The organism is Luteolibacter arcticus, assembly GCF_025950235.1.
Classification (GTDB): Bacteria; Verrucomicrobiota; Verrucomicrobiia; order Verrucomicrobiales; family Akkermansiaceae; genus Haloferula; species Haloferula arctica.
The window spans coordinates 1-217,342 of record NZ_JAPDDT010000010.1 but is presented as its reverse complement, the minus strand read 5'-3'; the positions used below and the strand labels follow the sequence as shown (position 1 = coordinate 217,342).

The window sequence follows — 217,342 nt, the reverse complement described above, 5'->3', positions numbered from 1 at the left end:
GCAGAAATGGTCGAAATCCATCATCGGACGAGGTATGTGAAACAGCCCAAATCCGCCTTAAGTTAGCGCCATTCGGGACTATGCACTTTCCGGGATTTTTCCGAACCTGTCCTTAGCCACATCGGGCTGGAGAATTTCCGGAGATTAATGGGTTTGTTTCCGGACTCATGGGCCGTCGGTTGAAGAACCGGCGGCCCCCAACCTCCGGCGGCAGTGGACCGAACAGGAATCGCCAGCGAGTGAAATCATCCGTGAAACGAGGTTGAGGACAGATCGAGGAACGCGGGCCGCACTCGATCCCATCCGACCCGAGTTCCAGTCCCATCGAGCATCCCCCACCGAACGTCATCGTGCCCCATGACACCTCGGCCTTGCGGTTTTTCGTAAATCCGCAGTTCCTTTGCGTTCGATACAAGTTGGAGGGGTTGGATTCGGACTGGCGGCCACGGGCCGACGAGATGTTTTTCATCGTTCATGGCAGTGAAGGTGCCGCTCCCTTTCTGGAAGAACTTCTGGTTCTGGGCGGCCTTCGCGGCGGTTCTTGCGGTGCTCTCTACGATCTACGGCCGGCATCTGATCCGGAAGCGGATCAACCGCCACCTGCGGCACGCCCAACTGATCGCCGATGAGCGGCTCCGGATTGCCCGGGACCTTCATGACGACCTTGGGACACGTCTCTCCCACATTTCTCTCCTCGGTGCCTACGCCGAAGGCAACGTTGCGGATGCGGACGCGAGGGCTACCTTCGGCCAGATCACGACCATGTCCCGCGAACTCATCACGGCGCTCTCCGAGACGGTCTGGATGCTCAATCCGAAAAACAACCAGCTCGAAGCACTTGTGGATTTCCTCTGCCGGCTGGTCAGCGAGCCTTGCCGGCTTTCCGAAATCCGCTGCCGGATCGACGCGATGTCGGCAACTCCCAACGTGGCCATCAGCCATGAATTCCGCCACAACGTGAGCTTGGCGGTGAAGGAGATCGTCAACAACGCGTTGAAGCACTCCTTCGCCACCGAGATCAAAATGTCGATACAGCTTGAGAACACCCAGCTGAAGATCGCCATCACCGACAACGGCGTTGGAATCGCCCGGAAACCGAACAAGACCAGCCTGGGGTTGGTAAACATTACCGAAAGGATGTCTTCGATCTGGGGAAAATGTATGATCGACCAACACGAGAAGGAAGGCCTGAAAGTCACCTTGGAAGCGCCGATCTCCTGACCCACCTCCAATTTAACGCCAACAATGATTCCCAGCAAAAAGACCGTGGTCGTGGTGGAGGATGATCTCCGCCTGCAAGAGCACCTGATCAAGATCCTCGACAAGCCCGAGGACATCACGTGCCTGTGCGCGGTATCCTCTGCCGAGGAGGCCTTGGAGGAAGTTCCCGCCTACCGGCCGGATGTCGTCCTGATGGACATCAACTTGCCGGGGATCTCCGGCATCGACTGCATCCGTGATCTCAAGAAGAGAATCCCTCACCTGGAGGTGGTCATGCGAAGTCGGCATAGCCCGAGGGATCGAGCACGTCGGTGGTGACACAGTAGATTCCGACCTTGGCACCGATCCATCGGCCGGGCGTCGCTGGGAAGGAGGGGCCGATCTGATAGAAAGGAGTTTCCGACATCGCGAGCCCGAGCCGGCAGACGCCGCCTCCGCCGACCTTGAGCTTGAGGATCAGCGAGGGTGCCGCGAGTTCCAGTGCTCCCAGTGATTCGCCTGAAATCATCAGGGACAGTCGATACTTGCCGTCGATGTGCTGGGCATCGAGTGCCGCCATATTCTCTCCCGCCACGACGAGTCCGGAGTGAAGGGATGCATGATCGTGCGGAATCTCGATCCGCGTTTCGACCTCGAACTCGCTGGCTGGAAACTTTTGCAGAAGAAGATTCGGCGCCTTGGCGATGTTCCCATTGAGGGCAAAGTGCGGCCGCAGGCGGAGGTGTCCGCCACGTTCGGAGAACGAGTGCCAATCCGCCTCGTGGTTCCCATGCCACTGCCACTGGAAGCCGAGCGTTTCGCTTTCAAATTCGTCGCTATCCTGCGGCACGGCGGGGAAATCGCCGCCGGGCAAGAGCTTGCGATGGTGAAGAACCGGCCGACCCACGCCCGCTTCATCCTGCGCCTCGCCGATGAGCGGCCAATCGTCTTCCCAACGCACCGGCTGCAAGTGGACGATGCGACCGTAGAGATCCTTGTCCTGGAAATGGATGAACCACCAGTCGCCATCCGGAGTGTCCACCAGTGCGCCCTGATGCGGGCCATTGATCGCGGAGCCCCGTTGGGCGAGCACGGTCTTCTCCTCGTAGGGTCCCTGGATGCTCCGCGAGCGGAAGATGCACTGCCACCCGGTGGCCACGCCGCCGGCCGGAGCGGAGATGTAATACCAGCCGCTGCGCTTGTGGAGCTTGGGCCCCTCCAAGGCGGGCAGGGATGGATCGATCTCGATGACGACCTTTCCTTTCCCCAGCGTGCGGCTGCCATCGGGTGCCATCGGGCGGAGGTGGAGCTTGTTGCGGATGCCGGCGCGCGATCCGGCATAGGCGTGGATGAGGTAGGCTTTCCCATCGTCGTCCCAGAAAGGGCATGGATCGATGAGCCCCTTGCCAGCCAGCACGAGATGAGGCGCTGACCAATCCCCTGCGGGATCGGTAGCGGTTGTTAGATAAAGGCCTTCGTCTGGCGTGGGGAAGAAGATCCAGAACTTGCCGTCGTGGTGGCGGATCGAGGGCGCCCATACGCCGTGACCCGGCTGGACCTCGCTGTAGCGCGGATGCGACAGGTTCTTCAGCGCATGGTTGACGATGCGCCAGTTCACCAGATCGCGTGAATGCAGGATCGGTAGCCCGGGAGTGCAGTTGAAACTGGAAGACGTGAGGAAATAGTCGGAACCCACGCGGACCACGTCGGGGTCCGAGTAATCGGCGTGCAAGACCGGGTTGCGGTAGGTTCCGTCGCCCTGGTCGGGCACCCACGGGTAGGAGTGGGCGGCGGGATTCATGATTCGGTAAGGGGTTCTGGCATGGGCAGCGCGCGTGTTTCCCTTTCGATGCGGGGCACCAGCAGGTGCAGCAGCCCGAGCGAAAGGAGATACATCAGCGAGAAGTAGGCGAAGACGATGAGGTAGCCGCTGGTTTCCCCGAGGCCGAAGAGATTGATGTTCTTCTCTTGCGTCCACTTGAGGATCTCGCCGGTGAAGCCATTGACGAAGCCCCCGGTGAAGTAGGAGACGAATCCACCCAGGCCGACCACCGAGCTGATGGCTTGCTTCGGCATGGTGTCGGACACGACGCAGAAGAGATTTGCGGTCCAGCCCTGATGGGCGGAGCCCGCGATGCCGACGATCAGCACAGCGAGCCACACCGCTCCAGCGAATGGTGCCAGGAATACCGGCACTACGGCCAAGGCACAAATGAGCAAGGAGACCTTTCGCGCTGCATTGACCGACCAACCTTTGTCAAGCAGCCGGCCGGCAAGCCAGCCACCGACGACGCCGCCCACTGCAGCAATCGCGAAGAACGCCCCCGTCCACCAGCCGAGTTCCTGGGTTTCGATGCCGAAACGTTTGTCGAGGAAGTCCGGAACAAAGAACTGGTAGAATCCCCACGCGGGCCCGGCAAGAATGCTGGCGAAGACATAGGCCCAGACCGGCCGATGGCGGAAGAGTGTGAGCCAAGGCACTTTCACTTTCTTCTCCTCTGCGACCGGCTTGTCGCTCTGGATGTAGGCGAGTTCCGAGGAAGAGAGTCGCTTGTGGTCCTCCGGTGAGTCGTAGGTCCTCCACCAGATGACGACCCAAATGAAGCCGGTCGCACCGGTGATGTAGAAAGTCGATTCCCACCCGAGGTGCAGGTAGAGCCACGGCACTGCGATCGGGCAGAGGATCGCCCCGACGTTTGTGCCGGAATTGAAAAGACCGGTGGCCAAGGCGCGCTCCTTGACGGGATACCATTCGGCAACTGCCTTGATGGCACCCGGGAAGTTGCCTCCTTCCGTGAGTCCCAGCGCGATGCGCGCGAGCATGAAGCCCGCTGCGGTCATGGGCATGGAAAGCGTCATCCAGACAAGACTCTTCTCCGCCCAAGAGAACCACGGGTAATCCATCTGAAAGCGGGCCGACACGTCGATGAGTCCGCAAAGCCCGTGAGCCGTGGCGGAACAACTCCAGAGGATCACGAAGATCGGCAGGCCCTTCTTCACTCCCCAGCGATCCATCATCCCGCCGCCCAGAAGATATCCAAAGGCGTAAGCGAACGAAAACGCCGCGGTGATCCAACCGTAGTCGGAGTCCGACCAGCCGAGATCGCGGCAGAGATCCTTCTTGAGGATCGCCAGAACGAGGCGGTCGAGGTAGTTGACGGCGACAGAGAAGAACAGCAGGCCACAGATGACCCAACGGAATTTGCCAGGATTGCCTCCGGTGATTGGAGCTTGATCGTTCATTTGAATTTCACGGGCTTGTCGTCGCGGTTCTCGCTCTTGAGACCGTCGATTTCAGCATCGAAGTGACGGAGCGCCGGACCGGCGGCCGGCTGGATCAAAGTGTCGGCGAAGCCGATGTCCCTGCCGTGGAAGACGAAGGCAAATTTCGCCGTGGGGGAGTGGCCGGAGGCGGCTAACTCGTCAACGAGGGAAACTCTTGCCGCCTCCGGCTTCTTCCCTTCGCCGGAAACCACCCAATGGGGGCCGACGACAGCAGCAAGGAGCCCCTCGCCGCGGCGCGACGATCGAACTCCAAACCATCCGATGGAAAACTTCGTGAACAAGGGCTTTGGGTTTTTCGTGCCGGACCGGGATGGGCTCCCCGGCTCGCAGTTGGTTTCCGCCGGTCGCCAGCGGGCAGCGAAAGAAATACTAAGCGGGCGGTGGGTCGTAAACGGACCCGTTCTGCAAAAGGGGTTGAAAAAAAGGCACTGGCCAGCCGGACCCGACCCTGCCTGCGACCGCAACTTGGGGGGCATTGCCCGTGAGATTTGCAGGATTTTGGACTACTCCTTCAAAATTCCGCATTTACTTCCCCGCTCATGTTGGGAGAGCCTAGTAGACCCAAGTAAACCCATGAAGAGGCAAAAGAGCGTTTTGCTCGCCCTAGGCTGGCATGATCACCGGCTCCTAGCCGGCATCGCGGCCTATGCCGCCGAGCACCATTGGCACATCTCCGCGGCAAGCATTACGAAGGAACTCGCTATCCCGTGGGGATGGAGCGGGGACGGTGTGCTCGCATGGCTCGCCGGTAGCGATGAGCTGTGTGAATTCGTGCAGTCGCTCCATAAGCCAACGGTCGATTTCAGCCTCCGGAGGGCGAACCTGCCCTTCACACATGTCGTGCAGGATCACGCGGAGTGTGCCCGGCTTGCCGCCGATCATTTCATCCGGCGCGGCTTCAAGAATTACCTCTTCTACAGCGATTCCGGCAACTGGACCTTCGAGGAACGCGGCGATGGTTTTGTGCGTGCGGTCGCCAAGCACGGTCATGACTGCACGTGGGTCCGCTGGCATTCCCACAAGTCGTATCGCAAGGGCCGTGGGGAATGGACCGAGCGTCGTGCGTGGCTTGCCGCGAAGATCGGCCAGGCGAAGAAGCCGCTGGCGGTCTTTGCTGCGAACGGGACGCTCGCGGTGGAAGTGCAGGAGGTCTGCGATCTCGCCGACATCGCCGTGCCCCAGGAAGTGTCCATCATCGGCATCGAGGACGACCTGTTGCTGCCACAGTCGAGCCAGCGCCCGATTACCGCGGTGGATCCGGACTTTGAAAACCTGGGCTACCAAGGCGCGGCATGGCTGGACCGCATGATGAATGGTATCAAGGTGGAACCGACGCCGATCCGCATCCCGCCGACCCGGATCATCGCGCGCCGCAGCACCGACATCACCGCGGTGAATCACCCCGGAGTGGCGAAGGCGTTGCGCTTCATCGCCGAGCGCTTCAGCGAGAATATCGACATCGACACCGTGGCGCGCACCGCCGGGATCTCGCGACGGGGATTACACCAGGCCTTCATCGAGCACCTTGGGCTAACGCCCGGCGAGCACATCCGCTCGACCCGCATCGAGCACGCCAAGCGCCTGCTGGGCGAATCTAACAACAAGGTGGAATCGGTGGCGTTCCTCTGCGGCTACCAGAGCGTGAATAGCTTCTTCATCGCCTTCAAGCAGGCCTGCGGCGTACCACCGGGAGAGTTCCGCAAGCAGGTCTCGCTCGGCCGCTCTCCGAAGCCGGATGGCGACGTTGTAGTGGCTTGAATGCAGGTCAGCGGATGAAAAGCGGGCGGCGCGGGCAAACATCCGAAGGTCACCTCGGGATCTACGACGTTAATCGTAGTTGGACTGAACCAAAGGTCTTCGGCCGCCTGCGGGTTCCCTTGCCGTGATGTCGCGGGAGATGCGCTTTCCGCTTAGCTGAGTAATTTCCGCAGCGTGGCGGTGACGTCTTCCCGGCTCAGCAGGCCGGCGGCGACGGCGAGGGTGAGATTTTCCCAGTCCTCGCTATCAGGGGCAGGTTGGTATCCGTTGAGTTCTAGGAAAACTAGGCAGGAACCGAGAGCCACGCGCTTGTTCCCATCGACGAAGGGGTGGTTGCTGCAGAGGTAGTAGAGATAGGCGGCAGCCACTTCCACCGTGTCGGCGAAGGTTGAGTTCCCGCCGAATGTCGCCTGAGGTGCAGCGGCGGCAGATTGAAGCAAGGCCGAATCCCGAAGCCCTGGCGATCCTCCGAAGAGACGGATTGCCGCCGAGTGGATCTCGAGAATCTGCTCGGGCGTGAGGTGGATGCAGGTGTTCGGATCCGGATTCATGCCAGGCGCTTCATGGTCCGGGCATAGCGCTGCATGACGTCCTCGACCTTGGCACTGAATTCAGCCGGGGTGGGTACCGGTTTCATCGGCGTGATCGTGATCGTCCCTCCCGGATGCACTTCCACATTCACCTCGTCGCCTGCCTTGAGATGGGAAAGCTGCAGCAAGGTCGAGTCGAAGATGATGCCGTGCGAGTTGCCGATCTTGGTGATCGTCTTGATCATGGTATTACAATGTTTTACATGGGATCGGTTGTCAAGGGGCTCATCCCAATCACGGTGCCTTGATAAGCCCTTCCACCCGCACCTTCCACGTGCCGTCCGCGGGAAAACCGGGACAGGGCCGGTCCGGGGCTCCATCCCAGCCGGCGGCCATCATTGCGACGGCGTGGAGCAGGCCGCCGTTGCCAGGGAGATAGAGCGGCAGGCGCTGGTCGAGGTAGTTGTGGCCGTTGGCGAGGTAGCCATTGCGCGGCGTGTCGCGCAGCAGTTCATCGATCGCGGCCGACGGACGGTCGAGGCGTGCGGCGGCCATTGCCATCACCGGCGGATCCCAGCCCCAGGTGGTTGGGTAGTCCCACTTCTTCGCGATGTCGTCATAGGTGCGACCGAAGCGCGCCATGTCGAAGCCCTTCTCCGGCGGCAGCCAGCCGCAGATCATCAGCACGCACGGGTGATCGTGATAGAGCGTGAAGGGCGGCCCACTGACGGTGGCGTAGCGGTCTTCGGTGAAGGGCAGAGGAGCGAGGTCTTTCCACGCGCTGTCCCATGCCGGATCGGGAGCCTCGCCGAGTTCGGAGCGCCATTCCCGTGCCTTGCCGAGCGCCCAGCGAAAGTAGGCGAGCTCGTAGGCGGGATCCTTCGTTTCGGCCTGCTTGTAGCACTCTTGGGCTGGGATCAGCGGCGGCAGCAGGTGGAGCTTGCCATCGTCACCACGGCGGGGAAATGACGCCATGAAGTCGGCGGTGGCGAAGATGACCTCGCGGTGTTTTTCCAAGGTCTCCTTGCCGGGCTTGGCGCGGCGCACGAGGTCTAACAGATAGATCGGATGCGGCTGCTGCCAAGCGAGATAGACCCCGATGTCGCTGGGACTCTCACGGCCGGAGGGGTCGGTCATCTTCGGCCAGCGGGCACCTTTGCAACCCTGCGCCGAGGCGGTCGCGCGAGCCTTTGGAAGGATGCGGCGGTAGAACTCAAGCTGCCGGTCGGTGGTCTCCGGCATGCCCCACAGTGAGAAGTGGGCGCTGTGCCATGGCACCATCTCGAGGTGAAACTTGCCGAACCACGAATTGCGCGCGTTGCCGGTTTCCTGCGGCGGGTTCGGCCCCGCGCTGTGGATGGCCATCAGGTAGCGCGAGAGCACGATGCGGCGCTCGAGTTCCTTGGCCCGTGGGTCGGTGGAGCCAGCGAAGTCGATCGCGCCGCCGCGGTTCCAGTAGCCGTTCCACTGCCTCGCGCAGGCCGTCGCGTCGGCCTCGAAGGAGGGCTGGGTGTAAGGCGCTTTGTCCTGCGAGAATACAAGGCGGACATCGAGAGTTCGTGCACCTTTCGGTTTCAGCAAAAATCGATGCGCCCCGCTCTTCTCAAGCGCTGCCTCGCCGCTCCAGCCCAGCGCGGCGCTGTAGTGTGTCTGGTCCATGGTCCGGACGAAAGTCGCGCCCTGTTTTGCTTGGGCCAAGCCGGTCTGGTGGGCGGCGGGATTCGCGTCGTTCCCCGTTCCGCCCCATTCGCCGGACGGGCCGGGGAAACCCAGCTCCAAGGCGAGCCGTCCGTCTTCTAACAAATCGGCCTCGATCTTCGCGGCCACACCGTCAGGTCCGGCGACTGGCAGAGTGGTCACCTTCACTTCCGAGCCTTCGAGCATGAAGCGCGAGTGCAGCATGCCGGACCACAGGTCCATCTCCTGGCGGATGCCCGTGAGATCCGGGGGCTTGATCGCCGTGCCATCGGCCTTCACGAAGCCGAGCCGCCCGAGGCCGATCCGGTGGGGATTCGAGCGCAACCACGCGGATGCCTTCAGCCAGCGCTCCTTCTTTTCCGCGGGCAGGCCTTCGGGCGGATTCATCGGCATGTAGGGCCGTGTTTCCCCGTCGTGAGGATGCGGTGCGGTGCAATCGGCGAGAGTGAACTTTTCCGGATTCGGAAACTCATGCCACGCCCAGCCGGCCATGGTGTTGAGGTCCTGCCCGTCGCGGTGGAAGTCGGCGAGCGTTTGCAAGCCCGTGACATCCGCGGTGAAGACAAAGTCCGCGCCCGGAAGCCCGAGGCCGAAGGGCGTGAGCTTGTCCGCCTTCTCGATCACCGGATGGTTCCGTCGCACGATCGCCTCGCGGTCGAGCTTTTCCTCCGCGGCTAGTGGAGCGACGAGGCAGGTCGCGGCAATGATGGCTCCCTTCATGACACGGCATCCGACTCCCTCCGCGTCCAAGCGTCAACCTGACGGCGCGCCACCCTGCACAATACTCAACTGATTCTGCACAATGCTTGAGGCGCGACCTGAATGTCCGTCCGTTGGAACCCGGTAGAGTCACAAACCCTCGTCGCCATGAAACGCTACCTCATTCCCCTTGCCCTTGTTTTCTTCCCTGCGGTCATCCATGCCGCGCCGGTCACCGCCGAAGCGGTGGGGCGGCTTCCCGCGGCGGAGAAAGCGGCATGGACGGCCTACCTCGATCGCTCGAAGTCGCTCGCCGCGACCGATCAAGCAGCGCTTCAAGCCGAACTGGAAAAGAGCGCCATTGGCCAAGCCCTGAAGGCTCCCTCAGGTGGCGACTTCAAGCTCTCGGCGGATCCCGGCGACGCGTGGTTTTCCTCGGATGAAGCCAAGGCACTCGCCGATGTGATCCTTTCCTATCAGACGCCCGCCGGCGGATGGTCGAAGCACACCGGCTACGCCCGCGGGAAACGCCAGCCGGGCATGCTGTGGAGCTCCCAATACGAGCCGGGCAAAAGTCCCCACTACCTCGGCACCTTCGACAATCGCTCGACCACCGAGCAGATGAAGTTTCTGGCCCACACCTGGCAGGCCACCCAGCGGGAGGATTGCAAGGCGGGCTTTGTTAGAGGGCTGAACTACCTGCTCGCGGCCCAGTATCCAAACGGTGGCTGGCCGCAGGTCTATCCCCTTGAGGGCGGGTATCACGACAACATCACCTTCAACGACGACGCGATGACCCACGTGTTGGAAGTGCTGCAGATGGTATCGAACAACGATCCTGCCTGTGCTTTCCTCGACGACGCCATGCGGTCGAAAGCGACAGCAGCTTTCGACAAGGGAATCGCCTGCGTCCTCAAGATGCAGATCGTCCAGAGTGGCAAGAAGACCGCATGGTGCGCCCAGCATGATCCGCTCACCCTGGCACCGGCGGAAGCCCGGGCGATGGAGCCGGCGGCCTTGAGCGGCATGGAGAGTGCAACCCTGCTGAAGTTCCTGATGAGTCTGCCAAACCCGAACCCGGAACTGGTGGCGAGCATCGACAGCGGCCTGACGTGGCTCGATGCGGTAAAGGTCACCGGCCTGAAGCGCGCCAAGCTCGAAGGAAAGACCGCTTTCGTCGCCGACGCCGCGTCCACCGAGGTCTTCTGGGCTCGCTTCTACCGCCTCACCGACAACCAGCCGATTTTCCCCGGTCGCGATGGCGTCCTCTACACGTCCTTCAACGACATGGCCGCGCACAACAGCCTCGGCTACGACTACCTCTCGAGCCGCCCCGGCAGCGTCGCAACCAATGCCCAGAAGAAATGGCGCAAGGCCATGGCGAAGCGGACGGAAAACTAACCCGGCTCAGTTATCCCGTGGGCCTTCGCACACATGGACGAAGGCAGGGGGGACATTGAGCGTGACCAGCTTGGTGGTCACCCGCTCGAAGCGCTGCTCCAGCCGTGACTTCAGCCGCAGCGAATACTGGAAGGCGACGAACTTGCCGTCCGGCTTCAGGGCGGAGCGCACGTTGTCGAGGATCCGGTCACGCAGGCTCGGGGAGAAATTCGCGAACGGCAGGCCGGAAATGATCCCGTCTAACAAAGGATCCGAAGCCTCCCGCGGCAGCAGGTGGATGTCGCACGCGTCCGGGTGAAACGAGAAATCCGGAATCTCCACCTGCAAGCGGCGGCGAAGCGCTTCGTCGCGCTCGAAGATGTAAACGCTGCAGCGCGGGTCGCGGCGGCGGCGGATTTCCCGGGTGAAGACGCCGGTACCAGCCCCCAGCTCGGCGATGTGGCGTGAATTCTCCCAGTTGATCGGCTTCAACATTTCCCGCGTCAGGTGGCGGGAGCTCGGCACGATGCTACCGGTGCTCAGCGGGGCGGAGAGGAATTTCTGGAGGAAGAGCAGGCGTTCCTGGAGTGGTGTGCAGTCGTTCACCGGTGGTTTGTTTCTAACAGTTGGCGGCGGCCCCGAGTCGGACGATCGCCAGGGCGGCCTTGCCGACCTCCCCGCCCTTCACGATGAGGTGTTCGCGGAAGAAAGCGATACGCTCCGGACTTTCGTCGAAATGATGAGGGGTCAGCACGCACGAAAGTATGGGTACGCCGATATCCAACTGTACGCGCATCATGCCGGACAGCACGGCATCGGCGACGAATTCGTGACGATAGATGCCGCCGTCAACGATCAGCCCGAAGGCTACAATGGCGTCGTATTTCCCGGTGGCCGCAAGTTTCTTGGCGAAAAGCGGGATTTCCAGACAGCCGGGCACGGTGAATTCCTCGGTGGTGGCGTGTCCGGCGAGGGCCTCCTGACAGGCCGCACTGGCACCGCGGAGGAGTCCGGCGTGCCAGGTGGCGGAGATCAGGGCGACGTGCATGAGCGGAACTTCGTGAGCGGGCGCGGACTTGGCGAGTCTGGAAATCGGGCTTGAAGGAAGCGGGGGAGTGGAGTCGTTTCACTACCGTTCCCATGAGCACCGGCATGGCCTCGCCCTTTCCCGTCACCCAGTGGACGGCGGTGGTGGACGTGTGCCGCGGCGGCAGCCCCGCGGACCGGCAGGTGGCGCTGGAGCGGCTGTGCGCGGATTATTGGTATCCGCTCTACGTATTCGCCCGGCGGCAGGGCCACCCCCGGCCGGACGCGGAGGATCTGACCCAGGGATTTTTCCACTACCTGCTGGAGCGCGACCTGTTTTCCGCGGCCAGCCAGGAGCTTGGGAAGCTGCGGACCTTTTTGCTGACCATCTTCCAGCGCTACATCGGCGACGTGCGTGGCCGCGAGCTGGCCCAGAAACGGGGAGGCGGCAGGGAACTGCTCTCGCTCGACATCGGCTACGCCGAAATCCGCTACGAAGCGGAGCCGCGGGATGTGGCGACGCCGGAGGCTCACTTTGACCGGAGCTGGGCGATGTCGGTGCTTCACGCGGCGCTGCACGAGCTAGGGGAAAACGAGCGAGCGTCCGGCCGCGGCGAACAATTTGCGGCAGTGGAAGCTTTCCTCAGCCCGGCGGCGGTGGCCGAGGGCAACTACGAGGCGGCGGCGGCAATGCTCGGCATGAATGGCGAGGCGGTCCGCAAGCTGGTGAGCCGGCTGCGCGCGAAATTCCGCGACTGCCTGCGCCGGCAGATCGCCGCGACCCTTCACGAAGCCACCGTGGAACAGGTGGATGAGGAACTGATGGCGCTGAAGGCGGCGCTGCGGGGGTGAAACGAATCGCTTTCTTTGTGGGCGGGAAATGTGCTTCAAGGGAAAGCGATGCCTGAAGGGTCTGCCACGACACGAACGCCGGTGCCGCTTTCCAGCGAGTCGGCGGAGGCGTTGCTCGATCTCGGGTTCCATACGGAGGCAAACCGCCGCGATCGGGACGAGCAGCCGGGGGACGTGGTGGGCCGCTACCGGTTGATCGCGTTGCTCGGCGAGGGAGGATTCGGCGCGGTGTGGAGCGCAGAGCAAACCGAGCCGATCCACCGCGAGCTCGCACTGAAGCTGATCAAGCGCGGCATGGACAGCCGCGAGATCATCGCCCGATTCGCCGCCGAGAGCCAGGCGCTGGCGATGATGGACCATCCGAATATTGCCGCCGTCTTGGATGCCGCGACGTGCCCGGACGGCCTGCCGTATTTCGCGATGGAGCTGGTGAAGGGACCGCCGCTGACGACCTATTGCGATTTGCGGAGCTTGTCGGTGCAGGAGCGGCTGGAACTGTTCATCCCGGTTTGCCAAGCGGTCCAGCATGCTCACCAGAAGGCGATCCTGCACCGCGACCTGAAGCCCTCCAATATCCTCGTCGCGGAGGTGGACGGGAAGCCGGTGCCGAAGGTCATCGACTTCGGCATCGCCAAGGCGCTCGGCACCCCGAATGAGGCGGCCTTCCAAGAGTCCCTGCTTCTGACGCGGGCCGGGTTGGTGGTGGGAACCCTCCAGTACATGAGCCCGGAACAAGCGGGTAGCGTGGCGGACGTGGATACCCGCAGCGATATCTATTCGCTCGGAGCAATTCTTTACGAACTGCTGTGCGGACGAACGCCGGACGCCATCGATGAAACCGTAGCCTACGATGAGGTGCTAAGGCGTATCCGCACCAGCGAGGTCATCCGGCCCAGTCACCGCTTGCTTGATGAGGCCGTGGCGGCCCACCGTGGCGGCGATCTGCTTCGCGTACGGCGCGCGATTCGCGGCGATCTTGATTGGATCGTGCTCAAGGCCTTGGAAAAGGACCGCCGCCGTCGTTACGAAACGGCAAACGCACTCGCGCTCGACCTTCGCCGTTACCTCGACCAGCAGCCGGTGACAGCGGTCGCACCCACTTGGACCTATCAGTTTTCGAAATTCGCCCGTCGCAATCGCGCCGCTCTCGCGGCGGCGGGCATCGTGATACTAACCTTGGTGGGAGCGACGGTGGTGAGCTTGTCGCAGGCAGCAGAGGCGAAAAGAGCGCGAGTGGAAGCTGAGGCCAGCCGCATCGATGCCGAAGCCAATTTCGGCCGCGCCCGCCATGCGGTCGAGCGCTATCTGAATAGCGTCACCTCGGAGCCGCAGCTCCAGGGCGAGGAGTTCCGGAAGCTCCGCAAGGAGCTATTAAATACCGCGCTCCCGTACTACGAGGAACTGCTGAAAACCACCGACCGCGACCCTGTGGTGCGCAATGACAGGAGCTGGGCCTTCGGGAGGCTCGGCAGCCTTTACCGGGATATGGGGGACCAAGAGAAATCCTTCGAGGCGATGAGCCAGTCAGCCCGCACTGCGGAGGAATTGGTGGCCGAGTTTCCGGACAATGGCGGATACCGCGACATCCTTGGAGTACGATACAACAATCTTTCGGTGATCCTGAGGGAGATGGGCCGCACGAGCGAAGCGGTGGCTATGCAAAAGCGGTCGGTGGAGATCGCCGAGGCGCTGGTGAGAGACTTTCCAGATAACGAGGGTTTCCGGGACTCTGTGATCTCCACGCTGTTCAGCTATGGCCGGGCCTTGGCGAAAGATGGCCGGATTGACGAAGCGGAAGAGGTGATGCTGCGCTCGATCGCTGCCCGGGAGGAGAAGATGAAGCTCACCCCGCCAACGGAGGAGAGCCGTGCCGACCTCGCCAGGGACCGGAGGAGCCTCGGCAAGGTACTTGGAAACGCGGCTATCTATGATCGCTCGGAATCGCATTTACGTGCTGCGCTGGCAATTTCGGAAGAGCTTGCGAGAGCGGTCGATGCCCGGCCGGAATACCGCCTCGAACTCGCAGCCGGTTGTCACCATATCGGATTGTTCCTTACCTACGCTGGCAAGAAAGAGGAAGGGCTGGAGTTCTCGCGCCGCGCGGTCGAACTCTACCGCAAGCTTTCCACCGAGGTTACGCCGAATGCCGACTACCGCCATTGGCTTGCCTCGGCGGTGCATTCGCTCGGTCAAGTTCTCGTGGAACTGGGGCGTGATGAGGAGGCGGAGCGGACTTTCCACGAGTCGCTGGCAGTGCGTCAGGCGCTCGCCAAGGAATTCCCGGAGAATGCCGGCCATCATCAGTTGGAAGCTCTCACGCTTGAGTTGCTGGGAGACCGGCGTCGCGCCCGGAACGATCTCGGGGAGGCCCAGGCTTTCTATCGGCAGGCGGTATCCTGTCTCGAGCGCGCCTACCTTGCGATGCCTGGCCGCATGGACTACCGGTCGGCCCTCTCCCTGGCTCAGGACAAGCTTTGCCAGGCATGTCTCGACAATCGAGACCCGGCAGATGCCTTGGCAGCCGCCTCGCGGATCGCGGAGATCTTCCCCACTGCGTGGGCTGACCTCGACCGCGCCGCGGGATTCAGCGCGCAAGCAAGCGAACAAATGGCGAGAGGAGGAAAGGAGCAGGAATCTTCAGAACAGCAGACTTTGGGTTTGATGGAGCGCTCCATCGAGGCGGGCCATCCGGACATCGGCTCGCTTCTCCGGGACACGGTGTATAAGGGCCTGCACGATCAGCCGCGCTTCATCGCCCTCCAGGAGGCCGCCCCGGAGCCGGTGGACAACAGCCCGGCCAGCTTCACCTTCAATTACTCCTTTGACGATCCCGGCAAACGAGTCTGGAAACGGGATGGCGACCATTGGACGGAGACCCAGCCGTCCGGAAAGGTCAAACGTTTCAAGGTAGCCCGCCGCTTGCGCGTGAACAGCATCTCCGGGACGCAGATCGATCTTGTGGGCGGCGGGCTCTCGGTGTTCATCCCGGACAAGGGCACACCTACGCCGAGCGTGCTGATGATGCGGACCAAGCCCGGGCCATGGGGGCGCCTCGGCGAGATCGGCGACATCGAGTGATTTTTTCCGTCACGGTGGTGATGGCTTTCCCATGAAATGCGAGAACCACCATGAACTCCTATCACAAGCTCTTCACGGCCGAGGACAGCGCCGTCGTTTTCATCGACCACCAGCCGCAGATGACCTTCGGCGTCGCGAACATCGACCGCGCCACGCTCATCAACAATGTCACGCTCCTCGCCAAGGTCGCGAAGGAGTTCAATGTCCCCACGGTGCTCACCGCGGTGGAAACCGAGTCCTTCAGCGGCTACATCTGGCCGCAGTTGCTCGATGTCTTTCCAGGCCAGCCGATTGTCGAGCGGACCTCGATGAATTCTTGGGACGACGAAGGCTTCCGCGCCGCGATCCGCGCCACCGGCCGCAAGAACATCCTCATGACCGGTCTGTGGACGGAAGTCTGCGTGACCTGGCCGACGATCGAGATGCTGGGCGAAGGCTACAACATCTACGTCGTGGAAGACTGCTGCGGTGCGACCTCGCCTGCCGCCCACGAGGCTTCGCTTTCCCGCATGGTCCAGGCCGGAGCGGTGCGGGTGACCGCGCTCCCCGCCTTGCTCGAATGGCAGCGCGACTGGGCAAAGCGCGAGCACTACGACAAGCTGATGGGGCTGATCAAAGGACAGGGTGGCGCCTACGGCGTGGGCGTGGAATACGCCTACACCATGGTCCACAAGGCCCCTCAGTCGGCGATCAAGCCGCAGGTGGTGCCGCAAAAAGCAGGCCACTGATCTTTTCTCCGCTCGGGCCTCCCGCGGCATTCATGGCCCGCCGCGGGAGGCACGGTGCCACCCTGCTCCGGAGATGATCGCGATGCGAAACCTCGCGCTCCTTCCCGTGCTCGCCGGGCTGTGCCACGCCGAGCCGGACGAATCGCGATGGTCCATCGATGGCCATGCGCGGACAATGTACGAGAGCTACCATGGACTCGATCTCGGGCTGGGCCCGGTGGACGACGATGATTGGATTCACCAACGCGTGCAGGCGATGTTCTCATGGGAGAACGATCAGTCGTTGCGCTTGGCCGCCGAGCTGACGTGGGGCCGCATGTGGGGAAAGGAATCGCCGCTCGCCCCGCCGGATGAGGATGACGTGGATTTCCTCCAGCTCTTCGCGCAGGGCGATCTTACTTTCGGCAACGACACTCTCGAAATACGCGCGGGGCGTCAGACACTCTACTACGGGTCGGGTCGTTTGTTGGCAGCACGTGAGGGTGCCAATCAAAGGCTCGCCCATGATGCGCTTGTGCTATCGTGGCAGTGCGACGAGCACAGCCGGGTGGATGCGTTCATCGCCTCACCGGTCGCGGTGGAGCCCGGGGCTTTCGACAACGTGTCGCATGCCGGCGACATCCGGTTTTGGAGCCTCTACTCGGTGATGCCGCTGACACGCGGGAACTTCCTGGACCTCTACTACATCGGCCTGCGCGATGAGGATTCGATCTTCGCGGAGGACGGTGGTCATGAAACCCGGCACACGCTCGGTGCCCGCTGCTGGCGGGAGACCGAGCCGGTGATCCTCAATACCGAGCTAATCTTCCAGTTCGGCGAGGCTGCCGGCCGCGAAATCATCGCGGGAGCCGCGAGCCTCGGAATCGGCTACGTCTTCATGGACGCGCCGTGGCGTCCGTCTTTGCAACTCCGCGCCGATGCGATTTCCGGAGGTGATGACACTGGCACGCTGCACACGTTTCACCCGCTGTTTCAGGCGAACAACTATTTCAACGAGGGCGGCTTCCTCTCGCCCTCGAATCTCTACAACCTGAACCCACTCGTCGCACTGAAGCCGCGCGAGAATGTGGAGCTGACCTTCGGGGTGAACTTCCAGTGGCGCTTCAGTCCGGACGATGCCATCTATGGACCTCCGCTCCAACGGCTTGGCGGCCCGGCGGTCGATGGTGAACGCTACCTCGGCACCGCCTTCAATGCGTCGCTGGCTTGGGAGATCACCTCGGCCACGTCCATGTTCCTCGGCTACACGCACCACCAGGCCGGACCATCGCTGACCGGAGTCGGCGGGAGTAGCGTGGACTATCTCCAGGCCAGCTTCCGGCAGGAGTTTTGAAGAAAGCGCGTCACACCGGCGCGCCGCCACCCAACACCCCGAATAGAGCATGTCCCCGCCACCGGAAGATCCCTCCGTGACCGTCGTCGTCCGCCGCCGCACCAAGCCGGGCTGTGAGGCGGACTTCGAGGGCGCGATGCGTGAGTTCATCACCTTCGCACTCTCGTTCCCGGGCAATCGCGGAATTCACGTGCTGCGCTCGGAGCAGGGCCATCCACGCGACTACACGGTGGTCGATCGTTTTGCGGACATGGAGGCTCGGCGGGCATTCACGGCATCGGAGGCCTACAAGGAGTGGATGGTCCGCCTGCGCACGCTGACCGAGGAAGATCCGCACATTGAGGAGATGGGTGGGCTCTCCGGGTGGTTCACGCTGCCGGGCCAGCCGCATGCCCATCCACCGCCGAAGCCGAAGATGGCGCTCGTCACGTTCCTCGGCGTTTACCCGCTGACCTCGGTGCTGCCGCCGCTCTTCGGCAAGCTCCTGCCGGCGTGGCATCCGCTTGCGCGGAATGTCCTCGTCACCGGCCTCGTCGTTGCCCTGCTGACCTGGGTGGTGATGCCGAATCTCACCAAGCTCTTCCGCCGCTGGCTCTTTCCCACGATCTAACAAAGTTATGGAAACTCCCGATCTCATCCTCCGCAACGGCCGCGTCACGACCCTCGATCCCGCGAAGCCGGAAGCGAAACACGTCGCGATCAAGGACGGCCGCATCCTCGCCACCAGCGACGAGGAGATTCAACCGGGACCGCAGACGAAGGTCATCGACCTCCAAGGCCACCGCGTCATTCCCGGCCTGAACGATTCCCATCTCCACCTCATCCGCGGTGGGCTGAATTACAACCTCGAGCTGCGTTGGGACGGCATCCCTTCGCTATCAGAGGCGATGCGCATGCTGAAGCTTCAGGCGGCCGTCACGCCGACAGGCCAGTGGGTGCGCGTGGTCGGCTCATGGAGTGAGTTTCAATTCGTCGAACAGCGCATGCCGACGCTCGACGAACTCAATGAAGCCGCGCCCGACACCCCCGTCTTCATCCTTCATCTCTACTGCCGCGCCTTGCTCAATCACGCCGCACTGCGGGCGTGCGGCTACACCAAGGACACGCCCGATCCTCCCGGCGGGGAGATCCAGCGCGACAAGAATGGCAACCCCACCGGCCTGCTCATCGCCCGGCCGAACGCGATGATCCTCTACGCGACGCTGGCGAAGGGCCCGAAGCTGCCGCCCGAGCATCAGCTAAACTCGACGCGCCATTTCATGCGCGAGCTGAATCGCCTCGGGGTGACGAGCTGCATCGATGCTGGCGGCGGATTCCAGAACTACCCGGACGATTACGCGATCATCCGCCAGCTCCACGAGCGCGACGAACTTACGGTGCGCATCGCCTACAATCTCTTCACGCAAAAGCCGAAGCAGGAGAAGGAAGACTTTGCCCGGTGGATGAAGATGACCAAGCCGGGGGATGGCGATGCCTTCTTCCGCATGAATGGTGCGGGCGAAATGCTGGTCTTCTCGGCCGCGGACTTTGAGGACTTCCTGGAGCCGCGGCCCGACCTCGCCGCCTCGCTGGAGAGCGAGCTGGAAGACGTGGTGCTGGCACTCGCCTCGAATCGCTGGCCATTCCGCCTGCATGCGACCTACGATGAAAGCATCTCTCGTTTCCTCGATGTCTTCGAGCGCGTGGACCGGGAAGCTCCGTTGCAGGATCTCCGCTGGTTCCTCGATCACTGCGAGACCATCAGCGATCGCAACCTGGAGCGGGTGAAAGCCCTCGGCGGCGGGATCGCCATCCAGCATCGCATGGCCTTCCAAGGCGAATACTTCGTGGATCGCTATGGTGCGAAAGCCGCGGAGCGCACGCCACCTGTTAGAAAAATGCTGGAGATGGGAATTCCCGTTGGCGCGGGTACCGATGCCACGCGGGTGGCGAACTACAATCCCTTCAACTCGCTCTACTGGATGGTCAGCGGCCGCACCATCGGCGGGCTCGAACTCTACCCGGAAGCTAACCGGATGAGCCGCGTGGAAGCGCTGCGGCTCTACACCTCCGGCAGCGCGTGGTTCTCCGGCGAGGACGATGTGAAAGGCCGCATCATTCCCGGCCAGCTCGCCGATCTGGTCGTCACCAGCGAGGACTACCTCGCCGTGGCGGAGGAAAGGATCCGCGACCTGCAATCGGTGCTCACGATCGTCGGCGGCAAGCCGGTTTACGCCGCCGGTCCTTTCCGCGAGCACGATGCCCCGCCGATCCCGGTGCTGCCCGAGTGGTCGCCGGTCGCGAGGTTCGGCGGCTATGGCGCGCCGCATTGGGATGGCCGGACGACGTCGATGAAATCCGGGCCACGCTCGGCTCCTGCTCCGGGTCCGCTGTGGGGCGCGGGCTGCGATTGTTTTGCCTTCTGAAGATCGTTCGTCACGGGCGGCTGTGGATTTCCAATGGATGATGAACGTCCAACCTATTCCCGCCCCATGTCTGGAAAACTATCCGGCAAAACCGCCGTCGTCACCGGTGCCTCGAAAGGCATCGGCGCTGCCATCGCCAAGCATCTCGCCGCCGCCGGTGCCAAGGTGGTGGTGAACTACTCGTCCTCGCCCGCTGCCGCAGAAGAGGTCGTCGCCGGGATCGCCGCCAACGGTGGCAGCGCGATCGCCATCAAGGCCAACGTCGCAGATCCCGGTGAAGTGCAGCAGCTCTTTGCGGAAGCCGTGGCCGCATTCGGCCCCATCGACATCCTAGTGAACAATGCCGGTGTCTTTGACTTCAAGCCGATCGAAGCGATCGCGCCTGAGCATTTTCACCGCCTGTTCGAAATCAACGTGCTCGGCCCCATCCTCGCCACGCAGGAGGCGCTGAAGCATTTCAATCCCGCCGGCGGCAGCATCATCAACACCAGCTCCACCGTGAGCACGCATTCTCCGGCGGGGACCGGCGTTTACAATGCCACCAAGTCTGCGGTCGATGGGTTGACGCGAACCTTCTCGAAGGAGCTCGGGCCAAAGGGAATCCGGGTGAACTCGATCAATCCCGGGCCGACGGAAAGCGAGGGCGTCCACGCGCAGGGGCTCATCGACATCTTCAAGAAGCTCGGTGAACAGACTGCGCTCGGGCGGATCGGGCAGCCGGACGACATCGCTCCAGCCGTCGTTTACCTGGCCTCCGATGACGCGTCGTGGGTCACCGGGCAGATGCACTTCATCTCGGGCGGCGATCGCTGAAGCACCATGAACGCGAAACGCCCGATCGTATTGATCCACGGCCTGTGGGTCACGCCGCATTGCTGGGACAAGTTCCGCAGCTACTATGAATCTCGTGGTCACAAGGTGCTCGCGCCGGCATGGCCTGGCGTAAGTGACGACGCTGCGGGGATGCGCCGGGATCCTTCGAGCCTCAACGGGGTCGGTGCGGAGCAAGTGATCGCTCACTATGCGGAGATCATTCGTGGCCTGCCCGAGCCACCGATCCTGATGGGCCACTCCTATGGCGGCGTGCTCACCCAGGTCCTGATCGACCGCGGCTTCGGCGCAGCCGGTGTGGCGATCGACTCGGTGCCGCCGAAGGGCGTGCTGGTGCTACCTGTTTCGACCTACCTGTCCCTGCTGCCGGCCTTCCTGAAGCCATCGACGTTTCGAGGAACCTTTCTCTTTACCTTGGAGCAGTTCTGGAAGGTCTTCGCCAACACGCTGTCGGAAGCCGAAGTGCGCGAGGCCTATGAAAGCATTGCCATCCCCGCATCCGGGCGAGCGATCTTCCAGGCAGCGCTGGCCAACTTCATGGCGAAGGCTCCGACGTTCATCGATTTCCACAACGGCAAGCGCGCGCCGCTGCTACTGATCGGTGGCGAGAAGGACGTCATCATGCCGTCCGCGCTCAACCGGAAGAACTTCCGGAAATACCGCTCCAGCGCGATCACCGAGTTCAAGGAATTCCCCGGCCGCAGTCACTTCATCATCGCGGAGAACGGTTGGGAGGAAGTCGCCGATTACGCGCTGTCGTGGGCATGCGGCCAGGCTGATTCACGAGAATCCCCTTTATCGACGACACCCATGGCGGCAAATATTTCCTGATTTGATCCCAACCCCAGAACTGACATGAGCACCATCACCACCAAGGACGGAACGAGCATCTACTACAAGGATTGGGGCCCGAAGGACGGCCCGATCGTTACCTTCAGCCACGGTTGGCCGCTGACGGCTGACGCGTGGGAAGCGCAGATGTTCCACCTCGCCTCGCACGGCTTCCGCTGCATCGGCCACGACCGCCGCGGTCACGGTCGCTCCAGCCAGCCGTGGGACGGCAATCACATGGACCAGTATGCCGATGACCTCGCCGAGTTGTTCGAGCAGCTCGATGTGAAGGACGCCGTCATGATCGGTCACTCGACCGGCGGCGGCGAAGTGGCGCGCTACATCGGTCGCCATGGCACGAAGCGCGTGAAGAAGGCCGTGCTGATGGGCGCGGTGCCGCCGATCATGCTCAAGACTGATGCGAATCCCGGTGGCCTGCCGATGGAGGTGTTCGACGGCTTCCGTACGGCCTACCTAACAGATCGAGCGCAGTTCTTCCTCGATGTCGCCAGCGGTCCCTTCTTCGGATTCAACCGGCCGGGTGCAAAGGTCTCGCAGGGTCTTATCCAATCGTGGTGGCTGCAGGGCATGCTGTCCGGTCACAAGAACGCTTACGACTGCATCAAGGCCTTCTCCGAAACGGACTTCACCGAAGACCTGAAGAAGATCGACGTGCCCACGCTCATCATCCATGGCGATGACGACCAGATCGTGCCGATCGGCGCGGCGGCCATGCTTTCCTCGAAGCTAGTGCCTAATGCGGAGCTCAAGATCTACCCGGGCGGCAGCCACAGCCTCGGCGATACCGCGAAGGATCAGCTCAATGCCGATCTGCTCGCGTTCGCGCGTTCGTAGTCCTCCGACTTCTGGACCACACGTATGAAACTTCATTCAGGCAAAGTTATCATCGTCACCGGCGGGACCGCCGGTATCGGGCGTTCCACTGCCATCGCTTTCGCGGCGCAGGGAGCGAGCGTGGTGGTGGCGGGCCGTCGTGAAAGCGAGGGCGCGGAGTCGGTCGCGCTGATCGAGCAAGCGGGCGGCAAGGGCTTGTTCGTACGCACCGACATCGCGGAGGAAGCGGAAATCGCGAATCTGGTCGCGACTACAGTCGACACCTTCGGGCGGCTGGACTTCGCGTTCAACAACGCGGGCGTTCACCTCGAAAGCGGGCCGCTCACGCAGGTCACCGCCGACGTGATCCACCGGACCTTGGCCATCAACGTCGGAGGCGTGGCCCTGTGCCTCAAACACCAGATCCCCGCCATCCAGAAAACCGGCGGCGGATCGATCGTGAACAATGCCTCCGTGCTTGGAATCCGCCCGATCCCCAACTGCGCCATCTACAATGCCAGCAAGGCTGCGGTCATCGGCTTGACCAAGAGCGCGGCGCTGGAAAACGCGAAGTCCGGCGTGCGGATCAATGCCGTCTGCCCGGCGGTCATCGAGACGGACATGACCGCTGGCTTCCGCGATGACCCGCAGTTGCACGCCTACATGATCGGCATCCATCCGGTGGGGCGTTTCGGCCGGCCGGAGGAAGTCGCCGAAGCAGTGCTCTACCTGTGCTCGCCGAATTCCGGATACACCACCGGCATCGCGCTCGGTGTGGATGGCGGCTACGGCATCTGAGGAATGGGAGGGGGCTGGGCATGTTCCGGTATCATGCTCAGCCCTCGGATGTGGCATTTCCCGGATCACATCATCGGGCATAGTCTCATGCCGTGAACGCCACCCGAATCCACGCCGATGCCTCCGGGGTTACCCGCTTCGAGGACATCACGATCCCGTTGAACGACGCCGGAGAGATCGGCCGGCTTTCTGCCGACCTTCCTGCCGGAGCGGTGGTCTTCCGCGAAACGGATGCCAGCTACGATTACGACTGGCATCCCGCACCGCGGAGGCAATGGATTGTTTTGTTAGATGGACGGATTGCCATCGAAACCGGCGACGGCGAGGTTCGCGAGTTCGGCGGTGGCGATATCCTGCTGGTGGAAGACACGCAGGGCCCCGGCCATCGCACGAAGCAGCTCAGCGCGGGCGTGCGGCGTTCGCTCTTCATCCCCATTTCTTGAAAGGATCACGACTATGAAACCGGAAATCACAGGCATCCATCACGTCACCGCCATCGCGAGCGACCCGCAACGGAACATCGACTTCTACGCCGGCTTGCTCGGCCTGCGGATGGTGAAGAAGACGGTCAACTTCGACGATCCCTCCGCCTATCACCTCTACTACGGTGATGAAAGCGGCTCGCCTGGCAGCATCGTGACCTTCTTCTACTGGCCCGGGCACGACGCCCGCGGACGCCTCGGCAGCGGGCAGACTACCGCGCTAGTGTTCTCCGCGCCGGGAGGGTCGCTCGGTTATTGGCAAGAGCGCTTGGAGAAGCAGGCCGTGGCGGTCGAGCGGAAGAACCGCTTCGGCGAGGAGGTGCTGGCCTTCGTTGATCCGGACAAGATCCCCGTCGAAATTGTCGCGGTGCCGGATGATGCACGCCACGGCTGGACTGGCGCGGGCATTCCTGCGGAGCACGCCTTGCGCGGACTGCATACGGCCGAGTTGACGGTAGCCTTTGCCGCAGCCACGGAAGCCTTGCTTTCGATTGAGATGGGCTTCCGCCTCGTGAAGCGGGAGGGAAACCGCGCTCGCTTCGAAGCCGGTCCGGGCGGCTCGGGCCGCTATGCCGACGTGCTTGAAAGCCAGGGTCCGCGCGGCAGTGGCGGCTCGGGAACGATCCACCACATCGCGTGGAGTGTGCCGGACGATGAGACGGAACTCGCCAAGCAGGCCGAACTCCAGCGGTCGGGCTATCAAGTCTCGCCGGTGATGGATCGCGATTATTTCCACTCGATTTACTACCGCGAAAAGGGCGGCATCCTCTTCGAGATCGCGACGGAGAATCCCGGCTTTGCGGTCGATGAGATGCCGGAGTTGCTCGGCACCGGCCTCAAGCTGCCGAAGCAGCACGAGCACCTGCGCGCCCGCATCGAACAAATCCTTCCTCCGCTCCAACCCGCCGCTTCCCTGTCATGAGTATCCACGATGTTTCCCAAACCTTGCGCCGCGGCAAGCCGCTCGCGGAGGCCGCCGGTGCGCTGATCCTTCTCCATGGTCGCGGAGCCACGGCCGACGACATCATCGGGCTGGAGGACTACTTGCCCGCGGAGAATCTCGCGGTTGCGGCCCCGCAGGCGACGCAGTTCACGTGGTATCCTCAGCGCTTCTTCGTGCCGCTGGCAGAGAACGAGCCGTGGCTTTCCAGCGCGCTGGCGCTGGTTGACCGGCTGGTGAATGAAGCGCGCGAGGGCGGCATCCCGGACGACAGGATCGGCATCGCCGGTTTTTCGCAGGGCGGCTGTTTGGCGCTGGAGTATGCCCACCGCAACCCGAAGCGCTACGGCTTCGTCGCCGGACTGAGCAGCGCCTTGATCGGACCCGAGGGAGTTTCACGGAAACCCTCCGACCTGTTGCAGACGCCGGTGCTGATCGCCTGCGCGGATCACGACCCGCATATTCCGCTGCCCCTCGTGGAGGAAAGCGCGGGCATCCTCGCCGGTTCCAACACGGCGCTCACCAAGCAGATCTTCCGCGGCTACGACCACACCGTCTTTCCCGAAGAGATCGCATGGCTGACCGAGCGGATTTCCGGCTGGAACAAGGGCGCTTGATCGCGTCCCTTGGTGTCGCATGTCCGTCATCACCCGCATCTTCCTGATCCGCCACGGGGCGACGGTGCTCACGGCCGAAGACCGCTTCGCCGGATCGACCGATGTCGAGCTGTCCGAAGAGGGCAGGGCTCAGGTCCGTCGTCTCGCGGAACGCCTCAGCCTGATCCCGGTCGATGCCGTCTATGCCTCGCCGCTCGGGCGGACGATGGAGACGGCCCGCATCCTCGCCGCGCCGCATGGCACGGAGGTGACGGTGCGCGATGGCTTGAAGGAGATTTCGCACGGCCATTGGGAACAGATGACTCGCAAGGAGGTCGAGCACGCCTATCCGGATGAGGTCACCGCGTGGGATCGCGATCCCTTCACCTACGCGCCGCCGGGCGGCGAAAGTGGGCTCGCAGTGACGGCGCGGGCCTTGCCGGCATTGCTCGAGATCGTGCAACGGCATGAAGGAAAGCCGGTGATCGTCGTCTCCCACAAGGCGACCATCCGGCTGCTGCTGAGCTCGCTACTAGGCTTCGATCCGCGACGCTACCGTGACAACCTCGACCAAGATCCCGCCGCGCTGAACATCGTGGATTTCAAGGATCCGGTCCGGGCACGCTTGATGCTTTTCAACGACAGCTCGCACTACTCCGAATCGGGCCTCGCGATTCCGGATCTCGCGGGTGCTTGTCTCTCGAAATGGTGGTCCACGGAAACGTCGGCGGAGAAAGGCGCGCGGTGACTTTTCCCTCCAAGCCTTGGCAAGTAGTGGTGATCGGGAGCCTTGCGCTCCTGATCATCGGGGTGATCGATACGCGGATCGAGCCACAGCTCGGCAGCGCGTTCTTCTACATGTTGCCCGTGCTTCTGGTCACTCGTCACGCTGGCACACGCACGAGCATCATATTCTCCATTCTGGCCACGGGTGTCTCTTTGTATGCTGACTTGCAGACCTCGGGGCCGGCGGTTCCGACTTATGTGCCTTACTGGAATGCCGCTCTGCGATGTGGGGTGCTGATGGTGGCGGTGTTGCTGCTGATCTCGCTGAGAAAGCTCAATGGGACCTTGGAAGCGCGCGTCCATGACCGGACGGCGCGCCTGGAGGATGAAGTGAAGAACCGCCTGAAACTGGAGCGCCGCATTCTCGATGCCAAGGAGTCCGAGCAGGCGCGCATCGGCCAGGATTTGCACGACGGACTTTGCCAGCAGCTTGTGGCGACTGCATTTTCCGCCGCGCTGCTGCAGCGAAGCTTGGAAGAAAAGTCCGCACCGGAGGCGGCCGACGCGGAACGCATTGCGAAATCCATCGACGAGTCAATCGGCCAGGCGCGAGACATCGCGAAAGGTCTCCATCCGGTTCCCCTTGAGGAAGAGGGTCTTGAAACGGCGTTGCGCGATCTTGCGCGCAGCACCTCGAAGCACACCGGCATTCGCTGCACCGCGGAGGTTTCCGGAAAGCCGTCCCATCTCGACAAGGCGGCCTCCATTCACCTCTACCGCATCGCCCAGGAAGCACTGAACAATGCGGTCAAGCATTCCGCTGCTTCATCCATCGCGATCCGCTTCGCCACCTTTGGGGACGACTTCGAGCTGGCGGTCGAGGACAATGGCCATGGCATGATCCGCGGTACCCGCACAAACGGTGGAGGGGGGATGGGTCTTCATATCATGGATTATCGGGCCCGTGCGATCGGCGCGGAACTCGATATCTCGCCCGGAAAAGATGGCGGTACCCGGGTCCGTTGTGTTTCATCTCCCCAGTCCACGATCGGCCGATGACTGCCACCACAAATGACCATGCCCGCATCGTCCTGGTGGACGATCACCCGATGGTTCGCGAGCGCCTCGCGGAGGTCATCAACCGCGAGCCGGATCTCTCGGTCTGTGGCGAGGCGGAGGACCGGGGTGGTGCGCTAGAAGTGATCGAGCGGGAGAAGCCGCGGCTCGCCATCGTCGATCTCACCCTCAGGCGCTCGAACGGTCTCGATCTCATCAAGGACCTGCGCGTGATGCACCCGGAGCTGCTGATCCTGGTGCTGTCGATGCAGGATGAAAACCTTTACGCTGAGCGCGTTATCCGAGCTGGGGCACACGGCTACATCACCAAGCAGGAAGCCACGCGCAAGATTCTCGATGCGATTCGCCAGGTCATGGCGGGAAAGGTTTTTCTCAGCGAAGAAATCTCCGCCGACATTCTTTCCCGCATGCTCGGCAAGTCGAAGGGTGCGGTGCGTTCGCTCGACGTGCTTTCCGATCGCGAGCTTCAGGTCTTCGGTCTCGTCGGCGAGGGTTTTGGCACGCGCCAGATCGCCGAGCAGCTCGGACTCGATGTGAAAACGGTGGAAACCTACCGCACTCGGATCAAGGAGAAGCTGGAACTCAAGGATGCTTCGGAATTGCTGCGCCAGGCCATCGCGTGGCGGCGCGATCATCCGAACGAGTGATCTTGTAAGGTGCTGCCCTGACGGGCTTGTCCGGGCGCTCGGCGCAGTAAATCGGGCTCTCGTCCGATGGACGCGGGGAGCATGTTAGGCCATGGTTTCAACAGCGCCGACACCACCGTCTCATAACCTCTGGCCCGGGGGGGACATGTGATCTGACGGGGGTGCCGGTGCGGCCGTGTACGGATGTCGGCTTGGCAAGTCCGGCTCTGGCGTGCATTGTTAGGGATCGGGAGTCGCCGCCCGTGAGGGTGCGGCGTGTCCCGGCACTGCCGTCCACACCATGAAAATCGCCATCGGATCCGATCACGCCGGCTTCTCTTACAAGCGGGAAATCATTGCCCAACTCCGCGCCAAGGACATCACCGTGATCGATGTCGGCACGGACTCGGAAGTCCCGGTTTCCTACGTTCCCTTCATCCGGGAGGTCGCCGAGGGGGTCGCGGCGGGGACATTCGACCGCGGCATCGTGCTCGGTGGCTCTGGCAATGGCGAGGCGATGGCCGCCAACCGCATCAAGGGCGTCCGCTGCGCACTGTGCTGGAATGTGGAGACCGCCAAGCTCGGTCGCCAGCACAACGACGCCAACGTCCTCTCGCTCGGCGAGCGGGTGCTCGACCTGCGCACCGCACTTGCGATCGTCGATGCTTTCCTGACCACGCCCTTCGAAGGCGGCCGGCACTTGGAACGCATCCACGAACTCGACGCATGAGCCCTGCGGAGATCGAGGCCTTCCTGCACGAGAAGATCCCGCTCTCCCAAGCGATGGGCGTGCGGGTCGAGTCGTGCGATGCGGAAGGCCTCGTCCTCACCGCCCCGCTGGAGCCGAACCACAATCATCTTGGCACGGCCTTCGGCGGCAGCCTGGCGGCGCTCGCGACACTGACAGGCTACGCCTGTCTCTGGCATGCGCTCGACGACCGTGAAGCGCACGTCGTGATCCGCCGCAGCGAGCTTGATTACCGGCATCCGGTACGTGGGACGCTGCGGGCGATCTGTCCGCGGCCGGAAGAGAAAGAGCTGGAGGCTTTTCGCGCCACCTTCGCGAAGGCGGGAAAGGCGCGTATTTTCCTTGAGGTGACGGTCGAGGAAGAGATGGGCGTGTGCCTGCATTTCCGCGGTGACTTCGTGGCCATCAGATAGTCGGATTGACGTGCGAGGCGGATGATGGCAATTTGCCATCATGATCAAGACGCAGGTGCAAATTCCCGATCATCTCTACGACGAGGCGAAGCGCATTGCCGCTGAGTATGAGATGAGCCTCGCGGAGGTCTTTCGCCGCGGCTTGGAGAAGATGCTGCCCTATTATCCGCCGCGCGAACCCGCGCCGAAGACGAAAGGCTGGCAATTGCCCGCCCCGCAGCGGCGCGGTGCGGCCGACTTCGACGCGGCCCAGCTCCGCGATCTGGCGCGTGAGAATGAAGTCATTCCCAGCCGTGCCCGGAGGCGCTGAACCGTATGCTTTCCATCGATACCAACCTGCTGTTCTTCGGCTATGCCGCCGACCGGCCAGAGCACGAAACAGCGCGCGATTGGTTGGAAAGCCTTGTCTCTCGCAAGGACGTCGTCTTGTCGGAGTTCATTTTGGTGGAGTTCTACAACCTGCTGCGGAACCCGGCCGTACTGAAACGACCGCTCGGAGCCGGAGAAGCGACCGAGATGATCCAGATCTACCGCTCCCATCCTTATTGGAAAATTGTCGGCTTCCCGCGCGACAGCCGGCGCATGCACGATGAGCTGTGGACGCTGGCGGCGACACCGGGGCTGCCGCGCCGCCGGATCTTCGATGCACGGCAGGCCTACGCGCTGCTCCACCACGGCGTGAGATCTTTCGCCACGGCGAACGTGAAGGACTTCGAAGGCCTCGGCTTCGAACGGGTATGGAATCCGCTGCTGAAGAAAGCCTGAAATGTCCGCGGACACACTGACCCTCCTCCGCGCTGGCAAACTCGATGGCACCCGACGGCTCGACCTCTCCTGCGGGCTAACCGACTTCCCACGCGAGATTTTCGACCTCGCCGAGTCGTTGGAGATTCTCAATCTAACCGGCAATCGGCTTTCCGATCTCCCCGCCGATCTGCCGCGGCTGAAGAAACTGCGGATCTTGTTTTGCTCGGAGAACGACTTCCACCACCTGCCGCCGGTGCTCGCCGAGTGCGCCGGTCTCTCGATGCTCGGCTTCAAGTCGAACCGGATCGAGCGTGTCGAGGCCCTGCCGCCGTCGCTGCGCTGGCTGATCCTCACCGATAACCGGATCGCCGCTATACCCCCCTCCATCGGCAACTGCCAGCCGCTCCAGAAGCTGATGCTTTCCGGCAATCGGCTGGAAAGCTTGCCGGATGAAATGGCCGCCTGCACCAACCTCGAACTCGTCCGCCTCGCCGCGAACCGCTTCCGGTCTCTGCCGGATTGGCTATTCCGGATGCCGAAACTCGCTTGGCTCGCCTTTGCTGGGAATCCCTTCGTCGAAGAGCCGACGGCCGCCGCGGCGGAGATCGCGTGGGCCGACCTCGCCTTGGAGGAGAAGCTCGGCGAGGGGGCGTCGGGCGTCATTCACCGGGCAGTACAATTGTCCAGCGGACGCCCCGTGGCGGTGAAGATTTTCAAAGGAGCCATGACCAGCGATGGGCTTCCCGCCAGCGAGATGGCGGCTTATCTTGCGGCGGGGGGGCATTCCAATGCGATTCCTATACTCGGCAAGATTGGCGGGCATCCGGATCAGGCGCAGGGGCTGGTGATGGAATGGATCGACCTGGATTTCACGAGTCTTGCTGGCCCGCCCAGCCTCGAAAGCTGCACGCGCGATGTGTATCCCATGGAAGCAAGCTATCCGCTGCCCGTGGTTATTCGCATCGCCCGCGGCATGGCTTCGGTGGCGATGATGCTGCATTCAAAGGGAATCATGCACGGGGACTTCTATGCCCACAACGTGCTGCGGAATGCGGAAGGAAGCTGTCTGCTCGGCGACTTCGGGGCGGCGTCGTTTCACTCCGGACTGCCCGGCTTGGAGCAGATCGAAGTGCGGGCCTTTGGCTGCCTGCTGCAGGAGTTGCTGGATCGTTGCGAGTCCGATTGCGGCGGGTTGCGCGAGCTGCAGCAACGTTGCCTGTTAGAAGATGTCAGGGCCCGGCCTTCGTTTGTCACGATCCTCCGGGAGCTGGACGACTTCGCATAGCCTCACTCGCCTTCGGGGCAAGGCGTCGCGACAGGGACCGGTGACTTTGCCGACATCAGCACGAGGGCCGCGGCGATCGACAAGCCGATGACACCTGCTGCCGCCCAGCCGACGTGCGGGAGTCCGAAGCCGTCGATCACCCAGCCGCCGAGGATGGCGCCGAGCCCGATGCCCATGTTCGCCCCCGAGATGTTCAAGGAAGCGCCGAGCGCCGCGTTGGCGGAGGCGGATTTCATGACCCGGACGTGGGAGACCGTGAAAAGCGCAGCCTGTGCGATGCCCCAGATCGCGAGAACCACGGCGAGCATGACGAATGAATGCACGACAGGCACCAACACGATCATCGCGAGCGCGATCGGCGCGCTGAAGGCGATGGAAGCGCCGAGCGGACTGCGGTCCACGAGGCGGCCGCCGAGCCAGTTGCCGATCATGCCGACTCCGCCGAAGCCCATCAGGATCCAGCCAACCGTCGCGCCATCGAAGCCTCCGAGTCGCTCAAGGATGTCGGCGAGGTAGGTGTAGGCCGTGAACATGCCCGCGAAGACGAGCAGGGAGAGCAGGACGTGACCGGCAATGACCGGATCGCGGAGGATGCCCATTTGCGAGGCCACGGAAGCGGCGCCCTTCTTCCCCTGGATGGAGGGGAGGAAGAAGAACAGGAGTGCCGCCTTCACCAACGCCAACACAGCCAACGAGGCAAAAGCCACGCGCCAGCCGAAGGCATCGCCAACCAAGGTGCCGATCGGAATGCCGAAGATCGTGGCGGCGACAATGCCAAAGGAGACCATCGAAATCGCTTTCCCGGCACGCTCCGGACCGGTGATGGCAACCGCGGTTTCACTTGCGAGTGCCCAGAAGACCGGCAGCATCACCGCGGGGATGAAGCGGGCAAAGGCCATGATCCCAAAATTCGGGGCGACTGCGGCGAGGACATTGGAGAGGGCGAACAACAGCAGCGTGCTGACGAACAGCCGCTTGCGCTCGAAGCGCGAAAACGAGGCCGTGAGAGGCGGGCCGACCACCGCCACTGTGAAGGCGAACAAGGTGACCAGCAGCCCGGCGCGCGACACGCTGACGCCCAGATCGCGCGCCATCGCAGGCAGCAGTCCGACGATGACGAATTCCGTGGTCAGAACGGTGAAGCCCGCGGCGGAGAGAAGGACGATCGGCAGGATCGAGCGCCCGCCTTGGGATGAAGCCATGATTGAAGAATGAAAAGAGCGTGGCACCCAGTCTCGCGGACTGGTGGCCACGCTCCGATAGCAGTCAGGCGGCCAGGGCGGCGGTCAGAACGGCCTTGTCCTGCACGCCGCGGAAGACGCTCACCGGCTCGCCGTTCTTGAAAACGATCAGCGTCGGGATCGCCTTGATGCCGAAGCGGCGCGCGAGTTCCGGCGCGGCATCGACGTCGACCTTGGCGACGAGGGCCTTGCCGTCCTGTTCGACGGCGATTTCCTCGACCACGGGGCCGATCATTTTGCATGGGCCGCACCATTCGGCCCAGAAGTCCACAAGGACGGGCTGATCGGTGCCGGCGAGGGCGGCATCGAAGGTGTCATTGGTAAGTGCGATGCTTTTCATGATTCTATTAGGGAAGGAGGCCACACGGTTTTGACTCCGTTGAAGGTGGGGTCTTCGTTCGTGTGGCCTCTTATGTAACGAACGATACATATCTATCCGCTGGACAAGCCGGGGTCAAGCGAGTTTTTTACCGTCAGGTATGGAATCCTCGAAACCCGCTTCTGCCATCGGTCGCCCGCGCGCCTTCGACGCCGACCGGGCGCTCGACCGGGCGGTGCGCGTCTTTTGGGAGAAGGGCTACGAGGGGGCCTCGATGGCTGACCTCACCGAGGCGATGGGAATCAACCGTCCCAGTCTCTACGCGGCCTTCGGCAACAAGGAATCGCTGTTCCGCAAGGCACTCATTCGCTACTGCGAAGGCCCGGCATCCTACGTGACACTGGCGCTGGAAGCCCCGACGGCGCGAGAGGCGGCCGAAAAGCTATTGGCGGGAGCGGTGAACGTTTTGAGCGATCCGGAGAACCCTTGCGGATGCCTCTCGATCCAAAGCGCGCTCGTCTGCGGCGATGAAGCGACACCGGTGAAGCAGGAACTCGTGACGGTGCGTTGCGATACCTTGCGCTCGATCGAGGATCGGTTCGCGAAGGCGAAGGAGGAGGGTGAATTCAGTGCTGACGTGGACACGAAGCGGCTGGCCCGCTACCTTTCGACGGTGATCCAAGGGCTGGCGGTGCAGGCCGCCAGCCGTGCGACCGGGTGCGAGTTGAAGGGGGTCGCCGAGCAGGCGATGATGGCTTGGCCGGGCTGAAAGCGGACCTTTCCCGGTGATTCGCAAAATCCGCGCGGCAGGAACGTCACGTGCTTACCCCTTGCCAATCCGGGGAAAAGCGTCCATAGCCCCGCCCCGCCCGCCGCCCGGGCACGCGCCGCCATGTCCTTGAAGATCCGCAATCTCGCCATTATCGCCCACGTTGACCATGGGAAAACCACCCTCGTCGATCAGCTTCTCCAAGCTGGCGGCACCTACCGCGACAACCAGGCGCAGCAGGAGCGCGCGATGGACTCGATGGACCTCGAAAAGGAAAAGGGCATCACCATCAAGGCGAAGAACACGGCCATCCACTGGGAAGGCTACACCATCAATATCGTCGATACCCCGGGTCACGCCGACTTCGGCGCCGAGGTGGAACGCGTGATGAAGATGGTCGATGGCGTGCTGCTCGTCGTGGATGCCTCCGGCGGCCCGCAGGCCCAGACCCGCTTCGTGCTGCGCAAGGCGATGCAGGAAGGCCTCAAGCCGATCGTGGTGGTCAACAAGATCGACCGCCCGCTCGCCACCCCGATGAAGGTGCACGACCAGGTCCTCGAACTCCTCCTCGACCTGGATGCGGATGAAGATCAGTTCAATGCTCCCTTCTGCTACGGCTCCGCCCGCGACGGCTACTTCATGGATCACCCGGAAGACGAGCGGAAGGATTGCGTGCCTCTGCTCAAGAAGATCATCGAGCATATCCCCGAACCGAAGGCCGATCCGGATGCTCCCTTCCTGATGCTCGTTTCGAACATCGAGTGGGATGATTACGTCGGCCGTGTCGCCGTCGGCAAGGTCCTCGGCGGCAGCGTCAAGAAGGGCGACACCATTTTCCTCCTCCGCCAGGATGGCACCAAGGTGCAGTCCAAGGTGATGAAGACCTTCACCTACTCCGGCCTCGCCACCGCTGACTCGGAAGGCTGCGGCGCAGGCGGCATCGTCGGCATCGCCGCCGGTATCGAAAACGTGGACATCGGCGAGACTATCGCTGGCTCGGCCGATCAGGTGCCGCTTCCTTTCGTCGCCATTGACCCGCCGACGGTGTCGATGCAGTTCTCGATCAACGACGGCCCCCTCGCCGGCAAGGAAGGCAAGCACGTCACCTCCCGCGCCATCCGCGAGCGCCTGATGCGCGAGCTGAAGACCAACATCTCCATCACCGTGGAAGATACCGAGCTCTCCGGCGTCTTCAATGTCTCCGCCCGTGGCGCGATGCAGATCGCCGTGCTGGTCGAGCAGATGCGCCGCGAAGGCTTCGAAGTCCTCGTTTCCCGTCCGGTCGTGATCTACCGCCGCGACGATCACGGCAAGCTGCTCGAACCCTTCGAGACCCTCTACGTGGAGGCCCCCGGCGACTACACCCAGGGCATCCTCAAGATCCTCATGAACCGCAAGGGCATGATGGAGCACATGGACACCGAGGCCAGCGGCCGCGTCTTCATCCAGGCGCACATCCCGACCCGCGGTCTGATCGGTTTCGAAACCGAACTGGTCAACCTGACCTCAGGCCACGGCATCATGAGCCACCTTTTCAAGGAATACGGCCCGCACGCCGGCGATATCCAGAACCGCACGACCGGCACGCTGGTCTCGATGGATTCCGGCACTGCCACGCCTTACTCGCTGCAGATGCTCGAGGAGCGCGGCGTCCTTTTCGTTGCTCCCGGCGATGCCGTCTATGAAGGCATGCTGGTCGGTGAAAACCCGCGAGTCGGCGACCTGCCGGTGAACCCGGTCAAGGAGAAGCACCTGGATAACATGCGCTCCTCCGGCAAGGACAAGACCTCCAAGCTGACCCCGGCCATCCGCTTCTCGCTCGAGCGCGCGATCGAATACATCGACGCCGACGAACTGGTGGAAGCCACGCCGCAGAACATTCGACTGCGCAAGCGCATCCTCGACGCCAACGCCCGCAAGCGCGCGGCCAAGGGCCCGAATGTCGAAGACCGCAGCAACCGCGGTTGAGAGAAACGAAGTTTCCCTTCCCCAAGCCTTCCCTGCACGGGCCGTCCCTTTGAAAAGGACGGCCCGTTGTCGTTTGAGGGATGCCGGATTCCCGATTCCGACTCCAAACTTGCGGTGTGGAGCACGCCAAGAGCATCCTTACAAAATGATGACCTCGGGAATGAGGATTATGGGAGCGGTCTTGCTGATCCTGCTCATCGCCGTCCTGGCGAGTCCGGATGGGCTTCGGCGCCGAAAAGGAAAAAATTCTGCACGAGCGGAAGCCGTCAACAATGCAAAGCAGATCCTGCTCGCATTGTTAGATCATCAGGAACGCTACGGCTCGTTTCCGAACGAAAAAACGATGCAGAAGATTGCCAAGGAGAAGGGGATTGCTCCGTTTCCGCTGACCACTTCGAACGATTATTTCCGGCTGCTCCTCGCCGGGGGAGCCGCTTCCGAGAAGATGGGCTATTGCAGCTTCCCATCCTTGCCAACTCACCGGCCGGACGACGTGATTTCGCCTTTGGAACAAGCTTTCGCGAGGGGAGAGGTCGGCTTCGCTTATGTTGCCAATCTTCCGGCGGATTCCCACGGCGACACCCCGGTGCTGGTAGCTCCATTGATTCCCGGCACGTTCCAGTTTGATCCCAAGCCCTTCGATGGAAGAGCCGTCGTGTTAAAGATGGATGGATCGACGACCACCATGACGATCCGCGAAGACAACGGCCTGGTTTCCATACGAGGCGGTAAGACCCTTTTCGATCCGTCCGCTCCCTATTGGAACGGCAAGATGCCGGACGTGAAGTATCCCGCTCGTTGAGCGGCGTTTTGAGCGGTGGCAATTTTGCCAATAAGATTTGGGAAAGAGGAGCAACAGGGGCTCCGGTCATTTCGTAAGCTCCGAAGCCATGGTCACCCGCCGAAAACTCCTGAAGAATTCGTTGCTCGCCGCTCCCGCCTTTGTGCTTCCCCTCGGGGCCGCGGAAAAGGGCGCGAGCAAGCTCCGCATTGGCATCATCACGGACGTCCACAAGGACCTCGTGCCCGATGCGGATGAAAGGCTCCAGTCCTTCATCGACCTTATGAACAAGGAGTCGGTGGACGCGGTGATGCAGCTAGGCGATTTCTGCACTCCCAAGCCGGCGAACCAAGCGTTCCTCGACATCTTTAATGGCTTCCGCGGTCCGCGATACCACGTGATAGGAAACCACGACACCGACGGCGGCTTCAAGCGCGAACAAACCATGGCGTTCTGGGGAATGAAGCGCCGCTACGATTCCTTCGACCTCGGGGGCTATCACTTCATCGTGCTCGACGCCAATGACCGCCCCGCGGATTGGAAGGGCGGCTATCCGAGGACCATCGCCGCCGATCAGGTGGAGTGGCTGCGCAAGAATCTCGAGGCCACCCGTCTCAATACCTTCATCTTCTCGCATCAGAGTCTTGAACGTCCGGACTGCATCACGAACCAGGACGAGGTTCGCGCGGTACTCGAAGCTGCCAAAACCACTGACGGCAAGTGCAAGGTCGCGGGTTGCTTCAATGGCCACTGGCACATCGACCACAGCCGCGTGATCGGCGGCATCCCCTACGTGCACATCAACTCTGCGTCCTATTACTACATGGGTGGTGTTAGGAACGACTCGGTGGACCCGGCGCTCGCCAAGAAATTCCCGATCCTCGTGGCGAGCGCGAATTATGATGGTCCGCTATACACCGTGCTGGAGATCGATCCGGCCGCCGGAACCTTCGCCATCCGCGGCATGGAATCGAAGTGGCGCGGAAAGTCCCCGCAGGAGATTGCCCCGACGCGGACGAAAGAGGAGGACACATGGGCGCAGCCCACGATTACGGCCGGGCAGTGGAAGGTCATTTGAAGAGGGAGGCCTGCGATTTTCGCGGGATCGCCCGCAGCGAGGCTCATGAAAACCCGGGTGCCCTCGGCGAATTTCGGGTCGCTGGCTTGGATCCGCATCTAATCGGATTGGACGCGCGGCTTCTCGCGTTCATGCTCCCGCCGTGCTCCCCGCGTTGACCGGTTACGATCCCGCTGCCTTGGAGGCCTATCTGGCCGCCGAGGGGCAGCCTGCATTCCGGGCGGGGCAGATCCTTGACTGGATCTGGAAGAAGAAGGCCGCGTCAGTCGATGCGATGAGCAACCTGCCAGCCGCGCTGCGCGAAAAGCTCTCCTCGTCGTTTCGACTCCACGCACTGGACCACTCGCAGACGCAGGGGAGCGGTGACACGACCCGCAAGTTCCTCTTCAAGCTCCACGACGGCCGCTACGTCGAGAGCGTGCTGATCCCCGCGAACCCCGCGCTTTACGGCGAGAAGTCCGACCGGCGTACCCTGTGCGTGTCGTCGCAGGTCGGCTGCGCTTATGGCTGCAAATTCTGCGCCTCCGGCCTGGCGGGTTTCTCGCGGAATCTGGAAGCCGCGGAAATCGCCGGCCAGGTGTTGATGGCGGAGCGCCTTTCCGGCGAGCGTGTCGATAACCTCGTCTTCATGGGCATGGGCGAGCCTCTGGCGAACCTCGACAACCTGCTCGCCTCCATCTCGATCATCACCTCGCCCTGGGGCCTGCACCTCGGCGCGCGGCACCTGACGATTTCCACCTCTGGTCTCGTCCCGCAGATCCGGAAGCTCGCCGAGCACCCGCAGCAGATCCGCCTAGCCATCTCCTTGCACGGCGCGACAGACGACGTTCGCGGCCAGATCATGCCGGTGAACAAGAAGTGGGGCACCGCCGAGCTTTTCGACGCACTCGACTACTGGAACTCCCGCAAGAAGCAGCACCTGACGCTGGAATACATCCTAATCGAGGGCGTGAATGACGACCTCGAGCAAGCGCGCATCCTGGCGACCCACGCGCGGCGCTTGACGGCGAAGGTGAACCTGATCCCTTACAACACCGTCGAGGGCCTCGACTGGAAGCGCCCGTCGGAAGACCGGTGCCGAGCCTTCCGCGACATCCTGAAAAACGCCGGTGTCTCGGCCACCCTGCGCCTCGAAAAAGGCCACGACATCGACGCCGCCTGCGGCCAGCTCCGGCTGAAGCAGGAAACGGAAGAGGGCATCATCGAGGCTCCGATGAAGCGGAAATAGAGTTCACCCCTCCTCCGCCAGCACCTCCCGCACCTCCGCGATCAGCCCCTCCACTTCGCCGAGAATCTCGCCGGTCTCCTTCCGCACGAAAGCCCGCCATACCGGCGTCGCCAGGCTTTCATGATCGGCGGCGTCGATTCCATGCAGGGCATCGCGCAGCCACTCCCGGGCTTTCTTCAGGCGCACCAGCACGTCACCTGCAAACAACTTGTCCGGGGGCCACTCGTCGGCGGACTCCAGCGCGCCGCCCAGCTTGGCAGAGGCCGATTGCACGCCGTTGATCACCTCCAGCAGGGGATGCTCTTGCGGTGCATCTTTCGGCAGCCATTCCCCAACCTCGTGGTGCAGCCGCACGGCCAGCTCCACGCAGCGCTCGATCAAGGGATGGCGCTGGTCGTCCTTCCAATCGTCCGCATCCGCGTTCTCGACCGACTCGGCACAGATCGCGTTCATTTCCTCGATCCAGCGCTGGCGTTCGGCCTCCTGCTCGGGGGTAAGCTGCGGATCGGATTCGCCGCGCTCGCGCATCAGGCGGGTGCGTTCTTCGTCAAAGATCCGCTCGAAATCGTCGTGTCCCTCGCGCTCGATCCTTGCCTGCACGCGGTCCAGCAGCAGGTCCATGCGAGCCGCCTCGGCATCGGCCTCCGCCTCGGCCTTGCTCTTCGGGGCATCGTCGTCGTCATGGCCGCTTTGTTCCGCGACCGCCATCATCATGCGGTCCATGAAGCCGGTCATCGCCTCGCCATTGGCGCGGCGTTGCTCGATCTCCTCCTCATCGCTCATGGTCCAGACCGCGGTGTCGTCCAGATCGAGCTTGAAGTCGGCCGTTTCAATCACCACCCGGCCATTCTTCATGCTGAACCACTCGAGGTAGAGTGAGTTCCCCCAGTGCCAGGGAAAGGGCTGCTTCTTCTCGTAGCAGGCGATCACTTCCTCCATCGGAACGTCCGGCACCTTGACCTTGCGGGACGCGGTGATGTCGCCGACCACGCCGTCCTGCAATGGGGCGAAGCCCTCGCGGAGGCCGGGTTTCGGCGTCGGATTGGAGAAGCGCAGCAGATGGCCGGCGAGGTCGCGCCACGGGTTGCCTTCCAACTCCAGCACCACCGGCTCATCACTGCCGGTGAACCAGATTCGTCCGGTGACCTTGCCTCGAGTGCGGTTGTCGATCTCACCGCGGATCACGTGCTCGTCGATGCGCCATGCCATGGCCCGACGTTGAGGAGTCGCGCCGATTTTGTCACGCTGCTGTCGTTCCTTCCACCAGCCGCCGGCAAGCCGCGATCCGCGGGTTCCGCGCGGCCTCAATCTCGTAATAGGCCTGCAGCAGGCTTTCCTCGACGCAGACCCGCCGTCGCACCTCGCGCAGCGGGTAGTCCATCAGCGCGTGGAAATCGACTTGATCGAGCGGCTGGCAATCCGAGATGGCGGCGAGGTGCACCGCATCCTGGAAGACCCGCCGCGCCTTTGGCGGGAAGCGGTAGGCTTTCGGATAAAAGCGGCTGGCGACCCGGCCGAAGAACTCGGTGGCGGAGGTGCGCATGCGTTTCGTGGAGCCCATGGTGAAGCCGACGACGAAGGCCTCGTCCATCAGCGTCGTCCCGCGTCCCAGCAGCAGGTGAACGCAATCGTGTTGGTATAGCGTGACCCGCCCGCGAAACATCGAGAGCGGCGGCACGTTGAAGGCGGGGTTTTCCATGACCCGCACGATCCACGGCACCTCGGACTGAGGATTGCCGATGGACAGGAGCCTTTCCATTCCCTCGCGCAAGGTCACATGGCCCTCGCGGAGAGGCAGAAAGAACGTACGCAAACCAGGATGGTAGTCTGGCATGGAAGACTATCCCATTTTTCCGGAGAGAGGGCAAGGCGGCTTTCGATGGCCGCGGCGGAGCCGCCCTTGGACTGCGGCGATGTTTCGCCGCTTTCGAGCTCAGGGTGAGGCTGGCTGCTCACTGGGGTATAGGCGACCTTCCGGGATCGCTTCCCGGCTGTTAGAACGAACTGCGTAACCCTGCGTTCGGAGAGCTGGGAATGATCCCAGCAGTCCGAGGGCCTGCGGCTTCATCCCTCAGGCTTGAAAGGCTTCGCGGATCTCCACCAGCAGGGCATTCACTTGGTCGCGGTCCGGTTGGTCGGGCAAGGGGCTTTTCTCGAACGCTACCTGGACATTGGCGAGTTGCTCTTCCGCCTTGGCGACGAGGTCCTCGTAGGCAAACTCGCCGGAGCGGACGCGCAGCAGGTAGTCGCGGTTCGGGCGGCGGACGCGCAGTTCGCCCTCGGTCGCGATTTCGCCGACCATGTCGAGCAGGCGCAGCGTGTGCATCAGGTTCTTCGAGTCGTAGCCGCGGCCGTGGCTGGCATTGGTCGCGTAGCGCTCTTCGTTGCGCTGCCCGACCCATTCCCAATACTCGCGGTGGGCCTTGCAATGGGCTTGGAAGGCATCGCGGTTGAAGTGCATCCAGCCGATGGGGACGGCTTCCCTCGGCACGCTGCTGAAGATGAGCGTGTCGGGGTCCTTCGGCGAAACGAGGCCGCGCAACTCGCTGCTACTGCGGTCATGGTAGATCGCGAACATGCTTGCGGCGTGCTGCACGGCGGTGACGCCGCATTCCCGCGGGCTGATGCCGCGCGCGGCGAGCCACTCGATCACCTGTGTGCTGCCCTGGCCTTCCGGAACGTGGCAAAAATCCAGCATCGCACGCCGTTGCTCGGGCTCGGGATTCACGATCTTCTTGTTCAGTCCGCGGGCCTTGCGGATCTGACCCATGGCGTATTCGCCGAAGGTCTTCGCACAGAGCTTCGACAAGAAGATCTCCGGTTTCAGCCACTCGAATAGCGGGTGCCGGTGGCGGATGCAGTCGTCGGGCATCGCCAGCAGTTCGAGTGCGTTGGGATTGTTCTTCAACAGCAGCGCCACGAAATGGCCGAGCTCGTAGTAAACCTGATCGCTGCGTTCGTCGGCGACCTGCTCAATCGCATCGAGTCCGAACAAGAACGAACGCGGCGCGGCAAAGACGCCGCGGCGGTCCTCATCGGAGCCTGCGATGGCGGTGCCATAGGCTTGGCTTCCAGCGACGGTATCGAGTAGTAACAGGTCATGCTGGCGCACGCGATCCAGCGTGAAATCAGCGGGCTTCAGGATCTGCGATGGCCGGCGAATCTCCGCACGCAATAGCGCATCGAGAGGCTCCGGCTGGAGCGGGATCGCCGGGATCTCCACCTGCTCTGCCAGCGAGGCGGCGAGGAAATCATCGAGCGCCGGCACGCGCGGCATGCGCTCGCTTTCGGCGGTGCGTGCCTTGTGCTCAAGCAGGCCGGGGATCAGGGCTTGGATCTCCGGCGGTGCGCTTGGCACGAGTTCGGCGAAGGCCACCGGTGGAATTCCGTTTCCATCTGCGATCCAGCGCGCGCAGAGGATGGAACGGAGGGCATAGAGGTAGTCCTTCGCCCGCACCTGTTCGCCCTCCAGCTTCCCGAGCACCATTTGCTTGGCGAGGCCGTGATAATGGTCGCGCGAGGCGCGGGGCGAAAATACGGCGCGTGCCGTAGTTTGCCAGCGCTCGCGGAATCCGGGCTCGCAGAGATAGACCACCGGCGAGTGCAACCACTCGACCAGGGCTCCATTGCTTTTTCCTAACAAGCGTACCGCCTTGCGGACATCCCAGCCACCGGCATCGAGTTCGCCTTCCAGCGGCAGGTCGATGGACTCATTGCCGTCGAGCACGGACAGGTAGGACTTCTCCGGCCGCACGAAGATGAAGCGGATGTCGTAGTCGCTATCCGGCGACGCGAAGCCCCAGGCGCGGCTGCCGGATTCGCAGGCGTAGGGAATCGTCACGCCATGCTGGCGTTCGATGCGGTCGAGCAGTGCTTGGATGGCGGCTTCCATGCCGCCGGGATGAGGCACGAAGCTGCATCTCGCTGGAAAGCGAAAAGGAAACGGCCCGCCGAATGAAAGCCGCAGGCCCTTGGACTGCTGGGATCGTTCCCAGCTTTTGAATGAACCAAACGGTCCGCTTTTCACGGAGGATTGAAGCGATCCTGCAGGATCGCCTAGTCCCGCAAGAGCAGCCCGCTACACCCTTCACTAGAAGAGCTCCGAATGATCGGAGCAGTCCAAGGGCGGCTGCGCCGCGGTCATTGAGGCCTACAAAAGCAAAAAGACGGCAGCCCTTTCAGCCACCGCCTTTCTTCGTCCTTCAAACGAATGACCCCGGCGGGCGCGGGAGTAAACCCAAGAAATCCCGCACCCGCCGTGGTGCACCGCGATGGAGGTTAGTTAAACCCAAGAAACCTTCCTCCATCGTGGACCATCCGCTAACCAGGAAGAGCTATCACGGTGCCAACGCTGGCTCCATATTTGCGAAAATGTATGAGTCCGGGATCATGCCAATGTGGTCGACGATCAAATCCGGCTCATAGGCGAACTTCTTCAGGTCCTGCCGGCGGGTGCCGCCACTGAGGACGAGCACGCTACGGTAGCCCATTTGCACGGCGCCGAGAATGTCGGTTTCCATGGTGTCACCGACCATGATGACCTCGTCGGTGCGCAGGCCCATTTCCTTGCGGGCGGCGCGCATCATCACCGGGCTCGGCTTGCCGACGGAGAATGCGACCACGCCGGTGGCGCGCTCGATCATCGCAACGATCGCGCCGCAGCCGGGGCGGGTGCCTTGATCGGTGGGGCAATTCGGGTCGGGATTGGTGGCGATCAGGCGGGCGCCCTTTTCCACCAACCGCACGCCGCGCTCGATCATCTCGAAGGTCATGGTGCGGCCCTCGCCGACGACCACGAAATCCGGATCGTCATCGACGACAGTCAGGCCATTGCGATGCAGCGCCGCGGCGAGGCCGTGTTCGCCGATGACGTAGGCGGTGCCGTTCGGCTTCTGGGAAGCCAGGAAACGGGCGGTCGCCATCGCGCAGGTGAAGACCTCGTCTTCGCTCGCCTCGATGCCGAGGCGATGGAGTTTCAGCGCGACGTCCCGGCGGGCGCGCTGCGAATTGTTGGTGAGGAAGCGAAAGGGAATCCCATGATTCCGCAGGCGTGTGATGAAATCGGACGCGCCGGGAATCAGCCGGGAGCCCCGGTAGATGACGCCATCCATATCGAGTAAGAAGCCAACGGTTGCCATGCCGTTGAACCAGCGGCTGCCATGCCACGACCGCCCCTCCTCCGGCGAAGCGACTGAGGCCTTCTCATGCGGATACCCCATCCGGGTGATCCCCTTGAATGTTTGACTGAATTAGTCATCCCCGCCTTCCGAATCGGTCAGGCGTGTGGCGATCCCGTCACGGATGTTGCTTCAAGAGCTCCTCTGGCGTGTAGAAGTCGATCTTGTCCTTGGTCGCCTCACGGATCCTGGCAACGGTCTCGGGTTTCACCGCGGGCGCTTGGTTGCCGAAGCTGTTGCGGACGTAGGTGAGCACGCCGGCGAGCTCCTTGTCATTGAGCAGGGGGCCGAAGCCCATCATTGGCGGGACGCCGGTGGTCGGGTCAAACTTGGTGCCATTCACCGTGATCGGACCGTAGAGGCCTTTCAGAGTGAGCTTGATCAGGCGCTCTTCGTTGCCGGTGACCCACTCGCTGCCGGTGAGGGGGGGGTAGATCTTCTCCTGGCCCTTGCCGTCGGCCTGGTGGCAGGTGGCGCAGTGGGCTTCGCGGGAGAAGACTTCCTTGCCGATTCTCCACAGTTCGAGGTCGGCGGTGGGGAGCTTGGGCTCGGCGGGTGGCGGAGTGCTTTCTTCCGCCTCCGGCTTGAGCTTGCCGGCGAGCAGGTCCGCGGCGCGCGGGTTGCCGCTTAGATCGAGCTTCCCTTCTTTCTTCAGCATCTCGATGTCGTCGGCCAGCGTGAGAAAGGCGGTCTTCACGGCTTCCGGCATCCACTTGTCGATCGGCTGCTTGAGCACTTCGAGGGCGATGCGGGCACCGTCGGGGTTATCCAGCCACGAGGCAGCGGCGAGGGCTTCGAGGCGGACGATCGGCTCGGGATCACCGGCGGCCTTGAGAAGAATGTCCGCGTGATCGGGGATCTTGCGCCAGGCGTGGCGCACGACCTCGACTGCGGCGGCACGGGCTTGGTGGGCTTTCGCGGAAAGGCACAAGCCGAGGAGATCCCGATCCACGCGGTTCTGCGCCCAGGTTGCCCACAGCGCCTCGCAGAGGTGGTGCTCGTAGCGCGGGTCGGCTTTGTCGAGCGTGCCGATCCACGCCTTCGCTGCGGCGACCACGGTGTCAGCAGGATGCCCGCGGAGTTCGCGGCGGGCGCGGTAGCGGGTCCGGTATTCCGGCTCCTTGAGCATGCCGAAGAGACTCGCCACCGAGGCTCCGGTGATCATCGCCGGCTTCACCAGCGGACGCGACTTGTGGGTGATGCGATAGACGCGGCCGTGCTCGTGGTCGCGCTTCGGGTCGCGCGCCGAGTGCTGCATGTGGCCGATCAGCGCGTTGTGCCAATCAACGATATAAAGTGAGCCATCCGGCGCGAACTCGAGGTCGACCGGGCGGAAATTGGGATCGGACGAGGTCACCAGATCTCCGATGTGCTTGCCGGAGAAGCCGCCCTTGTCTTCCCACACCTGGTGGATGCTGGTGCCGAGGAAGCCGATCGAGTTGTTGGTCATGAAGCCGCCTTGCAGCTCATCCGGAAAGTGGCGGGAAGAGATGAACTCGGCACCGGCGGTGGGGCGGGCACGCTTTGGCGCGAACTCCCCGATCTTCTTCGTCTCGTAGCTGAACGGCGCTTTGATCGAAATCGGCAGCGCCCAGAAGTTCTCGCCGCCCGAGGCATCTGCGATGAAGCACTGCTGCCAGTCATCGAAGGCGATGCCCCATGGGTTGTTGAAATAGGTCTGCACGTAGCGGTCGAGCCGCCAGCTCTTTGGATCGAAGCGCCAGATGCCGCCGCCGGTGCAGCGCTGCGGGCCGTAAGGTGTTTCCACCTGCGAATGGAGGAAGACGCCTTCTCCCATGTAGATCGCGCCGGCGGAGTCCGAGCAGAAGGCGTGGATCGCGTGGTGCGTGTCGTGCGGGTCGAAGCCGTGCAGCAGGTACTCGCGCGTGTCCGCCTTGTCGTCGCCGTTAGTGTCGCGCAGCAGGATCAGGTTCGGCTCTTGGGAAACATAGACGCCTTCCGGCGCGAGTTCGATGCCGATGGGCAGATGAAGGCCATCGGCAAACACGGTCTGCTTGTCGGCGCGGTTGTCGCCGTCGGTGTCCTCGAGGATGAGGATCTTGTCGTTCGGCATCTCATCGCCCGGCCGGTAGTGCGGATAGCTCGGCATGGTGCAGATCCACAGGCGGCCCTTGTTGTCGAAGGTCATCTGCATCGGATTCGCGAGATCCGGGAAATCCTCCTCGGTCGCGAACACGCCGATCTCGAAGCCGTCCATCATCTTGAAGGACTCCAGCGCCTTCTTCTCCCGGAGGTACTGGATCGGCTGGTTGAAGTTGGTCTTCACTTCATCCAGCGGGCGGGTCTTGGCGTCCTCGGCCTTGAGGTCGGTGGTTTGTCCCTTCACCGCGCTCCAGATCGCGCGATCGCGGTTCGCGGTCATCTGGCGGATCTTTTCGATCTCCTGCGGGTAGTTGAAATCGCCGTAGGGCTTGAAGCGACGGCCGTAGGCATGGACGCCGTTGAGCATGCGGTGGTCGTTCTGCCAGAACCACGACTTCTGGTTCACCATCCGCACGACATCGCCGGGGTTGCCCTCGATCACGATTTCCTGCGCTTCGTAGAGGTCGTTGGCGATCAGGTTGCCCACTTGAACGTCGCCGGCTTCATTCAGCGAAAAACCATTGATCGTGAGTGGTTGCTTCGCCTCGGCGAACGCCTGCTTGGTGGGCGTGAAGAGATCGATGAAGCCGACTTGCTGCTCCTTGGCGACCTGCTCCATCACCTTGGTGTAGCGCTCGAGGTTGGCGTTCTCCTTGGTGCCGTCGGGGAGATCGAAGAAGCGCGTCAGGTTCTCGAAGGCGATCGGCGAGACGAGCACGAGCTTCGGCGCGGCGGTGCCGTTGTACTTCTGCGAGAGGGTGTGATTGACGAACGCGGTCAGCTCCTTGCGGTATTTCTCCACGCCGTCCGGGCCGTCGAAGGATTCGTTGAAGCCGAAGAACGCGAGGATGGTGTCCGCCTTGCAGATCGTCAGCCATTCGTCTTCGGAGGGGTAGTGGCCCTCGCCCTTGTGCTGGTTGAGTTCAGGCCGGAGCTTTTCGCCACCGGGAAATGCCCATGGCGTCTTGCGGCCGGCGCGCGGGCGGTAGGCGGGGGTGTCGCCGGGATAGCACAGGTTGCGGACGATCAGATGGTGATCCGGGAAGCGCAGGTGCAGTTGGCTCTCGAAGCCGCCGTAATACTGCATGCGCTCGCCCAAGCCATTGCCGAGCAGGACGATGCGTTCCTCTTTGAGCGGCTCCTTGAAGATCGGGGCCGCGGTCAGCGACGAGACGAGGGCGGCGGCAATGGCGAGAACTCTGGCTTTCATGGCGGGTGGAGTGGCGGGAAGTAGTAGCCGGTAAGCGGCGGAAATCTGCCTTTTCCTCCGGAAATGTCTGCTTGGTTTTGTTGGGCAAGCGGGCGCTTGCCCGCAGGCGCCACCCTGACGCAATCTGGAAACATGAAAACCATCGTGCAAGCGCTCGCCGCCTGTCTGCTGCTCTTGGGCGTGGCCTGCGGGGCCGAGTGGCAGGAGCTTTTCAACGGGCGCGATCTCGACGGCTGGGATCCGCAGACCAAGGTCGACTGGCAGGTGAAGGACGGGGCCATCGTCGCCACCAAGGGAGACCGGGGGCTGCTCACCACCCGCGGCACCTACCGTGACTATGAACTGGAAGTGGAGTTTCGCGCGCCCGACGGCACTAACAGCGGCGTCTTTCTCTCGACGCCGAAGACCGTGACCGATCCGGCGGACCAATGCTACGAGCTGAACATCGCCCCGGCCTCGAATCCTTACCCGACCGGCAGCCTGGTGGGCCGGGCCCGCCACGATGGCGGCGAGGCACCGGAGTGGCGGAAATTCCGCGTGAAGGTGGAAAGCGGCCGCGTGGAAGTCTGGCTGGAGGGCAAGCAGGTCGTTGACTACAAGGACCGCAGGCCGCTGGCGGGCGGGCACATCGGGCTGCAATTCAATGAGGGCCGGGTCGAGTTCCGCGGCATCCGGATCCGCAAGCTGGACCTGCCGTGACCCCGGATCTACGCGCCATCGCCACCGAGGTCCGGGCGATCTATCGCGAATGGGAGCAGCGTCCGCTCGAACGCGCCTGCACCGGTCGCGGCGATTGCTGCCGCTTTCGGGCTACCGGCCGGACGCCCTTTCTCACGAAGGGCGAGGCCGTGGTCGCGGCGATGGCGTGGCGTGCGGCGGGGCGCACCGAGGTGCCGGAAGCACCCGATGGAGCCTGCCCGTTTCTCAAGAATAACCGCTGTCAGATCTACGATGGGCGGCCCTTTGGCTGCCGCACGCATTTTTGCGAGGCCGCCGGTGGCCCGGCGTCGCGCAAGGAAGTCCGCGACCTGATCCAGCGGCTGGAGGACATCGACCTGCGGCTCGGAGGCAACGGTGGCGTCAATCTGCCGGGTGCCGTGGCGGCGGCCATGGGGTCGCTCGCTCGGCGAAGGTGAAGAGCATAGGACGTATAGGTCTCATAGGTCCTATTTTCCCGAGGCCAGCACTCCCTCCCATCCGGGCAAAAAAATTGCCGCCGGGGTCCCACCCCCGGCGGCTAAAATCGTCTTTCGTCGGGCCGGAGGCCGTTCGTCTGACAATATGCTGTTCACCCTTACATGAAAACTACGCAGAGCGCGGTCTTCATGGATTCAGACCCTTGGGTTCGATGAACGTTCAAAAATGCTGAAACTTTTTTCGTGCCTCATTTCCGCCGGTAGACTTCGGCGTCCGGAATGGTCCGGCGCAGCGTGCGAAGCACCGGTTTCATGCCTTCGTCCGCCAGGAATACCATTACGTAGGCTTCACCACTCCAGAGGTGCATGAGCTGGGTGTCCAAGGCGCGCCGGGCATTGGCGGAGAGGCTGTAGCTGAGTTCGAGCCCGATGACCACCAGCGGCCAGCGGGGGAAATGGCGGACTTCTTTGGCGGCCAGCCATGCTCGCGCCACGGACGGTTCGTCGTTCAGAAGTTCACGAAGAGCGTGGAGGTCGGTGTCACACAGGTCGTGAGGGAAAAAGGAGTCGCCGTTGCTGATCCGGCTTCGTTCGACTAGGGCGGCGCGCAGTTCGAGATCGTGCTGGAGCGCCCGTTCCTTGATGAGAGCCGCCTCCTTTTCCCGGCCATGGCTGGTGTGGAGCCGTTCCAAGGTCTCGAAGGCCCGGCTTGCGATCGTTGGATCGGAGGTGGCCCGCTCGAGGAATTCGCAGGCCTGCGGGTCGCATTTCTCCGCAAGATGGCTGCCCCGCAGGTAGAGGGCACCCGAATGGGCCGGTTGACGCTCAAGCAGGGCCATCACCTCCGGCTGGACCTTTTCCAGCCCGTCCAAGCGAACCAGCGCCGCGATGCGGTCCCACGCCTTGCGGATGCCGGCCGCGTGCTCCAAATCTTGCAGGCGAGCCTGCCGTGCCCGGCATTCCCGCACCTCCTCCAGCCACATCCGGCTGAAGTGTCGGCGCGCGTGCTCGAGAAAGGGCGGCGTGAGAAGATGATCGGCGGACGACATGTCTCCGGGGAGATCCAGCGGCAGTTCATCGTCCGGGACCGCGGGCAATACCAGGGCTGCCAGCCGCGGGGCAAGTCCGGGGTGGCTGTCGGTCGATCCCGTGCGGACGGCCATGGCTTCGGCCAGCCAAGCGGCCGCTTGGTCGGGATCCACCGGTCGCCGTACTGCCTCGGAAAGCCGGTCCATCACGTCTGCCGGCAAGTCGATGCCTTCGTCCACCGCACGATCGAGCGGCTCCCAGAATTCGTATTCCACCCGCTTCCCCAGGATCGCCAGGCGCCTCAATCCCGAGGCCAACGCTTGCGGCGAGACGGCCTGCGCGGCGAACTGGTCGGCCGCCAGTTCGCTGAACCGCGATAGTACCAGGGCTCGCGAATTGAAGCGTGGCCAGAACCACTGGAAGAAATCCCCGATGACGGGACAGAAGCCGTTTCGCGAAAACCGGTCGACCACCCGCTCCCAGGTTTCGCGGGTCCGGTGCAGCCATGCGCAGGTCTTCCCGTCGGCGCGGGTGAGATGGCCGATCTCGTGGGCCAGCACTGCCTTCAACTCGTCCAGCGAGAGTGCCTCCATCAATGGCAAGCCGATCACCAGATGGGCACGATACCATCCGAAGACTCCCAAGCGCGGGTTCTGCACCACGGAAGCATTCATCTCTGCATCCAGCATCACGCGGTGAAACCGCACGCCGCCAGCGAGGTCGCCGAGTTCGCACAGCAGCCGGTGGAGTTCGGGGTGGTCCCTCTCCTCCAGCACCAGTCCTTCCGGCGGCTCGAAGCGAACCCACAGGCAGCCGAGCACGAAGACCGCCAGCGCCAATCCGGCCAGCGAGATCAACCCCGCAAGCAGGGTCACCGCCAGGCTCTGATAGAGCACCGCGATCACCACGCCCGTGACCAAAAGCACGAATCCGGCGAGCACGGAGAACGCCAGCGCCAGATAGCCGAGAGTCACCCAAGCCACGGTCTGCCTCAACAATCCCTCCGGCCGGCCGCTCCATGCGGACTCGAGCCGATTCACCAGGGATTGGAAGCTGTCTTGAGACATGGGGAGGTCAACACCGGAGGGTCGATTAATCTAACGGACATGAATGAACAATCCAAAAAGATAGGTTCTTTCATGGGTCTATCATGCATGAATGTATTTTCATGAAATCAAGCTTCATCATGAAGCATCGGGCTGGATTTTATTCCCGTGGCCAGCGGTTTTTAGGGTTTTTCACGCTGGAAAGTGACAACCTGATGGTGGCTAATGGCATGTCTTCTTTCGCATCGGAGGGATGTCCGATTTTCCCCCTTCCGGAAGATGCGATTCCTACCTTGGAGAGTAGAACACTTTCCACAGCACGAGACCATGCGCCGGGGCATTCATGCCGGCAAACCGACGGTCCTTTCCTTCAAGCATCGACCTCACTTCGTCGGCCGGAAAGCGCCCGTATCCCACTTGCACCAAGGTCCCGACGATGCCGCGACACATCTTGTAGAGGAATCCTCCGCCTTCGATCACCACCGTCACTTCGCGGCCGTGGCGGAAGATGTCGCAACGGTTCAACGTGCGGACTGCGTCCTCCAGCACGTCGCCGCGGTTGGCGGTGAAGGCACGGAAGTCCTGGCGGCCGGGGAAGTGGGCGGCGGCTTCCCGCATCGCCGCCAAATCGAGCGGGCGGGGGACATGCCAGGCCTGCGTCCGCAACAGCGGGTTCATCACCGGATCGTTCCAGATACGGTAGCGATATTGCTTTCCGACCGCATCGAAGCGGGCATGGAACGATGCCGGCACCCGGACCGCCGACATGACCCGGATATCCTCGGGCAGCACCGCATTGATCGCCAGCACCAGATGCCGAGCTGGCATGCGGAACTGTTCCGCCGGGATTTCAAAATGAGCCACCATGCCGCGAGCGTGGACACCGGCATCGGTGCGGCTGGAGCTTTCCACCTGCGGCGCTGCGGGGAACAACCGGGCGAGCGCCGCTTCCACTTGGTCCTGCACGCCCCGCCCCGACCGCTGCGACTGCCAGCCCTGCCAGGCAGCGCCGTCGTAGGCGAGGGTCAGCTTGAACTTCAGCAGGCGCACCCGGCCTTGAAACACCACCGCGCCCACGAAAGCAACGGCGGCTTGGAAATGCGCCGGGCATCGCTAGGCTCGGTCCGCATGTCCGCCCTTTCCAAGCTCGGCGAAGCGCGCATCGATGAGGCCATCGCATCGGGCGAACTGGCCCCGCCGCCGGCGGGCACCGCGCTCGATCTGGAAGCCTACTTCCAGGCTCCGGACGGCTGGCGCTCGGCCTTTGCGATGCTCAAGGGGCAAGGCTTTGCGCCTCCCGAAATCGAACTCATGAAGCAGGCGGAAAAGCTGGAGGCTCGACTCGCTGACAGTGGCGATGCCAGCGAACGGATCCGCTTGCGGCGGGAGATCGACGAGCTGCGCGTGCGCTTCCGCATGGCCATCGAGCGGATGCGACGCGAGTGACCTTCAGCGGAACTGGTTTTGCGCCGGCAGATACTCGTAGCCGGCCTTGGCCATGCGATCTGTTAGCTTCCGGGCATCGAGCCCGTGGGTTTTCACGAGGTCGTCCAGCGAGTCGCAATGGTTTCGCAGCTCGGTATTGAGCAGGCCTAACAGAAGGTGGGGGTCCATGCGGAGATATTTCGAAAGGTCCACGGCGCGGAGGCTGGCGGGAGGGGCGGTGCCGGGCAAGTTCGGCCCGTGAATTGACTTGCCGGGCCTGTGGGCAACCGGTTTCGCTTCATCTCATGGAGCCGTCATCCGCCTACGAAACCGGCCAAGCCATCGGCCGCGCGATCTTCTATTCGGTGCTCGGCCTCGCTGCCTTTGGCGGCGGGATCTTCTTCATCATCGCCTTGATCAAGGCCATCAGCAAGAAGACGCGTGGCTGGATCATCGGTGCCGTCGTCTCCGGTGTGCTGGCATTTTCCGGCGTCGTCGGCCTGATCGGAGTGGCGGCCAGCTCCATCGCCAAGCTCGCCAAAACCGCGGGCGAAAAGAAGAAGACAGTGGCTTCCAAGGACGGCCGGTTCCGGGTCGAGGTGCCCTCGAACTGGCGGGAGATGCCGGAGCTTCATGAAGAGGCGCAGATCGAGGCGGGCAGTGCCGTGCAGGAGCAGTACGTGCTCGTGATCGAGAATCTCAAGACCGACTTCGACGGGTCGCTCGCTGAGTTCGATGAACTGGTGATCGGCCAGATGAAGGAAAGCGTGCCGAGCGCGGAGATCTCGGAGCCCGAGTCTCGCCCGGCGGGTGTCTATCCCGCGATCCATCGCCGCCTCGTGGGGACCGTCGACAAGGTCCGCATCGTCTATCACGTCGCGTCCATCGAGACCGGGGCAGGATTTTATCAGGTGCTCACCTGGACCTCGCCGTCGCGGGAAAGTTCGGCCCTGCCAGCTTTCCGCGAGGTCATCGACAGCTTCACCTCCAACGACGGTCCTCCGGCACCGAAGCCGCCGCCACCGGGGCCCAATGCCGGCATTCATGAGCGCGTCGTGTGGATCGTGACGGAGCAGTTGGGCGCCGATCCCAAGGCGGTGAAGGCGGAGTCGCGTTTCGTCGAGGACCTCGGGGCCGACAGCCTCGACACCGTCGAGTTGGTCATGGCGGTCGAGGAAGAATTCGAGGTGACCATTCCCGACGAGGCGGCGGAAAAGCTCCGCACGATCGGGGACTTGGTGGGGTGGCTCGAAAAGCCACCGGTCGAAGTGGAGTGACGAGCCTCAGCCTTCGTCGAAGCAGTCCACGAAATGCTGGCAAAATAGCATTTGGCTTGCATTCGGCTGGCCCTTGTGCTGTTTTTCCAGCATGAAAGGCGCGTTGGTGGTCCGGTCAATGGCTATGGTATTGATGGCGTCGCAGCTCTCGAGCTGCGCTTGGATAGCAGCTTGGAAATCGAGGTCCGACGTCAAGTCATCGGAACCCACGCCGAAACCGGCGCCAAAACCGCCGAAGCCCGCACCCCCAAAACTTCTTCCTCCAGGAAGCGGTGAAAATCAGCCCGAGCCGAAACCCGATCCGGAGCCGAAACCGGAGCCCACCCCGGCACCCCTCCCTCCCAAGCAATCGGTCCCGGTCGCGCGTGCCGTCCCCGGACGCCCGGGATTCGTGTTCAGCCCCTTCAACAACAAGCTGATCGACGTGGAAGGAATCCAGAGCGGCCGGATGGTTGCCGATCCGCACTATCCCGCCGACGAGAAGAAGTACTTCCGCGTGCCGTGAGCCGGCTTACGACTTACGGCTTCGGATCGCGGGGTTGATCCCGGTCGAGGCCGAAGTCCTCGGTGAGGTTGTCGTGGGTGTGATTGACGAAGACCGACTGGCCGAGTGGATGGGAGTCCCCCAACACCTTCCTGATGGCCCTCCTCCAGAGATCGACCATTTGGTTGGCGGCCTGCGCTGCGAGGATCACCGACGAGGGATTCGATTGGTGGAGAAAATGAGCCTCGTGCTCCACCGAGGCCTCCTCATCCTCGATGTGGCGAAGCAGGGTCTCGATCTTTTCGAGCCGTACCGCATCCGGTTCGCCGCGGGCGACTGATTCCTCGATGTTGCGCTTCAGCGCGTTGTCTTCCACCAGCAGCGCGTCGTAACGGCGTTTCAGGTCGTAGGCGGCGGGCATGCCGATTTCGGTGATTTCGCGGCCAAGCGCTTCCAGCTTGGCATCCACCTCGGCGATCTTTGTGGCTAGTGGGGAAAGGTTCTCGGTACTCATCGTTGGGAGAAAAAGTTCACTTTTCACCCTAACGCCTGTCGTGGCGATTCACCACGCCTTTTTCGCACTAGCCCTCGGCGGGCGGGAAAATCACCGCCACCCGGTCGATGCCGTGCTTGGCGAACTCGTCCCAATAGCGCTTCTCGATGTCCCGGGTCTGGGCGCGGCGGTCCTCTTCGCTCATCTTTTGCCACGCCTGCATGCCCACCACCCGCGCGAGGTCGCGGTCGGCCAGACGGATGACGATCTCTTCCCAGAACGACTCGTTGCGGAACTCATCGTAGCACTGCTGGAAGAACGAGCCTTCCTGGTATTCCGTCGTCAGGTGGTGGCGCTGCTTCTCCTCGTCGAAGTCGATGTGCTCTCCGAGGCCGGCGTGCTTGGCCTTTTCGAGCACCTTGTTTTCGAGCGCCTCGTAGGCCGAGATCCCTTCCTCTGCGCCGGGACGCTCGTTCCAGGACGCGACTTCGGCGGCCAGGCTGACCATTTCGACCAAGGTGCCGAGTTCTTCTTCCGTGAAGCGCAGATGCATGTCGGGGGCGGGAGAGAATCACCGCTTCCAGCGGGCCGCAAGCCCGCAGCCACTCCGCGCTTGCGCCGTCCGCGGCATCCGGGAAGACTGCGCCCGTCCGCACGGAAACGCACGAGTAGCTCAGCGGTAGAGCGGCCCGCTTACACCGGGTTGGTCGGCGGTTCGATCCCGTCCTCGTGTACGTGCTGGTTGGAAGTTCCAAGTGAGAAGTTCCGAGTGCCAAGAAAGGCAGGCGTAGATTAGAGGCGTCGCTCCAAGGCCTCCATCATCGCCTTTTCGACGAGCGCGGCGGCGAAGGCTTCGGTGGCCTTGTCGAGGCGTTGCACGGCGGCTTTGAGCGGGTTGGGCAGGCCGGCGGCGAGGGCTTCTTTCACGGCGACGGCGGCGGTTTCGATTTCGCTGCGTTCCTCGGCGGACACGAGATCGCCAGCTTCGGCCAAGGCCTGTTCGACGGCTGGCAGCAGTTCCTCCGCCTTAAGCTTCGCCTCAGTGAAAACCCGCTCGGCCATGTCCTCGAAGGCGTATTCGACGGACTCGCCCACCATCTTCTCCACGGCCTCGTCATCGACGTTCACCGCCGCGCTGCGGATCTCGACGACCGTGTCGCGGCCGGTGGTCACGTCGCGCGCGAGGACTTCGAGGATGCCGTTTTCGTCGATGCGGAATTGCACGCCGACGCGCGCCTGGCCTTTCGGAGCGGGCTCGAAGGGCACCTCGAAGCAACCGAGTTCCCAATTGTCGCGCGCCATTTCGCGCTCGCCCTGGAGTACGCGGACGCGCATGGAAGCCTGGCCGGCGGCGGCGTTGGTGAACATCTCGCCGGCCTTGCACGGGATGGTCGTGTTGCGCGGGATGAGGATGTTCATCAAGCCGCCGAAGGTCTCGATGCCGAGGCTGAGGGGGGTCACGTCGAGCAGCACCATTTTCCGCAGGGTGCCGCCGAGCACGCCGGCCTGGATGGTGGCTCCGAGCGCCACGGCCTCGTCAGGATGCTGGGAAAGGTCGGGCTCGCGACCGAACAGCTCTGCGACGGCATTGCGGACGGCGGGGATGCGGGTGCTGCCACCGACCAGCACCACCGCATGGAGGTCTGACGGGGTGGTGCCGGCATCCGCGAGCGCCTGCCGGCAGCAGGTGAGCGTGCGCGCGATCCAAGGTCGGGCGAGTTTCTCGAGGTCGTCGCGCGTGACTTCCTTCTCCAAGCTACGGGAGCCATCGTAAAAGGGTGCCCGGAAGGTCTCCGACTCGCGGTCGGACAGGGCGCACTTGACTCGCTCCGCTTCGGCAATGAGCCGGACCTTGGCGGTGGCATCGAGTTCCTCGAGGTCGGCCACGCAGTGGCGGGCCAGCGCCACGTCGAGGTCATCGCCACCCAGCCGGGTGTCGCCGCGGGTGGCGAGCACTTGGAAGACGCCATCCTGCATTTCCAGTACCGAGAGATCGAAGGTTCCGCCGCCGAGGTCATAGACGGCGACCCGCGAGTGCTCGTCGAGCTTGTCCAGCCCGTAGGCCAGCGCGGCCGCGGTCGGCTCGCTGACGATGCGGATGACCTCGAGTCCGGCGAGTTCACCGGCGCGTTTAGTGGCGGCACGCTGGCCATCATTGAAATAGGCCGGCACGGTGATGACTGCCTTCTCCGCAGGGCGGCCCAGCCGGAATTCGGCGATGCTTTTCAGCTCGCGCAGGATCTCCGCGCTCACTTCCTCCGGTGTCCGCCCGAGCACCCGGATCCCGCCATCGGCACCTCGCTCGATCGGCACGCAGAACTCCGCCTCTTCGCCGAAGCGCCTGCCCATCAGTCGTTTCACGCTCGTCACCACCCGGCCCGGCTCACTGGCGCGGCGGCGCAGGGCTTTTCGCCCCACTTCGACCGATCCGTCGGCTCCGAACCAGACGGCGCTGGGCGTGATGCGGCTACCCTCGGTATCAGCGAGCAGGATCGGAAAGCCGGATTCCACCGCTCCAACCGCGGAATTGGTTGTTCCCAAATCGATTCCCAAGATCAGCTCGCCTGTCACGCGGGGAGGCTGGGTCACCGCCGCGGGCGGGTCAATTTTTCCAGATTCCGGGTGCAAAGCCCCTTCCATCGTGCATCTTGCACTTTGCAACCCATCTGGTCAAGTGATGGCATCTTGCACGATCAATGCCCTTTCCCATCGGTCATACCCAGCCCTCAAGTCCATGAGGCTCAATACTGCCACGGCAGAACGCCCGGAAGGCATGCAGAGTGTTAGGATAAGGCTCCTCGCCCATGGATATTCTCATCGTAGACGACGAAAAGTCGATTCGCCTGACCACTTCCCTCGCACTGGAAGGAGAGGGTCATTACGTCGAAACCGCCGAAGACGGCGAGACGGCGATCAAGCGGATCAAGGAGGAGAATTTCGACCTCGTGTTTTTGGACCTGCGGCTCGGTGACGAAGACGGCCTCGATATCCTCCAGCAGATGCTGAAGGTGCGCCCCCGGCAGCTCATTACGATCTTCACGGCCCACGCGTCCGTGACCACGGCGGTGAAGGCGACCCAGCTCGGTGCCTTCGACTACTTGGAGAAGCCGTTCACGCCGGACCAATTGCGGGCGATCCTGGCCAAGGCGCACCGGGCGTTGCAGACGCGCCACGAGGTTGTGCGGCTGGAGGAGACCGTGCAGGAGCTGAAAAGCGAGGTCCGCCACGGCGCGCCGCCGCTGCGTTTCGCCTCGGAAGATCCCAAGACGAACGCCGAGCTCGAAACACTGTTCCGCGCTGCGGCGTCACCAGCCTCGGTGCTGATTCTGGGTGAAAGCGGTACCGGCAAGAGCGCCATCGCCCGCGAGGTTCACGAACGCAGCCACTTGCGCGACAAACCCTTCGTCACGGTGAGCTGCCCCAGCCTGTCCAAGGAGCTGCTGGAAAGCGTGCTCTTCGGCCACGTGAAGGGTTCCTTCACCGGTGCGATCAAGGACACTTGGGGCAAGGTTCACGCCGCCGAGGGGGGTACCCTTTTCCTCGACGAGATCGGCGAATTGCCGATGGAGATCCAGCCGAAGCTGCTGCGGCTGCTGCAGGAGCGCGAATACGAGCGGCTGGGCGAAAACAAAGTGCGCGAGTGCAACGTCCGCGTGATCGCCGCGACCAATCGCGACCTGAGCGCTTGCGTCGCCTCGGGCAGCTTCCGCGAGGATCTCTACTACCGTCTCAATGTGATCAGCGTCACGGTGTCGCCGTTGCGCGAAAGGCGCGGCGACCTGCAGAGGTTCGCCGAGGATTACCTCTCCTTTTTCTCCACCCAGATGGGCCGGAAGCTCGACGGCTTCTCGGAAAGCGGACGCCAGACCCTGATGCGCCACGCCTGGCCGGGCAACCTGCGTGAACTGCGAAATGCGATCGAGCGCGCCACCATCCTTTCGCACGGTCCACAGGTGGAGGCGGCCGACTTGCCGACCCCGGTCGGTGTCGTGGAAGGCGTGAACGGCAGTCCGGCGCTTCCGATCATCGGCGGTGAGCATAGCCTTGACGATCTGGAGCAGGCGCACATGCGCGAAGTGCTGCGCTGGGCGCCCACCCTTCAGGATGCCGCCGCCATTCTCGGCATCGACAAGGCCACCCTCTACCGCAAGCGGAAGCGCTTCGGCATGGACTGACGCTTCCGCCTCATGCTCCGCACCCGCCTGCTGTACGGCCTGATTACCCTGATCCTGCTTCTTTGGAGCGTGGGTGCAGCGGCGCTGTTGCTGGTGCAGGACGCCAACAAGCGCTTCGCGGTTCTGAGGGATGAGAATTTCCCGATCATCCGAATGGCGAGGGGGATTCGCACGGATACCTCCACGCTCAATACCTACTACCTGCCAGCTCTTGCCGCCGAGGCGGGGGCCGAACCTGTCAGCCAGAACTCTTATAATGAGAACCATGGCAGGCTTGAGGCGCGGATCCAGTTCCTCAAGGACCATGGCAGTGGCGATCCCCAGCGGAAGGAAGTAATCGGCAACCTCGACAGCGCGTTCCAAACCTACACCGAGGGGTACAAGCGTCTCTTCGAGAACAACCCGCGGGATCGAGAACAGCGAGCGGAGTTGCTTCGATACATCAGCGCCCAGAGCCAGCGGATTACCGATCTCACCGAAACCGTTCTGAATACCTCGGAAGCCCAGTTCGACCAAGGAGTCTCACAATTGAATAGTGAGAAGGCGAAGAACACGCTGTTCGTCGTCACGCTGGTCAGCCTGGGCACCGCGATCGCGGTGCTGATCTATTTCCAACTCGTCCGCCAACTGGTCGATCCGGTGGTCGCCTTGAAGCGGTCCATCGATGAAATCCGCCGCGGGAATTTCGAACTCACTTTGCCGGAGCCATCCGCCGACAGCGAGTTCCGCGGAGTGGCAACCGCGTTCAATGACATGGCGGCGGAGTTGCGCCAGCGCCGCGGCGAGACGGACGACCGGCTCATCCGCACGCACTTGGTGAACCGCGCGATCCTCGAGGCCATCCCGTCGCCGGTCTTCGTTCTCAGCGAGGATGGCAGGATTCTCCAGCTCAATCCGGCCGCGGAGCGGCTGACCGAGGGCTTGGGCGTGGCCGGTCGCCTGCCGGCGAAGATCCAGCGGATTCTCGATGAAACGGAAGCCGCCGGTGCCAACCACCTGCCGGAGGATCCGCGCGAGGCGCTGCTGTTCCGCGTGGACGAGCGGGAGTTCTACTACCTTCCTCGTATTTTCAAGTTCACGTCCGAGGATGGGGTGCACTCGGGCCGCGCGGTGTTGCTTCACAATGTGACCCGCATCCGTTGGCTGGACGACATGAAGACCAACCTTCTGTCCACGGTCAGCCATGAGATCAAGACCCCGCTCACCGGGATCCGCATGGTCCTGCACCTGATGCTGGAAGACCGCACGGGCAGTCTCTCCGACCGCCAGCGGACCATGATCACCTCGGCGAATGAAGATTGCGAGCGGCTGCTGGCGACGCTCAACACGCTGCTGGACCTGTCCCGCGCCGAAAGCGGCACGACGCACCTCGAGCTTGTTTCGACATCATTGCCGGAGGCCTTGGAACGCGCCGAGCGATTGTTTTTCCCGAAGGCTGCGGAGAAGGGAATCGCCTTCCGGCGTGAAATCCCAGTTGGCCAACCGGAAGTTGTCGCCGATCCATTGCGACTCGATGAAGTCGTGAACAATCTTGTGTCCAATGCCATCAAGCACAGCCCGGGCGGAGGGACGATCACGCTCAAGATCACGCGGCCGGATGGGGAGCACCTGCGGGCGTCGATCATCGACGAGGGGGCCGGCGTGCCGGCGGCTGCGCAAAACCGGATCTTCGAGCGCTTCTTCCGTGCTCCCGGCCAGGATGCGGATGGCGTCGGGCTCGGACTGTTCATTTCCCGCGAGATCATGAGGGCGCACGAGGGTCGGATCGGCCTGCTGGACCGGGCCGACAAGAAAACGGAATTCTACATCGATGTCCCCCTCGCCTGATATCACCGCTCGTCGCTTCAAGGTGCTCGTCGTGGATGACGAGCCGACCTTGCGGCTAGGATTTTCCTATGCCCTGGCCGATCATGACACCGAGACCGCGGCGGGCGGGCACGAGGCCTTGGTCAAGATCGGAGAGCAGCAATTCGATGTGGTGATCCTGGACCTGCGGATGCCGGACATCGACGGCCTGCAGGTCATCGAAATGCTCCGCCGCCAGGAGAACCCGTTGCCGGTGGTGCTGTGCAGCGCGGCACTGACGCCCAGCTCCGCGCTCCGTGCGATCACGGGCAACGTGGTGGATTTCCTGCTCAAGCCGGTGCGCCCGGCCGAGCTGCGCGGGGTGATCGAGCACGTCTTGTGTCCCGGCGAGGACCTGCTCTCGCAAGCGCTCGCCAAGGCGCGGGCGGGTCATCTGAACCAAGCGATCCACCATCTGGAAAGCGTGTCCGAGCCGTGCCCGCGGATCACGGTGTGGACCAGCGTGCTGCGGGCGATCCGGCTCGGCGGCCTGGAAGGGGAGGCGGCTGCCTTCGTCAAGCTGGAGCGGGAAGGGCTGGATCAACTGGCCTTCCGGGTGGCGGAGTGAGGGGTTTGCCGCGGGGATGTCTCGGGTGCTTCGGGCCTGTTTTACACAGAGGAAACAGAGGAAATGCAGGAGGTCACAGAGGAAAGGCCGTAGAAGGGACTGGAATGAATGGGATGGATGAGATAAGAGGCTTTGCCTCCCCAAGGCTGGTTATTAATCTTGGTATTAGACCCAATGAGATTTCGAAGCCGGCGCGAGAAGGTAGATGCCAATTTGAAAAAGGACGAGGCTGTCTTCGATCCTAGAGAAATGCCGACGGGTTTCATTCTTGAAATGGCGGCGAGGGGATTGCATCCGGTGTGTGATAAATGCGGAGCGAGGTTGGAATATGCTCTGACCGTCGAAGATGTTAGAAGTAAGAGAGTTCCTCCGGGTGTTCGGTGCCGAAACCACTTGAGTCACTGTCAAATCGCCGTTGAGCTCGCGGAAGAATAAGGTGCGGCGAACAGCCACAGGGGGCGTGGCGTGGCATGGAAACGCGGACATTGTCGATTCACGGGCACTTCCCCGCATGAGGCGTCCCGTTGGGACGCGATCGATTACCCTGCCCACCCGGCACTTTCGTGCCGGGCTTTTATGAATCGTCCCGTTGGGACGAAAGGCAGGCTGCGACTCCTGTCGCATATCTGGAAGGTGCGGCAGGTTGCCAGGGCAACGTACGCGAAAGCAGGGATCCGGCGTGGCCGGATCCCTGTCGGGAAGAACAGAATTTCAAGCACGGGTCACGCCCGTGTGCACGCAAGCCTTAAGACTTGTAGCGAAGCCGCTTCTTATGGCGGTTTTGCTTCATGCGCTTCTTGCGCTTGTGCTTGTTGATCTTCGTCTTACGGCGTTTCTTCAGCGAGCCCATGGTGGTGCTTGGTGGTTACGGTTGGATAGGAAAGGGATAGAGACGGAAAGGAATCAGGGGACGATCTTGTTGAGCGGATACTCGATGATGCCTTCAGCACCGAGTTCCTTGAGCGTCGGGATGATGTCGCGGACAACCTTCTCGTCGATGACCGTCTCGACAGCCACCCAGCCCTCTTCGGAGAGTTGGGAAACGGTCGGCCGGCGCATGGCGGGCAGCTTTTCGAGGAGGGCGGACAACTTGTCCGCGGGAAGATTCATTTTCAAGCCCACCTTGTCGCGGGCTTCGAGTGCGGCCTTCAGTAGCAGGGTCAGGCGGTCCATCTTCTGGCGCTTCCACGGGTCCGCCGCGGCGGCCTGGCTGGCGTAAAAGTGCGGGAAAGAGGTCAGCAGGGTATCGACGATGCGCAGCTTGTTGGCCTTGATCGACGAGCCGGTCTCGGTGACGTCAACGATCGCGTCGACCAGATCCGGCACCTTCACCTCGGTAGCGCCCCAGGAGAACTCGACCTCGGCTTGGATGCCCTTGGACTTGAGATAGCGCTCGGTGATGGCGACGCCTTCGGTGGCGATGCGCTTGCCCTGAAGGTCTTCCGGCTTGCGGATCGGCGAGTCTTCCGGGACCACCAGCACCCAATGCGTCGGACGCGGGGTGGCGCGGGAGTAGGGGAGTTCGGCGAGGTCCACCAAGCTGCCATCGTACTCGCTGGCCCAGTCGAGGCCCGTGATGCCGCAGTCGAGGAACCCTTGGTCGATGTAGCGGGCGACTTCCTGGGCGCGGATCAGGTAGAGATCGAGCTCCGGGTCGTTCGAGGACGGGCGAAGACCGCGCGACGAGACGTACACCTCGTACCCGGCTTTCGCCAGCAGGTCGAGGGTAGGGCCTTCCAAGGAACCCTTGGGAATGGCCAGTTTCAGCGTCTTTTCGGTGGTCTCCGGCATCGCGGCGGGCGGCGGGGATAGCGGGCGCGACGCCGGGAGGCAAGGGAAGTTTTTCGTGCAGGGAGATCGAATCCGGAGCCCGGTGCCATCGTCACAACGGGAGTTCTTGTGATGTCCGCCCGTCTTGTTAACTTCCGCATCCTCATGAAATCCCATCTCCCCTCGGTCTTTCTGGCGTCATGTCTGCTGGCGGCGCTTCCTGCCGGTGCCGCCTCCGGACCGGGAAACGGGGGCGCTGGGGATGATCTCGCGCCTGCTCCGGGCCTGCCGTTGGAGCCGCCAGCCAAGCCCGGGCTGATCCAGACGCTGACCCACAAGGACTTCAGCGGGGTCACCAGCATCACCTTGGCACCGGGCGGCAAGCATGCCTACGCCGCCTCCTTTCATCAGGGGCTGATCACCCTGCTGATCCGCAATCCCCAGTCCGGGCGACTGACCCATGTGAAGTCCGTCACCGGCGACCATTTCAAGGGCGCGGTCGCCTTCCGCCTTTCCAAGGATGGCTTGCTCGGGGCGGCCTCCGCATTTCGCTCCGAGTCGCTGATCCTTTTCAGTCGCAATCCCGCCACCGGCGAGCTGACCGAGACCGATCACGTCGGCGGGGCCGACAAGCCGATGGCCGGTCTCGGCTGGTGCATCGACAACGTGTTCTCGCCGGACGGGAAGTTCGTGTATGCGGTCAGTTCGGACTCCATCCTCTGTTTCAAGATCGCCGACGGAAAGCTAGCCCATGTGGAAACCGTCACCGAGCCCGTGAAGGCCGACGACGAGGGCAATCCCAAGAGGCCGCGAATGAGCGGCGCGCGCGGCGTGGCGATCACGCCAGACGGGAAGACCCTGCTCACCTCGTGGAATGGGTCCGGCACGCTGATGGTCCACTCCCGCGATCTCGAAACGGGCAAGCTCACCCTGCTCCAGTCGATTTCCAACGGCGCGGGCATCGACAAGGGTCTTGAGGGTGTCCTGCACGTCACCGTCAGTCCCGACGGCGGATTTGCCTACACGGCGGGTGGGCGTTTCGGGGGTGAGAATGCCGTCTGCGCCTTCTCCATCGAGCCCAAGACCGGCCGGCTGAACTTTATCCAGTGCCTGACGGGCAAGGACTTGCCGCCGGACTACGATGGCGGCAATGAGATCGTGGTTTCGCCCGACGGCTTTCAAGTCGCGGTCGCCTGCACCCTCTCCGACTGCCTGACCCGTTTCAGCCGCGACCCCGAGAACGGCAAGCTCACCGCCGGGAAAAGCTTCGCCTGCGGCCCGCCTGCCAACCCCGGGGCCTGCGGCGTCATCTACGACTCCACGGGCGGACACATCCTGGTCGCGGACGAGAATTCCAGCAGCATCGTGGTATTTCGGAATCTTACCCGTTGATTGACGTTCAAGGGAAATTTGGCAGTTTCCCCGTGCTGCATGAAACCCTTTCTCTTCGCCTTGATGGCGTTGGCGGTGCCCGCACGCGCGGTGACCCTGCTGAATCTGACTTACGACGGGGCGATCACCGGGGCCCAAAGGCAACAGTTCGACGACGCGGCTGCCTTTTGGAACTCGACGATCACCGGCTACGACCTGATCCACAATTCTGCGGGGCAGGTTCAGCCTCATTCCCTGACGATCAACGTGTCGGTGCCTGAGATCGACGGTGTGGGCGGCATTCTCGGCAGCGCGGGGCCGGAGACGGCGACTTACTACGATAATAATCCGGTCGGGGCGCCGACCCTGGCGCTTTTCTATACGGCGAGCGGCAGCATGGAGTTCGATGCCGCCGATGTGGACGACATGATCGGCAGCAACACCTTTTTCGGCGTGGTGCTGCATGAAATGGCCCACGTGCTCGGGATCGGGACACTGTGGACCTACAATACCAACCTCGCCGGGCCGGGAACCCACAACCTCTACACGGTCGGCAGCGGTCAATACTTCGGGGCGAACGCGCTCAGCGCGTGGCAAACGGAATTCGGCCAAGCGGGCGCTACCTTCGTGCCGGTGGAGCTGGGCGGAGGTCCCGGGACTGCAGAGGGCCACTGGAACGAGGTCAACGGCGGTGGCGGGGCGACTGGCTTCGTGAGCAATTTGACTGGCTCGGACTTCTCCAACGAACTGATGACCGGCTGGGCGGCGGGCGAGTTTTTCCTCTCCAAGGTCACCCTCGGGGGGCTCGATGACCTCGGCTACGTCGTGGACTACTCGAAGGCGGGTCTCATCACCTACGCGCCGGTGCCCGAGCCCGCCGTGGCGATGCTCGCGATTTCCGCTGCCGGGCTGGGCTTTCGCCGCCGCCGCGGTCGCTGAAAACCAGTTATTTTCGGCTTGCCATGCAGGGTCGCGGGCCTAGGTTCGCCGCCCCGTTTCACCTTTCAGATCACTGGCGAGCAGTTGGAGCCCCGTGGCTCGCCGGTTCTTCCATCGGGGCAAATGCCGGAAGGAAAGCGAAACCAACAACCTAACCTCAAACCAAACCACCATGAGCATTAGCGTGCTTGAATCCCCAACCAACCAGGAACTTGCCGATTTGATCGATTCCAAGTTCCGCGAGTTCCGCGAAGGAACCATCGTGAAGGGCACGATCATTGAGATCCGCCCACAAGTCGTCCTCGTTGATATCGGCTACAAGTCCGAGGGCGCCATCCCATCGAATGAGTTCGAGGATGAAGAAATCGAAGTCGGCGACGAAGTCGAAGTGCTTCTCGAAAAGCTTGAGAACGATGAGGGCATGGTTGTCCTCTCGAAGGAAAAGGCTGCTCACAAGCAGAACTGGGAAAAGATCGTCAAGGTGTTCCAAGACGGCGGCCTCGTTCGCGGCAAGGTCAAGTCGGTCGTCAAGGGCGGTCTCACCGTCAATGTCGGCGTCGAAGCCTTCCTGCCCGGTTCCCAGGTGGACATCATTCCGCCGAAGGATCTCAACGAATACGTCGGCAACATCTACGAATTCAAGATCGTCAAGGTCAACGACGAGCGGAAGAACATCGTTCTCTCCCGCCGCGAGGTCATCGAGGCCGAGCGTGCCGAGCTGCGCCAGCAGTTCCTGCGCACCGTCAAGGTCGGCGACAAGGTCACCGGCGCGGTCAAGAACATCACCGACTTCGGTGCGTTCGTGGACCTGCAGGGCATGGACGGCCTGCTCCACATCACCGACATGTCGTGGGGTCGCATCAACCACCCATCCGAAATGCTCGTCATCGGCCAGCCGGTCGATGTCGTCATCCTGGACGTGGATCGCGAGAAGGAGCGCGTCTCCCTCGGCCTCAAGCAGATGTCCGACAATCCTTGGGAAGACATCGAGCGCAAGTTCCCGATCGGCTCCCACGTCAAGGGCAAGGTCACCAAGCTCCTGCCATACGGCGCGTTCATCGAACTCGAGCGCGGTGTCGAAGGCCTCGTTCACGTTTCCGAACTCAGCTGGGTCAAGCGCATCACCCGCCCGAGCGACGTGCTCGAGCTCGGCCAGGAAATCCAGGCCGTGGTGCTCGGCATCAGCATCGAGGAGCAGAAGATCTCCCTCGGTGTCCGCCAGCTCGAGCCGAATCCATGGGACGAAATCGAAGTCCGCTACCCGATCGGCGCCACCATCAAGGGCCCGGTTCGCAACCTCACCGCTTACGGTGCGTTCGTGGAACTGGAAGAAGGCATCGACGGCATGGTCCACGTCTCCGACATGTCCTGGACCCGCAAGATCAATCACCCCTCCGAAGTTCTCAAGAAGAACGACGAAGTGGAAGCGATCGTGCTCTCCATCGACAAGGCCAACCAGCGTGTCTCGCTCGGTCTCAAGCAGCTTGAGGACGATCCATGGAGCCACATCGACGAGCGCTTCAAGGTGGGCGACCTCGTCAAGGGCACCGTGGCCAAGATCGCTTCCTTCGGCGCCTTCATCAGCCTCGATGGCGACATCGATGGCCTGATCCACATCTCGCAACTCAGCGAAGACCACGTGGAGAAGGTGAAGGATGTCATCAAGGTGGGCGACGAAGTCGAAGCCCGCGTGATCAAGGTCGACAAGGTCGAGCGCCGCATCGGTCTCTCGATCAAGGCGGTCAACTACAGCGAAGCCGACCTCAAGAAGGAAAGCGCCAGCTTCGAAAGCCTGCGCCCGTCCTCCGAAATGGTGGGCCTCGAACAGGCCTTCAACCTCGCCGCCTTCAAGGCCGAGGAGTGGAGCCCGTCCGAAGACTGATCCTAGCTGTCAGAACGATTCCAGAAGCCGGGAGGGAAACCTCCCGGCTTTTTCTTGGAGTGGAAGTAATAAAGGCGCGCATGATCTATTATGTAAAATCGTGTTATCGATGGGGCCTGCCCGGCGGTCAGATGAGAAAATCACAAATTTCTGGTAGACAGTGCGTTGGGTAGGGAATAATAAATTTAGGAGTCCAATTCCCCCTCTGAATGATTCGATTCTTGGCTGCTGTGTCGTTATTTTTAGGTTTCTCGAGACCCGGAAACGCAAGCGATCTTTCGATATCGGTTTCAGGAGGGGAAGTGAAGTTGTCATGGCCTCAAGCCGGTTTGCAGCGTCACTATCTTCAGAAAAATTCTACGGCCCAATTTGCTAACGAAAATTGGTTGAATATCGCGGATCCCGTTGCGGAAGCAGGCGAATGGAGGATATCGGAGGCCGCCGATTTACCCCGGTGCTTCTACCGGCTCGCAGAGTGGGAAATTTTGTTTGATGGTGCGTCTCTCGCTGCCTTTCGGGGCTATCATCGGGCGGGGCTGCCACCTGCTAGTGTTTGGACCATAACACCTGAAAAGGAGTTGATGTCCGTGGCGGTTTCGGGAGGTGCTGCGATCTCGAACAATGATCTCGTCACGCTTAACAGCTACCAAAACTTTGAACTTCGCTGGGAGTGGAAGACCAGCAATAATGGCAATAGTGGGATCGTGTTCCGCCTAACCGAGCCGACGTCCACCAATTATTCAACGCAGACAGGGCCGGAGTATCAGCTTCTGGATGACGCTCACTCGGCGTTGACTGGAAAGAGATTGATGGGGGCAGCCTATGGGCTCTTTGCGCCTGGTCCCAAAACTCTGGTCCCTACTGGCCAGTGGAATTCCTGCCGTCTCATCGTACGAGGAACGAATGTCCAACATTGGTTAAATGGAGGCAAAGTATTGGAGTATGAGATGGCCGGTGCCGCTTGGCAGTCTGCGGTTGCTACTTATTCGGACGGAGGTTTGCTGCCGGGGTTCGGACAAACGGCCAACGCACCTTTGGCGCTTCAGCATCACGGCGAGCAGACCTGGTTCCGGAATATTATGATTCGACGGCTTCACGTACCGTAGAGGTTGGTCTCGGCGCTGATAGGCCCGTCAAAATCACGCACGAACGTGAGGGAAACATCCCGGTTTTTTCGTGCTCTAACGATCGCCCATGCCTTCGGAATCCACTCCGGTATGGAAGAGGTTCCTGGAGTGTCTCCTGCGGCACCACGCGAGAAGACACGCCCAAGCTGAGAGGTAGATGGAAATCGAGACCCAGTAAGGAACCACTACCAGAGGTCGCCCCTGCTCGTCCCGGCCGATCTTCACTGCTGGCCAGCGGAGCGAAGAATCGAGCTCGTAAGTCCTTTCCTTGGTGTAGGCGAACTCTCGAGAGAAGCTCCAGCGGTCATTCACGAATGCGGATGGCGAACCGTGGGGAGCGCGGGTCAAGGAAATGGCCGAATCGGCATGATTGACCCTGAAGGAACCGAAACGTCCCGCTGTCCAACTGCGTGCCCGGTCCATCTTGGCGGAGTCCCACCAGCTCCAGACCAGGAAGAGCATGATAGGGATGCCGAGCCAGAATGACGGTGAACGGAGAAGAGGACGTTGCGAAGACATGGATGGTGGCGATGGACCATCTACCACAGGTCATGCTCATCCCGGAACTCCGCATCCGGCTTGCCGTTGAAGATGCCTGCGGCCGGCACGGTTTCGGAAAATGCGATGTTCAGCACCTTGCGGTAGTAGGCCCATTCGTTGTTGTGGCTGAAGCGACCATTGGCAGCGACGCGTCCCCATTGCCCCGCCCGGAGTGTGAAGACACTGCGAACGATGTGTGGTCGCTGCGGGGCACCGGCGCACCAGAAGCCACCCTTGTATTCAATCCTGAGATCGTCCGCTTCGAATTTCAGGGTCGCCAGCTCGGCGTCGAAGTCGTGGATGCCGGTGAGGTCTTTCACCTCAATGCCCTGGTGCGGCACGAATCCATCCTCTTCATACGCTCCCACCCAATGAAGCACGGCGCTCCGTGTGCCCTGTTTCGGAAGGCTCACCGGCTGCAGGGCGAAGGACATCGGAACCGCCGCGCGCTTTGCGGAGTTCGGTGCACCCCGCGAAAGTTTGGTCCAGCGGACGGTGATGCACTGGACGGTCGCGATCATGGCCGGATAAAACCACATCGCGGCTCTAACAGGCAAAGCCGAACGCCGGGGTCGCACCGCCCCTTAATCGGCAGCCAGCTTCGTGGCGAGTTGGTCGACGGTGACTTCCGCCTCGGCGACCATGCGCTTCCATTCCTCGTCCTTGTATTCCTCGCGGGCGACCTTTGCGTAGCTGATATCGCCCAGGCCGATGAAGCCGAGGACGGTGGCGAGGTGGGGTTCGAGGAAGTTCAGCGACTCCATGGGGCCGCCGGGTTCGTAGTCGCCGGAGCCCTTCGAGGTGATGGCGACGACGGGCTTGGACGGGATGAGGGGGAGGTAGGGATTCTCGTGCGACTCGCCGAAGTCGAAGGTGCGGCCGACCCGGACGATCTGATCGAGGTAAGCCTTGAGCGAAGCGGGCATGCCGAAGTTGTACATCGGTGCGCCGATCACGATCACATCGGCGCTTAGGATCTCGTCGATGAAGGTTTCGCTCTCCGCGAGGGCGGCGGGTGTTCCTTTGACGTCCTTGGCGAAGGCGGCGGCGATCCATGCATCATCGACAGGGCGTGGTGGATTCGCACCGAGATCGCGATGAATGACGGAGCTTTCCCCAAAGCGGGATTTCCAGGCGTCGGCGAAGCGGCTGGTCAGGGCGCGGGTGGTGGAGCGGTGGGAGCGGGCACTGGAGTCGATGACGAGTAGCGTTTTCATGCGAGCGCATGATGACGCGAGACCGGTGGCGCTGCTTCGTCCCAAGATTGTGACCTACTCACAAGTTTGTGAGTGGCCGGCGAAGCCGTGAGCCCTAACGGCAGATGCAGGCCTGCTTGCCCTCGCGCTCGAGGTGGCGGGCTCCCCAGCGTTCGAGCTCGTCCATGACCTGCGAAAGGGAGCGGCCGTGGTCGGTGAGGGAGTATTCCACGCGGGCAGGAATCTCGGCGTAGACGGTGCGGAGCACGATGCCGTCCGACTCGAGCTGACGGAGCTGGAGGGTGAGCGCTTGGGCACTGATGCCGGGAAGGGCGCCTTGGAGGTCCGAGTAGCGGCGGGCCTCTGCTTTCAGCTCCCAAAGGATCGAGGGTTTCCAGCGGCCGCTGAGGACATCGATGGCAGCGCGGACGGGGCAGTGGTCGCGCAGGGGGTCGATTTTCGGCGAGTAGTCGCGCGCGGCTTTCATCCGGTGACTATGAGGGGGCGGCGGCTGACTTCAACCGAAGAGGGGTAGGGGAGGCAGCGAGGCGGGCACTATCCGCCGGGAGGGGAGGAAATCTCCCCTGCATTTTTGTTTCTACGCGGCAAGTCCCCGCTTGTGACAGCTTCTTCATTTGTTCACATTCAGTGGATAGTGAAGCGATCCCGAATGCCTTTGGCGCTCCTGCTGGCCTTGCTGGCCGGGGTCTTCGTGGCAGTGGTGCGTCAGCCGGGATCACGGGAGAGGGTGGAGATGGGCGCAACCAAATCGGGGATCCGGGCGGGGGCCTCTTCCGGCGGGATTGCTCCCGACTCTGAACTTACGAACGAGGCATCGTCGCCCACGCCCGGTGGCCTCACGCCGCGTCCGTGGCAGTCGCTTCGGGAGGCCTTGGCCGCGCCGCAGTCCGCCTTGGACCTTTCACCCGCGGAGCTGGACGCCCGCAAGCAAGCGGCGCTCGATGAGGTGCTGGTGGCCATCGACGCGCTCCCCGGATTGTCGCGGGCGGAGGGCGACCGCCTCGCCCGCTACGCTGGCCAGCTTGCCACCTCCGCTACGCCGCGGGTCCAGTGCTGGTCGCAAGACACGCCGCCGGAAATCGTCCAAGCCTATCTGATGGCGGAGCAGAAGATCGCGGCGGCCAGCAGTTTCGGGGTTCAGGCGCTGCAGGGGACCCGGCGCTGGTCTCGCACCGCCACCGACGGCACCAGTCAGAGCGCCCAAGGCCTGCCGGTGACCTTGACCTGGAGCATCGTCCCCGATGGCACGCCGATCACCGCGAGCGATTCGGGCGACACGTCCGATCCCAGCAACCTGCGCGCGCGGATGGCGGCCATCTATGGCGGCAGCGCCGCGGGCGATCCCGCCACCCAGCCATGGTTCCCGGTGTTCCAAGCGGTTTTCGACAATCTGGCCGCGATCTCCGGCTTGCGCTTCATTTACGAGCCGAACGATGACGGCGTGACCATCGATGGTTCTTCCTCAAGCTCGGATTGGGGCAGTGCCGGCATCCGTGGCGACATCCGCATCAGCGGACACGCGATCGATGGCAACAGCAACACGCTCGCCTACGCCTACTACCCGGACAACGGCGACGTGGTGATCGATACCAACGACAACTACATCGCCACCATCAGCAACAACTCGATCCGGCTGCGAAACATCATGGAGCACGAGATCGGGCACTCGCTCGGTCTCGCCCACGTCTGCCCGGTCAACCAGACGAAGCTGATGGAGCCCTTCATCAACCTCGGCTTCCGCGGCTGTCAGTTCGACGACATCTACTCCACCCAGCGGAGGTATGGCGACCCGCTGGAGGTTCACGATGGCGTCCGTAACAACGATACCACTGCCAACGCCACGCCGCTCGCGCTGACCGGCGGGACGCAAGCGTCATGGCAATGGCTGAGCATCGACGACAACGGTGACACCGACTTCTACTCCTTTCCCGCCACGGACACCCAGCAGGTGACCGTCCGGATCATTCCCTCAGATCCGATTCTCCCTGCGGATCCGGTGACCGACACGTATCTGGACGGGGCCCAGAACTCCGACGGCACGTGCACCGCCGGCACCGCATTTGATCCGACCACCCAGCAGGACCTCATCCTCGATCTGTTGGCGGCCAATGGCACCACGGTGCTGGCGTCCGCTCCAGTGCAGGGAGCGGGATTGACCGAGCAGATCACCAACTTCCGCTTTGCGACGAACGGCACCCATCTCATCCGGGTCCGCGGCGGCTCCAATGACCGCGCACAACTCTACCGGATGGAAGTCCTGCTGGAGGTGGCCCCGCCGACGCCGGAGATGACCGTCACTTCCCTCCGCCTCGATGCCGAGTCAAACAGCGGCGCGAACGGGGTGCCCGATCCGGGCGAAACCCTCCGGCTCGGCATCACGCTCACCAATGGCGGCGATCTGGCGGCATCGGCTCTCACTGCCACGCTTTCCGCGCCGGCGGACTCGACGGTTTTCGACGCGACGGCGAGTTTCGGCACGCTGGCTCCGGGCGAGTCGGGTGAAGGTCTCTTCACCGTCGCGCTGGCGGGTGTCGCAGGGCAGGTGATCAATCTGCAGCTCACCGTGAATGCCACCGGCTACTCGGCGGTATTGCCGCTGTCGGTGACCTTGGGGGCAGGGATCTCCGGGGGGGCACTCGAGGAGCATTTCGATGCTTCATCCAGTCTGCCGGCTGGCTGGACCCAATCGGTTTCCGGAGCCGGCAGTCCCTGGGTTGTTTCATCCAATCGCTCTAACAGCGCTCCCAACTCGATGTTCTCACCCTCGGTTACAAGCAACGGTGAGGCGCTCCTGATGGCTCCCTCCGTGACGGTCGGCCCGGGTGGGGGCCTGCTGGAATTTTCCCACCGGTATCTGTTGGAGTTGTCGCGGGACGGGGGCGTTGTGGAGGCCTCGCGCAATGGCGGTGCCTTTTTCGACTTGCTCAACTCCGACGCCACGGTCCAGGCCGGCGACTACAGCGGCAGCATCGTCTCAAACTCTAGCTCGGCGATCCGCGGGCGCGAGGCGTGGACCGGCAGCGCCGCCAGCTTCATCACCACCCGCGTCAAGCTGCCCGCGGCTTGGGCCGGCGAAAGCATCGTCTTCCGCTGGCGACTCGTGCACAACAGCAGCACCATCGTGACCGGCTGGAATGTCGATGACGTGAAGTTCTGGTCGCTCGCGGTCTCGGATCCTTTCCGTCCGCATCTTTCTCTAACAGCATCCGGAGAGTCGCTGTCGGAGGCCTCGCCGTCATCGACCGTCATGCTTGTCCTCTCGACGCCTCTGCCGCTCGTGCAAGATGAGACCGTCACGCTGGAGGTCTCCGGCGCTGCGAGTTCCGGTGATGTCGGTGGTCCGATCTCGCTCACCTTGCCTGCGGGGGAGACTAGCGTCACGGCCGAGGTGGGTGCGGTGCTCGACTCCCTTGTGGAAGGCCCGGAGTCGCTGGTGCTGTCCCTGCCGCCTGCCGATCTGAATTTCGTCGCGATGGAGCCATCCTCCGTAGCGATCGAGATCGCCGATGCTGTTGTCGAAACGGCGATCCTCCAATTGTCCGGGCTGCTTGCCTACTATGACGGCACCGCGAAATCCGCCACTGTTGTTATCCAACCTGGCGGAGTCGAGTTTTCGGTTACCTATAACGGTTCGACGACCTTGCCGGTCAACGCCGGCAGCTATGCAGTCGTTGTTACCGTGACCCGGCCCGGCTACATCGGTAGTGCGAGCGGCACCCTGGTGATCGTCTCCGCCTACACCGCGTGGATCGAGACCTTCGTTGATCCGCAGGACCCCTTGGCCGCAGCTTCCGCTGACCTTGATGGAGACGGATGGGACAATGCCGGTGAATACACGTTCGGCGCGAATCCGAATGATCCGACTTCCCTGCCCCTGCTCCAGCCGGTGGTGACGCCGGGGACGATGCAACTGCTGATTCCTCCTGCGCCGCTTGGAATGTCGCGTTTCGTGGAAACCTCCACCGATCTTGAAACGTGGACCCAGGATGGCGTGACGGAGATTCCGGGTGGCTATGAGGTTCCGAGGAGCGAGATACCGCGCTTTCTCCGGGTGGTCTACGAGGTGGTGAACTGAGCTGAGTAGCCGCTTTCGCGGTTTCTTCATCTTTGCAACACCGGCATTTCACCGGCGCTTCGACAGTGCTTCATCGCGGCGCTCCAGCGTGATGGCATGAAGCACCTGCTCATCGCCGCCTGCCTGGTCGCGCCCCTTGTCGTTTCCGCCGAGCCGCTCGATAACGCGGAGGTCCGGCTGCCCTATGCCGAACTCCTGCGCTTGTTAGAGGCGCGGCAGGCGGCCCCTTCACCCACGCCTCCCGCGATGCTGCCTGCCCTGGCTGCGGCGCGCTTGAAGGTGAGTCCTGCCGGTGATCGCGTCGCGATCGATGCGTCGTTCCGGGTGACGCGTTTTTCGGATGGCATGTCGTTGGTCCCGCTTATCGGAGGACCGGTCGGCCTGGAACGCAGCGAGCCCGCCGAACTTACCTTGGTCGTCCAAGGCGGACAGATCTGCCACGCCGCATCCCATTTCGGGAACGCTGCGTTCAGCGCGCGCTTCATTGCCGATGCTTCGGACGTGCCGCTGGTGCTGCCGTCTTGTCCGTCGCTGATCCTCGAGGCGGAAGGGGCGACTTTCACCGTCGGGGTCGATGACCGCGAGTATCGCTTGCTTCCCGGCCAGCCGCTGCCCTTGCCCGCTTCCGGCGCGAACGTGACCTTGCGCTCGCTGACCACTGAGGAAGTGGAGGAAAGCGAGAAGCCACCCCTGCCATCGAGCTGGACGTGGCAGCATCAGGTCCTGGTGCGCGATGCGGAAGGGGAACTCGATCATCTCGTGCTCGCGCGCGCATCAGCCACCGGTGGCTCCGGCATTTCCGCCGAGCTGTTGCTTCCCGCGGATGCCCGCGATCTCAAGGCCGAAGGGGATGACCTCGCTCATTTCCGCGTGACCCGCGATGCCGAGGGGAACAACCGTCTACTGCTGGAGTGGAAGTCCCGTGACATGTTAGAGCGTGAGCTGGTCATCAGCTATCGCCGCCCGCTGCGGCCACTCGATGCCTCGTGGCAGCTCGCCGCGCCGCGAGGTCCGGAGGAGGCCTCGGCGCGTGCGCGCTTCCTGATCGCGGCAAATCCGCGCCGTGCCTTTGAAGGCAACGGCTTGGCCGGCCCCTTTGATCCCGCGGCACTTCCCGCGAAGCTCCGGGAGGCGCTGGGTGGAACGACGTATCTCACGCTGGAAAGTGCCGCCACGACCGCCGAGCTCGGAGCCCGTGAACTGCCGCTGGTGGCCACGGCCGATGCCGTGATTCTGGAAGCCACGTGGTCGCTGCGCCAGGAAAGCGACGGCTCATTGCTGGCCGAGGGCCTGCTCAAGATTGATCACCGCCAGCCGCTGCGCGTCGCCTTCGATAGCCCGAAAGGATACTCGCTGCTGAGTTGTGCGGTCGCCGGTCAAGATACGCGTCCGGTGGATCGCGGCGAGGGGCGGATCGAGATCCCGCTGCCGCCGCCGGGCAAGGAAACCACGCAGGTCCAGCTGTCCTTCACGGCCAGCGGCGAGGCGCTCGATGCCGTCTCCGGCACGCTCGCGCTCGAGTTGCCACGCACGCCGCTCTTCATTCGCACGCTGACCTGGCGCGTCGATCTGCCCACCGCCTATCGGGCGGAGATTCACGGGAACCTCACCCGCGAGAATCTCCTCAATACGGATCCGCCATCGGCCATCCGGCTTCGGAAGAACCTCTGCCGCGACGAGACGCCTGCCGTTTCCGTCTTCTACCAACGCGCCGACCTCTCCGCCCGTCCCTAACCGAACCGTCCCGTGAAATCGAACCGTCCCATGAAATCTTCCAATCTCTTGCTGTCCGCCGTCATCGTCGCCTGCACTTGCCTCGCATGGATTCTGCTCGGGACCGCGATCTCGAAGCGCACCTTCGTTTCCACTGCGGAGATGCAGCGCGAGGTCGCCGGGGTCTGGGGCCCGGCGCTGGTCCAGTCGCACCCGGATGCCTTCTACTTCACTCCGAATGCCCCGGCTGGTCGGGCTGCCGTGCTGCCATCCAGCACCAAGGTCGCGGTCCGGCTCGACTCCCAGCCGAAGCGCCGCGGGCTGCTGTGGCATCGCACCTATGAGGTCGATTTCAGTGCCGACTACGCCTTCACGAATCCGACCCGCATTCCGCAGACTCTCTACCTGCGCTTCCCGCTGCCGGCGGATAGCGCTGGCTTGCACGGGTTTGTTTTTCAGGCCGGGGATGAAACGGCATCCGCGACTGCGGCGGAGGACGGCATCGTCACCCGGGCCGTCGTGGTCCCGGCCGGGGAAACCGTGCCGCTGAAGGTCGCCTACCGCACCCGCGGGACGGATTCGTGGAACTACCGGTTTCCCGATGCCCGCCGTATCACCGGCTTCGATCTGCGGATGCGGGTGAATTTCGCCGACATTGACTTCCCCTTTGGCACCGGCTCGCCGGACGAGCGCGCGCAGGACGACGCCGGCTGGAATCTCGCCTGGGTCTATCCTGACGTGCTGTCCGCGCCGGCGATCGGCATGGACATGCCGAAGCTGCTGAATGCCGGGCCGGTCGCCCAGCGGATCGTGAACTTCGCGCCGGTCTCGCTGCTGTTTTTCGTGACCGTGCTGCTGATCGTGGCCGCGCTGAAGGGCATCCCGCTGCACCCGATGCATGTGTTTTTCGTCAGCGCGGGCTTCTTCTCCTTCCATCTGCTGTTCGCCTATCTGGTCGATCTGATGCCGCCCTTCGCTAGCTTCGGCGTCGCCACCGTGGTCTCGCTGCTGCTGGTGGCCGGCTACCTGCGGGCGGTCGGCGGCAAGCTCCTATTCGGCGTGGCGGTGCCGGCGCAAGTCGTTTACCTCGCGCTATTCAGCCTGTCGTTCTTCTTCGACGGGCTAACCGGGATCACCCTCGCGGTGGTCTCGGTGCTGACCTTGGCCCTGCTGATGATCCTGACCGCGCGGATTGACTGGCGGGAAGTGTTTGGCGGTGCGGGAAAGGCTGCCTGACCGCCTTGGCCGGGGATTCGGGGAGGGGAGGGCGTGGCGGAATTTCCGTCACGCCCTTGGATGTTTGCGACATTCGCGAAAGGAAGCGCCCGCCGAAAGCGTTGTCCGCTGCCATTCCGCATGCTTGCCATGCCTCGCCACGACCGTTAGACAGACCGCCACTTCCCAAGAAACCTATGAGCAATTCAGTTAGTGATCCATCCACGGCGCCCAACGCCAAACGGCTCCTGTGGGCCGGCTTCATGGCGATCCTCGCTGCCGGCGTCGGCTTTTCCGTACGCGGCGGCATCCTCGGCCAATGGGCCAATCAGTTCGGCTTCACGATGACCGAACTTGGAACGATCACGGGTGGTGGTTTGGCCGGTTTCGGCCTCATCATCATCATCTTCAGCTTGTTTGCCGACAAGGTCGGATACGGCAAGCTGATGTTCCTGGCGCTCATCCTACACTTCGTGTCGGCCGTTCTCACCTTGGCCGCGCCTGCCTTCTTCGCCTCCGGCGGAAAGGATGCCGCCTACTGGTGCCTATTCGCGGCTATGTTCATCTTCGCCATTGGCAACGGTGTTTGCGAAGCCGTCGTCAACCCGCTCACCGCGACGCTGTTCCCGAAACAGCAGACCCACTACCTGAACATCCTCCACGCCGGCTGGCCTGCGGGTCTTGTGCTCGGCAGTGTGGCGTCCGCATTCATGGCGGCTCGTACGGATGACGCGGGCACTGTGGTCTCGGCCGCAGTCGACTGGCGCATCCAGATGAGCCTGTTCCTCATCCCGGTTCTCATCTACGGGGCGATGATCATTGGCCAGAAGTTCCCGAAGTCCCATGCCGCCCAAGCCGGCGTTACCATCGGGGAGATGGTGAAGACCCTGTTCTTCCCGCTGATGATCCTGCTTCTGGTGATCCACGCCCTCGTCGGATACGTGGAACTCGGCACCGACTCGTGGATCAGCAAGATCACCGGCTCTATCATGGCCAGCCCAACGAAGGGCCTGATCCTCTTCTCTTACACATCATTGCTGATGTTCATCCTCCGGTTCTTTGCCGGTCCGATCGTTCATCGCATTTCTCCGATCGGCTTGTTGCTGGTCAGTGCCATCCTCGGCTTCGTCGGGCTCCAGTTGCTCGGCTCGGCCACCAGCGTCATGCTTTGCGTGGTCGCCGCCACGGTCTATGCCTGCGGCAAGACCTTCCTCTGGCCCACGATGCTGGCCGTGGTTTCCGAGCGCTTCCCGAAGGGTGGAGCCGTTGCCATCGGTATGATCGGTGGCGTGGGAATGCTTTCCGCCGGCTTGATCGGCGGTCCCGCGATCGGCTTCAAGCAGGACTACTACGCCTCCGAGAAGCTCCAGGAGACTTCGAAGGAGTCGTATGAGCGCTACAAGGCCGGCAAGGAAAACACTTTCATGGGCATCAAGACCGTCGGTCTGGATGGTGCGAAGGTTGGCGTGCTGGATGACGGCGGCAAGGAACTGGCACGAGCCGACGAACTCTTGACCCAGCAAGGCAAGAAGGACCCCAACCACGAGGCCTTGGTCAAGTGGTGGAATGAGGCCAAGCCGACTGCTGAAGCTGACAAGAAGGAAGTGACGGGAGCTGGTCTTCATGGCGGCCGCATGGCTCTCAAGCTGACCTCGTTCGTTCCCGCCTTGATGGCGGTGCTCTATCTCGGCATGCTGCTCTACTTCCGCTCGATCGGCGGTTATCAGGCGCTGCAGATCTCAGGCGAGCAGGCCTCAGGCGGCACCAAAGGCCCGGCCGAGTACTGATCTGGCGGAGACATCCAATTCAATCTCACGAGCGGCGTGGCTTTCCGGCCACGCCGCTTTTTCGTGTTCAGGGCATGCCTGTTTCATCGACGCCCGCACTGTCGGTGCCGAAATCCTCCTTCAACTGCGCGCGGCGCATCGCATTCTCCGCCTTGAGCTCTTCGATCTCGAGGGCCCAGCGGTTGATTTGCCACTGGCCGAGGAACCACAAGCCCGTGCCCATCATGGCGATGAGAACGAGGCAAGTCACCCATGCCACGGTCAGGGGTAGCCAACCGTTGATTTCTCCTGCCTGGCCAGCGACCGACACGAGAGCCTCGACGCCGGCGAGGATACCGCATGCCAAGGGCGTGTTCGTCTCATTTCGAACGAACCAGTAGATCGCCGCGCCGAGGAAGCAGACGTTCGGAATCAACCAGCTCGTCAGCAGCAGCACCGGGCTGCCTATCAAGAGACCGGCATCGAAACTCCATCCCTTGACGAGCCCGGCAGCGAGCAGGGCCGCAGCGCCCATCGAGCAGCCGAGCCAGATCGACGCCACGAACAAGAAAAGCTGCTTGAGCAGCCAGCCGATGCCGCTGGCAAAGACGTCGCCGAAGTCAATCTTCACGATCCCAGCTTGCCCGGACCTGACGATTCAGGGAAGCCGCAAGCCGCACTTCCTCACCATCCGCAGCATCGATTCTTCATTACTCAACGCCGCCACGTCATTGAGCGGCACCCAGCGCAGGTCGTGGGATTCATCACTGACGATGTAGTCGGTATTGCCCGTGGCGCGCAGCAGGTAGCGGACGTCGTAGTGGAGGTGTTCCGGGTCGCTCTTGCGGGCCGGAATGGGATGGATGTCCAGGTCGAAGATGCCTTCGCCGACCGGCTCGAAATCCTTCAGGCCGGATTCCTCGCAGGCTTCCTTCAATGCCACCGCGAGCACGTCGGAATCGCCATCGGCATGGCCGCCGAGTTGCAGCCAGCGATCGAGCTTGGCGTGATGGGTGAGCAGCACCTGCGTGCCGTCCGCACTCACGATCCACGCCGAGCCGGTGACATGGCCGGCGGCCAGCGAGCGCTCGAAGCAATCCGATTCCGACGCCACGAAATCGATGAACTGGCTCACCGTCTCCGCCTCCTCCGGATGCTTCGCGGCATAGGCGGTGAGCTGGTCGAGCAGGGACTGGCGGTGCATGGCGCGGACGCTGCCCGCTCGCCGCGGAAATGCAACGAAAGCTTCGCAAGGTTTTCACCCGTCCATCAAACGTTCTTCGCCTGCTGCTGCCGGGATGACGCCGCAACCCATTGCCGTCATGAATCTCGATTACTGGACCGAACATTTCCGCCGCAATGCCCTCGACCGGCCCGAGCCGGACTGGAACGCCCCGGTCAACCTGCGTGGGCCCGCCCTCTCCAAGCTGGGGAAGTCCCTTCAACAATTCCAGCTCGGCGATGGCGGCGGCCCGGCCTATCTGATCGCGTGGAATCACCAGCGCCTGCTCGCTTCCGATGCGGGTCTGAAAGCCTTGGTCGATCTCTGGTTCGCGGAGGAAAGGGAACACTCGCGGCTGTTAGGGAGCTCGCTGAAACGCTTCATGGTCGCGGAGATCAAGGGGCACTGGAGCTTCAGCCTGTTCTGCGGGGTGAGGAAGCTCGCTGGCGTGCAGTTCGAACTCTACGCGCTCCTGCTTACCGAGATCGTCAGCCACGTTTATTACAAGATGCTGCGCAAGTATACCCGCGACGAAGCGGTTCGCGGCATGTGTGCCCTGATCATTCGCGACGAGGCCGGACACATCGCCTTTCATCGTGCGCGGCTCGCCGCGGAGAACCGTCGCTTCGGGCGGCTTTGGGAGCTGGCGTTCCGCTTGCGCGGCTTGGCGGCCGGGACGGTGCTATGGGTGAACCATCGCGGTGCCCTGCGTGCCGGTGGTGCGACCGATGCGGAATTCTACCGCGGCATCTGGCTCGGCATGGATAGCTTCATCCGCGGGCTGCGCGGCGATCTCGAATGCGCCCGTGCCGGAGCGGCGATGAAACCGTGCGCCCAGATGGTGGCGGAGTGCGCGTGATTACTCGGGTACGGCCAAGCTGAAATGCTCGCGGAGACGATTGCGCTGCGCAACTTCTCCCTTGGTCGAGTCGAAGGAAACAATCTCTTTCCCTGCGAGCTTGTTCACCATCTGCGCGAAGTAGGCGACATTGAGCCGATCAAGGCGTTCAAAGCCCGGATGAGCGACCAACGCACGGATCGGCTTCTCCCAATCGGCGGGCATCCGGCGCTCATACTCATGAATGAATTTGCTCTGGTCGTATGCGGGACCAGAAATGCCGGAGGGAGCATGGAACCATTCCACCACGAATTCGGTCTCGGTTTCGCCGTGGTGATCCAGCAGGGCCGCCATGGCGATACCCACGTCAGAGTCTTTGAGTCTGATCTTGCGAATCAGGGTGGAAGCCTCCTTGGGATTCGCGTCGGCTGCAGCGATGAAATTGCCGGATTCAGCCAAGGGCTTCGAGTCTTCCTCGCGGAACAATTGCTTGGCATGCTGGAGGATAAAGCGCTTTCCGCGCTCGGGATTGTCGATGTGCGGTTCGCTCAGTCCTGCCCGGGTGCCGTCTTTCAAGAAGGCCAGCAAAGCCTGCGGGCCGAGCTGTCTAGCTGCTTCGATCATCTCTGCTTCTGTGGCGAGCGGGGTATCGAAGGCCGGCACCATCAGGCGATCGTCAGCAATGCCAAACCATAGCCATGCGCGGACTGCGGCAGGGCGGCTTTTCAGTTTTTCTTTGAGCGCGGCAATCCGTGGCGCCGCCTGCGGAGGAACCGGCGAGGAAGATTCGATCGCGATCCGGTAAAGGAAGTCGTACCAAGCGATCCAGTCCGGATTGCCTAGGCGTGGCTTGCTCCAAGTCTCAAAGTCACCATCCCGCTGGGAGGTATAGCCGATCATCCTGAGCATCTGCCCGGTAACCCGGCTGATGGTTGCTTTCTCGGTATGGACCACCTTTCCTATCACCGGCTCTGAGGAGGTCGCCACATCTCCTATCGCGCCGTCGTGGGTGGGTGCCAAATCTGGAAACGTTTCATTCGTGTCCCCTTGATGCTTTCCGATTACCCGGAATGCATCCGGCTCCATGAGTGCATAGAGTTTCATCAGCGCCAAGGTGCGGATCCGCGGATTGGCATGACCGGCGAGCCGCTCCAATTGTTCAAAGGACGCAGGTAGCTGCAGGGTATCCTTCAATGCGTTCCAAGCTTTTCCCTGGCGAGACTCGGGTAACCACATCGGGCCGCTGCGACCGATGGCAGCGTAGTCGTATGCGATGAATTCGATCCGGGTGGATGCCTCGGCGAGTTGGTCTTCAACTTCATCGGCACGACAAGGAAGTCCACTTGCCACTAAGCAGGAGATTGCGGCGGGAAGAAGACAGCTTTTCATGGGATAGGTCCGAGAGTGGCCACAATTATTGCTTCAGGCAAGTTAACAAGTTGAGACTCAAAGGGCAGGAAGCGTCTCGGATTCATGGGCGGGAAACTTCTCGTTTGCCATTGATCGCCGCGCGATCTTCCCGAGGCTTGGGGCATGCCGGCCAACGGCCCCAGGGAGTTTTTCCGAGATCTCCTCGACCGCGAGTCGTTGCGGCCGGACTTGAACCGCGCGATCCGCGGGACGGTGGCGTTCATGGTGCCGCTGCTCTTCGCGCTATTCAGTGGCGTGCCGGTGGATCTGGCGTTCCCTTGTATCGCTGCGCATACCATTGCGCTGGTCGATGTCCGCGGCGCCTACTCGTTGCGGCTGGGCCTCATGCTTGCGATGAGCCTAGTGCTCGCGGGGGCGACGGCACTCGGGGTGCTCGGCGTGGATAGCCTGCCGCTCGCGTTGTTAGGCTCGGTGATCGTCAGCCTCGCGGGCGGACTGTGGCGGCATCTCAGCAGCGAACACGGTCCGGGGCTGGCGATTGGCAGCGGCCTGATGTTCCTGATCGCGCTGTCGCCGCACACGACCCGGCCGGACGCGATTCACCCGGCGCTGGGGGCGTTGGCGCGCGGATTGTTCGGGGTGCTGTTGCAGGTGCTCGGCTGGCCCTTTCACCCGCAGCATCCGCTGCGGCGGACGGTGGCGGAAAGCTGGCTCGCACTGGCGGATTTGCTCGATGCGTTGGCGATCGAAGGCGAGGGCCGTCATGAAATGATCGTCCACCGCCAGGCCGACTTGCGGACTACGCTGAATCAGACGCAAGCGGTGCTGGCGGAGTCCAATGCGCTACCGGGAAACCTGCCGCGGCATCTGGAGCAGCTCAATCTCGTCGCCGCCCGCCTGACGCTGCGGGTGATTGTGCTCAGCACCTCGCTCGAAGCGGCGATGGCCCGATCGTGCTTCGCTCCGCTGGCTGCGGCTTTCGCGCCGGTGCTGGCGTCGCTATCGAACTCGGCGCGGACGGTGGCACTCGCGGTGGTTTCGCGTCAGCCAGCGCACCTTGCTGCCTTCGAGGTGCGGCTGACGCGCTTGGAGAACCTGCTCGCGGTGCTGCGCTCGCAGGTGAAGACCCGTCTCGATGATCCCGTTGTCGCCGGCCAGCTCGATGAAGTTCTCCGACAGATCGAAGAGTTGCTTCCCACGATCCGCGAGGCATTGAGGGCGACGCTTGATCGAACCGGCGACCGCGGCGCCTTTTCGCTGGAACTCTTCGACCTTCATACGCTCACGCTGCGCCCGTTGGCGGCGTCGCTGAACCTGAGCCGACGGGTTGATCCCGCGCTGGTCCGTCACACGGCCCGCATGCTGTTGCTAGTGGCCGCGGGCGTGGCCATTTTCAAAGAGCTCCAGATCCCGCACGGCTACTGGCTCCCGTTCTCGATGATCGTGGTTTTGCAGCCGGACTTCGGCTCCACGCGGAAGCGAGCAGCCGAACGTATGCTCGGCACCTTGGCCGGCGGATTCATCGCCAGCAGCTTGCTGTGGCTGCATCCGCCGATCGGCGTGTTGCTTGCGGCGGTGACCGTGACGATCGCCCTGTTCTCCTACTACGTGAAGCGTAGTTACGGGATCGCGGTCATCTTCATCACCCTGAATGTCGTGCTGCTGCTCGAAGCACACCAGCCGGTCACGCTCGCCGTTACCCTTGAGCGTCTGGGGTGCACGCTTGCCGGCGGATCGCTGGCGCTTGGCGCGGCGCTGATCTTCTGGCCGGTCTGGGAGAAGCAGCGTTTTCCCGAGATCATGGGCAAGGCGTTCGATGCGAATCTTTTCTATCTGAAGCAGGTCGTCTCCCGCCTGGAAGACGGCCTGCCGCACGATGAGGACCTGCTGCTCTTTCGCCGCAGCGCGGAGTCGGCGAACAGCGAGGTCTTTTCCTCGCTGCGCCGCATGACCGCGGATCCACGGAGCCGCCGCGAGGGACTCGATCAAGCCGCAGCGCTCGCCAATGGCAACCAGCGGGTGACCAACGCGCTCTCGGTGGTCACCGTCCATCTCAATGACCAGCGCAGTCGCCATCCGGAGACGCTTGCCCGATTCCGCGAGGTTTGCGCGGATGCCTTCCGTGAGTTGAAGTCAGGCGGTCCGGCGCTCGATGCCTCGTTCGAAGCACTGGAGTCCTTTGCCCTGCCGCAGATCGATGCCGACCATCTCGATGCCTCGCTTTTCCGCGAGCCGTGGGTCTATCCGCAGCTCGCCCGCATCGTCACCGAACTCGCTGCGATGGTGCTGGCTGCGAAATCCAAGGAGTAACGGCTCAATTGGACGGAGCGGTTAGCACACCTAATTCCGCCACGGCGGCATAGGGCTTGCCTGCTGCTCCTTTGACCGAGGCAAGCCGCACGAACCGGGCCTGGACGGCTTTCTTTAAGTCATGGGTTCGTTCGACGGGATCGTTGACCAGATTGCCGAAGTGGAAGGTTCCGGCGGTGGTCCATGTCTTTCCATCGATGCTGGTCTCGATGCGGCCCTCTTCGATCATGCCGTCCGGCACCGCCTTGTCCTGACGCGGCAGGTAGGTGACGGCGGTCAATGTCATGGGATTGCCAAGGTCCACAGTCAGCGTGTGCGGATGCTCCGGCGCGGGCGCGCTCCAGCGGCTGTGCCAGAAGGTCCCCGGGTCGCCATCGATCGCCTTGGCGGCATCGTAGGTCGCGTTCTCCTCGCTGGTGGCAGTCGCCTTCCATGAGGACTTGGAGGGGCCGAAGTGGAAGCGCTCGACCGCACCTTGCTGTTTCGCGGAGAAACTGCGGGCGGTGATTGATCCACCATCCGTCATCGGGACGGGCTTCTGATAGATTGGCGACTTGGGGCCGGGCTCGCTGCCGTCCGTGGTGTAGCGGATGGTCAGTCCGGAGGTCTTGAAGCCCGCGCCCTTGCCTTCGAAGGAGGGCTCTTTCAGCGCGAGCGTCACGTTTCCCGAAGCATCGCGCGTGGCGATCACTGGCAACGGCGGTTGATCGTAAAAGTGGACCAATACCTCCGCGACCGTCGGTTGCAGCCGGCTTTCCAGTACGCGCAAGCGTAGCTTGTCCGTGGTCACGGTCGGGAAGCGCAGGATCTTCTTGTAGCCGACGGTGGTGCCGGTGGCGACTTCGGTCCACTTGCCATCGATCCATGCGTCGAGTGCGTGCTTCTCGATCCGCTGGCCGCGCTTGGCGAGTGCTTCCTGGAAGACGAAGCGGTTGACGGGGGCGGGGGAGGGCAGGGTGATGACAAGCTCGCCGCTGCTGTCTTTGGGCTCCCACCAGGTGTCGAGGTCACCATCCTGGAGCTTGGGTGCGGAAACCTTGCCGCCCTTGGCGAGGTCGGTGCCGTAGGTCGCGCGGATGCGGCGGCCGGTTTCGCGCAGGCTCTCGACGTCGCGCTCGGAAAAGCGGCCCGACTTGTTAGGCGGAACGTTCAGCATGAAGACGGAGTTCCCACCGACGGCCCGTTCGTAGATGTCGAAGACATCATCGGCAGTGCGCACCGATTGTTGCGCGTCGTCCCGCCAGAACCACCCGTGGCGGATGGAGGTATTCGTCTCGCAGGGCTGGTAGTGGAGGAACTTCGCACCGGCGAGCTGGGCCTGCGAGCCGATGTCCTTGTCGGTCATGTCCGGCCAATCGAAGTCCTTGGGGTCACGCGGTAGCGGGATGACATTCCACTCGGTGGCGCGGGTTCCGCCGGCTTCGTTGCCGCACCAGCGAACATCGGGGCCCTTGCCGAAGATGACGGCATTCGGGGCCAGGGTGCGGATGACTTCATACCAGGCATCATAGACGTAGGTCTGGCCGCCCTTCTGTTTCGGATGCGCCCCGTCGAACCAAACCTCGTGCACCGGCCCGTACTCGGTGAGCATCTCGTAGAGCTGGTTCAGCATGTAGCGGTTGTAGTCGTCGCACTCGAAAGTGAAGAGTGGAGCACCCGCGGGACGATCGGCGCGGACCTTCTCCGGTGCCGTCTTGAACGAGGCGGGATCGGTGGGGATGGTGCTCTTGCGCGAAGTACTACCATTCCCGTAGAGACCGTCCTTCGACTCGATCTGATAGAGATCGGCCGGGGAGAGGTAGATGCCGAATTTGAGCCCATGCTTGGCGCACGACTTCGAAAGCTCGCGGGCGATGTCGCCTTCGCCGTTCTGAAAGGGCGAGTTCTTGATCGTCTGGTGCTTCTCGTAGCGCGACTGCCACAGCACGTAGCCGTCGTGATGCTTGAAGGTCATCACGACCATCGTCATGCCCGCGGCCTTGAGCGTCTCGCACCACTGGTCGGTATCGAGGCCGGTTGGCGCGAAGGTTTTCGGGTCCTCCATGCCATTGCCCCACTCGCGGCCAGTGAAGGTATTCGGACCGAAGTGGATGAAGCCGATGAACTCGTTCTTGTGATACGCGACCTGCCGCGGCGAAGGCACGACGTGCGCGGCTTTCGACACGATCGATGCCAGCGGTTCGCCCGGGTCGATCGCCTGGAGCGGAGCAAATTCGACCGCTCCTGCCACCGCGATGGGTAGCACGGAGGCCCAGATGAAGCCGAAGCGGTGGAGGAGGAGCGAGTTCAGGGAGAAGGTGGTCATTTGATCCTCAAAAGGCATCTTGTGCGTGGAAACCAGCGCCAATCTGTCATTTTCGGAGCAATCGACAAAGAAAAAGCCGCTCCGGCCCGATGCCGGAGCGGCCTGTGTGTTCGACCTCGAACCCAATGAAGTCGAAATTACTTCGTCACCTGGAGGCGGCCGAAGAGCTTGCCGCCGACGGCCAAGGTCCGCGGGATCTGGACGGTGATGTTGTCCGGAGCCGCATCATGCTCCACCACGGTCACGATGACCCCGCTGGGGGTCGTGGAATTTACGGCGCCGAGGACGACATCGGTCCAACTTGCCAGAGTGGAGCCGTACTGGATGGCTTGGCTGGTCATGCTGGCTTCGGCGTCATCGCGACGGCGGAAGGTGAGCGTGAGGTAGGTGACGTCGAGGCTGCCGGCCGGCAGGATCGAGCGGTCGCTGGCCAGCGGATTGCCGTCGAGGTAGAACTCGCTGAGGTTCGGGATGCCGTCCTTTTCCGGGTCATCGGTGAGGCCGTTCTCCTTGCCGGGCGTGCCGTCGAGTCCCTTGGAAGCGGCCCACGATTCAAAGGCCCCGCCGACCACCAGGCTGCCGCCGCCGGCGAAGTAGGCGCCATAGGTCTCGTGGCTGGAATTGTAGGTGCCAGGGCCGACGTCGTCGCCATCGAGGATGAGCGTGCCCACGATATCGGAAGCCGTGGCGGTGAGTTCCAATACCGCGCCGCTATTGATGGTGACCGTCGAGTTGTCGGCGAGCGCCGAGGTGGCGAGGGTCAGCTTGCCCTGCATCACAGTGGTGTTGCCGGTATAGGTGGGCAGAGTGCTCAGCGTGAGCGTTCCCGTGCCCGTCTTGGTCAAGGCGAGCGGAGCGGCGGCACCGTCGCGGAGAACGCCGGCGTAGCTGCTGCTGGAGTTATCCGAGCCCACGGTGAGGGTGGCCGGAGTGGTGGCGTGGTAGTTGCCAATGGCACCGCCCGCGCCGCTGAGGCTGGCGAAGCCGTGGTCGTGACCGTCCAGCTTGAGGATGGCATTGTCCACGACGAGCGGCCCGGTGCTGAAGGCCTGTGCACTGCCCGCGACGACGGACGCAGAGGGGCGGCCATTGATCTTGGTGGAGGCGTAGGTGTTCTGGCCCGGAACGGTGGGCGCAACGATCAGGTTGCCGTTTTCTGCCACGGGATCGCCGGAGTAGAACTCGCACTGGAAGGCGCCGGTGATCGGGCCGCTGATCGTGAAGTTGCTGCCGCGCTGCGCCATGATGCCTGAGTTGGCAGTCAAGGTGATGCTACCTGCCCAAGTGGCGGTGGCGTTGCCCGCAAGCCGGAGGCCGCCGGGATAGCCGCCGTTGGCACCGGGCTCACCCCAGCCGGCACCGGCGATTTCGATCGGCGTGGTGTAGGCATCGATGCTGCTGAAGGCGAGGAACTGCGAGCCCGGCAGGATCTGGACCTTGGACGCGCTTCCGAGCGCGAACTTGCCCAAGTTTGCGCCTACCCGGCCTTTCTCGACGCGGAGCTCGCCCGTGAAATCGACGTCGAGGTTCAAGGAGCCCCAATCGGCCAAGCCGGTGGCAGCCTGGGCGGAATTGAGGGCAACGTTGCCCGCACCCCGGATGCCCGCAGGCAAGGGGGCTGCCGTGGCCTGCTCGAAGCGCAGCGTGGCCCCGGCGTCGACCTGATAGATTGCGCTGCCAGCGGCACCATTGGTGGTGCCGTTGCCGAATTGCAGCGTGCCTTGGTTGACTTGAAAGGTGCCGGAGGCGGTGTTGGTCGTGCTGGTGATGACCTGGGTGCCGGGGCCGGTCTTCGTGAAGAGGCCGCTTCCGGTGCCGTCCAGTGCTCCGGCAAAGGTAGCAGTGGTGGCGGGGTTGAAGACGACCTGGTCGTTGTTGACCAGCGGACCTGAGATGCTGCCATTCACCGTGCCATTGCCGAGCTGCAGGGTCCCCAGGTCCACCGTGGTGGTGCCCGTGGAGGTAATCGAGGTAAGCAGGGTGACGGTGCCCGAATTGGTCTTGAGGATTGGGACGTTGCCTCCGATCGACCCGGTGCCGCTCAGCGTGTAGTCCTTGGTGTCGTTGTTGAAGGTGAGGCTTTTCGGTGTGACCGCGGTGTCGAGCGTCACGGTTAGATTCGGGCCGCCGGTTGCGCTGTCGTCGAAGACCACCACATCGCCATTGTGATAAGTCTCGGGCGTGGCACCCAAGACCCAGTTGGTGGTGGTCTCGATGTCCCAGACGGAAGTGGTGCCCTTCCAGCGGAGCGGATTGATGGCGCTGATCTGCAGGGTGACCGCGTCGTTGTCATCGATGATGTCGGCCACGACACCGCGGGGCAGGGAGGCGAGTTGGAAGGCGTCAATTCCGTCACCACCGATCGATCCACCGCTCGGGTAGCCGATCAGCGGGAAGTCGCCCACGGCAATGTTAGAGGGAACGGTCACCAGGACGGTGCCCGCGGGAGCAAGGCTGTTGGTCGCCTGGATGGCGGGAGTGAGCGTGTTCAGGGGGTCGAAATTGGCGATGGAAACGGTCGAGCCGTTGGACAGGTTCAGGTCCGGCACGGTCCAGACGCTCGCCGTGCTGCCGGCGGCTGCCAGCGTGGTGCCGCCCGTCACGTTCAAGGTTCCGCCGATCGAACCACCGGTGATGACTTCGAGGGTGCCGACGTTGACGTTGGTGGCTCCGGTGTAGTCGCTTGCCCCGGCAAGGGAAAGGGTGCCGGCACCGGTCTTGGTAAGGCCGCCGCCGCTGGTGTCTCCCGCGTGGAGGCCGGTCTGGATGCCGACGTTGTGGCCGTTGGTGTCGAAGATGAGGCCGCCACTTTCGATTTTCACATAGGGGCGCTGTGTGTTCAAGCTGGTGACGCCGTTCACTCCGATCCGGAGGAAGTCCGCCTCGCTCGCTAGCGCCTTGATGGTGCCGCCGTTGACGACGACGTTGTTGTTAGTGGCACTTGGGACACCCCCCCCGGAGCGGATGGACGAAGTGGAGAGCGTGCCGCCGTTGAGAGTAAGGTGGACGTCCGTGCCGCCGGCGATGTTGCTGTCCTTGCGACCGACGTTGATGAACTGGTTCACCGTGAGGTTGCCGGAGGTCACGGTCACGTTGCCGTTGGCTCCGCCGGAGCCGATGCTGAGGCCACCTCCAGAGATGATCAGTGTGCCTGTGCCGGAGACTTCGATGGCCCCGTGGTAGCCGGGGGTTGCGCCGATATCGAAGTAGGGGTTCGTACCGCCCATCGCGAAGGTGAGCGACCCTGTTCCGGAAACCGTCGCCTTGCTAACAGCGGCGTTGGCGGGGGTTCCGCTGGTGCCTGCGATGTTCGAATCATCGTAGCCGAGCCGGTGTTCCGCGAAGCCATTGAACGCGAGCGAACCGGAGGAGACGTTCACGGAGGCTCCGTTGGTCGCGGTGACGCGGCGTGTGGGGCTGTTCGGTGCCGAGATCGTGGCGGTGCCGCCGCCGACATTGAAGGAATCCGGCGTGGTGCCACCGGCGCGGCCCGCGAGGAATCCGCCGTAGATTTCAGGGATGGCGTCCGAGGTGAGGGAACCCGAAGCCGCGACCGTGGCGGCGAAGGTTCCGCCGTTGAGATTGAAGGTTCCGGTGCGTGTGGCACCGGAGGCACCATCGGAGAGCTGGATGCCGCGATTGACGGTCACATTCACGGTGCCGCCGTTCTGAGTGAAGGTGGACTGGCCCGAGCTGGAGCCGATGAAGTATTGGGAGGAGTTGGCGGCGGTGGAGGTGAAGGTCAGCGAGCCAGTAGTGCCGACCGTGAAGGTGGGGTTGCCTCCGTTGCCGATGTTGAAATGGGTATTATGGGAGATGGAGAGGGAACCGTCCAAGGTGGTGTTGGCCGCGCGATTTACGACGCTGGTGGAATTCGCGGTGGCTCCTGATCCGATGATGATGATGTCGTTGTTGGTAGGCACCGTGGGGCTGCCACCGTTATTCCAGTTGGCGCCGGTGTTGAAATTGTTGGCGGCGTTTTCGGTGCCGATCCAAGTGGAGGTGGCCGCCGATGCCGTGGAGCCCGGCGAGAAGATGGCGACTTGGGAGGCGATGAGCAGAGAACTGCGGAACTTCGGATTCATGGGTTGTGTCGAGGTCGGGGATGGCAAGGGCCGGGCAACGGGAGCCCAGTTCCCTGCGATTCAGGCGGGGATGCGGCACAGCCTCGCGGATGCGCCGATGCTCTCCGTGGATCCCAACGCCATGAACGACCTCACGCGGCAAATGACGCCACAGGAGGATGGGTTGGCCCTTGGGTATTCAGGAGGCACGACGTTCCATGCCCTCGATTTCCCCCGGGTTTAAGAAATCGCAATCGAACGGGGTGACGGAAGCGTCACTCCGCATGCACCGACGGCGCACGCAACAAAGCGGTGCCGATCCGCCGGAACGCCAGGTCGCCGCCGGTCCGGTTGCTTATCAACATGCTCTCCACGGGAGCTGGATCCTTGAGCCAAATGCTGGCGATGACAGGTGCCTGAGCAGTGCCGCCATCATGCAATGTCACACGTCCATCGAGGCCATAGCAAACCGTGAGCTGGTGGTCCCACAACGCGCAGACCGGTGTGAGTGGCGAAAGTTGTCCACCGCCCTTGAGTTGCCAACGGTGCGTGTTCACTGCCTCTGCCATGAGGCTGAAGAGTTCGTGGCCGGCCGGATCGAGGATGGCGATCGCTTCGATGCCGTCCATCCGCTGCACCTTGTCGTGCGACCATGAGGGTGGCGTCAGTGAGAACGAAAAGATGTAAACGGAACCCGTGCCGCCCGGATCATGCGGGGCAAGCCGCGCGAAGAGCCGGCGGCTACCGGATGATGTATCCAGCTTTTCCTTTATGATCACGGTGGGGTTCGTCTCATCCGTGGCCTCCCATTTCTGGCCGGTCTGCGGAACGTGATCCGAGAGCAACGTTCCGTCGGCGGCCTTGAAGTCATCCTGGAACAACGCGAGTTCTTCCGGGAGGCCGGAGCGGAATGGAATGAAGGGGCGCGCGGTGGGGGTGAGCGTGCCGTTTCCTTCGAGGCGGACCGCTTCTCCGGCGTTCACCTTCGAGGGTCCCCTTCCTGTGTGTGGCGCAAGCTCCAAGCTGCCGGTGTTCACTTCCACCAGTGCCGCCTGGTCCGGCAATATCTGGCATACGAATTGGGTTCCGGAACCGCGAACTGTTCCGCCGGGTGTCTCAATCGTGAAGGGCTGTCCGCCGGCTTCGGCCTGGAAAGAGCCGCGGCCTTCCAACAGGCGGATGTCTCCCAGGGCATTGACCAGCTCAATGGCTGCGGGGCCTTCGAAGTGCGCGAGCACTCCTTCCCTGAGTTGGATGGCTGCGGTGCCACGCTCCAGGCGCAAGAGTTCGCCGGGCGACCACTGGCCGCGGTCTTCGCGCTGGGCAATGGTGATCCGGCTGTCCGAACTCGCGGTGATCGGCGGACTGCTCGCGCGAGTGGCGTCGACTTCCGGGCGGGCTGTGATCCATAGTCCCGCGAAAATCAATGCGGCAAGCGAGGCCACGGCCGCGACTGCCGTACTTACCGAGGGGAGCTTGCGCGTTGGGAAAGGCAGCGTCGTTTCCTCCGGGAAAGCGGCCCGCGCTTCCTCCCGCTCGCCCAGCAATTGATCGAGGAGCATCATGTCGTAGCACGTCTCGCGAGCCGCAGGATCCTCGGCCAGCAATTCGCGCAGGGACTCGGCATCCTCGGGATCGAGGTCACCCTCGATCCACTTGTTCATGAGCTGGTCCAAATGCGATTTCATTCGTGTGCTTCCACAAGTCGTTGTCGCACGCACTGCCGCAGCAACGAGCGCAATTGAAAGAGTCTGGCCTTCAGCGTGCCAACGCTGCGGTTAATCGATTTCGCGTGGGTTTCCAGCGAGCCCTCGGACCAATAGCGGTGGCGGAGCAGCTCGAGATCGCGTGCGTTCAGCCGTTCCATGCAACGGGCGAGCGCGACCCGGCGCTCCGGCAATTCATCCACCGCGGCGGGAAGCTCGGTGGCGAAGCGCTCCAGCAATCCCTCGTCGAGCGGCAGGCATCGCCTCCGCCTCAGCTTGCGAAGCTGGGACTTCACCTCGTAATCCGCGACCCGATAAGCCCAGTTGCGGAAATTGGTGCCCGGAGTGAAGTCGTCGCGTTTCCGCCACAGCGTGACATTGACCGCCTGCCGGATGTCCGCAGCCAGGTGCGCGTCACCGCACAACATCCGGATGAAAGCGAACAGGTCCGCCTGGCATCCGGTCATTGCAGTGACGAAATCTTCGAGGTCTTGGGCTTCTCGGTGCTCTTCCACCTTACTTGCTACGACTTTCGGCTGCTGCAGGTTTAAACTGAATGGAAATAGTTTCCGATTTTTTCGTCACTTCGGGGGCAGCATGGGACGGGAATCTTGCCTAACTCGCGCTGAGCGCCTCCACCGCCAGCAGGCAGGCAGCGGTGCGAGTTTCCACGTTCAGGGCCGCAAATATCTCCAGCACGTGCTTCTTCACCGTGCTCTCGCTGATGCCGAGGATGGTGGCGATGTCGCCGTTGGTCTTGCCTTGGGAGAGCCACAGCAGGGTCTCCGCGACGCGCGGGGTCAGGCTGAAGGTGGCCTCGAGCGGTGCGGCGGAGCTGAAATCGGGGTCGAACGCCGTCACGACGCTCTGGCCCGCGCGGGTGAGGCGGGAGGAAATCGCATCGAGCAGGTCGGCCTTGGCGACCGGCTTGGTCAGGTAATCGTCGGCGCCGAGGTTCATGCCAGAGCGGATGTCCGGCTTCTCGCCCTTGGCGGTCAGGAAAATGAACGGCGTCGCGCGGGTGGCCGCGTCCGCGCGGAGTTCGCGGAGAACGCCGTAGCCATCCAGCTCCGGCATCATCACGTCGCAGAGGATGAGATCGGGCTTTTCCCGCAACGCCGCCTCGACCCCGATGCGACCGTTTTCGGCGACGACCGGGTGAAACTGCTCCAAGCGCAGGATGGTCGCCAGATTCCGGCGCATCTCGGGCTCGTCTTCGATGATGAGAATCGTCTTTTTCATAATCTATCAGGCTGGGGAAAACGGGATCTCGACGGTGAAGGTGGTGCCTCCACTTTCGCGGCTGTTGACGGTGATGGTGCCGCGGTGCAGTTCCACGCTCTGCTTCACGATCACCAGGCCAAGGCCGGTGCCGGGCGTCTGGCCGACATTCGAGCCACGGCGGAATGCTTCGAAGAGATCGGGCAAGTCCTGCTCCGGGATGCCGATGCCCTCGTCCCGCACCGCGAAGACCAGCGAGTCACCCTCGCAGACGGCGCGGAAGGTCACCGCAGCGCCATCGGGTGAATACTTCACGGCGTTGCTCAGCAGGTTGAGCAGGATGTGGCGCAGCAGGCTCTCATCGGTCAGGGCTTCGACGGGTAGATCGCGTGTCGAGAAGTCGATGGGGCAACGCGCGTCGGTGGTCGAGCGCACTTCATCCACCATGCGGCGGCACAGCCCGGCGAGATCGAGCGGACGCGGGACGAACTCCATGCGTCCGGAATCCAACCGGCCTAACAGGAGCACGTCTTCCATCAGTCCGGCCATGCGGCGGGAGTTCTTGATGATGGAGACGAGTTGATCGTGGCGCTCGGCGGGATCGAGCTGGTCGAGGTAGTCATCTAGGATCTCTGCCGATGACTGGATTATGCCGAGCGGCGTTCTGAATTCGTGGGAGACCATCGAGACGAAGTTGCTCTTGAGCTGGCTCAGCTCGCGCTCGCGTTCCAGGGCGCGCTTCAGTTCCTCCTCGGTGCGCTTGCGCTCGGTCATGTCGATGACGACTGCCTGCATGAAGTTTTTGTCGCCTTGCGGGATGCGGCTCAGCACGACCTCGATCGAGACGTCATGGCCATCGGCATGACGGTGGGTCCAATCGAAGCGCGCGGTGCCGGTGGCGAGGCATTTCTTGATCTCCCGCATGGCGACCGTCGCGGACAGTTCGCCATTCGGCTGATACTCAGGCGCGACCTCGGAAGGATGGCGGCCGATGAAATAGGACGGGTCGTGTCCAAACATCGCCGCGGCAGCGGGATTCACTTCCGAGAATAGCGTGTTCTCGTCGTGGAGCATCACGCCTTGGCGGGACTCCTCGAAGAGCGTGCGGAACTTCTTCTCCGAGGCCCGCAGCGCTTCTTCGGCGCGCTTCCGGATCGAGATGTCTTGGGTAATGCCCCACAGCTCGTAGAGCCCGCCTTCGCGTTCGATGAGCATGCCGCTGATGGTGATTTGCACGCGGTGGCCATCGCGATGGACGTACTCTTTCTCGAAGGGTCCGAAGTGGCCGTTGACCTTCACCGACTCGAGGATCTGGTCTTCATCCTCCTTGTACTCCGGCGGCGTGATTTCCCAGTAGCTCATCTGCTCCACCTCTTCCCTCGTATAGCCGACGACCTCGGCGAAGGATGAGTTGACCTGTAGGAAGTTGCCTTCCCAATCGACCCGCGCCATGCCGACGGGCGAGTGCTCGAAGAGTGCCTTGAAGCGCTTCTCGGATTCGCGCAGCTCGGTGGTTCGCTCGGCGAATTTCGATTCGAGCGATTGGTTCAGTTCCTGGATCGCGATCTCGGCTTGCTTGCGCGCGGTGTCGTCCTCGTGAACGCAGACGACTTCGACAAGCTGGCCGGTGTCGGGATCCACGACCGGGAACATGGTCGAGCCGATCCACCGCACCCCGCGCGAAGGCCGGCCCTCGCCGATGCGCATTTCGAAAGGAATCGAGGAAATGCTGACGACCTCTCCATTGAAGGCGCGTTCGATGTGTCCGCTGAGACCGGCGGCGGCGAGCTGCGGATCCCGGCGGATATTGAATTCGCTGAGGTCCGGCACGACCGGCTCGAAGAGCTTGCGGAAGGCGGCATTGACCCGCCGGCTGGCACCGTCGGGCGAGAAGATCTGGATGCTGATGGGCGCCTGCTCGAAGACCCGGCTCCAGCGCGACTCGGAGACGCGCAGGTCATCCTCGACGCGCTTGCTGTGCTCAACATTGCGCGTGGTGGTCAGGATCACCTTGCGGCCGTCCGCCTCTAACACCGTGGCCACGATGTCCACGCGGGTGACGATGCCATCGAGCCGCTTCATCAGCCAATCGAAGCGGTGGCTGCCTTTCTCCAAGGTGAGCCGCGTGTGCTCTGCCACGGCTTCCGTCGAGAGCCGCCCGTCCGACTGGAACTCCGGCGCGAGTGATGGAGGGGATAATCCTAACAACTCCACGCGGTTTTTTGCTCCGATGGCTTCGGCCGAGGCCTCGTTGCAATCGATGAAGCTGCCCGTTGCCGGATCGATCAAGGTCATCGCATCGGCGCTGCGCTCGAAGAGCACGCGGAACCAATCGCCGCCCAGGGCGGAGGGCGGGAGAGCTTGGCCGTGACGCGATTCCATGCCCTATTTATGCCGCGGATCGCGGTGCTTGGGAAGGCGCGGCCTTTGGTCCTTTCGACCCATTTACGGGAGGCGGCGGAGACCGGCATGGTCCCGGCCCCATGAAACTCCTCCAGGTTCTTTCCCTCGCGCTGGCCTTGTGTCTCGGCGCGAATGCGAACCCCGCCACCACCGGCACCTGCATCGATTCGCTGGGCCGTTTTCAGGTGAATGCGAGCATTCCGGCAGGCACCCGCCATGCGGTGCTGGAAGTGACCACCGATCTCTCGTCGCCCGCACCGTGGCGCAAGATGCTCGCCTGCTCCACCGATGGCCGCGCAGCGAACCTGATTTTCCGCCTGCCAGCCCAGCCCGGAGGACGATGCTTTGCCCGGGTCCGCACCGGCCCTGAAATCACGCCGCCCGCCGTGGAGCTCTCCAACCCGGACCTGATCACGCTCTCCTACGGACCGGCCGTCGCGGAGTCAGTGAAGGTCGGCCTGCTTTCCACGGCGGGAGCCAAGATGATCGAGTGGGATCATCTGCCCGGTGAGACCTTCCGCGCGAACCTGATCGCGTGGGCGAAGTCGCAGCCGAATGTCGAGGATGCGTGGGCCGAGTCCCTTGCGGGCAACATCTGCATCCGCTTCGCCGATGGCGATGTCTGCGTGCTCATGCAGAAGCCGCGCACCTCCGCCGATGGTGGCACGCCGATGCCCATCGCTGCCTCCGACGTCCCGGTGGAGACGCCCACCTTCGGCCCGACGGCCGCCCCCATTGGCGACCTGCCCGGAAAGAACCGCGCGGTGGCCGCCTTCTCGCTGGAGTCACATTTTCCGAACTCCGCGCCGACCATCGCTGGCCGGTTGAATGGCAAAGGCTACACGGCCACGAACTACCCCTCCACGACGGTCCCGCAGATCGTGTCGTGGGCGCCGGACGGCTCGCCGCTCGGCGTGCTTTTTTGGCACGCGCACGGCGTTCCCTATGAAGATGAGAAGGGCGTGAAGCAAGGGGTCATGATCGTGACCGGCGACTATGCCGAAGCCTACTATACCCGGCCGATCTACAGCGAGCTGCGCCAGTCCGGAGAGCTGGAGCTGGGCATCGTAAAGGGCGAGACGGTGCCGCAGTATGGGATCACGGCGAAGTTCATCCGCCAGCGCATGCACTTCGCGCCGCACTCCATCGTGGTGCTGGACGCCTGCTTCGGTGCGGACCCCGATCTGGGGAAAGCCTTCATCGATGCGAATGCGGGCTCGTTCGTGAGTTGGGACTGGCTTTCGGGCGACCAGAGCGGCACGCCGTGCCTCAAGATCTTCGACCGGCTGCTTGGCACCAACGAGGAGCCGCCGATCTCGATGCCGAAGGAGCGCTCATTCTCGCTCGATGCGATCCGCTGGTGGATGGCCCAGAACGGCTACGACTATGACCCGAGCCCGAAGTACTCAAACCAAGGCCGGCCGAACGCGAAGCTGGTGTGGTATCACCATAAGCAGACCCCGGGGCACATCCTACTGCCGTCGGTGATGCGGATGATCGCGGAAGCCCATGACGAAGCCGAGCCCTTCAGCAAATACCTGATCGAGGGCGACTTCGGCCCCGACCCCGGCCCGTCGGATCGCAGCGTCCTGTGGGGCGGACAGCCGGTGCACGTGGAGCGTTGGCATCACTACAACGGCATCGTCATCCGCACACCGCAGAGTCCGCCGCGCGGCGAGATCCAGGTCGTGAAGAGCAAAGACTACTACACGTATAGTAACAAGGTCCCGATCACCGAGTGGACGGTGCCATTCAAATACGAGGTCTCCAGTGAAGGGGCGCTCAGCGCGACCATGGATCTGAATGTGAAGTTCCGCGGCGATATCCATGGCTCCCGCGGCATGCCGGAAATGACCCCGCAGTACCTCGGCGTCGTCTTCTCGAACATGGCCGACTGCACCGGCACTGTCACCGCCAGCGGCGCGCATCATCCGGACGTGGCCACCACCGTCACGTGGTCGGGGGGATCCTCACTCACTTCGATCGATCCGGCCGAAGCCGGCCAGGGCGTGCTGACCCACCTCATTAGGAACAACTGCGTGCTTCAGGTATTCAACGGCAATGCCCTCTATTTCAACCTCACCGCGACCGGCACCTTTACCTCCACCGAGCGCGTCGTCCTTCCCGACGGCGGCGTTCGCACGACGGTCAGCGAGGATGGGATCGGGCTCGATGTCTTCGTGTTCCTGATGACGAAACCGCTCAGCTTCAACCCCGCGACCGGCCGCCTCGCCGCTGGCAGCCCATCCTTCCCCGGCGCAAAGCTCTCGTGGCCGGCCGTGACGCCGCAATTCGCGCCGACGGATGAGACGGTGAGGTGAGGCAAAGCAATCGCTAAAATGACCTGATCCGCATGATGCATTTTCCCGTTAATCCCTCGGCCATCTACGTGAGGCTGGCGGAGGGTTTACGGGGCGATCAACGGGATGACTTGACGCTTGTTCCGGCGGTAGATCCGGAAATCGGAATCAAGGGTGAAGACGGGAGTCTTGGGCCAGAGTTCGGACATCCGGACGAGGCATGCGTCGGCGAAGGACATGGGCACGCTTTCGTAACGGGCCATCAATGTGAAAACTTCGTCAGCGGAATTGTCAAAGCCACCCCAGCAGGCGAGCAGTCCGTTCCGGCGCCAAGCTTGGATCTGTTCGGTCGCACGGCGGGAATGCTGAAGAAGGAAAAGCGTTTCCGAGAGAACCGCTTCGCACGTCAGCAAGGGCGCGGTCAGGTGGCGGAGTTGGTCCGCCGCCCACGCATGGGTCGCCTGCCTCGCATCGAGCAGTGCTACCAGCGGCCCCGAATCAAGGAGCGCGGCGCACTTTTTTCCCGCCATAGCCTTCGAGGTGCTTCTTGTTGGTTGCGAGGTCGGAGACACCGCTGTCGATGCAGCCAAGGCCGTCTTTCATCTGCTCGAAAAGGCTGGCTGCAGCGGGCTTCTTAGCCGCGAGTGCCGCTTCCAACGCCTGCCGCACGATGGCAGATTTTGACACGCGGCGGATCCCGGCTGCTGCGGCAAGTTGCTCGTCGAGTTCCTTGGGGATCTTGCAGGTGATGATCGCCATGCCAGCAGGGTAATACCTGCTGTTGGCATTGCAATACCACGAAACGAAAAAGCCGCTCCGGTTTCCCGGAGCGGCTTTCGATATCGATCTAGCGGAAGCTAGCTAGCCTTGCGGCTTACTTCTTCTTCGCGGCCTTCTTGGCTGCCTTTTTCGCAACCTTTTTGGCGGCGGCTTTTTTGGCAGGAGCCTTCTTCGCAGCTTTCTTGGCGGCCTTTTTCGCCGGGGCGGCACCCTTGCCTTCCTCGATCGCGGCCTGGGCGGCGGCGAGGCGGGCGACGGGCACGCGGTATGGCGAGCAGGAGACGTAGTTCAGGCCGAGCTTGTGGCAGAACTTCACGGAGTCCGGATCACCACCGTGCTCACCGCAGATGCCGAGCTTGATGTTCGGACGGGTGCTGCGGCCTTTCGTGACGGCGGTTTCCATGAGCTGGCCGACGCCGGTCGCATCGAGGGTGGCGAAGGGGTTCTTGGAGAACACTTCGCTTTCGATGTACGGCATGAGGAACGCGCCCATGTCGTCACGGCTGATGCCGAGCGCGGTCTGGGTGAGGTCATTGGTGCCGAAGCTGAAGAACTCGGCGCCCTTGGCGATCTCGTCGGCGGTGAGGGCACCGCGTGGGACTTCGATCATGGTGCCGACCTGGTATTCGAAGGTGACCTTCTTCTCGGCCATGACTTCCTTCGCCACGGCGTGGACGATCTCGGCCTGGAGGTCGAATTCCTTGCTGAAGCCGACGAGCGGGATCATCACCTCGGGCTTCACGGCGATCTTCTTCTTCGCCACGTCAGCGGCGGCTTCGAAGATGGCGCGGGCCTGCATCTCGGTGATTTCCGGGTAGGCGATGCCGAGACGGCAGCCGCGGTGACCCAGCATCGGGTTGAACTCGTGCAGGTCGTGCACGCGCTGGATGATGGTTTCCACCGGCACGCCGATCTTCTTGGAGAGATCGAGCTGCTGTTCCTTCGAGTGAGGAAGGAATTCGTGGAGCGGCGGGTCCAGGAGGCGGATGGTGGCAGGCAGGCCCTTGAGCGCCTTGAAGATGCCGGTGAAGTCCTCACGCTGATACGGGAGGAGCTTGGCCAGCGCCTTCTTGCGGGCAGGCAGCGAGGTGGCGAGGATCATCTCGCGCATCGCGTCGATGCGGTCGCCTTCGAAAAACATGTGCTCCGTGCGGGTCAGGCCGATGCCGGTGGCACCGAAGGCAAGCGCGATGCGGGTCTGCTCCGGGGTGTCGGCATTGGTGCGGACGGCCATGCGGGTGGCTTGCTCGCACCATTCCATGAGCTTGAGGAAGCTCTTGAACTTCTCGGTCTTCTTCGAGGCCTTGTCGCCATCGACGATGCCGGTGATGATTTCCGAAGGAGCGGTCTTCAGCTCGCCACCGTAAACGGTGCCGCTGGTGCCGTCGATCGAGAGGTAGTCACCTTCCTTGAAGGTTTCACCGGCGACCTTCACGGTCTTCTTGTCATAGTCGATATCGATGGCGGAAGCGCCGCAGATACAGACCTTGCCCATCTGGCGGGCGACGAGAGCGGCGTGGGACGAAACACCACCCTTGGCGGTCAGGATGCCCTCGGCAGCGATCATGCCGCGAAGGTCTTCCGGAGAGGTTTCGTTACGGACGAGGAGGACGCGCTCACCCCTCTCGGCGGCCGCGGCAGCGCGGTCGGCGTTGAGGTAGATCTTGCCGGAGGCGGCACCCGGGCCGGCGGGGAGACCCTTGGCGAGTTCCTTGGCGTTCTTCGCTTCGGTGACGTCGAAGATCGGGGCGAGGAGCTGGTCGAGCTGATCGGCCGGGTTGCGGAGCACGGCGGTCTTCCAGTCGATGAGACCTTCCTTGACCATGTCCATGGAGAACTTCAGCGCGGCGGCGGCGGTGCGCTTGCCGTTGCGGGTCTGCAGCATGAACAGCTTGCCTTCCTGCACGGTGAACTCGACGTCCTGCACGTCCTTGAAGTGCTTCTCAAGGATCTGGCGGACCTTCATCAGTTCCGCGAAGGGCTTCGGCATCGCCTTCTTCATGAGGGCGACGGGATCCGGGGTGCGGACACCGGCGACGACGTCTTCGCCCTGCGCGTTCACGAGGAACTCGCCGTAGAATTCGTTGACGCCATTGGCCGGGTTACGGGTGAAGGCCACGCCGGAACCGGAGGTGTCACCGGTGTTGCCATAGACCATCGCCTGCACGTTCACGGCGGTGCCCCACTCGGCGGGGATGTTGTACTTGCGGCGATACACGATCGCGCGGTCGTTCATCCACGAGCTGAACACGGCACCGGCGGCACCGCGGAGCTGCTCCCAAGGATCGGAAGGGAAGCCCTTGCCGGTGCGGTCCTTCACGAGCGCCTTGAAGCGCTTCACGAGTTCCTTTTGGTCATCGGCCGTCAGGTCGGAGTCGATGATGTCCTTGTGATACTTCTCGTGCTTGAATTCTTCGATGACGACCTCGAAAGGCTCGTGGTCTTCGCCTTCGGTCTTCTGCACGCCGAGGACGACGTCGCCATACATCTGGACGAAGCGGCGATAGCAGTCCCAAGCGAAGCGCTCGTTCTTGGTTACTGCGGCGAGGGACTTCACGGTCTCGTCGTTGAGGCCGAGGTTCAGAATGGTGTCCATCATGCCCGGCATGGAATCGCGGGCGCCGGAGCGGACGGCCACGAGGAGGGGCAGGCCCTTCGCATCGCCGAACTTGCAGCCCATGATCTTCTCCATGTTCTTCACGCCGGCTTCCATTTGAGCCTGCAGCGAGGACGGGTAGGTCTTCTTGTTCGCGTAGAAGTAGGTGCAGACCTCCGTGGTGATGGTGAATCCTGGAGGCACCGGGAGACCGATGCGGGTCATTTCCGCGAGGTTCGCGCCTTTGCCGCCGAGGAGGGCCTTCATCGACCCGTTGCCATCGGCTTTGCCGTTGCCCCAGGTGTAAACGTACTTAGTGCCCTTGGCAGCGGGCGCTTTCTTGGCCGCCTTCTTGGCGGACTTCTTCACGGTAGCCATCTGTAATGCGTGGAGTAGGTTAACTAATGGAAAGGCGCGTCAGGACGACGAAAAGGTCGCCGATGTCCCGGGCGCGGACGCGCGAGGCTAGCGATGAGAAACACGGTGTCAATGAACCAGTTCCGTCAGTAAAACGCTCTTCATGGCGGACGGTCTCACGGCTCCCTAACCTCACGATGACATGGATCGGCGACGTCCGATTTCGACCATCGCGAGCTATTGGCCGCCGTGTCGAATCCGACACTTTTCATCACGATGAGCAGCGTCCTGACATCATCGCCGTCAGGAACGGTCCTTGACCAGCGACGCTTGCTTCGGGGAGGCTGGCCAAGCGTCCGCCATGATTTCCTTTCAGAAACGCTTCCTCTTCGTCCACATCCCGAAGACCGCGGGCAACTCGATCCAGAACATCCTGCGGGATTACTCCGAGGACCGGATCGTCGCCAGCGGGGGGCAAGACGGGGTCGAGCGCTTTGAAGTGCGCTCGGATGGGCGTGATTTGGTGAAGCACTCGACACTCGTCGAATACCACCGCGAGCTCGGCACGGAAGCGGTCGAGGGCCTCTTCAAGTTCGCCTGCGTCCGCAATCCCTGGGACCGCATGATCTCGTTCTGGTTCTCGCCGCACCGCCGCGAGACGGACTGGAACGCGAAGAAGTTCCGCAAGTTCGTCGAAAAGGAAGTCCGCCCGCTGCGCGAGTACTTCGCGCTGCCGACCGACGCGGGCAAGCCGCCGTTCGCGAATGTCGACTTCATCATCCGCTACGAGCATCTCAATGACGACTTCCGCAAGGTCTGCGAGCGGCTGGAAATTCCGCCGGTTGAGCTTCCGGTGCGCAATCGCTCCGAGCGGGGCGACGCGGCGCAGTACTATGATGACAAGCTGAGCGCCTTCATCGCGGAAACTTTCGCCGACGAGATCGACTACTTCGGCTACCAACGCCCATGACCCGCCCGGTCTTCCTGCTGTCTCTGCCGAGGGCTGGATCGACCCTGCTCCAGCGGCTGCTGCTGATGAGCGGGAGATGCGCGACGCTCGGCGAGCCGAGCCTGCTGCTGCGCTTTTTGGGCGAGGACACCGCGATGACCCGCAAGGCGACCTACTGGGAATCGCTGGTCGAGACCGCCACCGCCGACATGCGCAAGGCATGGGACGGCTATGACGAGGCCTACCGGAAAGGCGTCCGCGAGCTGATGCTCGGCATTTACGACGGCCTCGCCGGCGGCAAGGAGTGGTTCCTCGACAAGACCCCGCGCTACACGCTGATCGCGGAGGAGATCCTGGCGACCTTTCCCGATGCTAAGATCATCGTGCTGTGGCGGCATCCGCTCGCGGTCGCGTCGTCGGTGTCCTCGACCTTTCGCAAGGGCCGCTGGTGTCCGGAGGAATTCGGCATCGACCTGTACGAGGGCCAGCAGCGCTTGCAGGACTTCTGTGAGAAACACGGCGAGCGCGTGTTCCAGATCAAGTACGAGGACCTCGTTACCGATCCGGCTGTGGAATTGGCCCGGCTCGGTGCCTACCTTTGCTGGGAGAACCTGGCTGCGGTCTTGGACGAGGAGTTGGTCACTTCAACCGGCGGTAGCTTGGGCGATCCCACCGGGGTGAAGCGTTACAACAAGATCTCTCCGGATAGCCGCGATGCTTGGAAGAAGGAGATGTCGAACTGGTATCGCCGCGCCTGGGCACGGGGCTACGTTTTCGGTGAGCGGGGGCGGCGGATGAAGCTCCTCGGCTACGAGTTGCCGGATGGCATCGCCCGCGGTGGACCGCTCGGGCTTTGGGCCGGGCTGGCCGATTGGTTCACGGCGCGTCGGCGGATCGCACGGCGCTTAAGGAGGCCGACATGGCTGCCGCGGTTTCTGAAGAAGTTCCGCAAGGAGCGGGGGTATGATGTGTCGTTTCGTTGATTGAATCGTAGGCGCGCTGGTGACAGCGCGGAACGGTCCGTGGAAGTCGGCAATCCCAGTGCTTCCGCGTTGTCACAAACGCGCCTACGGAAGGTGGAGTTCCGATCACAAAGAAAAAAGGAGCGCGGACATCGCCCGCGCTCCCTTGAATCTCCGGGCGGAATGAATTCCGCGCTCCCAGTGGGCCTTACGGTTCGCTCGGGATCGAGTAGTAGATCTGCTCCAGCGACATCACGCTGTAGGCGGTGACGAGGATGGGGTTCGATTCCATCCAGCGGGCGTTTTCGTTCGACCACGAGCCGTCCGCTTTCTGCTTGCTGAGCAGGGCATTGGCGAGATCGGAGCGCCAGTCGGCTTTCTTGCCGTCGGCCAGCTCGAGCTTGTCGATGTTCGCGGCGGACAGGGCCTTCGACATCGTCTGGTAGTAGTAATACAGGCCTTGGGCACCCATGCCGGGGTTCTCGGTCAGGGTGTAGTTCTTGCCGAGCCACTCCTTGACCGCCTTCACGCGCGGATCATCCGGGCCGAGCTTGGCGTAGATCAGCGAAAGCAGGCCGGCATAGGTGATCGAGCCATGGGAGCGTAGGGCGGTGCGACCGTCGGGCAGCTTGTCTTCGCCGGCCTTGGATTCGGCCGGTGCATAGCGGAAGCCGCCCTTGTTCTGTGGGGACTCGGCGCTTTCCGGCAGCGAGGTTTTGCTATCGACGGCCTGGCAACGCGACAGGAAGACCAGCGCGGCGTCCCAATCGAGATCCGGCTGCTCGCCGTGCTTGCCGTCTTCCACCACCTTCTTCGAAAGCGCGATCGCCTCGATCGCCAGGTAGGTGTTCGACAGGTCGGTGTGGTCGTTCTTCGAGCCGTAGCCGATGCCGCCGTCGTTGAGGTTGTCGGTTTCCTTCTTCTGGCCGATGTCCCACTGCTGGTCGATCAGGTGCTTGCGGCCCTTCACGATGGCCGGTTCGAACTCTTCCAGCCCGCCCGCGGTCAGCGCGGTGACGGAGGTGGCGGTATTATAGACCGAGAGGCCCTTGTTATAGATGCCGCCGTCTTCCTTCTGTTGCTTGAGCAACCATTGGAAGCCCTTGGCGAGGTGAGGCGGCAGCTCGGTCTTCGACTCACGGCCGGGATCGCGGGCACCGGCGGTCAGCGCCAGCGCGGTGAATGCAGGCAGGTCGGCCTGATCCCAGTGGCCGTCTTCCTGCTGCTGCTTCGCGAGGAAGGCATTGCCGCGGGCGATGGCTTGCTTGATTTCGACCTGGAGGGAAAGGTAGCGGGTGTCCTTTTCCTGCGCCGGGGCGAGCGCGAGGGTGGAGGCAAAGGCGAGAAGAACGGCGGACTTCATTTTTCGGCGGCAGGTTTCTGGTGAGGCGTGATGGTGACGGTGACTTTCGTGCCTTCGGGCGGCACGCGCTTCGGGAAGGGCAACCACACCTCGTCGGAATTGTTGTCCTTGCCGGAGAAATTGATCAGCGCGGCGCTGCTGAGGAAAATCGCGATGTAATCGCCGGTGACGTCGGCCACGAACTTCCCTTCGTGAATGCCGGAGCCGCCATAGACCCACGGATCGGCGGCGGGCATCTGCTCACCGGTGGAGCCGTGCGAAATCCAGTCGTTGAGCGAGGCGGTGCGCGTCTTGCCGGCTTCCTGCCACTCGAGGCCGATCTTGATCCGGGCCGCGACCTTCACGTCATCCGCGACCTTTGGGAAGGCGTTCGACATGGTGCCGTCCTTCTCGACGATCGCATAGAACTCGGAGGAGGCGGGGTAGCGCAGCAGCTTGAAGGCGAGATTGACGTGCGTGGCGGAGACGTCTGTCACCAGCAGCGACTCGTGGACCTTGCCATTGGTGTGGACCAGCGCGAACTCGAGCAGTTCGCCGCCAGCCATGTTCACCGCGGCCGGAAATCGGATCTCGCGGGTCTTGCGGTTGAAAATCACCTCGCCGATCTGCAGGCGGTCGGCATCCAGCTCCTTCACAGCCGGCTCTGCTGGCGCGACCGGTTGGTCGGGGGCAGGCAAGGTGCGCGGCTCCACGGGCGTGACTGGCTGCGCGGGTTCGGTACGCAGCTCCGCTGGCGCCGGATCGGCGCAGAGCAACGGGCTCGCTGCGAGCATCAAGAGGAGGGGGCGCATCATCTGGCGAAGCTTCCCCTGAGAAACGGTCGCGTCCAGTAATCTCTTAGGGCCGATCCGCCGGTTGCAGCGATTTTCCGAACTCCGACCACGACAGCCGCGTGATCCGCGCCGACAGCGCCGGCACCGGCTCATCGGTCTCGGAAAGTCCATCCGGCGGGGTGAGCTCGGTGGTCGCTGCGATCTGCGAAGCGACCAGCCGGTAAACGCCGCGGAGGATCTCGCGGCGTAGCTCGCTCGCGTCCTCGGGCAGCGCCAGCTCGATCACCCCGGTCGAGGTCGAGCTTTCGCCATCGGCCAGGATTTGTAGCGAGAGAGGTGGCCGGACGGGCGGCGGTGGGGGAGGTGCGGGCGGCGGCTCCGGCACTTGGGGTTTCCCTTTGGCCTTCGGCTTGGGCTTGGGCTTCGGTTTGACCTTCTTCGGCGGCTGCGGCGGGTCGGGAAGATCCACGCGCGGGACGAATTTCACCAATCCCGCGGAAGAGTTCGCGGTGATCCGTGCGGCTTCTTCCAGCAGACCTTCCAATGAAGGATGGGGCACCGGTGTATTGATGGCGGCCTCCAGCACCAGTGGCTTGGCGAGCGGATCGACACTCCAGGGCGCGACTGCCGGGCGCAGCCGCTGAATGCCGGCGAGCGCTGCTGCGCGCTGCGAATCGTCCGGTTTGCTGGAATCGAGCACGCGCTCCCACGCCAGCAAGGCTCGGGCATTGCCGCTTTGTTCCTCCAGATGGACGGCCAAATCGATCAGGGCATTGGCACCTTTGCCGGCAGCCTCCTCCCGATAGGCATCGATCGCGGCCGGGGCATGTGGGTCGCCCGGGTCGATCTCCGGCGGCGGTTTGATCGGCGACTGCACCTCGCGTTGCAGGTCCTCCCGCGAGTTCGGGGCCTTGTCGCGTCGCGGCTTGGAAAGCGCGGCGGCGGTGTCGGCGCGGATCCGGCGGAGCTGGAAGTCGCTCGGCGGCGTCAGGAAATCCATGTCCTTCGTCCACGCCCACCACGGCAGCGCAATCACCCCGATGGCGAGGGGGATCACGGCGAGGAGGGGGACGCGCTGCACGGCCGGGAGCATGAGTGAATCCGCCAGCCACCGCCAAGGGGCAAGTTCTCCACGCGGTCTCCCGGAACGAAAAAACGCGCCCGCGGATGAACCGGGGCGCGTTTGGGAAAAGGACTTCCGGGAAGCGGATTACTTCTTGGGAGCAGCCTTGACGAGCATGGCCTTCTTACCGACGCGGCTGCGGAGGTAGTGCAGCTTGGCGCGACGGACCTTGCCCTTGCTGACCACTTCGATCTTGGAAATACGCGGGGTGTGGAGCGGGAACACGCGCTCGACGCCTTCGCCGTAGGAGATCTTACGGACGGTGAAGGAGGCATTCACGCTGGTGCCGCGGCGGGCGATCACGATGCCGGCGAAGATCTGGACGCGCTCCTTGCCGCCTTCCACGACCCGGGTGTGGACCTTCACGGTGTCGCCCACGTTGAAGTCGGCGATGTCGGTCTTAAGCTGCTCCTGCTCGATCTTTTTGATGATGTCCATGGCGGTCCTCCTTGCTTGAAAAATGGCTGATCCCGGCACCCAGAGGCGCGAGGGGCGGGAGAACTAGGGGAACGACCCGGCGATTGCAACCGCGAAATTTGCGAATTTCGGCCCCATTTCCCGGGTTTATTGCTCGTTTTTGAAGGCCAGCAGCGCCCCGCCCGCGGAGTCGCGGCCGGCGACCTTGCGGTAAAAGCAATCGTTCCGCCCGGTGTGGCAGCAGCCGCCGCCGAGCTGCTCGACGTAAACGACCAGCGCGTCCTGATCGCAATCGGTGCGGATTTCGACGACCCTCTGGACCTGCCCGGAGGTCTTGCCCTTGTGCCACAGCTCCTGGCGGCTGCGTGACCAGTAAACGGCCTCGCCCAGCTCCAAGGTGAGCGACAGCGACTCGGCATTCATGTAGGCGAGCATCAGCGGCTCCTTGGTCGTGGCGTCGATCGCCATCGCCGGGACCAGGCCATCGGCATCGAACTTCGGCGTGAACACCAGGCCTTCTTCAAGCGCCTTCTTGTCACCGGGCAGCGGGAACGAGTTCATGCGGGCGGCTGTAAACGCGACGGGGCAGGGGGGCAAGAGCGGGTTGAGGAAGGCCAGGCCGGGAGCTTGCCTCGACCCTCTCCCGCGAATAATATGATTTTGATGAATCCGACGACCTCTGGTTCCAGCTTTTCGTCGCGGCCTGATCCGGTCTTGGCGGAAGTCCGCCGCGCCAAGGTCATGCTTTTGGAGCGATTCGGCTTCGACCTGAAGGCGATGGCGGAGGACGCGAGGAAGCGCCAAGGCGAATCGGGGCATGTGGTGATTGATGCTTCCGCGGAGCGCTAAGTCGCGATTCGACCGTAGCTTGCGGGGATGATGACTTTTCGACAACCTGTAGTCGAAGATGACCCGGCGGAAGTCCAAGAAAGAGGCGGAAGCCGCCACTCGGTTTCGCGAGCAGCGGATCGAAAAGCTGATGCGGCTCGGGTGGATCAAGGATGCTTCCGAGATCCCTGCCAGCGCGATTCCGGTCGATCCCGATCTCGTGAGCTTCGGAAGCGAGTGGTCTCCGCATCCGGTGTTTTTCCGGGATCAGACCTTCCTCTGCCAGGACTGCGGCGCGGTCTGTGTGTGGGCTGCTGCAGACCAGTGCTGGTACTACGAGACGACCAAGGCACCGTCCTGCAAGGTCGCAGTGCGCTGCCGGGAGTGCCGCCGGATAGAGCGGGATCGGATTCGGGAAGCGAGACGTCGAGCCGGTCACGATCCGGAAGGCACGTGAGCCGAACGAGAAAACCAGGGGCGGACGGCTTTCTCAGGGAGTCACCCGCAGCCGCACGAAGAAGCGCTCGCCGAGTTGTGCGGCTGGCAGCTTGGTGCGGTAGGTCACGATCGCTTGTCCGCCGGTGGTGACGGTGGTGCTCACGTAGTCGAGTTCGGTGGTGGTCCAGCCGGTGAGCGTGGTGGAGGTCTCGGCGGTGAAATCGATGCCGTCCACTGCGAGGGAGCGGGGGAAGCGGAAGAACCCATACTCCGCGGCCACGGCGGAGGGGGGGATGTAGGTTTCATTGACGAGCGTCGGCTTCGGATTGGGACCGCAGGCGTATTCGAGGAGATTGCTCAAGCCGTCGCCGTCGTCATCGCCACTGGGATCGACCGGGAGCGGCGGGCTGCCGGAAGTGCCGGGGCTGCCGTGAAGTGTCGCGCTCGGACGCCAGCTCCGGGGAGCGGATTGGTCGGGATTGGAGCCGGGGTGATTGAGCACGAGCGTCCGGCCGTTTCCATCCGTCTCCAGTGGCCACGGCAGCTCGTCGCTGTAGGCGAAGGACTGGATGATGTTGTTCGAGGCGTCCCGCAGCACGATGGTTTCGCCGCCGTTGTCGAGGTTCGAGGAATAGGTCCCGGCAACCAGCGGTGTGGCGCCCGGAGCGAGGCGGGCATTGAAGGCGGCGAGATTTGAGACCACCACGACCCGCTGGCCGGGCGCGAGTACCCGTGCGGCCGCTGGGGCCGTGGTGAAGTCGAAGGTGATGGCGGTGGTGAGCCGCACGCCGGTCAGGTCGCGCGGGCTATCGGCGATGTTCATGAGCTCGATCCACTCGAACTGATTGCCGCTGGTGAATCCCTGGTTGCTCTCCGAGACGGTCGGGCCCGGGGCGTTGTAGTTGAACTCGGAAATGACCAGATCGCCGGGACCGGCCGGCGGGTGCTGGGTGAAGGTGCCGGTTTCCAGCGCGCTCCACACATTGCCGGTGCCGCGGAAGCGGGCCTTCACCGTGACCGGGGCATTGATGTTGATCGGGGCAGAGTATGCGGTGCCATCGAGGCTGCCTCCGATCGCGCGTGGGTCGGTGCCATCGGTGGTGTAGTAGATGGTGCCGGTCTGGCCTGGCAGCGAAGAGAGGGTGAGCGTGAACCCCGGTGCCACCACCCCGCCGCGCTGCGAGAAGACTGGGGCATCCACCGCCGGGAAGAGGTTCCGTTGGCGGAGCTGGGTTACCACCGTGGCGCTGCGCGTGGCGAAGAACTGCGAGCGCACTTGAGCGATCTTCGCGGCCCACGTCGCCTGATTATGGTTGGCGGCATTGCCCCAGCGGATCGACTCGCCGATCACCGCCTGATCGATTTGTGCGGCGCGCGCATCCCATAGTGCCTGGGCCTTTGCGGCGGTGAAGGTGCCATCGTTGAAGAGCAGCCGCTGCGCTTCATCGGCGAAGGCGATCCGGTATTCAGGACTGGCCAGCAGGTCCTCGTGCATCCACTCCGGATTGCTGTTAGAAAAGGTAGCGCGATTGGGACTGGTGAGGTTGACGGCGTTGGCGCGGTTGTTGACCCACTCCGGTGCCATCATTGAGGACTCGCCGTCGTGCACGAAGAAGTGGAAGGGATCCGCGATTCCCTGCCGGCGGAGCGCGCGGAAGTTGTTAGGCCGCTCGAAGTTGAAGGACACCGACAGCGGTTCGTCACTATGACCGCAGTAGTAATGCAGCAGCATGTAGGACGCGAGCGCGCGGGGATCGAGCAGCACCGGCAGTGCGGGGTTGGGAGTGCCGGTGCCGTTGCGACCCAGCAGGGCGAAATAGTTGGCGTTGGTCGGGTTCGCGGCCACGGCGCGGCAGCCATTCCACAGCGCGGTCCACGCCTCGTAATTGCCGGCGCTGTTCTCGATCGTGAGCTGCGGCAGGCCGGTCGCCTTGATCACGTCGTACTCCTCCTTGGTGCCGCCGAGGTAGGTTTCGCCGTAGTCGTCCTGCGAGCGTTCCTGGGTCTGATAGAGGCCCCAGTACTGGCCATTCAGAAGCAGATGGTAGTAGTCGGAGCGGGTGGTGGCCCGGCCGCTCGCACCGGAGAGATCGCGGCAGAAGACATCCCGCACCGCGGTGAACTCGGTGCCATAGGTGGTTCCCTGCGGGTCGGCATAGGCATAGCCGTGCTCGCAGCGCAGGTCGAAGGTGTCGAACTCGTTCGCGCCGTCATTGCCGAAGAGCCGGTAGTCCAGCTTGCCCGCCCCGTAGTCGCGGCGGAAGTTCACGTGGAACGAGTGCTTCGGAAAGGACGTGCTGCGGCTCTGCCCACCGCGGATCCGCAACCCGCAATTCTCCTGGAAGCCTGTTGTGCCATCAGGATGGATGAGTTCCAGTGAAACCGGCCGCTCCCACGTGAGGCCGTCGCCACCAGGGTTCACGTAGATGCCGGTCGAGGGATTTGTTAGATGCGCCTGATCGGTGACGACGCTCATCGTCGGGATCTGCTGCAGCGCGGCGAGCATCTGGGCATTGTCGTATTGCGAGACGAGCCCGGACTTCAGCCCGTGTCGGAATTCCTGGCCATTCACCGGGCCTGCCGGCCAACCGTAGGCTTGGGCGGTGGCCGGCGATTGCTGGAGCACGTCGCCGAGAAAGACATACGTGTTGGTGTCCACGTTCGTCGGCAGGTAGTCGGCGAGGAAGGCCCGCGCGCGCAGCGTGGTGGTCGCGGAAAGGGTCAGCGGGCCGGAATAGAGGGTGCCGGTCGTTTCCGTCGGCGTGCTGCCATCGAGCGTGTAGCGGATCTGCGCGCCGGGCGTGATGGTGCTGATGGCGACGGTCTGCGGCGTGTTGAAGAAGCCTCGCTTCACGCTGAAATTCGTGTCTCCCACGAAGCCGAGGAAGGAGAAGCCATTCGCCGCACCGGGACTGGGCGTGAGGAAAAACACCGCGTCGCCATTCGAGCGACGGCCATGAGAAATGTCGGCGCGCTGGGGCGGGTAGGCGGGGCCGAACTCCGCGATCACGGTGCCCGCCGCGTTCTTCAGCGCGAGATACTCGCCGCTGGAGTCGAGCTTGAAGCCGGTGTGCAAGTTTCCGGGCTGGGCCACGCGGTTTTTCTCCGAGGCATAGACCACGAGGAATTGCTGCGCGCCCAGCGTGACCGAGGGAAAGGTCCAACTCGCGGCGCTATCGACCAGCTTGTAGCCCGCGAGGTTCACCGGGGTGGCGGTGGGATTGTAGAGCTCAATCCAGTCGGAAAAGTCGCCGTCCTCGTCCTGAAGGCCGGACTCATTGCTGGCGACGAATTCGGTGATGCGCACCGGGCCGGTGGTCGGGGGGGCGCCGCCTCCGGCCACGAAGACGACGTCGCGCAGGTAGTTGCTGCTCTGGAAGCTTTGGGTCGGCCGCGCGCCGGGCGATGTCGAGAAGACGCCGGCCGCGGCGGGGTAGCTGAGGTTTATGGCGTTGCCGCCCGGGTTTTGCAGGTCGCCGTTGACGAAGGCGTAGTTCCTGCCGCCACTGCCAGTGGAAACCACGACCGTGTAGTCCGTGTCCGCGGCCAGCGCGACGTCCGGGATGTCCAGCGTGATCCAGCCGGTGGCACCGCCGAAGTTCCAGGTGTAAGGGCCGCCAATCACCGCGCCGACCCCGCCGCCGTCGCTGTTTCTCCACAGCCGCGCGCTGTGATCGCCCGTTTCTCCCGCCACGGCATAGACGCGGAGGTGGGTAACGGCCCCGGCGAGGTCGCTGCGGAAGACGGTGCCCAGTTCGTAGTGATTGCCCTCCGCGCCTGAGTTGTTGCCGGTTTTCCCCGGTGGGAAGATGCTCTGCGGGATGAAATCGAGGATCGCGCCGGTGCCTTCAATCACGAAGTCAAAGGCGCCCGAGCTGGCGGAATTCGCGATGGTCAGCGTGGCGCGACGCAGGCCCGCGGCGGAGGGATTGAAGGTGACGGTGAAGGTGGTGCTGTCGCCATTCGCCGTTAGAGTATTATCGCCCGGCACCGCAGTCACGGTGAAGTCGCTCGCCTGCGGGCCAGTGACGGCCACCTTCGGCGTGCCATTGAGCGTGAGCAGCGTGGTGCCGGGATTGTAGATCGTGAAGGTCTTCGCGCGGGTTGCCCCGGTCACATCCACCGTGCCGAAATCCGTGTCGTCCGCCGCTCGCGGGGTCGTGTCACCATCGGGAATTTCCACCTGGCTGCCGCGGACCGCGATCACCTCGTCCACAGCCGTTCTCGACTGGGCATAGAGGCAAAAGGTTTTCGCCGCCGGGCCGCTATCGAGGACCACCGGGTCCGGCCAAGCACCGTAGGCGTACTGTCCCCAGCGAAGCCCCGCGCCTTCGCTGGCGAAGACCCCCGCCTCCGCGCTGTCCGACCAGATGGCGAACCAGTAGTAGGTGCCTGCCGCCAGCGTCACCGGCTGGGCCAGGGTGAAGGCGCGCCAGCCCTCGGCCGGCTCCGCGACCTCGGCGGTTTCTCGTAGCAACGCGTTCGGAATCCCGCTGTCATCGGTGTAAATCGCTGCCTTGTAGGCGCCGGGGACCGCTTTCACCTTTGCGAACAGGCGGTCGACGGTGATCGCCGACGTCGCCTGCACCCGGTTGGCATGGATGAAGGGGCTGCCATTCCAGATCGCCTCGGAGCTGGTGCCCTCGGTGGTGTTTCCCAAGGTCGCGCCGTGCAATCCGCCGACGAGCGTGAGCAGCAGCGACAGGATCAGTCCCCGGCGGACGGCGGAAAGGAGCAGGCGATTCATCGTTCCAGACGTGTTGGCAATCCGGGGGGAAGAGCCGCTTCCCCGTCATAGCAGACCCGACGCCGATTGCCCGCGCATTTCTTTGTCACGGGCGGCATGGCACGGTGACTGCCACGCTTTGCGATGGCCTCCCGCGGGATTTGCGGCCATAGCGCGGCCCCGCATTTTTCCGCCATGGAATCCCTTACTGTCATCAAGGCCGGCACCGGCGTCCTGACCCGCGCAAGCGATGGAACGCTCGATGGTGCCTCGCTGGTCCGCCTCGTCACCGCCATCGCCGGGCTCGTTGAGAGCGGCCACCGCTGCCTGCTGGTCAGCTCCGGCGCGGTCGGTGCGGGCGTGTCCGCCTTCGGGTTGGCCGGGTATCCGAGTGACGACCTGACCACCAAGCAGGCCTGCGCCGCGGTCGGCCAGGCTCGGCTGATGCACACCTACGGGTCGCTCTTCCAGAACTTCAATCTGGCCGTCGCCCAGGTCCTGCTCACCGCTGCCGACCTCCAGACGCCGGAGCGCCGCACCTACGTTTCCAACACCCTGCAGCGCCTGCTCGCCGAGCCGAACATCGTCCCGATCATCAATGAGAATGATTCGGTGGCCGTGGAGGAACTCCGCGTGGGCGATAACGACATGCTGTCCTCGCAGGTCGCGACCCTGCTCGGCGCGAAGACGCTGATCCTGCTGACCTCAGTGGATGGCCTGCTTTCGCCGGAGACCAATGAGCTGGTCGAGGACGTGCCCGACGTGAATGCGGTGCTCGGCTTCGCGAAGGACGAGCGCGGCCGTTTTTCCATCGGCGGCATGGCATCGAAGCTGCAGGCGGTGAAGAATTCCGTCGATGCCGGCATCACCGTTCACATCGCCCACGGCCGCAAGCCCGAGCGCCTCGCCGGCATCCTGGCGGGGGAAAAGGGGCTCTCGACGCGCTTCGGGGCGCGGGTTTGACGCTGCCCTCAACCTGTGATTCACTCACACCGTGACGGTTGCATCTTCAAGCCATATTCGCCTCGACCATGAAGGCAGGGCGTGGATCGACGACACCAACGTGAAGGTGATCGAGGTGGTGTTGTCGTACTTCGCCGCGGACGGGTCGATCCCATCGCTGGTGGAGAATCATCCCCATCTCACTCCGGCCCGCATCCACGCCGCCATGGCATGGTACCACGATCACCGGGAGCAACTGGACCGTCAGATCGCGGCAGATTCGCAGTGGGCCGGTCAACTCGCGGCAGAACGACAAGAAACCGCGCTGATGGGGAAGTTGCGGGCGGCTCGTGACGCGAGGCGATGACCCTTGCCTACTACATGGACGTGCACGTTCCGAAGTCGGTCGCAGTCGCGCTGCGCAAACGCGGCATCGATGTGCTCACCGCGCAAGATGATGGCACCACGACGCTCGACGACGAAAGTTTGCTGCTGCGCGCCACCGGACTGGGGAGGGTCCTGGTGAGCCAGGACACCGACCTCCTGAGAATCGCGAATGACTTTCATGTCACCGGGCGTTCGTTTTCCGGCCTGGTGTTTGCTGCGCAAACAGCGGTTGCCATTGGGGCGATGGTGGGTGATCTCGAAGTCATCGCCGCCGCGGCAACCCCTGCCGACATGCGCGACACGATCTGCTTTCTGCCTCTTTGACCCATGACCGACGCCGAAGTCTTCTCCGCCGTGGAAACGCTGGCCCGCAATGCTCGCGCGGCCTCGTACAAGCTTTCCCAGCTCACCACGGAGCAGAAGAACGAGATTCTCAAGGCGATGGCCGCCGAACTGCGTGCCCGCACCTCTGAAGTCGTCGCGGCCAATGCCCTCGACTTGGCCGCCGGTGAGGCGAAGGGCCTGTCGAAGCCGATGCTCGATCGCCTGAAGCTCGACGCGGCGAAGGTGGAGGGGATTGCCCACGGCATCGACCAGGTCATCGAGCTGCCCGATCCCGTCGGCCAAGTGATGGACAAGTTCACCCGCCCGAATGGCATGCACCTCCAGCAGGTGCGCGTGCCGATCGGTACCATCGGCATCATTTACGAAAGCCGGCCGAACGTCACCAGCGATGCCGCCGTGCTGTGCTTCAAGACGGGCAATGCCACCATCCTGCGTGGCGGTTCGGAGGCCATCCACAGCAACCGCGCCATCGCCGAGGCGCTGCAAGCCGGTGGCGAGACTGCCGGCCTGCCCGAGCACTCGATCCAGCTCATCCCTTTCACGGACCGCTCCAGCGTCAGCGCGCTGTGCCAGATGGACAAGTGGCTGGACCTGATCATCCCGCGCGGTGGCAAGGGGCTGATCGAGACCGTGGTCTCGCAGGCCCGCATGCCCGTCATCAAGCACTACGACGGCATCTGCCACATCTACGTGGACAAGGCCGCCGACGCCGGCATGGCGGCGAGGCTCACCGTCAACTCGAAGGCCCAGAAGCCCGGCGTGTGCAATGCGCTTGAGACGCTGCTCGTCCACTCGGCCGTCGCGCACAGCCATTTGCCGGAGATCGCCGAGGAGCTGGTGGAAAAGGGTGTGGAGATCCGCGGTTGCGAGCGCACCCGCCAGATCATCGATGCCGTGCCCGCCACCGAGGAGGACTGGGACACCGAGTATCTCGACCTGATCCTGTCCGTGAAGATCGTCGATTCCGTGGAGGAAGCGATCCAGCACATCAATACCCACGGGTCGCATCATACCGAGTCCATCGTCACCAGCGATGAGGAGGCTGCGAATGTGTTCCTCTCCGGCTGCGACTCGGCCTGCGTCTTCCACAATGTCTCCACCCGCCTCGCCGATGGTGAGGAATTCGGCTTCGGTGCGGAGATCGGGATCTCCACCGACAAGCTCCACGCCCGCGGCCCGATGGGGCTGAGGGAGCTGACGAGCTATCAGTACCGGGTGCGGGGGAATGGGCAGCGGAAGTTTTGAGCGCCGGGCCTCCGCAGACAATGATCCGGACTTGGCTGGGGTGAGGGCGTGTTTCTTGGGGCTATTCGTATTCGCTCCAATCAATGGCGTGCTGCGGTGCTAGCTCATTGAGGTAACGCTCTCCGTCAAACCCGTAGGCTCGGGGGATGCTGTTCCTGGCGGCATCATCGGTTCCATCGGTCCAAGTCACTGTGACGCGCGAGCGAGCCACCTTGGGTGGACTGGAAAAAACAGCCTTGATGATCGCGTCCCGCAAGCGCTCGGGTGAGGCCGGTGGAACGGCATCTGCCTGGAGGCTGATGTGATCCGCGCTGGCAAGGAATGCCACGCTGCCAACCACCTTCCCATCGCTCTCGTGGCAGGTGAAACCCAGATAGAGGTCGTTCCCGTCTGACCCTTGGACTTGATCGTAGCTGTAGGGCATGTTGCCCCGGGTCATCGAACTGACTCTGGCAAGGAGCCACGATGCCAGAGGAGCTCCGGCCAAATCCGGCAGCCTCGTGTCTGACCGTGCCAATTCCAGGAAGTCCAGCGCAGGGCAAGAGACCGCATGAGGAATTTGAGCAATGGTGCGGTCCGTGAGAAACCAAATGCCACCATACTGGAACGCTCCCGGAACGGATTGAGGATCCTTGGTCATGATGGAAGCCTCCACCAGTCGGGCGAACGATCCAAGCTCAACGAGCTGGCACGCGGGAGGCAGCGACGGTCGTCCCCGTGCTATTCCTGTGTCGCGATGCGACACCGTTCCCATAGGATTCCGCGGGCTGAAGAGGCTGCTACCGTCCTTGACCGCTACGCGGTGGGCTTGGAAGAACCTGGGGCTGCCCCGTTACAAGGACTGCCATCGACTTGTGTGTTGCTTGTCCTTGGCTGCCCGTCTGTTAGCCTCGGCCCGTGAATCGCTTCCATCGCATGGCGGGGCCTGCATTCCTTGGCGTGGCCTTGGTGCTGTTCGGTGCCTTTCACTTCTATCCGGCTTTCAAATGGACGCATGGCTGGCGGTTTTGGGTCGAGTGTTTCGATAGGGTGGTAGATCGACAGCAGCCTCTCATGCTTCCCCTGGCACCGACGCTCGCGGTCTTCGCGACCTTCTCCGCAGGAGTGGTCTTTGCCCCTTTCGCTGCTCCGCTGATACGGAAGTCCCTGCTCACGCGGTGCTTCATCGCCTTCTTCTCCGGGTTGGCCGGTCTCGGTCTGTTCCTCGTTTTGCTCGCGATGGGACCATCCAGGATGCATTCGGGCGCGATCTGCCTGCTGCTCTCCGCAGTGTGTAATTTCGCCGGGATCGTGCTGATCCCCTACGACGGACGGCATCAGGAGGCCCTGCGGAAATTGTCCGGCATTTGAGCCGGGGTGTTCTTGCACCCCGGCAGCGGCCCGCTAGCGTCGCGCCGTGTCCTTGCCCATGCCCTCCCGCAGCGCCCTCGCGGTCCTCGGCGGCCTGTGGACGGTGTTCTTTTTCCTCGGCATGTCGCCGGGCTATTACACCCCGGCGCTGTCGAATATCCTGGCATCGCGCGGGCTGGGCAGCGAGTGGGTGGCCTACGCCTTCCTGGTGGGGCCGCTCGCCGCGTTGATCTCGCCATTGATCGTAGGGTCGATCGCTGACAACCGCTTCCCGGCGCAGAAGGTCTTCGCGGTGATCGGCATGGTCAGCGGGCTGCTGCTGGCCGCGGCCTTTGCCGCGCTCGAGCGGCTCGGCTCGCCCCATCTCTTCCTCGGGCTGTTCGCCGCCGCGTCGATTGTCGCGGCACCGATGTGGAGCATGCTGGCCAGCATCGCGATGGTTCACCTGCGGTCAGGCGAGCGGGAATTCCCGGTGGTGCGGCTGGGCGGCACACTGGGGTGGATGGCGGCCGGGGTGCTGACCAGCTTCGTGTTCCACTTCGAGGGTTCACCGGGTGCCGGCTACGCGGCGGCGATCACCCGTTTCATCGGGGCCGCCTTCGCCCTCTTTCTTCCGAACACCCCGCCGATGGGCAACTCGCGCTCGCTCCGCACGCTGCTGGGGCTCGATGCCTTCCGGCTGCTGAAGGAACGCGATCACCTGGTTTTCTTCTCCGTCACCACGCTGCTCAGCATTCCGCTGGCGGTGTTCTTCATGCACACGCCGATGCATCTCATAGCGCTCGGCAGCACGACGCCCTCCGCGACCATGACGATCGGCCAGATCAGCGAGATCGTTGCGATGCTGCTGATGTCGGTGGTGATGACCCGCTTCCGCGTGAAGACGGTGCTGATGATCGCGCTGGGGCTTTCCGCACTGCGCTATGCGCTCTTCTCCGTGGCCGGGAGCACGGGGAACTCCGGGTGGCTCATCGCCGGCATTTCGTTGCACGGGCTGTGCTACACGCTCTACTTCATCACCGGGCAGCTCTTCCTCGACCGGCGGGTGGATCCGTCGATGCGCACCCAGGCGCAGGGCCTCTTGACGCTGGCCAGCAATGGCGTGGGGTCGGTGATCGGGATCTTGTTCGGCAAGTTTCTCTACGACTACGCCGTGGTGCAGCAGCACGGCGGCTGGACGGCGTACTGGTGGGTGCAAGCGGCGCTCTCCGCGCTGTGCTTGCCGGTGATGGCGATCTTCTATCAGGGGGTGGCGGTGAAGAAGGAAGAGGGCGCGCAGGTCTGATAGGCCCTATTCACGGGAACTGCCACTTCGCCTTCTCTCTGTGGAGGTAGGCGCATTCGTGAGAATGCGGAGTGGTTTGGTGAAGTCGGCTTCTCCGGTGGCTTCCGTGGTGTCACCACCACGCCTACCTTTTGATCATCATGGAGCGAGCGCGTTCTGGAGGTAGGCGCATTCGTGAGAATGCGGAGTGGTCCGGCGAGGTCCGCCTCTCCGGTTGCTTCCGCGGTGTCACCACCGCGCCTACGTTCTAGAAGATCAAGGCAGCTTCCACTCCGCCTTCTTCGCTTGGTATTCGGCCTCGGGCAGTAGCACGTAAATGGGCTGCTTGTCGGGATCGATCCAGGCGATCAGCTCGCGGAGCTTCTTTTCCTCCATGGTGGTGCAGCCGGCGGTGGGCTTCGAGCCGCCGCCGCGCCAGATGTGGAAGAAGATCGCGCTGCCCTGGCCGGGCGAGATCTTCGGCGCGGCATTGTGGGCGATGAAGAGCTTCAGGGTGTGCGGGTAGTCGTTCTGCTTCATCTGCTGCTTCTTCTCCCACGCCGTGGCCGGTTCGTGGTCGAGCACCAGGTGCTTGTTGTAGTTCGGTGACTGCGGGTCCTCCACCCACAGGTCGCGGGTGGTGACCTGGCGGTAGAAAAGCTTCGGGTGCTTCTGGATGCTGGCAGGCACGCCCCACGCGCCACCGATGCGGAAGACGCCGGCCGGTGCGCGCATGTCGCCCTCGTTCTTCACCTTGGCACCCGCGGGCACCGGGCTGATCCCGAGCCCCCAGACGAGGCCGTTCTTGCCAAGCCGGCCGGTCCACGGGCCGCTGGCCTTTACCCACTGGCCGCCGCGCTTTTCGTAGGTGTTCAGCGTGACATTCGAGCTGTTCCAATCTTTCGCGGTGCCGACCACGCATTGGGATGATTTCGCCGGCAGCTCGAAGGCGGCCAGCGGCAGGATGAGAACGAACAGGGCGAAGAGGCTCCGGAGCATGCGCGGAAGATGCGCGCTTTTTTTCCCGGGGCAAGGCGAGTCCGGCGTTCGGTTCGGCAGGAAATCGGTTGTCCGGTGCAGATTCGGCGCGTCGCGGCTCCGGGGATTGTCCGCGGGGAAGAAGTCCGCCAGCTTCCGGACATGGGAAAATGCTCATCGCTCCTCGGTTTCGCCGGCTTGCTTTTCCTGCTTTCCGCCCGGGCCGAAGAATCCCTCCCGGACGGGCTCTATGCGGAAGTGACCACGCCGCGCGGGGTGGTGGTGGCGGAGCTCCACTTCAAGGAAGCGCCGATGACGGTGGCGAACTACGTCGGCCTTGCGGAGGGCACGCTCGGTCCCAAGAAGGGCACTCCGTTTTTCGATGGCCTCACCTTTCACCGGGTGGTCGCGGACTTCGTCGTCCAGGGCGGCGATCCGACCGCCACCGGCGATGGTGACGCGGGCTACCTGTTTCCGGACGAGATCACTCCCGCCCTCAGCCACGACCGCGCCGGGGTGGTGCAGATGGCGAACGATGGCCCCGACACGAATGGCTCCCAGTGGTGCTTCATGCTGCGGGAGGTGCATCGGCTGGACTACCTGCACAGCGTGTTCGGCCATGTGGTCCGCGGCTTGGAGGTGCTTCCGAAAATCGAGCAAGGCGACCGGATGAAGGTGAAGATCCTCCGGGTGGGCGCGGAGGCCGGCGCATTCGTCGTGAGCGAAAAATCGTTCGCCGGAATGACCGGCGCGGCGAAGGCCTACGGTGGACCCCGCGAGCCGGGCCCGGATGCTCCGTTTGACGATCCCGACAAGATCCTTCCCACCGATTGGGACCGGGCGAAGGCTTTCAATTTCAAGCTCGCCAACTTCGAGCGCTTCACCGGCCGCAGGCTCCGCGCACGGGTGCTGGAGAAGACACCGGCGGGCGGCATCGATGCTTATCTGAAGGAAACCGCCGCCCGTGTCGGTGTCGAGAAGGACGGGGTGCTCGCGGTCTATTGCAAGGACCTCGATCGCTGGCACCTCAAGGTGGGTGAACAGTGCCGGACGCTTCTCGCCAACGACGCTGCCGAAGTGGCTCTCCTCGCCGAAGCCGGGAAGCGCACGGAGGCGGCGGTCGACTATGCGACGCGTCACCTTCCCGAAGGTCAGCAGGCCCTCGCCGCGAATCAGAAGATCAAGCTGTCGGTGGACTCGGTGATCGATGGTTTGATCACGAAGCTCGAGGCGCCGGCTCGTTGACTGGTTTCGCTCGCTGCTCGAGCACCAGGAAGCTGCCGCCTGCGCCATCGGCATCGACGGCGTGAGCATCCGCGGGGTCGGCCGGGTTGGCATGCGGTAGCAGGAACTCGCGCTGGGTTGTGAGTTTCACGGTCTCCGCCTGCGGGGAGGACCACGCTTGGAGGTCGGTGAAATTCACATCCGTGGTGAGATCCTGTCGGCCGGGATTCTCGTAGATCGCGGGGCCTTCGAGGCGCTGCTGTAGGAGATAGGCTCGGACGGTGCCTCGCGGGCGGCGGTGATAGAGCGGTTCCACCAGCGCACCGTAGTCGATGGTCAGCATGCGTCCGGCTTTCCAATGAGGGAGCCAGCCGCGCAGCCAATCGTGATACGACTCCGCCACTTCCACGATCTGGCCGGGAGAAAAGGTCAGCGTGAATACCGTTGACTCCGGCAGCGACTCACATGGCTGCCAGCTCTCCTGCGGCGTGAGAAACAGCTCGCTCCAGCCATCGGTATCGCGGCGAAAACGTCGCACGGGAAATGCGTCTGCGAACTCATTCGAGTAGATGCACGCCTTGCCCCCGCACGCATCCAGCGCGGACTCGATGGTGTCGTGCCAGATCACGCGCTTGCCGAGGCGTGCGGCTTGCTTTTCCCGCAAGGGCACCGAGCGCTCGACAAGGTGCAGCCGTGGCTTCTTCCACCACGGGAAGGTTTTCATTACGGCTTCAGCGAGCACGCCTTCGCCGGGGCCGAGCTCGATCAGGTCGCGGCAGCCGCTGCCCTTCAGCGCCCCCTTCGACCATGACGAGACCGCCTTGCCGAGTGCCGGTGTCAGCATCGGCGTGGTGGTGAAGTCACCACCGCGGCCGACACCGCGAATACGACGTGCATAGTAGCCGCGCTCCGGATCGTGGAGCGCGAGCTCCATGAAGCGGTCGAAGCGCAGGGGTGTTGCGTCCCGCCACGGCCAGTCAGAAGGATTCATCTGCGGACAGCTTGACGGGTTGATAGCGACCTTTCATCTCTTGAAAGCATGAAACAACTCGGATTCGCGGGAATGGTGGCGTTGGCCTTGCTGTCTTGCGAGCGCAAGGAGGAGGCCACTGCCGAGAAGGGACCCGCGGCGCCGGCTTCGGCGAAGGAATCCGTGGCACCGGTCGCAAAGGAGCTTGAGGCTCCGGCACCTGTGCCGGAAAGCAAACCGACCAAGGCCAGCGAGCGTCCCGAGGTCGCCGAGAAGAAGCCGCCGATCGCCGAGCCGATCCCTGACAAGCCGGGCTACGTGAAGAGCCCCTTCAGCGGCGCGATCATCGATGTGAAGGGGATACCAGGAGGCACGCTCGTCGCGGATCCGATGTTTCCTTCGGACCAGAAGAAGCATTTCCGCATCCCCAAAATGGATCCGGAGCAGGAGGCGATTGCCAAGGAGGAGCTTGCCAAGGAGTTGGATGCGGCCCATGCCGCCACGCAGAGCTTGCCGGAGGCCAAGCCCGTGCCCGGCAAGCCGGGATTCTTCTTCAGCCCCTACGACAACAAGATCATCGACTCCAATGGCTCGGATCCCGGCGCGGTCCTCCAGGATCCCGGTGCGCCCGAGGGCACGCAGCGCCTTTTCAGGATCCCGGGCGGAAAGGCTCCGACCGAAGGTGAGTGATCTTCATCCTGCGTCCATCCATTCAGAGTTGATCGCTTGACCTGGAAGCAGAAGGTTCTGTTTCATGAAAGGGTGAAAAGGATCGGTGCCCCGGCCTTGTCGGCTCTCTTACTGGTGCTGGCTCTGCTCCTGCTTTTGCAGGTTCGTCAGAATGATGCAAAGGAGGGCGGCGAGAGATCATCCTCCACGCGGGAGGCGGATCATCGGAAAGGAATCACGGATCCGGCCGACAGCGGGCCGAGAAAGCCGTCCAAGGCAAGCCAACGGCCGCCGCACCAGAAAGCGGAAACGAAGATCCCATTGGCGGAGCCGGTGCGGGATCAGCCCGGTTTCGTTTATCACCCGGTGAGCAAAAAGATCGTGGACGTGAGGGGCATCCCTGCGGGGCTCATGGTGCAGGAGTCGGGCGCGATGTTCGTGATCCCGAAGATGGGATACGTCATCACGGCCGAGGCCTATAACAAGGCCGTGTGGAACAACTTCGGAGCCGGCTTGGGCGCGACCTTGTCCGGTGAGGGTGAAAGAGGGACGACCTTCTCATTCGAGAGTGCGACAGGTCCCTCCGTCGTCTCATGCCGCCCGGCGCATTGGGAGACGCGATGGGACGACGGGACTCCGTATGTGCCCCAGGGGGAAGCGAAAGAGGTACCGGAGAGTTCCCTGGAATGATCGCGCCCAGGATCTTGCCGGCTCCTTCGCTGAGAAGCCGATCTTGTGTCGTCGAATCGGGAGTTTCATGATGCGGCTTGTGGCCGCCAAAGTGCGACGGTCATAGACCCGCCGCTACAGCCATCATCGCCCCGCCATCAGTTCGGCGGTGATGCCTTTCAGATACTCCGTCTCCGGCAGCGCGAGCAGCACCGGGTGATCCGGGCGTTGGCCGTGGTTCATCACCAGCCGCAGCGACTTCTTCGCATCCACCGCGGCATCGACGAGGTTCTCTTGGAAGAGTTCGCGGCTCGCGTGGTGGGAGCAGCAGAAGGTGGAAAGGATGCCGCCCTTTTCCAGTAGCTTGAGCGAGCGCAGGTGGATCTCCTTGTAGCCGCGCATGGCGTCGACGAGCGTCTTCTTGTTTCGCGTGAAGCTCGGCGGATCGAGGATGATCAGGTCATACTCCGGCTGCGCGTGCTTGAGGAAGTCGAAGACGTTGTGGGCGATGACTTCCACCTCAAGCCCGTTCAGCTCGGCATTGCGGCGGGCGGCGGCGCAGGCACCTTCGGAGATGTCCACGGCGGTGACCTTCGCGGCACCGGCCTTGGCACAGGCGAGGGCGAAGCCGCCCTGGTTCGTGAAACAATCGAGCACGCGCTTGCCCTTCGCGAATTTCGCGACCTCGGCGTGGGACTGGAGCTGATCGAGATACAGGCCGGTCTTCTGCCCGTCGAAGAGATCGATCTCAAACTTCAGGCCGTTCGCCTCGACCACGTAGGCACCCGGAGTCGCGCCGTGAAGCATCGTGATTTCCTCCTCGATGCCCTCGGCCTTCAGCACCGGCGAATCATTGCGCAGGATGATGGAGTCCGGTGAAACCAACTCCTTCAACGCCGCCACGATCAACTCGACCCGCTGGCGCATCGCCAGCGTCAGCGTCTGCACGACCACGTGCGCGCCGTAGCGGTCGATGATCAGGCCGGGCAGCCCGTCCGACTCGCTCCACACCAGTCGCGCCAGTGTTTCATCGAGGCCGGCGTTCTTCCGGTGCTCGATCGCCTGGCCGATCCGGCGCAGGAAAAAGTCCGCATCGAGATCCTGCCGCCGCCGCGAGAAGCGCCGTGCGACGATCTGCGAGGCCGGGTTGTAGATGGCCGTGCCGAGTGGCCGGTCGTGGAAATCCTTCAGCGTGATCACGTCGCCGGGCTGGGGATCGCCGAAGGTTTTTTTCACCTCCGTGGCGTAGACCCATTCGTGGCCGTGGAAAATGCGGGCGCGTGGAGCGATGATCAGACCGGGCATGGCAAGGGCCAAGCCATGCGCCGGACCGCCCGCCGGAGCAAGCACGGAGCGACAACCGGCTGCGGAGGAAAGTCAGGGGGGACAACGAAAGGGACCAAATCTTGATTCGATTTTTAACCGCGAAATCACGCGAAAGGACGCGAAATCTTAAAGGCAGGAAATCGAAAGGCCTTTTGGCTGTTTCAAATTTCGCGTCCTTTCGCGTGATTTCGCGGTTGAATCCGAAGTTTCGAGAATCTTTCGATCTCCGTCTCATCCCCGCAACCGGAACTCCTCCACCGGCACCCCGCCGACGAGGTGCTCTGTGACGATTCGCGCAAGCACCTCCGGCGTGCACGAGTGGTACCAGGTGCCATCTGGATAGACCACGGCGACTGGCCCCCGCATGCAGACGCGCAGGCAATCGGCCTTCGTCCGCAGGATCAGCGGGCCGCTTTGTCCCAGCTCCGCCAGCCGCTTTTTGAGAAACTCCCACGACGCCAGTCCCTGTGCCGGGTCGCAGCACTTTGGCTTGCTCGCATCGGCGCAGAGGAAAATGTGCTTCTCCCCTCGGCCCACTCCTGCGGCTCTCGCTGCTGCTTCCAGTTCCGGATCCATCCGCGGCCGATCCATCCCGATGCCGGGGCCGGAGTCCAGCCTGCGGGAGTTTGGAATTGCTTTCGCCGGGTGGTTGGATAGTTCGGGGACGTCATGTTCATGGCATCGGTTCATTCCTGAGTTGGTCGTTGGCCGCGCTTCTTGAGCGCGCCCCGTAAGCCGTGCTGCCCGTTTCGGGCGGCGTGCTAGTCCGTTCCCAACTCTCCGTTGCCATGCCCTCTTTCCACTCCCGTTCGGGAGGGGACCTCGCCATCGTCACCGACATCATCGCCGGTCGTCCGTGGGTCGCCTCCCATATTCAGAATCCCTGCTTTCGTAAACACGGCCGCGCTCTTGGCCGGATGTTCCGCCCGCCTCGCAAGGTGACCGCGTCCCTGCGTGATCCCTGCCAGCGGCTCGCCGAAGCGCTTGCCATCCACAGCCACCTGCTCGACCGGCCGCACCCGCTGTCTGCCGAACTGGTGCCGATGCTGGCGCGGGTCGCCGCGTACTCCGGCCGGTGGCTGCGCTCGCCTGATTCGTGGCGTCCGCCGTCGCGACTATCGCCGGAGGAATGCTGGCAGGATCTGCTCCATCATCTCTTCGCCGCTTGGCCGGTGCCCGGCTTCTTTGAATCCGCGTGGCGCATCCGCGGCGCGCTGCATCTCATCGAGCGCGACTGGTACTGCCATCTCGCCCAAGGCGGCAGTTGGCGGCGGGCCGAGGGCTTTCCGCGCTCGATCACCGGGCGCGCGGTTCACCATGCCCTTCAGGCCCCGGCGACCGTGTCGATCCGGCAGGCCTTGCGCTGGGGGCAACTCGTCACCCTCGGGGCTTCGGACGCCTTGAGCGACGAGGTGCTGGCCCACAGACTTGTTGGGGATTTTTCCAACGACGAGCTGTGGTCGCGGCTGCTTGCCAAAGTGGCCGCGGCGCGGGAATTCGATCCGCGTGAATTCGGCGTGATCGCGGATGTGCTGGTGGAATTGCTCGACCACGACCATGTCAATCGCGCCCGGCTGCTGGTCGATCTTCCTCTGGGAGAACTCCGGCGGCATGCGTTCCGGCGCTGGCGCTCCCTGTTAGATGCGGCGATTGTGGAAGGGGTGCACTTTCGCGACACCGACCTCACCCGTGGCGGCCTGCGGGCCGAACTCCGCCATCTCAGCGACGCCAGTTGGGCGCCGATGCCCGACGTCACACCATTCGAGATCGTCTGTGCGGAAGGCTTCGCCGCGCCCTCGGTGTGGGTGTTCCGTGAGCGGCTGTGTCACGCCCAACTCCTCGCCGAAGGGCGTGAACTCCGGCACTGCGTGGCGGGCTACTGGCGTCGTTGCCGGAGCGGGAAGTCGGCGATTTTCTCGCTGCGCCAGCTTCATCCTGCTGTCGTGCCTGCCCGCATCGTGCCGCGGCTCACCATCGAGGTCGAGCGCGCCACGCGGCGCATCGTGCAAGTCCGCGGCAAGTGGAACCGCTGGCCGGGGGAATTCGAGTTCCGCGTGCTCAAGCGCTGGGCGGACGCGCAGGCACTGACGCTCGCGGTGTGATGCGCTGTCTGGTATCGCTCAGCTCCAGTATTTCACGGGCAGCACCACTGCGACGCCGTTGTCTGGATTCACGCACACGGGCAGGATCTTGCTCTGCAGGTGTCCGCCGGGCAGGTGCTTGCGGACGATGAAGACGGCGGTGATGCGGCACGACTCCGGACCCATCGTTTCCGGCACCGGCATGCCGAAGCCGTGGAGGCTCTCCGCGTTCAGGTAGTCCGCCAGTTGCTGCTCGCGCTCGGTGGTCGCTGTTCCTTCCTGCCTGAGATCGAAAATCCGGTGCGCCAACTGGATCAGTTGCTCCGGCTTCATCTCGCCCTCGAGATCCAGCACCAGTACCGCGGGACAATCGTTCGCGCCCGGTTGGAAGAGCTGGTTGTTCGCCTGGACAATGGCGGCCAGCACCAGCCTCCCGTGGCTCAGCGACCGGGGGTAGTTCTTGAAGAAGAGATTCATGTTGTTCCGCTTCGACCACTCCGGTTGCACGATCTTCAGATACGAGAACTGGTCGAGGAACGGGAACTTCCGCGGAGCCGGAGCCATGGCCGGCGGCAGCATGTAGTGCATGGCACGATGACGCCTTGGTCAGGCGATCCCGGTCAATTCCCAAGGGGTGCCTACTCCGCGCTCAAATACTTCGCCGGAAACACCACCGCCACTCCCGTCTCGGGATCGACGCACACCGGCAAGATTTTTCCCGCGAGCCGGCAGCCCCACAGGTGATGGCGCGGGAAATAGACCGAGGAAATCCGGCAGGTCTCCGGCCCCCAGCCCTCGGGAATCGGCCAGCCGAACACGCGCTCGGTGAACTTCGCGAGGTAGTCGCCGATCCGGGCCGCCCTCGGGTCGGCCGCGCCCCCGTCGCGCAGGGCTTTCAGTCGCAGCGCCAGCTCAAGCAGTTCCACCGGCCCCATCTCGCCGGCGAAGTCATAGACGATCTCGCCCGGAGCGTCCGGCCCTTGTGGATCGTAGAGGGTGCGGTTTGCTTGGATCACGGCCGCCAGAACCAGCCGGCCGTGGGTCAGCACCCGGCGGTGGTTCTCGAAGAAATAAGCGAGGTCATCCGACTCCATCCAGTCCGGCCGGACGACCCGCAGGAAGATGAGGCGATCGCGCAGCGGGAATTTCCGCGGCGTGGCAAGCCAGGCTTCGGGGAGCGAGGACACACCGCGACTCTTCGGGAAAGCCGCAGCGGGTCAATGCCTGGTTGTTTCCGGTCATGAACTCCGGCCCGGCTTTGCCCTTTGCCCGGAAGGGCGAAGTCGCTAGGGTAGGGCATGACCGCGCTGAAAAAGCCCGAGCTGGTGACGGTGGAGGATTACCTCGCCGGAGAGGAACATTCGGACCTCAGGCACGAGTATCTCGGCGGCGTGATTCATGCGATGTCCGGCGGGACGAATGACCATGCGGCGATCGCCGCGAATGGAATTCTGTCACTGGGATCCCAGCTTCGCGGCAAGCCCTGCCGGCCTTTCGGCAGCGACGCGAAGGTCCGGGTCGAATACCCCGATCATACGCGCTTCTACTACCCGGACCTGCAAGTAGTCTGCCAGCTGAACTCCGGTACCGACCACTATCAGGAGCGACCCGCGGTGGTGTTGGAAGTGCTCAGCGAATCGACGCGCCGCACCGACATGGGGGAGAAGAAGGATGCCTACCTCACCATCCCGTCGCTGAAGGTGCTGCTGCTTGTCGAGTCGGACCGGCCGCGGGTGGTGGTCTATCGGCGACGCTCCGGCGGTGGTTTCGAGGCGGAGGAATACAGTGGCTTGGCAGAGGTGATCTCGCTCGTGGAGATCGGTTGCGAGCTTCCTCTGGCGGAGCTTTACGAAGGGATCGCGTGGGGTTGAGAAGGGGCGGCGCGATGGAAAAGGGCACTCAGTTCCGCCTGTCCCGCTCGCGTGCCTTCTGGCTCGGCGTGCCGGGATTGGTGTTCTTTCTGTGGGCGTGGGTCGATTCGATGAAGGTCGAGACCGTCGCGCTGATTGAGTGGCGCAGTAGCTCCATGCCTGATGCCGTCATTCATGAGGCGGGATGCCTGAAGTATTGCCGTCTGGTATATTATGGCAGGATTTGGTGGCCGCAGGGGTTGTCGGTCAGGCGGGACAAATCGATGCTCACCAATGCGTCACTACTTCCGCAGCCGGGGTGGCAGGAGGCTCAGTGGTCAGGAGACGTAATAATCACCACGCCCGGGTGGCGGCTGCCCCATTGGTTGCTTGTGCTCGCGTATGGGGGGCTCTGGACGACGCTGATCTTGTGGCAGTGGACACTGTTCCGGCGGACGGTGAGGCAGGAGGCGCCTGCCGGATGACCTCGACGCAGTTGTCCTTGGACTGCGGCGATGATTTGGCGCTTTTGAGTCGAGGGTGAGGCCGGCTGCTCACTTGGGCATGGGCGACCTTCCGGGATCGCTTCCACCTGTTAGAACGGGCCGCCTCATCGTGCACTCGGAGAGCTGGGAATGATCCCAGCAGTCCGAGGGCCTGCGGCTTTTATCGGGTGGACCGCTTACTGGGCGACGAGCGCGAACTTCAGTTCGGCTTCCGATGCGACTTCGTTCCCGACCATGCAACGGCAGCGGGTCTGGCCGATCGAGCCGCGGATCTTGATGACCTCGGCCTCGATGTGCAGGGTATCGCCGGGGAGTACGGGGCGCCGCCACTTCACGTTGTCCGCGCTCATGAAGTAGCCGATCTTGCCTTGATTCTCCGGCTTGCGGAGCATGAGGACGGAGGAGACCTGCGCCATGGCTTCGAGCTGCAGCACGCCGGGCATGATGGGATGGCCGGGGAAGTGGCCGATGAAGTACGGCTCGTTGATGGTGACGTTCTTCACGCCGGTGCACTTCGAGTCGCCGACCATGTCGATGATGCGGTCCACCATCAGGAAGGGGTAGCGGTGGGGCAGGATCTTGAGGACGTCATTGATATCCAGGACGGTCTCGCCGCGTGGCAGGGAGAAGGGCGCGGCAAGGGAGCGCATGCGGCCGTATTCGCGCTTCAGGGTGGCGGCGAGCTTCGAGTTCGGGCCGTGGCCGGGTTTGATGGCGATGACGTGGCCGAGCATGCGCTTGCCGGAAAGGATCAGATCGCCAATCACATCGAGCGCCTTGTGGCGGGCGAATTCATTGGGAAAACGGAGCGCTTCCTTGCTCATGACCTCATTGCCACGGACGACCACGGCATTCTCGAGCGAGCCACCCTTGATCAGGCCTTTCTCTAACAGCGGCTTGACGTCCTCATAGTAAACGAAGGTGCGGGCAGGTGCGATTTCCTTCTCGTAGAGTTCCGGTGTGACCTCGCTGGAGAAGTACTGGGTGAAGCGACCATCGGGGCCCACATTGGTGACCGAGACGCGGAAGGTCTTGCTGGGGACGATGGTGATCAGCGAACCATCGCCGGTTTCCTGGTGGATGGGCTCGCGGATCTCCCAGATCTTGCGCGGTGCATCCTGGGCGGCGAGGCCGGCCTTCTTGATGAGCTCGACGAAAGGGCGAGATGAACCGTCACCGATCGGCGGCTCATTGGCGTCCATCTCGATGACGGCATTGTCCACGCCCATGCCGGTGAGTGCGGAGAGGACGTGCTCCACGGTGTGCACCTTGACCGAGCCCTCGGCAAGGGTGGTGGCGCGCTCGACGGTTTGCACCTTGTCGGCATCGGCATCGATGAACGGCTGGTCGGGCAGATCGACGCGGCGGAACTTGAAGCCGTGGTCAACGGGTGCAGGCTTGAGGGTCAGGGTAACCTTCGCCCCGGTGTGAAGGGAGGTGCCCTCAAGGGTGGCGGCGGAGGCGAGGGTGTGCTGCGCGTCGGCGGACATGGGCGGGAAGTAGCAGGTAGCGGGTAGTTTGTAGCAAGGGGAAACAGCCGTTTGCGCGTTCTTCAGAGCGTCTTTTTCCCTCGCTACAAGCTACTTGCTACCCGCTACTCGCCGCGTGCGGGCGGTGTGTGATTTCCGGGTGATCGACGAGTCGGACGACTGGATCGTCGTCGACAAGCCAGCTCCGCTGGCGGTGCACCCGGCGAATGGCAAGGTGGAGGCGACCTTGCTCGGCGGATTGGAGGAGTTGCTGCGCTACGAGATCGCGAACGGCGCGCGGCTTTCGATCCTGACGCGGCTGGACCGGGAGACGAGCGGGCTGGTGCTGGTGGCCAAGCACGCCGCGGCGGCGCGGCATTTCTCACGGCAATTCGAGCGGCGGGAAATCGGGAAGGAGTATCTGGCGATCGTCCACGGCTCGCCGGCGTTGGAGGAGATGCGCGTGGAGGCTGCTATTATAAGAGCAGGCGGTGAGATTTGGCTGCGGCAGGCGGTGGATCCGGCGGGCAGGGATTGCGTGACGGGCTTCCGGGTGGAGCGGCGCTTTTCCAATGCGCTCGGGGAGTTCACGGTGCTGCGATGTTTTCCGGAAACGGGGCGGATGCACCAGATCCGCGTGCACCTGGAACACCTCGGCCATCCGCTGGTGGGGGATAAGATCTACGGGACGGACGGGAAACCCTACCTGGAGCAGATGGCGGACGGGCTTTCCGACGAGTCGGTGGCGCGTCTGATCCTGCCGCGCCACGCCCTGCACGCCTGCAAGCTGACCGCGGAGTGGGAGGGGATGCGCGAATGGCGTTCCGAGCTACCGGCGGATTTGACTCGCTTCTGCGGGGAGTGAAGGCTGGCGGCATGGCGAGCCTTCAGGAAATCGTGGCCTTTCTCGATGCAGAGCTGAGGATTGCCGAGATCCCGGACTACTCGGGCGCAGTTAATGGTCTGCAGCTTGAGAACGGCGGGACCGTGACCAAGGTCGCGGCGGCCGTGGATGCCTCACTGCCGGTCGTCGAGGCTGCGGTGGCGGCGGGTGCGGACCTGCTGGTGGTCCACCACGGGATGTTCTGGCAGGGCGTGCAGCCGCTGACGCGGGCCTTCTACCGGAAGATCAAGGCGGCGATCGACGGCGGGCTGGCCATTTATTCGGCCCACCTGCCGCTCGACGTGCACCCGGAGTTGGGGAACAATGCGTTGATGATGAATGCCTTGGGATTCAAGGCGAGCGGAACCTTCCTGGATTGGAAGGGGACGCGGCTGGGGCTGACCGTGGAAGTAGAGATTTCCCGGGAATCGTTGATTTCAAAGGTCTCCGACGTAGTCGAGGGTCCACTGCATGTCTGTCCCGGCGGGCCCCGAGAAGTGAGAAAGATAGGACTGGTCACCGGCGGCGCGGGTTCGGAAGTTGCAATTTGCCCAGCCTCGGGGGTTGATACATTCATCACAGGGGAGGGCCCGCATTGGAGTTATCCTTTGGCGGAGGAACTGGATGTAAATATATTGTATGCCGGGCACTATGCCACGGAGACCTTCGGGGTGAAGGCGGTGGCTGCCCGGCTGGCCCGCGATTTCGCCCTGGAGTGGACCTTCATCGACCGCCCGACCGGGCTTTGAGGCGATGGAGCGGCTCACGGCAGAGTTTTTCGAGCGGAGTCCCTTGGTCTGCGCCCGCGAACTGATCGGCGCGAAGTTCCTCTGGCGCGGATGCGAGGGCCGTATCGTGGAAACCGAGGCCTACGCGGCGGAGGGAGATGAGGCCTGCCACACGTTCTTCCGGCCGGGCGCACGGGCCTTTGTCGCGTCCCACCCGCCTGGAACGGCCTACGTTTATCTCAACTATGGAGTCCACTGGCTCTTCAACGTGCTGGTCCATGGGCCGCAGGGATCGGGATTCGTGCTCTTCCGCGCCTTGGAACCGCTGGCGGGGATGGAGCGGATGATGGAGCGGCGGGGTAAAGCGAAGATGCGCGACTTGTGTTCCGGGCCCGGCAAATTGACCCGCGCACTGGGGATCGATGGGGGTGCTCACGGCTGTCAATTTCTTGACGGAGAGAGCACGGGAATCGTCACGGGAGCCCCCCAGACGGTGATAAGCAGCTTCCGCATCGGGATTTCGCGGGCTCAGGATCTCCCCTGGCGGTTTCACGAGGACGCAAACGTTTACGTCAGCCGGTGAATCCGGCGCTGCGAGGGGAATGGTGCGGGTGATGGGAATCGAACCCACGCCTCAAGCTTGGGAAGTTCGCGTTCTACCATTGAACTACACCCGCTGTCTGCGGCCCGGTCCGTATCTTGGCAGGGCCTCCGCTGCAACCCAAATCCTTGTGTCCAATGGCTTACGCGATCACGTGGGGAAGCCCGGAAATCCAAGAGATTTCCAGCAAAAAGAACTTGCCGCCCCTTCTGACGGGCTGTTAGCTTCCCCACGACTTCGCGGGTATAGCTTAGTGGTAAAGCTCTAGCCTTCCAAGCTAGCTATGTGGGTTCGATTCCCACTACCCGCTCGTTCTCACCCGGTCCCGACATCCCGATTCGATTTTTCCGACATGAAAACCACGTTCCGATTCGCGCTCGTTGCAGCGGCTTTGAGCATCGTTCCTGCCGTTGCGACGGCGGAAACCGATTGCCTGAACCTTGCTGCTTCCGTAAAAATTGCCGTCGCTGAAAAGCCGGCCGATGTGCTGCAAGTGGTCGAGAAGGAAGTTTCGGCAAATCCCGACTGTGCCTGCGAAGTCGTGAAGGCCGCCATCGAAGCATCTAAAGCCGATGCCAAGACGGTTGCCGCCATCGTTGAAACGGCCGCCTCCGTGGCTCCGGAGAAGATGCGCTTGATTTCCCAGTGCGCCGTGGCCGTTGCTCCGGAAGCGCTGGCCGATGTGCAAGCGGTTCTCAGCCGACTCGATCCGAATCGCGGCGAATCCGGCTACAGCTCCAAGAGTGCCAAGGGCGCGAAGGGTGCCGTTGCCGACGTGAAGCCGGCTTGGAATCCGTTGGACTTCCCGGGTCAAGGCCCTGTCGGTCCGACCCCTGGTGGTCCGCCGACTATCCCGCCGGGCACCCCGCCGAGTGTTCCGCCCATTCTTACTCCTCCTATCAGCACGGTGATCGACCGTCCGGCGGATGATTTGTTCTTTTCCGCTGCGAAGCGTAACTGAGTTCGTTTTGCACCCGTAAATTCTGCTGATACCAAGCTACATGAAACGCAGCTTTCTTTCCACCCTCGCCGTCGCCTCCACCATCGGAGCGGTTCAGGCCGATCTTTATTACATTCCTGACGAAGCTCAGGAAAGCCTACCGCTCAAGTGGCAGGCGGGCGTCAATTTCATCTGGGATGACAATGTCAACCCGACGGCGCCCGCTCTGGCCGACGTCAACGGTGACGGCGTGCTTGACCCTAATCCTGGCTTTGAAGACGAAGCCTTCAGCGTCAATCCATTCGTTGGCCTCTCCTTCGTTTCGATCACGCCCCAGACCACTTGGGATGTCTATGCTCGCCTTGGTGCGATCTATTACTTCGACGAGCCGGCTGCGACGGGATCTGACGACATCTACACGCAGTCCCGCGCCGGAGTGAACGTCACGCACCGCGTCAGCGAGCGGCTTCGCTTCTCCAGTCGGAACTTCATCTCGTACGAGCTTGAGCCGGATTATGCTTACGGCTTCTCGACGACCCGTCAGTTGGGTGAGTACTTCTATTGGTCGACCGACAATTCGGTGGGCTACCGGTGGACCGAGCGCCTCGCCACCTACACGGGCTTCTCGCTCACCGGCTTGGACTATGATGATGAAGTGAGCAACCAGGACCGCTTCACCTGGATGCTTTACAATCAGTTCCGCTACCAGCTCACGCCCCAGACGGTGCTGACCCTCGATTATCGTTACTCGCAGACCGATGGCGACCAGCTCGCGTCTGACTATACCGACCACCACCTGCTTCTTGGTGTCGAGCATCGCTTCAGCCCCAACACGATCTTGATCGCTCGCGCGGGTGCCCAGTTCCACGAAACGGACGGAATCGGATCCGAGAATACCGTCAGCCCGTATCTGGAAGCGACCGCCCGCAGCCAAGTCAACGAGCAATTCTCGATCCGCAGCTTCGTCCGCTACGGCATCGAGGGATACGACACCGTACGCTTCATCGGTCCCGGAACCTATGAGTTCAGTGATCGCCAGACCCTCCGCTTCGGAGTTTCCGGAGAATACACGGTCTCCCAGATGCTGAGCGTCTTCGGCGGAGTGGACTACATCCCAGCGACGTTTGACGACGGCCGCTTGGTTGCTGCTGCCGGTCCGGCCCCAGTGTCGGCTGGCGGTCTCGATGAGGACGTCTGGAACGCCTACGTTGGTCTCTCGGTGAAATTCACCGAGATGCTCTACGGCACCCTCTCCTACAACTACACGGATTCCGAATCCGATTTCGCCAATCAGAGCTACAGCCGCAACCGCGTCAGCGTGGGCGTGCGTGCCGAATTCTGATCCCGGCAGGTTCTCCAGGAAACACTCTCCAACAAGACAAGGACCCTTTCACGCTCAAAGACTCCCGCAATGGCCATCCATTGCGGGAGTTTTTCGTTTGAACGGGAAGCCATCAGCATCAATAAACCATTCAGCAATCGTTCGAAATGAACCAATCAACCAACCCATCGGAGGTTTCCCTCCATGCCATCGACTATTGGCAGGTCGTCAAGAACCGGTATGGGGTCATCCTATTGACCTTCCTCCTGGTGTTCATGACAGCACTCGTCATCACCTACGTGATGCCGAAGAAATATGAGAGCATCGCGGTCGTGCAGGTCCGCCCGAAAGGCACTGGTACCCAAGTGATTCCGGGAATGACCGATAACCGGGGTCAGGAGTCGTCTATGGCGACGTTCTTGCCCACCGAGTTCGCGGTGATCAAGGCCCAGAAGACCCTGGATGCCGCAATTGAGAACCTCGACCTCGTGAATCGTTGGAACACCGATCTCGAATCGGTGCGGCGAACCCTCAAGGGGATTGTTGATGCACAAGATATCCGGGGCACATCTCTCATCGAGATCCGGGTCCGCTACAATGACCCGAAGGATGCGCAGAAGATTGCCAAGGAAGTGGCAGAGGCCTATCGCGAGCGACGCAACAAGCTCCAGGCCGACAATGCCAACCAGGCTCTTGATGAACTCCGCAAGGCGGTGATCGTCCAGGAAGATGCAGTTGAGGACAAGCGGAAGCTCTTGTCGCAGATCATCCGGACCGAAGGAATCATCTACTCCGGCGATCAGAGCGTGTTCCAAGGATCGAGGGGCTTCGACCAGGCGGATGACGCTGAATCGGCCGCCCGCGCCTACGTGACACTGGAACAAGACAAGATCCAGTTGGAGAGCCAGATCGAAACCTTGCTGAAGTATGATGGCCCGCAGTTGATGAATTATGCCTCGGGCCTGAGTCTTCCTGATAACATTATCCCGGTGCTCTTGCCGCAGTTCCAAACCGCCAAGCGGGAGTATGAGGGGATGAAAAGCCAGGGACGAGGCGAGCGGCACCCCATGATGATTTCCTCAGCGAAGATGCTGGAGGAGATGGAGAAGGACCTGGTGGAGGCGGTTGCGAATCTCCGCGAAACTCTCAAGGCCAAGCTCGCACTCTCCCAAGAGCAATTGTCGCGGCTGAAGACCCGCATGGATTTGAAAGAGGAAGAGGCGATCAAGGGCGGCATCGCGGCGCAGAGCTTCGTGGATGCCAAGAACGACTTCGAAACCGCCCAGCGCTTGCTGGAGCAGCTCAAGGTGAAGCAGATCTCCGAAGAGATGCAGACGCGGATCACGGAAGAGCCGATCATCATGCATGAAGAGCCGATGATTTCCGGCGTTCCCGTGAGCCCGAATGTCACGCTGAACCTGGCGCTCGGAGCGGTTGTCGGAATGATCTTCGGGGTCGGCGTCGCCTTCTTCCTCGAGTATCTCGATACCTCCGTGAAGTCGCTGGAGGATGTGGAGCGCTACCTTCAAGTGCCGGTGCTGGCCGTCATCCCGAAGGATGTGGGCGTGCTTTACAAGCAGAGCGGCATGAGCCCGGACGCCGAAGCCTACCGGATCCTGCGCACGAACATCGAGTTCAACCGCAAGAACCCGGAGGACAATGCCATCACCGTCGTTTCCGGCGGTGCCGGCGAAGGCAAGTCGACCACCTTGGTCAACCTCGCTTACATCTGTGCGCAGGGTGGCTACACCACGCTGATGATCGACGCCGACCTGCGTCGCCCGCGTTTGCACACCTTCTTCGACATCAACAACTCCGTCGGCCTGACCAACTACCTGACCACGGAGCTGATGCTGGAGGACGTTATTCTTCAGACGCCGGTGGACAACCTCTACTTCATGCCCTCCGGCATCCTGCCTGCCGACGCGGCCGGTATCCTCAACAGCCGCCGCATGTCGGAGCTGATCCAAGACGTGAAGCAGCGGTTCGACTTGGTCCTGGTGGACTCGCCGCCGATCCTGGGCGTCAGCGATGCCTCGGTGCTCGCGAGCGAAGTGGACCTGACCATGATCGTGGTCCAGCACCGTAAGCTGCCTCGCAACATGCTGATGCGGGTGAAGCAAGCGGTGGAAAACGTGGGCGGCCACGTCATCGGCGTGGTCCTCAATAACGTGGACGTCCGCAGCGATAGCCAGTATCAGTACTACACCAGCTACTACACCTACTACGCTCCGGCCGAGTCGCAGCCGATGCCTACGTCGTCAGCGAGCCAAGGTGCGACGCAACCTCCGTCACCCCGTCAGTCGCCGCGCGGGAGTTCCTCCTCTTCCGACGATTCGAAGCAAGACCTGTATTGACACCATGAATCCTCAACCGAGAATTTGTTTCATGAAGCGATTGTTCCTGTTGCTTGCGCTCTTGTGCCTTTCGATGCCGGGGCTGGTCGCACAGACCACGATCAGTGCGGGCCGTGCAATCCAGATCCAGATCAAAGGCGTTCCAGCCGAGGATTCATCTTTGATCAGCGGGTCCTACACCGTTTCCGAGGCTGGGACGATCCGGATGCCGCTTCTGAGCGGCACGATTCGGGCTGCAGGGTTGAGCCCGACCTCGCTTGCCCAAAACATCGAGGCGTCCTATCGCGCCGAAAAGATTTTCACCACTCCGGCGGTGAACGTGATGGCAACCAGCCTTGAGAATCTCGAGGAAGTGCTCGTCACCGTAGGTGGGCAGGTTGTCAGCCCCGGCCCGGTGAAGTACTACCGCGGTCTGACCATCTGGGAAGCGGTGCAATCCGCCAAGGGTGCGACGCCGTTTGGCGCGATGAACCGCGTGCGCCTCACCCGCGGCAAAGAGGTGAAGGAATACAACCTCAGGAAGCCCGAGCACATGAACATCAAGCTCGAGCCGAAGGACACCATCGAGGTGCCTCAGAAGAACATCACGGGTAACTAAGTGTTTCAACGCCGTGCAATGCGCCCGGTAAATGCCATCCGTCTTTCCCTCGCCGGAAGTGTCCTTTGGATGCTTCCGGCGTCGGTTTTGGGCGAGGGCGAGTTTCCCGCCGCCGCCTTGGGATCCCTGGCGAGCGAGGAATACAAGGACCGCGTCCAAGCCCAGCGCGACCTGATCGCCTGGGCCCAGGAGAAGCCCGAGAATGCGGGAAACCGCCTTCTCCAGGAGCACGACGCCACGGGCGATCCCGAGGTCAGGCTGCGGCTGCGGGAAGCGCTCAAGGAAGTCGTCGTTTCCGAGTACCAGCGGAAGGAAGGGAAGGGCTACGTGGGGATCCAGATGGACGAGCGGAACGTGGCGCTGCCGGGGAACGACGAGCAACGCGGCGGCGTTTGGGTCACCTGGGTGCATCCTGACACGCCGGCAGCGAAAGCGGGCCTCCAGGTCAATGACGTGGTGGTGGCGCTGAATGACATCAAATGGCCCGCTGGAATGGGTGCCCGTGAGAGCTTCGCAACCGAGATCCGCCGTCACAAGCCTGGGGACAAGGTGAAGCTGGAAGTCCTCCGCGGTGCCGAAGTGATGAAGCTCGAAATGACCCTCGCGGCCCGCCCGATGGGCCTGGATCAGGCGATGCGTCTCTTCCTGCTGCCGGGCGCGGGGGGGGAGGATCCCGTGGAAGATCTCAAGGTGCTCGAAAAGCAAGCGAAGGACGACTATTTCGATCGCTGGCTGGCCGAAAAGCGGGCCGCGGCCAAGAAGCCCTGAGGATATGTGCAGTGCTTTTTAAAAAATCGACATTTCGGACCTTCGTGCGACGCTCTCCCACTTGTTCAGCCCAGAATTGGTTCTCTCCATGAGCATTTCCCGCATTCGCAGAGCCGCCTTGGCGGCCGTCGCCGCCGCCACCACGCTCACCGCCTGCGCACAGCAGGCCAATTTCGATGAAGTCGGACGGCAGATGGCGATCATGCTGCAAAACAGCCACTTCGCCCGGCTGCCGTTCAACAACCTGAGCCAGCGCTTTCTCGACGATTTCATCGCCGACCTCGACTCCGGGAAGGTTTACTTCATCCAAGCCGACATCGACCGCTTCAATCGCCAGTATGGCAAGGATCTGTCCGCCATGCTGCTGCAGGAGAACAGCATGGTCGCGGCCAAGGACATCTACGATACCTTCAAGCAGCGTGTGGAAGCCCGGGTGGCGGAAACCAAGCGCTTGCTGGCCGAAAACAACTTCGATTTCGCCAAGGACGAGAGCATCGAGCGCAGCCGCAAGGACGCCGCGTGGCCGAAGGATGAGGCCGAGGCGATGGAGAACTGGCGCAAGCAGACCAAGGAAGCGCTGCTTTCCGAAATCCTCCGCCGCGACATGATCGCCCAGCTCGCCGAGAAGCAGGGCAAGCCGAATCCGCTGAAGAACGACAAGGATCCGAAGGAGAAGATCTCGCTGCGCTACGAGCGCTTCCTTCACAGCGTGGTGAAGGATGTCGATGACGAGGACGTGGCCGCGATGTTCCTGAGCTCGGTGGCCCGCTCGTTCGACCCGCACACCGACTATATGAGCACCCGCGAGATGGACCGGTTCCGCGACGGGATGAAAAACGAGCTCGTGGGCATCGGAGCCTTGCTGCAGGGCGAGGAAGACGGCGCGACCAAGATCATGGGCATCGTGGTCGGTGGACCCGCCGACAAGCACGGCGCGCTCAAGCTGAATGACCGCGTGGTGGCCGTGGACCCGGATGGGGACGGACCCCGCGAAATGGTCGATATCATGTTCATGAAGATCGACAAGGTGGTCGATCTGATCCGCGGGCAGAAGGGTACGCCGGTGCAGATGAAGGCCGAGCCTGCCGGCGGCGCACCGGGCGAGACCACGCTTATCACCATTGTCCGCGACATGGTCGAGTTGAAGGACGAGCAAGCCAGCGCCGAGATCATCGACATGAAGTCCGCCGACGGCGAAAAGACGCGCATCGGTATGATCACCCTGCCCTCGTTCTATGCTGACTTTGACGAGGGCAAGACCCGTTGCTCGGTGGACGTGGAGCGGTTGCTCGAGCGTCTCAAGGACGAAGGCATCGACGGGCTCGTGCTCGACCTCCGCAACAACGGCGGCGGCGCGCTTGAGGAAGTCCGCCGCATGACCGGTTTCTTCACCCGGCGCGGTCCGGTGGTGCAGGTCAAGAATACCTTCGGCGAGATCCAGGTGAAGGAGTCGGACGCCAAGGAGCCAATCTACGACGGCCCGATGGTGATACTCACCGACAAGAGCAGTGCTTCCGCCAGTGAGATCCTTGCCGGCGCGCTCCAGGACAACAACCGCGCCGTGGTCGTCGGCGAGTCGTCCACCTTCGGCAAAGGCACCGTCCAGCAGCCGATGGATATCGGCCGCATGCTGCCGTTCTTCAAGGCCCGCAACAAGGCCGGCACCCTGAAGGTGACCATCCAGAAATTCTACCGCCCGTCCGGAAACTCGACTCAGAACAAGGGCGTGGTGCCGGACGTGGTCCTCCCGAGCCTTACCGATGCGTTGGATGTGGGCGAGGCGTTCCTCGATCACCCGCTGGAGTATGATCGCATCCGGGTCGCTCCCGACTTCGCACCGCTGAAGAAGGAAGACCTGTTCCGTCCGCGGCTGGCAGAACTCAGCACCGAGCGGATCAAGAATTCGAAGGACTTCTCCTACGTCATCGAGGACGTGACCAAGACCAAGGCGCGCATCCGCGATAACAAGGTCTCGCTCAAGCTCGCCGACCGGAAGAAGGAGCTCGAAGACATCGAGGCCCAGCAGCACGAGCGCAATGTCGAGCGCAAGGCCCGCTTCGGCGAGGCGGAGAAGAAGGACAAGGAGATCTTCACCTTCTTCAAGCTGACGCTGGACGACGTGGAGAAAGGCGGCGATTTGCGCCCCTTCGACCCGAGCAAGGAGAACGAGGAGTTCATGCGCCGGGCGAAGGACGCGACCGCCGAACTCGATGACACCCCGCGGTGGCCGACCGGCCTGGATCCCTACAAGCGTGAGGGTCTGTCGATCCTCGGCGACCTTGTGGAAATCACCCGCAACGCCCGGATGGCCGGGATGCTGGAGCGTCGTTGATGGGTGACTTGGCCGGACGCTTGGCCGCCTTGCGCGGACGCATCGATGACGCCTGTAGCCGCGCCGATCGCGAACCGGCCGGGGTAACCTTGCTGGCGGTGTCGAAAACCTTTCCTGCTGAGGCGGTGCAGGAGGCCTATGCCGCCGGCCAGCGCTGCTTCGGCGAGAGCCGCCAGCAGGAAGCCGCGCCGAAGATCGAGGCGCTGCCAGCCGATATCGAGTGGCACTTCATCGGTGGCCTCCAGCGCAACAAGGCGCGCAAGGTGGTGGCCGCCTTCCCGGTCATTCACAGCGTCGATTCGCTGCGGTTGGCCGAGTATCTCGATCGCGTCGCCAGTGAGGAGGGGAAGCGCCCGCAGATCTATCTAGAGGTGAACATTGCCAGCGAAGCGAGCAAAGGCGGCTTCTCGCCCGACGAACTGGTGGCCTCCGCGGCGGAATTGGCTGCGCTTCGGCAGGTGGAGATTGCCGGCCTGATGGCGATCCCGCCGGATGATGCCGCGGCAGCCCGCCGCTGGTTCGCCGCGACCCGGGAACTCCGGGACCGCTTGCGGAAGGAATCCGGCCTCGCGCTGCCGGGATTGAGCATGGGAATGAGCGCGGATTTCGAGGATGCTGTGCTTGAAGGCTCGACTGTCGTTCGGGTCGGCTCCGCACTTTTCGGTTATCGTCCCTACCCAGCATGAGCCGCCTGCAAAATGTCCTCGTGATCGGCAATGAACTCGCCCTCGCCTTTGAGGATGGCGAGGAGCTATACCTGCAGCTCGACCTGTTGCGCCGCGCCTGCCCGTGCGCGGCCTGTCAGGGCGAGCCGGACGCGCTCGGCCGGGTTCTCCGGCCGGTCCAGCAGATCGGCCCGCGCGGCTTCGAGCTGCAGAAGAGCGAGGTGGTCGGCGGTTACGCGATCCAGCTTTTCTGGGCGGATGGCCACTCGACCGGCCTCTACACCTTCGACTACCTGCGTCGCCTGGCGATCCTGCCATGAGCGAGAATCCCTACGCCCCGCCAAGTGCAGGTGCCGGACCGGAAGCGGACTACAACCAGCGGCCGGCGCTGCGGGAAATCGTGGTGGCTTGGGAAAAGCTGCGGCTGTGGTACAATGCCATTTTGGCAATTCCGGGAGTGGTGGCGATTGTCGGGTGGGTTGGCGAGCAGGGGATGCCTCTCTCCATCGCCTTGATCATGGCAGTGATGGTGGCTGTCGGGGCGAATTTCTGCTTCCTGCTCGGCCCGGTGGCGGAGCTCTACCTGCGCGGTTTGTTCCGCCAGGGTCAGCCGCTCGGGCGCGGGCGGTTGCTGATTTTCGGGGCCGGAGTGGTGGTCTCGCTCGGCGTTTTTGCCGTGGCAATGGCCGGCGGTTGGTTGGTCTGAGCGGTCCGCCGAAATTTTTTCGGGAAATTTCCAAGGAAGCCTGGGGGAGTCCGTCATGCATTCCGTCACCGATTCCCGCGCTTCCGTTTTTCTCCCCCAAGGCCCATATACTCCCGCCGCCGGTTTCTTTCGTCCGGCGGTGGGGGTTTTCCCTCTCTCGCAGTTTCCTTCCATGCCCGCACTGACCTCTGAGCCCTCCGACGCCTGGTTGTTGGAAACCCTGGAGCGCTATGAAAAGCCGCTCTTGAAGTATGCCTTTGGCCAGTGCGGCGACCGCGAGATGGCGCGGGATGCCGTGCAGGACACCTTTCTCAGCCTCGCCTCGGAAGTCACCAAGGCCCGCCCGCAGAATCTCTCCGCGTGGCTGTTCAGCGTTTGCCGGAACCGCCTGATCGACATCCGGCGCAAGCAGTTCCGCCTCGTCCCGCTGGAGGACGATCATCTGGAGCGCGACTTTGACGGCATTCCCGAGCCATCCGCCCGGATCGAGACGGAGGAGAAAAACTCCGCGCTGCTGCGCATGGTGGAGTCCCTGCCGGAGCGCGAGCGCGAGCTGGTGCGGTTGAAATTCCAAGCTGGCCTCAGCTACCGCGAGATCAGCGAGGTCACCGGCATCACCGAAGGGCACGTCGGCTATCTGCTCCACCATGCGGTGAAGGAGCTGCGCGACCAGTGGCTGAAGGAGGGTCACGGACGATGACGACGCCTGACGACGAATTCGAAAAGCTGCTCGCCGAGGCATTCGCCCCCGGCGAGGTGGAGCTGTCGTCTTCGCGCCCCGAGGCGGACGGAGAGTCGCAGGCGGTGAGCGCACCCGACGATGAATTTGAGAAGCTCCTCTGTGAGGCGCTCGACCCGGGCGAGATCGAGTTGTCGTCGGCTCAGCGGAGCAAGCTGCTGGCCGCCTTCGCTACCGTGGGCGCGGCACCCGATGCTTCGGAAGCGGCGGAATTGGAGGAATTCACCGCCCTGCTGGGGGAGGCGCTCGATCCCGGCGAGATCGCCTTTGAAGACGAGCAGCGCCGCGAGCTGATCCGCCAGATGACCGGTGCGGCCGCGGGCGATAATTTGACCGCTTGGGCGCTGGGCGAAATGCCGTCTGCAGAGCGCGAGCGCCTTGAGCGCCGCATGGAGGTGAATGCTTCCCTGCGCGAGGAGGCGCTGTCCTACGGCCGCATCTGCACCCGCTTGAGCGAGGCCATGCCGGCCATTGCCCGGCCGGGATGGTGGGAGCGCAACCGTCTGCGGCATGTCGTCTTCGGTGCACCGCGCCGCTCGGGGTGGGTGGCAGCAGCCGCGGCGGTGGCCTTGCTTCTGACGCTGCTGCCGAGAACGCAGCAGGGAGGTTCCAACGTGGTTCAGCAGGACAACAAGGCTGTTCCTCACATCGAGCCGACTCCGCGTCCCGTCGAGCCAGTGGCCCCGGTGGCGGTTCGGAAGGACGATCCTCAACCCGCGGAGAATCCGCAGCCGACGGTGGTTGCCCACGCAGTGCCCGCTCCAAGGCCGGTGGCTCCCGCGCCGCTGCCGGTTTCCCAAAGTCCGGATCTGCTCCCACTGGAGGTTCCTGCAGTGGGGGACGAGGCCGCGTATGCTTTCGCCGCGCCAGCGATTTCGCCCGTGATTCCTTCTCGGGTTGCGGAGGCGGTGCCGGCGGGCAGCCGTTTTGCCGAGATGCCGGAAGTCGGGGCCAATGCGGGGATCGGGTCTTCCGTGGCGGAGGTCGTCTCTTCTGACGCCGGATTGACCGCGCCTTTCATGGACAGCGGGATACCGGGCGAAATGATGTTGGCCGCGAACGACTCCGGCCAGCGCCTCATCGGCAGTGGCGACCCGGAGATATCACCCGGAGGTTCGATCCCGATCATCAAGCCGGAGGCTGGCAGCGTGTCGCTCGCCAATATCCAGCCGTATATTCTACCCGGGCTGCTCGGTGGGGCGGCCTCCGGTCGCCCGGAGATCAGCGAGGGGCAGGGGAACCGGACGATTTCCGCAGACTTCCGCCTGCTCGATCTCGGTCTGTCCGCCGGTAACAGCGTCGAGGCCGAATCGTGGAGCGCCAGTGCTGCCATGACCTGGCAGCTCACGCCGGAGTGGCAGGCGGAGCTTTCGTTCGGTGGGATCGACTCGCGGCTGGATGTGGATGGCTTCGGCGATGTGGATATAACGGGTGCGGCCTTCGGTGGTTCGCTCGATTGGAAGAAAGACGGCTACCATGCGGCGCTCGCCTACGAGATCGGTGTCTTCGACCAAGAGCTGCGGCGGTTTGGATCCGGCATGGTTTTCCCGGCCGATCAGGATGCCACGGTGCACCGGTTGTCGTTCTGGTTCACCCGCGAGTTCGAAGCCGGCGCGTGGAAGCATGGCCCGGTGCTAGGGATTGATGGTTCCTTCGGCAGCTTGGATGCCTATCAGGAAATCGGTGGCGTTGCGATGGGCGGCCGCGATTTCAGCTCGGTGACGACGCTGCTCGGCTGGCAGACGTGGGGGCGATTCGATACTGCGGCGGGGCCGGTGTTCCCGAACTTCGTCGCCGGTTGGCGCCACCGCCCGATCGTGCCGGACTCGGCGATTTTTCAGAGCTCGGCCGGTCAGGGCTTCGCCATCGAACCGCAAGTGCCGGGGCGGGATTCGCTGCTCTTAGAAGGCGGGATTCGCTGGTTGCCTGGCGACGGTGCCGTGTTCTTCGACCTGACCGGGAGCGGTGAATGGCGGGATGGTGGTGAGTCGGACAAGCGGCTGCTGCTGGAGGTGGGGATCAGTTTCTAGCTGGCGCCCGCCGCCCGCTGGCTCCGACGGGAGGTAACTGATTTCTTCTCAGTCGTGGAGAACGACACAATCGGCGGCAAGTTCGACAAAGTCCGACGTTTCAAGAGCCCGGGTAATCGATTCCGAATGACTCGAGAAGAGATTCAGCAGCGCGGGATTTGCGATGTTTCCCGTAGCGATCAACAGGAGCTTCGCTGGACTGTGAGCGAGCAAGTGGGAATCCACGAAGTCCGAATCCTTGGTGACCACGATGCGATGTTCGCGATCCGCGATCTCCCGAATCTCGTCGTCAGTGGTGCGATTGGCCGCGGGCAGGTCCAGAGTGTGGATCGCGTCGTGACCTTGATCCTTCAACCACTCGACCAACAAGCTTGGCAGTTGGGCATCGACCACGAAGTTCACGCCGCGGACAGGGGCTCGATCCGTTTGATCCGGCTGAGCCGGGCGGCGTAGGCGTGGACGGCGCGGAGGTCCGCAGGCTCAAGATCGGGATAGTCGGCGAGGATGTCGGCCTCGGTGCTGTCGCCGCTCAGGAGTTCGAGCAGGAACTCCACTGGATAGCGCAGCCCGCGGATGCACGGCTTGCCGTGGCAGATGTCCGCGGAGACGGTGATGCGCTTGAGGAGTTCTTCTTGCGACATGTGGTAAGACTAGGCCCGTTGCGGGGATGCTTCAAGCTCGACGCTTCCCGACTCCGAATTCCGACACGGAAGGGAATGCCAGCACTGTTTGAGCAGGAAAACATGCCAGAAAGTTCGATCATCGTCTGGCTTTCGAAGGCTGCTTATTTGCCAAGCGCCTTCTCATTTTCTGGAACCCGTGAATCGGTTTGATCCGTCGATGTCCAAGGGCTAGTTCCTAGCTTGATCGTCTCGCATCTACCATGAGAGCCCCCATCATCGTCGCCATCCTGTCCGGGTTCATTGGTTCGCCTGTGCTGGCCGATCCCACGGTCGAGGAACTCAGCCAGCGGATCGACAAGCTGGAAGAAACCGTAGGGACACTCGTCAAAGGGCTCGCGTTCCTGGGCGACAAGTCCGAGTTGAAAGTCGCCGTTCCAGCGGCGCCCGATGGCGCTGTGCCGGCCGAGGAGGAAGTCATCGTCAACATAAGCGCTGACGGCAGTGTCCACCTCGCTGGCAAGAAGCTCACGCTCGAAGAACTCAAGACGGAGCTGACGAAGCTCGCGGAGCAGAACAAGGACCAGCCGGTGCGAATCCGGGGGGATGCCGCCTTGGAGTACACGCGGGTCATCGAGGTGATCGATGCGTGCCAGAAGGCCGGGCTTTGGGAGCTCTCTTTCGCCACCCAACGTGTGGCCCAAGGTGCCGGGAAGGAGGAGTGCGAGGACAAGCTGGTAGCGATCGCCGAGGTCGTCCCGGATTTGGACAGCAAGTTCTTCGGGACCATGGAGACCGCCCGGCAGCCTTGGATCGTCGAGGATACGACCGACGGGAGTTTGGCGGACCCGATGGACGGGACCCTGGATCCCGACGACTTGCTCCTCATCGAGAAGACGGCGAACTGCATTTCCACCCATCAGGGCGAGCATGCCATGGAGTTCTGCGATGCCGTGAAGATGGGGGACGGAGTGGAACTCGAAGTATCGGGAGGCTTTCCCGCCTACATGAGTTCCCTGACGGTGGAGATCGATGCCAAGCGTCAGTTCGTTTGTCAATTCAAGGCCGTCTATCCTTCTCCTGATTCGCTAGTGCGGTGGGAGGTGACCAAGAAATCGCTCAAACTGAAGACCGCTCCCGGAGAGCCGGGAACGCGACTGCGCGGGTGGATCTCCGTCGACTTCAATGAGATCGACGCCACGGGGGCGGCGAAGAGCTACAAGATCGAAGGCTACTTCAAGCCGGTGATCCAGAGTGCACCTAATGCGATCGAAGAGGACAAGTGACCGGCCTCAGGCGGTCACCGCGCCGCGGTCGTCATTGAGTCCGCTCTTTTCGAGGAAGTAGTCGTAGCCGCCGGTGTAGCGGGTGAGCACGCTGCCGGTGTCCGCCGCATTGCGGGTGATGTGCAGCGTGGTTTCCGCGAGGTGGCGGATGAAGTGCACGTCGTGGGAGATGAAGACCAGCGTGCCTTCGTAGGCCTTGAGTGCATTGACTAGCGAGTCGATGGAGAGGATGTCGAGGTGGGTCGTGGGCTCGTCCATCAGCAGCAGGTTCGGCGGATCGACGAGGAACTTCACCAGGTTGAGGCGGGACTTCTCACCACCGGAGAGGACGGAGCAGCGCTTCTCGACATCGGTGCGGCGGAAGAGGAAGGAGCCGAGGATGGCGCGGGCGTCTTCCTCGCGCAGCGTGGTGCAGCTTGCCATCACTTCTTCGAGTACCGTGTTGTTCTCGTTGAGCGTCTCGGAGCGGTGCTGCGAGTAGTATCCGAGCTTGGTCGCATAGCCGACCTCGCGCTTGCCGCCATTGATGGGCAGGTGTCCTGAGAGGATTTTCAGCAGCGTGGACTTACCCGCGCCGTTCGGACCGACGAGCACGATCTTGTCGCCGCGCTCGATGGTGAGGTCGAGGTCCTTGTAGATCTGCTTTTCGCCGTAGGCTTGGCTGACCTTTTGCAGGTCGATGACCTTCTGGTTCGAGCGCGGTGGCTGCGGGAAGGCGAACTTGAAGGGCTTGCGCGGCGCGCGGGGCTTCTCGATGCGGTCGAGCTTTTCGAGGAACTTAATGCGGGACTGCACCTGCGCGGCCTTCGAGCCGACCTGGCGGAAGCGGTCGATGAATTCCTGGTGGCCTTCGATTTCCTTGTTCTGGTTCCGGTAGGCTTGGACCTTCTGCTCGTAGCGCGCCTCGCGCTGTTCGAGGTAGCTGGTGTAGTTGCCGGTGTAGGAGAGCAGCTCGGCGGCATCGGGATCGATCTCCACGACGCTCTCGATGATGGCGTCCATGAAGTCGCGATCGTGCGAAATCATGAGGATCGCGCCGGGGTAGTTCATCAGGTAGCGCTGGAACCAGAGGAGCGAAAGCAGGTCGAGGTGGTTGGTCGGCTCGTCCAGCATCAGCAGGTCGGGCTCCATGACCAGCAGGCGGGCGAGATAGGCGCGCATGATCCAGCCGCCGGAGAATTCGCGGGCGGTTTTGTGGAAATCGGCCTCCTTGTAGCCCAGGCCGTTGAGGACCTTCTTCGCCTTTGGCTCAAGCTGGTAGCCGTTGAGGTGGTTGAACTGGTCCTGGGCGTGGGCGTACTCGGGGTCGTCGGTCGTGCCCTTGGCCTCGTGCTCGCGCAGCGCGCGGAGGTAGCCGACCATCTCCGGAGTGATGCCCATGGCGATCTCGAGCACGGTTTCATCGCCCGGGTCGCCGGCTTCCTGCGCCAAATAGCCGGTGATCGCGTAGTCATCGCGCTCGATGGTGCCGCCGTCCAGCTCCTCTTGGCCGAGGATCATGCGGAAAAGCGTCGATTTGCCGGCACCGTTCGGTCCGACCAAGGCGATGCGTTCGCCCCAGTTGATCGAGAACTCGGCATCGCGGAAAAGCGTGCGGCCGCCGAGGGTCTTGGTGAGCTTGTGAATCGTGAGCACGGCGCGGGTGTAGGGGAGCCGGCCGCCGGGAGCAAGGCGGGATCACTCGAAGGCGTCGCTCAGCATGTAGTCCTTCCACGCCTTGTTCAGGGCTTCGGGCGAGTCAAATCCGAGGCCCTTGGCGAAGGTCTCCGGATCGGGCACTTTGTCATCCTTGCCGGCGGTTTCGAGAATCTTTGCGAAGCCGGCGATCCGGTCGGGAGCCGCGTGGATGAAATGCATCAGCCCGAGCCCGAATCCGAGGTCGCGGGGCTCGGCATCGGAGCCGCGGGCCTTCATGAAAGCAACGATATCCGGGGTCGCGCCGCCCTTGAGCAGCTTCTTGGTCGCTCCGGCCCAGTTGCGGCCGTTCTTGAAGCCCTCCACGTCGGTACCCCCGCCGAAGCTCACCTCGGACTCGATCTTGCCGCAGACGAGTTCTTCCCGGTGGTAGTTGAAGCTGAGCTTCACCAAGGCGAGCGAGTATTCGCCGTTGTTGTTGGCCCTGGAGAGCAGGTGCCAGATGATGTCGCCGGTCAGGAAGTGGATGCGCTGGGGCCAGGTTTTTCGCTGGTGTTCGGCTCCCTTGGCGTCGAGGCGGAAGAGCCTGCCGGTGATGGTGAGGCCGGCTTCCTTGGAAAAATCCGTGTCGAGCGCGAAACTGGCGATGGACGAGCGGGTGAGGCTGTAGCTGGAGGACACCGTCGAGCTGGCGTCGGCATGCTTCTCGTGCCAGTTGGCAAATATCTCGGCATCCTTGGCATCGTCCGCGAGAATGACCGGCAATTTCCTGCCCTCGAAAGCGGCTTTGACCGGTGGGATGTCCGCGGCGATGTCGGCCCACAGGCGTTCGCAGGCATCCGCGTAGGTCATCATCATGGCCGCGCGGACTTTCGGCCCGCCGGCGATGATGAAGTGCTCCGTCTCCAAGGTCATGGGGTAGAGCAAGGTGCCGATCTTGAATCCTTCCGGCCGCGGCTTCCAAGCCGAGGGATCGAGGCGGACGGTGTGGAAGCGTCCGCTGCTGGAGGCAGCGGTCGCGGCCCCGGGGGGCGGGGCGGGAGCGGTGGCAAGGTGCTTGCGGTCATCCTCGCTGAGCGAGGCTTTCGGGATCGCGATCTCCTTGCCGTCGCCCTTGCGGACCCAGACGGTGGAGTCGTCTTGCTTGACCAGGGCGCCTTCGAGCTTTCGGCCTTTGAGATCGGTCCACGTGCGTGCTTCCTGGGCGGAAAGACAACCGAAGGTGAGGGCCACGATGGGGGTCGCGAGGCGCAGGCAACGAATCATGTCACGAATCATGCAAATTCCGTCCTCAGGCACAACACGCGAGTTGTGGCTTTCCCGATGACGCCCGCGCGGCTATGAGCGGAGGATGACGATTTCCCGCCGCGGATTCCTTGGAACCATGGTTTCCGCCTGCGCCGGTTGTGCCTCCACCCCGGGCTCAAGCTCGGACTCAGGCCGCCCGGTCCCTTTGGACCGCGCCGACGCCATGGCGAAGCAACACGGCTGCCGCGGCTGGGCGGCGTGGCGTGGAGGTTCACGGGTGGAAGGTTGGGAGACCTCGTATGAAGGTCCGATCCTCAGCATCACCAAAGCCCTCGCCGCGCTCGGTGCGACCCGGGCCGCCGCGGAGGGGTGGCTGGATCCGGGCGAGCATGCTGCCGACACCATCCGCGAATGGCGTGGGGATGGTCGAAAGCAGCGCATCACCGTGCAGATGCTGCTCCAACAAACCGCTGGCCTCGAAGCGGGCGTCGCTGCGCTCTATCGCAATCCCACCGACAAGGGCCGCAATGCCGTCGCCCTACGCGCCATCGATGAGCCCGGGAGCTTTTTCCGCTATGGTCCGGCTTGCTCCGAAGTGTTGGCGGAGCTGATGCAGCGCAAGCTCTCCGCCCGCGGCGAGACCTTGGAGAAATTCCTCCACCGCGCCGTGATGGTGCCGGTTGGCCTGGGTAGCCCGGATTGGCGGTCGGACAAGAAGGGGCGCTTCTACCTCTCCACCGGGGCGGAGCTGAGTGTGGACGAACTCGGGAAGCTCGGGCGCACGATTGCCCGCCTGCTTTCCGGCGAGAACGAAGATGGCTTTGACGCGGCTCAGTTCGCGCGCATCACCCGCGCGTCGGCCGCGAATCCGATGTTCGGCGGCGGCCTGTGGCGGAATGCGGGCAGCCGGGAGATCGAGGTGGAAGACGCGCTGGATCCGCCGGCCTCGACTGGCTTTTGGCGAGGAGCGTGTTTGTCGCGCCGCCAGCCGCGGGACTTTTACGCGCTGATCGGCTCGTCCGGCCGGCGGGTATATATCTGGCCGCGCGAACAGATCGTCATCGCGCGTCACGGTGTCGCGAGGTCATGGCGGGACGGGCCGTTTTTGCGGGCCTTATGATGCTCCGACGGGGCCAGGGGTCACCCCGAAGCGAAGTAGGGACGCATCCCTCATCCCCGTCCTCGTTCCGACGTAGTGGTGATTGTTAGATACCGCGGTGTGCTTACGGCCCGGCTAGAATCCCCTCCGGGATTCCTCTCGCCGCCCTTGGTATCCGGTGGTCTTCGCCGCTTCGCGGCTGCGACCACCGGCTACTCGCTGAGATCCCTCCGGGATCGATGGAGGTGGCCGTCGAGGTATCGCAACAGCTTTTCGCGAACGCCCGATGAAAGCCGTGCGATGCGTCTCAGCGCTTCACCGCGATCAGCAAGTTCGCCTCGTAGTCGCGGATGTGGTAGCCGGAGCCGAAGGGGATAGCTGATCCGCCGCTGGCATCGTAGGCGGCCTTCAGGTCCGGCTGGGCGTGCTTGGCGAACAGGGCGATGGGCGCGTCGTAGTCGCCGAACAGGCGGAGGTCCCATTTACTGGAGTCGTAGTAGCGGTAGGGGATGCCGGAGTCGTCCTGAACCACGGCCTGGCAATTGCCGAGCACCCAGTCACGGATGCCGGAGAAGCCCGAGTCGTGCGTCAGATAGGAGGCGGCCTTGAAGTAGGCCACGCTGCCATCGTAGCTGGAGAGCCAGCTACGGTAGGATGAGTTGAAGCCGCCGTTGGAAAGATCGCCGGAGACGTAGATCGCGCGCCGGTTTCCTCCGCCGGGCAGGCGGAAGCGGATGTCCACACCGCTGCGGCCGCCGGCATTGAGCGGCTCCACGCTCTGGACCTGCGCATCCATCAGCGCGAGGCTGGCGAGCAGGATGGGCGTCACCCCGGGAATCGCGCCGCCGGCGAGGTCGCCCTTCATGTCCTTGGTGATGAAGTAGCCGTGCTTGAGCTGCGAATCCATCGCCACGCCGAGCCGGTCCAGTGCTGCCATCACCGAGCCCGGGTCCTGGTTGTCGAGATAGGGAAGGCCGCCCGCCGGTTCGAGGCCGAGCAGCACGTAATTCGAGGCCTGAGGGAAAAGCGCGATGGCGTGCAGGAGATCCGGACCGCCGAAGGGATAGAGCAAGGTGCGCGAGTCGCCCACCAGCGGCCGGATGTTCGCCGCCGACCAGTCGCGTTGTTTGCCGGTGCGCTTCGAGGCGAAGACGCGCCAGTTTTGTCCCATCAGGCGGACGTGGTCCTGATAGTTCCCGGTCTGCTGCATCTGCGAGAGCGCCGCGCCGTGCTCGACCGGGCGGCCAGCGAGGAAGCGCGCGACATCATCGGCCGTGGCTTCACCCTCCGCCGGGGAAAAGGTTTGCTGGTTCGGGTCATAGACCTGCTGGGTTTGCCCGCGCGGTGGCTTGGATGGACCACAGGAGGCGGCGAGGCAGGCCAATGGGAGCAGGAGGAGCAGTCTTTTCATCTCCTGAGCATTTTGAGCGGAAACCAAACAAGCGCAAAGAAAACTGCGAGCCCGGCCCCTCCCAGTGTCAGCAGCGGCTCCTTCACGGCGGAGAATGCCACGATGAACGCGGACATCGCCAGGAACACCAGCGGCGGCAGCGGATAGAGCGGCACTTTCACGGGACGGGGCAGATCCGGATGCCGGTAGCGCAGGACCATGCACCCCGCCACCACCAGCGAGGTGGAAATCGTCAGGCCGACCTGCGTGACATCCATGAGCTGCCGCAGCTTTCCGGAAAACAGGAAGACTAGTATCAGCGCGACCGCTATCTGGAATCCCAGCGCCAGCCGCGGCACCTCGCCCTTTGGGGCGAAAAACGACAGCGACTGCATGTGCCGCCCCATCGCAGCCAGGACCCGTGGTCCGGCCCACAGCAGCGCGCTGGCGGAGGCGAACAGGCCCATCGCAAACAATGCCGAGATCATTCGCGCCGCCTGCGCGCCGAACAGCGAGGTGGACGCGATGTGCCCCACCGCCTCCTGGCCCTTGAGCGCTGCAACCGGGGCGGCGTGCAGGAATGAGGCATTCAGTCCGACGTAGAGCACCGTGACCAGCACCGTGCCCCATAGCAGCGCGCGCTTCACGGTGCGCTGCGGGTCGTTCCATTCTTCCAGTCCGTAAACCGCGGCATTCCAGCCGGTGTAGGAATAGGTGACATAGAGCAGCGAGATCGCAAAGGCCGGGGTGATCACTGCCGCGGCATCCGTCTTCACGTCCACCGTCCAGCGGATATCGCCTTCGCCCGGCAGCATCCAGGCCGCGGCAATGAAGGTCAGGATCAAGAGCAGCTTGAGACCTGTCGCCACCACTTGCACCCGTGCGCTGGTCCGCGTGCTCACCGAGTGGGCCGCTGCTCCCGCCAGGATTACCAGTGCCGCGGCGTGATGCACCTCCAGTCCACCCCATGACTTGTGCAAATACTCACCGAACGCGAGCGCGGTGATCGCCGTGGGTGCGGCGAAGCCGGCGAAGGCCGACAGCATCCCCGCCATGAATCCGAGGCTGGGATGATAGATCGAGCGGAGGAAGTGATACTCCCCGCCCGACTTGGGCAGCAGCGCCGCGACTTCCGCGTAGCAAAAGGCCCCGCACAAGGCGATCAGACCGCCGAGCAGCCACAGCAGTAGGATCTGCGGAGCGGAATTCAGGTCCGCCAGTTGGAAGCCCAGCGAGGTGAAGACCCCCGTGCCGACCATGCTCGCCACCACCAGTGCGGTAGCGGCGAAGGAACCGGCATGCTTTCCCGAGGACACACCGGACAGAAATCACCAATCACCAATCCTTCAATCACCAATCTGGGAAAGGCAAATCATCAATCACCAATCGTTCAATGATCAATCGATCAGTTTGGAAAAATGGACGCCATCTGACCGCGGGGACACTTTCTTTCCCCGCTCCCGCGAAGCGGCCCTTCGATTGATGATTGGGATTTGATGATTGGTGATTGCGCTTGGCACCTTCAGATCATCCCGAGCTTCATCTTCCCTTCCTCGGAGATCATGTCCTGATTCCAAGCCGGGTCCCAAACGAGTTCCACCTTGGCATCGTCGATGCCCTCGATGGTCATGATCTTCGCCTGCGCATCGGCGGCGATGACCGGGCCCATGCCGCAGCCGGGAGCGGTGAGCGTCATCTTCACCGTGACGACTTTCTTGCCGTCGTGCTCTTCGATGCCGCAGTCGTACACGAGGCCGAGATTGACGATGTCGACCGGGATTTCCGGGTCATAGACGCCCTTCAACTGTCCCCACACTTGTTCTTCGAGCGGGGCGTCTTTCAGGCGCTCGGCTTCGGCGACTTTGACCTTCTCCTTTTCGAGATCCACCCCGAGGGCGTCGGCGTCCTTCGAGGAAATCCGTGCCAGTCCTGCGGAGGTGGCCACGGTGTAGGTGCCGCCGAGGCGCTGGGTGATGAAAACGGGCGTCCCGGCCGGCAGCGTGATCGCGTCGCCGCTGGGGATTTGGATGGCTTCAACTTCGCGGGCCAGGGAGATTTCCTCGTGCATGTGGGGGGAAGTGTAGGCGGGCCGCGGGGCGGTGCAAGCGGGGAGGGTGGGTGGGGAGATTGGGAGATTGAGGGATCGAGTTATTCCGCCCTCCGGCTTCCCAAATCCGCGGCCCTAAATCCTCTGGCCCCGGCGGGGGAAAGGGGGCAGCTTTTTCTCATGAGCCGAAGAGACAGGCGCAAGGCAGCCGTGGCGAAGGGAAAGACGGGCAACCGCTGGTTGGTGCGGGGCGGGGTGATCGCCTTTGGCGGGGCCGTGGTCCTGTTAGGTGGGGGCTATGTCGGGCTGCGGAGCTGGCTGCACGGCGACAGCTTTCGTCACATGCTGGCGACCGAGGCGGGCAAGGCGATTGGCGTGACCTGCGAGTTCAGCCCTTTCCGCTGGATCGGTACCAGCATGGATACCGACTCCTTCACGGCGACGGGCGAGGGCATCGTCCGGTCGATCGATTCCGAAGGCCTGCGCGTGGACGTCGGACTCGGCGGTTGGTGGGAAGGGAAGTGGCGGATCGACGAGGCGCGGGCGCGGAAGATCGAGGTGGAGATCGACGCGACTGCCGCCGACCGGGTGGAGAAGTCGCCCGAGGTCGTGGTGCCACCGCCACCGCCGAAGGGGAAGAAATGGTACGACAGCCTGGTGCCCCAGGAGGTGGAGGTGAAGCTGGTGGACGTGGGGAATTCGGCGCTGAAAGTGATCACCCGTAGCGGGCCGGTAAGCATCGCCGGCACCTCGTGGCGAATCACGCCGGACGCGTCGAAGGGCAGCTACCGTGCGGAGGGCAATGACGGCACGGTGAAGTTGCCGTGGAAGTGGGCGCCGCCGATGGCGCTCGGCAAGGCGCGGCTGCGCTATCACGAGGACACGGTATCCCTGTCCGAGGCGGATTTCCGTGTCTATCAAAGCGGTCGGCTCGACTTGTCCGGCGAGATGTCGGTGAAGGGCGACGGCTACGCCTTCAATGGCCACCTGCGCGATGTGATGTGCTCGGAGGTCCTGCCGGAGACTTGGAAGCAGCGGATCGCCGGAAAGGTGGAGTCCGAGTTCACGGTGGAGCACGGTCCGCATGGCCCGATCGTGGAGGGAAATCTCAAGCACACGGACGGCGTGCTGACCGCCTTGCCGCTGTTGGACTCACTGGCGGCTTATGCCGACACCACCCGTTTCCGCCGGCTTGCCTTGGAAGAAGGAACGGTGGACTACCGATGGGAAGACGGCGTGGTGGATCTGCGGAACATCGTGATCGCGAGTGAAGGCTTGGTGCGCTTGGAAGGTTCGCTGAAATTGGACAAGCAGGAACGACTTGATGGTCGCTTCCGTCTCGGTCTGGTACCCGGTGTTCTCGCGCGGATTCCGGGGGCGGAAACAATCGTGTTTTCCCCGGGCGAGCGCGGGCTGCTGTGGACCAGCTTGCACATCACCGGCACGCTGGATGATCCGAAGGAGGATCTAACAGCACGGCTGATCGAGGCAGCAGGGATGCGGATGATCGAGATCATTCCGGAGACCGGTGAGAAGGTGCTGAAGTTCACCAGCGAGGTGCTCGACAAGGATCTGCAAGGTCACCTCAAGGAGCGCACGGGCGACGTCATCGAGCAGGGCCGCGACGTGATCAAGGAAGCCGAGGGCGTGGTGAAAGAGGTGGAGGGTCTCTTCGACGTGCTGCGAGGGAAGGAGGACAAGGAATGAATGAGCCGCTGGAAATGGCGGTGGAGCGCTCCGTGGCGCGGTCGGCTCAGGCGCTGTTGCTGGCGCGGGTTTTCGCGACGGTGCTGACGCTGGTCTTGTTGGTCGTCGGGCTGTTCGTTTGCTCGACCGCTTCGAAGTTCGGAGCGATGTTTGCTGAACTGGATGCTGATGCCCAACTGCCCGTGATCAGCGGAATTGCCTTACGTCATAGCGGGGGAGTTGCAGTGGCACTGATGGTGATGTCGGTGATCACGGCGTTCTTCATTTGGGGAAAAGGAAAAGCGGGGGCGTGGATTGCTGGCTTGGGATTGCTGCTCATGGCTGGCTTTGTGCCCATCATGGTGTTCGCCTTATTCATACCGCTGACGAAAATCGTCTCGGAGATGCAGAGCATGTGACACTGGGAGGGGGAATTCATTCCGCTTCGCAGGTGTGGGTGTCCGGGAGCGCCGGTCTTCAGACCGGCTCGAATGGTCCCCAATCGCTGGGCTGAAGACGGGCGGGCGAAGAATGGCGGGCATCCTTGGGCCGTCCTCCAGTCTCGATGAAGAAGTGATCGACAATGGGACCACTCGAGCCGGTCTGAAGACCGGCGCTCCCGGTGGGGCCGCTGGCGACGCGGGCTTGTTCAATAGTCCGCTACCGGGGAGTTCGGCAGCGTGGCGCCGGCTTCCGGCACTTGGGCCGCGAGATCGGCGATCTCCTGGGACACGGAATCCCATTTCTCCTGTGACCACTTGAGCGGGCCGTGGAGCTTCTTGCGGAACTTCACAAGGCGCTTCTCGGTGTCCGCGATGAGAAATGGAGATAGCTTGCCGAGCAGCTTGGCGGCGTGCTCCGCGCGTTCGGTGCGGTGGCAGATCATGGCGAGGTCATTGCCGGCTTCGATGGCGGCGACCACGTCGGTATTGTCCGGGTAGCGGTCGGCAATGGCACCCATGTCGAGGTCGTCGGTGAGCACGAGGTGCTTGTCGAAACCAAGCTGGCCGCGCAGGAAATCGGTGATCATGCGGCGCGATAATGAGGCGGGCTTTTCCGCATCGATGGCGGGGAAGAGCACGTGCGCGAGCATCACGGCATCGAGCTCCGGCATCAGCGCGGTGTAGGGGATCACGTCTTCCTTTAGCAGGTCGGCGATGGTGGCATCGCTGACCGGCAGGTCGTGATGGGGATCGGACATGGCCCGGCCACAGGCGGGGAAGTGCTTGGCGCAGGAAAGGATGGAGCGCTTGCGTAGCCAGCGGTTCCAGTTGCCGGCGAGGTCGATGACTTTTTGAGGATCGCGACCCCAGCAACGGCCGCGCAGTGAGTTCTGCAGGTCCGGGTGGTGGTCGAGGTCGAGCACCGGGGCGAAGTCGAGATTGAAGCCGAGCAGGCGGAGCTGGTCGGCGGTGTAAACGCCGGCCTTGGCGGCGAGCACGGTGTCGCCTTTCGCGGCGAGGGCATTGGCGGAGGGCAGGCTGGGCGCGATGTCCTTGGTGCGGGTCACGCGTCCGCCTTCCTGATCGATCGCGAGGATCGGCTCGTCGCGGGACAGCGAGCGCAGATCATCGGTCAGGCGGCGGGTCTGCTCGGCGGAAACGATATTGCGACCGAAGAGGATGAAGCCGGCGGGCTGGAGCTTGCGGAACATCTCCGCCTCGTCCGGCGCGATTTCCGGGCCGCGGACGCCGAGCAGGAGCAGATGACCATTCATATGAGCGAGAGGATGAATACGGGGCCGGGCGAGGAAAGCGGGATTCTTAAATCGGCCGGGGTTTCCCGTTGGCGAAGCGAGGGGGCGGGCGTATTTTCCAACAGAACAAATGAGTGAGACCGATTCCCCCATCCACCTGCAGGGCCAAATCCTGCTGGCTGACCCGTCGTTGCACGATGGGATCTTCGACCGGTCGGTCATCCTCCTGGCCGATCACTCGGCGGAAAACGGCGCGTTCGGATTGATCCTGAACCATCCGACCGGGCATAGCGTCGGGGATTTCCTCAAGGAACCGGCCTTTGATCCGCTGAAACACGTGGCCGTCCACCTCGGCGGGCCGGTGTCGCGTGAGCATCTGACCTTTTCGGCCTTCTGGTGGGCGGAGGACAACCGCCTGAAATGGCACGTCCGCATCCCGGCCGAGCTGGCGATCAAGCACAGCCGGAAGCCGGGCACGCTGGTGCGAGCCTTCGTCGGCTACTCCGGCTGGACCGCCGGGCAGCTTGAGGGGGAGATCCGCCGCAATACGTGGATCACTACCCGGCCGAATACGGATCTGCTGGGGCAAAGCCACGACCGCGAGTTGTGGGCGGAGATCCTGCGCTCGATGTCGCCGTATCACCGGATCCTGGCGGAAGCTCCGGAGGATCCGCGGTCGAATTGAGTTCCCCGGATTCCGCTGGCCAATCTCCCGGCCCCGTCTTAGACCCGGCGCGCCGTGGCGGACACCGAGACCCACTTTTTCACGATCGAGGACGGACCGATCCGCCTGCGCGAGGGCGGCGAACTGCCGTCCGCGACTTTGGCCTATGAGACGTGGGGGACGCGGAATGCCGAGGGCACCAATGGCATCCTGCTGTTTCACGCGCTGTCCGGCTCGCACCATGCCTGCGGCCACACTCCCGCCATCCCCGGCACCGGCACCATGTGGCAGCCGGAAATGCACGAGGGCTGGTGGAATGACATGATCGGCCCGGGCAAGGCGCTGGACACGAACAAGTATTTCATCATCTCCGCGAACTACCTCGGCGGCTGCTACGGCTCGACCGGGCCTGCGTCGATCCACCCGGAGACCGGCAAGCCCTGGGGCTCGGCCTTTCCGCACGTCACCACGGCGGACCAGGCGGAACTGCAGGCGAAGCTGCTGGATCACCTCGGCGTGGGGAAGCTGCACGCTGCCATCGGACCGTCGGTCGGTGGCCTGATCGCGCTGACCTTCGCGACGCGTTTCCCGGACCGGGTGAAGAACGTCGTGTCGATCGCGGCGGGCTACAAGACGACCGTTCTGAACCGCCTGATCCTGTTCGAGCAGATCCTGGCGATCGAGAACGACCCGCATTTCAACGGCGGCGACTATTACGACGGTGGCAATGGCGGCCCGCTTTACGGCCTCGCCTTGGCGCGGATGATCTCGCACAAGACCTTCGTGCACCTCGATGCGATCGAGCGTCGCGCGCGGCAGGACGTGGTGCAGCCGGACGACATCCTCGCGTGGTATCGCGTTCGCGACCAGTTCCAGAGCTACATGCTCCACCAGGGGAAGAAGTTCGTGAAGCGATTCGACGCGAACACCTACCTCCGCATCAATGACATGTGGTCGCGCTTCGACGGTGCCCACGAGGGCGATGCCGAATCGCCCGAGGATCTCTTCTCACGTTGCCGGGAGGCCGGCCAGCGCTGGCTGGTCTTCTCGATCGACTCCGACTTCTGTTTCTATCCGGAAGAGCAGGCGGAACTCACCAAGCATCTGGAGACTTCCAAGGTGAACGCGATGCACGTGACCGTACACTCCGACAAGGGGCACGACTCCTTCCTGCTGGAGCCGGACTACTACACGCCGCATATTTCCTGGCTGCTGGGTCAGCCGTGAATGGCGGAGCCCCGGGAGCGACCCGACTGGCCGGTATCTTCTGGTCCAAAAAACCTCGATAGGGGAGGGAAGGGGAAAATGCCGGTCGCCCGGTCGTTCGACGGGACTCCACGCTAGCTAAAGCAGACGGCGGGCGAGGGTGACAAGACTCGTTAGGCACCAATCGTGTCTTGCGGCAGCCGCGGCAGCCTCCACGTGCCGCAGAGATCGCCGAGGCGGTAGGATGGTCCGCTTTCGTCCACCCGCCCGCAGCGGAGCTGGCTGCCGTCGAACTCCGCCCACAGTGCCGGGCAGGGATTCATGAAGGCGCCGAGATTGATGACCAGCCGGCCGCGCTTCCGCCAGATGCCGGCCCGGTGGAAGTGGCCCTTGATGACGATTTCCGCTCGCGGAAAATAGTGCTCGGCGAAGGCTGCCGCGGCGTCCGCCTGGGTGGTCCACACGCGGATCATTTGGAAAGCGCGGGTCGGTGGATTGAGCGCATCCAGCGCGCGCTGCCACAGCTTCTTGCCCTTCGGATACTCGCGGGCGCGCAGCAGCAGGGCCATCTCACGGGCGAGCACGATCCGGGCTGCGGGATCATTGACCGCGGCTTGGTGGCGTCTCCAGAGTTCGGCGACCTCGGGCTGTTGGGTAAGTGCCTCGCGGCTCCACGGGGAGCCATCGTCGAAGAGCGAGTCGCCATGGATGACGAGGATGCGACCGCCCGCGAGTTCCACCCAGCCGGTGCCCGGCCAGCCGGGATCGTGATTGCCGGGGAGAAATACGGGCTCCACCCCTTCCTCGTCGCAGAGGCGTTTGAGCTCCTCGAGCATCTGCGACGAGCGTTCGCGGAACAGCTTCGCGAGTTCCTGCCAAGTGTCCCCGTTGAAGATCACCGTGCCCGCTCCGGCGATGAGCGGCCGCAGGCTTTCCACCGACTCGATGCGCGAGACGCGGTGGCCGAGGTGCAGGTCGGAAAGGATGCGGATGGGGGAAGTCATGCCTTAGCGACGGCCCTTTGGCGGACGGCTTCGTAGAGGCAGACACCGGCGGAGACGGAGACGTTCAGGCACTCCACTTTTCCGGACATGGGGATCTTCGCGAGGAAGTCGCAGTTCTCCTCCGTGAGCCGACGCATGCCCTTTTCCTCGGCACCCAGCACGATGGCGAGCGGGCCTTTCAGATCGAGATCGTAGATCAGCTTGTCCGTGTGGTCGGTGGTGCCGACCAGCCACACGCCGGCCTTTTTCAGGTGCTCCATGGTTCGCGCCAGATTGGTGACCTGGACGAAGGGGACATGGTCGGCGGCACCCACGGAAATGCGGCGGACGGTTTCGGTGATGCCGACCGCCTTGTCCTTCGGCGCGACCACGGCGTGCACGCCGGCAGCGTCCGCCGTGCGCAGGATGGCCCCGAGATTGTGCGGGTCCTGGACGCAGTCGAGGATCAGGAGAAAGGGCTCCTTCTTCTCGGCGATGAGCCGCATGAGGTCGTCCTCATCGAGCGAAGGCACGGACGAGGTGCTCTCTTCCGGTTTGCGGGCGTGGCGGTTGTCCCTGGCTTCGTGCTCGCGGCGGCGCGGTTTCATGGGCGGGAGATTGGGAGGAGAGGGGGAATCGGGCAAGTCATCCGGTGAGTATCACTTTCTACGGATTAGCCGCTGGATCTCGTCGTGATCGCCGAGGAAGAAAAATACGAGTTCAGGCGGGGTAGCGATGAAAACGAAGGCAAGCCGGTCGTCGAGGCCGACCCTGCATTCGTAGATGGTGCGGGTGAGACGCCGGATCCCGATGCCCGCGTGGACGTGCGGCTGGCCCCAGCCGGACATGACGCGGTTCATCGCCTCGCCGATCTCCTTTCGCTCGCGTTTGCCGAGACTGCGGATCTTCTCCAGGAGATCCTCAGTGATCCTTACCTGCAACGAGGGCTTCGAGGTTTCCCTTGAACTCGCGGAGCTTGCCTTCTTTGCCGGCTTTCTTGATCTGGCCATGGATCCGTTTCTCGAAGTTCTCCAGCTCAGTGTCGGACACGCCGTACTCCCGTGCCGCGTAGTCGGTGGATTCCACCGTGACCGGTCGCAAGGCTACGATCTTACCATCCACCACGATGCCGATGTCCGCGCCCTTCAGGGCCTGGCGGAGCAGCTTGGACAGGTTGCCACGGGCGGCGGTGGGCGTGAGGGTCAGCATGCTCATGTCGGAAAAGTGACGTAGATCCGTCGCAAATGCGAGCGGCATTTACGCTCCGTTCTCCAGCGCGTGCTCGTTGGCATCGAGCGCGAGTTCTTCCTCGTGTTGCTTCAGTGCCTCCGGCGTGTAGAGCTTCGCCCGGATGTCCTCGAAGAGGGCGTAGACGCAGGGCACCAGCAGTAGGGTATTGAAGAGGTTGATCAGGCCGCCGAAGGCGAGGCTGACGGCCATGGGGATCAGGAACTTCGCCTGCACGCTGGTCTCCATGATCATCGGCGCGAGGCCGATGAAGCTGGTAATGGAGGTCAGGAAAATCGGCGTGAATCTCGCCCGGCCGCCTTTCAGGACAGCCTCCCGCACGGAGTGGCCCTCGCGCCGATAGCGGTTCATGAACTCCACCAGAACCAGGCTTTCATTGATCACCACGCCGGCGAGCGCGATCACGCCGATGATGCTCATCACGCTGAAATTCATCCCGAAGAGGATGTGCCCGGCCACGGCGCCGATCATGCCGAAGGGAATGACGCACATCACGATCAGCGGCTGGACGTAGCTGCGCAGCGGCAGCGCCAGCACCATGTAGATGCCGAAGAGTGCGAGCACGAAGCCCTTGGACAGGTCGTTGACGCTCTCGCGCTGGTCCTTCTGCTCGCCTTGGAAGCCCCACATCACCGAGGGGAATTTCTCCTTCATCCGCGGGAAGGCATCGGCCTTCATCCAGTCCACCACGACGTTGGCGTTGGCGTTCGGATTGGTGCGGTCGATGTCGGCGGTGACATTGATGGAGCGGAAGCGGTTCGCACGGCGGATCAGGGCGTAGCCGCGGCCCTCTTCCGCATCGGCCACTTCGCTGAAGGGAATCTCCGCGCCGTCGCGGGTGCGGATCCGCATGTCGGAGAGGTTTTGCAAACTACGACGTTCATCGTAGGGATAGCGGACATAGACGCGGACCTCGTCGCGTCCGCGTTGCAGGCGTTGGACTTCCTCGCCGAAGAATGCCTGCCGCACTTGGCGCGCGATGGTGTCCAGGCGCAGGCCGAGCGCCTCGCCGCCCGGGGTCACGGCCAGCTTCACCTCGCGCTTGCCGTCGAGATTGCTGTCGCCGATGTCGATGATGCCCTCCTGGGTGGCGAGCTCGGCCTTCATGAACTCGGCCGCGGCATCGAGCTCGTCCATGTCGGGGCCGGTGAGCTCGAGGTCCACGGCATTGCCGCCCGCGGAGGTCTGGAGCTGGAAGGAAAGCTCGACCGCGCCGGGGATCGGGCCGACGCGCTTGCGCCAATCGGCGATGATGGCATCGGCGAGCAACTCCGGCCTGCTGCGCGAATCCGCGCCCTGCAATTCCACGGTGACCTCGCCGACGTTCACGCCTCTGGACGCCTGCAGGCTGAGCCCGGGCGTGTAGGGCTGCGAGCCGATGCTGGCCAGCAGGTGCTTGATGATTGGCCGGCCGTGGTCGTCCTGGATCTCGCGCTGGATATCGAGGGCCGCCTGCTCGATCTTGCGAATGGCGGCCTCGGTGGTTTCGACCGGCACGCCATTCGGCAGCGTGAGCTTGGCGCTGATGATCTCCGCCTCGACGCGTGGCATGAACTCGAACTTCACCAGTCTTCCGCTTGCCAGCAGCCCCAGGACGATCAGAAGCACCGTCGCGAATCCGGCGATCGTTGCGTGTCGCCACACGATGAGTTTTTCCAACAGCGGGCCATAGACGCTTTTCACAAAGCGATCGAGCAGGCCGGCGATCTTCTGTTGGAGGCGCAGGAAGCGGTTCGGGTGGTTCGGATCGACCGGCTTCAGGTGCGCGAGGTGAGAGGGCAGGATGAAGTTGGTCTCGATCAGCGAAACGATCAGCACGGGGATGACGATCCACGGGATCTGTCGCCAGATGTTCCCGCTGACGCCCTGCACGCCGAACATCGGCATGAAGGCGATCATGGTGGTGAAGACGCCGAAGGCGGCGACGCTCATGACCTCCCATGTCCCGCGCGGCGCGGCGAGGTGGGCGGGCTCGCCTTGCTCGATGCGTTCGTTCACCCGCTCGCCCACGACGATCGCGTCATCCGTCACGATGCCGAGCACCAGGATGAAGGCGAACAGCGAGATCATATTCACGGAGATGTCGCCGTAGGGCAGCGCGATCAAGGCACCCGCGAAGGCGATGGGAATGCCGAGCGCGACGTGGAAGGCGAGGGCCGGCCGCAGGAAAAGGGCGAGCGCGATGTAAACGAGGACAAAGCCTTGGAAGCCGTCGTTCAGCAGCAAATGGATGCGGCCTTCTAACAGGACCGATTCATCGTTCCAGATCTCGAGGTTTACGCCTTTCGGCACGTGGGCTTCCTTCTCGGCGACGAAGTCGCGCACGAGCTTAGCTACGCGCAGCGTGTCCTCATCGCCGGTGCGGAAAACGTTCAGCACGATTGCCGGATGGCCGTCGTAGCGGGAGTAGAGGTCCTCCTCCTTGAAGCCATCGATGACCTTGGCGACGTCGGACAGCTTCACCACGCTGCCATCAGGACGGGTCACCACCGTGATGGCCTCGATATCGGCCGCTTCGTAGCGACGGTTCTGGGCGCGAATGAGGATCTCACCGGCATTGGTGCGGACGGAGCCACCGGGCAGGTCGATGGACGTCGAGCGCACGGCATTCGCCACTTGCTCGAAGGTCATGCCGTATTCGCGCAGCGTGGCTTCCGAGACCTCGATGGAAATCTCATGGTCGCGGACGCCGGTCAGCTCGATCTGGGTGATGCGCGCGTCGCCGAGCAGGGCATTGGTGCCGCCTTGTTTGATCTTTTCCCACGCGGTTTCAGGAGCCCGGCCACTGAAGGCTAACAGGTCGTCCCGGACATCCTCCGCGAGTGCACGCAAGGTGCGTTCGTCGGTATCGGCGGTGATCGCCAAGCTCATCACCTGGTGCTTGAGCAGCACGTCGGCGATGATCGGCTTCTCGACGCTTTCGGCGAAGTTCTGGATCGCATCGACGCGGCTCTTCACGTCGTTGAGCACCTTGCGGACGTCCTTGCCGGCAGTGACCTCCACGACCACCACGCCGCGGCCTTCCGCGCTGGTGGAGGTCAGGCGCTCGATGCCGTCGAGGTCCTGGATCGCTTCCTCGATTGGCAAGCAAACGCCCTTCTCGACTTCCTCGGGCGTGGCATTCGGGTAAGGCGTCTGGACGGTGATGAAGTTCGAGGAGATCTCCGGGAAGATCTCCTTCTTCAGCCGGATCCACGTGAAGATGCCCAGCACCAGCAGGGCGATCATCAGGAAATTGGCGGCGACCTTGTTGCGCGCCCAGAAGAAGATCAGCCCCTTCACGGAGCCTCCTTTCCGTCGCGGGCCACGACCTCGACCTCCATGCCCTCGATCACCGCGGTCAAGGCGGTCACACAGAGTTGCTCGCCGTCCTCGATGCCCTCGGATACGAGCACGTCCTCTTTCTCGGTGCGGATGATTTTCACCGGGCGGGTGGTGATCGTGTGGCCGTCGCTGACGATCATCACGCGATCGCTCTTGGCGAAGGCGCGGCGTGGCACGCGAACCACATTAGGAATCTTCCGGCCTTCGATATCGGTGTGGACGAATTGCCCCGGCAGCGGTGCATCGGGAGCCTTCCCGTCGATGCAGGCGACGACGATGATCGAGCGGTTCTCGCGCTGGATCTCGCCCTCGGTGCGATCAACCACGGCCTTCCAGGTGCGAGTCCCACCGGCTTCGCGTAGCGTGATTTCCTGGCCGCGGAGGTCGAAGAAGGCTGCATCCTGTCGCGGCACCGGCAGGCGGACTTCAAGGACGTCGGTCGCATAGAATTCGGCGAGCGGCCCGGCCTTCGCGACGCGGGTGCCCAGATCGACCAGCTTCTTGCGGATGCGGCCGTCGTAGGGGGCACGGAGTTTGGTACGCTCCAAATCCTTCATGGCCTTGTCGACGGCGGCTTGGCCGGCTTCGACTTTTGCATGAGCGGCGGCGAGTTGGGGAATACGTCGGACGAGGTCGTTTGCAACCTGACCGGGCGTCGCGATCCGCTCCCAGTCGCGCTTCGCCTGTTCGGCGCGCATTTCTTCCTGCGCGACCTGCAGCTTGGCCTCGGCAAGCGAAGCCTCGGTCTGGGCGAGCGCGGCCTTGTAGTCGGAAGGGTCGATCTCAAGCAGCATGTCGCCGGTCTTGAAATGACCGCCGGCCTCGAATTCGGCACCTACTGCGATCACCGTACCTTCCACTTCCGCTGCGGCGCGGGTGACGGTGACGGGCTCGACGGTTCCCTGGGCGGGGATCGCGATTTGAAGTTCCAGCTTCCGCGCGGTGACCGTTTCCACCTCCTGCGACGCCTTCGGCGGGTGGGAGGGCAGCGGGGTTTTCTTCAGCTTCGCCAGCAGGACAAACATGGCGAAACCACCGAGCAAAATGACTGCGGCGATCAGGATGCGGAAGATGCGTTTCATCGGGAAAAATCAAGGGCCGCGCAGCACCACATCGCCGCCGAGGGCGAGGTGCAGGTTCACGCGGTTGTCGAGCAACAGGCGACGGACGGAGGCCAGCGCGGCACCGGCCTCGATCTGGCGATTTTGGGCAGCGAGGTAGGTGAGCACCCCGCCGTTGCCATTGCGAAACTCTTCACCGGCGCGGGCGGCGGCGTCCTGCGAAAGCTCGACCGTCTGCGAGAGTTCCTTCTCCTGCCGGCGCAGGTAGATCTCGGTGATCAATGACTGCTCGACCTCGCCGAAGGCATCGAGCACCACGCGCTGGAGATCCGCGATGGCCTCACGCTCCGCGGCATCCGCTTGCTCGATGCCACCGCGCAGGCGGCCGCCTTGGAATATCGGCTGGGTCAGGCTGCCGCCGAGCGACCACACGCCGGCGGAGCTTTTGAGAATGTCTTCAAGCTGGTCGGTCGAGGTGCCTAGGCTGCCGGTCAGCGAAAAACTTGGATAGAGCGCCTTCACCGCTTGGTCATGGCGACGTCCGGCGGCGGCGAGCTGGCGCTCCGCGGCGAGGATGTCCGGCCGGCGCAAGAGTAGCTCCGAGGGCAAGCCGGATGGCGGCGCAGGGGGGAGCTTGGGCAACTTCGCCGCAGCGGCGACATTGCCCGAGGGGTAGCGGCCTAACAGAAGTTCGAGCTGTCGCAGCGCACGCTCTCGTTCACCGCGGCGGCGCTCGAGGTCGGACCTGGTGGTGGCGAGTTCGGTTTCGCTGAGGCGAACCTGCGCCGCGGAGCCGCCGTCTTCCGCGATCGCACGCTCGAAGCGTTCGCGCACCAGGGTGGAGGACTCTTCCCGCGACTTCACCGCTTGCTCGGCGAGCGCGACCTGCTCATTCGACTCGGCCACGGCGAGCCATGCCTTTGAAACCTGTGCGGCGAGCGACGAGCGCAGCGCCCGGTCGGCCTGTTGCTGCGCTTCGGCATCGGCAATCGCCGCCTCGGCACCGGCCTTGATCTTGCCCCAGAGATCGACTTCCCAAGCGGCTTGAAGCGAGACGCCGAAGGTGCTGGCGGTGGAAGTTTGACCGAGAAAGTTCTGCTTCTGACGCGACGCCTGCGTGCCCGCGCCGAGCGAGGGAAAGCGTTCTGCGCCGGCGATCCTTGCTAGGGCCGCGGCCTGAGCGACCCGCGCGGCGGAGGCTTTCAAGCTGGGATTCGAGCGCTGTGCTTCATCCACCAATGATACCAAAGGCGAGCCGCCGATGGTCCGCACCCAGCGGTGGTCCACTCCGGAGCGTGCTTCTTTCGTGGCGGACCACGAATCCGGTGCACCGCCGGCCATCTCCATTCGCGAGCCCGGCGATTGCAAGGCGCAGCCACCTAACAGGGCTGCCATGGCGATGGCGGCGCTCGCGCGGGAGGGACTCATGCAGGAGGCCTAAATTAGAAGGGGAACTCCACCTGGGGTCCCTGCGGCTTGGTTTCATCCGAAACAGCCTCGCTGCCTTGGCGCATGCCGGCGGCGGCGAAGCGGATGAAGCGCGAAAGCGTCTGCTCCATGGTCGGATTGCCCGCCTCGCCACCGGACAGGCGCTGGAGCTTTTCGCCATGCGCCATGGTGTGGATCATCGAGCCGGACATGAGGTGGATGCGCCACCAGATATCGTCCGCGGCCAGACCCGGAACGGAGCGGGCGAAGGCCTTGAAGAAACGCGTGGCCATGGTGGTGAAAAGTTGGTCCACCACCGGCGGCATGTCGCAGCCGTGGCCGAACATGCGGCCCATCAGCTTGAAGAAGATCTTCTCGGAAAGTTCCGATCGCCGCACTTGGGTGGCGAAAGGGCGGATGAAAGCGTCGAGAATTTCCTCAATCGGCACGGGCTTGCCGGCGGCGCGGCGTTCCAGCGCTTCGAGGCGGGCGAGGCGCTCCTCGTTGACCGGATTGATGTAGCGGGTCAGCACCACGGCGATCAGTCCCTCGCGGCTCCCGAAGTGGTAATTGACGGCCGCCACATTCGCGCCGGCCTTGGTGGTGATGTCGCGGACCGAGACCCGGTCGAAGCCCTCGTCGGCAAACAATTCCTCCGCGGCTTCGATCAAACGCTGCTTGGTGGCGACCTTGGAATCTCCTGCAACTGCGCTCATGCCGGGAACCTTGTGCCGGTCCCCCGGGGTGTCAAACGATTGATTAAACAGGCACTCCGGGGTTTTACGCAACCTTATGGAAGGCATGGAATTGCGAGCTTGTGAAAATTTTCACAAGCGGTTTTCAAAGGGTGGGAATTCCCCGTCGGGTCCAAATCAATTGGCGGGGACGAACGCCAGCGGACCGTCGGGGCAGTTTCGCCCGAATTGGAGGATTGGCGACACTGGGCGTAACGATCAGAGTTCCTGCGAATGGCCGTTACGAAGCTGCGATCTTCCTTGGAGCGGAATCAGTTGCTCTTCACGGTCTTCGCGTCGCTAGCGGCGTTTTCGTGCTATTATTGCATGTATGCCTTCCGGCGGCCGTTCGCCGCTGCGGGGTATGATGGTGCCCAACTCCAGGTCGCCATTGCGGGCCGGCTCATTGAGGCAAAGACCATCTTCCTGATCGCCCAGGTGCTAGGCTACTGCGTTTCGAAGTTCGCCGGTGTCAAGTTTTGCTCGGAGCTGCCGCGCGCCCGGCTCGGCGGTGCCTTGCTCGCGTGCATCGGCGTCTCGTGGCTCGCGCTGCTCGGGTTCGCGGTGTTGCCGGTCGGGTGGAAGCCCGTGGCACTGTTCTTCAATGGCATGCCGCTCGGCGTGGTGTGGGGGCTGGTGGTGCGTTATCTTGAGGGCAGGAAGGTCTCCGAGCTGCTGCTCGCGGCGCTGTCCTGCTCGTACATCCTCGCCAGCGGCGAGGTGAAACGGATCGGTGCGTGGCTGCTGGAGAAAGGCGTGGCCGAGTACTGGATGCCTTTCACCACCGGTGCCCTGTTCGTAATTCCGTTCGCGGCATCGGTCGGGCTGCTTTCGCTGCTGCCGCCACCCTCCGCGGAGGATGAGATGCTGCGCGCCCGCCGCCAGGTGATGAATCGCGGTGAGCGGCTGGCCTTCGCCAAGCGCTTCCTGCCGGGGCTGATCCTGCTCTGCTTCTTTTACCTGTTCCTCACCGCCTACCGGGATTTTCGTGACAGCTATCAATCCGACCTTTTCGCTGAAATGGGCATTGCCGATGCGGCGGCGTTTTCGAGGACCGAGCGGCCGGTGGCGTTCGGCGTGATGCTGCTGTTAGGGCTGGCCTTTCTCGTGAAGGGCGCGCGCCGCGGTCTGGCGACGGTATGCCTGCTGATGATCTCGGGGATGGTGGTGCTCGGCGCTTCGACGCTGATGTTCCGCGCCGGGAAGATCGGTGGCGAAACCTGGATGATGGCGGGCGGCTTCGGTGCTTACCTGACCTACGTGCCCTTCGGCAGCGTGCTCTTCGACCGCATCATCGCCGCCACCCGCTTTTCGGGGACGGCGGTGTTTGCGATCTATCTGGCCGATGCGCTCGGCTACTCCGGGTCGGTGGGGATGATGCTTTATCGCGATGTGTTTGCCGGCGAGGCGAGCCGGCTGGAGTTCTTCCGTGACTTCAGCCTGTGGCTCGCCATTGGCGGGCTGCCGTTGCTACTAGCGGCCTCGGTTTATTTTCTCGGCCGCGCGAAGCTAGCTCCCGGCTCGTGAATCACTCGTCGGTCACGCGGAAGAAGCACTTCGGTTCGGTGGCAAGATTCACGGGCACCAATTCCTCATGGCTGGTGGCGGTGGCAGTGACGCTGCGCACGTCGGACCAGCCGTTCACGAGGTCGCTTTTCTGGACCTTGTAGGTCTTTCCCGGCTCCGACTTCCAGCGCAGGCGCATCTGATTTCCCTCAAGCTCGGCCTGCTCGAACTCAAGGGGAGCTTTTCCCACGACGCTAAAAGTCACGCGGTTGGAGACTTCGGTGTAGGAGTCGTTCGTGAACATCGCCAGGAAGTAGTTGCCCGGCGGGAGCTCCGGCAGATGGAAGGTCACGCTGCCCGAAGTGGCGCCGGCGAAGTAGATGTAGGCAGTGAGCACGTTCACTCCCGGGACCTCGCCTTCCTTGAAAATCCCGATCCAGTCCTTGGGGATGCCGGGGCCGTTGCTGAAGTTCACGTTGAAGTCGCTGCCCTGCTGGACCTGCGCGGATTCCATACTGACGGTGGAAATCAGCGTGCCAACCGAGAATGGAACACGCGTGCTGATTTCCTGGTAGCCGTTGTTCACCATGAAGGCGGCGTAGTAGTAGCCCTTCGCCAGTGCGGTGAAATCGCGGAAGCCGGCGGCTTGGCCGGCGCGTTGCCATGTCACGGCCTCCGTCGAGCCGGGACTGGTGCCGACCTGATAGATGCCGATCCAGTCCTGCGCTCCACCGGGAGCACCGGTGAAATTGATGCGCGCGGTTTCGCCCTCGTCGTAGGCCTCCTCGGTGGCAGTGAGCGTCACCATGCTGCCCACGTAGAAGGGCACGCGCGGGGCGATCTCGGTGTAGCCGTCTGCCGTGAAGAAGGCCACGAACCATTCGCCGACGGGCAGGTCGTGGGTGAAGTTCAGCGAGCCGTTGCGGATCGCCGTCCCGGGAGCGCCGGTGGTGTTGTTGAGATAGTACCAAGTGGTGGAGCCAGTGGGCCCCGGTGTCTGGCCCTTCTGATAGATGCCGATCCAGTCCCTGACGTGGCCTGCGCCGTTCTCGAAGGCGACGCCGATGTTCTCGTTGGGAGGATAGACGGTCTTCTGAAGCGTGAGCTTCGCATCCGCGGCGACGCTGCCTTGGATCGTGAAGCTCACCGCGTTCGACCATGATGACCACAAGGTGTTCGTGTCCCGGTGGCGGACCCGGGCGTGGTAGGTTCCATTCGGCAGTCCCGAGGTGGCGATTGTAAAGCGCAGGATATCCACGCCGGCATGCGTGTTCACCGGTTCATACAGCGGCGCGCCGGTGTCGCCGTAGAGATTCTCCACGTCGCGGATGCGGTCGATCTTGAGATTGGTGAAGCCAGCGTCCGCGGCGACCTGGAACCAGGTGCTGTTCATCGGTTCGCTGCTCGCTGTCTGGTAGGGCGAACTCGTGAGTTCGACCGGCAGCGCCACGGGAGCGCTGAAGGTATTGGTCAATGACGGCTTCTGCGGGGCGGCGGTGACACCGAGCTTGCGGGCGAACTGGTCCACCAGCCGGCTGTTGTACGACCAGCGGGTCGCGGTGGGGAAACGCACGTTGGCTTCGGAAAAGCAGCGGACGTCCATGGTGCGGGCATCGAGGTCGAACTCGATCAATTGCCATGACCAGTGGGCGATGGTCTTCTGGACATCGTCGTAGTTCGACTCGGTCGACTGGCCCCAGAACTGGTCCCAGGCGCTGCCGCCGGAGATGATGTGATAGACCGGCCACTCGCGCGTCTGGCCGCGTGCGTAGAGGTGATGGTGCGCACCGATGTTCAGCACGTGCTTCTGCGTTTGCGCGAGCACCGGCATGGCGGTGGTGCGCAGCCAGTTGGAGATGTCGCCGATGTATTGCTCCGCCTGATAGGGGCGGTGGCAGAGGCTGATCATCCAATCGAGGCCGGGCGCGGCATTGGCCGCGTTGACGACGTTCTGCACCCAGGTCGTTTGGGCCGCGGTGGTGTGCTCGCTGGAGGTGTGGACGAAGGCGATGTTCGCGAGCTGATAGGCGTAGTAGACCTCGGGATCCGTGCTGGTGACGCCGAGGCAGGTCAGGTCATCGTAGCGGAAGATCGCCTTGTAATTCGCGAGGCCCGGATCGCTGTAGGTCTCGTGGTTGCCGATCGTGGTCATGATCGGCACGTTGGGAGAGATCCAGCCGCAGAACTTGAAATGCAAATGGCGGTAGTGCTCCAGCGTGCCGACGTCCACCTGGTCGCCGGGCATCAGCACGAGATCGATCGCCTCCTCGATCGGCGCGCCATAGAGGTCCTCCACCTTCTTCTTGGCGCGTTCGACGAGACGTTCGTAGCGGCGCTGCTCCGGATCGATGATCTGGTTGTCGCCGATGACCATCACGCGGAACTTCCCGGTCGCCGTGCCGATCGCCTTCGGCGTGCGGAAGCGGAAGACCTCCGAGGTGACGTTCTCAGTACGAGCCCTGTAGTAGTAATAGGTGTTCGGCTGGAGTCCCGTGAGCCGCACGCTGTGGTAGCGATAGTTCGTGCCCATCGCATTCACCGTCCCGCTGACGGTTTGCGTCAGCGCACCCGCGGAGGTGCCGAAATCGACGTGGGTTTGTGTGTTGGCATCCGTCCACCAGGACACCCAGACCGAGTCCGGCCGCGGGGTCTGGAGGTAGGGCCGTAGCCCGGCCGGGGTGCCTTGGAAATCGTAGTTGATGGCACCCATCGCCCAGCGGGGTCGGAAGGCGAAGGCGGCGGCACCGACAGTGGAAAGACGGAGGAACTGGGAACGATTCACGACAAAGAGCGTGTGGGAAGATTTGGATTTTGCAGAGAGGGCGAATTCGACGGATGGCCGGGCATTTTCGAAGAATGGGCCGCTCCGCAGATGGCGGAGCGGCCCGGTCGACCTCGGTTCCAGAAAATGTCCTGCGAAAGGCGGCGATCTTCAGGGAGTGGCGGGCACCTCGTAGATTTTGTAGAAGCGGCGGCCCGGCGCGCCCGACTCGAAGGTCTCCGTAAAGTCCGTGGTGTCATCACCGTCGGATGGAAGCGCGAGGCTCACTTCGTCCCAGTCGACCAAGGGATCACCCTGCAGGCTGTCGGAGGCGTAGATGTCATATGCAACGCCCGCCTTTGATTCCCAAACCAAGGACACGCTGTTGGCTCCCTTGTTGATCGAGGTGACCTTGATCGGCTCATCCACCGGCGGCGGCTCGACAACGCTGAACAAGATCGGCCCTTGGGCGATGTCATAGCCATCATTGAGCAACAGCACGGCGTAGTAGTCCCCCACGGGCAGGGTGAAGGACATTGAACCGTCGGTAAATCCGGCAGCCGGGGTTCTATTGCCACTGAGATAGTTCCAAGCGTCCGCGTATTCGATGCCCGGGGTTTCGCCCACTGCATAGATCCCGATCCAGTCTTTCTCTGCTGCGGCAGCCCCGGTCCAGGTGACGGTGATGGGCTGTCCGTTTATAATCGATGCCGAGTTGATGGAGAAGGCCGCCGTGTTGCTGGTCTCGCGCAGGACACGGGTGCTGACCACCAGCGGGCTGCCGTTTGCCGAGAGGGTGAAGATCGTCGAAGGGTTGGGCACCGTGACCTGCTTCGAGCCGAGGCCGGTTTCGGGGTCGGTGTCGGCGGTCACGTCGATGGAGGAGAACCCGTCCGACAGGCTGACCGATGCACCGACGGGTTGGACACTCCAGTTCAAGGTGACCTGGTAGGAAGGGGCAATGGCGACCCGGGCAGTCTTGGTGAGAGTGAGTGCCTTGCCGGCATGCACCGTCACCTGACCCTGTTGTGAACCATTCAGGAGGAGCGTGTAGGTGGTCGCCACCGTTGGATTCACGAAGATGAATCCTTCGCCGGTTTCGAGATCGGTATCGGGCTTCACATCGAGTGGACCGCTGCCGCTATTGAGGGTCAGGGTGCCGATTAGCTCCGGTTTCTCGATGGACCAGTTGAGATAGAAGCCGTTACCGTCGAGCACTTCCAGATCACTGGTGAAAGTCCTTAGACTGGCAGAACTCGAACTGAAGGTGACGCTGTCCATCATTCCATAGTACGCGCCCGGCGTGGGAGCGCCCGCAGCCAGGGTGTATTTGGTTTGGGTGTTCCCCCCGAGTTGGACGCCGATCACCTTGCCGACGTCCGCGGCGGTGGCGGTATAGCTGAAGGTCACGGTTCTCAAGCCGGTGCTGCCGGGACCGACGGTGGTGATGTGGTCGTCGGGGATGGTGCCGCCATTTCCGGCTCCTACGGTTGAGGCGCTGAATTCTTCGGAGAACCAATGGTCGGTCGCCAGCAGGCTGCCGTCGGCGGTAAAGCCCAGGCTCCACAGGACCGGGGCTCCGGTGGCCCAGTTGTTTGCGCCGAAGATCGACATGCTCAAGGTGTAGGTCGTTCCTTCCACGAAGGTATTGGCCGCACCGCTGAGGGTCTGCTTGATCGTGCTATCCACGCTAGTGGCGAAGGTGCTGTCGGTGGGGTAGCTGTTGCTGAAGTAGTTGGTACCCCAACCGTTGCCGCCCGCGTTGCCGGCTTTGAAGGTGCCGGTCCAGTTGGTCTTCCCGTTATCGAAGCCGCCGTTGAGCAGTTCGGCGGCTTGGAGAGCGTGGCACATGGCGAGGCCGGCGAGGCCCATGGCCGCGAGGCGGCACCATTTCAAGAGTGTGATTTTCATTGAAGGAGGATTGAGGTCTTCCGGAAGGCATGAATTGCCCACCCGATGAACCGTATAGTCGGGGGAGGCGGTGGGTTTGGGGTAGTGGCACTATCGGCGGCGAAGGGGACATTTTCGGCGCTTGGCGGGCGTGGGCGGTGACAGTTCGCTGCCGATCAAGAAGCCGCGCCGCCGCGGGGAAGAATTGATTGAAGTCCCGATCTCGGTGAGCGTATCGCCGGGGCGAGCGCATCGCCGCCTCCCCAAGCAACGCACCCACGATGAACCGCAAAGCCGTCCAACTCTGGGAACGCCGGGACCATGACGGAGCACTGCGGGAATTCCGGCAATTGGCGCTGCGGACCCGGACCGCCGTGGCATGGGTCGATTACGCCAAAGCCTTGGCGCTGACCTGGCAGGGGTGCCGGGCGGCCGAGGCGTTTGGCACCGCGCGCCGCGTGGGTCCGGCGGCTGCCGTGGATCAGGCGGCGGCGAATTGCCTGCTGGGAATGCGTCGCTACGACCTCGCGCTGGAGTTTCTCGAGCGGGTGCGCGCAGCGGGCCAAGCGCAAGCGCCTCACATCGCCGGTCTGGTGGTGGCACTCGATCGCGCCGGGCGAACCGACGAAGCGCAGGAGATGCTCACGGAAGGGCTCCAGCGATTCGGGCCGCTGCCCGAATTGCAGTTGCTCCGGGCCAAGCTGATGAGCCGACGCGCGGAGAATGCCGAAGAGTCGCTCACGGCCTTGGAACTCTTGTTAGAGAGAGGTGCGAGTGACGACTCCATGGCCAGTGCCGTTCACTATGCGCGGGCCGCGTGTTGCCAGAAACTCGGACGTTTCGCAGAGGTATTTCCGGCGCTGCGCTTGGCCAAGCAGCCGCTGCTGGCCGCCCACCGCGCCACCTTGGAACAAAGCACGCGATCCTTGGACGGGTTGCTGGAGCAAGTCCGTACCTTGACCCGGGAGAACTTGCGGAGCTGGCGGGAGCGGCAGGGAAGCAGCGCCCAATCGCTGGGATTGATTACCGGTTTTCCGCGCTCGGGAACGACGTTGCTGGAGGTCATCCTCGGAAGCCACGAGCGGGTGGTGGTCTCCAGCGAGGCACCGGTTTTCAGCGACTTCATCATCGCGCCGCAATGGGATTCGCACAGGGCCGGGCCGCCGGACTGGAGTGAGCCGCCCCAGTCCAAGCGTCTGGCGGAACGTTACTGGCGGCTGCACGAGGGCAATGTGGGGCCGCTCGGCGATCGCGTGCTGATCGATAAAAACCCCGCGCTCACCCCACTGCTCGGCCATTTCCTCAACGTGCTGCCGGAGGGCCGCGTGCTCTTTTGCCTGCGCGAGCCGAAGGACGTGCTGCTGTCCTGCTTCATGCAGGAATTGCCGGTCAACAACGTCTCGGTCCATTTCCTCGAGTGGGGACAGTCCTGGCACTGCTTCTCGCGTTGCATGGAAATCTGGCTGCGCCTGCGCGACCTATTGGACGAAGGCTTCTTGGAGATCCGCTACGAGCGTCTGGTGGCCGACCATGGCGAGGTGGCGCGGGAGGTGCTGGATTTCCTGGGGCTGCCGGAGTCGCCGCAGGTGGCGGACTATCGCCTGCGGGCGGCGGAACGCGGGGTTTATTCCCCCACCTACGCGGAGGTGAGGGAGCCCGTGCAAGCGGGAGCTGTCGGGCGCTGGACCCGCCATCCGGAACAGTTCGGCATCCCGGATGGTGTGCCATTGGACAGTCCACTCGGCCGGGAGCTGGGATACTGAGCTGGCGAGTTCCGATGGGGGTGTGTCAGGGAGTGGCACTTTCGGCGGCGGAGGGGACATTTTCGCCGTCGGCGTGACTTTTGCGGTGGCCGTCTGCTATCGGAGCGGGAGCGACTTCCCGCTGTGAGGATCCAATGGACGACTGGATCGCGCCGCGGCTACGATGCGCTAGCAGTCCAATCCGATGTTTCCCACTTCAAGACACCTCGTAGGAGTTCGCTTCCCCCAATGGTCGGCGGTCGGGCCGGGCACCATCGGCGGCGTGGTGGATTTCATGCGGGGCCATGAATCGTGGCGGTTGATCACCGAGAACGACTCGTTCGGCGAGATGGAGGCGGTGAAGATCGACAAGGATTGGCGGGGCGACGGGTTGATCCTTTTCCGCGCCACCGAACGCGAGCTCGCCAGCTACCGTGAGCGGGGAATGGCGGTGGTGCTGACCAGCACCGAAGGGCCGGATCTCGGCTACCCGCGGGTGGTGCCGGACAATCCCGAGATCGGCCGTCTCGCGGCGCGCCATCTCATCGAGTGCCAGTTGGCGCACTTCGCTTTCCTAGCCCGCGGCGAAACGTTTTACCGTGAGGAGCAGTTCGCGCCCGGCCTGCGGGTCTATGCCCGGCAACGTCTGAAAGGATTCCGCGCCGGCTTGCTGGAGTATCAGCACGAGCCGGTGGTCCACTACTTGCGCGGGCGTCCGCTGTGGGAGTCGCACGGCTGGCGCGAGGTGCAGACCGAGGTCATGGCGTTTCTCGAAAGCCTGCCGCAACCCTCTGGCCTTTTCGTCGCCGATGACTCGCTTGCTGCCGTGGTGCTGCGCGCGGCGGATATGCTAGGCCGGCAGGTGCCGGAGCAGCTCGCGGTGATCGGCTATGGCGACGATCCCAACTACTGCTTCGCGACCTTTCCGGCGCTCAGCAGCATCGAGCACCCGGCGCGCGAGATCGGTCGGCAGGCGGCGGAGCTCCTGCGGCGACAGATGGTGGGAGAGACCGTCGAGCCCGGTGCGCGGATTGTTCCGGTCGGCCGGGTGGTGCCGCGCGAATCCAGTGATATGCTGGCTATTACCGATCCGGAGATCCGCGAACTGGTCCGCCATATCCGCTTGCGGGCACCACACGAGGCGGTCCGCGTGGCTGAGCTCGCCGATCTCACCTCGCTTTCCATGACCACCATCAAGGAGCGCTTCGCTGCTGCCCTCGGTCATGGGCCCAAGGAGGAAATCCAACGGGTGCGGGTGCGGCATCTGAAGCACTTGTTAGGCGATCCGTCGCTGACGCTGGCGGAAATCGCGCGCCGCATGCAATTCGGTTCCGCCCACGAGCTGAGCCGCTTTTTCCTGGCGGAGACCGGCCAGCGACCGAGCGATTTTCGCGCCGCCTCGGACGCCCCCGCCACCCATGTCGCGGAGCGGGCCGTGGTCTTCGACATGGACGGCACGCTCTTCGACACGGAGCCGGTTTATTGCCGGGCCTACCGGCAGGCCTTCGCCCGCCAAGGCGGCGAGCTGACGACGGAGGAGTATTTCCGCGAGCTCATCGGGCGCTCGAATGATGACATCGAGGACTACCTCGCGGCCAAGGCCCCGTCGGGATTCGACCTGGCGGGCTTCCGCGCGGGTTGGCGGGAGGAATGGCGCGTTCTCATCCATGAGGAGCCACCCACACCCTTGCCGGGTGTCACGGGGCTCCTTGAAGAGCTTTTGGAAGCCGGAGTGCCGGTCGCTCTCGCCAGTTCCAGCGACCGGGAGGACATCGACCTCTGCCTCCATGCTTCGGGACTGGCCCGCTACTTCACCATTCGTGCCGCCGGAGATGAGGTGGTCGCGGGCAAGCCTGCGCCGGACCTCTACCTCCTCGCCTGCCGACGCTTGGGAATCGGCCCCACGCGCTGCCTGGCGATTGAAGACAGCCGCCATGGCGTCGCCGCCGCCTTAGCCGCCGGATTGGTCGTCGCGCAGGTCACTCCCTCCGGGGAATCTTCGCGGGACGGGGTGCGGGGTGTCGTCAGCCTGACCGAACTGCTCAGCGGAGAGTGGCAGGCATTGGTGCCCAATGGCAGATAGAGTTTGATCGAAAGTTGTTGATGTAAAGTTGGATACGAGCTTGTGAAATTTTTCACAAGCTCCCATTGCAATCCGGCGGGAAGCTGCGAACTTCGTGGCATGGCAGCCACGAACAAGGAGGTAAGCCGGGTATTGATCATCGGGGGAGGCTTCGCAGGCCTCGAATGCGCACGCACGCTGGCCGGCGATTCCCGCTTCTCCGTGACGCTGGTGGACCGGACCAATCACCACCTGTTCCAGCCGCTGCTTTATCAGGTGGCGACCGCGTCGCTGGCCGCGCCGGATATTGCCCGCTCGATCCGCCAGATCCTGGCCGACGCGCCGAATGTGACGGTGCTGATGGACGAGATCACCGCGCTCGATACGGTGGCAAAGACTGCCGCGGGCAGCTCGGGCACGCATTATGAGTTCGACTACCTGCTGCTTGCCGCCGGCGCGCAGACCTCGTTCTTCGGGAAAAAGGAATGGGCGCAGCACACGCTCGGTTTGAAATCGCTGGCTGATGCCCAGGCGGTCCGGCGCACCGTGCTATCGAATCTGGAGCGCGCCGAACTGAGCACCGACGAGGTCGAGCGCAAGCGTCTGATGACCGTGGCTATCGTCGGTGGTGGACCTACCGGGGTGGAGTTGGCGGGCGCCTTTGCGGACTTAGTCCACCGCTCGCTGAAGTCGAATTTCCGCCGGATCGACACCTCAACGCTGCGCGTGATCTTGATCGAAGGCTCGGCGCGGGTGCTGGAGGCCTTCGACGAGGACCAGAGCGAATACGCCCGCCAGCGCTTGAAAACGCTGGGAGTGGAAGTCTGGACCGGAATGCGGGTCGATGACGTGCAGCACGGACGCCTGCATTTCACCGATGGCACCCAGCTTGAGTCGGAGGCGATCATCTGGGCCGCGGGCGTCGAGGCGAACCCGCTGACCGCCATGCTTGGCGTGCCGCTGGCCGACCGGGCCGGGCGAGTGACCCCGAATCCCGACCTGTCGCTGCCCGGGCTGCCGCATGTTTTCGTGGCAGGTGACCTGGTGCGGATGAATGACGGCGACGACAAACCCGTCCCCGGCCTCGCCCCCGCCGCCACGCAGATGGGCCGCCACATCGCGAAGCTGCTGAAAGCGCAGGCCGACGGCCGACCAAGGGACCAGTTTTACTACTACGACAAGGGATTCATGGCCATCATCGGCAAGAATCACGCCGTGGTGAAGGCCGGCAAGATGCGGATGCGCGGCTTCCTCGCCTGGTGCGCCTGGCTTTTCATCCACATCGCGTTCCTGATCGGCTTCCGCAACCGCCTGTCGGTGCTGCTCGGCTGGGCGTTCGCCTACCTGCGGGACAATCCGGAGGCCCGGATCATCGTGCACCCCCCGGGGATCACGCCGAAGGGATAGGGGGTGCCTTGAGTGGAATCCGGCCAGGGAATGGCGCTGGAATCGCCGGCCATTCGGTGCTCTTGTGCCGCCAACAAACGAATTCCGCGCTGTGCGGCGTTTATCCTTCACTTCTTCATGAGTTCGAAAAATCGCAACCTCGCCGTCGCCGGGGCCCTTGTCGTGGCCAGCGCCGGAGCTTTCATCGCCGGTCGCATGACCGCCCCGGGTTCGGCAGGTGCCACCGCAGGGGGAAATTCCGACGGTGCCATGCCGACCAAGCTCTCCGAGCGCGGCGGGATGGGAGAAGCAGGCGAGAACGGCTCTTCGCGCCGCAGCCTAGCCGAGCGCGTCGCCGCAAAGAACAGCACGGTCCGGGGGGAGGAGGCGCTCGCGAAAATGGAAGCGCTGATGCGCACCACCGACCCGATCGAGCGCAGCAAGGCGTGGCTGGATTTCGTAAATTCCATCGACCCGTCCGAATTTGAGTCCGTGATCGCGTCGTTTCGCTCGCTCGGGATGACCGAGAGCCGGATGACCGAGTACTCGATGCTGCTCAGCGCGTGGGCAAAGACGGATCCGCTGCAGGCCTTGGAATACGCCAGCGCGAATACCGGCAACCGCTTCGCACGCAACACCATCCTCACGTCTTGGGCCGCCACCGATCCGGAAGGAGCAATCCGCTGGGCAGAGCAAAATCACGAAGCGTCGGAGGATGAAGGTAATCCGTGGATGATCGGCGTGATCCAAGGAATCGCCTCCACCGATCCGGCGCGTGCGTCGCAGCTTCTCGCGGGCATGCCTTTCTCTGAAGAACGCGGCGAAGCGCTTGGCGTGCTGCTGCCAACCATTCTCGCCCAAGGCCCGGATGCAGCCAAGGCCTGGGCCGCCGCCATGGCCGACGATGGCCTGAAGCAAGGAGCCATGGCGCGTGTCGCCGAGTCGCTCGCGGCCAAGGACCCGGCCGGCACTGCCGCCTGGCTGATGCAGAATCCGGGCGAAGCTGCCGACCGCACGATGGACGACGTGATCACCACTTGGATGGATCAGGACAAGGATGCGGCGGTGGCCTACTACAAGGGTCTTCCCGCCGGGGATATCCGCAGCAATGCCTTGCGCGGGGTAGCCAACAGCATGGCGATGAAGGATCCACAAGCCGCCGCGGCCTTCCTCGACGCCAATGCAGGCGATGCGAACGACCGGGTTTACGAGCAGTTCGTCTGGCACTCCTTCGGCGAAGCGCCGGAGATCGCGGTGAACTACATCGGCAAGGTTTCCAACGAGAACCAGCAGGAGCGGATGTACGGCCGCATGCTCGATGGCTGGCTGCGCCGCGACTACGCCGCCGCCTCGCAGTGGATCAGTCAGAACTCGCTGCCGCAGAATGTGGCGGAGCGGGTGCAGAACCGCATGCAGGAGCTTCAGCAGCGGCAGAAGTGACCAGTGGGACGGAATAAATTCCGCGTTCCCAGTTCACTCGGCCTTGTCGGGATACTCCGGCTTGGCTCCCAGGTCGCCGATTTCGGGTGAGTTTGCGGATGGGTCGTAGGGCTTGATGCCCTTGGCCCGCAGCCATTCGATTTCGGCCGGCAGGCGTTGCTCGAAGGTGGAGAAATCCTTCCGCGAGTCCGGCGTCCATGCCGCCTCTGCCAATGCGACCAACCGGGGCCAGATGAGGAAGTCGCGGCGTGCTTGGGTGACGGCGGTTTCCGTCCACAAGCAGGCTTGGATGCCGCGGACTTGCTTTTCATCGGCCGCGGAGAGCTTCAGCGCGGCGGGAAAGGCGTAGACTTCGGAGAGGGGATTGAAGCCACCCCAGCGGCGGCCGACCTTGTGCGAGTCGTGCTGCACGAAATCGAAGTAGCAGGGGCGGCGAGGGCACAGCACCACGGAGTAGTCGTTCTTGAGCGCGTCGTGGAGGACCTGCGGCTTGTCGTGACGCCACCAGAAAACCAAGGACTTGTCGCGGGGAAGGTCGCGGGAGGCGATCTCGTCCCAGCCGCCGGTTTGGAAGCGGAGTCCATTGATCGTCATCGACATGCGCCGGATGAACCAAGTCTCGACCGCGGCCAGGTCCTTCAGCCGCTCCTTTTTCATCAGCGCCTGCACTTCCTGCAGCTTGGGCCACTCATGCCAGCCGAAGTGGACCTCATCGCCGCCGACATGGATGACGCCCGCTTCCGGGAACAGCGCTGCGACTTCCTTGAGGATGTCATCGAGGAAGGAGAGCGTCTCCTTCTTAGCGGGATTGAAGGTGAAGTGCGGCCACTTGTCCTTGTTGCCCTTCTGGAGGAAGCCCCCGCCGTCGTGCTCCGGATAGGCGAGCACCGCCGCATCGGCGTGGCCGGGCATGTCGATTTCGGGAACGATGGTGATGTGGCGCTCCTTGGCGTAGGCGACGATCCCGCGGATCTGCTCCTGCGTGTAGAACTGGGCCGGCGCGTCTGCCGATCGATCGCTTTCGTTGCCGCGGCCGCCGATGGTGGTGAGCTTCGGGTACTTTTTGATCTCGATCCGCCAGCCGGCCGAGTCGGTGAGGTGCCAGTGCAGGCGGTTGAGTTTGTAGCGCGCCATGCCATCGAGCAGCCGCTTCACCCCGGCCTCGCCGGTGAAATGGCGGCTTTCATCGAGCATGAAGCCACGCCAGGCGAACCGCGGGGCATCAAGAATCTGCGCGCCGCCCAGGCTGATGGCCCCTTGGCCGTCGCGTTCGCCCGAGCGGATCAGTTGGGCCAGCGTTTGCAGGCCATGGAAATGCCCGGCAGGGGTGGCGGCGTGGACATTGGCCCCCTCTCCGGTGATGCGGATCACGTAGCCCTCGCCCTTCGGGACGGGAATGCGGTCGGGCAGGGTAGTGGCAGGCAGGAACTGGATCGAGCCCGGCTTGCTCGCCAGAGCGGGGACCAGCGGAAAGCCGGCGGCTTCCGACAGCGTGGCCAGCACCAGGTCCTTGGTTTTCGTGTCGGCGAGCTGGACCGTGGCACCCTTCGTCAGGTGCAGGCGTGTGTCCGTTTCGCGGACGTCCACGGGGCGTGGGATTACCTGAATTTCCGCCGCTGCGGTGGCGAAGGCGAAGAGAAGGCACGTGAAGATGCGGCGCATTGCGGTTCAGGAAAGAAAAGCCGTCCGCAGGATCACAGAAATCGGGGGTATGGCGAGTAGGCAAAACTGCCGACAAGGCAGCTGACCCTGCTCGGCAAGCCTCGCTCCTGAAAGCGGCGACGAGTCGCCGCACTCCAAGGCCCGCGGCGTCCGAAAAAAGTGCTGGCCTGTCCGGGTTGCCCTTAATCGAGCAGCTCCGGGTAATACTTCCGCGCGAGACCGACCGTGGCATTCATGATTTCCGGGCTCAGCGCGGTCTTGAGGGCGAGGTTCGCCATCTCCACGCACTCGGCGTGACTGAGCGCCCGGATCGCCCGGCGGACTCGCGGCACTTGGTGCGGGCCGACCGACAATTCCTGAACGCCGAGTCCCAGCATCAGCGGTGTGAGGCGGATGTCGCCGGCCATTTCCCCGCAGACCCCGGTCCAGATGCCGGCATTCGCCGCGGCATCGACGGTTTGCTTGATCAGGCGCACCACGGCCGGATGGGTCGGGCGGTAAAGCTCGGCCACGTGGTGGTTCACCCGGTCCACCGCCACGGTGTACTGGATCAGGTCATTGGTCCCGATGGAGAAGAAATCGACCTCAGGCGCGATCAGGTCGGCGATGACGGCGGCGCTGGGCACCTCGATCATCACGCCGGTCTCGAGCTTTTCGTCGAAGGGCACGCCTTGGCTGGACAGTTCGTCCATGCACTCCCGGAGGTAGGCCTTGGCCCGGCGCACTTCGCCCAGGCCGGACACCAGCGGGAACATCACGGCGAGCTTGCCATGGGCGCTGGCGCGCAGGATGGCGCGGAGCTGCTCCTTGAACATGCCGGGCCGATCGAGCGAGACACGGATGCCGCGCCAGCCGAGGAAAGGATTTGGTTCCGGTTCGGTGAGCGGCTCGACCGGCAGCTTGTCACCGCCGGCATCCAGCGTGCGGATGATCACCGGGTGGGGTGCCAGCGCCTTGGCGAGCCGGGTGTAGGCTTCCGACTGCTCGAGTTCGCCCGGCATTTCCTCGCCATCCAGCAGCAGGAATTCGGTGCGGTAGAGGCCCACGCCTTTCGCGCCGCTCTTTTGCACGAAAGCGATTTCGTCGAGGAACTCGATGTTGGAGGAAAGCGTGATGGCCCGGCCGTCGGTGGTCGTAGTGTCCTCGTCGCGCTGGGCTTCGAGGTCGCGGCGAACCTGTTCCTTGCGGTCCTGCAGTTCCCGGTAGCGGGCCAGCGTTTCCTCGGAAGGGTGGAGAATCAGCCGGCCGGAGTAGCCGTCGAGGATCGCCGGGGTGAGCGTGCGGATGTCGAGCACGGCATCCTCGACGCCGACGATCGCCGGCAGCCCGAGCGAGCGGGCGAGGATGGCGGTGTGCGAGTTCACGCTGCCGAGTTCGGTCGCGAAGCCGAGCACGTGGCGGCGGTTGATCGCAGCGGTGTCGGACGGCGTGAGATCGTAGGCGACCAGGATGTGCTGCTCGTCTGGCTCGGCGTGGCGCGGCACTTCTTCCTCGCGGAAATTTCGCAGCACGCGCTGGCAGACGTCTTCCAGATCCGCGGTGCGCTCGCGCAAATACGGGTCCGGCACCCGGCGCATGGCTTCCAGGAAATGCTGCATCACCGCGTAGAAGGCGAATTCGGCATTCTGGCGGCGGGTGGAAATGGCCTCGGCCACGCGGCCGAGCATCGCGCGGTCCTCCAGTACCATCAGGTGAGCCTCGAAGATCCGGCTCTCTTCCTCGCCGGAGATCGCCTTGATGCGCTCCTGTAGTTCATCGAGCTGGATCTTGGTTTCCTCCAGTGCCGCCTTGAAGCGGTCCTGCTCGGCGGGGACGTCCTTTTCGGAAATCTCGTAGACCTCGGGCGCGGAGAACCCGCGGGCCACGACATGCACCGGGCCGATCCCGATCCCCGGTGATACGGGGGTGCCTTGAAGCACGGTTTCCTGTTTGTCGGGCATCGGCGTTTCTCGGCCGATGCTGTGAGGATGAGGGCATCCTTCAAAGAACAAAAATTAGAGTGGCCGCCCGGAGTGAAAAAATCCCTTGGAAGGACGGGGGACAACCTCCTAGGCTCCGCCCGTCCCGAACGATACGATCCATCCCGATGCCGCAGCGCGAATTCACTATCCAGAACAAACTCGGCATTCACGCCCGTCCCGCGGCCCAGTTCGTGAAAACCGCCAGCCGCTTTTCGTCGGAAGTGCGTGTTGAGAAGGATGGCGAGGAAGTTGACGGCAAAAGCATCATGGGCCTCATGATGCTGGCCGCCGGCCACGGATCGGTCATCAGCGTGGCGGCCGATGGCTCCGACGCCGATGCCGCGCTCGATGCGCTGGCGGATCTGATCGGGCGGAAGTTCGAGGAGGAGTGAAGGCGGCTAAGGCCGCAAGCTCCAATCATCAATCTTCCAATCACCAATCAGAGTGCCTGAAAGAGAGAGGGCTATCGCCATCGGCGGACCGGATTGTTGAGAGCGCGGGCGTCCTTTCCTAGGAGTGGCAGCGCGTTTGCCTCGAGGCCGTCATTCTTCCAAACACTTCGATTGGTGATTGAAAGATTGGTGATTGATGATTTTTCCCCAATCACACCTCTCCCGCCATGTGGCGGAGCAAGCGCTGGTTGAACTCATCGGCCATGTTGTAGCCCAGCCGGCGGAGCTGCTGGTCCAGTGCGGCGATGGCCACCATGCGGGCGGTGTCGCGGCCGGGGGCGACGGGGACTTCCACGTGCGGCACCGGTTGGCCGAGGATTTCGTAGGACTTCGGCTGCAGGCCGAGGCGGTCGATTTCGTTCTGGTCGGCGTGGGCGATCAAGGTGACCACCAGATCGAGGCGCTTTTCCGGGCGGATCGAGGCGAGACCGTAGAGATTGGCGACGTTGACGATGCCGATGCCGCGGATTTCGAGATAGCCGCGGGAAAGGGCGGGGGCGGAGGCGTTCAGCTCGCCGCCGACGAGTTTGATCCGCACCATGTCATCGGCGACCAGCGCGCCGCCGCGCTCGATCAGGCCGATGGCGGTCTCGCTCTTGCCGGCGCCGCTCTTGCCGATGATCAGCACGCCGATGCCGCGCAGGTCCACCATGCAGCCGTGCATGGTGACGTTCGGCGCGAACTCGTGCTCCAGCCGCAGCGTGGCGGCATTGAGGAACTTCATGGTCACCAGCGTGGTGCCGAAGACCGGGATGCGGTGCTCCGCCGCGATCTTCATGTGCTCCTCGGAAAGCGCCGCGCCGCGCGAAACGACGATACCTGGGATGTCGCGCTCGCACATGCGGCGGAGACGCTCCGCACTCATCTGTGGGGTGAGTTTCTTCAGGTAGGAGATCTCGGAATTCCCCAGCACCTGGATGCGCTTCTTCGCGAAGTAGCTGAAGAAGCCGGCGAGCGCGAGGCCGGGCCGGTTGGGCGCGGGCTCGCTGATCGGCCGCTCGAAGCCGTGCTTCTCTCCTAACAGGGTCAGCGACAACGCCGTCGCATGGCGCTCGAAAAACTCTCCAATGGTGATCGAGGCCGTTTGCTTGACGCGGGGTGTCATTCGACTTTGAGCGTAGCGTGGCAACCGGGGGGTGGCGATGGCAAAAGCGGTCAGAAGCCGGCCGAAATGCCGAGCGAGACGATATCGCCGCTGCCGGAGGCCTTGCCCTGGAAGGTGCCCGTCGCCGCACTGCCATCGTTGATGAAGACATCGTCGGCCATGATGTGGGTGTAGCCGAAATCGAGCGTCCAGCAGGGGGAGAACTCCCACGAGAAGCCGGCGCTCAGCCACAGGCGGTCTGCGTCGGGGATGCGCAGCGTGAGATTTGCCTCGCCCACCGGTGAGCGATCATACGCGATACCGGCGCGGAAGGTCCACGTTTCGCTCGCCCGCCAGGTGGTGCCGAGGGCGAAGCGCCACGAGTCCTTCCAGTTTTCCTCGGTGACGGGCGGCTGGGCCGGTGCACCGGGGATGTAGGGTGCGAGCTCTTGGAAAACGCTCCAATCCGTCCACATCACGTCGCCGTGGATGGACCAGTCATTGAAATCATGTACGGCGCTGAATTCCACGCTCGCGGGAAGTTCGACCGAAAGCGTTCCCGGGCCATTGAACGCGGGAATCACCGAGATCACGCGGCCTTCCAGATCCAAGTCGATCTTCGAGCGATAGTGCAGTCCGAAGCGTGTGCTTTCCGTCGCCTCGAACAGCACGCCGACATTGAAGCCGTGGCCCCAATCGTCGCCAGCCAGATCCAGCGCGGGCAAGGTGGAAGGCAGGCTGGCCACCAGCGTGCCCTCGCCATGCAGCGCATCGTAGCCGGCACCCACTGACCACTGATCATTGATCCGCCAGGCGAGCGAGGGATTGAGATTGATGGAAACGAGCTCGCTGAAATCGGCGATCGTCCGCGCCGGGAAGGCGAGGGGATAGTCGGACTTGAGGCCGAAGGTGGTGTAGGCGCCGAAGCCGAAGCTGAGGTGGTCGTTGATCCGCTTGGCGAGGTAGAGGTAGGGCAGGTAGGCGTCGTCCGAGACATTGCCCGCAGGGGCGGGGATCACCGTGCCCGGTGGCGCGGGCGCAGGCGGCGTGTAGATCCCGCTGACCTCCACCTCGGGAAAGATCCCGCTGGCCCCGATCGCGAACGACCACTCGTCTTCTAACAAGACCATGCCGGCCGGGTTCGACGCGATCACCGTGGCGTCGTCTCCCATCGCCGCTTCGCCGGAGAATGCCCGCCCGAGGCCGGCTGCGGAGCGTTCGTGGAGTTGGAAGCCAGCCCCGTGGCAAAGCGGGGCGATCAAGCCTAGGGAGCAGGCGACGAGTCGGGAGTTCATGAAACGCAGTTCGGGGAGGGAGGTATTTTGCAACGGTCCTCGCGGTTTTAAACACGTCGTTCCAGATCCACAAGGAACGGCGTTCTCTTTTTATCTATGACCCGATTTATGGATTTCCCTTGGGTGGCTGGTGCCTCGTTCATCCTCCGCGCGATTGACATCGGCGCGCCCGCTGCTCCCCTCGGCCCCGTCATGAGTGCTCCCGATCTGCGCGATCCTGTTGGCCGTGTCCGCCTCGTCGGCATGTTGGAAGGCGTTTCGTTCCTTGTCCTGCTCGGCATTGCCATGCCCCTGAAGTATATCGCGGACATGCCCATGGCGGTGCGCATCACGGGCATGATCCACGGCGTGCTCTTCCTGCTTTTCCTGCTGGTGATCTTCCAAGCATGGGGAAGCAAGGCGCTGACCACCAAACGGTCGGCGCTCGCTTTCCTCGCCTCGCTGATTCCGTTCGGTCCATTTCTCATTGACCGCCGCCTTGAGGAAGGGGCGACACGATCGGAAGATCCGGCGGATTGACAGGCCGTCGCTACGGGCCAACCCTCCCGCCGCCATGCCCGCTGCTCCTGCCGACGTCGCCGCCCCGCCCGCTGATGCCATCCAAAGCCCGACGGGCTTGGCGTCGAAAGTCATCGAAGCCGGCAGCGGCAGCGACAAGCCGGGCCCGGCCGACACCGTGACCGTCCACTACTCCGGCTGGACCACCGACGGAAAGCTGTTCGACAGCTCGGTGGAGCGCGGCAAGACGATTTCCTTTCCGCTCGACGGCGTCATCGCCGGCTGGACCGAGGGCCTGCAGCTCATGGTGACCGGCGAAAAGCGCCGCTTCTGGATCCCCGCCAACCTTGCCTACGGGGAAAACCCGCGCGGCGGTGCGCCGAAGGGTATGCTCGTCTTCGATGTGGAGCTTTTCGACATCAAGAAGGCTCCCGAGCCCCCGCCGGTGCCGGAAGACGTCGCCGCGCCTCCGGCCGATGCCGTGAAGACCGCCAGCGGTCTCGCCTCGAAAGTCCTGTCTCCCGGCAATGGCTCCCGTCACCCGAAGGCGACGGACCGGGTGGAGGTGCACTATTCCGGCTGGACCACGGACGGCAAACTCTTCGACAGCTCGGTCGTCCGCGGTGAATCGATCGACTTCCCGCTCAATGGCGTGATTCCCGGTTGGACCGAAGGCGTGCAGCTCATGGTGGGCGGCGAGAAGCGTCGCTTCTGGATCCCTGCGAACCTCGCCTACGGCACCAACCCGCCTCCCGGCGCGCCCGCTGGCATGCTGGTCTTCGACGTGGAACTCCTCGACATCCTCTAATTTTCCGTGGGCGCGGTGGTGATATCGCGGAAGCTGCGGGTAGGGCCATCTCCACCCTCCCTTGCGCGTTCTCACGAACGCGTCTACCTCAAGGCAAAGCCCTTCGACACTCTCTGACATGAACATGCTCCCATCTTCCTTCGCCGGGGTCACCGTCTCGACCAAGGCCAACATCTATTTCGATGGCAAGGTCGTCTCGCACTCCTTGATTCTCGCAGACGGCCGCAAGAAGTCGCTCGGGGTGATCTTTCCGGGTGAATTTCACTTCGGCACTGCCGATTCGGAGGTGATGGAAATCACCGCCGGCGCATGTGAGGTGGTGCTCGATGGCACCAGCGAGACGCTGGCGATTTCCGCCGGCAATTCCTTCGATGTCCCCGGCAACAGCGGCTTCACCATCCGCGTGGCCGGCGAACCCTGCGAATACATCTGCTCCTTCGGCACGCCTTGATTGAGGCCGCCGGGGACGCTATTGCCGCCCGCGCCATGTCGCTGCTCCGCTTCATCCTGCTGCTGCCGGCGATCCTGCTGGCGTCCTGCGCCATGCATTTGCCGGTGCCGGAAGTGTCGCGCCAGCGCGTCGAGACCCGCACGATGCCGGTGGCGGCCTCGGCGGATACGGTGCCGATCTACCTGCTCTCCGACAGTCTTCACACCGCGCTCGTCTTCGACCTGAAATGGCTGGAGGAAAGTGGCTACGTGAAGCCGCATGAGACCGGCAATCCCAAGTGGGTGACCATGAGCTGGGGCGAGAAGACCGCCTATGTGCAACAGCGCTGGCTCAATCCGTTCCAGGTCTTCCGCGCGCTCTGCACGCCTTCGCCATCGGTGATGGAAATCATCCCCATCGACTGGAAGGTCGAGCAGGTCTGCCATCACCAGAAGGTCTTCATTGCCGATGTCCCGCGCTCGAGCGGTCCGGCGCTCGCCGCCTTCCTCAATGGTTGCGCCGCGAAACGGCCGGACGGCACGCCTGAGACGGTGGCTCCCTCGAGTTGGGGTGACGGTCGCCTGATCCGCTGCCCGGACAACTACTCCTACTACTTCCCTCGTATTTGCAACGTCTGGACCGCCCAGTCGCTGCAAAGCTGCGGCTACTCGATCAATACCGGCTCCGCGCTTTCTGCAAACGGATTGGTCCGCCAGGCGACTTCGCCGCAGAATGGGTTTGTGAAGATCTGGGATCCGGAGACGGATGAGCCGAAGCCGGCGGGAAGGTGAGCGAGGATGGAACGATGGCGCTCCACCCTCGTCACGATGCTCATGCCAAGGCGCTGGCCAACTTGACGATCGATTCGATCTTCATCTCCCGCATCCCGGCGGGAACTTCCCACGCGACGATTGCTCCCTTGCGCTGACCGAGCAGGGCAAGGCCGAGCGGGGTGAGCAGCGAGATGCGGTCGGCATCGACGTCGGCGTCGTGGGGCATCACGAGTTCAAGTTCGTACCAGTCACGCGGGTCATCCGGAGAAACCAGCAGGACCCGGTCGCCGGGAGCGATGCGGTTGGCGAGTTCGTCCGGGTTCCGGGTGATGGAGCTTTCTTCTAACAAGGCGGCCAGCAGCTTGCGCTGATCCGGCGTCGGGCGGGGTGTGTCGGTGGTATCAAGAAGATGGCGGAGTCGGGCATGCCCGTCCGCGTCGAACAGTCGAAGCGAGTTCATAACAAAAAACAAGGTGGGGCCTTTCCGGCAATGGCCGGGAGGCGGGTTCAAAGGGAACGCAAGGCAGGACAAGCTCGGGAAGGATCCCGTTTCAAAGAGCTTGTCCGCTCAGCCCCGGAAGGCGGCGAGCCGGTGCGCGCACCAGCCGCCACCGCACCGCGCCGGAAGGCGGGTGATATCGTGGGCAAGGCTGGCGGGATGCGGATGCATGAAGGCCCTACCGTAGCCGGGGAACCATCGCGGGCAAGTTGAAAGGCGTTGCCGAATTCTAGCCGGCTTGAAGGGAAGGGTGAGTGTCTCGGCTTCAGGTGGGCAAGGAACGAGCACGCTCTGCTTTAGGTGGATGGCACGCTGCACGTGCTTCGTCCGGCTGAAGCCGGGACTACTTACACTTGTTGGCGGGCGTTGGAGGTTGGATGGAGCGGCGGTGAATTCTTGGTGAAGCTTCGGATGAGTCTGGAATGCCTCGGCCTGGCAGGACGAGGCTGTCTGGATGTCGCGGAAGTTCTCGATCCGGCTTGTTCTCTATGCGGGTGCCTTGGCGGCCTACTTGCTCTGGCAACCGTTGCACAATGGTTGGCTTCGCTACGGCCTGCCGTTGGCTTTGGCGGTGGTGTGGGCGGGATTGTTGATGCTGGCGTGGGAGCGGAAGCCATGGCGGATGGCGTTCCTTTGCCTGTCATTGCTTGCGGGGCTGCCCCTGGTGATGCCGGGCCGGGAACTGGACCGGGACAGGCTAACAGACCGCTACTTGTCTTCGATGCGGAGCTTTGAAGGCACGCGCTATGTCTGGGGTGGCGAAGGTCAGCGCGGTATTGATTGCTCCGGGCTGCCGCGGCGGGGCTTGCGTGATGCCTTGCTTGACCAGGCGGTGCGTGGCAATGGCCGGGCAGCACGGATGTGGCTAGAGCAGTGGTGGTACGACACCAGCGCCAAGGCGATGGGTGAAGGGTATCGAGGCTTCACTCGCCCCGCCGGAATCGAGGGGCCGTTATGGAAGCTGGACCCCGCACTCATTCATCCCGGAGACCTTGCCGTAACGGGCGGCGGCAATCACGTGATGATTCATCTCGGCGGCGGCGATTGGATTCAGTCCGACCCGGGACCGGGCAAGGTTATCATCGCTCGCCCCGACCAAGTCGATAATCCTTGGTTCCGCTCCAAGGTCTCGATTCACCGCTGGTCGGTCTTTGAGTGACATCACTCCTCCACCGGGAACACCTGCGTGAGTTCCTTCGCCTTGGCCATGTCCCGCGGGGTGATCATCTCGCGTTCGAGTGGCAGATTGCCGCGGCCTTCGATCGCCTCGATCACCGGTTGATAAGGTCTCCAGTCCAGGCTGCCGAGGGTAACGGCGGTGCCGAGTTCCTCGCCGGTGGCGGCTTTCCAGCCGCGCCAGATCAGCTCGGTGCAATAGATCGCCTGATCGTCGAAGCGATAGCGCGGGTCATAGGGCTTGCCAATGTCCTTGCGCATCGCGGCCAGCGCGGCGGGCACGTGCTTGCGCTTCTTCTCAGCGAGTCGGTAGGCCCACACCTTCTTGCCTCGGCCACGCTCGATGTAGCTTTCCAGCGGCGTGATCTTTACCGGTCCGATGGCCTCGATCACCTTCCACTTGCCGCCTTCCTGGAAGACCATGCCGCAGTGCGAATAGGGCGAGTGGGTCGAGCCCTCGATGGCATCCACCAGATCCATCCCCATCGGATTGGGCAGCGATTGGAAGAGGATGTCGCCTTCCTCCGGTTGGTAGGCAGCTCCTCCCTTTTTGGATTTCCCCGCAGAGCTGCAGGACGAGAGCGCCAGTGTGAGGACGGTCAGGAGACGGAGCATGGGCGGACGATGAATTGCGCCGGGAGCTTTGCCAAGTCCCCGCCGAGGTCATTGAATGGGGTTGTCAATACCCATATCTCGTACCCCAATCGCCCCTGCCAAGCGTTGACATAAATTTAAGGCGTCCGGACTATCATCCAATGCTTTGTTCACCCCAAGTCCTCTCCTGCCTGCTGCTGGCAGTATCGTCCGCTGGACTGGAGGCGGCGATCTCCAGCAGCGTCTACTATCTCAATCGTTCGCGCCAGGCAGAGGGTCTGGAGGATCTGTCGATGCGGATCTCCGTCTCGATTACGGAGGGCACGCTCGCACTCGGCGCAGCTAGCACCGCGGTGCTTGAGGACCCTCAAGGCGGCCAGTATGCGATCACCGGCGATGCCAGAAGCGGCAACGTGAGCTTCGGCGCCTCGGTTCCCCTTGAGCGGATCGAGGATGCTGGCGGTGTCTGGAAATTGACGGTCAATGAAGGTGCGGGCGTGGACGAGGATTTGCGCATTCACATCCCGGCAACAGATGCCACGGCGTTTCCGATCTATCCGCAGTTCCCGGCTCATCCCTATCAGGGCAATGCGAGCCGGATCCGGTTTGTATGGAACACGGCTTCCTCGGCGATCAGTCCCGGTGGGGGCACCGTGGTATCCACCGCAAATGGCAGCTCGGTGTATAGCTACACGCCCGGCGGACCAAAGTCGGTGGACGTGTCCCACATCCAGAGCATCAACGGAGCGACGATCAAGAATCCCGACGGAACCCCGAGAGGGCCGGTGACGACCCAATCGCTGACGTCCGAGAGCCGGATGGAAGTTTTCACCGACGCCGAGTCGCGCGTGCTTTCCGGGCAGACCACGCCGGTGGACGGCGCTCTGGAATTCCTCGCCTCTGGTCTAACAAAGGGCAACCGCTACGCCATCCTTGGCAAGACGGGTGACGATCCGTGGACTGAGATCCAGCGCTTCGTTGCCGTTTCCAATGCCCACCTCTATGTCGAGGAGGCGGGCGAGGAAGAGCGCTCGTTCATGGTGGAAGCGGATCCGAATCGCGCCCCGGTGGCGGACGGCCAGACGCTGACGGCAGTGGAGGACACGCCGCTCGGATTCACGCCTTCCGGCAGCGATGCGGATGGGGATGAGCTGACATTCGAGATCGTCACCCCGCCGACGAAGGGCGTGCTGGAAGCATCGGAGACCGGCTGGACCTATGTGCCGAATGCGAATGCTACCGGCGCCGATGAGTTCACCTTCCGGGCAGATGACGGGGCGGAGCGCGCGGCTTTTTCAGAAGAGGCGCAGGTGGCGCTGGTCATCGCGCCGGTGAATGACGTGCCGGTGGCCGCAGATGCCGAGTTCTTCACGATGAAAGGCGGTGCCATTGCCTTCACGCTGCCGAGCTCGGATGTGGATGGAGATTCACTGACCTACCAAGTCCTCGGGGCACCCGCGAAAGGGAAGCTCAACGGAACGGCGCCTCATCTCAGCTACAAGGCGGCGGGAGCGGGGCAGTGGAGCATTCGCTACACCGTGAGTGATGGCAGCTTGGTCTCCGAACCGGGAACGATCACCCTGCGAGTGCGAGGCAAGAATCAGAAGCCGGTGGCCCAGGCTGGAGAGGTGACCGCAAACGTGGGCGAGCGTGTCCTGCTGCCCTTGACCGGCCTCGATACGGACCACGATGCGCTCACGTATGCGATCACGAAGCAGCCGAAGAACGGCGTGGTGACAGGAACTCCGCCGGCGCTCTTTTATCAATCCGCTCCGGGATTCCGCGGAAGTGATCAGGTGAGCTTCGTGGTCAAGGATGGTGGCGCGTCTTCCAAGCCGGCGGTCATCAAGATCCTGGTGGTGAATCCGAACAATCATGCGCCTGTGGCCAAGACGTTGGTGACTCAGGGGCCGGTGAAGAAGGCGGTGTCGGTCACCTTGGGCGGGACCGATGCGGATGGAGATTCCTTGAGCTTCCGGGTGACCAGCCAGCCGGAGAACGGAAAGCTGACCGGTAAGGTGCCGAATCTTAAATTAAAGCCGGCCGCCGGTTTCGTGGGCAGCACTAGCTTCAGCTACGTGGCCAACGACGGCAGCTTGGATTCTGCACCGGCAACGGTCACCGTGACGATCGGGTCGCCGATTGCCGACTAAGGAGAGCTTTGCCCGCTGGCGGGTGCGTTCTGCACGTATTCCCTTGGGGTTGTATTTTGCAATACGTTGGAAATGAGCGGGCGAGGGATTGGTTCGTCATGTGCAAAGGGTGGTCGTGAAGCCGCAGAGCTTCTGAAACCAACCCATGACTCCCATGAAATACCTCTGGTTCCCCCTCGCCGTCGCCATGCCCTTCGCCTTCAGCCAATGCGAGAAGACGGCGAACAAGGTCGCGAGCAGGGCTGACATGTCCTTTGCCAAGAACACCTTCGAGGCCTTGGCCCGCGGCGATGCAAAAGCCCGCGAGTCGATCGATTGGCCGACTTTTCAAGCAATGGGGCAGGACGTGGGTGCCGCTTATGTCCTGATCCCTTCCGAGACGGAGAAGGCAAACTTCCAACAGGCCTTCGTGAGCCAGTTCGCAGCCGGGTTCCGGCAAGCGGGAGGCACGCCGGACAAGTTTGAAAACTGGCGGGTGTCCCATCATGACGATCTCAAGACGGAGGTGGCCGCGGACTCGGGCGGAGGCACCGTGACCATCACCGTGACGGAGCGCGACGGGAAGGAACGCGTCTCCGGACTCGGCTTCATCCGCTGATGCGAGTGCAGACGCGGTGGAGTGCTATGACAGGGGCCGGTCTCTTGGCGGAGACCGGCCTCACTTATAGTGTCGGGGCGACGGAGCCGACCGCATCAAGGAACGACGGGAAGCGGGGTTCCCAGCCGATGGCGCGGAGCTTGGCATTCGAAACCTGCTTGTGGGTCCAGCCGCGCTTGCGATTTGGATCGCGAGGACCGGTCGGCGGGAGGGGCAGGGAGAAGATGCTACTAAGGCTCTCGTAGCACTCGCGCTGGGTGAGCGGGTGGGAGTCGGAGAGGTTGAATAGTTGATGGTTGATGGTTGAGAGTTGAGAGGCAAGGCAGAGGATCGCGGCGGCGGCGTCGTCGCGGTGGATCTGGTTGAGGTAGCGTCTTCCGTCCTCCTCGATCACTGCTTCGCCGTTGAGGAATTTCTTCAGGATCATGCTGCGGCCCGGGCCGTAAATGCCCGCGAGGCGGGTAACGATGCCGCCCGTGGACAGCACGAGGTCTTCGGTTTCGCGCAGGATCTTGCCGGTTTCGCGATCGGGCTCGGCAGGGCTTTCCTCGGTGACCTCCGATCCATCGGTCTGTGCATAGACCGAGGTGCTGGAGGTGAAGAGCAGGGGGATACCGGGGAAGCGGTTTGTTAGATTGCGGCAGCCTTCCAGATAGACGGCGCGGTAGAGTGCTTCCCCGCCACGGCCGGAGGAGGCGCAGTGGACGATGAAGTCGGGGGATAGTTTGAGACCCGCGACGGCATCGGGCGACGAGAGATCGCAGGCGAGCGAGTCGGCACCTCCGGATAGGGAGAGTGCCGCCACCTGCCAACCCGCCGACCGGAAGTCGCGGGAGATCGCTTGTCCAAGGTAGCCGTGTCCGCAAACGAGGAGTGTCCGCACGGCTTTTTCTCATGCGAGCGCGCCGGGATGTAAAGAGGTGCGCGAGAAGAAGCCTTCCGCCGGGGCGGTGCGGCTGATACCAAGTCATGGGTCTCATGCGCATGAAAGGTTCTTCCATCGCAGCCATGGCAGCTCTGGTCGTCGCGGGGGGCTTGGTCGTGTCGCGCTGTGGACAAGAGCGGCTGAAGGAGGCGGGTATTGATCCGGGAGGGCTTCCGGCGCGGGGTCGCGAAGCGGTGCTTCCCGCGAAATCCGAGGAACGGCTGCCGTCGAAGAAGCGCGCGGAATCCGCGGCGGCGCTGGCGAAGATCAAGTTCAGCCTCGACGAGATCAGGCCCGATGGCTTGCGCGGTCCCGATGATGGACTGGTGACCGTCTCCTATGAATTCTGCGCGCCGAATGACGAAGCGACGCTCGCCGAGGTGCGGAGGATCGCGCCGGGCGTGGCGATTCATGTCGGCTCCAAAGGCCGGATCGGCTGTGGGGATGACCAGGCGCTCTGCATCGGCAGCACCCATGGGCCGGACTGGCGGGAGGAGCTGATGGGGCTCGCGGAACTGGGCTATGTGGTCGAGATCCGGGAGTGCTTCTTCGAGTAGCCCTTGGTGTCCGGACTGGAAGTTCGTTGGAATGAGGGGACAACGAAACGAGCGAAAATGGCGAAATTGATGAGCCTCTGCGCGCTCTGCGAAGATCCGGCCGGAACCATATGACACGGCCTTGGCACGTCCTACCGAGAGCCTGTTTTTCGCGATGAAGGATTCGGCTTTTCGGAGAACTTCGGAGTTTTTTAGTGAACCGCGAAATAACGCGAAAATGCGCGAAATCTAAAGGCAGAAGAAAAAATCCCGTTCTAACAAATTTCGCGTTTTTTCGCGGTTGAATCTCGTTACCCGAGCGTGGCTTCGACGCCGTGCTTCACGGCAAAGCGCTCTAACCGATCGGCTTGATGTAGTAGCTGCGCGAGATGCCTTCGATGTCGTGGTGGAAGTGGAAGGCTTCCGGGCAGTCGCGTTCGAGGGCATCGAGGACTTCCGCCAGTTCTTCGTGCGTGACGATCGTGCGGACGAGGTGCAAGGGCTCGGAGGAGTAGCCGCCGACGCCGCGCTGGATGGTGAAGGTGCGGTGGGGAGCGGCGGTGGTGATCGCGGTGCCGATCGCGTCCGGTTCCTTCCCAAAGGCGGTGATCATCACCAGCTTGAACTTCTTGAAGAAGTTGTTGAGCGTTTCCGCCCCGGTGAAAATGAAGATGCTGGTGTACATCAGCGTGTTGATCACCGGCTCGATCTGCTTGAAGGTGAGATACTCCATCGTCAGGCCGAAGGCACAGGAGATGGCGGCAGAGATCACCGCGATGGTACCGACCGGTTTGAGGTATTTCATGGCGAACCACGCGCCGAGGACGTCTTCATCGCCGGTGGATCCGCGAAGTCGCAGCGCCAGGGCCTTCGCGAGGCCGGAAAGGATGCCGCCGAAGAGCACGAGGATTAGGCGCTCCTGCTGGGAGTCCGCCATCTTCATCTCGGGCAGGAACGGCAATATGAGCAGCACCATGCCGGTGGTCAGGGCGGTGCGGACGGCGAAAGTGCGGCTGATCTTCTTGTAGGCGAAGATCACCAGGATCGCCTGCGAGATGCCGTAGAGGATGAGGAAGAGGGAGGGCCGATGGAAGAAGTAGCTGAGTGCGGCAGCGATGCCCTCGAAGCCGGTGAGGATGACCTTGGCGGGGAAGACAAAGTACTTCAACGCGATGGCATAGAGCAGCCCGGCCGCCGCGGTGCCGAGGTATTCCAGCACCGGGTGCCGCCGATCGAGCCATGAGAAGATTTTCAATGGGGGAGGCTATGGGGTGTGAGGTGCATCGGGCAAGTGATCCCGCTTTCAAGCGCAGCTGTTCGGGATGGATCCCTCGAACTCGCCGAACAACAGGCCGCGGAGAATGGAATTGTCGCGCAGATGCCAGCTCGCCCAGGTGAGGGGCGAGTCGCCATTGATATCCCGCGCGCTTTTATCCGCGCCGGCGGCGACCAGGGCTGCGATCATGTCCGCATCCCCGTAGGCAGCCGCGCGATGGAGGGGTGTCTCGCCGCGGGTGCGGATGTCGCGCGCGAAGCTCTGAGTCGCTATTCCCGGGACCGTTTGACGGTTCACGCCTGCTCCTGCTGCGATGAGTGCCTTGACGATGTGGGTGCGGCGGGGATCGCCGGCCTTGGTGATGACCTGATGGAGGACGGTTTCCCCGGTGGGCGGGTAGGTCGCATCCGGGTCGGCACCGGCTTGAAGAAGGAGGTCGCAGGCGTCGGCTTGGGCGTTGTAAGCGGCGGCTTCGAGCGGGCTGCTGTTGTTGAAGCTGCGGCCATTCAGTGTCGCGCCCTTTTCAAGGCATTCGCGGAGAACGGGAAGGTCGCCGTTCCAAGCGGCATTCCACAGGGATTCTTCGAGCGAGGGCATGGGGAGGGGAGGGCAAGGGACTTGGAAGAGGATTGGCCAGAGGTGGCAGCGTCCCTTGCAAGCTAGTCATCGGGGTGCACCCCTTTAACTACAATTTCCCCCGGCAATTGCACTCGGGCGCGCCATAGGCGGCGCAGCCCCGTGAGCCATTCGCGCTCTCAACGCCATCACAAACGCAGCCGACTCCTATTTCGGAATCTCATTGAGCGTGTACCACGCCTCGGGGTGCCAGAGCTTGGTGCCGGACTTCGAGGTCAGGCCTTTCGCCGTGAGATGATGGACGTGGCCTTGGGTGAGACCTTCGACTTTGAGCCGGACCTTCTTGCCATCGGCGGAGACGTCGGCGGCGGTGATCTTCGGCTTGGTGTGATCGGTCTCCGGTGAGCCGTACTCGGCCTGATAGATGTACGTCCAGGTGTCCATCGCGTAGGACTCCAGCTTGCCGGCGGTGGCAGGATCGACGGGTTCCGTGAAGGTCACTTCGAAGCCATCCTTCAGCGCGGAGATCGTCTGCATCTCGAAGGGTGTCTTGCCGGTCCAGCGGACGCGCTCGAAGGTGAAGGGCTTGCTGCCGCTGGAGGCCCAGCCGCGGTTGGTGCCGCCGATGAAGACAGTGCCGTCGCTCGCCTGGCGAAGCGGGACGATGCCGGCCTCGAAGCCCTTGAGGAAATGGAACACCGCGCCCTGATAGAGGCCGTTGACTTTCTCCAGGCAGACGCGCTGGACTTCGGACTTCGTTTGCTCGCCGACGTAGAGCTGCTTTTCCCACGGGCCGAACTTGCCACCGGTGGTATCGGCGGCGATGCCGCTCGGCGAATGGCCGACCTTGGCGTGCGGGAAGACCACGGCGGGCGGAACGAATTCCTTGATGCACTTGCGCTCGGCGAGGATGCGGGACTTGTCGACGGGCTCGACCGGTCGCTGGCCGAGGTCGGTCGCGAGGTCGTAGTAGCGGTTGCCCTGCGGGTTGCCTTGGAACGAACCGGGCTTGAGCCACTTCAGCGACGAGGAGCCATTCCACGGGCCTTGGTTATCGGTGTAGAAGCAATCGCCCTCGGCATTGAAGCCGATGCCGCCGGGCGAGCGGATGCCGGAGCAGGTCGGGATCATCTTGCCATCGGGCGTGACGCGCACGCACCAGCCGCGCCACGGGACATCGGCGGTGAAGGAGCCGGTGAGGCAGAGCACCACCCAGATGTTGCCCTCCTTGTCGGGCTCGGTGCCGAAGGCGTATTCGTGGTAGTCGCCCTTGATCGACCAGTCGGAGCTGACCGTCTCGAAGGTGTCGGCGACCCCGTCGTTGTTAGAGTCCTTGATGCGGGTGACCTCGGGGCGCTGGGTGAGGTAGAGCCAGCCATCCTTCCATGCCATGCCGAGCGGCTCGTGGAGGCCTTCGGCGAATTTTTGCCAGGTGACTTTCGAGAGGTCGTCGCCATAGGCACCGGTGCAGATCCACAGGTCGCCGCGGCGTGAGGTGACGGCGATCTTCTGGTCGGGCATCAGCGCGATGGAGCCGAGCTCCATGACTTCGCCCTTGGGCAGAGGGATCTCCTCGCGGGTGTAGAAGTCGGACTGCTGCTGGGCCGTCGCAGCGAGCGAAGCGGCGAGGAAGAAGGAAGAGAGGAGGCGCATGGAAAGTGAATTCGGAGTTCGGGGCAAAGCGAGGGACTAGCGATTCCAGCGGTAGTCAAAGGTGGCGGTCTCGCCTGGCAACAGCTTCAGGTAGGTTTTGCCGCCGCGGTTGATCAAGTTCACGACACCCTCTGTGTGGATGAAAAACCGGTCCGCAAACGACACTTCCTGATCGTCGAAGACCTTCGATTCGGATTGATCGGAGATCAGGAGTTCGAGGCCGCTTCCACTTCCTTTCAGCGATACGCGCCGCTGGAGGGCGGGCTGACGTGTGGCAGCATTCTCGTCAGGGGCATCGGTTGGCTTCCAGGAGTCCTGAAGAGTCAAGCCACCGATCTGGACGGCAAAGGTGGGGTTGCCTGCGGGGTCGAGCTTGTAGCCGCGGAAGCGGGCTTCCTTGGGAAGTATGGGAGTGCCGGAGAGCTTCACAATGCTCTCACCGGCGGGCGGCTGGTTGCCTTGGCCGCGCTCAACCCAGTGGCGTGAGCCATCCATGAAGGCACCGGTCCAGATCAGCTCGGGTGCGAGATTGTCGGCGGAGTATGCGAGGTTCACGCCGCCGGGAAAGCCGATGCCGATGGCGCGGGGGGTGGTGCTCGCGATGAAGTTCCGGTAAACCACGGCGCGGCCATTTTGCGGGCCGATGACGATGGGGTCGGGACCGGTCTTGGGCGGCTTGTCGGAAAGATTTCGCCACGAGGGGATGCCGGGACCGCGCCATGAGAGCGCGATGCCTTCCTGCCCCTTGTATTCGAAGTATTCGACCCGCAGCTTGTGGGCTCCGGCGGTGAGCTTGATTTTTCCTTCCTTCGCCCGGCTGCCATCCATCGGCCCGATTCCGTCCACCTTGACGACTTCCTTGTCATCGAGGAGCACGCGCGCGCCGTCGTCGGCATCGAGGCGGAAGCGGAATTCACCGGCTTCCGGTGCGGTGAGGTCGCCCTGCCAGACCATGCCGAAGAGCTCGGTGAAGCCGGCCTTGGCGATGCTGATCTTGCCGTCGTGCTCTTCCTCGATGTTGCCGGGCTTCAGCGTGGAGAAATCGGGCAGCCGCTGCCACTCGCCCTGATAGACCTGCGACAGCAGGTTGGCGATCGGGGGAGTCGAGGCGGGCAGCGGGTGGAGCTTGAGCAGCTCCGCCGCGGTCCAGGGGCCCTTGCGGTCGGCGCTGGCGGCGCGCGTGGCCTTCACGAAGTCCGCGGAGACCGGCTCGGCCTTGTTTCCCCATGACGAGCGGGCGTGGGTGAGAATGGCGGCGATCTGGTCGTCCGGCAGGATCGCGCCCTGCGGGGGCATCTCGAGATTGAAGGTGCGGCCATCAACTTCCACCTCGCCGTGCAGGCCGTGGAGGACGACTTTCACCGCGCGGGCGGCGTCGCCGAGCACCCACGGGCTACCGGCCAGCGGCGGGAATTGGCCGCCGGTGGCGCCTTTCCCATCGGCGCCATGGCAGGCGGAGCAATAGAGGGTGTAAAGCTGTCCGCCATCCTGGGCATGGAGAGGGACGGCGCAGAGGGAGGCTAAAAGCGCGGTGCGGAGCATGGAGGGGATTAAACGTTTTCTGGCCCGGTCGTCTATCTCCAGATGCTGTCGCATTTTTGGGTGGCGATTCAGGACCGCCAGAAGCCAGAATGGCGCAGCTGTTCTGCTACGAAGCCGGCCGAGATCCGGGTTACTCGCTTCGAGGACGCGCCTGGAAATAGCGCTTCAGGCCGAGCGCGACGCAGTCGGCATACTCGCGGAAGATGGATGGCCGCAGCTTTCCCCAGACTTCGCGCTCGCCTTCGTAGTCGCCGGCCTGGATGCGGGCGTGGTCCTCGGTCGAGTTCATCACGTAGGGCTCGAAATAGACGACCGGGCACTGGTAGATGCGGTTTGCGAGGAGATTGCGGGCCCACAGGTAAGGGTTGCCGTCCACGTTGCGATGGTTCTTGGCGGCCGGGTTATAGAGGTAGGGCGGCATGCCGGATTTCTCGACGAAGGCGTCGGCGGCGCTGGCGGCCAGCTTGCGTTCCTCGTCGTGGATGCCTTGCAGCAGCTTCTCCAGCAGGTCGTGGCGCTGATCGGCGAGGGCGACCTCGTCATCAGTGTAGCCGCCATTGAGGATCATGTGGAAATGGTTCGCCGGGACGAGGGTGGGGGAGGCCGGGTCGCCCCATTCGTCGGCATTGAAATGGAGGCAGAGGACGAGGTCGGGCTTGAGGGTGTCGTTGACGAGCTTGGCCCGGGCGCGGATTTCGGCGGTGCGGTAGAAGAGGCGCTCGGCGAGCCGGGCGATGTTGCCGCCGGTATTGCTGGTGCGGGCCTCGTCCTGAAGCATCTCCGGGCGGATCGGGGTGACCGGCTCGGTCTCGTTGCGGACCATGGTGACGGTGGCGCCGAGGGCTTCGAGCTTGGGTTTCAGGAGCTTGGCGACCTGAAGTGTCATGTCGCCCTCCTGCACCGGCAGGCTGCCGGGGATCTGGAACCAGCGCTCCTCCATCTTGCCCCAGCGGCCGCCGATGTGGCCGGGATCAATGGCGATTTTCAGGCCGGCGAGCGGGCGATCCGGCGGTGCTGGCGGGAGTTCGGAGATGGCCCGCCAGTAGCGCGGCGGCGGGCTGGCGAGGCCTTCCGGGGCAAAGCGCAGGCGCAGGAACTCGCCGTCATTGGTGCGGATCTTGGCGTCGTCTTCGCCGACCTCGATCCAGTCGCGCCAGGCTGGGGAGACGGTGAAAACCTGATCCATCAGCCGCAGGAAGTCGGCACGGGTGATGGTGGATTGGTAGCGGTTCAGCGACGCCCAGTCGGGAATTCCCGCCAAGTCGGAAAGAGCTGGGGGTGGGGGAATTGGACCGGGCGGTGGCAGCGGCGCGACCGGCTTTTTCCACCACCAGAGGGCGGCGGCGAGGGCCACGAAAAGCACGATCCAGAGCGGAGCGGAGCGGGAAGTCATCGGGGAATAGGCTTGGCGCACGGGACGCTTGAGGGGTAAGCCTCGCGGGCCGGGGCAGGCGAGCGCCGGCCAACCTTCCCCCGTTTTATGGAGTCGATCCGCATCCTTTTCCTTGGTGACATCGTTGGCGAACCCGGTCGCAAGGCCGTGATCGAGCATTTGCCCCTCCTGCGCAAGGAACTGGCGCTCGATTTCATCATCGTCAACGGGGAGAACGCCGCCGGAGGGCGGGGGATTACACCGCGCATCGCGATTGACCTGCTGCGTGCCGGGGCCGCGGTGATCACCACCGGCGACCACGTGTGGGACCAGCAGGAAATCGTGGACTACCTGCCGACCGAGCCGCGGCTGCTGCGGCCGATCAACTATCCGGCGGAGACTCCCGGCCAAGGTTCGGTGGTCCTTGAGACGCCGAAAGGCCGGGTCGCGGTGATTCAGGCGCAGGGGCGCTCGTTCATGCAACCGCCCTTGGAAAACCCGTTCCTGATGGTGGAAGCGGAGGCCGAGCGGCTGCGGGGGGAGGGGGTGCAGGCGATTTTCCTCGATTTCCACGCCGAGACCACCAGCGAAAAGATCGCTATGGGCTGGGCGCTGGATGGCAAGGTTTCGGCCGTGGTCGGGACCCACACCCACGTCCAGACGGCGGACGAGCGGATTCTCGCGGGCGGCACGGGCTGCCTGACCGATGCCGGAATGTGCGGGCCGGAGGAGTCGGTGCTGGGACGGGCGCCGGAGTCCGTGGTGTGGCGTTTCAGGACCGGCATGCCGACCCGTTTCCCCATCGCCACCGGCCCGGTCCGGCTGTGCGGGGCGGTGGTGGACATCGATCTGGCGACCGGCCGATGCCTGGAGATCTCGCGCTTCAACCGGTTGATTGTCACAGAAGAGACCGCAGATGCCCCCGCATGACGTTCAAGGGGGCCTGCAATTCACTGAAATTGAATGGGTTTTCGCCATTTTACGATAAATCTTCTTCCAATAGATATTTTTTTTGACAGGGTGATGGGCTTCGTTCAGCTTGCGCCCCGCTTTTCCCGGAACCGACCAGGAAATTCGGGGGGCCTTTTCTCCATTCAAAGCCCCTCCGAACTTCTTGATCTCCCGTCCGGGTCCAGCGTCAACGCCGTAAGGCTCGTGTAGCTCAGGGGTAGAGCGCATCCTTGGTAAGGATGAGGTCGGGGGTTCAATTCCCCCCACGAGCTCCAGCGGCCGCATGACCCGGACGAGCAGCAATCGCGAAATTACCACCACCATGGCCAAAGAAGCATTCAAGCGGAACAAGCCGCACGTCAACATCGGCACCATCGGTCACGTCGACCACGGCAAGACCACCCTCACCGCAGCCATCACCAACACGCTGGCCGACAAAGGATTTGCGGAAAAGAAGAGCTATGCCGACATCGACGCCGCTCCCGAGGAGCGCGAGCGCGGTATCACCATCAACACCGCCCACGTCGAATACGAAACCGAGAAGCGCCACTACGCTCACGTCGACTGTCCAGGTCACGCCGACTATGTGAAGAACATGATCACCGGCGCAGCCCAGATGGACGGTGGCATCCTCGTGGTGTCCGCTGCCGACGGCCCGATGCCACAGACCCGCGAGCACATCCTGCTTGCACGCCAGGTCGGTGTGCCTGCCCTCGTGGTGTTCATGAACAAGGTGGACCTCGTCGATGACGAAGAACTCCTTGAGCTGGTCGAGATGGAAATCCGCGACCTCCTTTCGTCCTACGAATTCCCCGGCGACGAGATCCCGATCGTGAAGGGCTCCGCCAAGGCAGCCCTCGACGGCGACGCCGACCAGAAGGCCAACATCTTCAAGCTGATGGACGCCGTTGACTCCTACATCCCGGAGCCAGAGCGCGCCATCGACAAGCCCTTCCTCATGCCCGTGGAAGACGTGTTCTCGATCGAAGGTCGTGGAACGGTCGTCACCGGTCGTGTCGAGCGTGGCATCGTCAAGAAGATGGAGGAAATCGAGATCGTCGGCATCCGCGACACTCAGAAGACCACCGTCACGGACATCGAAATGTTCCGCAAGCTGCTCGACGAAGGTCGCGCCGGTGACAACGTGGGTCTCCTGATCCGCGGTCTGAAGAAGGATCAGGTCGAGCGCGGCCAGGTCATCGCCAAGCCGGGTTCGGTCAAGGCGCACGCCAAGTTCAAGGGTGAGATCTACGTCTTGTCCAAGGAAGAAGGCGGCCGTCACACCCCGTTCTTCTCGAACTACCGCCCGCAGTTCTACTTCCGCACCACCGACGTGACCGGAAGCATCAAGCTGCCGGAAGGTGTCGAGATGGTCATGCCAGGCGACAACGTGAACCTCGAAGTCGAGCTCATCACGCCGATCGCCATGGAGCAGACCATGCGTTTCGCCATTCGCGAAGGCGGCCGCACCGTGGGTGCCGGTCGTGTTAGCGAAATTCTTTGACTAACCCTAAGGAGGGCCCCCAGTCTGTCGCCCCGCGACATCAGGCTGGGACGAATTTCGGGGCACTTCGGCAACTTGCCGGGGTGCCCCGCCATCGCCTCCACCGGTCTCATCAAGGGAATCTCAATACGGAAGTAGCTCAATTGGTAGAGTAGCGGTCTCCAAAACCGTTGGTTGTGGGTTCGAGTCCCACCTTCCGTGCCACCCTTTCCCTCCTCGTTTCTTCAAGTTTCCTCGGCATGTTCGCAAAAGTCTCACGTTTCGTCGGCGAAGTGAAAGGCGAGCTCCGCAAGGCCAATTGGCCTTGGGAGTCCGACCCGAAGGTGAAGGGTTTCAAGAAGTACAAGGAACTCACCGATTCCACCGTGGTCGTGCTGATCGCCACCATCCTGCTGGCCGGCTTCGTGTCGCTGTGGGACTTCATCTGCGTTTACGTCCTCGAGTTCATCACGTCCTTCGGGCGCTGATGTTTTTCCGTTTTTTCCCGCCCCGCCCGCTCTTTTCGATCCCATCATGCCTGCCCCGTCTCCAGAGAACCAGTGGTACGTTGTCCATGTCCTGTCCGGACAGGAAGGCCGCGTGAGGGAGCGCATCCTGCGCCAGCGCGAATCCGAGGAGATGGGTGAATTCATCTACGAAGTGCTGGTTCCCACCGAGATGGTGTCCGAGATCCGCCGCGGCAAGAAGACCTCCACCAAGCGGAAGTTCTTCCCCGGCTACATCATCGTGAACATGAACCTGCTCACGCCCGACAACCAGCTCGTCGAGAGGACCTGGTACTTCATCAAGGAGATGGAAGGCGTGATCGGCTTCGCCGGAACCAAGGACCGTCCGATCCCGATGCGCCAAGGCGAGGTGGACGCCATGCTTTCCCAAATCAAGGAGCGCGAAGAGCACGCGCGCCCCGCGATCAGTTTCGAAGTCGGCGACACCGTGAAGGTGGCCGACGGTCCGTTCCAGAGCCAGAATGGCATCGTCGAGGAAATCGACCCCGAGCGCGGCAAGCTGCGCGTTGCGGTCACGATCTTCGGCCGCTCGACGCCCGTGGAACTCGAATACTGGCAGGTCGAACGCGCCTGAACTTAGAACCGCACCACATCCCGCAATCCTTTTACCACCATGGCCAAGGAAGTCGTTAAAGTCATCAAGCTCCAGATTCCTGCTGGAGCCGCCAACCCGTCCCCGCCCGTCGGTCCCGCTCTCGGCCAAGCCGGTGTGAATATCATGGGCTTCTGCAAGGAGTTCAACGCCCAGACCCAGAGCCAAGCCGGCGACGTGTTGCCGGTCGTGATCTCGGTCTACAAGGACAAGAGCTTCACCTTCATCACCAAGAAGCCCCCCGCGGGCAACCTGCTGAAGAAGGCCGCTGGTCTTGCCTCCGGTTCCAAGGAGCCGAACAAGATCAAGGTCGGCAAGCTGACCAAGGCCAAGCTCATGGAAGTCGTGGCCATCAAGATGCCCGACCTGAACACCAAGGACCCCGAGGCTGCCGCCCGCATCCTGGCCGGCACCGCCCGCCAGATGGGTCTGGAAATTGAAGGAATGTAATCCTTTCCGCGGCGCTCTCCGGAGTGCCGCAAAAAACCGCAGGAGGGCTGCTTCAAGTCCGCCAGCACTGCAAAAACGAAACATGAAGAACCGCAGCAAGCGCTACGAAAAAGCCGCCGCCCTCGTGCCGGCCGGCAAGTCCTACGGCTTGGAAGAAGCTGTCGGCACCGTGAAGAAATTCCCGGCTCCGAAGTTCGATCCTACCGTCACCGTTTCCTTCCACCTCGGCGTGGATCCCCGCAAGAGCGACCAGATGGTCCGTGGTTCGGTTGCCCTGCCTCACGGCTCCGGCAAGAACGTCCGCGTCGCCGTCTTCGCCGCCGGTGCCGCCGCTGAGGCAGCCACCGCCGCCGGTGCAGAATTCGTCGGCTTCGAGGAACTCATCAAGCGCGTCCAAGGCGGCTTCACCGACTTCGACGTGGCGATCGCCACGCCGGATGCGATGACCGAAGTCCGCAAGATCGCCCGTGTCCTCGGTCCCCGCGGCCTGATGCCGAACCCGAAAACCGGCACCGTGACCGACGACACCGCCAAGGCGGTCAAGGAAGTCAAGGCCGGCCGTATCGACTACAAGCTCGACAAGAACGGCAACGTCTCCGGCGCCGTCGGCAAGTCCTCCTTCTCCGAAGAAGCCCTGGTTGAAAACGCCCGCGCCTTCATCGACAGCGTGGTGCGCGCCAAGCCACCATCCGCCAAGGGCAACTTCGTCCGCAGCGTGACGGTCGCCGCCTCGATGTCCCCGGGCATCCCGCTGGAATCCAGCGTTTACACCAAGTCCGTCTAATCATCCCACGACCATGAATCCCGACAAGAAAGTCATCATCGACGGTCTGCTCGAAAAGGTGAACGCCTCGCCGTACGTGCTCGTGGTGGATTACACCGGCATGACGGTCCCGCAGTTCTCCGAGCTCCGCAACCGCCTCAATGCGGCCGGCGCCGAGTGCCACGTCGCCAAGAACACCTACGTGAAGAAGGCCCTCGCCGAAGCCGGTCGCCCGGATATTGGCGACTCGCTGGTCGGCCAGACCGCCTTCATCACCGGTGAGGCCGAAGTCTTCGCCGCCGCCAAGGCCATCAAGAACTTCGAAAAGGAGTTCAAGAAGCCGGAAATGAAGGTCGGCATCCTGGGTGACGCCGTCCTTGACGCCGACAAGCTCAAGGCAATCGCCGACATCCCGTCCCGCGAAGCCATCCTTTCCCAACTGCTTGCCACGATCCTCGAGCCGTCCACCCGGATCGCCCGTGTCATCCAGAAGAAGTTCAATCCCGACGCCGACTCCAAGAAGGACGAAGCCGAAGAATCCACCGAAGCTGCAGAAGCTCCGGCTGCCGAGGCACCTGCTGCCGAAGCTGCCGCCGAGCCGGTGGCGGAAGCCGCCGCGGAACCTGCCGCCGAAGCCTGACAAACAATCTGACCCGATGGCGATGGCGTCTCCGCGCTGCCGCCTGAACCCATAATGGTTCCTCGTCGGGGTGGCGGCGCCACTCTGAAATGTCCGGAAGCTTCCGGGTGCGACGATACCGCAAAGGAGAAATACAATGGCCAATATCGAACAACTCGTTGAAGAACTCGGCAAGCTCACCGTTCTGGAAGCTGCCGACCTCGTGAAGAAGCTGGAAGAGACCTGGGGCGTTTCCGCCGCAGCTCCTGTCGGCGTCGCCGGTCCCGCTGCCGTGGCCGAAGTCGCTGAAGAAAAGACCGAATTCGACGTCGTCATCACCGACGGTGGTGCGAACAAGATCGCCGTCATCAAGGCCGTCCGCGAAGTCTCGCCGGGCCTCGGCCTTGCGGATGCGAAGAAGCTCGTCGAAAGTGCTCCTACCAAGGTGCTCGAAGGTGTCTCCAAGGACGCCGCCGAAGCCGCCAAGAAGAAGCTCGAAGAAGCTGGTGCCAAGATCGACCTCAAGTAATCCAGTTCCCGGATTTGCTTCGCGACCCCGCTTGATGCGGGGTCGCGAAGCCTTTTCCGGAACCGGCGGAAGCCGTCACACGATCCCTCCCAACAAGCGACCGTTTCCGCCGATCCCGGACTCCCTTTCCATTCTCTGAATCTCATTCGCCCGGCCGTTCGCGGTCCGGGCTCAACTCGCAAGCAGCACTACTACCAGCCATGGCCGACCGTCTCCACTTCGGGAAAATCGAGGAAGTCATCGAACCGCCGAACCTGATCGAGGTTCAGAGCCGCTCCTATGAGGAGTTCATGCAGAAGGACACGTCTGCCAGCGATCGCACCGATACCGGTCTGCAAGCTGTCTTCCGCGAGGTATTCCCCATCAAGAGCTACGATGAAGCAATCGAGCTCGACTTCGTCGCCTACGACATCGAGGACCCGAAGATTACTTCGCTCGAGGCCCTGCGCACCGGCGAAAGCTTCTCTGCCGCGCTCTACGTGACCTTCAAGCTGAAGGACGAGACCGGCACCAAGAAAGAGCGCGTGTACATGGGCGAACTGCCGATGATGACCCGCCGCGGTACCTTCATCATCAACGGTGCCGAGCGTGTCATCGTTTCCCAGCTCCATCGCTCGCCGGGTATCTGCTTCGAAACCTCGCAGCACCTCAACGGCAAGATCCTCCACAGCTTCCGAATCATCCCTGACCGCGGATCCTGGCTGGAAGTGCAGTTCGACACGAACGACCTGCTTTACGTTTACCTCGACCGCCGCCGCCGCCGCCGGAAGTTCCTGGCGACCACGTTCCTGCGTGCCCTCGGCTACCCGACCGACCGCGACATCGTCACGAATTTCTACAATGTCGAGACGCTGAAGCTGAAGGAAGAGATGGACGAGCAGGAGCTCGGCCACAAGGTTCCCTTCGAAGACATCCTGGATGGCGAATTGGTCGTGGCGAAGGCCTACGAGCCGCTCACCATCGGCATCGTCCGCCAGCTCATCGCTCTCGGTAACAAGCAGGTCGAAGTGATCGACGGCCGTGAGGATGAAATCCTTCTCAAGTCCCTGCGCAAGGATCCCGCCAAGGATGAGGACAGCGCGCTCAAGGACATCTACCGCAAGCTGCGCCCCGGCGACCCGCCGACCGCCGCGAATGCCCGTGCGCTGCTCAAGCGTCTCTTCTTCGACCCGAAGAAGTACGACCTGACCCGCGTCGGCCGTTATAAGATCAACAGCAAGCTCGAGAGCAAGGTCGATCCGGACGAGCGCATTATGGTGCCCCAGGACTTCCTGGCCGCCGTGAAGTACCTGCTCAAGCTCAAGAAGGGCGAAGGCGTCATTGACGACATCGACCACCTTGGCTCGCGCCGTGTGCGTGCCGTGGGTGAGCTGCTTTCCAACCAGTGCCGCGTGGGCCTCGCCCGCACCGAGCGTCTGGTGAAGGAGCGCATGACCTTGTTCGACGTGAACATCGAGGGCATGACCCCGCAGAAGCTGATCAACCCGAAGGCCCTCTCGGCCGTCGTGCGCGACTTCTTCGGCCGGTCCCAGCTTTCGCAGTTCATGGACCAGACGAATCCGCTGGCCGAGCTGACTCACAAGCGCCGTCTGTCCGCCCTCGGACCTGGCGGTCTCAACCGTGACCGCGCCGGCTTCGAAGTCCGCGACGTTCATCCTTCGCACTACGGCCGTATCTGCCCGATCGAGACCCCGGAAGGTCCGAACATCGGTCTGATCAACTCGATGTGTACCTATGCTCGTATCAACGAGTTCGGTTTCATCGAAACCCCGTACCGCAAGGTCAAGAACGGCAAGGTCACCAACGACATCGAGTATCTCACCGCCGACCAGGAAGAAAAGTTCCTCATCGGCCAGGCGAACAATCCGATCGACAAGTCCGGCAAGTACCTAAACGAACGCGTGACCGCCCGTGAGCGCGGCGGCGAGTTCATCGAAGTCGCCCCGAACGATGTCAACTACATGGACGTTTCGCCGAAGCAGCTCGTCTCCGTGGCTGCCGGTCTGATCCCGTTCCTCGAGCACGACGACGCCAACCGCGCGCTGATGGGCTCGAACATGCAGCGTCAGGGCGTGCCGCTCCTCGTTTCCGATTCGCCGTACGTCGGCACCGGTCTCGAAGGCAAGACGGCCCGTGACTCGCGTGCGGTCATCGTTGCGGAACTCGACGGCATCGTTGCCGCCGCCACCGCGGAAATGATTGTCACTTCCCCCGACGGCAAGCTGCCGGTCGCCGACGAGAAGTTCCTCTCCGATCCTGAGTCGGTGAAGACCAATCTCGACAAGGGCATCATGGCTTACCCGCTGCGGAAGTTCATGCGCTCCAACGCCGGCACCTGCATCAACCAGAAGCCGATCTGCAAGAAGGGCCAGAAGATCAAGAAGGGCGATGTCCTTGCTGACGGCCCGAACACCGAGAAGGGCGAGCTTGCGCTCGGCCGGAACGTGCTCGTCGCCTTCATGCCTTGGAACGGCTACAACTTCGAGGATGCCATCGTCATCTCCGAGCGGGTGAAGAAGGAGGATATCTACACCTCCATTCACATCGCCGAGTTCGACGTGGCGGCCCGCGATACCAAGCTGGGTCCGGAAGAAATCACCCGGGACATCCCGAACGTCGGTGAAGAAGCGCTCAAGAATCTCGACCACGACGGCATCATCCGCGTCGGTGCCGAGGTGAAGCCGGGCGACATCCTCGTCGGCAAGATCACGCCGAAGTCCGAGACCGAACTCGCCCCGGAAGAGCGGCTGCTGCGCGCCATTTTCGGTGAGAAGGCCGCGGACGTGAAGGACACCTCGCTGCGTGTTCCTTCCGGCTGCACCGGCATCGTCCAGGACATCCGCGTCTCCTCTCACGGCAATGCCCGCAAGCGCGCCGAGAAGGTCGATCCGGTCGAGCTCAAGAAGCAGCTCAAGAAAATCAACGACGAGCACAAGAAGAAGGCCGACAAGCTGACCGACGACCTGACGGAGAAGCTTTCCGACATTCTGCTCGGCGAGAAGATCCCGCTCGACGTGGTCAACGCTCAGACCGGTGAGATCATCATCCCTGCGAACCGCAAGATCACCAAGACCCTGCTGCGCAAGCTGGCCTCGGTGCACGATCACATCGAAATCGATCCATCCCCGATCCGGAACAAGATCCTGGAAATCATCGGTTCCTTCGAAGCCCGCTTCCAGGAGCTTGACACCGAGCGCGAGCGCAAGCTCGACCAGCTCGAAGCCGGCGACGAAGTCGACCCCGGCGTTATCAAGGAAGTGAAGGTCTTCATCGCCGCCAAGCGCAAGCTCTCGGTGGGTGACAAGATGGCCGGTCGTCACGGTAACAAGGGTGTTGTCGCGACCATCGTCCCGGAAGAAGACATGCCCTACCTGGCGGACGGAACTCCGGTGGACATCGTGCTCAACCCGCTCGGCGTGCCATCCCGTATGAACGTCGGTCAGGTGCTTGAGACCCACCTCGGCGTTGCTGCCAAGGCGCTCGGCTTCAAGATCGCCACGCCGATTTTCGACGGCATCCACGAGTCCAAGATCTGGGAATTCATGTCCCAGGCGAAGCAAGTGGACGGCTACACCTGGATCGGCGACGGGAAGGACGGCACCACGGGGGGCAAGTCCACCCTGTATGACGGCCGCACCGGCGAAGCCTTCCACCAGCCAGTCGTGGTCGGTATCATCTACATGCTGAAGCTCGGTCACTTGGTCGCGGACAAGATCCACGCCCGTGCCGTCGGTCCCTACTCGCTCGTCACCCAGCAGCCGCTCGGTGGTAAGGCGCAATACGGTGGCCAGCGCTTCGGGGAAATGGAAGTCTGGGCCCTCGAGGCCTACGGCGCCGCCTACACCCTGCAGGAACTCCTCACCGTCAAGTCCGACGACGTGCAAGGACGCACGCGCATCTACGAAGCGATCGTCAAGGGCGACAACAACCTGGAAGCCGGCACGCCGGAATCCTTCAACGTCCTCATCAAGGAAATGCAATCCCTTGGCCTCGACGTCCGCCCCGGACGCCGCGGTGCCGGTGGCCCCGGCGGCGCACCGTCGGTCGGCGGTGTCGACGACTTCTCGCTCGACGACCTCACCCTTTGATTGGCCCCAACCACGAACCGATAACCTAACAAGCTAGAGATATCATGAACGTTGACACCAATCTTCGCGAACTTTTCGGCGTGGACGAGCGGCCGGAAGCCTTTGACCAGGTTTCCATCACCGTGGCATCCCCGGACGTCATCCGCTCTTGGTCCAAGGGCGAGGTGAAGAACCCGGAAACCATCAATTACCGGACCTTCAAGCCGGAAAAAGGCGGCCTCTTCTGCGAGCGGATCTTCGGACCCACCCGTGACTGGGAGTGCGCCTGCGGCAAGTACAAGCGCATCAAGCACAAGGGCGTCGTCTGCGACCGTTGCGGCGTGGAAGTCACCCTGAGCCGCGTCCGCCGCGAGCGCATGGGCCACATCGAGCTGGCTGTGCCCGTGTCGCACATCTGGTTCTACAAGTGCATGCCGTCCCGCATCGGCTTGGTGCTGGACATCAGCGCCCGCCACCTGGAGCGCGTCATTTACTACGAGGACTACGTCGTCACCGACCCGGGCAATACCCCGCTCGAGCGCGGCCAACTCCTCACGGAGAACGAGCTCCGCGATTCCGAGGAAGCCTATGGTGAGTCCTCCTTCCGCGCCGGGATGGGTGCGGAGGCGATCCAGGACCTGCTCGCGCAGGTCGATCTGGCCGATCTGGCCATCAAGCTGGAGCAAGAGCTGGAAACCACCCGCTCGAAGCAGAACAAGAAGAAGCTCTCGAAGCGCCTGAAGATCACCCAAGGGTTTGCCGGCTCCAAGTCGCGCCCCGAGTGGATGATCCAGACCGTGCTGCCGGTGATCCCGCCGGACCTGCGTCCGCTGGTCCCGCTGGAAGGTGGTCGTTTCGCGACCTCCGACCTCAACGACCTCTATCGCCGCGTCATCAACCGCAACAACCGTCTCAAGAACCTCCTCCAGCTCAAGACGCCGGAGGTCATCATCCGCAACGAAAAGCGGATGCTGCAAGAGGCTGTTGACGCGCTCTTCGACAACGGCCGCCACGGTCGTGCCGTCACCGGCGCTGGCAACCGTCCGCTGAAGTCCCTGAGCGACATGCTCAAGGGCAAGGGCGGCCGCTTCCGTCAGAACCTGCTCGGCAAGCGCGTCGACTACTCGGGCCGCTCCGTCATCGTCATTGGTCCGGACCTCACGCTCAACCAGTGCGGTCTGCCGAAGAAGATGGCGCTCACCTTGTTCGAGCCCTTCATCATCCGTCGCCTCAAGGAACTCGGCTACTGCCACACGGTTCGCTCGGCGAAGAAGATGATCGACCGCAAGACCCCGGAAGTCTGGGACATCCTCGCGGAAGTCACCAAGGGTCACCCGGTGTTCCTGAACCGCGCACCGACGCTTCACCGTCTCTCGATCCAGGCCTTCGAACCGAAGCTGATCGAAGGTGAGGCCATCCGCGTCCACCCGCTCGTCTGCACGGCTTACAACGCCGACTTCGACGGTGACCAGATGGCCGTGCACGTGCCGCTCTCGGTCGAGGCCCAGATGGAAGCGCGCCAGCTGATGCTCGCGCCGAACAACATCTTCTCGCCCGCGTCCGGTCGCCCGATCACGACGCCGTCGCAGGACATCATCCTTGGCTCGTACTACCTCACCTGGGCGCCAGTGCGCACCCAGAAGGATCGCGAAAAGCAGGAGCACCTCCCGCTGTTCGAGAACTCCTCCGAGGTCGAATTCGCCATCGCTTCGCGCAAGGTCGGCTATCACCAGTGGATCCGCATCCGCAACCCGAACTTCGGGAAGCCGGGCACGGTCTATGGCGATCACGAGAGCAAGATCCTCGAGACCACCCCGGGTCGCGTCCGCTTCAATGAAATCTGGCCTGAAGGTCTGGGCTTCATCAACCGGACCATCGGCAAGAAGCAGATGTCCGACATCATCTGGCGCACCTACCAGGTGTCCGGCCAGAAGGCCACGGTCCTAACCCTCGACGCGCTCAAGAGCCTCGGCTTCCGCGAAGCCACCCGCTCCGGCACCTCGATCGGTATCGTCGACATGGTCGTCCCGGAAGAAAAGCCGGCGATCATTGCCGATGCCTACGCCCAGGTGGACAAGGTGACCAAGCAGTACCGCAACGGCGTCATCACCGACGGCGAGCGCTACCAGAAGGTCGTCGACATCTGGACCCACGCCACCGACACCATCGCCTCCGCGCTCTATCGCAAGATCGAGTTCAACGACGGCAAGCCGGGTGCGAGCCCGCTGTTCATGATGGTCGACTCCGGCGCCCGTGGTAACAAGTCGCAGATCAAGCAGCTCTCCGGCATGCGCGGCCTCATGGCCAAGCCGTCCGGTGAGATCATTGAGCGCCCGATCACGTCGAACTTCCGCGAAGGTCTGTCCGTGTTGGAATACTTCATTTCCACTCACGGCGCCCGCAAGGGTCTGGCCGATACCGCGCTCAAGACGGCGGACTCGGGTTACATGACCCGCAAGCTCGTGGACGTGGCCCAGGACGTGATTGTCACGCAATTCGATTGCGGCACCGCCAACGGCATCGTCGTCGCGCCGATCTATGATGGTGACGAAGAGGCTGCCTCGCTGGCCCTGCGTATCTACGGTCGTACCTCGTGCGAACAGGTCAAGGATCCGGTCACCGGCCAGATCGCGCTCGATTACGACGAGCTCGTGGACGAGAACTCGGCCAAGGCGGTCGAACGCATCGGCTACGAGAAGCTGAAGATCCGCTCGGTGCTCACCTGCGAATCGAAGCGCGGTTGTTGCGCGAAGTGCTACGGCCTGAACCTCGCCACCGGTAAGCCGGTGAAGATCGGTGAAGCCGTCGGTATCATCGCTGCCCAATCGATCGGGGAACCCGGCACGCAGCTCACGATGCGTACCTTCCACGTCGGTGGTGTGGCTGCTGCAACGTTCAAGCAGCCGATCATCAAGGCGAAGAACACCGGCCGCGTGATCTACAAGGACCTCCGCACCGTCGAAAGCGCCGAAGGCAAGTGGGTCGTGCTCAACAAGAACGGCTCCGTGTCCATCCGCGACAAGGAAGGCCTGGAGCTGGAAAGCCAGCTGATCGTCATCGGTTCCGTCATTGAGATCAAAGACGGCGACGACGTGAAGAAGGGCGACACCGTTGCCACCTGGGATCCTTACAACGTGCCGATTCTCACTGAGAAGGGCGGTAAGGTGGAATTCCGCGACATGATCTCGGGCATCACCGTTACCAACGAGACGGACAAGGAAACCGGCAAGAAGGTCATGGTGGTCACCGAGCACAAGGAAGACCTCCACCCGCAGGTCGTCATCGCGGACGAGAAGACCAAGGAAGTCCGTGCGTCTTACTCGATCCCGGTCGGCGCTCACCTTTCCGTCAAGGAAGGCGAAGTGGTCACGGGGGGCACGCAGCTCGCCAAGACTCCCCGCAAGGTGGCCCGCACCAAGGACATCACCGGTGGTCTGCCGCGCGTTGCCGAGCTCTTCGAAGCCCGCAAGCCGAAGGACGCCTGCGTGATCGCCAAGATCGAAGGGGAGGTCTCCTTCGGTGGCACTGTCCGCGGTAAGAAGAAGGTCATCGTCACCGACTCCGACTCCGGCGAACAGGTCGAGCACTTGGTCCCGATGGGCCGCCACATCATCGTCACTGATGGTGACCGCGTGAAGCGCGGCGACCAGATCACGGAAGGCCCTGTTTCTCCGGAAGACCTCCTCGAGGCTTGCGGCGCTCAGGAACTCCAGGAGCACTTGGTCAACGAGGTGCAGTCCGTTTACCGCGTCCAAGGCGTGGAAATCAACGACAAGCACATCGAGATCATCATCCGCCAGATGCTGCGCAAGGTGAAGATCACCGACCCGGGCGACGCTGATCAGCTCCTCTGGGGCGACCAGATCGACCGCTCGTCCTTCAACCGCATCAACGACGGCATCGTCGCCAGCGGTGGTAAGCCGGCGGAAGCCGAACCGGTGCTGCTTGGCATCACCAAGGCCTCGCTCGAGACCGACTCGTTCATCTCCGCGGCGTCCTTCCAGGACACCACCCGCGTGCTGACCGAAGCGGCGACGCTCGGCAAGGTGGACTACCTGACGGGCTTCAAGGAGAACGTCATCATGGGTCACCTGATCCCGGCGGGCTCCGGCTTCGACTGTCACCGCGACACCGAGATCGAGTTCACCGTGGAAGAGCCCGAGCCGATCTTCGTTCCGAAGGAGCCTCAGGGCGAGGAGATGGGCGTGGTCGAAAGCGCCTGACCGATCGTCAGAAAATCATTCCAAGCCCGGCCGTGCGAAAGTGCGGCCGGGCTTTTTCGTGCATGCAGCGGGGTGGAGGATATCTCGTAGCTGGAGCGTCTCGCTCCAGTCCGTTGTCGGGGCGTCCCGCCCGGACTGGGGCTTTAGGGAACGGAGGCGAGACGCCTCCGCAACGGACTCGGGCAAGATGCCAATAGTGTTCGGCACGCTTTCTGAGTTCGCTGGATTGCCCGGGCTTGTTCGCCACCGCGTGCCGGGATCGTCG

Annotated in this window: 192 protein-coding genes and 5 tRNA genes; 112 read left to right on the top strand and 85 right to left on the bottom strand. The window is 63.1% G+C overall.

Annotation, left to right across the window (positions count from 1 at the left end; translation table 11 throughout):
• Positions 1 to 474 precede the first annotated feature (474 nt).
• Together OKA05_RS20590 and OKA05_RS20585 are read left to right on the top strand one after the other, a co-directional pair.
• A complete protein-coding gene (locus OKA05_RS20590; RefSeq protein WP_264489077.1) occupies positions 475 to 1,221 on the top strand; it encodes a sensor histidine kinase in 747 nt (248 codons plus the stop codon).
• Positions 1,222 to 1,245: 24 nt separating this feature from the next.
• Positions 1,246 to 1,539 (top strand): response regulator, encoded by a 294-nt coding sequence (locus OKA05_RS20585; RefSeq protein ID WP_264489076.1) that lies wholly within the window; start codon positions 1,246 to 1,248, stop codon positions 1,537 to 1,539.
• On the opposite strand, the gene OKA05_RS20580 is transcribed toward OKA05_RS20585, so the two are convergent.
• From OKA05_RS20580 to OKA05_RS20570, 3 genes are read right to left on the bottom strand one after another with little or no spacing between them, the layout of a single operon-like run.
• On the bottom strand, positions 1,493 to 3,001 hold the full coding sequence (locus tag OKA05_RS20580) for a glycoside hydrolase family 43 protein (RefSeq protein WP_264489075.1): 1,509 nt from the start codon (positions 2,999 to 3,001) through the stop codon (positions 1,493 to 1,495). The two genes, OKA05_RS20585 and OKA05_RS20580, sit on opposite strands and share 47 nt — an antisense overlap.
• A complete protein-coding gene (locus OKA05_RS20575; protein WP_264489074.1) occupies positions 2,998 to 4,443 on the bottom strand; it encodes an MFS transporter in 1,446 nt (481 codons plus the stop codon). Before OKA05_RS20575 ends, OKA05_RS20580 begins: the two co-directional genes overlap by 4 nt.
• Complete coding sequence (locus tag OKA05_RS20570) at positions 4,440 to 4,766, bottom strand: hypothetical protein (protein WP_264489073.1); 327 nt, start codon at positions 4,764 to 4,766, stop codon at positions 4,440 to 4,442. The genes OKA05_RS20575 and OKA05_RS20570 overlap by 4 nt, the downstream gene beginning before the upstream one ends.
• 292 nt (positions 4,767 to 5,058) lie before the next feature.
• On the opposite strand from OKA05_RS20570, the gene OKA05_RS20565 reads away from it, so the two are divergent.
• Entirely contained in the window at positions 5,059 to 6,243 is a 1,185-nt protein-coding gene (locus OKA05_RS20565; RefSeq protein ID WP_264489072.1) for a substrate-binding domain-containing protein, read from the top strand.
• 152 nt (positions 6,244 to 6,395) lie between these two features.
• On the opposite strand, the gene OKA05_RS20560 is transcribed toward OKA05_RS20565, so the two are convergent.
• Genes OKA05_RS20560 through OKA05_RS20550 form a run of 3 tightly spaced genes read right to left on the bottom strand, consistent with a single transcriptional unit; the run spans position 6,396 to position 9,191 of the window.
• Positions 6,396 to 6,794: a type II toxin-antitoxin system death-on-curing family toxin gene (locus OKA05_RS20560; RefSeq protein ID WP_264489071.1), complete on the bottom strand. Its 399-nt coding sequence runs from the start codon at positions 6,792 to 6,794 to the stop codon at positions 6,396 to 6,398.
• Positions 6,791 to 7,018 (bottom strand): AbrB/MazE/SpoVT family DNA-binding domain-containing protein, encoded by a 228-nt coding sequence (locus OKA05_RS20555; RefSeq protein WP_264489070.1) that lies wholly within the window; start codon positions 7,016 to 7,018, stop codon positions 6,791 to 6,793. The genes OKA05_RS20560 and OKA05_RS20555 overlap by 4 nt, the downstream gene beginning before the upstream one ends.
• Positions 7,019 to 7,067: 49 nt before the next feature.
• Positions 7,068 to 9,191 carry a hypothetical protein gene (locus tag OKA05_RS20550; protein ID WP_264489069.1) on the bottom strand — a complete coding sequence of 708 codons (2,124 nt, stop codon included), beginning with the start codon at positions 9,189 to 9,191 and terminating at the stop codon, positions 7,068 to 7,070.
• A gap of 147 nt (positions 9,192 to 9,338) precedes the next feature.
• Here OKA05_RS20550 and pelA point away from each other — a divergent pair, with 147 nt between their 5' ends.
• Positions 9,339 to 10,571: a pectate lyase gene (pelA, locus tag OKA05_RS20545; RefSeq protein WP_264489068.1), complete on the top strand. Its 1,233-nt coding sequence runs from the start codon at positions 9,339 to 9,341 to the stop codon at positions 10,569 to 10,571.
• A gap of 6 nt (positions 10,572 to 10,577) precedes the next feature.
• On the opposite strand, the gene OKA05_RS20540 is transcribed toward pelA, so the two are convergent.
• Positions 10,578 to 11,156, bottom strand: a complete 579-nt coding sequence (locus OKA05_RS20540; RefSeq protein ID WP_264489067.1) for a class I SAM-dependent methyltransferase — start codon at positions 11,154 to 11,156, stop codon at positions 10,578 to 10,580.
• A 13-nt stretch (positions 11,157 to 11,169) separates the two neighbouring features.
• Positions 11,170 to 11,598 (bottom strand): 6,7-dimethyl-8-ribityllumazine synthase, encoded by a 429-nt coding sequence (locus tag OKA05_RS20535; RefSeq protein WP_264489066.1) that lies wholly within the window; start codon positions 11,596 to 11,598, stop codon positions 11,170 to 11,172.
• Between the two features lie 92 nt (positions 11,599 to 11,690).
• Between OKA05_RS20535 and OKA05_RS20530 the strand changes: the two genes are divergently transcribed.
• From OKA05_RS20530 to OKA05_RS20430, 21 genes are all read left to right on the top strand, one after another.
• Positions 11,691 to 12,428 carry an RNA polymerase sigma factor gene (locus OKA05_RS20530; RefSeq protein WP_264489065.1) on the top strand — a complete coding sequence of 246 codons (738 nt, stop codon included), beginning with the start codon at positions 11,691 to 11,693 and terminating at the stop codon, positions 12,426 to 12,428.
• A 48-nt stretch (positions 12,429 to 12,476) separates the two neighbouring features.
• Positions 12,477 to 15,506 (top strand): serine/threonine-protein kinase, encoded by a 3,030-nt coding sequence (locus OKA05_RS20525; RefSeq protein ID WP_264489064.1) that lies wholly within the window; start codon positions 12,477 to 12,479, stop codon positions 15,504 to 15,506.
• A 50-nt stretch (positions 15,507 to 15,556) separates the two neighbouring features.
• Complete coding sequence (locus OKA05_RS20520; protein WP_264489063.1) at positions 15,557 to 16,234, top strand: hydrolase; 678 nt, start codon at positions 15,557 to 15,559, stop codon at positions 16,232 to 16,234.
• 73 nt (positions 16,235 to 16,307) lie between these two features.
• Positions 16,308 to 17,567, top strand: a complete 1,260-nt coding sequence (locus OKA05_RS20515; RefSeq protein WP_264489062.1) for an alginate export family protein — start codon at positions 16,308 to 16,310, stop codon at positions 17,565 to 17,567.
• A gap of 49 nt (positions 17,568 to 17,616) precedes the next feature.
• Positions 17,617 to 18,177 carry an antibiotic biosynthesis monooxygenase gene (locus OKA05_RS20510; RefSeq protein ID WP_264489061.1) on the top strand — a complete coding sequence of 187 codons (561 nt, stop codon included), beginning with the start codon at positions 17,617 to 17,619 and terminating at the stop codon, positions 18,175 to 18,177.
• 7 nt (positions 18,178 to 18,184) lie between these two features.
• On the top strand, positions 18,185 to 19,972 hold the full coding sequence (locus OKA05_RS20505) for an amidohydrolase (protein WP_264489060.1): 1,788 nt from the start codon (positions 18,185 to 18,187) through the stop codon (positions 19,970 to 19,972).
• Positions 19,973 to 20,038: 66 nt separating this feature from the next.
• Positions 20,039 to 20,785, top strand: a complete 747-nt coding sequence (locus tag OKA05_RS20500) for an SDR family NAD(P)-dependent oxidoreductase (protein ID WP_264489059.1) — start codon at positions 20,039 to 20,041, stop codon at positions 20,783 to 20,785.
• Positions 20,786 to 20,791: 6 nt separating this feature from the next.
• On the top strand, positions 20,792 to 21,634 hold the full coding sequence (locus OKA05_RS20495; RefSeq protein ID WP_264489058.1) for an alpha/beta hydrolase: 843 nt from the start codon (positions 20,792 to 20,794) through the stop codon (positions 21,632 to 21,634).
• 24 nt (positions 21,635 to 21,658) lie between these two features.
• Complete coding sequence (locus OKA05_RS20490; protein WP_264489057.1) at positions 21,659 to 22,489, top strand: alpha/beta fold hydrolase; 831 nt, start codon at positions 21,659 to 21,661, stop codon at positions 22,487 to 22,489.
• Positions 22,490 to 22,513: 24 nt separating this feature from the next.
• Positions 22,514 to 23,266, top strand: a complete 753-nt coding sequence (locus tag OKA05_RS20485; RefSeq protein ID WP_264489056.1) for a glucose 1-dehydrogenase — start codon at positions 22,514 to 22,516, stop codon at positions 23,264 to 23,266.
• Positions 23,267 to 23,358: 92 nt separating this feature from the next.
• Positions 23,359 to 23,709 carry a cupin domain-containing protein gene (locus OKA05_RS20480; RefSeq protein WP_264489055.1) on the top strand — a complete coding sequence of 117 codons (351 nt, stop codon included), beginning with the start codon at positions 23,359 to 23,361 and terminating at the stop codon, positions 23,707 to 23,709.
• 13 nt (positions 23,710 to 23,722) lie between these two features.
• Positions 23,723 to 24,670 (top strand): ring-cleaving dioxygenase, encoded by a 948-nt coding sequence (locus OKA05_RS20475; RefSeq protein WP_264489054.1) that lies wholly within the window; start codon positions 23,723 to 23,725, stop codon positions 24,668 to 24,670.
• The gene (locus OKA05_RS20470; RefSeq protein WP_264489053.1) at positions 24,667 to 25,305 is read left to right on the top strand and encodes an alpha/beta hydrolase; all 639 of its coding nucleotides are present in this window, start codon (positions 24,667 to 24,669) and stop codon (positions 25,303 to 25,305) included. The genes OKA05_RS20475 and OKA05_RS20470 overlap by 4 nt, the downstream gene beginning before the upstream one ends.
• Positions 25,306 to 25,324: 19 nt before the next feature.
• Complete coding sequence (locus OKA05_RS20465) at positions 25,325 to 26,032, top strand: histidine phosphatase family protein (protein WP_264489052.1); 708 nt, start codon at positions 25,325 to 25,327, stop codon at positions 26,030 to 26,032.
• The gene (locus OKA05_RS20460; protein ID WP_264489051.1) at positions 26,029 to 27,069 is read left to right on the top strand and encodes a sensor histidine kinase; all 1,041 of its coding nucleotides are present in this window, start codon (positions 26,029 to 26,031) and stop codon (positions 27,067 to 27,069) included. Before OKA05_RS20465 ends, OKA05_RS20460 begins: the two co-directional genes overlap by 4 nt.
• Positions 27,066 to 27,734: a response regulator gene (locus OKA05_RS20455; RefSeq protein WP_264489050.1), complete on the top strand. Its 669-nt coding sequence runs from the start codon at positions 27,066 to 27,068 to the stop codon at positions 27,732 to 27,734. Before OKA05_RS20460 ends, OKA05_RS20455 begins: the two co-directional genes overlap by 4 nt.
• Before the next feature lie 280 nt (positions 27,735 to 28,014).
• The gene (gene rpiB / locus OKA05_RS20450) at positions 28,015 to 28,443 is read left to right on the top strand and encodes a ribose 5-phosphate isomerase B (protein WP_264489049.1); all 429 of its coding nucleotides are present in this window, start codon (positions 28,015 to 28,017) and stop codon (positions 28,441 to 28,443) included.
• Positions 28,440 to 28,874, top strand: a complete 435-nt coding sequence (locus tag OKA05_RS20445) for a YiiD C-terminal domain-containing protein (protein WP_264489048.1) — start codon at positions 28,440 to 28,442, stop codon at positions 28,872 to 28,874. The genes rpiB and OKA05_RS20445 overlap by 4 nt, the downstream gene beginning before the upstream one ends.
• Before the next feature lie 40 nt (positions 28,875 to 28,914).
• Entirely contained in the window at positions 28,915 to 29,184 is a 270-nt protein-coding gene (locus OKA05_RS20440; protein ID WP_264489047.1) for a hypothetical protein, read from the top strand.
• Positions 29,185 to 29,189: 5 nt separating this feature from the next.
• Positions 29,190 to 29,639 (top strand): PIN domain-containing protein, encoded by a 450-nt coding sequence (locus OKA05_RS20435; protein ID WP_264489046.1) that lies wholly within the window; start codon positions 29,190 to 29,192, stop codon positions 29,637 to 29,639.
• A gap of 1 nt (position 29,640) precedes the next feature.
• Entirely contained in the window at positions 29,641 to 30,906 is a 1,266-nt protein-coding gene (locus OKA05_RS20430) for a leucine-rich repeat-containing protein kinase family protein (RefSeq protein WP_264489045.1), read from the top strand.
• A gap of 2 nt (positions 30,907 to 30,908) precedes the next feature.
• Here OKA05_RS20430 and OKA05_RS20425 read toward each other — a convergent pair whose 3' ends face one another.
• Both OKA05_RS20425 and trxA read right to left on the bottom strand, forming a co-directional pair.
• Complete coding sequence (locus OKA05_RS20425; RefSeq protein WP_264489044.1) at positions 30,909 to 32,108, bottom strand: MFS transporter; 1,200 nt, start codon at positions 32,106 to 32,108, stop codon at positions 30,909 to 30,911.
• Between the two features lie 64 nt (positions 32,109 to 32,172).
• Positions 32,173 to 32,487 carry a thioredoxin gene (gene trxA, locus OKA05_RS20420; RefSeq protein WP_264489043.1) on the bottom strand — a complete coding sequence of 105 codons (315 nt, stop codon included), beginning with the start codon at positions 32,485 to 32,487 and terminating at the stop codon, positions 32,173 to 32,175.
• Positions 32,488 to 32,626: 139 nt separating this feature from the next.
• Here trxA and OKA05_RS20415 point away from each other — a divergent pair, with 139 nt between their 5' ends.
• From OKA05_RS20415 to rlmN, 5 genes are all read left to right on the top strand, one after another.
• Positions 32,627 to 33,235, top strand: a complete 609-nt coding sequence (locus tag OKA05_RS20415; protein ID WP_264489042.1) for a TetR/AcrR family transcriptional regulator — start codon at positions 32,627 to 32,629, stop codon at positions 33,233 to 33,235.
• A gap of 123 nt (positions 33,236 to 33,358) precedes the next feature.
• A complete protein-coding gene (gene typA / locus OKA05_RS20410; protein WP_264489041.1) occupies positions 33,359 to 35,203 on the top strand; it encodes a translational GTPase TypA in 1,845 nt (614 codons plus the stop codon).
• Positions 35,204 to 35,384: 181 nt separating this feature from the next.
• Complete coding sequence (locus tag OKA05_RS20405; protein WP_264489040.1) at positions 35,385 to 36,005, top strand: hypothetical protein; 621 nt, start codon at positions 35,385 to 35,387, stop codon at positions 36,003 to 36,005.
• Positions 36,006 to 36,093: 88 nt separating this feature from the next.
• On the top strand, positions 36,094 to 37,062 hold the full coding sequence (locus OKA05_RS20400; RefSeq protein ID WP_264489039.1) for a metallophosphoesterase family protein: 969 nt from the start codon (positions 36,094 to 36,096) through the stop codon (positions 37,060 to 37,062).
• A gap of 142 nt (positions 37,063 to 37,204) precedes the next feature.
• The gene (rlmN, locus tag OKA05_RS20395) at positions 37,205 to 38,290 is read left to right on the top strand and encodes a dual-specificity RNA methyltransferase RlmN (protein ID WP_264489038.1); all 1,086 of its coding nucleotides are present in this window, start codon (positions 37,205 to 37,207) and stop codon (positions 38,288 to 38,290) included.
• 3 nt (positions 38,291 to 38,293) lie between these two features.
• On the opposite strand, the gene OKA05_RS20390 is transcribed toward rlmN, so the two are convergent.
• The 5 genes from OKA05_RS20390 to OKA05_RS20370 all read right to left on the bottom strand — a co-directional run bounded on the left by OKA05_RS20390 (position 38,294) and on the right by OKA05_RS20370 (position 46,780).
• On the bottom strand, positions 38,294 to 39,499 hold the full coding sequence (locus OKA05_RS20390; protein WP_264489037.1) for a hypothetical protein: 1,206 nt from the start codon (positions 39,497 to 39,499) through the stop codon (positions 38,294 to 38,296).
• Positions 39,500 to 39,530: 31 nt separating this feature from the next.
• Positions 39,531 to 40,103 (bottom strand): hypothetical protein, encoded by a 573-nt coding sequence (locus OKA05_RS20385; protein ID WP_264489036.1) that lies wholly within the window; start codon positions 40,101 to 40,103, stop codon positions 39,531 to 39,533.
• Between the two features lie 258 nt (positions 40,104 to 40,361).
• Entirely contained in the window at positions 40,362 to 42,182 is a 1,821-nt protein-coding gene (locus OKA05_RS20380) for a DNA polymerase beta superfamily protein (protein ID WP_264489035.1), read from the bottom strand.
• A gap of 445 nt (positions 42,183 to 42,627) precedes the next feature.
• On the bottom strand, positions 42,628 to 43,428 hold the full coding sequence (locus tag OKA05_RS20375; protein ID WP_343226984.1) for an HAD-IIA family hydrolase: 801 nt from the start codon (positions 43,426 to 43,428) through the stop codon (positions 42,628 to 42,630).
• 157 nt (positions 43,429 to 43,585) lie between these two features.
• A complete protein-coding gene (locus tag OKA05_RS20370; RefSeq protein WP_264489033.1) occupies positions 43,586 to 46,780 on the bottom strand; it encodes a PVC-type heme-binding CxxCH protein in 3,195 nt (1,064 codons plus the stop codon).
• Between the two features lie 132 nt (positions 46,781 to 46,912).
• Here OKA05_RS20370 and OKA05_RS20365 point away from each other — a divergent pair, with 132 nt between their 5' ends.
• On the top strand, positions 46,913 to 47,479 hold the full coding sequence (locus OKA05_RS20365) for a 3-keto-disaccharide hydrolase (protein WP_264489032.1): 567 nt from the start codon (positions 46,913 to 46,915) through the stop codon (positions 47,477 to 47,479).
• Complete coding sequence (locus tag OKA05_RS20360) at positions 47,476 to 47,916, top strand: YkgJ family cysteine cluster protein (RefSeq protein ID WP_264489031.1); 441 nt, start codon at positions 47,476 to 47,478, stop codon at positions 47,914 to 47,916. Before OKA05_RS20365 ends, OKA05_RS20360 begins: the two co-directional genes overlap by 4 nt.
• Before the next feature lie 248 nt (positions 47,917 to 48,164).
• Here OKA05_RS20360 and OKA05_RS20355 read toward each other — a convergent pair whose 3' ends face one another.
• Positions 48,165 to 50,012 (bottom strand): M48 family metallopeptidase, encoded by a 1,848-nt coding sequence (locus OKA05_RS20355; RefSeq protein WP_264489030.1) that lies wholly within the window; start codon positions 50,010 to 50,012, stop codon positions 48,165 to 48,167.
• A 267-nt stretch (positions 50,013 to 50,279) separates the two neighbouring features.
• Positions 50,280 to 51,059: a tRNA pseudouridine(38-40) synthase TruA gene (gene truA / locus OKA05_RS20350; RefSeq protein WP_264489029.1), complete on the bottom strand. Its 780-nt coding sequence runs from the start codon at positions 51,057 to 51,059 to the stop codon at positions 50,280 to 50,282.
• On the opposite strand from truA, the gene OKA05_RS20345 reads away from it, so the two are divergent.
• A complete protein-coding gene (locus OKA05_RS20345) occupies positions 51,048 to 51,437 on the top strand; it encodes a DnaJ family domain-containing protein (RefSeq protein ID WP_264489028.1) in 390 nt (129 codons plus the stop codon). The two genes, truA and OKA05_RS20345, sit on opposite strands and share 12 nt — an antisense overlap.
• 3 nt (positions 51,438 to 51,440) lie before the next feature.
• On the opposite strand, the gene OKA05_RS20340 is transcribed toward OKA05_RS20345, so the two are convergent.
• Positions 51,441 to 51,605, bottom strand: a complete 165-nt coding sequence (locus OKA05_RS20340; protein ID WP_264489027.1) for a DUF4250 domain-containing protein — start codon at positions 51,603 to 51,605, stop codon at positions 51,441 to 51,443.
• 851 nt (positions 51,606 to 52,456) lie between these two features.
• On the opposite strand from OKA05_RS20340, the gene acpP reads away from it, so the two are divergent.
• On the top strand, positions 52,457 to 52,693 hold the full coding sequence (gene acpP / locus OKA05_RS20335) for an acyl carrier protein (protein ID WP_264489078.1): 237 nt from the start codon (positions 52,457 to 52,459) through the stop codon (positions 52,691 to 52,693).
• Positions 52,694 to 52,699: 6 nt separating this feature from the next.
• Here the strand turns inward: acpP and OKA05_RS20330 are convergent, their stop codons facing one another.
• From OKA05_RS20330 to OKA05_RS20320, 3 genes are all read right to left on the bottom strand, one after another.
• Positions 52,700 to 52,888, bottom strand: coding sequence for a hypothetical protein (locus tag OKA05_RS20330; RefSeq protein WP_264489026.1), 189 nt, complete (start codon positions 52,886 to 52,888; stop codon positions 52,700 to 52,702).
• Between the two features lie 323 nt (positions 52,889 to 53,211).
• The gene (locus OKA05_RS20325) at positions 53,212 to 53,691 is read right to left on the bottom strand and encodes a hypothetical protein (RefSeq protein ID WP_264489025.1); all 480 of its coding nucleotides are present in this window, start codon (positions 53,689 to 53,691) and stop codon (positions 53,212 to 53,214) included.
• Between the two features lie 67 nt (positions 53,692 to 53,758).
• The gene (locus OKA05_RS20320) at positions 53,759 to 54,223 is read right to left on the bottom strand and encodes a hypothetical protein (protein ID WP_264489024.1); all 465 of its coding nucleotides are present in this window, start codon (positions 54,221 to 54,223) and stop codon (positions 53,759 to 53,761) included.
• A 109-nt stretch (positions 54,224 to 54,332) separates the two neighbouring features.
• Here OKA05_RS20320 and OKA05_RS20315 point away from each other — a divergent pair.
• A tRNA-Val gene (locus OKA05_RS20315) sits at positions 54,333 to 54,404 on the top strand.
• A gap of 58 nt (positions 54,405 to 54,462) precedes the next feature.
• On the opposite strand, the gene OKA05_RS20310 is transcribed toward OKA05_RS20315, so the two are convergent.
• Positions 54,463 to 56,259, bottom strand: coding sequence for an Hsp70 family protein (locus tag OKA05_RS20310; protein WP_264489023.1), 1,797 nt, complete (start codon positions 56,257 to 56,259; stop codon positions 54,463 to 54,465).
• Between the two features lie 215 nt (positions 56,260 to 56,474).
• Here OKA05_RS20310 and OKA05_RS20305 point away from each other — a divergent pair, with 215 nt between their 5' ends.
• Genes OKA05_RS20305 through OKA05_RS20295 form a run of 3 tightly spaced genes read left to right on the top strand, consistent with a single transcriptional unit; the run spans position 56,475 to position 60,258 of the window.
• Positions 56,475 to 57,845, top strand: coding sequence for a sigma-54-dependent transcriptional regulator (locus OKA05_RS20305; protein WP_264489022.1), 1,371 nt, complete (start codon positions 56,475 to 56,477; stop codon positions 57,843 to 57,845).
• Positions 57,846 to 57,857: 12 nt separating this feature from the next.
• Entirely contained in the window at positions 57,858 to 59,672 is a 1,815-nt protein-coding gene (locus OKA05_RS20300) for a sensor histidine kinase (RefSeq protein ID WP_264489021.1), read from the top strand.
• Positions 59,656 to 60,258 carry a response regulator gene (locus OKA05_RS20295; RefSeq protein ID WP_264489020.1) on the top strand — a complete coding sequence of 201 codons (603 nt, stop codon included), beginning with the start codon at positions 59,656 to 59,658 and terminating at the stop codon, positions 60,256 to 60,258. Before OKA05_RS20300 ends, OKA05_RS20295 begins: the two co-directional genes overlap by 17 nt.
• 745 nt (positions 60,259 to 61,003) lie before the next feature.
• Here the strand turns inward: OKA05_RS20295 and OKA05_RS20290 are convergent.
• A complete protein-coding gene (locus OKA05_RS20290; protein ID WP_169454664.1) occupies positions 61,004 to 61,108 on the bottom strand; it encodes an AURKAIP1/COX24 domain-containing protein in 105 nt (34 codons plus the stop codon).
• Positions 61,109 to 61,161: 53 nt separating this feature from the next.
• The gene (hisG, locus tag OKA05_RS20285; protein WP_264489019.1) at positions 61,162 to 62,049 is read right to left on the bottom strand and encodes an ATP phosphoribosyltransferase; all 888 of its coding nucleotides are present in this window, start codon (positions 62,047 to 62,049) and stop codon (positions 61,162 to 61,164) included.
• A gap of 144 nt (positions 62,050 to 62,193) precedes the next feature.
• Here hisG and OKA05_RS20280 point away from each other — a divergent pair, with 144 nt between their 5' ends.
• From OKA05_RS20280 to OKA05_RS20265, 4 genes are all read left to right on the top strand, one after another.
• Entirely contained in the window at positions 62,194 to 63,420 is a 1,227-nt protein-coding gene (locus tag OKA05_RS20280) for a lactonase family protein (RefSeq protein WP_264489018.1), read from the top strand.
• A gap of 39 nt (positions 63,421 to 63,459) precedes the next feature.
• Positions 63,460 to 64,338, top strand: a complete 879-nt coding sequence (locus OKA05_RS20275; protein WP_264489017.1) for a leishmanolysin-related zinc metalloendopeptidase — start codon at positions 63,460 to 63,462, stop codon at positions 64,336 to 64,338.
• Positions 64,339 to 64,510: 172 nt separating this feature from the next.
• Positions 64,511 to 66,220, top strand: a complete 1,710-nt coding sequence (gene rpsA, locus OKA05_RS20270) for a 30S ribosomal protein S1 (RefSeq protein WP_264489016.1) — start codon at positions 64,511 to 64,513, stop codon at positions 66,218 to 66,220.
• A 209-nt stretch (positions 66,221 to 66,429) separates the two neighbouring features.
• Positions 66,430 to 67,326: a 3-keto-disaccharide hydrolase gene (locus tag OKA05_RS20265; RefSeq protein ID WP_264489015.1), complete on the top strand. Its 897-nt coding sequence runs from the start codon at positions 66,430 to 66,432 to the stop codon at positions 67,324 to 67,326.
• Between the two features lie 75 nt (positions 67,327 to 67,401).
• Here the strand turns inward: OKA05_RS20265 and OKA05_RS20260 are convergent, their stop codons facing one another.
• The 4 genes from OKA05_RS20260 to OKA05_RS20245 all read right to left on the bottom strand — a co-directional run bounded on the left by OKA05_RS20260 (position 67,402) and on the right by OKA05_RS20245 (position 69,570).
• On the bottom strand, positions 67,402 to 67,809 hold the full coding sequence (locus OKA05_RS20260; RefSeq protein WP_264489014.1) for a hypothetical protein: 408 nt from the start codon (positions 67,807 to 67,809) through the stop codon (positions 67,402 to 67,404).
• A gap of 77 nt (positions 67,810 to 67,886) precedes the next feature.
• Positions 67,887 to 68,408, bottom strand: coding sequence for a hypothetical protein (locus OKA05_RS20255; protein ID WP_264489013.1), 522 nt, complete (start codon positions 68,406 to 68,408; stop codon positions 67,887 to 67,889).
• 63 nt (positions 68,409 to 68,471) lie between these two features.
• Complete coding sequence (locus OKA05_RS20250; RefSeq protein ID WP_264489012.1) at positions 68,472 to 69,104, bottom strand: FMN-dependent NADH-azoreductase; 633 nt, start codon at positions 69,102 to 69,104, stop codon at positions 68,472 to 68,474.
• 94 nt (positions 69,105 to 69,198) lie between these two features.
• Positions 69,199 to 69,570 carry a winged helix-turn-helix transcriptional regulator gene (locus OKA05_RS20245; protein ID WP_264489011.1) on the bottom strand — a complete coding sequence of 124 codons (372 nt, stop codon included), beginning with the start codon at positions 69,568 to 69,570 and terminating at the stop codon, positions 69,199 to 69,201.
• 183 nt (positions 69,571 to 69,753) lie between these two features.
• Between OKA05_RS20245 and OKA05_RS20240 the strand changes: the two genes are divergently transcribed.
• The 4 genes from OKA05_RS20240 (at position 69,754) to OKA05_RS20225 (ending at position 77,894) form a co-directional block, all read left to right on the top strand.
• A complete protein-coding gene (locus tag OKA05_RS20240; protein WP_264489010.1) occupies positions 69,754 to 73,179 on the top strand; it encodes an MBG domain-containing protein in 3,426 nt (1,141 codons plus the stop codon).
• Positions 73,180 to 73,275: 96 nt separating this feature from the next.
• On the top strand, positions 73,276 to 74,913 hold the full coding sequence (locus OKA05_RS20235; protein WP_264489009.1) for a hypothetical protein: 1,638 nt from the start codon (positions 73,276 to 73,278) through the stop codon (positions 74,911 to 74,913).
• Positions 74,914 to 74,925: 12 nt separating this feature from the next.
• Complete coding sequence (locus OKA05_RS20230; RefSeq protein ID WP_264489008.1) at positions 74,926 to 76,128, top strand: inner membrane CreD family protein; 1,203 nt, start codon at positions 74,926 to 74,928, stop codon at positions 76,126 to 76,128.
• Positions 76,129 to 76,304: 176 nt separating this feature from the next.
• On the top strand, positions 76,305 to 77,894 hold the full coding sequence (locus tag OKA05_RS20225; RefSeq protein WP_264489007.1) for an MFS transporter: 1,590 nt from the start codon (positions 76,305 to 76,307) through the stop codon (positions 77,892 to 77,894).
• 67 nt (positions 77,895 to 77,961) lie between these two features.
• Here OKA05_RS20225 and OKA05_RS20220 read toward each other — a convergent pair whose 3' ends face one another.
• Positions 77,962 to 78,504 carry a hypothetical protein gene (locus OKA05_RS20220; protein ID WP_264489006.1) on the bottom strand — a complete coding sequence of 181 codons (543 nt, stop codon included), beginning with the start codon at positions 78,502 to 78,504 and terminating at the stop codon, positions 77,962 to 77,964.
• Positions 78,505 to 78,531: 27 nt separating this feature from the next.
• Complete coding sequence (locus tag OKA05_RS20215) at positions 78,532 to 79,077, bottom strand: NUDIX hydrolase (protein ID WP_264489005.1); 546 nt, start codon at positions 79,075 to 79,077, stop codon at positions 78,532 to 78,534.
• A 118-nt stretch (positions 79,078 to 79,195) separates the two neighbouring features.
• Between OKA05_RS20215 and OKA05_RS20210 the strand changes: the two genes are divergently transcribed.
• Positions 79,196 to 79,954: a hypothetical protein gene (locus OKA05_RS20210; protein ID WP_264489004.1), complete on the top strand. Its 759-nt coding sequence runs from the start codon at positions 79,196 to 79,198 to the stop codon at positions 79,952 to 79,954.
• Here OKA05_RS20210 and OKA05_RS20205 read toward each other — a convergent pair whose 3' ends face one another.
• A complete protein-coding gene (locus tag OKA05_RS20205; protein WP_264489003.1) occupies positions 79,955 to 81,322 on the bottom strand; it encodes a hypothetical protein in 1,368 nt (455 codons plus the stop codon).
• 144 nt (positions 81,323 to 81,466) lie between these two features.
• Between OKA05_RS20205 and OKA05_RS20200 the strand changes: the two genes are divergently transcribed.
• Positions 81,467 to 83,614 carry an FUSC family protein gene (locus tag OKA05_RS20200; RefSeq protein WP_264489002.1) on the top strand — a complete coding sequence of 716 codons (2,148 nt, stop codon included), beginning with the start codon at positions 81,467 to 81,469 and terminating at the stop codon, positions 83,612 to 83,614.
• 4 nt (positions 83,615 to 83,618) lie between these two features.
• On the opposite strand, the gene OKA05_RS20195 is transcribed toward OKA05_RS20200, so the two are convergent.
• The 6 genes from OKA05_RS20195 to OKA05_RS20170 all read right to left on the bottom strand — a co-directional run bounded on the left by OKA05_RS20195 (position 83,619) and on the right by OKA05_RS20170 (position 95,292).
• Positions 83,619 to 85,919, bottom strand: a complete 2,301-nt coding sequence (locus tag OKA05_RS20195) for a discoidin domain-containing protein (RefSeq protein WP_264489001.1) — start codon at positions 85,917 to 85,919, stop codon at positions 83,619 to 83,621.
• A 137-nt stretch (positions 85,920 to 86,056) separates the two neighbouring features.
• Entirely contained in the window at positions 86,057 to 90,004 is a 3,948-nt protein-coding gene (locus OKA05_RS20190; RefSeq protein ID WP_264489000.1) for a beta strand repeat-containing protein, read from the bottom strand.
• Positions 90,005 to 90,258: 254 nt separating this feature from the next.
• Complete coding sequence (locus tag OKA05_RS20185; RefSeq protein ID WP_264488999.1) at positions 90,259 to 91,671, bottom strand: FecR family protein; 1,413 nt, start codon at positions 91,669 to 91,671, stop codon at positions 90,259 to 90,261.
• Positions 91,668 to 92,204, bottom strand: coding sequence for a sigma-70 family RNA polymerase sigma factor (locus OKA05_RS20180; RefSeq protein ID WP_264488998.1), 537 nt, complete (start codon positions 92,202 to 92,204; stop codon positions 91,668 to 91,670). Before OKA05_RS20180 ends, OKA05_RS20185 begins: the two co-directional genes overlap by 4 nt.
• Before the next feature lie 100 nt (positions 92,205 to 92,304).
• The gene (locus OKA05_RS20175) at positions 92,305 to 92,931 is read right to left on the bottom strand and encodes a response regulator transcription factor (protein WP_264488997.1); all 627 of its coding nucleotides are present in this window, start codon (positions 92,929 to 92,931) and stop codon (positions 92,305 to 92,307) included.
• A gap of 6 nt (positions 92,932 to 92,937) precedes the next feature.
• Entirely contained in the window at positions 92,938 to 95,292 is a 2,355-nt protein-coding gene (locus tag OKA05_RS20170; protein WP_264488996.1) for a sensor histidine kinase, read from the bottom strand.
• A 101-nt stretch (positions 95,293 to 95,393) separates the two neighbouring features.
• Here OKA05_RS20170 and OKA05_RS20165 point away from each other — a divergent pair, with 101 nt between their 5' ends.
• The gene (locus OKA05_RS20165) at positions 95,394 to 97,634 is read left to right on the top strand and encodes a hypothetical protein (protein ID WP_264488995.1); all 2,241 of its coding nucleotides are present in this window, start codon (positions 95,394 to 95,396) and stop codon (positions 97,632 to 97,634) included.
• 86 nt (positions 97,635 to 97,720) lie between these two features.
• Here OKA05_RS20165 and OKA05_RS29370 read toward each other — a convergent pair whose 3' ends face one another.
• From OKA05_RS29370 to ppdK, 3 genes are all read right to left on the bottom strand, one after another.
• Positions 97,721 to 98,143: a type II toxin-antitoxin system VapC family toxin gene (locus OKA05_RS29370; protein WP_343226983.1), complete on the bottom strand. Its 423-nt coding sequence runs from the start codon at positions 98,141 to 98,143 to the stop codon at positions 97,721 to 97,723.
• Positions 98,112 to 98,372, bottom strand: coding sequence for a ribbon-helix-helix protein, CopG family (locus tag OKA05_RS20155; RefSeq protein ID WP_264488993.1), 261 nt, complete (start codon positions 98,370 to 98,372; stop codon positions 98,112 to 98,114). The genes OKA05_RS29370 and OKA05_RS20155 overlap by 32 nt, the downstream gene beginning before the upstream one ends.
• Positions 98,373 to 98,487: 115 nt before the next feature.
• A complete protein-coding gene (gene ppdK, locus OKA05_RS20150) occupies positions 98,488 to 101,367 on the bottom strand; it encodes a pyruvate, phosphate dikinase (RefSeq protein ID WP_343226982.1) in 2,880 nt (959 codons plus the stop codon).
• A 340-nt stretch (positions 101,368 to 101,707) separates the two neighbouring features.
• Between ppdK and OKA05_RS20145 the strand changes: the two genes are divergently transcribed.
• Positions 101,708 to 102,316: a sulfotransferase family 2 domain-containing protein gene (locus OKA05_RS20145; RefSeq protein ID WP_264488991.1), complete on the top strand. Its 609-nt coding sequence runs from the start codon at positions 101,708 to 101,710 to the stop codon at positions 102,314 to 102,316.
• Positions 102,313 to 103,278 (top strand): sulfotransferase family protein, encoded by a 966-nt coding sequence (locus OKA05_RS20140; RefSeq protein WP_264488990.1) that lies wholly within the window; start codon positions 102,313 to 102,315, stop codon positions 103,276 to 103,278. Before OKA05_RS20145 ends, OKA05_RS20140 begins: the two co-directional genes overlap by 4 nt.
• A 187-nt stretch (positions 103,279 to 103,465) precedes the next feature.
• Here OKA05_RS20140 and OKA05_RS20135 read toward each other — a convergent pair whose 3' ends face one another.
• The 5 genes from OKA05_RS20135 to hisI form a co-directional block, all read right to left on the bottom strand.
• Positions 103,466 to 104,620: a prenyltransferase/squalene oxidase repeat-containing protein gene (locus OKA05_RS20135; protein WP_264488989.1), complete on the bottom strand. Its 1,155-nt coding sequence runs from the start codon at positions 104,618 to 104,620 to the stop codon at positions 103,466 to 103,468.
• Positions 104,617 to 105,414, bottom strand: a complete 798-nt coding sequence (locus OKA05_RS20130) for a YdjY domain-containing protein (RefSeq protein ID WP_264488988.1) — start codon at positions 105,412 to 105,414, stop codon at positions 104,617 to 104,619. Before OKA05_RS20130 ends, OKA05_RS20135 begins: the two co-directional genes overlap by 4 nt.
• 43 nt (positions 105,415 to 105,457) lie before the next feature.
• Positions 105,458 to 106,474: a hypothetical protein gene (locus tag OKA05_RS20125; protein ID WP_264488987.1), complete on the bottom strand. Its 1,017-nt coding sequence runs from the start codon at positions 106,472 to 106,474 to the stop codon at positions 105,458 to 105,460.
• A gap of 129 nt (positions 106,475 to 106,603) precedes the next feature.
• On the bottom strand, positions 106,604 to 106,954 hold the full coding sequence (rplS, locus tag OKA05_RS20120) for a 50S ribosomal protein L19 (RefSeq protein WP_264488986.1): 351 nt from the start codon (positions 106,952 to 106,954) through the stop codon (positions 106,604 to 106,606).
• 126 nt (positions 106,955 to 107,080) lie between these two features.
• The gene (gene hisI / locus OKA05_RS20115) at positions 107,081 to 107,494 is read right to left on the bottom strand and encodes a phosphoribosyl-AMP cyclohydrolase (protein WP_264488985.1); all 414 of its coding nucleotides are present in this window, start codon (positions 107,492 to 107,494) and stop codon (positions 107,081 to 107,083) included.
• Positions 107,495 to 107,596: 102 nt separating this feature from the next.
• On the opposite strand from hisI, the gene OKA05_RS20110 reads away from it, so the two are divergent.
• Positions 107,597 to 107,782 (top strand): hypothetical protein, encoded by a 186-nt coding sequence (locus OKA05_RS20110; protein ID WP_264488984.1) that lies wholly within the window; start codon positions 107,597 to 107,599, stop codon positions 107,780 to 107,782.
• A 58-nt stretch (positions 107,783 to 107,840) separates the two neighbouring features.
• On the top strand, positions 107,841 to 108,218 hold the full coding sequence (locus tag OKA05_RS20105) for a zinc-ribbon domain containing protein (RefSeq protein WP_264488983.1): 378 nt from the start codon (positions 107,841 to 107,843) through the stop codon (positions 108,216 to 108,218).
• A gap of 33 nt (positions 108,219 to 108,251) precedes the next feature.
• Here OKA05_RS20105 and OKA05_RS20100 read toward each other — a convergent pair whose 3' ends face one another.
• Positions 108,252 to 112,946 carry a lamin tail domain-containing protein gene (locus tag OKA05_RS20100; protein ID WP_264488982.1) on the bottom strand — a complete coding sequence of 1,565 codons (4,695 nt, stop codon included), beginning with the start codon at positions 112,944 to 112,946 and terminating at the stop codon, positions 108,252 to 108,254.
• A gap of 174 nt (positions 112,947 to 113,120) precedes the next feature.
• On the opposite strand from OKA05_RS20100, the gene proB reads away from it, so the two are divergent.
• From proB to OKA05_RS20080, 4 genes are read left to right on the top strand one after another with little or no spacing between them, the layout of a single operon-like run.
• Positions 113,121 to 113,888, top strand: a complete 768-nt coding sequence (gene proB / locus OKA05_RS20095) for a glutamate 5-kinase (RefSeq protein ID WP_264488981.1) — start codon at positions 113,121 to 113,123, stop codon at positions 113,886 to 113,888.
• Between the two features lie 31 nt (positions 113,889 to 113,919).
• Positions 113,920 to 114,234 (top strand): DUF433 domain-containing protein, encoded by a 315-nt coding sequence (locus OKA05_RS20090; protein WP_264488980.1) that lies wholly within the window; start codon positions 113,920 to 113,922, stop codon positions 114,232 to 114,234.
• Positions 114,231 to 114,578: a DUF5615 family PIN-like protein gene (locus OKA05_RS20085; RefSeq protein WP_264488979.1), complete on the top strand. Its 348-nt coding sequence runs from the start codon at positions 114,231 to 114,233 to the stop codon at positions 114,576 to 114,578. Before OKA05_RS20090 ends, OKA05_RS20085 begins: the two co-directional genes overlap by 4 nt.
• A 3-nt stretch (positions 114,579 to 114,581) precedes the next feature.
• Complete coding sequence (locus tag OKA05_RS20080) at positions 114,582 to 115,844, top strand: glutamate-5-semialdehyde dehydrogenase (protein ID WP_264488978.1); 1,263 nt, start codon at positions 114,582 to 114,584, stop codon at positions 115,842 to 115,844.
• Between the two features lie 61 nt (positions 115,845 to 115,905).
• Here OKA05_RS20080 and OKA05_RS20075 read toward each other — a convergent pair whose 3' ends face one another.
• Positions 115,906 to 116,283: a hypothetical protein gene (locus OKA05_RS20075; protein ID WP_264488977.1), complete on the bottom strand. Its 378-nt coding sequence runs from the start codon at positions 116,281 to 116,283 to the stop codon at positions 115,906 to 115,908.
• Positions 116,284 to 116,741: 458 nt separating this feature from the next.
• Between OKA05_RS20075 and OKA05_RS20070 the strand changes: the two genes are divergently transcribed.
• The gene (locus tag OKA05_RS20070; protein ID WP_264488976.1) at positions 116,742 to 117,194 is read left to right on the top strand and encodes a hypothetical protein; all 453 of its coding nucleotides are present in this window, start codon (positions 116,742 to 116,744) and stop codon (positions 117,192 to 117,194) included.
• Positions 117,195 to 117,240: 46 nt separating this feature from the next.
• A complete protein-coding gene (locus OKA05_RS20065; RefSeq protein WP_264488975.1) occupies positions 117,241 to 118,479 on the top strand; it encodes an MFS transporter in 1,239 nt (412 codons plus the stop codon).
• Between the two features lie 255 nt (positions 118,480 to 118,734).
• Here the strand turns inward: OKA05_RS20065 and OKA05_RS20060 are convergent, their stop codons facing one another.
• On the bottom strand, positions 118,735 to 119,457 hold the full coding sequence (locus OKA05_RS20060; protein ID WP_264488974.1) for a L,D-transpeptidase family protein: 723 nt from the start codon (positions 119,455 to 119,457) through the stop codon (positions 118,735 to 118,737).
• A gap of 141 nt (positions 119,458 to 119,598) precedes the next feature.
• Between OKA05_RS20060 and OKA05_RS20055 the strand changes: the two genes are divergently transcribed.
• Positions 119,599 to 120,681 carry a peptidylprolyl isomerase gene (locus OKA05_RS20055; protein ID WP_264488973.1) on the top strand — a complete coding sequence of 361 codons (1,083 nt, stop codon included), beginning with the start codon at positions 119,599 to 119,601 and terminating at the stop codon, positions 120,679 to 120,681.
• Here OKA05_RS20055 and OKA05_RS20050 read toward each other — a convergent pair.
• Positions 120,653 to 121,651, bottom strand: coding sequence for an SAM-dependent methyltransferase (locus tag OKA05_RS20050; RefSeq protein WP_264488972.1), 999 nt, complete (start codon positions 121,649 to 121,651; stop codon positions 120,653 to 120,655). The genes OKA05_RS20055 and OKA05_RS20050 overlap by 29 nt on opposite strands.
• Before the next feature lie 48 nt (positions 121,652 to 121,699).
• Between OKA05_RS20050 and OKA05_RS20045 the strand changes: the two genes are divergently transcribed.
• The gene (locus OKA05_RS20045; protein ID WP_264488971.1) at positions 121,700 to 122,320 is read left to right on the top strand and encodes a hypothetical protein; all 621 of its coding nucleotides are present in this window, start codon (positions 121,700 to 121,702) and stop codon (positions 122,318 to 122,320) included.
• Positions 122,321 to 122,665: 345 nt separating this feature from the next.
• Positions 122,666 to 122,989, top strand: a complete 324-nt coding sequence (locus OKA05_RS20040; protein ID WP_264488970.1) for a hypothetical protein — start codon at positions 122,666 to 122,668, stop codon at positions 122,987 to 122,989.
• A gap of 123 nt (positions 122,990 to 123,112) precedes the next feature.
• Here the strand turns inward: OKA05_RS20040 and OKA05_RS20035 are convergent, their stop codons facing one another.
• Both OKA05_RS20035 and OKA05_RS20030 read right to left on the bottom strand, forming a co-directional pair.
• Positions 123,113 to 124,273, bottom strand: a complete 1,161-nt coding sequence (locus tag OKA05_RS20035) for a class I SAM-dependent rRNA methyltransferase (protein ID WP_264488969.1) — start codon at positions 124,271 to 124,273, stop codon at positions 123,113 to 123,115.
• 252 nt (positions 124,274 to 124,525) lie between these two features.
• On the bottom strand, positions 124,526 to 124,870 hold the full coding sequence (locus tag OKA05_RS20030; protein ID WP_264488968.1) for a (2Fe-2S) ferredoxin domain-containing protein: 345 nt from the start codon (positions 124,868 to 124,870) through the stop codon (positions 124,526 to 124,528).
• Positions 124,871 to 125,082: 212 nt separating this feature from the next.
• Between OKA05_RS20030 and OKA05_RS20025 the strand changes: the two genes are divergently transcribed.
• Positions 125,083 to 126,396, top strand: coding sequence for a PcfJ domain-containing protein (locus tag OKA05_RS20025; RefSeq protein ID WP_264488967.1), 1,314 nt, complete (start codon positions 125,083 to 125,085; stop codon positions 126,394 to 126,396).
• 18 nt (positions 126,397 to 126,414) lie between these two features.
• On the opposite strand, the gene OKA05_RS20020 is transcribed toward OKA05_RS20025, so the two are convergent.
• Together OKA05_RS20020 and OKA05_RS20015 are read right to left on the bottom strand one after the other, a co-directional pair.
• Positions 126,415 to 126,963, bottom strand: a complete 549-nt coding sequence (locus OKA05_RS20020) for a hypothetical protein (RefSeq protein ID WP_264488966.1) — start codon at positions 126,961 to 126,963, stop codon at positions 126,415 to 126,417.
• Positions 126,964 to 127,013: 50 nt separating this feature from the next.
• A complete protein-coding gene (locus tag OKA05_RS20015; RefSeq protein ID WP_264488965.1) occupies positions 127,014 to 127,562 on the bottom strand; it encodes a hypothetical protein in 549 nt (182 codons plus the stop codon).
• A gap of 111 nt (positions 127,563 to 127,673) precedes the next feature.
• Here OKA05_RS20015 and OKA05_RS20010 point away from each other — a divergent pair, with 111 nt between their 5' ends.
• On the top strand, positions 127,674 to 128,246 hold the full coding sequence (locus OKA05_RS20010; protein WP_264488964.1) for a Uma2 family endonuclease: 573 nt from the start codon (positions 127,674 to 127,676) through the stop codon (positions 128,244 to 128,246).
• 14 nt (positions 128,247 to 128,260) lie between these two features.
• A complete protein-coding gene (locus OKA05_RS20005; RefSeq protein ID WP_264488963.1) occupies positions 128,261 to 128,710 on the top strand; it encodes a hypothetical protein in 450 nt (149 codons plus the stop codon).
• A gap of 197 nt (positions 128,711 to 128,907) precedes the next feature.
• Here the strand turns inward: OKA05_RS20005 and OKA05_RS20000 are convergent, their stop codons facing one another.
• Positions 128,908 to 130,221, bottom strand: a complete 1,314-nt coding sequence (locus OKA05_RS20000) for a bifunctional UDP-3-O-[3-hydroxymyristoyl] N-acetylglucosamine deacetylase/3-hydroxyacyl-ACP dehydratase (RefSeq protein ID WP_264488962.1) — start codon at positions 130,219 to 130,221, stop codon at positions 128,908 to 128,910.
• A 115-nt stretch (positions 130,222 to 130,336) separates the two neighbouring features.
• Between OKA05_RS20000 and OKA05_RS19995 the strand changes: the two genes are divergently transcribed.
• From OKA05_RS19995 to OKA05_RS19985, 3 genes are read left to right on the top strand one after another with little or no spacing between them, the layout of a single operon-like run.
• On the top strand, positions 130,337 to 131,065 hold the full coding sequence (locus tag OKA05_RS19995; protein ID WP_264488961.1) for an RluA family pseudouridine synthase: 729 nt from the start codon (positions 130,337 to 130,339) through the stop codon (positions 131,063 to 131,065).
• Positions 131,066 to 131,076: 11 nt separating this feature from the next.
• The gene (locus OKA05_RS19990; RefSeq protein WP_264488960.1) at positions 131,077 to 131,832 is read left to right on the top strand and encodes a Nif3-like dinuclear metal center hexameric protein; all 756 of its coding nucleotides are present in this window, start codon (positions 131,077 to 131,079) and stop codon (positions 131,830 to 131,832) included.
• Between the two features lie 4 nt (positions 131,833 to 131,836).
• The gene (locus OKA05_RS19985; RefSeq protein ID WP_264488959.1) at positions 131,837 to 132,394 is read left to right on the top strand and encodes a DNA-3-methyladenine glycosylase; all 558 of its coding nucleotides are present in this window, start codon (positions 131,837 to 131,839) and stop codon (positions 132,392 to 132,394) included.
• Between the two features lie 20 nt (positions 132,395 to 132,414).
• Here OKA05_RS19985 and OKA05_RS19980 read toward each other — a convergent pair.
• A tRNA-Gly gene (locus OKA05_RS19980) sits at positions 132,415 to 132,488 on the bottom strand.
• 163 nt (positions 132,489 to 132,651) lie between these two features.
• On the opposite strand from OKA05_RS19980, the gene OKA05_RS19975 reads away from it, so the two are divergent.
• From OKA05_RS19975 to OKA05_RS19920, 12 genes are all read left to right on the top strand, one after another.
• Positions 132,652 to 132,722: transfer RNA gene (locus OKA05_RS19975), tRNA-Gly, on the top strand.
• 42 nt (positions 132,723 to 132,764) lie between these two features.
• Positions 132,765 to 133,373: a hypothetical protein gene (locus OKA05_RS19970; RefSeq protein WP_264488958.1), complete on the top strand. Its 609-nt coding sequence runs from the start codon at positions 132,765 to 132,767 to the stop codon at positions 133,371 to 133,373.
• A 40-nt stretch (positions 133,374 to 133,413) separates the two neighbouring features.
• Positions 133,414 to 134,694: a porin family protein gene (locus tag OKA05_RS19965; protein WP_264488957.1), complete on the top strand. Its 1,281-nt coding sequence runs from the start codon at positions 133,414 to 133,416 to the stop codon at positions 134,692 to 134,694.
• Positions 134,695 to 134,840: 146 nt separating this feature from the next.
• Complete coding sequence (locus OKA05_RS19960) at positions 134,841 to 137,030, top strand: GumC family protein (protein ID WP_264488956.1); 2,190 nt, start codon at positions 134,841 to 134,843, stop codon at positions 137,028 to 137,030.
• A gap of 31 nt (positions 137,031 to 137,061) precedes the next feature.
• A complete protein-coding gene (locus OKA05_RS19955) occupies positions 137,062 to 137,628 on the top strand; it encodes a polysaccharide biosynthesis/export family protein (RefSeq protein ID WP_264488955.1) in 567 nt (188 codons plus the stop codon).
• A 69-nt stretch (positions 137,629 to 137,697) separates the two neighbouring features.
• Positions 137,698 to 138,396 (top strand): PDZ domain-containing protein, encoded by a 699-nt coding sequence (locus OKA05_RS19950; RefSeq protein WP_264488954.1) that lies wholly within the window; start codon positions 137,698 to 137,700, stop codon positions 138,394 to 138,396.
• 88 nt (positions 138,397 to 138,484) lie between these two features.
• A complete protein-coding gene (locus OKA05_RS19945; protein ID WP_264488953.1) occupies positions 138,485 to 140,728 on the top strand; it encodes a carboxy terminal-processing peptidase in 2,244 nt (747 codons plus the stop codon).
• Positions 140,728 to 141,414: a YggS family pyridoxal phosphate-dependent enzyme gene (locus OKA05_RS19940; RefSeq protein ID WP_343226981.1), complete on the top strand. Its 687-nt coding sequence runs from the start codon at positions 140,728 to 140,730 to the stop codon at positions 141,412 to 141,414. Before OKA05_RS19945 ends, OKA05_RS19940 begins: the two co-directional genes overlap by 1 nt.
• Positions 141,411 to 141,713: a gamma-butyrobetaine hydroxylase-like domain-containing protein gene (locus OKA05_RS19935; RefSeq protein ID WP_264488951.1), complete on the top strand. Its 303-nt coding sequence runs from the start codon at positions 141,411 to 141,413 to the stop codon at positions 141,711 to 141,713. The genes OKA05_RS19940 and OKA05_RS19935 overlap by 4 nt, the downstream gene beginning before the upstream one ends.
• Positions 141,710 to 142,099 (top strand): hypothetical protein, encoded by a 390-nt coding sequence (locus OKA05_RS19930; protein ID WP_264488950.1) that lies wholly within the window; start codon positions 141,710 to 141,712, stop codon positions 142,097 to 142,099. Before OKA05_RS19935 ends, OKA05_RS19930 begins: the two co-directional genes overlap by 4 nt.
• Before the next feature lie 172 nt (positions 142,100 to 142,271).
• Complete coding sequence (locus OKA05_RS19925; protein WP_264488949.1) at positions 142,272 to 142,799, top strand: RNA polymerase sigma factor; 528 nt, start codon at positions 142,272 to 142,274, stop codon at positions 142,797 to 142,799.
• Positions 142,796 to 144,868 carry an autotransporter domain-containing protein gene (locus tag OKA05_RS19920; RefSeq protein WP_264488948.1) on the top strand — a complete coding sequence of 691 codons (2,073 nt, stop codon included), beginning with the start codon at positions 142,796 to 142,798 and terminating at the stop codon, positions 144,866 to 144,868. Before OKA05_RS19925 ends, OKA05_RS19920 begins: the two co-directional genes overlap by 4 nt.
• 48 nt (positions 144,869 to 144,916) lie before the next feature.
• Here OKA05_RS19920 and OKA05_RS19915 read toward each other — a convergent pair whose 3' ends face one another.
• Entirely contained in the window at positions 144,917 to 145,270 is a 354-nt protein-coding gene (locus tag OKA05_RS19915; RefSeq protein ID WP_264488947.1) for a DUF5615 family PIN-like protein, read from the bottom strand.
• On the bottom strand, positions 145,267 to 145,509 hold the full coding sequence (locus tag OKA05_RS19910) for a DUF433 domain-containing protein (RefSeq protein ID WP_264488946.1): 243 nt from the start codon (positions 145,507 to 145,509) through the stop codon (positions 145,267 to 145,269). The genes OKA05_RS19915 and OKA05_RS19910 overlap by 4 nt, the downstream gene beginning before the upstream one ends.
• A gap of 242 nt (positions 145,510 to 145,751) precedes the next feature.
• On the opposite strand from OKA05_RS19910, the gene OKA05_RS19905 reads away from it, so the two are divergent.
• On the top strand, positions 145,752 to 146,774 hold the full coding sequence (locus tag OKA05_RS19905) for an ExbD/TolR family protein (RefSeq protein ID WP_264488945.1): 1,023 nt from the start codon (positions 145,752 to 145,754) through the stop codon (positions 146,772 to 146,774).
• 6 nt (positions 146,775 to 146,780) lie between these two features.
• On the opposite strand, the gene OKA05_RS19900 is transcribed toward OKA05_RS19905, so the two are convergent.
• Positions 146,781 to 148,409, bottom strand: a complete 1,629-nt coding sequence (locus OKA05_RS19900; protein WP_264488944.1) for an ABC-F family ATP-binding cassette domain-containing protein — start codon at positions 148,407 to 148,409, stop codon at positions 146,781 to 146,783.
• 42 nt (positions 148,410 to 148,451) lie between these two features.
• On the bottom strand, positions 148,452 to 149,675 hold the full coding sequence (locus tag OKA05_RS19895; RefSeq protein ID WP_264488943.1) for a hypothetical protein: 1,224 nt from the start codon (positions 149,673 to 149,675) through the stop codon (positions 148,452 to 148,454).
• Positions 149,676 to 149,880: 205 nt separating this feature from the next.
• Here OKA05_RS19895 and OKA05_RS19890 point away from each other — a divergent pair, with 205 nt between their 5' ends.
• The gene (locus tag OKA05_RS19890) at positions 149,881 to 150,777 is read left to right on the top strand and encodes a serine hydrolase (RefSeq protein WP_264488942.1); all 897 of its coding nucleotides are present in this window, start codon (positions 149,881 to 149,883) and stop codon (positions 150,775 to 150,777) included.
• A 286-nt stretch (positions 150,778 to 151,063) separates the two neighbouring features.
• Here the strand turns inward: OKA05_RS19890 and OKA05_RS19885 are convergent, their stop codons facing one another.
• From OKA05_RS19885 to sufT, 3 genes are all read right to left on the bottom strand, one after another.
• On the bottom strand, positions 151,064 to 152,167 hold the full coding sequence (locus OKA05_RS19885) for a hypothetical protein (RefSeq protein WP_264488941.1): 1,104 nt from the start codon (positions 152,165 to 152,167) through the stop codon (positions 151,064 to 151,066).
• Positions 152,164 to 153,462 carry an APC family permease gene (locus OKA05_RS19880; RefSeq protein WP_264488940.1) on the bottom strand — a complete coding sequence of 433 codons (1,299 nt, stop codon included), beginning with the start codon at positions 153,460 to 153,462 and terminating at the stop codon, positions 152,164 to 152,166. The genes OKA05_RS19885 and OKA05_RS19880 overlap by 4 nt, the downstream gene beginning before the upstream one ends.
• Positions 153,463 to 153,668: 206 nt before the next feature.
• On the bottom strand, positions 153,669 to 154,214 hold the full coding sequence (gene sufT / locus OKA05_RS19875) for a putative Fe-S cluster assembly protein SufT (RefSeq protein ID WP_264488939.1): 546 nt from the start codon (positions 154,212 to 154,214) through the stop codon (positions 153,669 to 153,671).
• A 159-nt stretch (positions 154,215 to 154,373) separates the two neighbouring features.
• Here sufT and OKA05_RS19870 point away from each other — a divergent pair, with 159 nt between their 5' ends.
• The gene (locus OKA05_RS19870; protein WP_264488938.1) at positions 154,374 to 155,900 is read left to right on the top strand and encodes a translocation/assembly module TamB domain-containing protein; all 1,527 of its coding nucleotides are present in this window, start codon (positions 154,374 to 154,376) and stop codon (positions 155,898 to 155,900) included.
• Positions 155,897 to 156,298, top strand: coding sequence for a hypothetical protein (locus tag OKA05_RS19865; RefSeq protein ID WP_264488937.1), 402 nt, complete (start codon positions 155,897 to 155,899; stop codon positions 156,296 to 156,298). The genes OKA05_RS19870 and OKA05_RS19865 overlap by 4 nt, the downstream gene beginning before the upstream one ends.
• Before the next feature lie 230 nt (positions 156,299 to 156,528).
• Here OKA05_RS19865 and nagZ read toward each other — a convergent pair whose 3' ends face one another.
• Positions 156,529 to 157,596, bottom strand: coding sequence for a beta-N-acetylhexosaminidase (gene nagZ / locus OKA05_RS19860; protein WP_264488936.1), 1,068 nt, complete (start codon positions 157,594 to 157,596; stop codon positions 156,529 to 156,531).
• A gap of 109 nt (positions 157,597 to 157,705) precedes the next feature.
• Between nagZ and OKA05_RS19855 the strand changes: the two genes are divergently transcribed.
• Positions 157,706 to 158,260: a YqgE/AlgH family protein gene (locus OKA05_RS19855; RefSeq protein ID WP_264488935.1), complete on the top strand. Its 555-nt coding sequence runs from the start codon at positions 157,706 to 157,708 to the stop codon at positions 158,258 to 158,260.
• A gap of 54 nt (positions 158,261 to 158,314) precedes the next feature.
• Positions 158,315 to 159,466, top strand: coding sequence for a homoserine O-acetyltransferase MetX (gene metX / locus OKA05_RS19850; RefSeq protein WP_264488934.1), 1,152 nt, complete (start codon positions 158,315 to 158,317; stop codon positions 159,464 to 159,466).
• A gap of 152 nt (positions 159,467 to 159,618) precedes the next feature.
• Here metX and OKA05_RS19845 read toward each other — a convergent pair whose 3' ends face one another.
• Genes OKA05_RS19845 through OKA05_RS19810 form a run of 8 tightly spaced genes read right to left on the bottom strand, consistent with a single transcriptional unit; the run spans position 159,619 to position 168,205 of the window.
• On the bottom strand, positions 159,619 to 160,449 hold the full coding sequence (locus OKA05_RS19845; RefSeq protein WP_264488933.1) for a metallophosphoesterase: 831 nt from the start codon (positions 160,447 to 160,449) through the stop codon (positions 159,619 to 159,621).
• Positions 160,446 to 161,036 carry a 23S rRNA (guanosine(2251)-2'-O)-methyltransferase RlmB gene (gene rlmB, locus OKA05_RS19840; RefSeq protein WP_264488932.1) on the bottom strand — a complete coding sequence of 197 codons (591 nt, stop codon included), beginning with the start codon at positions 161,034 to 161,036 and terminating at the stop codon, positions 160,446 to 160,448. The genes OKA05_RS19845 and rlmB overlap by 4 nt, the downstream gene beginning before the upstream one ends.
• A 51-nt stretch (positions 161,037 to 161,087) precedes the next feature.
• Positions 161,088 to 161,369 (bottom strand): hypothetical protein, encoded by a 282-nt coding sequence (locus OKA05_RS19835; RefSeq protein WP_264488931.1) that lies wholly within the window; start codon positions 161,367 to 161,369, stop codon positions 161,088 to 161,090.
• Positions 161,350 to 161,643, bottom strand: coding sequence for a hypothetical protein (locus OKA05_RS19830; protein WP_264488930.1), 294 nt, complete (start codon positions 161,641 to 161,643; stop codon positions 161,350 to 161,352). The genes OKA05_RS19835 and OKA05_RS19830 overlap by 20 nt, the downstream gene beginning before the upstream one ends.
• A gap of 42 nt (positions 161,644 to 161,685) precedes the next feature.
• Positions 161,686 to 164,958, bottom strand: a complete 3,273-nt coding sequence (locus OKA05_RS19825) for an efflux RND transporter permease subunit (protein ID WP_264488929.1) — start codon at positions 164,956 to 164,958, stop codon at positions 161,686 to 161,688.
• Complete coding sequence (locus OKA05_RS19820; protein ID WP_264488928.1) at positions 164,955 to 166,082, bottom strand: efflux RND transporter periplasmic adaptor subunit; 1,128 nt, start codon at positions 166,080 to 166,082, stop codon at positions 164,955 to 164,957. The genes OKA05_RS19825 and OKA05_RS19820 overlap by 4 nt, the downstream gene beginning before the upstream one ends.
• A gap of 9 nt (positions 166,083 to 166,091) precedes the next feature.
• Positions 166,092 to 167,489 (bottom strand): efflux transporter outer membrane subunit, encoded by a 1,398-nt coding sequence (locus OKA05_RS19815; RefSeq protein WP_264488927.1) that lies wholly within the window; start codon positions 167,487 to 167,489, stop codon positions 166,092 to 166,094.
• Between the two features lie 14 nt (positions 167,490 to 167,503).
• Entirely contained in the window at positions 167,504 to 168,205 is a 702-nt protein-coding gene (locus tag OKA05_RS19810) for a TetR/AcrR family transcriptional regulator (protein ID WP_264488926.1), read from the bottom strand.
• A gap of 252 nt (positions 168,206 to 168,457) precedes the next feature.
• Here OKA05_RS19810 and OKA05_RS19805 point away from each other — a divergent pair, with 252 nt between their 5' ends.
• Complete coding sequence (locus OKA05_RS19805; protein ID WP_264488925.1) at positions 168,458 to 169,750, top strand: DUF5690 family protein; 1,293 nt, start codon at positions 168,458 to 168,460, stop codon at positions 169,748 to 169,750.
• A gap of 1 nt (position 169,751) precedes the next feature.
• On the opposite strand, the gene OKA05_RS19800 is transcribed toward OKA05_RS19805, so the two are convergent.
• The gene (locus tag OKA05_RS19800) at positions 169,752 to 172,511 is read right to left on the bottom strand and encodes a purple acid phosphatase family protein (RefSeq protein ID WP_264488924.1); all 2,760 of its coding nucleotides are present in this window, start codon (positions 172,509 to 172,511) and stop codon (positions 169,752 to 169,754) included.
• 150 nt (positions 172,512 to 172,661) lie between these two features.
• The gene (locus OKA05_RS19795; RefSeq protein WP_264488923.1) at positions 172,662 to 174,401 is read right to left on the bottom strand and encodes a hypothetical protein; all 1,740 of its coding nucleotides are present in this window, start codon (positions 174,399 to 174,401) and stop codon (positions 172,662 to 172,664) included.
• A gap of 260 nt (positions 174,402 to 174,661) precedes the next feature.
• Between OKA05_RS19795 and OKA05_RS19790 the strand changes: the two genes are divergently transcribed.
• The 4 genes from OKA05_RS19790 (at position 174,662) to OKA05_RS19775 (ending at position 181,010) form a co-directional block, all read left to right on the top strand.
• Entirely contained in the window at positions 174,662 to 176,143 is a 1,482-nt protein-coding gene (locus tag OKA05_RS19790; RefSeq protein WP_264488922.1) for a tetratricopeptide repeat-containing sulfotransferase family protein, read from the top strand.
• 184 nt (positions 176,144 to 176,327) lie between these two features.
• Positions 176,328 to 178,205: an HAD-IA family hydrolase gene (locus OKA05_RS19785; RefSeq protein ID WP_264488921.1), complete on the top strand. Its 1,878-nt coding sequence runs from the start codon at positions 176,328 to 176,330 to the stop codon at positions 178,203 to 178,205.
• Between the two features lie 99 nt (positions 178,206 to 178,304).
• A complete protein-coding gene (locus tag OKA05_RS19780; RefSeq protein WP_264488920.1) occupies positions 178,305 to 179,591 on the top strand; it encodes an NAD(P)/FAD-dependent oxidoreductase in 1,287 nt (428 codons plus the stop codon).
• 117 nt (positions 179,592 to 179,708) lie between these two features.
• Positions 179,709 to 181,010 (top strand): hypothetical protein, encoded by a 1,302-nt coding sequence (locus tag OKA05_RS19775; protein ID WP_264488919.1) that lies wholly within the window; start codon positions 179,709 to 179,711, stop codon positions 181,008 to 181,010.
• Positions 181,011 to 181,043: 33 nt separating this feature from the next.
• On the opposite strand, the gene OKA05_RS19770 is transcribed toward OKA05_RS19775, so the two are convergent.
• Together OKA05_RS19770 and ptsP are read right to left on the bottom strand one after the other, a co-directional pair.
• Positions 181,044 to 182,672 (bottom strand): beta-N-acetylhexosaminidase, encoded by a 1,629-nt coding sequence (locus OKA05_RS19770; RefSeq protein ID WP_264488918.1) that lies wholly within the window; start codon positions 182,670 to 182,672, stop codon positions 181,044 to 181,046.
• A 182-nt stretch (positions 182,673 to 182,854) separates the two neighbouring features.
• Positions 182,855 to 184,612: a phosphoenolpyruvate--protein phosphotransferase gene (gene ptsP / locus OKA05_RS19765; RefSeq protein WP_264488917.1), complete on the bottom strand. Its 1,758-nt coding sequence runs from the start codon at positions 184,610 to 184,612 to the stop codon at positions 182,855 to 182,857.
• 146 nt (positions 184,613 to 184,758) lie between these two features.
• Between ptsP and OKA05_RS19760 the strand changes: the two genes are divergently transcribed.
• Entirely contained in the window at positions 184,759 to 185,025 is a 267-nt protein-coding gene (locus OKA05_RS19760; RefSeq protein ID WP_264488916.1) for an HPr family phosphocarrier protein, read from the top strand.
• 211 nt (positions 185,026 to 185,236) lie between these two features.
• Here OKA05_RS19760 and hprK read toward each other — a convergent pair whose 3' ends face one another.
• Together hprK and OKA05_RS19750 are read right to left on the bottom strand one after the other, a co-directional pair.
• The gene (hprK, locus tag OKA05_RS19755; RefSeq protein WP_264488915.1) at positions 185,237 to 186,190 is read right to left on the bottom strand and encodes an HPr(Ser) kinase/phosphatase; all 954 of its coding nucleotides are present in this window, start codon (positions 186,188 to 186,190) and stop codon (positions 185,237 to 185,239) included.
• 50 nt (positions 186,191 to 186,240) lie between these two features.
• Positions 186,241 to 187,464 (bottom strand): OmpP1/FadL family transporter, encoded by a 1,224-nt coding sequence (locus OKA05_RS19750; protein WP_264488914.1) that lies wholly within the window; start codon positions 187,462 to 187,464, stop codon positions 186,241 to 186,243.
• Between the two features lie 108 nt (positions 187,465 to 187,572).
• Between OKA05_RS19750 and OKA05_RS19745 the strand changes: the two genes are divergently transcribed.
• The 4 genes from OKA05_RS19745 to OKA05_RS19730 all read left to right on the top strand — a co-directional run bounded on the left by OKA05_RS19745 (position 187,573) and on the right by OKA05_RS19730 (position 189,991).
• Positions 187,573 to 187,983 (top strand): DUF3817 domain-containing protein, encoded by a 411-nt coding sequence (locus OKA05_RS19745; RefSeq protein WP_264488913.1) that lies wholly within the window; start codon positions 187,573 to 187,575, stop codon positions 187,981 to 187,983.
• 34 nt (positions 187,984 to 188,017) lie between these two features.
• Complete coding sequence (locus tag OKA05_RS19740) at positions 188,018 to 188,770, top strand: FKBP-type peptidyl-prolyl cis-trans isomerase (protein WP_264488912.1); 753 nt, start codon at positions 188,018 to 188,020, stop codon at positions 188,768 to 188,770.
• A gap of 118 nt (positions 188,771 to 188,888) precedes the next feature.
• Positions 188,889 to 189,221, top strand: coding sequence for a pyrimidine/purine nucleoside phosphorylase (gene ppnP, locus OKA05_RS19735; protein ID WP_264488911.1), 333 nt, complete (start codon positions 188,889 to 188,891; stop codon positions 189,219 to 189,221).
• Between the two features lie 35 nt (positions 189,222 to 189,256).
• Positions 189,257 to 189,991 (top strand): DUF2459 domain-containing protein, encoded by a 735-nt coding sequence (locus tag OKA05_RS19730; protein WP_264488910.1) that lies wholly within the window; start codon positions 189,257 to 189,259, stop codon positions 189,989 to 189,991.
• A 40-nt stretch (positions 189,992 to 190,031) separates the two neighbouring features.
• Here the strand turns inward: OKA05_RS19730 and OKA05_RS19725 are convergent, their stop codons facing one another.
• A complete protein-coding gene (locus tag OKA05_RS19725) occupies positions 190,032 to 190,433 on the bottom strand; it encodes a GreA/GreB family elongation factor (protein ID WP_264488909.1) in 402 nt (133 codons plus the stop codon).
• A 538-nt stretch (positions 190,434 to 190,971) separates the two neighbouring features.
• Here OKA05_RS19725 and OKA05_RS19720 point away from each other — a divergent pair.
• The gene (locus OKA05_RS19720) at positions 190,972 to 191,631 is read left to right on the top strand and encodes an NlpC/P60 family protein (RefSeq protein WP_264488908.1); all 660 of its coding nucleotides are present in this window, start codon (positions 190,972 to 190,974) and stop codon (positions 191,629 to 191,631) included.
• Positions 191,632 to 191,633: 2 nt separating this feature from the next.
• Here OKA05_RS19720 and OKA05_RS19715 read toward each other — a convergent pair whose 3' ends face one another.
• Positions 191,634 to 192,263 carry a YiiX/YebB-like N1pC/P60 family cysteine hydrolase gene (locus OKA05_RS19715; RefSeq protein ID WP_264488907.1) on the bottom strand — a complete coding sequence of 210 codons (630 nt, stop codon included), beginning with the start codon at positions 192,261 to 192,263 and terminating at the stop codon, positions 191,634 to 191,636.
• Positions 192,264 to 192,403: 140 nt separating this feature from the next.
• Here OKA05_RS19715 and OKA05_RS19710 point away from each other — a divergent pair, with 140 nt between their 5' ends.
• Together OKA05_RS19710 and OKA05_RS19705 are read left to right on the top strand one after the other, a co-directional pair.
• Entirely contained in the window at positions 192,404 to 194,395 is a 1,992-nt protein-coding gene (locus OKA05_RS19710) for an Ig-like domain-containing protein (protein ID WP_264488906.1), read from the top strand.
• Positions 194,396 to 194,549: 154 nt separating this feature from the next.
• Entirely contained in the window at positions 194,550 to 194,993 is a 444-nt protein-coding gene (locus OKA05_RS19705) for a hypothetical protein (RefSeq protein ID WP_264488905.1), read from the top strand.
• Positions 194,994 to 195,057: 64 nt separating this feature from the next.
• Here OKA05_RS19705 and OKA05_RS19700 read toward each other — a convergent pair whose 3' ends face one another.
• Complete coding sequence (locus tag OKA05_RS19700) at positions 195,058 to 195,876, bottom strand: NAD-dependent epimerase/dehydratase family protein (protein WP_264488904.1); 819 nt, start codon at positions 195,874 to 195,876, stop codon at positions 195,058 to 195,060.
• A gap of 125 nt (positions 195,877 to 196,001) precedes the next feature.
• Here OKA05_RS19700 and OKA05_RS19695 point away from each other — a divergent pair, with 125 nt between their 5' ends.
• A complete protein-coding gene (locus tag OKA05_RS19695) occupies positions 196,002 to 196,475 on the top strand; it encodes a hypothetical protein (RefSeq protein WP_264488903.1) in 474 nt (157 codons plus the stop codon).
• Between the two features lie 334 nt (positions 196,476 to 196,809).
• Here the strand turns inward: OKA05_RS19695 and OKA05_RS19690 are convergent, their stop codons facing one another.
• The 5 genes from OKA05_RS19690 to OKA05_RS19670 form a co-directional block, all read right to left on the bottom strand.
• Entirely contained in the window at positions 196,810 to 197,709 is a 900-nt protein-coding gene (locus tag OKA05_RS19690) for a YitT family protein (RefSeq protein ID WP_264488902.1), read from the bottom strand.
• A gap of 48 nt (positions 197,710 to 197,757) precedes the next feature.
• Positions 197,758 to 198,327 carry an ankyrin repeat domain-containing protein gene (locus OKA05_RS19685; RefSeq protein ID WP_264488901.1) on the bottom strand — a complete coding sequence of 190 codons (570 nt, stop codon included), beginning with the start codon at positions 198,325 to 198,327 and terminating at the stop codon, positions 197,758 to 197,760.
• Positions 198,328 to 198,513: 186 nt separating this feature from the next.
• A complete protein-coding gene (locus OKA05_RS19680) occupies positions 198,514 to 199,959 on the bottom strand; it encodes a DUF7133 domain-containing protein (protein ID WP_264488900.1) in 1,446 nt (481 codons plus the stop codon).
• Positions 199,960 to 199,995: 36 nt separating this feature from the next.
• Positions 199,996 to 201,501, bottom strand: coding sequence for a PA14 domain-containing protein (locus OKA05_RS19675; protein WP_264488899.1), 1,506 nt, complete (start codon positions 201,499 to 201,501; stop codon positions 199,996 to 199,998).
• Between the two features lie 130 nt (positions 201,502 to 201,631).
• Entirely contained in the window at positions 201,632 to 202,894 is a 1,263-nt protein-coding gene (locus OKA05_RS19670) for an N-acetylmuramoyl-L-alanine amidase family protein (protein WP_264488898.1), read from the bottom strand.
• 87 nt (positions 202,895 to 202,981) lie between these two features.
• Here OKA05_RS19670 and OKA05_RS19665 point away from each other — a divergent pair, with 87 nt between their 5' ends.
• The 12 genes from OKA05_RS19665 to rpoC all read left to right on the top strand — a co-directional run bounded on the left by OKA05_RS19665 (position 202,982) and on the right by rpoC (position 217,077).
• Entirely contained in the window at positions 202,982 to 203,803 is an 822-nt protein-coding gene (locus OKA05_RS19665; protein ID WP_264488897.1) for a TIGR00282 family metallophosphoesterase, read from the top strand.
• 221 nt (positions 203,804 to 204,024) lie between these two features.
• Positions 204,025 to 204,099: transfer RNA gene (locus OKA05_RS19660), tRNA-Thr, on the top strand.
• Positions 204,100 to 204,146: 47 nt separating this feature from the next.
• Positions 204,147 to 205,328 carry an elongation factor Tu gene (gene tuf, locus OKA05_RS19655; RefSeq protein ID WP_264488896.1) on the top strand — a complete coding sequence of 394 codons (1,182 nt, stop codon included), beginning with the start codon at positions 204,147 to 204,149 and terminating at the stop codon, positions 205,326 to 205,328.
• Between the two features lie 128 nt (positions 205,329 to 205,456).
• A tRNA-Trp gene (locus tag OKA05_RS19650) sits at positions 205,457 to 205,532 on the top strand.
• 35 nt (positions 205,533 to 205,567) lie between these two features.
• Positions 205,568 to 205,795, top strand: coding sequence for a preprotein translocase subunit SecE (locus tag OKA05_RS19645; RefSeq protein ID WP_264488895.1), 228 nt, complete (start codon positions 205,568 to 205,570; stop codon positions 205,793 to 205,795).
• 46 nt (positions 205,796 to 205,841) lie between these two features.
• On the top strand, positions 205,842 to 206,408 hold the full coding sequence (gene nusG, locus OKA05_RS19640; RefSeq protein ID WP_264488894.1) for a transcription termination/antitermination protein NusG: 567 nt from the start codon (positions 205,842 to 205,844) through the stop codon (positions 206,406 to 206,408).
• Between the two features lie 39 nt (positions 206,409 to 206,447).
• Entirely contained in the window at positions 206,448 to 206,876 is a 429-nt protein-coding gene (gene rplK / locus OKA05_RS19635; protein WP_264488893.1) for a 50S ribosomal protein L11, read from the top strand.
• An 82-nt stretch (positions 206,877 to 206,958) separates the two neighbouring features.
• Entirely contained in the window at positions 206,959 to 207,660 is a 702-nt protein-coding gene (gene rplA, locus OKA05_RS19630) for a 50S ribosomal protein L1 (protein ID WP_264488892.1), read from the top strand.
• Positions 207,661 to 207,673: 13 nt separating this feature from the next.
• Positions 207,674 to 208,279, top strand: a complete 606-nt coding sequence (gene rplJ / locus OKA05_RS19625; protein ID WP_264488891.1) for a 50S ribosomal protein L10 — start codon at positions 207,674 to 207,676, stop codon at positions 208,277 to 208,279.
• Positions 208,280 to 208,415: 136 nt separating this feature from the next.
• On the top strand, positions 208,416 to 208,787 hold the full coding sequence (gene rplL, locus OKA05_RS19620) for a 50S ribosomal protein L7/L12 (RefSeq protein ID WP_264488890.1): 372 nt from the start codon (positions 208,416 to 208,418) through the stop codon (positions 208,785 to 208,787).
• Positions 208,788 to 208,987: 200 nt separating this feature from the next.
• A complete protein-coding gene (gene rpoB / locus OKA05_RS19615) occupies positions 208,988 to 212,875 on the top strand; it encodes a DNA-directed RNA polymerase subunit beta (protein WP_264488889.1) in 3,888 nt (1,295 codons plus the stop codon).
• Between the two features lie 44 nt (positions 212,876 to 212,919).
• On the top strand, positions 212,920 to 217,077 hold the full coding sequence (gene rpoC / locus OKA05_RS19610; protein ID WP_264488888.1) for a DNA-directed RNA polymerase subunit beta': 4,158 nt from the start codon (positions 212,920 to 212,922) through the stop codon (positions 217,075 to 217,077).
• The last annotated feature ends 265 nt before the right edge of the window (positions 217,078 to 217,342 follow it).

Coding starts and splice junctions, on each gene's coding strand:
- OKA05_RS20320 (WP_264489024.1), bottom strand. CDS start 54,223: ATGCATCTGCGCTTCACGGAAGAAGAACTCGGCACCTTGGTCGAAATG.
- OKA05_RS19845 (WP_264488933.1), bottom strand. CDS start 160,449: ATGACTTCCCCCATCCGCATCCTTTCCGACCTGCACCTCGGCCACCGC.
- OKA05_RS19935 (WP_264488951.1), top strand. CDS start 141,411: ATGAGCCGCCTGCAAAATGTCCTCGTGATCGGCAATGAACTCGCCCTC.
- OKA05_RS20205 (WP_264489003.1), bottom strand. CDS start 81,322: ATGAAAAGCTGTCTTCTTCCCGCCGCAATCTCCTGCTTAGTGGCAAGT.
- OKA05_RS20440 (WP_264489047.1), top strand. CDS start 28,915: ATGATCAAGACGCAGGTGCAAATTCCCGATCATCTCTACGACGAGGCG.
- typA (WP_264489041.1), top strand. CDS start 33,359: ATGTCCTTGAAGATCCGCAATCTCGCCATTATCGCCCACGTTGACCAT.
- proB (WP_264488981.1), top strand. CDS start 113,121: ATGGAATCCCTTACTGTCATCAAGGCCGGCACCGGCGTCCTGACCCGC.
- OKA05_RS19770 (WP_264488918.1), bottom strand. CDS start 182,672: ATGCGCCGCATCTTCACGTGCCTTCTCTTCGCCTTCGCCACCGCAGCG.
- OKA05_RS20575 (WP_264489074.1), bottom strand. CDS start 4,443: ATGAACGATCAAGCTCCAATCACCGGAGGCAATCCTGGCAAATTCCGT.
- OKA05_RS20415 (WP_264489042.1), top strand. CDS start 32,627: ATGGAATCCTCGAAACCCGCTTCTGCCATCGGTCGCCCGCGCGCCTTC.
- OKA05_RS20210 (WP_264489004.1), top strand. CDS start 79,196: ATGAATCTCGATTACTGGACCGAACATTTCCGCCGCAATGCCCTCGAC.
- OKA05_RS19905 (WP_264488945.1), top strand. CDS start 145,752: ATGAGAGCCCCCATCATCGTCGCCATCCTGTCCGGGTTCATTGGTTCG.
- OKA05_RS20475 (WP_264489054.1), top strand. CDS start 23,723: ATGAAACCGGAAATCACAGGCATCCATCACGTCACCGCCATCGCGAGC.
- OKA05_RS20515 (WP_264489062.1), top strand. CDS start 16,308: ATGATCGCGATGCGAAACCTCGCGCTCCTTCCCGTGCTCGCCGGGCTG.
- rplA (WP_264488892.1), top strand. CDS start 206,959: ATGAAGAACCGCAGCAAGCGCTACGAAAAAGCCGCCGCCCTCGTGCCG.
- OKA05_RS20240 (WP_264489010.1), top strand. CDS start 69,754: ATGCCTTTGGCGCTCCTGCTGGCCTTGCTGGCCGGGGTCTTCGTGGCA.
- OKA05_RS19940 (WP_343226981.1), top strand. CDS start 140,728: ATGGGTGACTTGGCCGGACGCTTGGCCGCCTTGCGCGGACGCATCGAT.
- OKA05_RS19895 (WP_264488943.1), bottom strand. CDS start 149,675: ATGATTCGTTGCCTGCGCCTCGCGACCCCCATCGTGGCCCTCACCTTC.
- OKA05_RS19970 (WP_264488958.1), top strand. CDS start 132,765: ATGAAAACCACGTTCCGATTCGCGCTCGTTGCAGCGGCTTTGAGCATC.
- OKA05_RS19950 (WP_264488954.1), top strand. CDS start 137,698: ATGCTTCCGGCGTCGGTTTTGGGCGAGGGCGAGTTTCCCGCCGCCGCC.
- OKA05_RS20055 (WP_264488973.1), top strand. CDS start 119,599: ATGGGAAAATGCTCATCGCTCCTCGGTTTCGCCGGCTTGCTTTTCCTG.
- OKA05_RS20445 (WP_264489048.1), top strand. CDS start 28,440: ATGAGCCCTGCGGAGATCGAGGCCTTCCTGCACGAGAAGATCCCGCTC.
- OKA05_RS20035 (WP_264488969.1), bottom strand. CDS start 124,273: ATGCCCGGTCTGATCATCGCTCCACGCGCCCGCATTTTCCACGGCCAC.
- OKA05_RS20505 (WP_264489060.1), top strand. CDS start 18,185: ATGGAAACTCCCGATCTCATCCTCCGCAACGGCCGCGTCACGACCCTC.
- OKA05_RS20020 (WP_264488966.1), bottom strand. CDS start 126,963: ATGCACTACATGCTGCCGCCGGCCATGGCTCCGGCTCCGCGGAAGTTC.
- OKA05_RS19985 (WP_264488959.1), top strand. CDS start 131,837: ATGGAGCGGCTCACGGCAGAGTTTTTCGAGCGGAGTCCCTTGGTCTGC.
- OKA05_RS20280 (WP_264489018.1), top strand. CDS start 62,194: ATGAAATCCCATCTCCCCTCGGTCTTTCTGGCGTCATGTCTGCTGGCG.
- OKA05_RS19645 (WP_264488895.1), top strand. CDS start 205,568: ATGTTCGCAAAAGTCTCACGTTTCGTCGGCGAAGTGAAAGGCGAGCTC.
- OKA05_RS19745 (WP_264488913.1), top strand. CDS start 187,573: ATGGATTTCCCTTGGGTGGCTGGTGCCTCGTTCATCCTCCGCGCGATT.
- OKA05_RS20290 (WP_169454664.1), bottom strand. CDS start 61,108: ATGGGCTCGCTGAAGAAACGCCGTAAGACGAAGATCAACAAGCACAAG.
- OKA05_RS20140 (WP_264488990.1), top strand. CDS start 102,313: ATGACCCGCCCGGTCTTCCTGCTGTCTCTGCCGAGGGCTGGATCGACC.
- OKA05_RS19775 (WP_264488919.1), top strand. CDS start 179,709: ATGAGTTCGAAAAATCGCAACCTCGCCGTCGCCGGGGCCCTTGTCGTG.
- OKA05_RS20365 (WP_264489032.1), top strand. CDS start 46,913: ATGAAAACCATCGTGCAAGCGCTCGCCGCCTGTCTGCTGCTCTTGGGC.
- OKA05_RS20300 (WP_264489021.1), top strand. CDS start 57,858: ATGCTCCGCACCCGCCTGCTGTACGGCCTGATTACCCTGATCCTGCTT.
- OKA05_RS20010 (WP_264488964.1), top strand. CDS start 127,674: ATGACCGCGCTGAAAAAGCCCGAGCTGGTGACGGTGGAGGATTACCTC.
- OKA05_RS20530 (WP_264489065.1), top strand. CDS start 11,691: ATGAGCACCGGCATGGCCTCGCCCTTTCCCGTCACCCAGTGGACGGCG.
- OKA05_RS20195 (WP_264489001.1), bottom strand. CDS start 85,919: ATGACCACCTTCTCCCTGAACTCGCTCCTCCTCCACCGCTTCGGCTTC.
- OKA05_RS20550 (WP_264489069.1), bottom strand. CDS start 9,191: ATGAAGGGAGCCATCATTGCCGCGACCTGCCTCGTCGCTCCACTAGCC.
- OKA05_RS19920 (WP_264488948.1), top strand. CDS start 142,796: ATGACGACGCCTGACGACGAATTCGAAAAGCTGCTCGCCGAGGCATTC.
- OKA05_RS19930 (WP_264488950.1), top strand. CDS start 141,710: ATGAGCGAGAATCCCTACGCCCCGCCAAGTGCAGGTGCCGGACCGGAA.
- OKA05_RS19675 (WP_264488899.1), bottom strand. CDS start 201,501: ATGCTCCGCACCGCGCTTTTAGCCTCCCTCTGCGCCGTCCCTCTCCAT.
- OKA05_RS20190 (WP_264489000.1), bottom strand. CDS start 90,004: ATGAATCCGAAGTTCCGCAGTTCTCTGCTCATCGCCTCCCAAGTCGCC.
- OKA05_RS20235 (WP_264489009.1), top strand. CDS start 73,276: ATGAAGCACCTGCTCATCGCCGCCTGCCTGGTCGCGCCCCTTGTCGTT.
- OKA05_RS20060 (WP_264488974.1), bottom strand. CDS start 119,457: ATGCTCCGGAGCCTCTTCGCCCTGTTCGTTCTCATCCTGCCGCTGGCC.
- rpiB (WP_264489049.1), top strand. CDS start 28,015: ATGAAAATCGCCATCGGATCCGATCACGCCGGCTTCTCTTACAAGCGG.
- OKA05_RS20370 (WP_264489033.1), bottom strand. CDS start 46,780: ATGAAAGCCAGAGTTCTCGCCATTGCCGCCGCCCTCGTCTCGTCGCTG.
- OKA05_RS19795 (WP_264488923.1), bottom strand. CDS start 174,401: ATGAAAATCACACTCTTGAAATGGTGCCGCCTCGCGGCCATGGGCCTC.
- OKA05_RS20000 (WP_264488962.1), bottom strand. CDS start 130,221: ATGTCCGCCGACGCGCAGCACACCCTCGCCTCCGCCGCCACCCTTGAG.
- OKA05_RS20130 (WP_264488988.1), bottom strand. CDS start 105,414: ATGATGCGCCCCCTCCTCTTGATGCTCGCAGCGAGCCCGTTGCTCTGC.
- OKA05_RS20005 (WP_264488963.1), top strand. CDS start 128,261: ATGGAAAAGGGCACTCAGTTCCGCCTGTCCCGCTCGCGTGCCTTCTGG.
- OKA05_RS20255 (WP_264489013.1), bottom strand. CDS start 68,408: ATGATCGCGACCGTCCAGTGCATCACCGTCCGCTGGACCAAACTTTCG.
- OKA05_RS19785 (WP_264488921.1), top strand. CDS start 176,328: ATGTTTCCCACTTCAAGACACCTCGTAGGAGTTCGCTTCCCCCAATGG.
- OKA05_RS19890 (WP_264488942.1), top strand. CDS start 149,881: ATGGCGAAGCAACACGGCTGCCGCGGCTGGGCGGCGTGGCGTGGAGGT.
- OKA05_RS20105 (WP_264488983.1), top strand. CDS start 107,841: ATGACCCGGCGGAAGTCCAAGAAAGAGGCGGAAGCCGCCACTCGGTTT.
- OKA05_RS19670 (WP_264488898.1), bottom strand. CDS start 202,894: ATGACTTCCCGCTCCGCTCCGCTCTGGATCGTGCTTTTCGTGGCCCTC.
- rpsA (WP_264489016.1), top strand. CDS start 64,511: ATGAGCATTAGCGTGCTTGAATCCCCAACCAACCAGGAACTTGCCGAT.
- OKA05_RS20265 (WP_264489015.1), top strand. CDS start 66,430: ATGATTCGATTCTTGGCTGCTGTGTCGTTATTTTTAGGTTTCTCGAGA.
- OKA05_RS20260 (WP_264489014.1), bottom strand. CDS start 67,809: ATGCTCTTCCTGGTCTGGAGCTGGTGGGACTCCGCCAAGATGGACCGG.
- rpoB (WP_264488889.1), top strand. CDS start 208,988: ATGGCCGACCGTCTCCACTTCGGGAAAATCGAGGAAGTCATCGAACCG.
- OKA05_RS20355 (WP_264489030.1), bottom strand. CDS start 50,012: ATGTCTCAAGACAGCTTCCAATCCCTGGTGAATCGGCTCGAGTCCGCA.
- OKA05_RS20435 (WP_264489046.1), top strand. CDS start 29,190: ATGCTTTCCATCGATACCAACCTGCTGTTCTTCGGCTATGCCGCCGAC.
- OKA05_RS20165 (WP_264488995.1), top strand. CDS start 95,394: ATGAAACTCCTCCAGGTTCTTTCCCTCGCGCTGGCCTTGTGTCTCGGC.
- OKA05_RS19945 (WP_264488953.1), top strand. CDS start 138,485: ATGAGCATTTCCCGCATTCGCAGAGCCGCCTTGGCGGCCGTCGCCGCC.
- OKA05_RS19965 (WP_264488957.1), top strand. CDS start 133,414: ATGAAACGCAGCTTTCTTTCCACCCTCGCCGTCGCCTCCACCATCGGA.
- OKA05_RS20110 (WP_264488984.1), top strand. CDS start 107,597: ATGAATCCGACGACCTCTGGTTCCAGCTTTTCGTCGCGGCCTGATCCG.
- OKA05_RS20430 (WP_264489045.1), top strand. CDS start 29,641: ATGTCCGCGGACACACTGACCCTCCTCCGCGCTGGCAAACTCGATGGC.
- OKA05_RS20470 (WP_264489053.1), top strand. CDS start 24,667: ATGAGTATCCACGATGTTTCCCAAACCTTGCGCCGCGGCAAGCCGCTC.
- rplL (WP_264488890.1), top strand. CDS start 208,416: ATGGCCAATATCGAACAACTCGTTGAAGAACTCGGCAAGCTCACCGTT.
- OKA05_RS20250 (WP_264489012.1), bottom strand. CDS start 69,104: ATGAAAACGCTACTCGTCATCGACTCCAGTGCCCGCTCCCACCGCTCC.
- nusG (WP_264488894.1), top strand. CDS start 205,842: ATGCCTGCCCCGTCTCCAGAGAACCAGTGGTACGTTGTCCATGTCCTG.
- OKA05_RS19990 (WP_264488960.1), top strand. CDS start 131,077: ATGGCGAGCCTTCAGGAAATCGTGGCCTTTCTCGATGCAGAGCTGAGG.
- OKA05_RS20245 (WP_264489011.1), bottom strand. CDS start 69,570: ATGAAAGCCGCGCGCGACTACTCGCCGAAAATCGACCCCCTGCGCGAC.
- OKA05_RS19725 (WP_264488909.1), bottom strand. CDS start 190,433: ATGAACTCGCTTCGACTGTTCGACGCGGACGGGCATGCCCGACTCCGC.
- OKA05_RS20495 (WP_264489058.1), top strand. CDS start 20,792: ATGAACGCGAAACGCCCGATCGTATTGATCCACGGCCTGTGGGTCACG.
- OKA05_RS20080 (WP_264488978.1), top strand. CDS start 114,582: ATGACCGACGCCGAAGTCTTCTCCGCCGTGGAAACGCTGGCCCGCAAT.
- OKA05_RS20275 (WP_264489017.1), top strand. CDS start 63,460: ATGAAACCCTTTCTCTTCGCCTTGATGGCGTTGGCGGTGCCCGCACGC.
- hisG (WP_264489019.1), bottom strand. CDS start 62,049: ATGCCGGAGACCACCGAAAAGACGCTGAAACTGGCCATTCCCAAGGGT.
- OKA05_RS19810 (WP_264488926.1), bottom strand. CDS start 168,205: ATGAGCGCAGTTGCAGGAGATTCCAAGGTCGCCACCAAGCAGCGTTTG.
- OKA05_RS20510 (WP_264489061.1), top strand. CDS start 17,617: ATGTCCCCGCCACCGGAAGATCCCTCCGTGACCGTCGTCGTCCGCCGC.
- pelA (WP_264489068.1), top strand. CDS start 9,339: ATGAAACGCTACCTCATTCCCCTTGCCCTTGTTTTCTTCCCTGCGGTC.
- OKA05_RS19695 (WP_264488903.1), top strand. CDS start 196,002: ATGGCAGCTCTGGTCGTCGCGGGGGGCTTGGTCGTGTCGCGCTGTGGA.
- OKA05_RS20135 (WP_264488989.1), bottom strand. CDS start 104,620: ATGAAGTCCGCCGTTCTTCTCGCCTTTGCCTCCACCCTCGCGCTCGCC.
- OKA05_RS20175 (WP_264488997.1), bottom strand. CDS start 92,931: ATGAAAAAGACGATTCTCATCATCGAAGACGAGCCCGAGATGCGCCGG.
- OKA05_RS20455 (WP_264489050.1), top strand. CDS start 27,066: ATGACTGCCACCACAAATGACCATGCCCGCATCGTCCTGGTGGACGAT.
- OKA05_RS20305 (WP_264489022.1), top strand. CDS start 56,475: ATGGATATTCTCATCGTAGACGACGAAAAGTCGATTCGCCTGACCACT.
- OKA05_RS20295 (WP_264489020.1), top strand. CDS start 59,656: ATGTCCCCCTCGCCTGATATCACCGCTCGTCGCTTCAAGGTGCTCGTC.
- OKA05_RS19680 (WP_264488900.1), bottom strand. CDS start 199,959: ATGCGCCTCCTCTCTTCCTTCTTCCTCGCCGCTTCGCTCGCTGCGACG.
- rplS (WP_264488986.1), bottom strand. CDS start 106,954: ATGGACATCATCAAAAAGATCGAGCAGGAGCAGCTTAAGACCGACATC.
- OKA05_RS20075 (WP_264488977.1), bottom strand. CDS start 116,283: ATGACCCGGGGCAACATGCCCTACAGCTACGATCAAGTCCAAGGGTCA.
- trxA (WP_264489043.1), bottom strand. CDS start 32,487: ATGAAAAGCATCGCACTTACCAATGACACCTTCGATGCCGCCCTCGCC.
- OKA05_RS20555 (WP_264489070.1), bottom strand. CDS start 7,018: ATGATCAAGACGATCACCAAGATCGGCAACTCGCACGGCATCATCTTC.
- OKA05_RS20025 (WP_264488967.1), top strand. CDS start 125,083: ATGCCCTCTTTCCACTCCCGTTCGGGAGGGGACCTCGCCATCGTCACC.
- OKA05_RS20200 (WP_264489002.1), top strand. CDS start 81,467: ATGCCGGCCAACGGCCCCAGGGAGTTTTTCCGAGATCTCCTCGACCGC.
- OKA05_RS20425 (WP_264489044.1), bottom strand. CDS start 32,108: ATGGCTTCATCCCAAGGCGGGCGCTCGATCCTGCCGATCGTCCTTCTC.
- OKA05_RS20085 (WP_264488979.1), top strand. CDS start 114,231: ATGACCCTTGCCTACTACATGGACGTGCACGTTCCGAAGTCGGTCGCA.
- tuf (WP_264488896.1), top strand. CDS start 204,147: ATGGCCAAAGAAGCATTCAAGCGGAACAAGCCGCACGTCAACATCGGC.
- OKA05_RS20225 (WP_264489007.1), top strand. CDS start 76,305: ATGAGCAATTCAGTTAGTGATCCATCCACGGCGCCCAACGCCAAACGG.
- OKA05_RS20170 (WP_264488996.1), bottom strand. CDS start 95,292: ATGGAATCGCGTCACGGCCAAGCTCTCCCGCCCTCCGCCCTGGGCGGC.
- OKA05_RS19960 (WP_264488956.1), top strand. CDS start 134,841: ATGAACCAATCAACCAACCCATCGGAGGTTTCCCTCCATGCCATCGAC.
- OKA05_RS20340 (WP_264489027.1), bottom strand. CDS start 51,605: ATGGACCCCCACCTTCTGTTAGGCCTGCTCAATACCGAGCTGCGAAAC.
- OKA05_RS20215 (WP_264489005.1), bottom strand. CDS start 79,077: ATGCACCGCCAGTCCCTGCTCGACCAGCTCACCGCCTATGCCGCGAAG.
- OKA05_RS19750 (WP_264488914.1), bottom strand. CDS start 187,464: ATGAACTCCCGACTCGTCGCCTGCTCCCTAGGCTTGATCGCCCCGCTT.
- OKA05_RS20375 (WP_343226984.1), bottom strand. CDS start 43,428: ATGGCAACCGTTGGCTTCTTACTCGATATGGATGGCGTCATCTACCGG.
- OKA05_RS19870 (WP_264488938.1), top strand. CDS start 154,374: ATGAGCCGAAGAGACAGGCGCAAGGCAGCCGTGGCGAAGGGAAAGACG.
- OKA05_RS19885 (WP_264488941.1), bottom strand. CDS start 152,167: ATGAAAAGACTGCTCCTCCTGCTCCCATTGGCCTGCCTCGCCGCCTCC.
- OKA05_RS20565 (WP_264489072.1), top strand. CDS start 5,059: ATGAAGAGGCAAAAGAGCGTTTTGCTCGCCCTAGGCTGGCATGATCAC.
- OKA05_RS20520 (WP_264489063.1), top strand. CDS start 15,557: ATGAACTCCTATCACAAGCTCTTCACGGCCGAGGACAGCGCCGTCGTT.
- OKA05_RS19790 (WP_264488922.1), top strand. CDS start 174,662: ATGAACCGCAAAGCCGTCCAACTCTGGGAACGCCGGGACCATGACGGA.
- OKA05_RS19710 (WP_264488906.1), top strand. CDS start 192,404: ATGCTTTGTTCACCCCAAGTCCTCTCCTGCCTGCTGCTGGCAGTATCG.
- OKA05_RS19910 (WP_264488946.1), bottom strand. CDS start 145,509: ATGTCGCAAGAAGAACTCCTCAAGCGCATCACCGTCTCCGCGGACATC.
- sufT (WP_264488939.1), bottom strand. CDS start 154,214: ATGCACGAGGAAATCTCCCTGGCCCGCGAAGTTGAAGCCATCCAAATC.
- OKA05_RS20030 (WP_264488968.1), bottom strand. CDS start 124,870: ATGGATCCGGAACTGGAAGCAGCAGCGAGAGCCGCAGGAGTGGGCCGA.
- OKA05_RS20185 (WP_264488999.1), bottom strand. CDS start 91,671: ATGAAATCGCATTTGGACCAGCTCATGAACAAGTGGATCGAGGGTGAC.
- OKA05_RS19955 (WP_264488955.1), top strand. CDS start 137,062: ATGAAGCGATTGTTCCTGTTGCTTGCGCTCTTGTGCCTTTCGATGCCG.
- ppdK (WP_343226982.1), bottom strand. CDS start 101,367: ATGGCTACCGTGAAGAAGTCCGCCAAGAAGGCGGCCAAGAAAGCGCCC.
- OKA05_RS19780 (WP_264488920.1), top strand. CDS start 178,305: ATGGCAGCCACGAACAAGGAGGTAAGCCGGGTATTGATCATCGGGGGA.
- OKA05_RS20400 (WP_264489039.1), top strand. CDS start 36,094: ATGGTCACCCGCCGAAAACTCCTGAAGAATTCGTTGCTCGCCGCTCCC.
- OKA05_RS29370 (WP_343226983.1), bottom strand. CDS start 98,143: ATGGCGGGAAAAAAGTGCGCCGCGCTCCTTGATTCGGGGCCGCTGGTA.
- OKA05_RS19805 (WP_264488925.1), top strand. CDS start 168,458: ATGGCCGTTACGAAGCTGCGATCTTCCTTGGAGCGGAATCAGTTGCTC.
- hprK (WP_264488915.1), bottom strand. CDS start 186,190: ATGACACCCCGCGTCAAGCAAACGGCCTCGATCACCATTGGAGAGTTT.
- OKA05_RS20380 (WP_264489035.1), bottom strand. CDS start 42,182: ATGGAAGCCGCCATCCAAGCACTGCTCGACCGCATCGAACGCCAGCAT.
- OKA05_RS19740 (WP_264488912.1), top strand. CDS start 188,018: ATGCCCGCTGCTCCTGCCGACGTCGCCGCCCCGCCCGCTGATGCCATC.
- OKA05_RS20590 (WP_264489077.1), top strand. CDS start 475: ATGGCAGTGAAGGTGCCGCTCCCTTTCTGGAAGAACTTCTGGTTCTGG.
- OKA05_RS20050 (WP_264488972.1), bottom strand. CDS start 121,651: ATGAATCCTTCTGACTGGCCGTGGCGGGACGCAACACCCCTGCGCTTC.
- rplK (WP_264488893.1), top strand. CDS start 206,448: ATGGCCAAGGAAGTCGTTAAAGTCATCAAGCTCCAGATTCCTGCTGGA.
- OKA05_RS20525 (WP_264489064.1), top strand. CDS start 12,477: ATGCCTGAAGGGTCTGCCACGACACGAACGCCGGTGCCGCTTTCCAGC.
- OKA05_RS19715 (WP_264488907.1), bottom strand. CDS start 192,263: ATGCTCCGTCTCCTGACCGTCCTCACACTGGCGCTCTCGTCCTGCAGC.
- nagZ (WP_264488936.1), bottom strand. CDS start 157,596: ATGAATGGTCATCTGCTCCTGCTCGGCGTCCGCGGCCCGGAAATCGCG.
- ptsP (WP_264488917.1), bottom strand. CDS start 184,612: ATGCCCGACAAACAGGAAACCGTGCTTCAAGGCACCCCCGTATCACCG.
- OKA05_RS19925 (WP_264488949.1), top strand. CDS start 142,272: ATGCCCGCACTGACCTCTGAGCCCTCCGACGCCTGGTTGTTGGAAACC.
- OKA05_RS20560 (WP_264489071.1), bottom strand. CDS start 6,794: ATGAATCCGGATCCGAACACCTGCATCCACCTCACGCCCGAGCAGATT.
- rpoC (WP_264488888.1), top strand. CDS start 212,920: ATGAACGTTGACACCAATCTTCGCGAACTTTTCGGCGTGGACGAGCGG.
- OKA05_RS20580 (WP_264489075.1), bottom strand. CDS start 3,001: ATGAATCCCGCCGCCCACTCCTACCCGTGGGTGCCCGACCAGGGCGAC.
- OKA05_RS20155 (WP_264488993.1), bottom strand. CDS start 98,372: ATGGCGATCATCACCTGCAAGATCCCCAAGGAACTCGACGAGCAACTT.
- OKA05_RS19865 (WP_264488937.1), top strand. CDS start 155,897: ATGAATGAGCCGCTGGAAATGGCGGTGGAGCGCTCCGTGGCGCGGTCG.
- OKA05_RS20500 (WP_264489059.1), top strand. CDS start 20,039: ATGTCTGGAAAACTATCCGGCAAAACCGCCGTCGTCACCGGTGCCTCG.
- ppnP (WP_264488911.1), top strand. CDS start 188,889: ATGAACATGCTCCCATCTTCCTTCGCCGGGGTCACCGTCTCGACCAAG.
- OKA05_RS19815 (WP_264488927.1), bottom strand. CDS start 167,489: ATGAGTCCCTCCCGCGCGAGCGCCGCCATCGCCATGGCAGCCCTGTTA.
- OKA05_RS19665 (WP_264488897.1), top strand. CDS start 202,982: ATGGAGTCGATCCGCATCCTTTTCCTTGGTGACATCGTTGGCGAACCC.
- OKA05_RS19830 (WP_264488930.1), bottom strand. CDS start 161,643: ATGAGCATGCTGACCCTCACGCCCACCGCCGCCCGTGGCAACCTGTCC.
- OKA05_RS20485 (WP_264489056.1), top strand. CDS start 22,514: ATGAAACTTCATTCAGGCAAAGTTATCATCGTCACCGGCGGGACCGCC.
- OKA05_RS20535 (WP_264489066.1), bottom strand. CDS start 11,598: ATGCACGTCGCCCTGATCTCCGCCACCTGGCACGCCGGACTCCTCCGC.
- OKA05_RS20390 (WP_264489037.1), bottom strand. CDS start 39,499: ATGGCATGGCGCATCGACGAGCACGTGATCCGCGGTGAGATCGACAAC.
- OKA05_RS19685 (WP_264488901.1), bottom strand. CDS start 198,327: ATGCCCTCGCTCGAAGAATCCCTGTGGAATGCCGCTTGGAACGGCGAC.
- rlmB (WP_264488932.1), bottom strand. CDS start 161,036: ATGAAACCGCGCCGCCGCGAGCACGAAGCCAGGGACAACCGCCACGCC.
- OKA05_RS19820 (WP_264488928.1), bottom strand. CDS start 166,082: ATGAAACGCATCTTCCGCATCCTGATCGCCGCAGTCATTTTGCTCGGT.
- OKA05_RS19855 (WP_264488935.1), top strand. CDS start 157,706: ATGAGTGAGACCGATTCCCCCATCCACCTGCAGGGCCAAATCCTGCTG.
- OKA05_RS20585 (WP_264489076.1), top strand. CDS start 1,246: ATGATTCCCAGCAAAAAGACCGTGGTCGTGGTGGAGGATGATCTCCGC.
- OKA05_RS19705 (WP_264488905.1), top strand. CDS start 194,550: ATGAAATACCTCTGGTTCCCCCTCGCCGTCGCCATGCCCTTCGCCTTC.
- OKA05_RS20100 (WP_264488982.1), bottom strand. CDS start 112,946: ATGAATCGCCTGCTCCTTTCCGCCGTCCGCCGGGGACTGATCCTGTCG.
- rplJ (WP_264488891.1), top strand. CDS start 207,674: ATGAATCCCGACAAGAAAGTCATCATCGACGGTCTGCTCGAAAAGGTG.
- OKA05_RS20045 (WP_264488971.1), top strand. CDS start 121,700: ATGAAACAACTCGGATTCGCGGGAATGGTGGCGTTGGCCTTGCTGTCT.
- OKA05_RS19730 (WP_264488910.1), top strand. CDS start 189,257: ATGTCGCTGCTCCGCTTCATCCTGCTGCTGCCGGCGATCCTGCTGGCG.
- OKA05_RS19760 (WP_264488916.1), top strand. CDS start 184,759: ATGCCGCAGCGCGAATTCACTATCCAGAACAAACTCGGCATTCACGCC.
- hisI (WP_264488985.1), bottom strand. CDS start 107,494: ATGAACTCGTTCCCGCTGCCCGGTGACAAGAAGGCGCTTGAAGAAGGC.
- OKA05_RS20490 (WP_264489057.1), top strand. CDS start 21,659: ATGAGCACCATCACCACCAAGGACGGAACGAGCATCTACTACAAGGAT.
- OKA05_RS20325 (WP_264489025.1), bottom strand. CDS start 53,691: ATGAGTACCGAGAACCTTTCCCCACTAGCCACAAAGATCGCCGAGGTG.
- OKA05_RS20465 (WP_264489052.1), top strand. CDS start 25,325: ATGTCCGTCATCACCCGCATCTTCCTGATCCGCCACGGGGCGACGGTG.
- OKA05_RS20145 (WP_264488991.1), top strand. CDS start 101,708: ATGATTTCCTTTCAGAAACGCTTCCTCTTCGTCCACATCCCGAAGACC.